General features: G+C 68.7%; 216 protein-coding genes, 3 rRNA genes and 1 pseudogene (2 of these 220 cut by a window edge). 105 read left to right on the top strand and 115 right to left on the bottom strand.

The features are described 5' to 3' along the window. A protein-coding gene (locus ACSHWB_RS25725; protein ID WP_439655836.1) for a GntR family transcriptional regulator crosses the window boundary here: on the bottom strand, positions 1–337 show its 5' portion. The gene continues 317 nt to the left of window position 1, outside the view; only the first 337 of its 654 coding nucleotides appear in the window; the start codon lies at positions 335–337; its stop codon lies off the left edge, out of view. Positions 338–440: 103 nt separating this feature from the next. Here ACSHWB_RS25725 and ACSHWB_RS25720 point away from each other — a divergent pair, with 103 nt between their 5' ends. The 10 genes from ACSHWB_RS25720 (at position 441) to ACSHWB_RS25675 (ending at position 10314) form a co-directional block, all read left to right on the top strand. Continuing rightward, entirely contained in the window at positions 441–1394 is a 954-nt protein-coding gene (locus tag ACSHWB_RS25720; RefSeq protein ID WP_439655835.1) for an asparaginase, read from the top strand. 64 nt (positions 1395–1458) lie between these two features. After that, positions 1459–1749: a hypothetical protein gene (locus tag ACSHWB_RS25715; protein ID WP_439655834.1), complete on the top strand. Its 291-nt coding sequence runs from the start codon at positions 1459–1461 to the stop codon at positions 1747–1749. Between the two features lie 125 nt (positions 1750–1874). After that, positions 1875–2297, top strand: coding sequence for a peptide-methionine (R)-S-oxide reductase MsrB (msrB, locus tag ACSHWB_RS25710; RefSeq protein WP_093605244.1), 423 nt, complete (start codon positions 1875–1877; stop codon positions 2295–2297). 248 nt (positions 2298–2545) lie between these two features. Next, positions 2546–3454, top strand: a complete 909-nt coding sequence (locus ACSHWB_RS25705) for a TIGR04222 domain-containing membrane protein (protein WP_439655833.1) — start codon at positions 2546–2548, stop codon at positions 3452–3454. A gap of 89 nt (positions 3455–3543) precedes the next feature. Next, on the top strand, positions 3544–4332 hold the full coding sequence (locus tag ACSHWB_RS25700) for a TIGR04222 domain-containing membrane protein (RefSeq protein WP_439655832.1): 789 nt from the start codon (positions 3544–3546) through the stop codon (positions 4330–4332). Positions 4333–4342: 10 nt separating this feature from the next. Next, on the top strand, positions 4343–5086 hold the full coding sequence (locus ACSHWB_RS25695) for a TIGR04222 domain-containing membrane protein (RefSeq protein WP_439655831.1): 744 nt from the start codon (positions 4343–4345) through the stop codon (positions 5084–5086). Continuing rightward, the gene (locus ACSHWB_RS25690) at positions 5086–5868 is read left to right on the top strand and encodes a TIGR04222 domain-containing membrane protein (protein WP_439655830.1); all 783 of its coding nucleotides are present in this window, start codon (positions 5086–5088) and stop codon (positions 5866–5868) included. Before ACSHWB_RS25695 ends, ACSHWB_RS25690 begins: the two co-directional genes overlap by 1 nt. Then, on the top strand, positions 5868–6686 hold the full coding sequence (locus ACSHWB_RS25685; RefSeq protein WP_439655829.1) for a DUF692 domain-containing protein: 819 nt from the start codon (positions 5868–5870) through the stop codon (positions 6684–6686). The genes ACSHWB_RS25690 and ACSHWB_RS25685 overlap by 1 nt, the downstream gene beginning before the upstream one ends. Further along, entirely contained in the window at positions 6679–7050 is a 372-nt protein-coding gene (locus tag ACSHWB_RS25680) for a hypothetical protein (RefSeq protein WP_439655828.1), read from the top strand. The genes ACSHWB_RS25685 and ACSHWB_RS25680 overlap by 8 nt, the downstream gene beginning before the upstream one ends. Positions 7051–7224: 174 nt before the next feature. Next, positions 7225–10314, top strand: coding sequence for a S8 family peptidase (locus ACSHWB_RS25675; RefSeq protein WP_439655827.1), 3090 nt, complete (start codon positions 7225–7227; stop codon positions 10312–10314). Here the strand turns inward: ACSHWB_RS25675 and hemQ are convergent. From hemQ to hemE, 3 genes are read right to left on the bottom strand one after another with little or no spacing between them, the layout of a single operon-like run. After that, positions 10301–10993, bottom strand: a complete 693-nt coding sequence (gene hemQ / locus ACSHWB_RS25670; protein ID WP_439655826.1) for a hydrogen peroxide-dependent heme synthase — start codon at positions 10991–10993, stop codon at positions 10301–10303. The genes ACSHWB_RS25675 and hemQ overlap by 14 nt on opposite strands. Before the next feature lie 23 nt (positions 10994–11016). Next, positions 11017–12441, bottom strand: coding sequence for a protoporphyrinogen oxidase (hemG, locus tag ACSHWB_RS25665; RefSeq protein ID WP_439655825.1), 1425 nt, complete (start codon positions 12439–12441; stop codon positions 11017–11019). Continuing rightward, positions 12441–13475 (bottom strand): uroporphyrinogen decarboxylase, encoded by a 1035-nt coding sequence (hemE, locus tag ACSHWB_RS25660; RefSeq protein WP_439655824.1) that lies wholly within the window; start codon positions 13473–13475, stop codon positions 12441–12443. Before hemE ends, hemG begins: the two co-directional genes overlap by 1 nt. 72 nt (positions 13476–13547) lie before the next feature. Between hemE and ACSHWB_RS25655 the strand changes: the two genes are divergently transcribed. After that, the gene (locus ACSHWB_RS25655) at positions 13548–14096 is read left to right on the top strand and encodes a DUF3000 domain-containing protein (protein ID WP_229905701.1); all 549 of its coding nucleotides are present in this window, start codon (positions 13548–13550) and stop codon (positions 14094–14096) included. On the opposite strand, the gene ACSHWB_RS25650 is transcribed toward ACSHWB_RS25655, so the two are convergent. After that, positions 14093–15238, bottom strand: coding sequence for a dipeptidase (locus tag ACSHWB_RS25650; protein ID WP_439655823.1), 1146 nt, complete (start codon positions 15236–15238; stop codon positions 14093–14095). The two genes, ACSHWB_RS25655 and ACSHWB_RS25650, sit on opposite strands and share 4 nt — an antisense overlap. A gap of 255 nt (positions 15239–15493) precedes the next feature. On the opposite strand from ACSHWB_RS25650, the gene ACSHWB_RS25645 reads away from it, so the two are divergent. Both ACSHWB_RS25645 and ACSHWB_RS25640 read left to right on the top strand, forming a co-directional pair. Beyond that, positions 15494–16210 carry a response regulator gene (locus ACSHWB_RS25645; RefSeq protein WP_015099292.1) on the top strand — a complete coding sequence of 239 codons (717 nt, stop codon included), beginning with the start codon at positions 15494–15496 and terminating at the stop codon, positions 16208–16210. A 70-nt stretch (positions 16211–16280) separates the two neighbouring features. Further along, positions 16281–17552, top strand: a complete 1272-nt coding sequence (locus ACSHWB_RS25640; RefSeq protein WP_439655822.1) for an HRDC domain-containing protein — start codon at positions 16281–16283, stop codon at positions 17550–17552. A 15-nt stretch (positions 17553–17567) separates the two neighbouring features. Here ACSHWB_RS25640 and ACSHWB_RS25635 read toward each other — a convergent pair whose 3' ends face one another. Together ACSHWB_RS25635 and ACSHWB_RS25630 are read right to left on the bottom strand one after the other, a co-directional pair. Further along, positions 17568–17729, bottom strand: coding sequence for a hypothetical protein (locus ACSHWB_RS25635; protein ID WP_439655821.1), 162 nt, complete (start codon positions 17727–17729; stop codon positions 17568–17570). Then, positions 17722–18369, bottom strand: a complete 648-nt coding sequence (locus ACSHWB_RS25630; protein WP_439655820.1) for an O-methyltransferase — start codon at positions 18367–18369, stop codon at positions 17722–17724. The genes ACSHWB_RS25635 and ACSHWB_RS25630 overlap by 8 nt, the downstream gene beginning before the upstream one ends. A gap of 71 nt (positions 18370–18440) precedes the next feature. Here ACSHWB_RS25630 and ACSHWB_RS25625 point away from each other — a divergent pair, with 71 nt between their 5' ends. Further along, entirely contained in the window at positions 18441–19037 is a 597-nt protein-coding gene (locus tag ACSHWB_RS25625) for a TetR/AcrR family transcriptional regulator (RefSeq protein ID WP_439655819.1), read from the top strand. Positions 19038–19129: 92 nt separating this feature from the next. After that, positions 19130–19636 (top strand): GNAT family N-acetyltransferase, encoded by a 507-nt coding sequence (locus ACSHWB_RS25620; RefSeq protein ID WP_439655818.1) that lies wholly within the window; start codon positions 19130–19132, stop codon positions 19634–19636. Between the two features lie 81 nt (positions 19637–19717). On the opposite strand, the gene ACSHWB_RS25615 is transcribed toward ACSHWB_RS25620, so the two are convergent. Beyond that, positions 19718–20206: an HIT family protein gene (locus ACSHWB_RS25615; RefSeq protein ID WP_439655817.1), complete on the bottom strand. Its 489-nt coding sequence runs from the start codon at positions 20204–20206 to the stop codon at positions 19718–19720. Positions 20207–20313: 107 nt separating this feature from the next. On the opposite strand from ACSHWB_RS25615, the gene ACSHWB_RS25610 reads away from it, so the two are divergent. Continuing rightward, positions 20314–23493 (top strand): S8 family peptidase, encoded by a 3180-nt coding sequence (locus tag ACSHWB_RS25610; protein WP_439655816.1) that lies wholly within the window; start codon positions 20314–20316, stop codon positions 23491–23493. A 42-nt stretch (positions 23494–23535) separates the two neighbouring features. On the opposite strand, the gene ACSHWB_RS25605 is transcribed toward ACSHWB_RS25610, so the two are convergent. The 3 genes from ACSHWB_RS25605 to ACSHWB_RS25595 all read right to left on the bottom strand — a co-directional run bounded on the left by ACSHWB_RS25605 (position 23536) and on the right by ACSHWB_RS25595 (position 25616). Next, entirely contained in the window at positions 23536–24279 is a 744-nt protein-coding gene (locus ACSHWB_RS25605) for a hypothetical protein (protein WP_439655815.1), read from the bottom strand. Beyond that, positions 24276–24782 carry an RNA polymerase sigma factor gene (locus tag ACSHWB_RS25600; RefSeq protein WP_439655814.1) on the bottom strand — a complete coding sequence of 169 codons (507 nt, stop codon included), beginning with the start codon at positions 24780–24782 and terminating at the stop codon, positions 24276–24278. Before ACSHWB_RS25600 ends, ACSHWB_RS25605 begins: the two co-directional genes overlap by 4 nt. A gap of 171 nt (positions 24783–24953) precedes the next feature. Next, positions 24954–25616, bottom strand: a complete 663-nt coding sequence (locus ACSHWB_RS25595; protein ID WP_439655813.1) for a MerR family transcriptional regulator — start codon at positions 25614–25616, stop codon at positions 24954–24956. Between the two features lie 60 nt (positions 25617–25676). Between ACSHWB_RS25595 and ACSHWB_RS25590 the strand changes: the two genes are divergently transcribed. Genes ACSHWB_RS25590 through ACSHWB_RS25575 form a run of 4 tightly spaced genes read left to right on the top strand, consistent with a single transcriptional unit; the run spans position 25677 to position 30427 of the window. Then, positions 25677–26570, top strand: coding sequence for a hypothetical protein (locus tag ACSHWB_RS25590; RefSeq protein ID WP_439655812.1), 894 nt, complete (start codon positions 25677–25679; stop codon positions 26568–26570). Beyond that, a complete protein-coding gene (locus ACSHWB_RS25585; protein WP_439655811.1) occupies positions 26567–27016 on the top strand; it encodes an ABA4-like family protein in 450 nt (149 codons plus the stop codon). The genes ACSHWB_RS25590 and ACSHWB_RS25585 overlap by 4 nt, the downstream gene beginning before the upstream one ends. A gap of 34 nt (positions 27017–27050) precedes the next feature. Then, entirely contained in the window at positions 27051–28322 is a 1272-nt protein-coding gene (locus ACSHWB_RS25580) for a thiolase family protein (protein WP_439655810.1), read from the top strand. Next, positions 28319–30427 (top strand): 3-hydroxyacyl-CoA dehydrogenase NAD-binding domain-containing protein, encoded by a 2109-nt coding sequence (locus ACSHWB_RS25575; RefSeq protein ID WP_439655809.1) that lies wholly within the window; start codon positions 28319–28321, stop codon positions 30425–30427. The genes ACSHWB_RS25580 and ACSHWB_RS25575 overlap by 4 nt, the downstream gene beginning before the upstream one ends. A gap of 43 nt (positions 30428–30470) precedes the next feature. Here ACSHWB_RS25575 and ACSHWB_RS25570 read toward each other — a convergent pair whose 3' ends face one another. Further along, entirely contained in the window at positions 30471–30788 is a 318-nt protein-coding gene (locus ACSHWB_RS25570; protein WP_439655808.1) for a hypothetical protein, read from the bottom strand. A 59-nt stretch (positions 30789–30847) separates the two neighbouring features. On the opposite strand from ACSHWB_RS25570, the gene ACSHWB_RS25565 reads away from it, so the two are divergent. Continuing rightward, positions 30848–31420: an HAD domain-containing protein gene (locus ACSHWB_RS25565; protein WP_439655807.1), complete on the top strand. Its 573-nt coding sequence runs from the start codon at positions 30848–30850 to the stop codon at positions 31418–31420. On the opposite strand, the gene ACSHWB_RS25560 is transcribed toward ACSHWB_RS25565, so the two are convergent. Beyond that, on the bottom strand, positions 31371–31778 hold the full coding sequence (locus ACSHWB_RS25560; protein ID WP_439655806.1) for a type II toxin-antitoxin system VapC family toxin: 408 nt from the start codon (positions 31776–31778) through the stop codon (positions 31371–31373). The two genes, ACSHWB_RS25565 and ACSHWB_RS25560, sit on opposite strands and share 50 nt — an antisense overlap. After that, positions 31766–32053, bottom strand: coding sequence for a type II toxin-antitoxin system Phd/YefM family antitoxin (locus tag ACSHWB_RS25555; protein ID WP_439655805.1), 288 nt, complete (start codon positions 32051–32053; stop codon positions 31766–31768). Before ACSHWB_RS25555 ends, ACSHWB_RS25560 begins: the two co-directional genes overlap by 13 nt. A 72-nt stretch (positions 32054–32125) precedes the next feature. On the opposite strand from ACSHWB_RS25555, the gene ACSHWB_RS25550 reads away from it, so the two are divergent. Beyond that, a complete protein-coding gene (locus tag ACSHWB_RS25550) occupies positions 32126–32884 on the top strand; it encodes a DUF72 domain-containing protein (RefSeq protein ID WP_439655804.1) in 759 nt (252 codons plus the stop codon). Here ACSHWB_RS25550 and ACSHWB_RS25545 read toward each other — a convergent pair. Beyond that, positions 32805–34038 (bottom strand): annotated as a pseudogene (locus ACSHWB_RS25545) (FAD-dependent monooxygenase). The gene ACSHWB_RS25550 and the pseudogene ACSHWB_RS25545 sit on opposite strands and share 80 nt — an antisense overlap. Positions 34039–34094: 56 nt before the next feature. After that, on the bottom strand, positions 34095–34655 hold the full coding sequence (locus tag ACSHWB_RS25540; protein WP_439655803.1) for a helix-turn-helix transcriptional regulator: 561 nt from the start codon (positions 34653–34655) through the stop codon (positions 34095–34097). 88 nt (positions 34656–34743) lie between these two features. Between ACSHWB_RS25540 and ACSHWB_RS25535 the strand changes: the two genes are divergently transcribed. Further along, entirely contained in the window at positions 34744–36444 is a 1701-nt protein-coding gene (locus ACSHWB_RS25535; protein WP_439655802.1) for a glycoside hydrolase family 5 protein, read from the top strand. On the opposite strand, the gene ACSHWB_RS25530 is transcribed toward ACSHWB_RS25535, so the two are convergent. After that, a complete protein-coding gene (locus ACSHWB_RS25530; protein WP_439655801.1) occupies positions 36399–37133 on the bottom strand; it encodes an arylamine N-acetyltransferase family protein in 735 nt (244 codons plus the stop codon). The two genes, ACSHWB_RS25535 and ACSHWB_RS25530, sit on opposite strands and share 46 nt — an antisense overlap. Before the next feature lie 17 nt (positions 37134–37150). Between ACSHWB_RS25530 and ACSHWB_RS25525 the strand changes: the two genes are divergently transcribed. From ACSHWB_RS25525 to ACSHWB_RS25485, 9 genes are all read left to right on the top strand, one after another. Then, positions 37151–37960 (top strand): DUF72 domain-containing protein, encoded by an 810-nt coding sequence (locus ACSHWB_RS25525; protein WP_439655800.1) that lies wholly within the window; start codon positions 37151–37153, stop codon positions 37958–37960. Between the two features lie 39 nt (positions 37961–37999). Next, on the top strand, positions 38000–38356 hold the full coding sequence (locus ACSHWB_RS25520; RefSeq protein WP_439655799.1) for a peptidase inhibitor family I36 protein: 357 nt from the start codon (positions 38000–38002) through the stop codon (positions 38354–38356). 155 nt (positions 38357–38511) lie between these two features. Then, positions 38512–40899, top strand: coding sequence for an AAA family ATPase (locus tag ACSHWB_RS25515; RefSeq protein WP_439655798.1), 2388 nt, complete (start codon positions 38512–38514; stop codon positions 40897–40899). Beyond that, positions 40896–41282: a hypothetical protein gene (locus ACSHWB_RS25510; RefSeq protein WP_439655797.1), complete on the top strand. Its 387-nt coding sequence runs from the start codon at positions 40896–40898 to the stop codon at positions 41280–41282. The genes ACSHWB_RS25515 and ACSHWB_RS25510 overlap by 4 nt, the downstream gene beginning before the upstream one ends. A gap of 8 nt (positions 41283–41290) precedes the next feature. Then, positions 41291–42127 (top strand): metallophosphoesterase family protein, encoded by an 837-nt coding sequence (locus ACSHWB_RS25505; RefSeq protein WP_439655796.1) that lies wholly within the window; start codon positions 41291–41293, stop codon positions 42125–42127. Further along, on the top strand, positions 42124–44754 hold the full coding sequence (locus tag ACSHWB_RS25500; protein WP_439655795.1) for an AAA family ATPase: 2631 nt from the start codon (positions 42124–42126) through the stop codon (positions 44752–44754). The genes ACSHWB_RS25505 and ACSHWB_RS25500 overlap by 4 nt, the downstream gene beginning before the upstream one ends. Positions 44755–45171: 417 nt before the next feature. Next, positions 45172–45804 (top strand): hypothetical protein, encoded by a 633-nt coding sequence (locus ACSHWB_RS25495; RefSeq protein ID WP_439655794.1) that lies wholly within the window; start codon positions 45172–45174, stop codon positions 45802–45804. A gap of 193 nt (positions 45805–45997) precedes the next feature. Further along, a complete protein-coding gene (locus ACSHWB_RS25490) occupies positions 45998–46897 on the top strand; it encodes a helix-turn-helix domain-containing protein (RefSeq protein ID WP_439655793.1) in 900 nt (299 codons plus the stop codon). A 182-nt stretch (positions 46898–47079) separates the two neighbouring features. Further along, entirely contained in the window at positions 47080–47994 is a 915-nt protein-coding gene (locus ACSHWB_RS25485) for a hypothetical protein (RefSeq protein WP_439655792.1), read from the top strand. Here the strand turns inward: ACSHWB_RS25485 and ACSHWB_RS25480 are convergent. Further along, a complete protein-coding gene (locus ACSHWB_RS25480; RefSeq protein ID WP_439655791.1) occupies positions 47967–48767 on the bottom strand; it encodes an NAD(P)H-binding protein in 801 nt (266 codons plus the stop codon). The genes ACSHWB_RS25485 and ACSHWB_RS25480 overlap by 28 nt on opposite strands. Positions 48768–48855: 88 nt before the next feature. Here ACSHWB_RS25480 and ACSHWB_RS25475 point away from each other — a divergent pair, with 88 nt between their 5' ends. Together ACSHWB_RS25475 and ACSHWB_RS25470 are read left to right on the top strand one after the other, a co-directional pair. Next, on the top strand, positions 48856–49215 hold the full coding sequence (locus tag ACSHWB_RS25475) for a nucleotide pyrophosphohydrolase (protein ID WP_439655790.1): 360 nt from the start codon (positions 48856–48858) through the stop codon (positions 49213–49215). Continuing rightward, a complete protein-coding gene (locus tag ACSHWB_RS25470; protein WP_439655789.1) occupies positions 49212–49802 on the top strand; it encodes a hypothetical protein in 591 nt (196 codons plus the stop codon). Before ACSHWB_RS25475 ends, ACSHWB_RS25470 begins: the two co-directional genes overlap by 4 nt. On the opposite strand, the gene ACSHWB_RS25465 is transcribed toward ACSHWB_RS25470, so the two are convergent. The 10 genes from ACSHWB_RS25465 to ACSHWB_RS25420 form a co-directional block, all read right to left on the bottom strand. After that, a complete protein-coding gene (locus ACSHWB_RS25465; protein ID WP_177230081.1) occupies positions 49799–49963 on the bottom strand; it encodes a hypothetical protein in 165 nt (54 codons plus the stop codon). The genes ACSHWB_RS25470 and ACSHWB_RS25465 overlap by 4 nt on opposite strands. A 164-nt stretch (positions 49964–50127) precedes the next feature. After that, a 5S ribosomal RNA gene (gene rrf / locus ACSHWB_RS25460) occupies positions 50128–50244 on the bottom strand. Positions 50245–50360: 116 nt separating this feature from the next. Then, positions 50361–53444: ribosomal RNA gene (locus ACSHWB_RS25455) — 23S ribosomal RNA — on the bottom strand. Positions 53445–53785: 341 nt separating this feature from the next. Further along, a 16S ribosomal RNA gene (locus tag ACSHWB_RS25450) occupies positions 53786–55302 on the bottom strand. The 16S, 23S and 5S rRNA genes sit together here, the layout of an rRNA operon. 391 nt (positions 55303–55693) lie before the next feature. Continuing rightward, positions 55694–56821, bottom strand: coding sequence for a sensor histidine kinase (locus ACSHWB_RS25445; RefSeq protein ID WP_439664484.1), 1128 nt, complete (start codon positions 56819–56821; stop codon positions 55694–55696). Positions 56822–56824: 3 nt separating this feature from the next. Next, the gene (locus ACSHWB_RS25440; RefSeq protein ID WP_439664483.1) at positions 56825–57508 is read right to left on the bottom strand and encodes a response regulator transcription factor; all 684 of its coding nucleotides are present in this window, start codon (positions 57506–57508) and stop codon (positions 56825–56827) included. A 46-nt stretch (positions 57509–57554) separates the two neighbouring features. Beyond that, the gene (locus ACSHWB_RS25435; RefSeq protein ID WP_439664482.1) at positions 57555–58196 is read right to left on the bottom strand and encodes an SPFH domain-containing protein; all 642 of its coding nucleotides are present in this window, start codon (positions 58194–58196) and stop codon (positions 57555–57557) included. A 229-nt stretch (positions 58197–58425) separates the two neighbouring features. Continuing rightward, positions 58426–60330, bottom strand: a complete 1905-nt coding sequence (gene dxs / locus ACSHWB_RS25430) for a 1-deoxy-D-xylulose-5-phosphate synthase (RefSeq protein ID WP_439664481.1) — start codon at positions 60328–60330, stop codon at positions 58426–58428. 62 nt (positions 60331–60392) lie between these two features. Next, entirely contained in the window at positions 60393–61598 is a 1206-nt protein-coding gene (locus ACSHWB_RS25425) for a class I SAM-dependent RNA methyltransferase (RefSeq protein WP_439664480.1), read from the bottom strand. Further along, complete coding sequence (locus tag ACSHWB_RS25420) at positions 61595–63580, bottom strand: APC family permease (protein ID WP_439664479.1); 1986 nt, start codon at positions 63578–63580, stop codon at positions 61595–61597. The genes ACSHWB_RS25425 and ACSHWB_RS25420 overlap by 4 nt, the downstream gene beginning before the upstream one ends. A 67-nt stretch (positions 63581–63647) precedes the next feature. Between ACSHWB_RS25420 and ACSHWB_RS25415 the strand changes: the two genes are divergently transcribed. Together ACSHWB_RS25415 and ACSHWB_RS25410 are read left to right on the top strand one after the other, a co-directional pair. Then, complete coding sequence (locus tag ACSHWB_RS25415; RefSeq protein WP_439664665.1) at positions 63648–64325, top strand: potassium channel family protein; 678 nt, start codon at positions 63648–63650, stop codon at positions 64323–64325. Next, on the top strand, positions 64325–64981 hold the full coding sequence (locus ACSHWB_RS25410; protein WP_439664478.1) for a potassium channel family protein: 657 nt from the start codon (positions 64325–64327) through the stop codon (positions 64979–64981). The genes ACSHWB_RS25415 and ACSHWB_RS25410 overlap by 1 nt, the downstream gene beginning before the upstream one ends. On the opposite strand, the gene ACSHWB_RS25405 is transcribed toward ACSHWB_RS25410, so the two are convergent. Beyond that, positions 64978–65472, bottom strand: coding sequence for an RICIN domain-containing protein (locus ACSHWB_RS25405; RefSeq protein WP_439664477.1), 495 nt, complete (start codon positions 65470–65472; stop codon positions 64978–64980). The genes ACSHWB_RS25410 and ACSHWB_RS25405 overlap by 4 nt on opposite strands. Before the next feature lie 80 nt (positions 65473–65552). Here ACSHWB_RS25405 and ACSHWB_RS25400 point away from each other — a divergent pair, with 80 nt between their 5' ends. Together ACSHWB_RS25400 and ACSHWB_RS25395 are read left to right on the top strand one after the other, a co-directional pair. Beyond that, positions 65553–68099 carry an AAA family ATPase gene (locus tag ACSHWB_RS25400; protein WP_439664476.1) on the top strand — a complete coding sequence of 849 codons (2547 nt, stop codon included), beginning with the start codon at positions 65553–65555 and terminating at the stop codon, positions 68097–68099. Between the two features lie 43 nt (positions 68100–68142). Further along, on the top strand, positions 68143–70689 hold the full coding sequence (locus tag ACSHWB_RS25395; RefSeq protein WP_439664475.1) for a LuxR C-terminal-related transcriptional regulator: 2547 nt from the start codon (positions 68143–68145) through the stop codon (positions 70687–70689). Positions 70690–71032: 343 nt separating this feature from the next. Here the strand turns inward: ACSHWB_RS25395 and ACSHWB_RS25390 are convergent, their stop codons facing one another. Both ACSHWB_RS25390 and ACSHWB_RS25385 read right to left on the bottom strand, forming a co-directional pair. Further along, the gene (locus ACSHWB_RS25390) at positions 71033–71791 is read right to left on the bottom strand and encodes a DUF3159 domain-containing protein (protein ID WP_439664474.1); all 759 of its coding nucleotides are present in this window, start codon (positions 71789–71791) and stop codon (positions 71033–71035) included. Further along, positions 71788–72153, bottom strand: coding sequence for an OB-fold nucleic acid binding domain-containing protein (locus ACSHWB_RS25385; protein ID WP_036013248.1), 366 nt, complete (start codon positions 72151–72153; stop codon positions 71788–71790). Before ACSHWB_RS25385 ends, ACSHWB_RS25390 begins: the two co-directional genes overlap by 4 nt. Before the next feature lie 84 nt (positions 72154–72237). Between ACSHWB_RS25385 and ACSHWB_RS25380 the strand changes: the two genes are divergently transcribed. After that, positions 72238–72894, top strand: coding sequence for an alpha/beta fold hydrolase (locus ACSHWB_RS25380; RefSeq protein ID WP_439664473.1), 657 nt, complete (start codon positions 72238–72240; stop codon positions 72892–72894). Here ACSHWB_RS25380 and ACSHWB_RS25375 read toward each other — a convergent pair. Together ACSHWB_RS25375 and dut are read right to left on the bottom strand one after the other, a co-directional pair. Next, entirely contained in the window at positions 72891–73511 is a 621-nt protein-coding gene (locus ACSHWB_RS25375; RefSeq protein WP_439664472.1) for a DUF3710 domain-containing protein, read from the bottom strand. The genes ACSHWB_RS25380 and ACSHWB_RS25375 overlap by 4 nt on opposite strands. 4 nt (positions 73512–73515) lie before the next feature. Beyond that, the gene (gene dut, locus ACSHWB_RS25370) at positions 73516–73989 is read right to left on the bottom strand and encodes a dUTP diphosphatase (RefSeq protein ID WP_439664471.1); all 474 of its coding nucleotides are present in this window, start codon (positions 73987–73989) and stop codon (positions 73516–73518) included. A 24-nt stretch (positions 73990–74013) separates the two neighbouring features. Between dut and ACSHWB_RS25365 the strand changes: the two genes are divergently transcribed. Continuing rightward, positions 74014–74475 (top strand): DUF3093 domain-containing protein, encoded by a 462-nt coding sequence (locus ACSHWB_RS25365; RefSeq protein ID WP_439664470.1) that lies wholly within the window; start codon positions 74014–74016, stop codon positions 74473–74475. A 61-nt stretch (positions 74476–74536) separates the two neighbouring features. Here the strand turns inward: ACSHWB_RS25365 and ACSHWB_RS25360 are convergent, their stop codons facing one another. Next, on the bottom strand, positions 74537–74836 hold the full coding sequence (locus tag ACSHWB_RS25360; protein ID WP_030474775.1) for a DUF4193 domain-containing protein: 300 nt from the start codon (positions 74834–74836) through the stop codon (positions 74537–74539). 422 nt (positions 74837–75258) lie between these two features. Here ACSHWB_RS25360 and cei point away from each other — a divergent pair, with 422 nt between their 5' ends. Continuing rightward, complete coding sequence (gene cei, locus ACSHWB_RS25355; protein WP_439664469.1) at positions 75259–75984, top strand: envelope integrity protein Cei; 726 nt, start codon at positions 75259–75261, stop codon at positions 75982–75984. Between the two features lie 31 nt (positions 75985–76015). Further along, entirely contained in the window at positions 76016–76546 is a 531-nt protein-coding gene (locus ACSHWB_RS25350) for a hypothetical protein (RefSeq protein ID WP_439664468.1), read from the top strand. Between the two features lie 85 nt (positions 76547–76631). Here ACSHWB_RS25350 and ACSHWB_RS25345 read toward each other — a convergent pair whose 3' ends face one another. Beyond that, positions 76632–77426 carry an inositol monophosphatase family protein gene (locus tag ACSHWB_RS25345; protein ID WP_439664467.1) on the bottom strand — a complete coding sequence of 265 codons (795 nt, stop codon included), beginning with the start codon at positions 77424–77426 and terminating at the stop codon, positions 76632–76634. A gap of 115 nt (positions 77427–77541) precedes the next feature. Between ACSHWB_RS25345 and ppgK the strand changes: the two genes are divergently transcribed. From ppgK to ACSHWB_RS25325, 4 genes are all read left to right on the top strand, one after another. Beyond that, positions 77542–78303 (top strand): polyphosphate--glucose phosphotransferase, encoded by a 762-nt coding sequence (gene ppgK, locus ACSHWB_RS25340; RefSeq protein ID WP_439664466.1) that lies wholly within the window; start codon positions 77542–77544, stop codon positions 78301–78303. Between the two features lie 218 nt (positions 78304–78521). Further along, positions 78522–79838, top strand: coding sequence for an RNA polymerase sigma factor (locus ACSHWB_RS25335; protein WP_439664465.1), 1317 nt, complete (start codon positions 78522–78524; stop codon positions 79836–79838). Positions 79839–80043: 205 nt separating this feature from the next. Continuing rightward, complete coding sequence (locus ACSHWB_RS25330) at positions 80044–80586, top strand: helix-turn-helix domain-containing protein (RefSeq protein WP_439664464.1); 543 nt, start codon at positions 80044–80046, stop codon at positions 80584–80586. Positions 80587–81003: 417 nt separating this feature from the next. Next, positions 81004–81183 (top strand): DUF7455 domain-containing protein, encoded by a 180-nt coding sequence (locus ACSHWB_RS25325; RefSeq protein ID WP_231642793.1) that lies wholly within the window; start codon positions 81004–81006, stop codon positions 81181–81183. A gap of 71 nt (positions 81184–81254) precedes the next feature. On the opposite strand, the gene ACSHWB_RS25320 is transcribed toward ACSHWB_RS25325, so the two are convergent. The 4 genes from ACSHWB_RS25320 to ACSHWB_RS25305 form a co-directional block, all read right to left on the bottom strand. Next, positions 81255–82409, bottom strand: a complete 1155-nt coding sequence (locus tag ACSHWB_RS25320) for an ROK family protein (RefSeq protein WP_439664463.1) — start codon at positions 82407–82409, stop codon at positions 81255–81257. A 4-nt stretch (positions 82410–82413) separates the two neighbouring features. Continuing rightward, positions 82414–83844: a sugar ABC transporter permease gene (locus ACSHWB_RS25315; protein ID WP_439664462.1), complete on the bottom strand. Its 1431-nt coding sequence runs from the start codon at positions 83842–83844 to the stop codon at positions 82414–82416. 20 nt (positions 83845–83864) lie between these two features. Continuing rightward, positions 83865–84638, bottom strand: coding sequence for an ATP-binding cassette domain-containing protein (locus tag ACSHWB_RS25310; protein ID WP_439664461.1), 774 nt, complete (start codon positions 84636–84638; stop codon positions 83865–83867). A gap of 76 nt (positions 84639–84714) precedes the next feature. Beyond that, positions 84715–85839: a sugar ABC transporter substrate-binding protein gene (locus ACSHWB_RS25305; protein WP_439664460.1), complete on the bottom strand. Its 1125-nt coding sequence runs from the start codon at positions 85837–85839 to the stop codon at positions 84715–84717. A 247-nt stretch (positions 85840–86086) separates the two neighbouring features. On the opposite strand from ACSHWB_RS25305, the gene ACSHWB_RS25300 reads away from it, so the two are divergent. Then, positions 86087–86875 (top strand): class I SAM-dependent methyltransferase, encoded by a 789-nt coding sequence (locus tag ACSHWB_RS25300; RefSeq protein ID WP_439664459.1) that lies wholly within the window; start codon positions 86087–86089, stop codon positions 86873–86875. 20 nt (positions 86876–86895) lie between these two features. Here the strand turns inward: ACSHWB_RS25300 and ACSHWB_RS25295 are convergent, their stop codons facing one another. Then, the gene (locus ACSHWB_RS25295; RefSeq protein WP_439664664.1) at positions 86896–88581 is read right to left on the bottom strand and encodes a DEAD/DEAH box helicase; all 1686 of its coding nucleotides are present in this window, start codon (positions 88579–88581) and stop codon (positions 86896–86898) included. A 155-nt stretch (positions 88582–88736) separates the two neighbouring features. Between ACSHWB_RS25295 and ACSHWB_RS25290 the strand changes: the two genes are divergently transcribed. After that, positions 88737–89825 carry a YihY/virulence factor BrkB family protein gene (locus ACSHWB_RS25290; protein WP_439664458.1) on the top strand — a complete coding sequence of 363 codons (1089 nt, stop codon included), beginning with the start codon at positions 88737–88739 and terminating at the stop codon, positions 89823–89825. Between the two features lie 75 nt (positions 89826–89900). Here the strand turns inward: ACSHWB_RS25290 and ACSHWB_RS25285 are convergent, their stop codons facing one another. Beyond that, a complete protein-coding gene (locus ACSHWB_RS25285) occupies positions 89901–90152 on the bottom strand; it encodes a DUF3039 domain-containing protein (RefSeq protein ID WP_090006425.1) in 252 nt (83 codons plus the stop codon). Positions 90153–90183: 31 nt separating this feature from the next. On the opposite strand from ACSHWB_RS25285, the gene ACSHWB_RS25280 reads away from it, so the two are divergent. Both ACSHWB_RS25280 and ACSHWB_RS25275 read left to right on the top strand, forming a co-directional pair. Beyond that, positions 90184–91074 carry a pseudouridine-5'-phosphate glycosidase gene (locus ACSHWB_RS25280; protein ID WP_439664457.1) on the top strand — a complete coding sequence of 297 codons (891 nt, stop codon included), beginning with the start codon at positions 90184–90186 and terminating at the stop codon, positions 91072–91074. Beyond that, positions 91071–91949: a carbohydrate kinase family protein gene (locus tag ACSHWB_RS25275; RefSeq protein WP_439664456.1), complete on the top strand. Its 879-nt coding sequence runs from the start codon at positions 91071–91073 to the stop codon at positions 91947–91949. The genes ACSHWB_RS25280 and ACSHWB_RS25275 overlap by 4 nt, the downstream gene beginning before the upstream one ends. A 203-nt stretch (positions 91950–92152) precedes the next feature. Here ACSHWB_RS25275 and ACSHWB_RS25270 read toward each other — a convergent pair whose 3' ends face one another. Further along, complete coding sequence (locus tag ACSHWB_RS25270; protein ID WP_439664455.1) at positions 92153–92467, bottom strand: DUF3099 domain-containing protein; 315 nt, start codon at positions 92465–92467, stop codon at positions 92153–92155. A 77-nt stretch (positions 92468–92544) separates the two neighbouring features. On the opposite strand from ACSHWB_RS25270, the gene ACSHWB_RS25265 reads away from it, so the two are divergent. From ACSHWB_RS25265 to ACSHWB_RS25240, 6 genes are all read left to right on the top strand, one after another. After that, positions 92545–94029, top strand: a complete 1485-nt coding sequence (locus tag ACSHWB_RS25265) for a PucR family transcriptional regulator (protein ID WP_439664454.1) — start codon at positions 92545–92547, stop codon at positions 94027–94029. A gap of 28 nt (positions 94030–94057) precedes the next feature. Further along, positions 94058–95512 (top strand): DUF7782 domain-containing protein, encoded by a 1455-nt coding sequence (locus tag ACSHWB_RS25260; RefSeq protein WP_439664453.1) that lies wholly within the window; start codon positions 94058–94060, stop codon positions 95510–95512. Further along, the gene (gene dtd / locus ACSHWB_RS25255) at positions 95509–95934 is read left to right on the top strand and encodes a D-aminoacyl-tRNA deacylase (protein ID WP_093599539.1); all 426 of its coding nucleotides are present in this window, start codon (positions 95509–95511) and stop codon (positions 95932–95934) included. The genes ACSHWB_RS25260 and dtd overlap by 4 nt, the downstream gene beginning before the upstream one ends. A gap of 250 nt (positions 95935–96184) precedes the next feature. Continuing rightward, a complete protein-coding gene (locus ACSHWB_RS25250; protein WP_439664452.1) occupies positions 96185–97174 on the top strand; it encodes a sigma-70 family RNA polymerase sigma factor in 990 nt (329 codons plus the stop codon). 261 nt (positions 97175–97435) lie between these two features. After that, complete coding sequence (locus ACSHWB_RS25245) at positions 97436–99100, top strand: fumarate hydratase (protein WP_439664451.1); 1665 nt, start codon at positions 97436–97438, stop codon at positions 99098–99100. Between the two features lie 75 nt (positions 99101–99175). Continuing rightward, positions 99176–99532 carry a glyoxalase gene (locus tag ACSHWB_RS25240; protein WP_439664450.1) on the top strand — a complete coding sequence of 119 codons (357 nt, stop codon included), beginning with the start codon at positions 99176–99178 and terminating at the stop codon, positions 99530–99532. Positions 99533–99734: 202 nt separating this feature from the next. Here the strand turns inward: ACSHWB_RS25240 and ACSHWB_RS25235 are convergent, their stop codons facing one another. The 9 genes from ACSHWB_RS25235 to ACSHWB_RS25195 all read right to left on the bottom strand — a co-directional run bounded on the left by ACSHWB_RS25235 (position 99735) and on the right by ACSHWB_RS25195 (position 107871). Continuing rightward, positions 99735–99887: a hypothetical protein gene (locus ACSHWB_RS25235; RefSeq protein ID WP_439664449.1), complete on the bottom strand. Its 153-nt coding sequence runs from the start codon at positions 99885–99887 to the stop codon at positions 99735–99737. A 345-nt stretch (positions 99888–100232) separates the two neighbouring features. Continuing rightward, positions 100233–100769, bottom strand: a complete 537-nt coding sequence (locus tag ACSHWB_RS25230; protein WP_439664448.1) for a hypothetical protein — start codon at positions 100767–100769, stop codon at positions 100233–100235. Between the two features lie 146 nt (positions 100770–100915). Next, on the bottom strand, positions 100916–101386 hold the full coding sequence (locus ACSHWB_RS25225) for a hypothetical protein (RefSeq protein ID WP_439664447.1): 471 nt from the start codon (positions 101384–101386) through the stop codon (positions 100916–100918). Positions 101387–101439: 53 nt separating this feature from the next. After that, positions 101440–102567 carry a hypothetical protein gene (locus tag ACSHWB_RS25220; protein WP_439664446.1) on the bottom strand — a complete coding sequence of 376 codons (1128 nt, stop codon included), beginning with the start codon at positions 102565–102567 and terminating at the stop codon, positions 101440–101442. Continuing rightward, positions 102564–103823, bottom strand: a complete 1260-nt coding sequence (locus ACSHWB_RS25215; protein WP_439664445.1) for a glucarate dehydratase family protein — start codon at positions 103821–103823, stop codon at positions 102564–102566. Before ACSHWB_RS25215 ends, ACSHWB_RS25220 begins: the two co-directional genes overlap by 4 nt. A gap of 13 nt (positions 103824–103836) precedes the next feature. Beyond that, the gene (locus tag ACSHWB_RS25210) at positions 103837–104739 is read right to left on the bottom strand and encodes a 5-dehydro-4-deoxyglucarate dehydratase (RefSeq protein WP_439664444.1); all 903 of its coding nucleotides are present in this window, start codon (positions 104737–104739) and stop codon (positions 103837–103839) included. 8 nt (positions 104740–104747) lie between these two features. Continuing rightward, on the bottom strand, positions 104748–105626 hold the full coding sequence (locus ACSHWB_RS25205; protein ID WP_439664443.1) for a carbohydrate ABC transporter permease: 879 nt from the start codon (positions 105624–105626) through the stop codon (positions 104748–104750). Then, on the bottom strand, positions 105623–106594 hold the full coding sequence (locus ACSHWB_RS25200) for a carbohydrate ABC transporter permease (RefSeq protein ID WP_439664442.1): 972 nt from the start codon (positions 106592–106594) through the stop codon (positions 105623–105625). Before ACSHWB_RS25200 ends, ACSHWB_RS25205 begins: the two co-directional genes overlap by 4 nt. Beyond that, entirely contained in the window at positions 106591–107871 is a 1281-nt protein-coding gene (locus ACSHWB_RS25195; protein ID WP_439664441.1) for an ABC transporter substrate-binding protein, read from the bottom strand. The genes ACSHWB_RS25200 and ACSHWB_RS25195 overlap by 4 nt, the downstream gene beginning before the upstream one ends. 165 nt (positions 107872–108036) lie before the next feature. Between ACSHWB_RS25195 and ACSHWB_RS25190 the strand changes: the two genes are divergently transcribed. The 5 genes from ACSHWB_RS25190 to ACSHWB_RS25170 all read left to right on the top strand — a co-directional run bounded on the left by ACSHWB_RS25190 (position 108037) and on the right by ACSHWB_RS25170 (position 112852). Continuing rightward, positions 108037–108825, top strand: a complete 789-nt coding sequence (locus ACSHWB_RS25190; protein ID WP_319978253.1) for an IclR family transcriptional regulator — start codon at positions 108037–108039, stop codon at positions 108823–108825. Positions 108826–108867: 42 nt separating this feature from the next. Continuing rightward, positions 108868–109695 carry an NAD-dependent epimerase/dehydratase family protein gene (locus ACSHWB_RS25185; RefSeq protein ID WP_439664440.1) on the top strand — a complete coding sequence of 276 codons (828 nt, stop codon included), beginning with the start codon at positions 108868–108870 and terminating at the stop codon, positions 109693–109695. After that, positions 109692–111197 (top strand): aldehyde dehydrogenase (NADP(+)), encoded by a 1506-nt coding sequence (locus ACSHWB_RS25180; RefSeq protein ID WP_439664439.1) that lies wholly within the window; start codon positions 109692–109694, stop codon positions 111195–111197. Before ACSHWB_RS25185 ends, ACSHWB_RS25180 begins: the two co-directional genes overlap by 4 nt. 12 nt (positions 111198–111209) lie before the next feature. After that, entirely contained in the window at positions 111210–111848 is a 639-nt protein-coding gene (locus ACSHWB_RS25175) for a class I SAM-dependent methyltransferase (protein WP_439664438.1), read from the top strand. Positions 111849–112021: 173 nt separating this feature from the next. Beyond that, a complete protein-coding gene (locus ACSHWB_RS25170) occupies positions 112022–112852 on the top strand; it encodes a radical SAM protein (RefSeq protein WP_439664437.1) in 831 nt (276 codons plus the stop codon). 12 nt (positions 112853–112864) lie between these two features. On the opposite strand, the gene cpt is transcribed toward ACSHWB_RS25170, so the two are convergent. Beyond that, a complete protein-coding gene (gene cpt, locus ACSHWB_RS25165; protein WP_439664436.1) occupies positions 112865–113410 on the bottom strand; it encodes a chloramphenicol phosphotransferase CPT in 546 nt (181 codons plus the stop codon). Between the two features lie 227 nt (positions 113411–113637). Continuing rightward, a complete protein-coding gene (locus tag ACSHWB_RS25160; protein ID WP_439664435.1) occupies positions 113638–114957 on the bottom strand; it encodes a flavin-containing monooxygenase in 1320 nt (439 codons plus the stop codon). Between the two features lie 97 nt (positions 114958–115054). Between ACSHWB_RS25160 and ACSHWB_RS25155 the strand changes: the two genes are divergently transcribed. The 5 genes from ACSHWB_RS25155 to ACSHWB_RS25135 all read left to right on the top strand — a co-directional run bounded on the left by ACSHWB_RS25155 (position 115055) and on the right by ACSHWB_RS25135 (position 119270). Beyond that, the gene (locus ACSHWB_RS25155) at positions 115055–116011 is read left to right on the top strand and encodes an ATP-binding cassette domain-containing protein (protein ID WP_439664434.1); all 957 of its coding nucleotides are present in this window, start codon (positions 115055–115057) and stop codon (positions 116009–116011) included. Continuing rightward, on the top strand, positions 116008–116808 hold the full coding sequence (locus tag ACSHWB_RS25150) for an ABC transporter permease (protein ID WP_439664433.1): 801 nt from the start codon (positions 116008–116010) through the stop codon (positions 116806–116808). Before ACSHWB_RS25155 ends, ACSHWB_RS25150 begins: the two co-directional genes overlap by 4 nt. Before the next feature lie 58 nt (positions 116809–116866). Then, the gene (locus ACSHWB_RS25145) at positions 116867–118045 is read left to right on the top strand and encodes an RtcB family protein (RefSeq protein WP_439664432.1); all 1179 of its coding nucleotides are present in this window, start codon (positions 116867–116869) and stop codon (positions 118043–118045) included. A gap of 72 nt (positions 118046–118117) precedes the next feature. After that, a complete protein-coding gene (locus tag ACSHWB_RS25140) occupies positions 118118–118702 on the top strand; it encodes a hypothetical protein (protein WP_439664431.1) in 585 nt (194 codons plus the stop codon). Beyond that, complete coding sequence (locus ACSHWB_RS25135; protein ID WP_439664430.1) at positions 118695–119270, top strand: hypothetical protein; 576 nt, start codon at positions 118695–118697, stop codon at positions 119268–119270. The genes ACSHWB_RS25140 and ACSHWB_RS25135 overlap by 8 nt, the downstream gene beginning before the upstream one ends. A 66-nt stretch (positions 119271–119336) precedes the next feature. Here the strand turns inward: ACSHWB_RS25135 and ACSHWB_RS25130 are convergent, their stop codons facing one another. The 6 genes from ACSHWB_RS25130 to ACSHWB_RS25105 all read right to left on the bottom strand — a co-directional run bounded on the left by ACSHWB_RS25130 (position 119337) and on the right by ACSHWB_RS25105 (position 129071). After that, a complete protein-coding gene (locus ACSHWB_RS25130; RefSeq protein WP_093599595.1) occupies positions 119337–119678 on the bottom strand; it encodes a hypothetical protein in 342 nt (113 codons plus the stop codon). Between the two features lie 153 nt (positions 119679–119831). Next, positions 119832–123395, bottom strand: a complete 3564-nt coding sequence (locus ACSHWB_RS25125; protein WP_439664429.1) for a hypothetical protein — start codon at positions 123393–123395, stop codon at positions 119832–119834. Between the two features lie 51 nt (positions 123396–123446). After that, positions 123447–124214, bottom strand: a complete 768-nt coding sequence (locus ACSHWB_RS25120) for a GntR family transcriptional regulator (protein WP_439664428.1) — start codon at positions 124212–124214, stop codon at positions 123447–123449. Between the two features lie 31 nt (positions 124215–124245). Continuing rightward, the gene (locus tag ACSHWB_RS25115) at positions 124246–125079 is read right to left on the bottom strand and encodes a glutamate ABC transporter substrate-binding protein (protein WP_439664427.1); all 834 of its coding nucleotides are present in this window, start codon (positions 125077–125079) and stop codon (positions 124246–124248) included. Between the two features lie 174 nt (positions 125080–125253). Then, positions 125254–127881 (bottom strand): bifunctional acetate--CoA ligase family protein/GNAT family N-acetyltransferase, encoded by a 2628-nt coding sequence (locus ACSHWB_RS25110; protein ID WP_439664426.1) that lies wholly within the window; start codon positions 127879–127881, stop codon positions 125254–125256. 17 nt (positions 127882–127898) lie between these two features. Then, on the bottom strand, positions 127899–129071 hold the full coding sequence (locus ACSHWB_RS25105; protein ID WP_439664425.1) for an acetoin utilization protein AcuC: 1173 nt from the start codon (positions 129069–129071) through the stop codon (positions 127899–127901). A 61-nt stretch (positions 129072–129132) separates the two neighbouring features. Here ACSHWB_RS25105 and ACSHWB_RS25100 point away from each other — a divergent pair, with 61 nt between their 5' ends. Next, positions 129133–129735, top strand: a complete 603-nt coding sequence (locus ACSHWB_RS25100; RefSeq protein ID WP_439664424.1) for a hypothetical protein — start codon at positions 129133–129135, stop codon at positions 129733–129735. Positions 129736–129765: 30 nt separating this feature from the next. Here ACSHWB_RS25100 and ACSHWB_RS25095 read toward each other — a convergent pair whose 3' ends face one another. Beyond that, the gene (locus ACSHWB_RS25095) at positions 129766–130617 is read right to left on the bottom strand and encodes a sulfurtransferase (RefSeq protein ID WP_439664423.1); all 852 of its coding nucleotides are present in this window, start codon (positions 130615–130617) and stop codon (positions 129766–129768) included. A gap of 78 nt (positions 130618–130695) precedes the next feature. On the opposite strand from ACSHWB_RS25095, the gene ACSHWB_RS25090 reads away from it, so the two are divergent. The 4 genes from ACSHWB_RS25090 to ACSHWB_RS25075 are packed head-to-tail and all read left to right on the top strand — an operon-like array spanning position 130696 to position 135569. After that, positions 130696–131388 carry a metal-dependent transcriptional regulator gene (locus ACSHWB_RS25090; RefSeq protein WP_439664422.1) on the top strand — a complete coding sequence of 231 codons (693 nt, stop codon included), beginning with the start codon at positions 130696–130698 and terminating at the stop codon, positions 131386–131388. Continuing rightward, positions 131385–132560 (top strand): galactokinase, encoded by a 1176-nt coding sequence (galK, locus tag ACSHWB_RS25085; RefSeq protein ID WP_439664421.1) that lies wholly within the window; start codon positions 131385–131387, stop codon positions 132558–132560. Before ACSHWB_RS25090 ends, galK begins: the two co-directional genes overlap by 4 nt. Before the next feature lie 36 nt (positions 132561–132596). Further along, positions 132597–133559, top strand: coding sequence for a UDP-glucose 4-epimerase GalE (galE, locus tag ACSHWB_RS25080; protein WP_439664420.1), 963 nt, complete (start codon positions 132597–132599; stop codon positions 133557–133559). A 6-nt stretch (positions 133560–133565) separates the two neighbouring features. Then, a complete protein-coding gene (locus ACSHWB_RS25075) occupies positions 133566–135569 on the top strand; it encodes a prolyl oligopeptidase family serine peptidase (RefSeq protein ID WP_439664419.1) in 2004 nt (667 codons plus the stop codon). Here the strand turns inward: ACSHWB_RS25075 and ACSHWB_RS25070 are convergent. Together ACSHWB_RS25070 and ACSHWB_RS25065 are read right to left on the bottom strand one after the other, a co-directional pair. After that, positions 135539–136579 carry a DUF4192 domain-containing protein gene (locus ACSHWB_RS25070; RefSeq protein WP_439664418.1) on the bottom strand — a complete coding sequence of 347 codons (1041 nt, stop codon included), beginning with the start codon at positions 136577–136579 and terminating at the stop codon, positions 135539–135541. The genes ACSHWB_RS25075 and ACSHWB_RS25070 overlap by 31 nt on opposite strands. Before the next feature lie 173 nt (positions 136580–136752). Then, positions 136753–138552 (bottom strand): Xaa-Pro dipeptidyl-peptidase, encoded by a 1800-nt coding sequence (locus tag ACSHWB_RS25065; protein WP_439664417.1) that lies wholly within the window; start codon positions 138550–138552, stop codon positions 136753–136755. 108 nt (positions 138553–138660) lie between these two features. On the opposite strand from ACSHWB_RS25065, the gene add reads away from it, so the two are divergent. Continuing rightward, the gene (gene add / locus ACSHWB_RS25060) at positions 138661–139662 is read left to right on the top strand and encodes an adenosine deaminase (protein WP_439664416.1); all 1002 of its coding nucleotides are present in this window, start codon (positions 138661–138663) and stop codon (positions 139660–139662) included. Between the two features lie 14 nt (positions 139663–139676). Beyond that, positions 139677–139973, top strand: a complete 297-nt coding sequence (cutA, locus tag ACSHWB_RS25055) for a divalent-cation tolerance protein CutA (protein ID WP_439664415.1) — start codon at positions 139677–139679, stop codon at positions 139971–139973. On the opposite strand, the gene ACSHWB_RS25050 is transcribed toward cutA, so the two are convergent. After that, positions 139956–141980 carry a UvrD-helicase domain-containing protein gene (locus ACSHWB_RS25050; protein WP_439664414.1) on the bottom strand — a complete coding sequence of 675 codons (2025 nt, stop codon included), beginning with the start codon at positions 141978–141980 and terminating at the stop codon, positions 139956–139958. The genes cutA and ACSHWB_RS25050 overlap by 18 nt on opposite strands. A 391-nt stretch (positions 141981–142371) precedes the next feature. On the opposite strand from ACSHWB_RS25050, the gene ACSHWB_RS25045 reads away from it, so the two are divergent. Genes ACSHWB_RS25045 through lspA form a run of 3 tightly spaced genes read left to right on the top strand, consistent with a single transcriptional unit; the run spans position 142372 to position 144677 of the window. Next, positions 142372–143670, top strand: a complete 1299-nt coding sequence (locus tag ACSHWB_RS25045) for a 6-phospho-beta-glucosidase (protein ID WP_439664413.1) — start codon at positions 142372–142374, stop codon at positions 143668–143670. Between the two features lie 4 nt (positions 143671–143674). Next, positions 143675–144142: a YybH family protein gene (locus tag ACSHWB_RS25040; protein ID WP_439664412.1), complete on the top strand. Its 468-nt coding sequence runs from the start codon at positions 143675–143677 to the stop codon at positions 144140–144142. A 49-nt stretch (positions 144143–144191) separates the two neighbouring features. Then, the gene (lspA, locus tag ACSHWB_RS25035) at positions 144192–144677 is read left to right on the top strand and encodes a signal peptidase II (RefSeq protein ID WP_439664411.1); all 486 of its coding nucleotides are present in this window, start codon (positions 144192–144194) and stop codon (positions 144675–144677) included. On the opposite strand, the gene ACSHWB_RS25030 is transcribed toward lspA, so the two are convergent. Both ACSHWB_RS25030 and ACSHWB_RS25025 read right to left on the bottom strand, forming a co-directional pair. Beyond that, complete coding sequence (locus ACSHWB_RS25030; RefSeq protein WP_439664410.1) at positions 144649–145314, bottom strand: endonuclease V; 666 nt, start codon at positions 145312–145314, stop codon at positions 144649–144651. The genes lspA and ACSHWB_RS25030 overlap by 29 nt on opposite strands. Further along, positions 145292–146212, bottom strand: a complete 921-nt coding sequence (locus ACSHWB_RS25025; RefSeq protein ID WP_439664409.1) for a DUF3500 domain-containing protein — start codon at positions 146210–146212, stop codon at positions 145292–145294. The genes ACSHWB_RS25030 and ACSHWB_RS25025 overlap by 23 nt, the downstream gene beginning before the upstream one ends. A gap of 169 nt (positions 146213–146381) precedes the next feature. On the opposite strand from ACSHWB_RS25025, the gene ACSHWB_RS25020 reads away from it, so the two are divergent. Further along, positions 146382–146729: an ArsR/SmtB family transcription factor gene (locus ACSHWB_RS25020; protein ID WP_439664408.1), complete on the top strand. Its 348-nt coding sequence runs from the start codon at positions 146382–146384 to the stop codon at positions 146727–146729. Beyond that, the gene (locus tag ACSHWB_RS25015; protein ID WP_439664407.1) at positions 146722–147258 is read left to right on the top strand and encodes an SRPBCC domain-containing protein; all 537 of its coding nucleotides are present in this window, start codon (positions 146722–146724) and stop codon (positions 147256–147258) included. Before ACSHWB_RS25020 ends, ACSHWB_RS25015 begins: the two co-directional genes overlap by 8 nt. Before the next feature lie 104 nt (positions 147259–147362). Here ACSHWB_RS25015 and ACSHWB_RS25010 read toward each other — a convergent pair whose 3' ends face one another. The 4 genes from ACSHWB_RS25010 to ACSHWB_RS24995 form a co-directional block, all read right to left on the bottom strand. Then, positions 147363–148304: an MBL fold metallo-hydrolase gene (locus ACSHWB_RS25010; protein ID WP_439664406.1), complete on the bottom strand. Its 942-nt coding sequence runs from the start codon at positions 148302–148304 to the stop codon at positions 147363–147365. 39 nt (positions 148305–148343) lie between these two features. Further along, positions 148344–148772: a CBS domain-containing protein gene (locus ACSHWB_RS25005; RefSeq protein WP_439664405.1), complete on the bottom strand. Its 429-nt coding sequence runs from the start codon at positions 148770–148772 to the stop codon at positions 148344–148346. 139 nt (positions 148773–148911) lie between these two features. Then, the gene (locus tag ACSHWB_RS25000) at positions 148912–149073 is read right to left on the bottom strand and encodes a hypothetical protein (protein WP_439664404.1); all 162 of its coding nucleotides are present in this window, start codon (positions 149071–149073) and stop codon (positions 148912–148914) included. A 195-nt stretch (positions 149074–149268) separates the two neighbouring features. Then, the gene (locus ACSHWB_RS24995) at positions 149269–150468 is read right to left on the bottom strand and encodes a DUF6923 family protein (protein ID WP_439664403.1); all 1200 of its coding nucleotides are present in this window, start codon (positions 150466–150468) and stop codon (positions 149269–149271) included. 87 nt (positions 150469–150555) lie between these two features. Here ACSHWB_RS24995 and ACSHWB_RS24990 point away from each other — a divergent pair, with 87 nt between their 5' ends. Further along, a complete protein-coding gene (locus ACSHWB_RS24990; RefSeq protein WP_439664402.1) occupies positions 150556–151314 on the top strand; it encodes a hypothetical protein in 759 nt (252 codons plus the stop codon). Here ACSHWB_RS24990 and ACSHWB_RS24985 read toward each other — a convergent pair. The 3 genes from ACSHWB_RS24985 to ACSHWB_RS24975 form a co-directional block, all read right to left on the bottom strand. Continuing rightward, positions 151311–151967, bottom strand: coding sequence for an EcsC family protein (locus ACSHWB_RS24985; RefSeq protein ID WP_439664401.1), 657 nt, complete (start codon positions 151965–151967; stop codon positions 151311–151313). The two genes, ACSHWB_RS24990 and ACSHWB_RS24985, sit on opposite strands and share 4 nt — an antisense overlap. Positions 151968–151977: 10 nt before the next feature. Next, the gene (locus ACSHWB_RS24980) at positions 151978–154491 is read right to left on the bottom strand and encodes a PEP/pyruvate-binding domain-containing protein (protein ID WP_439664400.1); all 2514 of its coding nucleotides are present in this window, start codon (positions 154489–154491) and stop codon (positions 151978–151980) included. Between the two features lie 88 nt (positions 154492–154579). Beyond that, positions 154580–155476: an ADP-ribosylglycohydrolase family protein gene (locus ACSHWB_RS24975; protein WP_439664399.1), complete on the bottom strand. Its 897-nt coding sequence runs from the start codon at positions 155474–155476 to the stop codon at positions 154580–154582. A gap of 37 nt (positions 155477–155513) precedes the next feature. Here ACSHWB_RS24975 and ACSHWB_RS24970 point away from each other — a divergent pair, with 37 nt between their 5' ends. Beyond that, positions 155514–156314, top strand: coding sequence for a LysR family transcriptional regulator (locus ACSHWB_RS24970; RefSeq protein ID WP_439664398.1), 801 nt, complete (start codon positions 155514–155516; stop codon positions 156312–156314). Here the strand turns inward: ACSHWB_RS24970 and ACSHWB_RS24965 are convergent. Further along, positions 156289–156840 carry a hypothetical protein gene (locus ACSHWB_RS24965; RefSeq protein WP_439664397.1) on the bottom strand — a complete coding sequence of 184 codons (552 nt, stop codon included), beginning with the start codon at positions 156838–156840 and terminating at the stop codon, positions 156289–156291. The two genes, ACSHWB_RS24970 and ACSHWB_RS24965, sit on opposite strands and share 26 nt — an antisense overlap. A 98-nt stretch (positions 156841–156938) precedes the next feature. Between ACSHWB_RS24965 and ACSHWB_RS24960 the strand changes: the two genes are divergently transcribed. Both ACSHWB_RS24960 and ACSHWB_RS24955 read left to right on the top strand, forming a co-directional pair. Further along, positions 156939–157460, top strand: a complete 522-nt coding sequence (locus ACSHWB_RS24960; RefSeq protein ID WP_439664396.1) for an HNH endonuclease — start codon at positions 156939–156941, stop codon at positions 157458–157460. Positions 157461–157588: 128 nt separating this feature from the next. After that, on the top strand, positions 157589–157801 hold the full coding sequence (locus ACSHWB_RS24955; protein ID WP_439664395.1) for a hypothetical protein: 213 nt from the start codon (positions 157589–157591) through the stop codon (positions 157799–157801). A 216-nt stretch (positions 157802–158017) separates the two neighbouring features. Here the strand turns inward: ACSHWB_RS24955 and ACSHWB_RS24950 are convergent, their stop codons facing one another. From ACSHWB_RS24950 to ACSHWB_RS24940, 3 genes are all read right to left on the bottom strand, one after another. Continuing rightward, complete coding sequence (locus ACSHWB_RS24950) at positions 158018–160843, bottom strand: vitamin B12-dependent ribonucleotide reductase (RefSeq protein WP_439664394.1); 2826 nt, start codon at positions 160841–160843, stop codon at positions 158018–158020. Between the two features lie 65 nt (positions 160844–160908). After that, a complete protein-coding gene (gene nrdR / locus ACSHWB_RS24945) occupies positions 160909–161379 on the bottom strand; it encodes a transcriptional regulator NrdR (protein WP_030474703.1) in 471 nt (156 codons plus the stop codon). Positions 161380–161640: 261 nt separating this feature from the next. Then, a complete protein-coding gene (locus tag ACSHWB_RS24940; protein WP_439664393.1) occupies positions 161641–161925 on the bottom strand; it encodes a hypothetical protein in 285 nt (94 codons plus the stop codon). Positions 161926–162147: 222 nt separating this feature from the next. On the opposite strand from ACSHWB_RS24940, the gene lexA reads away from it, so the two are divergent. After that, positions 162148–162825: a transcriptional repressor LexA gene (lexA, locus tag ACSHWB_RS24935; RefSeq protein WP_439664663.1), complete on the top strand. Its 678-nt coding sequence runs from the start codon at positions 162148–162150 to the stop codon at positions 162823–162825. On the opposite strand, the gene ACSHWB_RS24930 is transcribed toward lexA, so the two are convergent. Then, entirely contained in the window at positions 162809–163549 is a 741-nt protein-coding gene (locus tag ACSHWB_RS24930) for a helix-turn-helix domain-containing protein (RefSeq protein WP_439664392.1), read from the bottom strand. The two genes, lexA and ACSHWB_RS24930, sit on opposite strands and share 17 nt — an antisense overlap. A 109-nt stretch (positions 163550–163658) precedes the next feature. Between ACSHWB_RS24930 and ACSHWB_RS24925 the strand changes: the two genes are divergently transcribed. Further along, a complete protein-coding gene (locus ACSHWB_RS24925; protein ID WP_439664391.1) occupies positions 163659–164777 on the top strand; it encodes a cytochrome P450 in 1119 nt (372 codons plus the stop codon). Between the two features lie 11 nt (positions 164778–164788). On the opposite strand, the gene ACSHWB_RS24920 is transcribed toward ACSHWB_RS24925, so the two are convergent. The 3 genes from ACSHWB_RS24920 to ACSHWB_RS24910 are packed head-to-tail and all read right to left on the bottom strand — an operon-like array spanning position 164789 to position 167722. Beyond that, on the bottom strand, positions 164789–165697 hold the full coding sequence (locus ACSHWB_RS24920) for a hypothetical protein (RefSeq protein WP_439664390.1): 909 nt from the start codon (positions 165695–165697) through the stop codon (positions 164789–164791). Positions 165698–165735: 38 nt separating this feature from the next. Further along, complete coding sequence (hflX, locus tag ACSHWB_RS24915) at positions 165736–167196, bottom strand: GTPase HflX (RefSeq protein WP_439664389.1); 1461 nt, start codon at positions 167194–167196, stop codon at positions 165736–165738. A 25-nt stretch (positions 167197–167221) separates the two neighbouring features. Continuing rightward, positions 167222–167722, bottom strand: coding sequence for an ArsR/SmtB family transcription factor (locus ACSHWB_RS24910; RefSeq protein ID WP_439664388.1), 501 nt, complete (start codon positions 167720–167722; stop codon positions 167222–167224). A gap of 54 nt (positions 167723–167776) precedes the next feature. Between ACSHWB_RS24910 and ACSHWB_RS24905 the strand changes: the two genes are divergently transcribed. Next, positions 167777–169018: an MFS transporter gene (locus ACSHWB_RS24905; RefSeq protein WP_439664387.1), complete on the top strand. Its 1242-nt coding sequence runs from the start codon at positions 167777–167779 to the stop codon at positions 169016–169018. Then, the gene (locus ACSHWB_RS24900; protein WP_439664386.1) at positions 169011–169892 is read left to right on the top strand and encodes an SMP-30/gluconolactonase/LRE family protein; all 882 of its coding nucleotides are present in this window, start codon (positions 169011–169013) and stop codon (positions 169890–169892) included. Before ACSHWB_RS24905 ends, ACSHWB_RS24900 begins: the two co-directional genes overlap by 8 nt. 11 nt (positions 169893–169903) lie before the next feature. On the opposite strand, the gene dapF is transcribed toward ACSHWB_RS24900, so the two are convergent. Genes dapF through ACSHWB_RS24885 form a run of 3 tightly spaced genes read right to left on the bottom strand, consistent with a single transcriptional unit; the run spans position 169904 to position 172307 of the window. Further along, positions 169904–170710 carry a diaminopimelate epimerase gene (gene dapF, locus ACSHWB_RS24895; RefSeq protein WP_439664385.1) on the bottom strand — a complete coding sequence of 269 codons (807 nt, stop codon included), beginning with the start codon at positions 170708–170710 and terminating at the stop codon, positions 169904–169906. After that, a complete protein-coding gene (gene miaA, locus ACSHWB_RS24890) occupies positions 170698–171603 on the bottom strand; it encodes a tRNA (adenosine(37)-N6)-dimethylallyltransferase MiaA (protein WP_439664662.1) in 906 nt (301 codons plus the stop codon). Before miaA ends, dapF begins: the two co-directional genes overlap by 13 nt. Before the next feature lie 11 nt (positions 171604–171614). Further along, on the bottom strand, positions 171615–172307 hold the full coding sequence (locus ACSHWB_RS24885) for a hypothetical protein (protein WP_439664384.1): 693 nt from the start codon (positions 172305–172307) through the stop codon (positions 171615–171617). 170 nt (positions 172308–172477) lie between these two features. On the opposite strand from ACSHWB_RS24885, the gene ACSHWB_RS24880 reads away from it, so the two are divergent. Further along, entirely contained in the window at positions 172478–173827 is a 1350-nt protein-coding gene (locus ACSHWB_RS24880) for a DUF349 domain-containing protein (RefSeq protein WP_439664383.1), read from the top strand. A gap of 54 nt (positions 173828–173881) precedes the next feature. Here ACSHWB_RS24880 and ACSHWB_RS24875 read toward each other — a convergent pair whose 3' ends face one another. The 3 genes from ACSHWB_RS24875 to miaB are packed head-to-tail and all read right to left on the bottom strand — an operon-like array spanning position 173882 to position 176727. After that, on the bottom strand, positions 173882–174736 hold the full coding sequence (locus tag ACSHWB_RS24875; protein ID WP_439664382.1) for an RICIN domain-containing protein: 855 nt from the start codon (positions 174734–174736) through the stop codon (positions 173882–173884). A gap of 45 nt (positions 174737–174781) precedes the next feature. After that, positions 174782–175231 carry an Rv2732c family membrane protein gene (locus ACSHWB_RS24870; protein WP_439664381.1) on the bottom strand — a complete coding sequence of 150 codons (450 nt, stop codon included), beginning with the start codon at positions 175229–175231 and terminating at the stop codon, positions 174782–174784. 14 nt (positions 175232–175245) lie between these two features. Beyond that, positions 175246–176727, bottom strand: coding sequence for a tRNA (N6-isopentenyl adenosine(37)-C2)-methylthiotransferase MiaB (gene miaB / locus ACSHWB_RS24865; RefSeq protein WP_439664380.1), 1482 nt, complete (start codon positions 176725–176727; stop codon positions 175246–175248). Positions 176728–176858: 131 nt separating this feature from the next. On the opposite strand from miaB, the gene ACSHWB_RS24860 reads away from it, so the two are divergent. Further along, positions 176859–177773, top strand: coding sequence for a TAXI family TRAP transporter solute-binding subunit (locus tag ACSHWB_RS24860; protein ID WP_439664379.1), 915 nt, complete (start codon positions 176859–176861; stop codon positions 177771–177773). On the opposite strand, the gene ACSHWB_RS24855 is transcribed toward ACSHWB_RS24860, so the two are convergent. Both ACSHWB_RS24855 and ACSHWB_RS24850 read right to left on the bottom strand, forming a co-directional pair. Further along, complete coding sequence (locus ACSHWB_RS24855) at positions 177770–179155, bottom strand: sensor histidine kinase (protein ID WP_439664378.1); 1386 nt, start codon at positions 179153–179155, stop codon at positions 177770–177772. The two genes, ACSHWB_RS24860 and ACSHWB_RS24855, sit on opposite strands and share 4 nt — an antisense overlap. A gap of 54 nt (positions 179156–179209) precedes the next feature. After that, positions 179210–179884 (bottom strand): response regulator transcription factor, encoded by a 675-nt coding sequence (locus ACSHWB_RS24850; RefSeq protein WP_266042156.1) that lies wholly within the window; start codon positions 179882–179884, stop codon positions 179210–179212. Between the two features lie 159 nt (positions 179885–180043). On the opposite strand from ACSHWB_RS24850, the gene ACSHWB_RS24845 reads away from it, so the two are divergent. The 4 genes from ACSHWB_RS24845 (at position 180044) to ACSHWB_RS24830 (ending at position 183305) form a co-directional block, all read left to right on the top strand. Further along, positions 180044–180772, top strand: a complete 729-nt coding sequence (locus ACSHWB_RS24845) for an amino acid ABC transporter ATP-binding protein (RefSeq protein WP_177320629.1) — start codon at positions 180044–180046, stop codon at positions 180770–180772. Between the two features lie 40 nt (positions 180773–180812). Next, entirely contained in the window at positions 180813–181706 is an 894-nt protein-coding gene (locus ACSHWB_RS24840; protein ID WP_439664377.1) for a glutamate ABC transporter substrate-binding protein, read from the top strand. Between the two features lie 79 nt (positions 181707–181785). Further along, positions 181786–182433, top strand: a complete 648-nt coding sequence (locus ACSHWB_RS24835; RefSeq protein ID WP_439664376.1) for an amino acid ABC transporter permease — start codon at positions 181786–181788, stop codon at positions 182431–182433. Then, positions 182430–183305 (top strand): amino acid ABC transporter permease, encoded by an 876-nt coding sequence (locus ACSHWB_RS24830; protein ID WP_439664375.1) that lies wholly within the window; start codon positions 182430–182432, stop codon positions 183303–183305. The genes ACSHWB_RS24835 and ACSHWB_RS24830 overlap by 4 nt, the downstream gene beginning before the upstream one ends. A gap of 51 nt (positions 183306–183356) precedes the next feature. Here the strand turns inward: ACSHWB_RS24830 and ACSHWB_RS24825 are convergent, their stop codons facing one another. Genes ACSHWB_RS24825 through ACSHWB_RS24815 form a run of 3 tightly spaced genes read right to left on the bottom strand, consistent with a single transcriptional unit; the run spans position 183357 to position 184467 of the window. Beyond that, positions 183357–183821, bottom strand: coding sequence for a hypothetical protein (locus ACSHWB_RS24825; RefSeq protein WP_439664374.1), 465 nt, complete (start codon positions 183819–183821; stop codon positions 183357–183359). Then, on the bottom strand, positions 183806–184171 hold the full coding sequence (locus tag ACSHWB_RS24820) for a hypothetical protein (RefSeq protein WP_093599744.1): 366 nt from the start codon (positions 184169–184171) through the stop codon (positions 183806–183808). Before ACSHWB_RS24820 ends, ACSHWB_RS24825 begins: the two co-directional genes overlap by 16 nt. Before the next feature lie 20 nt (positions 184172–184191). Next, positions 184192–184467 carry a hypothetical protein gene (locus tag ACSHWB_RS24815; protein WP_439664373.1) on the bottom strand — a complete coding sequence of 92 codons (276 nt, stop codon included), beginning with the start codon at positions 184465–184467 and terminating at the stop codon, positions 184192–184194. 124 nt (positions 184468–184591) lie between these two features. On the opposite strand from ACSHWB_RS24815, the gene ACSHWB_RS24810 reads away from it, so the two are divergent. Then, positions 184592–185248 (top strand): response regulator, encoded by a 657-nt coding sequence (locus ACSHWB_RS24810; RefSeq protein WP_439664372.1) that lies wholly within the window; start codon positions 184592–184594, stop codon positions 185246–185248. Here the strand turns inward: ACSHWB_RS24810 and ACSHWB_RS24805 are convergent. The 4 genes from ACSHWB_RS24805 to ACSHWB_RS24790 all read right to left on the bottom strand — a co-directional run bounded on the left by ACSHWB_RS24805 (position 185235) and on the right by ACSHWB_RS24790 (position 188998). Further along, complete coding sequence (locus ACSHWB_RS24805) at positions 185235–185984, bottom strand: succinate dehydrogenase/fumarate reductase iron-sulfur subunit (protein ID WP_439664371.1); 750 nt, start codon at positions 185982–185984, stop codon at positions 185235–185237. The genes ACSHWB_RS24810 and ACSHWB_RS24805 overlap by 14 nt on opposite strands. Beyond that, positions 185981–187849: a fumarate reductase/succinate dehydrogenase flavoprotein subunit gene (locus ACSHWB_RS24800; protein ID WP_439664370.1), complete on the bottom strand. Its 1869-nt coding sequence runs from the start codon at positions 187847–187849 to the stop codon at positions 185981–185983. Before ACSHWB_RS24800 ends, ACSHWB_RS24805 begins: the two co-directional genes overlap by 4 nt. A 9-nt stretch (positions 187850–187858) precedes the next feature. Next, a complete protein-coding gene (locus tag ACSHWB_RS24795) occupies positions 187859–188623 on the bottom strand; it encodes a hypothetical protein (protein WP_439664369.1) in 765 nt (254 codons plus the stop codon). 84 nt (positions 188624–188707) lie between these two features. Further along, positions 188708–188998, bottom strand: coding sequence for a hypothetical protein (locus tag ACSHWB_RS24790; protein WP_093599759.1), 291 nt, complete (start codon positions 188996–188998; stop codon positions 188708–188710). 227 nt (positions 188999–189225) lie between these two features. Here ACSHWB_RS24790 and edd point away from each other — a divergent pair, with 227 nt between their 5' ends. The 4 genes from edd to ACSHWB_RS24770 all read left to right on the top strand — a co-directional run bounded on the left by edd (position 189226) and on the right by ACSHWB_RS24770 (position 195615). After that, positions 189226–191082: a phosphogluconate dehydratase gene (gene edd, locus ACSHWB_RS24785; RefSeq protein ID WP_439664368.1), complete on the top strand. Its 1857-nt coding sequence runs from the start codon at positions 189226–189228 to the stop codon at positions 191080–191082. Positions 191083–191574: 492 nt separating this feature from the next. Next, entirely contained in the window at positions 191575–192198 is a 624-nt protein-coding gene (gene eda, locus ACSHWB_RS24780) for a bifunctional 4-hydroxy-2-oxoglutarate aldolase/2-dehydro-3-deoxy-phosphogluconate aldolase (RefSeq protein ID WP_439664661.1), read from the top strand. A 214-nt stretch (positions 192199–192412) separates the two neighbouring features. Next, entirely contained in the window at positions 192413–194380 is a 1968-nt protein-coding gene (locus ACSHWB_RS24775) for a PEP/pyruvate-binding domain-containing protein (protein ID WP_439664367.1), read from the top strand. Beyond that, positions 194380–195615 carry an MFS transporter gene (locus ACSHWB_RS24770; RefSeq protein WP_439664366.1) on the top strand — a complete coding sequence of 412 codons (1236 nt, stop codon included), beginning with the start codon at positions 194380–194382 and terminating at the stop codon, positions 195613–195615. The genes ACSHWB_RS24775 and ACSHWB_RS24770 overlap by 1 nt, the downstream gene beginning before the upstream one ends. On the opposite strand, the gene ACSHWB_RS24765 is transcribed toward ACSHWB_RS24770, so the two are convergent. The 3 genes from ACSHWB_RS24765 to ACSHWB_RS24755 all read right to left on the bottom strand — a co-directional run bounded on the left by ACSHWB_RS24765 (position 195575) and on the right by ACSHWB_RS24755 (position 199353). Further along, positions 195575–198115: a BREX system ATP-binding domain-containing protein gene (locus ACSHWB_RS24765; RefSeq protein WP_439664365.1), complete on the bottom strand. Its 2541-nt coding sequence runs from the start codon at positions 198113–198115 to the stop codon at positions 195575–195577. The genes ACSHWB_RS24770 and ACSHWB_RS24765 overlap by 41 nt on opposite strands. 234 nt (positions 198116–198349) lie before the next feature. After that, entirely contained in the window at positions 198350–198727 is a 378-nt protein-coding gene (locus ACSHWB_RS24760; protein ID WP_439664364.1) for a zf-HC2 domain-containing protein, read from the bottom strand. A gap of 98 nt (positions 198728–198825) precedes the next feature. Beyond that, complete coding sequence (locus ACSHWB_RS24755) at positions 198826–199353, bottom strand: sigma-70 family RNA polymerase sigma factor (RefSeq protein WP_319984297.1); 528 nt, start codon at positions 199351–199353, stop codon at positions 198826–198828. A gap of 260 nt (positions 199354–199613) precedes the next feature. Here ACSHWB_RS24755 and ACSHWB_RS24750 point away from each other — a divergent pair, with 260 nt between their 5' ends. Beyond that, positions 199614–200843, top strand: coding sequence for a DUF4142 domain-containing protein (locus tag ACSHWB_RS24750; protein ID WP_439664363.1), 1230 nt, complete (start codon positions 199614–199616; stop codon positions 200841–200843). A 279-nt stretch (positions 200844–201122) separates the two neighbouring features. Here ACSHWB_RS24750 and ACSHWB_RS24745 read toward each other — a convergent pair whose 3' ends face one another. Genes ACSHWB_RS24745 through ACSHWB_RS24735 form a run of 3 tightly spaced genes read right to left on the bottom strand, consistent with a single transcriptional unit; the run spans position 201123 to position 203820 of the window. Next, positions 201123–202256: an AAA family ATPase gene (locus ACSHWB_RS24745; protein WP_439664362.1), complete on the bottom strand. Its 1134-nt coding sequence runs from the start codon at positions 202254–202256 to the stop codon at positions 201123–201125. Further along, complete coding sequence (locus ACSHWB_RS24740; RefSeq protein ID WP_439664361.1) at positions 202249–203016, bottom strand: RNA ligase family protein; 768 nt, start codon at positions 203014–203016, stop codon at positions 202249–202251. The genes ACSHWB_RS24745 and ACSHWB_RS24740 overlap by 8 nt, the downstream gene beginning before the upstream one ends. A 42-nt stretch (positions 203017–203058) precedes the next feature. After that, a complete protein-coding gene (locus ACSHWB_RS24735) occupies positions 203059–203820 on the bottom strand; it encodes a hypothetical protein (protein WP_439664360.1) in 762 nt (253 codons plus the stop codon). Positions 203821–203966: 146 nt separating this feature from the next. Here ACSHWB_RS24735 and ACSHWB_RS24730 point away from each other — a divergent pair, with 146 nt between their 5' ends. Next, complete coding sequence (locus ACSHWB_RS24730) at positions 203967–204767, top strand: trypsin-like serine peptidase (protein ID WP_439664359.1); 801 nt, start codon at positions 203967–203969, stop codon at positions 204765–204767. Positions 204768–204821: 54 nt separating this feature from the next. Here the strand turns inward: ACSHWB_RS24730 and ACSHWB_RS24725 are convergent, their stop codons facing one another. The 7 genes from ACSHWB_RS24725 to ACSHWB_RS24695 form a co-directional block, all read right to left on the bottom strand. After that, positions 204822–205622, bottom strand: coding sequence for an alpha/beta fold hydrolase (locus ACSHWB_RS24725; RefSeq protein WP_439664358.1), 801 nt, complete (start codon positions 205620–205622; stop codon positions 204822–204824). Between the two features lie 121 nt (positions 205623–205743). Then, entirely contained in the window at positions 205744–206196 is a 453-nt protein-coding gene (locus tag ACSHWB_RS24720) for a MarR family winged helix-turn-helix transcriptional regulator (RefSeq protein WP_439664357.1), read from the bottom strand. Between the two features lie 87 nt (positions 206197–206283). Then, positions 206284–206793 carry a regulatory protein RecX gene (locus tag ACSHWB_RS24715; protein WP_439664356.1) on the bottom strand — a complete coding sequence of 170 codons (510 nt, stop codon included), beginning with the start codon at positions 206791–206793 and terminating at the stop codon, positions 206284–206286. 11 nt (positions 206794–206804) lie between these two features. Beyond that, the gene (gene recA, locus ACSHWB_RS24710) at positions 206805–207851 is read right to left on the bottom strand and encodes a recombinase RecA (RefSeq protein WP_090073224.1); all 1047 of its coding nucleotides are present in this window, start codon (positions 207849–207851) and stop codon (positions 206805–206807) included. Positions 207852–207998: 147 nt separating this feature from the next. Continuing rightward, positions 207999–208193 (bottom strand): DUF3046 domain-containing protein, encoded by a 195-nt coding sequence (locus ACSHWB_RS24705; RefSeq protein WP_439664355.1) that lies wholly within the window; start codon positions 208191–208193, stop codon positions 207999–208001. Positions 208194–208202: 9 nt separating this feature from the next. After that, a complete protein-coding gene (locus tag ACSHWB_RS24700; RefSeq protein WP_439664354.1) occupies positions 208203–209465 on the bottom strand; it encodes an MFS transporter in 1263 nt (420 codons plus the stop codon). A 53-nt stretch (positions 209466–209518) separates the two neighbouring features. Then, positions 209519–211381: an Hsp70 family protein gene (locus ACSHWB_RS24695; RefSeq protein WP_439664353.1), complete on the bottom strand. Its 1863-nt coding sequence runs from the start codon at positions 211379–211381 to the stop codon at positions 209519–209521. Positions 211382–211491: 110 nt separating this feature from the next. Here ACSHWB_RS24695 and ACSHWB_RS24690 point away from each other — a divergent pair, with 110 nt between their 5' ends. After that, entirely contained in the window at positions 211492–216033 is a 4542-nt protein-coding gene (locus tag ACSHWB_RS24690; RefSeq protein WP_439664352.1) for an ATP-dependent helicase, read from the top strand. 16 nt (positions 216034–216049) lie between these two features. Here ACSHWB_RS24690 and ACSHWB_RS24685 read toward each other — a convergent pair whose 3' ends face one another. The 4 genes from ACSHWB_RS24685 to ACSHWB_RS24670 form a co-directional block, all read right to left on the bottom strand. After that, the gene (locus ACSHWB_RS24685) at positions 216050–217036 is read right to left on the bottom strand and encodes a 1-aminocyclopropane-1-carboxylate deaminase (protein WP_439664351.1); all 987 of its coding nucleotides are present in this window, start codon (positions 217034–217036) and stop codon (positions 216050–216052) included. Continuing rightward, positions 217033–217662, bottom strand: a complete 630-nt coding sequence (locus tag ACSHWB_RS24680) for a GntR family transcriptional regulator (RefSeq protein WP_439664350.1) — start codon at positions 217660–217662, stop codon at positions 217033–217035. Before ACSHWB_RS24680 ends, ACSHWB_RS24685 begins: the two co-directional genes overlap by 4 nt. A gap of 102 nt (positions 217663–217764) precedes the next feature. Then, positions 217765–218328: a GNAT family N-acetyltransferase gene (locus ACSHWB_RS24675; RefSeq protein WP_439664349.1), complete on the bottom strand. Its 564-nt coding sequence runs from the start codon at positions 218326–218328 to the stop codon at positions 217765–217767. Then, positions 218325–218813 carry a YbaK/EbsC family protein gene (locus ACSHWB_RS24670; RefSeq protein WP_439664348.1) on the bottom strand — a complete coding sequence of 163 codons (489 nt, stop codon included), beginning with the start codon at positions 218811–218813 and terminating at the stop codon, positions 218325–218327. Before ACSHWB_RS24670 ends, ACSHWB_RS24675 begins: the two co-directional genes overlap by 4 nt. Before the next feature lie 204 nt (positions 218814–219017). Between ACSHWB_RS24670 and ACSHWB_RS24665 the strand changes: the two genes are divergently transcribed. Both ACSHWB_RS24665 and ACSHWB_RS24660 read left to right on the top strand, forming a co-directional pair. Next, entirely contained in the window at positions 219018–219437 is a 420-nt protein-coding gene (locus tag ACSHWB_RS24665) for an SAV_6107 family HEPN domain-containing protein (protein WP_439664347.1), read from the top strand. Continuing rightward, positions 219434–220180, top strand: coding sequence for a maleylpyruvate isomerase N-terminal domain-containing protein (locus tag ACSHWB_RS24660; protein ID WP_439664346.1), 747 nt, complete (start codon positions 219434–219436; stop codon positions 220178–220180). The genes ACSHWB_RS24665 and ACSHWB_RS24660 overlap by 4 nt, the downstream gene beginning before the upstream one ends. Here the strand turns inward: ACSHWB_RS24660 and ACSHWB_RS24655 are convergent. Continuing rightward, entirely contained in the window at positions 220157–221725 is a 1569-nt protein-coding gene (locus ACSHWB_RS24655) for an alkaline phosphatase D family protein (RefSeq protein ID WP_439664345.1), read from the bottom strand. The genes ACSHWB_RS24660 and ACSHWB_RS24655 overlap by 24 nt on opposite strands. Before the next feature lie 24 nt (positions 221726–221749). Between ACSHWB_RS24655 and ACSHWB_RS24650 the strand changes: the two genes are divergently transcribed. Then, on the top strand, positions 221750–222244 hold the full coding sequence (locus ACSHWB_RS24650) for a VOC family protein (RefSeq protein WP_439664344.1): 495 nt from the start codon (positions 221750–221752) through the stop codon (positions 222242–222244). 174 nt (positions 222245–222418) lie between these two features. Here the strand turns inward: ACSHWB_RS24650 and ACSHWB_RS24645 are convergent, their stop codons facing one another. Next, the gene (locus ACSHWB_RS24645) at positions 222419–224071 is read right to left on the bottom strand and encodes a DUF885 domain-containing protein (RefSeq protein WP_439664343.1); all 1653 of its coding nucleotides are present in this window, start codon (positions 224069–224071) and stop codon (positions 222419–222421) included. A gap of 107 nt (positions 224072–224178) precedes the next feature. On the opposite strand from ACSHWB_RS24645, the gene ACSHWB_RS24640 reads away from it, so the two are divergent. Continuing rightward, complete coding sequence (locus tag ACSHWB_RS24640) at positions 224179–224832, top strand: DUF3153 domain-containing protein (protein WP_439664342.1); 654 nt, start codon at positions 224179–224181, stop codon at positions 224830–224832. On the opposite strand, the gene metF is transcribed toward ACSHWB_RS24640, so the two are convergent. Continuing rightward, on the bottom strand, positions 224829–225710 hold the full coding sequence (metF, locus tag ACSHWB_RS24635; RefSeq protein ID WP_439664341.1) for a methylenetetrahydrofolate reductase [NAD(P)H]: 882 nt from the start codon (positions 225708–225710) through the stop codon (positions 224829–224831). The genes ACSHWB_RS24640 and metF overlap by 4 nt on opposite strands. Positions 225711–225813: 103 nt before the next feature. Here metF and ACSHWB_RS24630 point away from each other — a divergent pair, with 103 nt between their 5' ends. After that, positions 225814–226605: the 5' portion of a polyprenyl synthetase family protein gene (locus ACSHWB_RS24630; RefSeq protein WP_439664340.1), read on the top strand. The gene runs 276 nt beyond the window's last position; the window shows 792 of its 1068 coding nt (coding positions 1–792); it begins with the start codon at positions 225814–225816; its stop codon lies off the right edge, out of view.

Raw genomic sequence — 226605 nt, 5'->3', positions numbered from 1 at the left:
TCTGCAGCCGCACGAGGTCGACGTCGGTCCGCCGCGAGGCGGCCAGTTCCGCCGCCGCGCACTCCAGCGCGGTGCGCAGCTCGAACAGCGCCTTGACGTCATCGGGGCTGGCATCGGGCACGAACGCGCCGCGGTGCGGCACCAGCGTCAGCAGCCCCTCGGAGGCCAGGTGCCGGATCGCCTCGCGCAACGGCCCGCGGCTGATGCCGAGCTGCTGCGCCACCTCGACCTCGTTGACCCGTGAGCCCGGGGCGATCTCCCCTGTCAGCACCTGCTCTCGCAGCACGTCCACGGCCTGCCCTGCCAGGCTGAGGTGCAAGGGGGTCGGGGGTGTCACCTTCGTCTCCTGATCTGGACGGCACCGGCCGTCCTCCCGCTAAACTAGCGAACATGTCAACTGTCGACAGTTGGCAGTTTCACTCACAGGCTGGAGGGGCGACATGGGACACGAAGTGGTGGCAGAGGTCTGGCGGGGCGACTTCCTGGAGTCGGTCCACCACGGCACCGTCGTGGCCACCGATCCGTCCGGCACGCCCGTCCTCTCGATCGGCCGGCCAGGCGACGTCGCGTTCCCGCGCTCGTCCAACAAGCCGCTCCAGGCCCTCGCGATGCTGCGCAGCGGCCTCGACCTCGACGGCGCGTTGCTCGCACTGGCCTGCGCGTCCCACTCCGGCGAGGACTTCCACGTCACCGGCGCCCTGCAGATCCTGGCCTCGGCCGGTCTGACCGAGGACGCCCTGCAGTGCACCCCCGACCTGCCCCTCGGCGAGCAGGCCCGCGCCCAGCACCTCGCGCAGGGCCTGGCCGCGGCGCCGAAGTACATGAACTGCTCCGGCAAGCACGCCGCCATGCTCGCCACCTGCGTCGCCAACGGCTGGTCGACGGCCGACTACCTGGACCCGGCGCACCCGTTGCAGGTCGCGACGCGCGAGACCATCGAGGACGTGGCCGGCGAGCCCGTCGCCCAGGTCGGCGTGGACGGCTGCGGCGCCCCGATCTTCGCCATCAGCCTCACCGGCCTCGCCCGCGCGTTCGGCCGGCTCGCTGCCGCCGCCCCCGGCACCCTCGAACACCGCGTCGCCACCGCCATGAACACCTACCCGCAGTGGGTCGGCGGCACCGGCCGTGACGTCACCGCGCTGATGGACGCCCTGCCCGGCGTCATCGCGAAGGACGGAGCCGAGGGCGTCTACGCGGTCGGCCTGCCCACCGGCGAGGGCGTGGCGCTGAAGATCGCGGACGGCTCGTCGCGCGCCCGCGCGGTCGTCATCATCGCGGTGCTCAAACGCCTCGGCGTGGACGTGAGCAGGCTCGAGGACCTCGCCACGGTGCCGGTCCTCGGACACGGCCGCGCGGTCGGCGCGGTCAGGCCGTCACTCGCGCTGGCGAGCTGACGCCCCGCGACCCGTGAACGGTCACCAGGACCGAATCCCGCACTCCAGCCACTAAGCTGGCGTTATGGGCGATTCGAAGGAAGACAACGAGAAGTTCCAGGAGGAACTGATCGGACTCGACCCACACGACCCCGAGACGAAGGCGTTCGCCGACCATCTCGACAAGATGCAGCGGCAGCGCCCCGGCTACACCGTCGAGGGCTACCTGGAGGGCGTGCAGGACTTCGCCGACTCGGCGAACCGCACCACGGGGCACCAGCGGCTCGTCGCCGTCCTCGTGGTGGGGCTCATCCTGCTGGGCGTCCTCCTCACGATCTGGTTCGCGCTCGGCGACATCCTCGCCATCATCTTCTGAGCCGACCCCGCCGGCCCGAACTCTGCTGGCCACAAACGAGAACGAGTCCTTAACGGGGGCTTACGGCGCCGCGGCCCACACCCCCGCCGGGAAGCCCTGAGGGCGTGGCGGAGTTATAAAGAGACATGGAACCTGTTGTCGGCGCCACCCCCAAAGTCGTGCGTTCCGAAGAGGAATGGCGCGCCCAGCTCAACCCCGCCGAGTTCGCGGTGCTGCGCCAGGCCGGCACCGAGCGTCCCTGGACCGGCGAGTACACCGAGACCAAGACAGAGGGCCTCTACGAGTGCCGTGCCTGCGGGGCCGAACTCTTCCGCAGCGACACCAAGTTCGACTCGCACTGCGGCTGGCCGTCGTTCTTCTCGCCGCTGGCCGGTGACTCGGTCATCCTGCGGGAGGACCGCGCGCTCGGCATGAAGCGCGTGGAGGTGCTCTGCGCCACGTGCCACAGCCACCTCGGGCATGTTTTCGAGGGTGAGGGGTATCCCACCCCCACGGACCAGCGCTACTGCATCAACTCCGTCTCCTTGAAACTCGTTCCGTCCGAATAGGAGACTGAGCCGAGTCCGGTCACCAAGGAACCGGACAGACCTGGGAGGCACCATGATCTTCCGCATCGTCCTGCGCGGCACCGACGGCGAAGGCTCCGGCGGAGTCGATGGCGGTTCGTCCAGCTAGCCGCCACAACCACCAAGAACCGGCAACCCTAAGGCTTCGTCAACAAGCCTTGTGAGGCTGTGGCGCGGACCACACCATTGACCCACCGAAGCACTTTCGGGGCAGTCAGGGGGTGGGTCGCATGCCAAGGCCTTGGGGATTGTCCGGACCGGAGTTCCTTCAGCTGTACTGGATCGGGCTGGCACTGGCCGTGCTGGTCGCGATCGTGGTCCGGGTACGCGTGCGGGCGGGTCACAGCACCCAGCCCGTGCGCTCCCTGGACATGGACGAGCTCGCCTATCTCGCGGGCGGTCCGAGGCGCGTGGTCGAGACGTCCATCGCGCGTCTGCTCACCGCGGGTGAGCTCAGGACTTCACGGCGTGGCACCGTTCAGGTCACGTCCACCACGCGTTCGCTCAACGCGGTGGACCGCGCCGTCGTCACCGACAGCCAGCGCTACACCAACCGCACGGTCAACCTCATGATCCCCGCCGTCTCCAAGGACGGCGTGGTCACGGCCATCGGGCAGCGCCTCGAGGACATGGGTCTCGTGGTCAACCCGGCCGCCGCGAAAAGCGCGCTGCGCAAGGGATCCATCGCGTTGTGGGTACTGCTCGCGATCGGGGTCGCGCGGTGGGTGAACGGTCTCGCGCTCGGCGCGGCCGTCGGCTGGCTCACGCTGCAGCTCGTCGTCACCGGCCTGCTGATCCTGCTGCTCACGCGGCGCGGCAAGCACGTCCGCACCGGCAAGGGCAACCGGGTCCTCGCCGAGGCCCGCACCACGAGCAGCTCGAACATCAGGGCGCAGGGAAGCCTCGAGGACATCATGTACGCGGGCGCGGCCGGCGCGGTCCTCTTCGGCGGCCTGGTCGTCTACCCGGATCTCGCGGTGCGCACCTCACTGCTCGCGTCCTCCGGTTCCGGCAGCTACACCGGCAGTGGCTACAGCTCGTGTTCGACCAGTTCTTCTTCGTGTTCAAGCGGAAGCAGCAGCTGCGGCGGTGGAGGCGGGGGCGGCGGCTGCGGTGGTGGCTGCGGGGGCGGCAGCTGATCGTTCGTTCGGTCCTATTCAGGTAACAACAGGAACCCAGGGGTAGATCTCACGTCGAAGATGCACCGACACCAGTGAGGGGAGTGCTGATGTCCCAGTCTTCGGCCTCGCGGACCACGTGGTCCGCGGAGGAGATCGGGTTCCTGGCAGGGGGACCGGGCAGGGCGGCGGAGGCCGTTCTCGCCCGGCTGCTGGACGGCGGTCTCGTGCGCGTCTCCCGCGAGGGACTCGTGACCGCCGTCCACCAGAACGGTTACGGCGCCAGGAGCGCACTGGAGGCGTACGTCCTCGCCGGACTGCAGGGCACCGCCCGTCCGATCAACCAGGTCGTGCAGGTCGCGATGGCGAGCCACGAGATGGGCGCGCTGCACGAGAGCCTCGTCGCCCGCGGGATGGTGCACCGCCAGTTCGGCAGGCCGCGCGGCGGCAAGATCGCGTTGCGGATCGTGCTGTTCATGCTGGCGTTCGTCTCGGTGTTCGTCGCCTTCGCGATCGACACGAGGCTGTTCGTGCTGACGGCGTTGCTGGTGTTCCTCGCGATCCTGCTGCGCAACCCGGGCAGGCTCACGAGGAACGGCAAGACCGTGTGGATGTACGCGCTGAGGAACCCGCGCAGCAGTGCGGACTCGGTGGCGTTGTTCGGTCTGCGCAGGGGAAAGCAGCGCTCGACGTCGTCCACTTCGTACATCCCGGCGAGCAGTTGCAGCTCCTACGACTGGGACCACCACAGTTGCGGCGGCACGTCGACTTGTTCGAGCAACAGTTCCAGCAGCTGCAGCAGTTCTAGTAGTTGTTCGAGCAGTAGCAGTAGTTGCAGCAGCAGTTCGAGCTGCAGCAGCAGCAGCAGTAGCAGTAGCTGCAGCAGTTCCAGCAGTTGAGGGGGAGACCATGACGACAGCGGCGAAGGGGACGTGGCTGTCCGCGGAGGAGGCCGGCTTCCTGACGGCCGGTCCCGGGCGGGCCGCGGAGACGGTGCTGGCCCGGCTGATCGACCAGGGCCTGCTGCGGGTGTCCCGCGACGGACAGGTCTCCGCGGTGCACCAGGACGGCCAGGGCGCCACCACGTCGGTCGAGGCGCGGATGCTGAGCTTCGCACGGACCTCCATCCAGTTCGACGCGCTCGTCCTGGCGACCAGGAACTGCACGGAGGTCGCTCAGCTGTACCGGCAGCTGCTCAGCCGGGGGCTCATGCGGGTGCCTCGGCGCAGCCACGGCAGCTGGTGGTTCTCCCTCGTGGTCGCGGGTGTGGCGGTGGTGCTCGGGTTCTTCTCGCCCGTGTTCCTCATCGCCGCCGTGATCGCACTGGGTTTCTTCGGCTGGCAGTACGGCAACGGCCCGATCACCAAGGCGGGCAGGGAAGCCCTGGGCCAGGTGAAGGCGAGCGACCGGGTGCACGTGGTGGCGCTGTACGGCTTCGACGGCAAGGTCCGCGGGAAGGACGTCGGTGAGCTGTTCGACTTCCCGCGCCGGGTGGTGAGGACGGTCCCGCGCAAGCCCGCCAGGGCGAGGCGTGGGTCCATCTGGAACGGTGGCGGCGGCGGTTCGTGGTCGAGCTGCGGCAGTTCCGGTTGTGGTTCGGGTTCCAGCTGCGGCGGTGGCAGCAGCTGCGGTGGTGGCGGAGGAGGCGACTGATGGAGACACCGACGACAGCGCGCGCGACGCGGATTCCCCCGGAGGAGATCGGCTATCTGGTCGCGGGACCGGGCCGGGCCGCGGAGACCGCACTGGCCAGGCTGCTCGACGCCGACCTCGTGCGGGTGTCTCGCGACGGGCTCGTGTCCGCCGTGCACCAGGCCGATCTGGGTGCCTCGACCGCGGTCGAGACGTTCATCCTCGTCAACCTGCGCAGGCTGGCCCGGTTCGACGCGGTCGTGCGCAACGCCGCGAAGAGCGCGGAGATGCGGTCGCTGCACCAGCAGCTGCGGGCGCGCAGGCTGACCCGCGACCCCCGCCCCCGGCTCGGCGCGTGGTGGGTGTTCCTCGCGATCGGCGTCGTGCTGGGTCTGGCGGCCCTGTTCGAGCCGTGGACGCTCGTGGGCGCGGTGGGGTTCCTGGGCTTCGCTTACTGGACATACGGCGCGAAACCGCTCACCAGAGCAGGCAGGGCGGCGTTGAAGGGCACGACCGCGAGCGACCGGGTTCTCACCGTGGCGCTGGAGGGTTTCCGCGGCAGGATCGGCAACCAGGCCGTCGGCGACCTCTTCGGGTTGCCGCAGAGCGTGGTCAAGATGCTGCCGCGCAAGAGGAAGAGGAAGGCCGGTCGGCGCGGCAGCGGTTCGGCCTCCGGCGCGGCGGGCTGCGGCAGCGGGTGTGGCAGCAGCAGTTGTGGTAGCAGTGGCAGCAGTTGTTCGTCGGGCAGCAGCAGTTGCGGTGGCGGCAGCAGCTGTGGCGGTGGCGGCGGAGGAGGCGGCTGATGGCGGGCATCAAGGACCTGGGTGTCGGCATCGGCTGGCGTTCGGAGATCGACCTGACGGTGGAACGGCTGCCCGGCGTGGACTTCGTCGAGGTCGTCGCCGAGAACCTCCACATCGGACACCTGCCGGAGTCGGTGACGCTGCTGCTGGAACGCGGCGTCCCGGTGCTCCCCCACGCCGTGTCGCTGTCGCTGGGCAGCGCCGATCCGGTCGACCTTCACCGGGTCGAGCACCTGGGCGCCGTGGCCGAGGCGGTCGGCGCGCCGATGGTCAGCGACCACGTGTGCTTCGTGCGCGCGGGCGGCCTCGACTCCGGCCACCTGATGCCGGTGCCCCGCACCAAGGACGCGCTCGACGTGCTCGTCGCGAACGTCAAGCTCGCCCAGGCGAACCTGCCCGTGCCGCTCGCGCTGGAGAACGTCGCCGCGCTGCTGGAGTGGCCGGACGGCGAGCTGTCCGAGGGCCAGTTCCTCGCCGAGCTCGTGGAGCGCACGGACTGCTGGCTGCTCGTCGACGTCGCGAACCTCTACGCGAACGCCCGCAACATCGGCACGGACCCGGAGCGGTTCCTGGACGAGATCCCGCTGGAACGCCTGGCCTACGTGCACGTGGCCGGCGGCGAACAGCACGGCGACATCTACCACGACACGCACGCCCACGCGGTTCTGCCGGAAGTCCTGGAAGTGCTGGACGAACTGTGCTCGCGCGTCGCCCCGCCGGGTGTTCTGCTGGAACGCGACGACAACTATCCGTCCGACACCGAAATCGCGAGCGAACTGGCCGCGATCCGTGCCGTCGTGGACAAACATCGTGGCTGAAATCGTGAATGAGAACGACCTTTCGACCGCACGCGAAAGGCTTGCCACCCAGCAGGCCGAGCTGCTAAACGCATTGCTCGCGAACGGGCCCGCACCGGCGGGATTCGACGAACAACGCCTGGTCGTCGAACGGCGCGCGTTGTTGTCGAAACGGCGCGGCATCGTGCGAATGCTGGGCCCCGCGGTCGCCGACGAGCTCGGTGACCGGTTCCGGCCGCTCTTCGACGCCTACGCCGTCGAACACCCACGTCGTGCGGGCTCTCGCGCGCGCGAGGATGCCGTGGCATTCGCGGAATGGTGCCGTGCTTCCGGAGAACTGTCAGCAGAACGCAAGACTCGCTGGAAGTTCTGGCGGTCGAACTGACGGGCGAACGGATCAGGGGCCAGAATCCCCCGTTCGGCCCTGTGTTACCGCGTTGTTATATCGATACGTTCGACGGGTCGGGGGACCTTTTCGCATTGCCTTCGCTTTGCCGCGAAAGGCCTTCCGGCCTGCGCGGACCACAGCGCGCAGAATTCGAACCACGAGGGGATTCGAATGCGCGGAAAATCCAAAGTGCTGGGCGCCGTCACGGCGCTCGCCCTGACCGTGGCACCGGCCGCCACAGCCGCGGCCGCTCCGCCAGCGGGCACCGCCCCGCAGAAGACCGCCGACGAGGTCACCCTCGTCACTGGCGACAAGGTCCTGCTGGGCCACGACGAGCAAGTCGTCGCGATCCAGCCCGGTGAGGGCCGCGAGAAGATGGACTTCAAGACCGCCCGCACCTCGGACGGTCACCTGATGGTCGTGCCGAAGGACGCGTTCGAGCCCCTGGCGGCGGGCCGGCTCGACACCCGTCTCTTCGACGTCACCACGTTGCTGGAGTTCGGTTACCGCGACCGCATGCCGCTGATAGTGGACGGCCGGGCGAGACTCGGTGCCAGGTCCTCGAACGACTGGACGGCGCTCAAGTCCGCGGCGCGGGGCGAGAAGGTCTGGCTCGACGGCATCCGCAAGCCGAGCCTCGACCGCAGCGTCGCCCAGATCGGTGCGCCGGCCGCCCACCAGAAGGGCATCACCGGCAAGGGCGTCAAGGTCGCGATCGTCGACACCGGTGTCGACGAGAAGCACCCCGACCTCGCCGGCCAGCAGATCGCGGAGAAGAACTTCACGACCGACCCCGACAACACCGACAAGGTCGGCCACGGCACGCACGTCGGGTCGACGGTCGCGAGCCACGACGCGAAGTACGGCGGTGTCGCACCGGGCGCGCAGCTGATCGACGCGAAGGTGTGCGTCGAGTTCGGCTGCCAGGAGTCCTGGATCCTCGACGGCATGCGCTGGGCGGCGGAGCAGGGCGCCCAGGTCGTCAACATGAGCCTCGGCGGTGGCGACACCCCCGAGATCGACCCGCTGGAGCAGGCCGTCAACGACCTGACGGCGCAGTACGGCACGTTGTTCGTCATCGCGGCGGGCAACTCGGGTTCGCCGGGTTCGGTGAGCTCGCCCAGCACGGCGGAGGCCGCGCTGTCGGTCGGCGCCGTCGACCGCGACGACAAGCTCGCCCCGTTCTCCAGCAAAGGCCCTCGCGCTGGGGACAGCGGGCTCAAGCCGGAGGTGACCGCGCCAGGCGTCGGCATCGTCGCCGCCAAGGCCGGCGGCACCGACCACTTCGCGGCCAGCGGCACGTCGATGGCGACGCCGCACGTCGCCGGCGCCGCGGCACTGCTGCGCCAGCAACACCCGGAGTGGACGCCCGCGCAGCTCAAGTCGGTCCTCGCGACCACGGCCAAGCCTGCCGAGGGCGTCAGCGCGTTCGACCAGGGCGCCGGGCGCATCGACGTGGCCACGGCGATCGGCCAGGTGCTGACCGCCGACGTCGTGGCCGTCAACCTCGGCCTGCACGAGTGGCCGCACGGCGACGACAAGCCGGTGACCAAGCCGATCACCTACTCGAACCCGACGGACGCGGCGATCACGCTCGACCTCGCGCTGAAGGGGAACGCCCCGGCGGGCATGTTCACGCTCGGCGCCTCGAAGGTGACCGTGCCGGCCAAGGGCACCGCGTCGGTCACCGTCACCGGCGACTCCCGCGCGGGCACGCAGGACGGCGCGTACGCGGGCGAGGTCGTCGCGACATCCGGCACGCACACCGTCCGCACGCTCGTCGGCATCGACCGCGAGGTGGAGAGCTACACCCTCACGATCGACATGATCGGCCGTGACGGCGCGGAGGCGGGGGACTCGTTCACGTTCCTCGTGGGCCTGGACAACAACACGTTCAAGCCGCTCGGGGGTGTGGGCGACGTGAAAGTCCGCCTGCCCAAGGGCACGTACTTCCTCGACACGACGTTGTACAGCGGCGAGCGGGACACCGACCTGCTCTACCAGCCCACGGTGAAGCTGACCGGCGACCTGACGATCAAGCAGGACGCCCGCACGGCCCAGCCGATCTCGGTGAAGGCACCGGAGGAGACGGGTGACTTCACGGTGGGCGTGATCTCGTTCCGCCGCTCGGTGAACGGCCTGCCCCGCCTGCAGGGCACGATGGCCATGTTCGGCGGCTTCGAGGGCGTCGGGCTCGCTCAGGCCGGCGGTCCGCTGCCGGCGGCGGACCTGTCGTCGATCGCGGGGCTGCAGGCCAACACCACGGCCGACCCGCACACGTTCTACCGGCTCGCCTACCCGGTGGCCGGCAGCCTTCCGGTGGGCCTGAACAAGGCACCGGCCAAGAAGGACCTGGCCGAGGTCCAGTCCACGATCGGCACCCTGAAGCCGGACAGCCTGGCGTCCAAGGGCGAGTTGCCGTTGTCCCCGCAGGGTTTGAGCGGCGGTACCGCGCTCTACCCGGTGGCGGTGGGCGCGAAGTCGACCGAGTACGTGTCGACCGAGAACGTGCGCTGGCAGTCCGCGATCATGATCCGGCACGCCAACGGCGCGCAGGAACAGGTCACCTCCGCGTTCCGCACCTACCAGGCCGGCAGGTCCTACCAGGAACGCGAAGTACGGCCGGTGTTCTCACCGGGTCTGCCCGAGGCGTCGTTCGGGTGGGTCGAGCGGTCCGGCAAGACGTTCTACGTCAGCGCCCCGCTGACGAGCGACGCCAACCACGGCGACGGTTACTCCACTGTGGACTCGGCCAGGACCGCCCTGTACCGCAACGGTGTGCTGCTCGGCGAGGCCACCACGCTCGGTGCCGCGTTCCCGGACGTGCCGCTGCCGCAGGGCGACTTCCGCGCCGAGATGAGCCTCGACCGGAGCACGCAGTTCGAGTACAGCACCAAGGTGTCCGCGGCGTGGACCTTCAAGTCCACGGGCACCGAGGGCAAGGTCGAGACGCCGCCGCTGTCGGTGGTGCGCTTCGAACCGAAGCTCGACGACAACGGCGCGGTGCGCGCGGGAACGTTGCAGCGCATCGGGTTGCTCACGCAGACCCAGGGTGACGTGGGCAAGGTGCGCATCACCGGGGTCGAGTACTCGCACGACGACGGCCAGTCGTGGCGGCGTGCGGGCGTGGTCGGCAGCAGCGCGTTGATCTACCACCCGACGAACGCGCAGTGGACTTCCTTGAAGGCCACTGCGACGGACGCCAAGGGTGGAACCGTTGAGCTGACTGTTATCCGGGCTTACAAGGTCACGGCAGGTTAAGCACGAGTTCGGACGCCGGGACGCGGGTGCCCGTGTAGAAGGGGATTTCCTCTCGCACGTGCAGCCGCGCCTCGGTGCCGCGCAGGTGCCGCATGAGGTCGACGATGCGGTGCAGTTCGTCGGCCTCGAACGCGAGCATCCACTCGTAGTCGCCGAGGGCGAACGACGCGACGGTGTTCGCGCGCACGTCCGGGTAGTCGCGGGCTTCCTTGCCGTGGTCCGCCAGCATCTTGCGGCGGTCGCCCTCGTCCAGCAGGTACCACTCGTAGGACCGCACGAACGGGTAGACGCAGACGTACTTGCGCGCCTCCTCACCCGCGAGGAACGCGGGGATGTGGCTGCGGTTGAACTCCGCCGGGCGGTGCAGGGCGACCTGCGACCAGACCGGCGTGGAGACCTTGCCGAGCGGGGTGCGGCGGAAGCCGGTGTAGGCGGCCTGCACCTGCTCGATCTCCTCGGCGTGCCACCAGATCATGAAGTCCGCGTCGGCGCGCAGACCCGCCACGTCGTAGACGCCGCGGACGACGACACCCTTGCCCTCCAACGCGTCCAGGTAGTTCTGGGTCTCGCTGGCAGCAGCCGAACGGTCGTCCGGAAGCTTGCCGGGTTCGACCCGGAACACAGACCACATCGTGTAGCGGATGGTGTCGTTGAGCTCGTTGTAGTTCAGGCGCGCCATAGGTCCATCTTGGCACGGGCCCCTCAACGACGAACGCGGCCCAGCAGGTGTGCTGCGACACGGGCGGCGGCCGCGTCGGCGGTCGCGATGCAGGCGGGAACGCCCACGCCGTGCAGGGTGGCGCCGGCGACGGAGAGGCCCGGCACCTCGGCGATGCCGCGTTCGATGGTGTCCACCAGGTCGACGTGGCCGACGCCGTACTGCGGCAGCCCGCCGCCCCAGCGCTGCACCACGTAGTCGATCGGCGCGGTGTTGATCCCGGTCAGTTCGCGCAGGTCGTTGCGCACGGCCTTGACCAGGTCGGCGTCGCTGCGCTGCAGGAGCGCCGTCTCGCCGTGCCGCCCGACCGAGCCGCGCAGGATGACCGGTTCGCCGTAGTGAGCCCACTTGCGGCTGGAGAACGTGAACGCCTTGGCGGTGAACGGGGTGATGCGATCGGAGTACCGCTCCCCCTCCGCGATGAGGATGCCGGAACGGTCCGGCAGCTCGGTGCCCGGCGGTAGCGCCAGCGCGACGACGGCCATCGAGGCGACCTCGACCTTGCCGTACGCGGCGGACACCTGCGGGGCGATCTCGTGCAGCAGCTTGCGCGCGGACGGCGCTGGAACCGCGAGCACGACACCGTCGCACTCCAGGTACTCCGGGGTCGCGGCCGAGCCGATCTCCAGGCGCCAGCCGGCACCGAGCCACGACAGCACGCGGACCGGCAGACCCAGCCGGACCTCGGGCCTCGCGACCTCGGCGAGCCTGTCGACGAGCGACGACACACCGTTGTTCAGCGACGCGAACACCGGCGGTCGTGCGGAACGGGCCTGCGGCGGGGCGGGCATCATCATCGCGGCGGCCGCGAGCAGCGAGCCGACGCCCTTGTCCAGCAGCGTCGCGATCTGCGGCATCGTGGCGCGCAGGCCCAGCTCGTCCGCGCGGCCCGCGTAGACGCCGCCCAGCAACGGGCTGACGAGGCGGTCCGCGACCTCGGGGCCGAACCGCTCCTTCATCAGGAGGCCGACGGCGACGTCACCCTTGAGCTCGATCGGCGGCAGCGTCGGTTCCATCTCGACGCGCAGCGCGCCCTCGGACGACAACATGTGCCGCACGGTCTCGACGCTCGCCGGGACGCCCATGAACGTGTGCGCCGGCAGCTGGTGCGTGCGCCCGGCCGCGTGCACGCTCGCCTTCGCGGCCGTCGGGTGCACGACGTGGTCGGCGAGCCCGACCTCGTTGATCAGCTCCTGCGCCTCCGGCTTGCGGTGCAGGAACGCCTCCGCGCCCACGTCGAACCGCACGCCGGCGAGCTCGGTGGTGCGCAGCTTGCCGCCGAGCCGGTCGGACTGCTCGATCACGGTGATCCGCGCGTCCGGTCCGAGCAGCATCCGCAACCGGTGTGCGGCGGCCAGACCGGAGATGCCTCCCCCGACGACGGCGACGTGCGGCGCTCTGGCGTGCATTACAAGCTGTGGATCAGTTCGACGGTCCGGGTGATGATCTCCGGATCGGTGTCGGGCAGCACGCCGTGGCCGAGGTTGAAGATGTGGCCCGCGGCGGCCTTGCCCTCGGCGTGGATGCGGCGCACCTCGCGTTCGACGGCCTCGAAGCCCGCGAAGAACAGCGCCGGGTCGAGGTTGCCCTGCACCACCGGCTTCGGCAACTCGGGGTTCGCCTGCTGGAGCCGCGCCACGGCGACGTCCAGGGGAAGGCGCCAGTCGACGCCGACGACGTCCGCGCCGGCCTCGCGCATGGCGGGCAGCAGCTCACCGGTGCCGACGCCGAAGTGGATGCGCGGCACCGTCGTGATCGTCTCCAGGACGCGCTTCGAGTGCGGCAGAACGAACTCGCGGTAGTCGCGCTCGGACAGCGCGCCCGCCCACGAGTCGAACAGCTGGACCGCCTGCACGCCCGCGTCGACCTGCGCGTGCAGGAACGCCGTCGTGACGTCCGCGATCTTGGCGAGCAGCGCGTGCCACAGCTCGGGGTTGCCGTGCATGAGCGCCTTGGTGCGCTCGTGGTTCTTGCTGGGCCCGCCCTCGACCAGGTAGGAGGCCAGCGTGAACGGCGCGCCCGCGAACCCGATCAGGGCGACGTCCTGCGGGAGTTCCTTGAGCAGCAACCCGATCGCGTCCGCGACCGGCTGGACCTGCTCGGCGTGCAGCTCGGGGAGAGCCCGCACGTCCTCGAGCGTCCTGACCGGGTTCGCGACGACGGGGCCGGTGCCCGCGACGATGTCGAGGTCGACACCGGCGGCCTTGAGCGGCACCACGATGTCGGAGAAGAGGATCGCGCCGTCGACGCCGTGCCGCCGGACGGGCTGCATGGTGATCTCGCAGACCATCTCCGGGTCCATGCAGGCGTCGAGCATCGCGGTGCCCTGGCGGAGTGCCCGGTACTCGGGCAGCGACCGTCCCGCCTGCCTCATGAACCAGACAGGGGTGTGCGACGGGGTGCCGCCATGAGCGGCCACGAGGAGGGGTGCCGTGGAAGTCATATCTCTTTCATGGTCCCACGTCCCGGCGTGCCGCCGTCACTCGGCCGGATTGCGAGGCATACAGTCAGTTGTGTGACCGAGCCGGAAATCTTCCGCCGGGCGGTGGGGACGCTCAAGTCGGTTCGCCACAGGCCCGAGATCGAACTCACCGAAGTTCGCCCACCGCAGCGGCTCGCTCCGTGGGCGTACGCGCTGACGGCTGAGGTCACCGGCCCGTCGGACGAACTGTCGACCGGAAGGCTCGTGCTGCTGCACGATCCGGACGGCGACGAGGCGTGGGGCGGTGTCCTGCGCGTCGTGGCGTACGTGCGCGTCGAGCTCGACCACGAGCTGGCGTCGGATCCCCTGCTGCCCGAGGTCGGGTGGTCGTGGCTGACCGAGGCGCTGGAGCAGTCCGGGGCCGGGTTCACCGCTCTCGGCGGCACCGTGACGCAGACGTCGTCGGCCCGGTTCGGCGACATCGCCGGTCCCGCGCGCACCGATGATCTGGAGCTGCGCGCGTCGTGGACCGCGCTCGACGGGGAACTCGCCGAGCACGGCACCGCGTTCTACGAGCTGATGGCGACGGCCGTGGGGCTGCCGCCGGTCGGCGTCACCCTCTTCGGGCAGCGCCAGCCCTAGGCGTCCGCGTCCCGCAGGACTCGGAGGATGTTCCTGCCCGCGAGCTTGGCGCAGTCGTCCTCGGACCAGCCCTTGTCGAGCAGCGCGCCGAAGAGGTTCGGGTACGTCGAGACGTCCTCGAGCCCCTGCGGGAGCGCCTGCACACCGTCGTAGTCGCCGCCGACGCCGATGTGGTCGATGCCGACGACCTCGCGCGCGTGCTCGACGTGCGCGACGACGTCGTCGAGCGTGGCATCCGGCGCCGGGTGGTCGACGGTCCACTTCTCACCGAACGTCTTGCGCTCGTCCATGTCGGCGTGGTTCGCGCCGGCCGCCGTCATGGCGTCACGAAGGGCTGCGTCCCATTCAGCGAAACGGGGCGACACGAAGCTCGGCACGAATGTGATCATGGCCACACCGCCATTTGCCCGCAGCTTGCCCAGGACGTCGTCCGGAATGTTGCGCGGGTGGTCCGCAACCTGACGGCACGACGAATGGCTGAAGATCACGGGCTTGACGCTCGTCTCGAGCGCGGCGTGCATCGTGCTGGGCGCGACGTGGCTCAGGTCGACGAGCATGCCGATCCGGTTCATCTCGCGCACGACGTCGCGGCCGAACTCCGTCAGCCCGCCGTGTTCTGGCTGGTCAGTGGCGCTGTCGGCCCACGGGGTGTTGTCGTTGTGGGTCAGTGTCATGTAGCGGACGCCCAGGCGGCGCAGGGCGCGCAGGACACCGAGTGAAGAGTTGATGGAATGTCCGCCCTCGGCCCCGAGGAGAGAAGCGACACGCCCGGAGGCGAAAACTTTTTCAGCTTCGGCGGCGGTCGTCGCAATGCCGAGGCGGTCGGAGTACCGCTCCGCCAGCTCGTAGACCAGTTCGACCTGCTCCAGCACGGCGGTGACGGCTCCGTCGCCTGCCAGCCTGCCGGGAATCCAGACGGACCAGAACTGCATCCCCAAGCCGCCCTCGCGCATTTTCACGAGGTCCGTGTGCAGGCTGGGGTGACGTTCGGTGAGATCGATCTTCGCGGCGGTCGAGTAGACGTCCTCGCCCGTTCCGTCGCCGAACTCGCGCAGGGCCCACGGGAGGTCGTTGTGGCCGTCGACGAGGGGCTCACGCCGCAGCAGGGCCCGCGCTCGCTCGACACCAGAACTACTAGACACAACCAACTCCAAGATGTCGTTCTGAGAGGGGCTCGCGTTACACCCCCTATCTAGTTGTCATCCAATCGTGTGACACATGGGGCCATCTGTCACAACTCAATAGGGATAGATACCCGATTGATCGTCCCGTAGACCCGCATGGGCGGCTACGCTGCCCCAGACGACACCACTTTCGGTCGATCAGTGGCGCGGCTGATTGGACGAAAGTCTCCGGTGCCGGTCGGGGGGCACGACCGACTCCAGGGAGGTAGTGACGTGGCTGCCGTCGGCTTAGGTCAGGCCGTTCGTACCACGCCAGCCGGCTCGTTGCCGGCGAACATGGTCCCGCACCCGCGGGAAGAGCTTTTTTCAGTGCTGGTGGTCGACGACCACCCACTGCTGAGGGAGGCGATATCAGCTCGGCTCACCCAAATGGGAGCCGGGACAGTGCATGAGGCCGCATCGGTGGCAGAGGCTCGGGCGCGGGCACTTGCTACCGGTCCTTGCGACCTCGCGATCCTCGATCTGGGTCTGCCGGATGGCACCGGCATCGACCTGGTCACGGAACTCCGTGCCCAGGGCTGGCCCCGCATCGTGGTCCTCGCATCCTCCGACGACCCCTACGCGGTCAGGTCGGCCTTCCAGGCGGGCGCCCAGGCGTACCTCCTGAAGTCCGCCTCGCCGATGGTGGTCACCGACGGGGTGCGCAGGGTTCTCGATGGTGGCGTTTACGCAGATCCGAGCGTGGCACCAGTACTCGCAGCGGGTACTCGGGTGCCGGGCACGGACAACACGCCGCGGGAACTCTCCGCGCGTGAGGTCGAGGTGCTCCAGCTGGTCGCCGATGGCCAGAGCAACAAGGAGATCGGCGAGGCTCTGAGCCTGTCCGCGTTGACGGTGAAGTCTCACCTGTCGCGGATCGGCCGGAAGCTGGGCACAGGAGATCGCGCTCAGATGGTCGCGCTGGCAATGCGTGCCGGCGTGATCCGTTAGATACCGGTTTGAAGCACTGAACCGGCCGAGAACACCTGTGAGTGGTGCGATCGTCGTAGGGTCATCCGCTGTGGATGTACCCGCCGACGAGCCAACCGCACCAACCGGACCAGAACCGGTACCGCTGACGGAACCTGCTGATGGGGTCCCGCCCGTGGTCGCCGATCCAGCTGCGCTCCGGCGAGCCGCTGATGCGCTCGCCGGGGCGAAGGGCCCGGTCGCGGTGGACACCGAGCGAGCCTCGGGCTATCGCTACTCACAGCGTGCCTATCTGGTGCAACTGCGCCGGGAAGGCGCCGGCACATGGCTGGTCGACCCGATCGCCCTAGGCGGACGGCTAGACCCGCTGGTGCAGGCGTTGGATGGCACCGAGTGGGTGTTGCACGCGGCGTCTCAGGACCTGCCGTGCCTCGCTGAACTCGGGCTGCGTCCCGGCGTGCTGTTCGACACCGAGCTGGCGGGCAGGCTGGCTGGGTTCGAACGTGTCGCACTGGGCACGCTGGTGGAACGGCTACTCGGTTTTAGGCTCGAGAAGGGGCACGGCGCGGCCGACTGGTCGCGCCGGCCCCTTCCTGCCGACTGGCTGACGTATGCCGCTCTCGACGTGGAGCTGCTCGTGCAGCTGCGCGACGTTCTCGAAACCGAGCTGGAGCGCCAGGGCAAGCTCGCCTGGGCGCTCGAAGAGTTCGAGGCGGTGCGGACGGCGCCATTGCCGCGTCCCCGTACCGACCCCTGGCGGCGCACGTCGGGGATTCACCGCGTGCGCAACCAGAGGCAGCTGGCCCTGGTCCGTTCGCTGTGGGAAGCCCGGGACACCGTGGCCCGCGAACGCGACATCGCCCCAGGCCGAGTCCTCCCGGACTCCGCCCTGATGGAGGCCGCCGCCCGCAACCCCGCCAACGAGGCCGAGCTGCTCGCTCTGCCGGTCTTCCGCGGCCGCTCCCAGCGCCGCATGTCCGGCGTGTGGATGAACGCCGTGCGCAAGGCAGCAGCCTTGACGAAGGCCGAGCTCCCGGAGCCCGCAGGCCAGCACGACGGCCCGCCCCCGCCCAACCGCTGGGCGGACAAGGACCCGGACGCCGCGGCCCGCCTGGCAGCGACCAGGGCGGCACTGGCGACCATCGCGGAGGCCAACACCCTCCCGGTGGAGAACCTGCTGCTGCCCGACCTCGTGCGCCGCACCTGCTGGCAACCGCCGGCCGACCTCTCCCCCGAGTCCGTGGCCTCCGTGCTGCGTGACGGCGGAGCGAGGTCGTGGCAGGTCGACCTCACCCTGGAAGCCCTGACGAAGGCGCTGGCCGCAACAGCACCCGCGCCTGCCCCAGCACCTCCCGCTGACTGATATCCGATATATCAGCTAGGGCCACCCGTTCAGTCGTGCGTTGACGACGGCCTCGACGTCCTCGCGCCTGGTCATCCCCAGTGCGCCGCCGAGTGCCGTCGTCAACGTGTCGAACGGGCGCGCGATCAGCGCGGCGGCCGTCACCCGCCGTTGCGCTGCACCGAGCCGATCACGCACGACAGCTGATCTCCATGCCGTCTTCGACCGGAAACGCGACGCTGACGTACCCGTTGGCCGGATCACGCACATAGTCCAGATACCCGGCCATCGACTCCTGGTCGATGTCGTCGGCAACAACAAGCGCCCCAGGCGCGAGCCGGGACTCCAGGTCCCGCAACACCGGCAGGCAAAGCTCCTTCCACCCGTCGAGCAACACCAGCCCTATGGGCCCCTTGAGGTCCGCGAGCGTGCGACGCGCATCGCCCGGCAGGACCGTCGCGACACCCCCGAGCCCCGCCTCGTCGAGGTTCTTCCGCGCGGTGGCGACCTTCACCTCGGACATCTCGGTCCCGTACACGTGCCCCTTGCCGTTGTCGGCGACAGCCGCCGCCAGGTAAAGCGTCGAAATGCCGAACGAAGTCCCGAACTCGACCACGACATCCGGCCGGCTTGCCCGCACCAGCCCGTAAAGCAGATCTCCCCCGCGAGCAGAGATCGGCATGTAAACCCCGGCCAGCGCTTCAGCACGCTCCTGCGCCCCAGCCGACCGCAGATCCCCCCACTTCGCCGCATCGAAGTGGTCGTCGTCAGACGCGGCAGCCCCGAAGAGCCGATCAAGAACCGAACGAACCCGAGGCTCGTGCAACGTGATGGTCATGGCCGCCAGAGTAGACGCAACGTTGCGTCTAGACTAGCCCTGACTAAGGTACGGCTCCTGGGAGGTGGCCGATGGGCAACACCGCACACCGCGGAAACCGGCACGGACGCAGCGTCGAAGCGCGCCAGGCAGTCCTGGAGGCAGCCGACGACCTGCTGGCCGAACGCGGCTTCGCCGGCGTGACCATCGAGGGCATAGCCGCACGCGCGGGCGTGGCGAAACAGACGATCTACCGCTGGTGGCCGTCCAAGGTCGACGTCCTGCTGGAGGCCTTCACCGAGGACATGGCCGAACACCTCACCCCGGCGGACCACGGCGACCTGGGCGCCGACCTGCGCACCCACCTGGCAAACCTGGCCGAGTTCCTCACCGACTCAGACCCAGGCGCGGTGTTCCGGGCCCTGACCGGCCAGGCCCAGCACGACCCACAGCTGGCGACCAGACTCCGCGACGACCACCTGAGCCACCAACGCACCCGAGACCGCCTCCCCCTGCAGCGCGCCGTCGAACGCGGCGAACTCCCCGCCGACCTCGACGTCGACGAGGCCCTGGACCACCTGGTCGGCCCCGTCTACTACCGCGTCCTGGTCACCGGCTCCCCCGTGCCACGCACGTTCACCGACAACCTCGTAGCGGCCTTCCTGCACCGCCACCACCGCCCGAACTGATATATCGCCCACCCCACATCCGCCCGACCTGCTCCTTAGCAACCACTCTTTGGACTTCGTCCGCAAATGACTCATTGCAAAGGCAGCGCGCGATGATCAGCACCACCCGCCTCGACCTGCTCCCGCTGCTCCCCGAACACGCCGCCGAGATGGCCGCGGTGCTGTCCGACCCGGCCCTGCACACCTTCACCGGCGGCACCCCGCTCACCCCCGAGGCACTCCTCACCCGCTACCGGCGCCTGGCCGAAGGCTCCCCCGACCCGGCCGTGCGATGGCTGAACTGGGTGATCAGACTCCGCGACGACCACCGCCTGGCCGGCACCGTCCAGGCGACGATCACCCTCGCCGACCAGTCGGCCGAGATCGCATGGGTGGTCGGCACGCCGTGGCAGGGCCGCGGCATCGCCCGCGAGGCAGCCCAAGGCCTCGTCGCGTGGCTCGCCACCGAACCCGTCCGCACCGTGATCGCGCACATCCACCCCGACCACCACGCCTCCGCCGCCGTGGCCACGGCGGTCGGCCTCACCGCCACCGACGAGCTCCACGACGGCGAGGTCCGCTGGCTCCTCCACTTCCCCTCCGGGCATCCCTTGCAATGACTCGTTTGCGGACGAAGTCCAAAGAGTCATTGCTAAGCAGCAGTTCAGAACAGGCGCCGAACTGATATATCGGCCGATATATCAGTGGGCCATGCGCTCGCCGAGCCGCCGGGCGAGGTCGGCGACCTCGTCGTCGGGCAGGTCGAGATGCCCGCGAGAAGCCTCGAACAAGGCGATCTGCTGATCTTCGTAAGGCACTCCCGGCGGCAGCGGCGCGAGGTGCCAGTGGACGTGCCGGTTGGCCTGCTGGCTGCCGAGCGACAGGACGTAGAGCCGCTCGACGGGCAGCAGTTCGCTCAAGGCCACGCCCGCGCGGTGCACGACCCGTTGGATCGCCGCGTACTCGTCGGGCGTGAAGTCGGTGACGGCGTGCTCGCGGTGGTCGACCGGCGCCACGAGGAAGTGGCCGGCCACCGACGGGAACCTGCTCGCGAAGACGATCGCGACCTCATCGCGGTGGGCGACGTGGTGCGGGTAGTCCGGGTTGCCGACGAGGAGCTCGCAGACGAAGCAGGCCCGGCGGGCGAGCGCGAGGTAGTTGTCGGGGTCCCAGGGCACGCGGCTGGTCATGATCCAGCTGTACCCGACGACTGTTGACAGTTGCCGTTGCGAAATATCGGGGCGAGGTGACGGACATATGCCGCCGAGGAGTTGTCCGTCCCTAGGAGAGGCCTCCCTTGAAACCTCATCTCCCCCTCGCCGTGGCCGGCGTCGTGCTGGCCACGGCCCTGAGCGGCGCCACCCCCGCCGCCGCGACCACGGCCGACGTCACCGTGGGCACGAGCCGACCGTCCCAGCAGCAGTGGATCACCCTCATCACGGGTGACCAGGTGCTCACCGACGACAAGGGCAAGCCCCAGCAGTTCAAGGCAGCACCGGGCCGTGAACACATCATGGTCTCCACGAGAGAGGACGGCGCGCACCACTACGCCGTGCCCGCCGACGTGGAGCCGATGATCACCGAGGGCAGGCTCGACCGGCGCCTGTTCGACCTCGCACTCCTGAGCAGGCCCGAGTACACCAAGCGCAAGGGTCTCGGCCTGCTCGTGTCGGCGGGCTCGGGCCTGCAGAGCGCGCGTTCGTTCAGCCGCATCGGCGTGGACGCCGTCACGGTGACCGCCGAGACGGCGCCGGACGTGTGGAAGTCGCTGGCCGGCGCCCGTCAGGCGCAGAAGCCCACGATCTGGCTGGACGCGGTCCACAAGGCCGCGCTCGACCGCAGCACCGCCCAGATCGGCGCGCCGCAGGCGTGGCAGGCCGGGTTCGACGGCAAGGGCGTGAAGATCGCCGTGCTGGACACCGGCGTCGACAACACGCATCCGGACCTCGCCACGCAGGAGGTCGCGGAGAAGAACTTCACCGACTCCCCCGACAACCAGGACCGCGTCGGGCACGGCACGCACGTCGCGTCCATCGCGGCCGGCACCGGGGCCAAGTCGGGCGGGAAGTTCAAGGGAGTGGCGCCTGGCGCGCGCATCCTCGACGGCAAGGTGCTCGGCGACGACGGGTCCGGCTACGAGTCGGGGATCCTCGCGGGCATCGAGTGGGCGGTCGAGCAGCAGGCGGACGTCGTCAACATGAGCCTCGGCGGCACGGACGGCCCGTTGCTGGACCCGATGGAGATCCTGATCAACAGGCTCTCGCAGGAGACCGGCACGCTGTTCGTCATCGCTTCGGGCAACGCCGGACCGAACTCCGTCGGCTCCCCCGGCAGCGCGGACGCGGCGCTCACCGTCGGTGCCGTGGATCGCGACGACAAGCTCGCGAGCTTCTCGAGCACCGGTCCGCGCGAAGGTGACGGCGCGATCAAGCCGGACATCACCGCGCCCGGCGTCGACATCGGCGCCGCGGCGGCGGGCAGGCTCGGCGAGACCAGGCCCAGCCCGGCAGAGGGCTACATCGCGCTGAGCGGCACGTCGATGGCCACCCCGCACGTCACGGGCGCGGCGGCGATCCTGGCCCAGGTGCACCCCGACTGGCGCGACGACCAGATCAAGGCCGCGCTGATGGCGTCCGCGAAGCCCGGCGCGCACACCCCGTTCGAACAAGGCGCCGGCCGCGCGGACGTCGCCAAGGCGATCAAGCAGACCGTCTCGTCCGGTTCGGTCTCCTTCGGCACGGCGTTGTGGCCGCACCACGACGACGTCGCGATGACACGGAACGTCGTCTACAGCAACCAGGGCGACCAGCCGGTCACTCTCACGCTCAAAGTCGACACGACTGCGCCGCAAGGCTTCTTCACGCTGAAGGACGCCTCTCTCACCGTGCCCGCACACGGCACGGCCACCACCACTCTGACCGCGGACACGAAGATCGGCGGTGACGCGTCCGGCACGTTCAGCGCGTACATCAACGCGAGCGGCGGCGACCAGTCCGTGGTCACCCCTGCGGCCGTGACGCGTGAACCCGAGCGCTACTCCCTCACGATCAAGTCGATCGGCCGCGACGGCAAGCCCGCCACGAACTGGGGTGCGAGCCTGCAGGGCGTCTCCGGGGAGGCGCAGGGCGCGTTCGCCGGCCTCGGCACCGGTCTGGAGACCCTGCGCGTGGCCAAGGGCCGCTACCTGCTCAACGGCCACGAGTGGGTCAGCCCCGACCAGCCGAACCCGTACTACAACTGGTTCAACGGCACGAACATCGAGATCAGCGCCGACACCACGGTCACGCTCGACGCCCGCCAGGCCAAGCCCGTCGACATCGGGCTGCCGGGCAAGCCGAGCGAACGCCACTCGTACATCAGGGTCGGCCACAAGATGCCGTCGATGGAGTACGGCTTCGGTCTGCTGGGTGTGCCGCTCAGTGCCCTGAGCACCGCGCACGTCGGCCCAGATGGCAAGTCCGGCGAGATGAACGAGCTGATCATCGCCTCGTACACCGGTGCCGATCGCGAGGAGTTCCACGTCGTCGACCAGAACACGACGCTCACGAGGTTCTGGACGGGCTACCGCAAGCAGTTGAAGTCCAAGGACCTCGTGACCATCACGGCCTCCGCGGGCGCCACCGCCGCGGGACGCACCGGCTACGTGCACGCGCAGGCCGAGGTCGGCGACAGCCCGTTGTTCGGGGTCGCGTTCGGGTACGCGCTGCCGCACACGCGGAAGATCAACCTGCACTCCCCCAACAACACCTGGAGCCTGCGCTTCGAGCAGGACCACGGCGACACGACCGAGGCGTACTGGAACTCGGAGAACGAGCAGTTCAAGCCGGGCCGCACCTACAAGAAGACGTTCAACACCGGCGTCTTCGGCCCGCTGCTGACGAACGAGCGCCGCGTCGGCCTCTTCCGCGACGGGGACATCCTCTTCGGCAGCCTGCCGTTCTTCGCCGACGGGCAGGGCCGCTCCGGCGGTTCGGTCGTCGACTCGGGATCGACGGTGCTGAAGCTCGGCGGCAAGGTGGTCGACTCGACCGACCGGCCGCTGGACCTGGAGACGTTCTTCTCGATGCCGGAGGCTCCCGGCCGCTACGAGCTGACGACCACCGCGAACCGCTCGGGTGTCGCGGCGATCAGCACGTCGGTCACGACGACGTGGGGCTTCGACTCGGCCACGACGCCGAGCGTCACGCAGGTGCCGTTGTCGATGGTCAGGTTCACGCCGGAGCTCGGCCTCGACGGAACGCTGCCCGCGCACCGGTTCCAGCGCATCCCGCTGACCGTTCAGGGCAAGACGAGGTCGCTGACCGCGCAGGTGTCCTACGACAAGGGCGCGACCTGGCAGAAGACGCTGGTGTTCGGCGACTCGCTGTTCGTGGTCAACCCCGGCAAGGGCGGCAGCGTCTCGCTGCGGGCGACGGCCGTGGGCAAGGGCGGTGACTCGGTCACCCAGACCGTGATCAACGCCTACCTGACGAAGTAACCGCAGGACGGCGATGCGCCACCGAGGCGCATCGCCGTTCCTTCAGCGCTTCGGGAACGCCTCGTCGTAGACGGCGCGCAGCCCCGGCTCGTCGGGTCCGCTGTAGCCGCAGCCCATCACCTGCAGGTCGCTCGCCGCGACGAGGTACCGCCGCCCGACCTCGGGCTCGAACCCGGCGAGCACCGGCGCGCCGGTGGTGTTCCTGACCTCGACGAGGTCGGCCTCACCGAGCCAGGCGTGGTGCACCTGCAGCGTCACGACGTTGCCCTCGATCCGCAGGACGGTCGCCACGAACGCCATCTGCGCACGTTCCGCGAGCACGCCCGCCTCCGGCGCGCGGCACCGGACCTCCGGATCCACCACGGCCTCGGTGAGCACCGCGACCGTGGTCTTGCGGCCGGAGGACGAGGTGGTGGCCGGTGGCGGCACCTGCGACGTGCTGGTCCCGGACGGCGGCGCGACGCTGGTCGTCAGCCGTCCGCCGCTGGTGTCGGGCAGGCCCGAACCGTTCTCCAGACCGGGCTGGGTCGACGTCGGCAACGCGACCTGGGGCCTCGGCACCTGCTCGGACCCGCCGCTGGTCAGCACGAGCACCCCGGCGACCACCGCGATCACGGCCGCCGCCCCGACGAGCACCGGCAGCCGTCGCGAGGAGAACCTCGGCGCCACCGGACCGTCGAGCGCGGCCCCCGCCACGAGCCGCCGCGTCTCGTCCTCGGGCAACGGGCGCAGCGAGGCCGCCGGATCGGCGCGGCGCATCCGGTCGCGCAGGTCGTCGTCCGTCATGGCCGCTCTCCTTCCGCCTGCTCGTCCAGCAGGGACTTCAACTTCCGGCGTGCCCGGTGCAGGCGGATGCTGACCGCGTTGGCGCTCATCCCGACGACCTGGGCGATCTCGGCAGGACCGAGCTCCTCCCACGCCCAGAGCCGCATCAGCTCGGCGTCCACGACGGACAACCGGGCGAGCGCCCTGGCCAGCCCCGGATCGGGGTCGTCGCGCGCCGGCGCGTGCTCGGGAGGTCTGGCGAGCTGCCAGATCCGCACCAGCAACCGGTCCTGCCGGCGCCGCGTCCGTTCCGCGTTGGCGAGACAGTTGCGCGCCACGGCGTACGCCCACGCCAGCGGTTCGGCCGGCATCTCGTCGCGCCGCCGCCAGGCGACCAGCAGCGTCTCGGACAGCACGTCGTCCGCGGTCGCGGCATCGGTCCGCCGCGCCAGGTACCGGCGCAGCGGCTCGATCAGCTCCTGCGCGACGGCCTCGAAGCCCGTCTGGCGCGGTTCCACGTCCACCTGCTCCACCCCGGGACATGTCCGGCAGGACGCCCGCTCTTTCACCCGGTTCCGAGAACTTCCGCCGACTCCGCCACCCCTTTGCAACGAGTCTTTTGCGGACGAAGTCCAAAGAGTCATTGCTAAGCCGCAGGTCAGGGTAGACCCAGAACTGATATATCGGCCGATATATCAGTTCTTCGGCGCGGAAGCCTCCACGCCGACGGGCCTGTCACCGATCACGTCGCGCGAGACCTCGGCGTGCGCGAGCCGCCGCACCGCCTTCAGGACGGTGTCACCGATGAGGGTGCCGACGACCATCGCCTCGATGACGTCGTCGCGCGATCCCCGTCCCGCGATGTAGTCGACGTCTGCCTGCGCGATGATCTTCAGCCCCTGCAGGTAGGGGTCGAGCAGGTCGCGGAAGTGGTCGTGACCGACCGAGCGGGCCACGGTGAGCGCCGCGGCGAGCATGTGGGTCACGTTGGACTCGGTGACGTCGACGCAGTCGGTGTAGCCCTGTCGCGCGAAGAAGCCCTGGACGTCCTCGATCGCGAGCGGGTCGAGCTCCACCGCGCTCGGCTGGCTGATGGCCTCCTGGACGGCGCCGAGCTTGTTGTGCATCGACTCGTCGCGGGTGTCGATGGCGGCGAGGACCTCGCGCACCGACGCGATCGAGAGGCCGCCGACGTCCACGAGTGCACGGACGAGCCTGAGCCTGCGCAGGTGCTCGTCGTCGTAGTGGGCCTGGTTCGGGCTGGTCAGCACGCCGGCGGGCAGCAGTGCCTCGCGCAGGTAGTACTTGATCGTCGGCACCGGAACGCCGCTTCTCTTCGAAAGCTCGCCAACACGCATATGGATAGTGTAGCTTCCGGATAGTAGAGAGTGTCGCTATCCATTCAGGGGGTAAGAGAGATGCTTCGCACCTGGCACCGGCCGTTAGTCGTGTTCGGCGGGCTGATGGTGGTTCTGATCCCGATCGCGCTCGTCGGACTGCTCGTCGACGACCGGACGGTGGTCAACTCGCCGATCTGGCTCAAGCCGCTCAAGTTCGCCGTGTCGCTCGCGATCTACTCGCTGACGCTGGCGTGGCTGCTCACGTTCCTGAAGAGGTTCCAGCGCGTCGGATGGTGGGCGGGCACCGTGCTGGCGGTGGCCGGGGCACTGGAGATGGTCGTGATCGTCGGCCAGGTAATCCGCGGCAGGCGCAGTCACTTCAACTTCGAGACGCCGCTCGACACGGCGCTGTTCTCGATCATGGGCTCCACGATCGTCGTGCTGTGGGTGACGCACGCGATCGTCGCGATCCTGCTGTGGCGTACGAAGATCGAGAACGAGGCCCTGTCGTGGTCGATCCGCCTCGGGCTCGTGATCTCGTTCCTGGGCCTCGGTGTCGGCTTCCTGATGACGAGCCCGAAGCCCGGCCAGGCGCTCGACGGCGACACGCTCGGCTCGCACACGATCGGCGCGCCTGACGGCGGGTCGTACATGGCGATCACCGGCTGGAGCACAGAGCACGGCGACCTCCGGGTCGGGCACTTCGTGGGCATGCACGCGATTCAGGTGCTCCCCATCCTGATCGCACTGCTCGGCCGCCGCGCCAACGCGAGGCTGGCGTGGGTCCTCAGCGGTTCGTTCCTCGGGATCTTCCTGCTCGTGACCTGGCAGGCGCTGCGCGGCCAGTCCCTGGTCCAACCCGACAGCACGACCCTGCTCACGCTCGCGGGCATCGCCGTCGCGACCGCACTGGGCGCGGTGTGGGCCCGGCCGTCCAAGAAGGACAACAAGAAGGAGTACGCGCTCGCATGACCGCCATCCTGTTCGACCTGACGTTCCTGGTGGCCGCGCCGTTCTGGGCGCTCATGATCCTCGCGCCGAAGTGGTCGTGGACGAAGAGGATCGCCGAGTCCTACCTGATAGTGCTGCCACCGGCCTTGATCTACATCGTGTTGCTGGTCCCGGAGTTGTCCACGGTGCTGCCCCTGGTCACCCGGCCCGAGATCGGTCCACTGGCGGAGTACCTGGCCACGCCCGCCGGCACCGCGCTCGTGTGGGCGCACATGCTCGCCTGGGACCTGTTCGTCGGGCGCTGGATGTATCTCGAGGGGCGCCGGCTCGACGTCCACCCGCTGGTCATGGCACCCGTTCTGGTGATCACGATCCTGCTGGCCCCGGTCGGGTTGCCGCTGTTCCTGATCGTGCGCAAGGTGTGTGACACAACGAACAGGGGCACGGCAGTGGTTACTCACCAGTAACTAGGGTTAGAGTTGGCGTTACCGACCGGTAGGGATGTCGCGCAGCCCGCCGGTAGTGGACAGAGTTGTCACCACAAGTGGAGGAGACGCCGTGGCCGCACCAGCAGCGCCGGCACGCGTTCGGAACGTGGTCTTCGTCGACGGCGTCCGCACGCCGTTCGGCAAGGCCGGCCCCAAGGGGATTTTCGCCGAGACACGTGCAGACGACCTCATCGTGAAGGTCATCCGTGAGCTGCTGCGCAGGCACCCCGAGCTGCCGCCGGAGCGCGTCGACGAGGTCGCGATCGCGGCCACGACGCAGATCGGCGACCAGGGCCTGACGCTCGGCCGCACCGCCGCACTGCTCGCGGGCCTGCCCAAGTCGGTCCCCGGCTACTCGATCGACCGCATGTGCGCGGGCGCGATGACCGCCGTGACCACGGCCGCGAGCGGCATCGCGTTCGGCGCCTACGACGTCGCCATCGCGGGCGGTGTCGAGCACATGGGCCGGCACCCGATGGGCGAGGGCGTCGACCCGAACCCGCGCTTCCTGTCGGACCGGATCGTCGACACCAGCGCGCTCGTGATGGGCCAGACCGCGGAGAACCTGCACGACCGGTTCCCGCACATCACCAAGGACCGCACCGACGCGTACGCGGCCGCGTCCCAGGCCAAGTACGCCGACGCGATCAAGAACGGCAAGATCGGGCCGGAGCTCGTGCCCGTCGCGACCCGCTCGGCGGAGAACGGCTGGGGCCTCGCGACGGCCGACGAGCCGCCGCGTCCCGGCACCACGGTCGAGGACCTGGCGAAGCTCAAGACGCCGTTCCGCCCGCACGGCCGGATCACCGCGGGCAACGCGGCCGGTCTGAACGACGGCGCGACCGGCTGCATCCTCGCCGAGGAGGAGACCGCGCGCGAGCTCGGCCTGCCCGTCGGCATGCGGATGGTCGGCTACTCGTTCCTGGGTGTCGAGCCCGAGGTCATGGGCATCGGCCCGGTCCCCGCCACCGAGAAGGCACTCCAGCGCGCCGGTCTGTCCATTGAGGACATCGGCCTGTTCGAGGTCAACGAGGCGTTCGCCATCCAGGTGCTCGCGTTCCTCGACCACTTCGGCATCGCCGACGACGACCCCCGCGTGAACCAGTGGGGCGGCGCGATCGCGACCGGCCACCCGCTGGCGTCCAGCGGTGTGCGTCTGATGACGCAGCTGTCGCGTCAGTTCGCCGAGCGTCCGGACGTGCGCTACGGCCTCACCACCATGTGCATCGGCATCGGCATGGGCGGGACCGTCATCTGGGAGAACCCGAACTGGAGTGGCAAGTGACCATCACCGCTGAGGAAGCAAAGGCGATCTTCCCCGACGAGGTCGTCACCGTTGCCAAGACCCGGCTGATCTCGGTGCCGGGCCTGGACAAGCCGGTCGCGTTCATCACGATCGACAACGGCCTGGACCACACCCGCCCGTCGACGTTCGGCCCGCAGTCGCTCGTGTCGCTCGGCGCGGCGTTCGACGAGGCCTACGCGGCGAAGCCGGCCGCCATCGCGGTGACCGGCAAGCCGTTCATCTTCGCGGTGGGCGCCGACCTGACCGCGGTCGAGCAGGCCACGGACCGCTCGCAGGGCGTCACGATCGGCAAGCTCGGCCACGACGTCTTCAAGAAGTTCACCGACTCGGACGTCCCGACCTTCGCCTTCGTCAACGGCGCGGTCATGGGCGGCGGGCTCGAGCTCGCGCTGTCGTGCCACTACCGCACGCTGGCGTCGAACGCGGCCGCGATCGCGCTGCCCGAGGTGTTCCTGGGCCTGTTCCCTGGCTGGGGCGGCACGCAGCTGCTGCCGAACCTGATCGGCGCCAACGACGCCGTGACGGTGATCTTCGAGAACGCGTTGAACCAGAACAAGATGCTCAAGCCGAAGGACGCTCTCGCGCTGGGCATCGCGGACGTGCTGTTCGACTCCGCCGACTACCTGGAGCAGTCGCTGCTGTGGCTGTCCGGCGTCGTGCGCGGCGAGATCACGGTGCCGCGCAAGGAGATCGACCGCGGTGACGCGTGGGACGCCGCCGTCGCGCGGGCCAAGGCCATCGTGCACGGCAAGACCAAGGGCGCTGCGCCCGGCGCGTTGAAGGCGCTGGAGCTGCTGGAGCTGGCGCGCGAGAACGACCTGGACAAGGGCTACGCCGCCGAGACCGAGGGCCTCGCGGACCTCGTCATGAGCGACGAGCTGCGTGCGGGCCTGTACTCGTTCAACCTGGTGCAGAAGCGCGCGAAGCGTCCGGCCGGTGCTCCCGACAAGTCGTTGGCGCGCAAGGTCACCAAGGTCGGTGTCGTCGGCGCTGGCCTGATGGCCTCGCAGATGGCGCTGCTGTTCATCCGCCGCCTGCACGTGCCGGTCGTGCTGACCGACATCGACCAGGCGCGCGTGGACAAGGGCGTCGGCTACGTCCACAGCGAGATCGACAAGCTGGCGGGCAAGAAGCGGATCTCGCCGGACGAGGCGAACCGCCTGAAGGCCCTGGTCTCCGGCTCGCTCGACAAGTCCGCGTTCTCCGACGCCGACTTCGTGATCGAGGCCGTGTTCGAGGACCTCGCCGTGAAGCAGCAGGTGTTCGCCGAGGTCGAGGAGCACGTCTCCCCCGAGGCGATCCTGGCCACGAACACGTCGTCGCTGTCCATCACGGACATGGCGTCGAAACTCAAGCACCCCGAGCGGGTCGTGGGCTTCCACTTCTTCAACCCGGTCGCGGTCATGCCGCTGCTGGAGATCGTGCGCGCCGAGCAGACCGACGACGCCACGCTGGCGACCGCGTTCTCGATCGGCAAGCAGCTCAAGAAGTCCTCTGTGCTCGTGAAGGACGCGCCCGCGTTCGTCGTGAACCGCCTGCTGACCCGCTTCATGGGCGAGGTCATCAAGTCGGTCGACGAGGGCACGTCGTTCGAGGTCGCCGACAAGGCCACCGAGCCGCTGGGCCTGCCGATGTCGCCGATGATCCTGCTGCAGCTGGTCGGTTCCGCCGTCGCGCTGCACGTGTCGGAGACGATGCACGGCGCGTTCCCCGACCGCTTCTCGGTGTCGGAGAACATGAAGAAGTTCGTCGCCGCCGGCAAGGGCGCTGTCTGGCAGTGGGACGCGCAGGGCAAGCAGACCGTCGACCCCGAGGTCCAGGCCCTGTGGGAGTTCGGCTCCTCACCGCTGACCGGTGACGAGGTGAAGTCCCGCGCGCTGGAGGCGCTGGCCGAGGAGATCCGGATCATGCTCGACGAGGGCGTGGTCGCGGAGGCGCAGGACATCGACCTGTGCATGCTCCTGGGCGCCGGGTGGCCGTTCTGGCTGGGCGGCATCACGCCGTACCTGGACCGCACCGGCATCTCGGAGAAGGTGACGGGCAAGCGTTTCCTGGCACCGGGTGTGGCGTCCGTGCCTGCCTAGTGCTGGGCGTCGAAGCCCCGGCTCTCTCGACGGAGCCGGGGCTTCACTCCGTTTCGGGGAGGTACTGCTCCGCCGTGCCGTCCTTGCGGATGAAGTAGGCGTCGATCTTGGTAGCGCGCAGCGTCACCTCGGAACCCGCCACCAGGTCCCGGTAACGCAGCACGTCCGGCAGGCCGATGGCGACCACGTCGAACGGGTTCTTCTGGCGCAGCACCAACGACCTGCGCAACGCCTCGCTGAACGCCCAGCGGGGTGATCCGTCGGTCTCCGGGACCTCTACCAGCGCGCCTTCGAGCTGACGTTCCAGCGCGGCCCGCACGTGGTCCGCTGTGCCCCACGCCGCGATGTCCGTGACAGTCATGTGTCACGTATCGGGATAAATCGCGGGATCATTAGCCGTTTGGATGTTTCGATCAGGTCATGTTCTCGCGTCCTGCGATCCTGTTGGACGTCGACGGCCCGCTGAACCCGTTCATGGCGAAGCCGACTCGGCGCCCCGCCGGCTACACCACGCATCGAATCCGTCCGTACGGTTTTTTCCGCCCCCTGCGCGTGTGGCTCGACCCGTCGCACGGCCCGTGGCTGCTCTCGCTCGCCGCCGCGACCGGTGCGGACCTGGCGTGGGCGACGACGTGGGAGCGCGAGGCGAACGAGTTCATCGGACCGCGCATCGGACTGCCCGAGCTGGAGTGGATCGACTTCGGCGGCCGCGGCGCCGATCACGCCGACGGCCACCACGGCAAGGTCCCGGCGATCACCGAGTGGGCGGGGACGCGGCCGATCGCGTGGCTGGACGACGACTTCCAGCCACGTGACCAGGAGTGGGCGGCGAGCAGGCCGGGCACGCTGCTGGTGCCGGTCGACCCGCGCAAGGGGATCGGCGTGGATCACCTGGAACGGGTCCGGGCGTTCCTCACTGGTAGGACGCGATCTTCCACGCCGCTCACACCTGACGGATCGGCACGACCTCCACGAGACGGCCGACGTCCTTGAAGTCCTTGACGTTCATCGTGAGCACCGGCAGTCCCGCGACCGCCGCCGTGGCCGCGATCTGCAGGTCCATCCGGCGCGGCCGGGGTGAGCGGCCCGCCCTCCGCACCAGCGAGGCCATCTGCCCGTAGACCTTGGCCTCCTCGACGCCGAACGGCAGCACCTCGAACGTCTGCAGCGCCGCGTAGTACCGCTCCGTGCGCGCGAACCGCTCGACCGGGTCCTCGGTGTCGAGCCCGAACGCCAGCTCCGCGATCGTGACGGCGCTCAGGAACGGCTGGGCGCTCACGTACTCGCCCAGGTTCGCCCGCTCGAGCCTGATCAGCACACAGGTGTCGAGCAGACAGCTCAGCTCGGCCACGGGCCGTCCAGCGGGTCGTCGTCGCCGAACACCTCGTCGGCGGCACGGCGGTCGGCCTCCCAGCGGTCCGCGTCGACCGGCGGCAGGGTGCCGAAGAGCACCTGCACGTCCCCGAGCGGAGGCCTGGACACGCCTTCCTCCCGGTACGGCAGGAGCTGGGCGACGGGCTTGTTGTTGCGGGTGACGACGAAGCTCTCACCCGCCTCGACGCGCCGCATGATCTCCGCGTTGTCGTTGCGGAGCTCACGCTGGCCGATGGCTTTGAGCTGCTGCATGCCACCACCGTAGCTCAATCCTCAAGAAAGTGCTACAGAGTAGCTACAGCAGCTACGGGCTACCCGTGGGCTGTGATCAGGATCGGCACGTCCGGCTGGCGCTACCCCGAGTGGCGCGACGACTTCTACCGCGGCGTCCCCCAGCGGCTGTGGCTGAGCCACCTCGCCACCCGCATGGAGACGATAGAGATCAACAGCTCCTTCTACCGCCTCCAACCGGCGTCGAACTACCGCAAGTGGGTCGCCGAGACCCCGCCGGACTTCGCCTTCGCCGTCAAGGGCCCGAAGCTGATCACGCACGTCCAGCGCCTGCGTCACGCCGAGGACGCGCTCAAGACGTTCACCGAGTCGCTCGCGCTGGGCCCGAAACAGGGACCGGTCCTCTGGCAGTTGCCGCCGTCGCTGCGCTTCGATCGCGCGACGCTCCAGGACTTCCTCGCCGCACTCCCGCCGGGCCGCCACGCGCTCGAACCCCGTCACGAGTCGTTTCGCACGGACGCCTACTTCGACCTGCTCCACGCGCACAACGTCGCTCACGTCGTGTCGGACGCACCGACGTTCCCGTGCATCGAGGCCGTGACCGCCGACTTCGCCTACGTCCGCCTGCACGGCCATGACGAGCTGTACATCAGCTCCTACGACGACGATCAGCTCGACGAGTGGGCCGGGAAGATCCACGACTGGGATCGCGACACCTACGTCTACTTCGACAACACCATGCACGGCGCCGCTCCCCGCAACGCGCTGAGCCTCATGGCCCGGTCCACGTTCGCAACGCGGCGGGAAGCGTCTCCGGGTCGGCCACCCACGCGACGTGCCCGTCCGGCCTGATCAGCACGCCGCCGAGGTCGTCCAGCAGCACCGGCCGGCCGGGACGCAGCAACTCGGCGACGGTCGTGGACCTCCCGCCGACCTCCACCGAGAGGTTCGGCGCCAGCCGTCCGAGCAACGGGTGGTCGCCCGGTATACGAGGGTCATACCGGGTGTCCACGCCGGTGACGAGCTCGGCGAGGTGCTTGCCCGCCACCCCTCCCAGTTCCGTTAGAAGGTCTCGCACGGGCGACAGGTCCTCGCGACCGAGCAACGACTGCGCCCGTGCCGTCCGCACCACGCGCGCCCCGACTGGATGCCGTTCGTCGTGGTAGGTCTGCAGCAGGCCGTCAGGTGCCCGGCCCGAGACGGTCGCGGCCAGCTTCCAGCCGAGGTTCATCGCGTCGGCCAGCGCCACGTTCACGCCGACCGCACCCGCCGGCGGATGGACGTGCGCGGAGTCCCCGGCGAGGATCACCCTGCCGCGCACGTAGCTCTCCGCCTGCCGGGCGGCGTCGGAGAACCTGCTGAGCCACAACGGCCTCCCCAACAGCACCACCCGGCCCAGCCTCGCGTTCAGCAGCTCCTGGACGTAGCCGAGTTCGACCTGGCCGGACCTCGGTTCCGGCTCACCCAGCACGATCCGCACGTACCCCGGCCGAGGCAGCACGAACACCTCCCCCGTCGCGAGCGCGTCGAAGTCGGCTTCGACGTCCGCGATCAGCCCGTACGAGGTCGCGTCCACACCGGGAAAAGCGATCCCTGCACGCTTGCGCACCACACTGCGGCTGCCGTCGCATCCGACCAGATACGAGACACGCCAACGTTCATCGCCGACGCTGACGTCGACACCATCAGGATCCTGCGAGAAGTCCACGACCTCGCGCCCCCACTGAACGCGCACTCCGAGCTCGGCGAGCCACTCCTCCAGCAGCTCCTCGACGCGGTTCTGCGCGATGCCGAGCGCGTACGGGTGATCGGTGTCCATCACCGAGAAGTCGAGCCCCATGCCCGGCAGGAACATCCCGTACGGCACAACGGGTCCCTCGGCCAGGAACCGGTCAGCGAGCCCGCGCCGGTCGAGCAGCTCCAGACTGCGCCGACAACGTGAAGCCACGCGGATGCGGAAACCGCGAGGGCGCCGCGTCCACCACGGCCACCTCGACACCGGCCAGCGCGAGCTCGGCCGCCACCATCAGCCCTGCCGGACCCGCGCCGGCGACCAGAACCGTCATCGCTGCTCCTCAGGCCAGGCGAGCCGGCCGGACTCGACGTCATCGATGATCTCCTCGACCCACCCGAGCTCGGCCTCCGCCAGGCGGACCGCGTACTCGACCTCCACCACGAACAGCCGCGGCACCTGCTCCAGCGCGTCCCGGTGAGACCCGCGCATCTCCTCGAGCGACGCCCGCAACCGCTCTGCCCGCTCCCGCAACGCCTCCACTGCTCCAGAAGGCCCGAGAGCGCCGAGGTAGCTGACGGCGGAGAGGAACTTCGGGAACTCGGGCTGCGGTTCCCTCACCAGCCGGTCCACCCAGCGGGTGAACTCCTGCTGCCCCGCCGCGGTGAGTCCGTAGATCGTCCGCTCCGGCCGCGCGCCGACCTTCACGGTCTCGCGCGCCTCGATCCACCCATCACGCATGAGCGCGCGCACCACGTCGTAGAGCGAACCTGTCGTGACTTTGAAAGACCTGTCCATGCCGCGTTCGCGCAATGTCGCCGCCATCGCATGTGGGTGCAAAGGCGACTCCAGCAGCAATCCCAGCACCGCCATACCCAGCGGGTTCTTCATCACTCGGCTCCGATCGCTCGGATCCGAGCATTTGATGCAAGCCCCCGGTTGTCAACTAGCCTGTTCAGATATGAGAACGATTCGCGTCTTGGCTCCCCTGCTCCTGGCCGCGAGTCTCGTGGCCCCCGTGCAAGCGCACGGGGACGAGGCGGCCTGGACCGGCCCCCTCAGCACCCGAGGCCGGTGGATCGTCGACGCACACGGCGACCGCTTCAAGCTCAAGTCCGGGAACTGGCACGGTGCGAGCGGCACCTACACCGGTTCCGGCGACATCAACGACCCCGCCAACCACCACTCGGGCGAGAAGGCCGACCAGGTCCCGCTCGGGCTCGACCGCGCGACGATGGCCACGATCATCAGTGGTTTCAAGGAGATCGGCGTCAACAGCGTCCGGCTGCCGTTCTCCAACCAGATGATCAAGGACACCAACCCCGTCAACGGCCTGAAGGACGCGCAGCTCAACGGGAAGCGGCCGCTCGAGGTCTACGACGCGGTCGTGGCCGAGCTGACCCGCAACAACGTCGCGGTCATCCTCAACAACCACACCACGACGTCCCGCTGGTGCTGCGGCGTCGACGGCAACGAGCGGTGGAACACCAGTCAGAGCACCGACCAGTGGGTCAACGACTGGGCGTTCATGACCGACCGCTACAAGGCGAACAAGCGCGTCGTCGGCGCCGACCTCTACAACGAGGTGCGCCGCAACGTCTGGGACGACCCGAACTGGGGCTGGGGCAACGACCACGACTGGCACAAGGCCTCGCAGCAGGCCGCGGACCGCATCCAGCAGACCGCGCCCGACCTGCTCGTCATCGTCGAGGGCATCAACTGGACCGGTATCCCGGTCGACGGTTTCGCGCACGGCCGGCCGACGCTGGAGCCCGCCCGCTTCCTCAGCCACACGCTCGCCAACCCCGCCAAACTCGTCTACTCCGCCCACTTCTACGGCTACACGGGCCCGAACCACAGCGGCGCGACGGGAATCGGCGAGACGACCGACCCGCGCTACCAGGACCTCTCGCCGCAGGATCACATCAACGTCCTGCAGCGTCAGGCCTTCTTCATCACCGAGGCGCAGAAGCACTTCACCGCACCGCTGTGGATCAGCGAGTTCGGCGTCGGCGGCCGCGGCGAGAACAACCCCAGGGCGCGCGACTGGTTCGAGCGGTTCGTGGACCAGCTGATCGCGAACGACACCGACTTCGCCTACTGGCCGCTGGTCGGCTTCCACACCAACCGCGGCGGCAACGGATGGGCGTTGCTGCACTGGGACGCCGCCGGCAACCGCATGGGTGTCAACGACGGCGACGACTGGCGGGCGGGCGCGTGGAACCGGCTCGTCGGCGCGCCGAGCCGCACCGGGCAGATCCCGCAGGAGACGCGCTGGAACCAGCTGCTCAAGGAATCGTGCCCGCAGAACGAGAAGCTCGTCGGCATCAGCCACACGGGCAACCGCGGCCTGTGCGTCAGCGGTCCACAGTGGAGCAGCACGACCAGGGTCACCAACGAGCAGCACGTGACCAACGACTGGGCCTCGGGTTACACGAAGCTCCAGTGCCCCAACGGGAACGCGGCCGTCGGGTACGCGAACTTCACGCTGGTCTGCGCACCCGTCGTGCAGGGGACGCAGACGCGCGTGCTGTGGTTCGACCGCGGCGACAACCGTCCGGACCAGGGCGGTGACTGGGCCAACGGGAACTACAAGGGCCAGTGCGCGCAGGACGAGCACATCGCCGGTGTCGCCTACAACTGGCGCAGGACCCCGGACGCGCTGCTCTGCCGGAAGTGAAGTCCGAAGTGTTCTAGGAACGCGGCCGCGGGATCCTCGACGTCAGTCGAGGTCTTGCGGCCGTTCTCCGTCAGCACGATCTTCTGGTCCGTCACGGTGATCCGGCCGGTGGGCGTCGCGATGGTCGCCCGCGGCGCCACCCGGAAGCTCGACTCCGGCGCGGTCTGCTGCCACCAGCAGGCGGGCACGAACTCCTCCAGCGAGCGCGGTCGCCGTTCGACCCGGTAACGCGGCTCGCCTCCGTGCAGGACCTCCACGTCGTCGCCGTCGTCGACCAGCCGGAACACCCCCGCCGGGTCCTGCTGGTCCTCCCGCGAGTCCCACCGCAGCGGGTGCAGCGCGAACGCCCCGAAACCGACGTCGCAGAGCCACTCGTCGTCCACCAGCAACGTCAGGTGGTCGAACGGGTACCCGAGCCAGCCGTCCTGGTTGTACACCCGCGCGGACATCAGGTCGACCTGATGTCCCAAGTGCCGCAACAACTCCGCGAACAACCCGTTGAGCTCGTAGCAGAACCCGCCGCGCCGCTGCGCCACGATCTTGTCGTACAGCCACGGGATCTCCAGCACGATCCGGATGTCCATGTGGGTGTACAGGTTCTCGAACGGGACGCTCAGCAGGTGCCGTTCGTGCAGCTCTGCCAACGACGACGTGCGGGAGGCACCGATGCGCTGAAGGTATTCGTCCACCGTGTCACGATATCCGCATGGGCGAGGTCAGGATCGGCACTTCGGGGTGGGTCTACCCGCCCTGGCGCGGCGTGTTCTACCCCAAGGGCGTCACGCAGAAGCGCGAGCTGGCGTACCTGAGCGAACAGCTCGGTTCGGTCGAGATCAACGGCTCCTTCTACTCGCTGCAACGCCCGTCGAGCTACCGGAAGTGGGCCGCCGAAACGCCCGACGGCTTCGTGTTCTCCGTCAAGGGCAGCCGTTTCATCACCCACATGAAGCGCCTCAAGGACGGCAACGAGCTCCTCGCGAACTACCTCGCGTCAGGCGTGCTCGCCCTGGGGCCGAAGCTCGGGCCGATCCTCTGGCAGCTCCCGCCGACGCTCCAGTTCGACGCGGACCTGCTCACCGCCTTCTTCGAGGGTCTCCCCCGCACCACCACCGAGGCCGCCGAGGTCGCGAAACGGCACGACCACCGCGTGGACCCGGCGCACACCACCACAGACGCCGAACGGCCGATGCGCTACGCGCTCGAAGTGCGTCACGACAGCTACAACACACCGGAGTTCGTCGACCTGCTCGCACGCCACGACATCGCGCTGGTGGTCGCGGACGCCGCCGGCAAGTACCCGTTCATCGAAGAGGTGACGAGCGACTTCGTCTACGTCCGGCTGCACGGCCACGACGAGCTCTACGTCAGCGGCTACACCGACGAGGGACTCGACCTGTGGGCCGAGAAGGTCCGCGCCTGGCGGAAGCAGGGCGACGTGTTCGTCTACTTCGACAACGACGCGAAGGCCTACGCCCCGCGGGACGCACGCGCGCTCCAAGATCGTCTGGCCGATTGATCCGAACGGACGCACACTCGTCCGGACGGAGGTGCGCCCATGTCGACGAAGAGCATCATCGCCGCCCTGGTGATCACTGCGGGCGCGGTTGCCTCCAGTGGGATCGCTGTAGCGCAGAGTGACAAGACCTGCGACAAGGGCGAGTTCTGCGTGTGGTCGGGACCGGACTACACCGGGGCCGTCCAGCGCCTCGACGTGGAATCGGCGAACCCCGGCGAGTGCATCACGCTCACGCTGACCGGGAAGTCCTTCGCCAACCGCCTGAGCAGGGACGCGACCGTGTACCAGCGCGAGAACTGCTCGACGGAGGCCGAGTTCACCACCTATCCGAAGCACGGCACCTACGTGCCCGACGCCTACTTCGTGATCAGGGGCCTGCAGGTGTGGGGTCCTTAACGAGCCCGGGCTACTTTAGTCACCCTATGTAACTCCACTCGATCGTGTGAGTACTCATCAGTAGGTCCCCTTTCGTGCCTAAGTTGCCGCCCTATCGAGTGGTGGCAGCTGGAGGAAATGTGACCGTGGCGGGTGAAGCCGGGTTACTCGAACTGATGGCCGGGCGACTGGCCAAAGACGATCTCACCCCACGTGCGGCAGAACTGGTGCTGGCGGCGTGCCGGGGGGACGCGGCGCTGGAGCGCGCGCTCACCGGTGTGCCCGTTCAGGAGGAGGCGCGGCGGGAGCGGGCGGACGGCCCCGGCCAGGGAATCTTCCTGTCGGAGATCCGCGTGCGCGGCTTCCGCGGCATCGGCCCCCAGGCACGCCTGCCGCTGGCACCGGGACCAGGACTGACCGTCGTCACCGGACGCAACGGCTCTGGCAAGTCGAGCTTCGCCGAGGCCGCGGAACTGGCCATGACCGGCTACAACGCCCGCTGGACCCGAGCACGGCACGACGTGTGGCGGCAGGGCTGGCGCAACCTGCACCAGAGCGACACCGCCGTCGAGCTGGAGCTCGTCCAGGCCGCCCAGAAGACCACGACGGACAAGACGACGATCCGAAGACAGTGGGCGCCGGACGATGATCTGGCGCAGGGCGTGTGGACGCAGGACAACGAGCCGTTCGACCCCAGCAGGTGGCACGAGGCGCTGGAGACCTACCGGCCGTTCCTGCCCTACAGCGAGCTGGCGACCGTGCTCGACGCACAGCCGGAGGACCTCTACGAGGCGATGCACCGCCTCCTGGGCCTGGAAGCGATCACCGAGGCACAGCAGGCGCTCGCCGAGCACCGCAAACGCCTCGCCGAGATCGTCGCCCGCCCTCACGACCGGCGGGCACGGGTGCGGGCCGACCTGCTGGCGTCCCAGGACGAACGCGCCCGCCGTGCCGCCGAACTGCTCGGCAGCGACTCCCCCGACCTCGACGCGATCGCGGACCTCGCGCTCGGCGCGGACGTCGGCACCGGCACGAACCTGCTGCACCAGATCGTGGACGTGACGCTGCCGCCCGACGACGAGATCGACCGGGTCCGCGAGCTGCTCGACCAGGCGCTCGGCGCGGTCACCGTGGTGGCGACGGACAACGCGCAGGACTCGTTGCGGTGCAGTGAGATCCTGCGGCTCGCGATCCAGCTGCAGGAGTCGGCCAAGGACTCGCACCGCAACCAGACGTGCCCGGTGTGCGATCTCGGCCGGCTCGACGGGATGTGGCTGTACAAGGCGAAGGAACGCGCAGAGCACCTCGCCAAGGCCGCCGCCGAGCTGCACGAGGCAGCCGATCGCCTGGACATCGCCGTCGCGGCCACGCGGGCGTTGTGCCTGCCGGTGCCCGAGGTGCTCACGGAAGCGCAGGGCGTGCTCGACACGACGGTCGTGCTCCAGGCGTGGCACGCGTGGATGGACTGCGTCTCGATCGACGACCCTGTGCGGCTGCGCCAGGAGATATTCGACCGGTATGCAGACCTCATACAGGCTGTGGACCAGCTGAAGTCCGTGGCGCGCGAACAGATCGAACGGCGCGACCTGGTGTGGCGGCCGATGGCCATCGCGTTGTTCGAGTGGCACTCCCAGGCTCAGCAAGCGCTTGCGGACGCCGAGGTGCTCGCCGACGTGACGGAGGCGGAGAACTGGATCCGCAAGACGGCCGCCACGCTGCGCTCCGAGCGCATCGCGCCGTTCGCCAAGGAGTCGCAGCGGATCTGGGAGCGGTTGCGCCAGCAGAGCAACGTCGACCTGGGCGCGGTGCGGCTCGGCGGCACCCGCAACGTCGAGCTGGACGTGTCGGTCGACGGCGTCTCGAACTCGGCGCTCGCGGTGATGAGCCAGGGAGAGCTGCACTCGCTGGGGCTCTCGTTGTTCCTGCCGCGCGCGATGGTGGACGAGAGCCCGTTCCGGTTCGTGGTGATCGACGACCCGGTGCAGGCGATGGACCCGTCCAAGGTGGACGGACTCGCGCAGGTGCTCGCCGACGTCGGGCTGACCCGTCAGGTCGTGGTCTTCACCCACGACGAACGGCTGGTGGAGGCGTTGCGGCGGTTGCGGTTGAGCGCGACCGTGTGGGAGGTCTGCCGCGGTGAGGAGTCCGTCGTGCGGGTGCGGTTGGCCGACGACCCTGTCGGCCGCTGCCTGGGCGACGCCCGCGCGATGCGGGGTGACGAGGACCTGCCGGACGCGTTGCGCGCCGAACTGGTGGCGTCGTGCTGCCGGGCGGCGCTGGAAGCGGCGTCGCACGCCCGTTTCCGGCGCGAACGGCTCAGCCGCGGGATGCCGCACGCCGAGGTGGAACGCGTGCTCGAATGCGCCCTGACGACCAGGCAGAAGCTCGCGCTGGCCGTCCTCGACGACCTCACCGAGCCCCAGAAGCTGTTGCCGCACCTGGAAGACGTCGTCGGTTCGTGGGCGGTCGACCTGCTGATGGCGTGCCGTGTCGGTGGGGAGAGCGGAGACCTCGACGTGCTGATCCGCGACACCGAACTGCTCGCGGGGTGGTTGCAGCGATGAGCCTCCCCTCCGACGTCCAGGACCGGCTGACCTGCGTGGCGAACCTGCTGGCGCGTCCCGACCAGCTCGACGGCGTGCGGATCCGGTGCTGTGCTGAGCTGTTGCGCACGGCGGTCGAACGGTCGATGGCCCGAGCGTGCGGGGCCGAGAACACCGACCAGCCCGTGCACGCGTTGCTGATCAGCCTTCCGTCCCATGTGGACGCTGACGTGGCGCACGACACCTCCCAGCTGTGGCACGCGCTGAGCCGCGCGATCCGGCACCACGGCTACGAGCTGAACCCGACCGTCGCGGAGCTGAGCGGCTGGCACGCCGACACCGCGGCCGTCGCGGAGGCCCTGCGGCCGACCCTGACCCTGTCCGGCAACATCGACCTCACCTGAGGGCACTGGTGAAACTGCTGCTGTTCGCGGACCTGCACCTGGACACGCGCTTCCCGAGCGCGGGCCCGGAGCGGCGTCTGGCGTTGCGTGACACGCTGGGACGCATCGTCGACCTCGCCCAGGAATCCGGCGTCGACGCGATGCTCTGCGCCGGCGACCTGTACGAGCACGACCGCTGCTCCCCCTCGACCGCGGAGTTCCTGCGGTCGTCCTTCGACTGCCCGGTGCCGGTGTTCCTGGCCCCCGGCAACGACGACTGGTACGGGCCGCAGTCCGTCTACCGGCAGGTGGACTGGACGGCGAACGTGCACGTGTTCTCGTCGGAGTCGCTGACACCCGTGGAGCTCGCCGACGGCGTGACGCTGTGGGGCGCCGCGCACGTCGGACCCGGCCCCGCGCGGGACGTCCTGGACGGGTTCGCGGTGAACCGCGGTGGCGTGAACCTGGCCCTGTGCCACGGTTCCGCGCCCGGCGACGTCGCGATCACCGGCCTGGACCACGCGTTCCTCGGGCACGTGCACACACCGGAGCACGCCGCCGACTACACGTTCCCCGGCAACCCGGATCCGCTGACACCGGGCGAGACCGGTGAACGCGGGGCCGTTCTGTGCACGGTGAACGAGGACGGTTCGGTGACGCGCGAGGTGTTCGACGTGTCGGCGTCGCGTTCCCTCGGCTGGGTGGACTCCGAGAAGGCGTTCCCGTCGCTGGACTTCGACACCGTCGCGGCGGAACGGACCGTGCGCGGCCAGTTCGTGCGTGACGTGCTCGCGGATCCCGCCCTGGACATGACTCTGCGCGGCCGCGTGCTGTCGGCCGGCCTGCGGGCGTTGGAGGAACGATGAGGATCGAGTCGGTCACGGCGCACGCGTTCGGGCCGTTGCACGACCGCACGTTGCCGCTGGCACCCGGTCTGACCGTGGTGTCGGGCGTGAACGAGTCCGCGAAGTCGTCGTGGCACGCGGCCATCCGCGCGGCGTTGTGCGGTGCCCCGTCGACGCGGCACCGTCCGTGGGAGGGCGAGTCCTGGCGGGTGGCGGCGATGGTGTCGCTGGAGTCGGGTGAGGTCATCGCGGTGGACCGCGACCTGAACGACGACCCGGCGATGGACGGTTCGCGCTGGGTCGGCCTGGACCGCGCGTCGTTCGCCGCGACCGCGTGCGTGGACCAGGCGCAGCTGATGACCGTGCTGGACGCGGCGGACGGCCTGCAGAACCACCTGCGCCGTGCGGCGGCCACCGCGGGCACGGACGGCACGGTGGAGCAGGCGTTGCTGCGGCTGACCGCGCCCGTGGAGGCGTTGCGGGACGCGCGGAACCGCTTGCGGGAGGCCGAGACCGACCTGACCGTGGCCCGCCGCGAGCACACCCGTTACCTGGAACTGAGCGCGCAGGCCCGTTCGGCCGCCGCAGCACGTGCCCGCCTGGCCGTCCAGGAGCACACGGTGTCGCTCGACGCGATCTCCGCACGGGTGCAGCGGCTGAGCGAGTTGCAGGAGCGCTTCGGCGACTCGCCGCCGTCCGGGATCGCCGCGCAGGAGGAGCTGGCCCGCGTGGTCAACCGCGCACTGGCCGCGTGGCGTGCCGCGCCGACCCCGCGCGCCCTGACGGGTCCGTCCGCGGAGACGTTGCAGGCCGAACTCGAAGCCCTGCCCCAGTTCCCCGTCGGCGAGACCGCACTGGACGAGGAGCTACGTCTCGTCGCCTCGGCCTACGCGACCGCGTCCGCCGTCGCCGCCGCGCACGGCGAACGTCGCCCCATGCCACCGACAACGGCCGAACCGTCCGTGCTGCGCGGCATCGCCACGCGCCTGGACCCGGCCGCCGGTGGCCGGCTGACCACGGCGTCGATCGACGTGGACAACGCCCGCCAGCACCAGGACGAGGCCGCCGCCGTGGCGGCCCGCACCCAGGTCGAGGCGGACGTGGCGGCGGCGCGCGTGCAGGAGATCGCGATGCCGAACCCGTTCCTGCGCAACGCTTTGCTGGCACTGAGCTGCCTGACGTCGCTAGTGGGCCTGCTGCTCTTCCTCAGCGGCCAGCACATCGCCGCCATCGGAGTCGTCGTGGCCGCACTGGTGGCCGGCACCGGCGGCGCGCTGTCCCGCGGCAACGTCCCGCAACGCGAGGCCGCCGTCGCCTTCGCCGCCGAACGCGCCGACACCGCCGCCCAGGCACGAGGCGTGCTGTTCACCGCGGACCGCGCCCTCGCCGAGGCCGAGGGCCAGCGTGCGGTGGCCGCCGAAGCCGCCCGCCTCCACGACGAGGCTCTCGCGCAGTGCGCGTCCCTCGGCGTACCCGCGGACCGCGAAACGTTGTGGCGCCTGGCAAACCGCGCCGCCTGGGAAGCCGAGCACGCCGACCTGGTGTCCGAGGTGGCACGCACCGAGAAGGCGATCCGCGTGGAACTGGCCGCACGAGGCAAGATCGACGCCTCGATGTCCGTGCCGGACCTCCTCGTGGACTACGAGACCGACTGCAAGGTGCGCGCCCGCCAGGCGTCGATAGCGGCCCAGCGCCCCCTCCTGTCCCAGGCCTTGGCGGACCGCCTCATGGCAGAGGCCACCGTCGCCGAGGCGACCGCCGCCCACGACCAGGCACTCGGCCTGCTGCGCGAGGCCGTGACCGCGATCGGCCGCACCGGCGACCGCCCGGAGGACCTGCTGCGCGCGATCGCCGAATGGCAACGCGGCTGGGACAACCTCCTGCGCGAGGCAGAGGACGAGCGCAACGCGTGGGCGGAACTCCAGTCCCTGATCGCCGCAGGCACCCTCGACGACCTGGAAGCCACCCTCTCAGCAGCACAGACCCACCACGCCACGCTCCTGGAAACGGCCCAGCGCTACGCCGCCTGCGACCCGGTGGACCCCTCACTGGCCACCTCCGCGGACTCCCTGGCAGCCACCGTCACCGAGATGGCCAGAGCCCTCCCCAGCGTCCCGGACGCCGAGGAGGCCGTGCAGGCAGCCACCGCGATCCTGGCCGAGGTGACCGCCGAGGTGGAGGCCATCGACCTCGCCTCCCGCTACCTGACCGCGGCCCGCGAGAAGGTGCACAGCACCATCGCCCCTGCCCTCGAAAGCACCCTCCGCACCTGGCTGCCCTCGGTCACCGACGGCCGCTACGTGGACGCCGCAGTGGACCCGTCCACCCTGACCGTGCGCGTGTGCGCGGCCTCCGAGTCGTGGCACCAGGCCTCCCGCCTGTCCCTGGGCACCGCGGAGCAGGTCTACCTGCTGCTGCGCGTCGCCCTGGCCCAGCACCTGGCCACCGAACCCTGCCCGCTGCTGCTGGACGACGTGACCGTGCAGGCCGACGACGCCCGCACACGTGCCGTCCTGGACCTGCTGCTGCAGCTGTCCGCGGACCGGCAGATCGTGCTGTTCGCGCAGGACGCGGCGGTAGCCGAGTGGGCTCGGGAGCGGTTGGGTGAGCGGGACGTGCTGCACCAGCTCACGCCGGTGGCGGCCTGACCGGGAGACAGGCCGCCGGGTGCGGTGCCTCGGGCGATGTCGTCCGGGGCACCGCACTCACGTTTTTGCCGGCCTCGCGGACACGAGCACGAGGACGCGGTCGGCGACTTCCTCCGGGTCTTCGTGTTCCCACGCGCGGACGACGAGCCAGCCTGCCGACGTGAGCTGCGCGTCCGTGTCCCGGTCTCGAACGACACGTCAACGCGTCGGCGCCGGTCGGTGCCGGGCCGCAACGTCGACGAGGTAGCGCAGACACCGGCGGTGCGTCAGCTCCGTTGCGGTGCCGACGCGGCGAGTGCGGCGCATGACCCTCGACGTGGCCTCGGACGTGGAGGGCGGAGCTGGGCCTGCATCCACATAGCGGTACACGACCAGCAGTTTCCCGGAAATGTCAGACCCCGTCGCTACCGTCGTCCCATGACCAACGCCGCCTTCCGCAAGCACACCCCCACCGCCGACGAGCGGCTCGCCGACCTGGGGCTGCGCACCGCGATCCTGGACAGGGCGATCGCCGCCGGCATCGACGCGCGTGCCGCCTCGCCGCCGTTCGGGCCCACCAACGCCCCTGGTCTGCTCGACTGGATTCACCGGGTGGGCACGTTGCGGCAATTGCTGGCGGCGGAGGGGTGGCAGCGGCTCGACCACTGGAACGCCGGGCTGATCCGGCATCCTTCGCGGCCGGTGCTGCTGGGGACGTTGCAGGGCAATCGCGGTACCGGGTCGCCCGAGGCGCCGTTGCGCAGTGACTACGCGAAGGGGCCCGCTATTGCGGCGATGATGCGGGACAACGACCACGATCAGTTCGCGCTGTTCGAGAACATGCGCACCGAGGGGCTGAAGTTGTGGTTCCTGGTCACCTATCCGCTGCAGCTCGAGGATCGGCTCGTGGTGTTGCGCGAGGTGTCGCAGCCGGAGCCGACGCCGCAGAACCAGATCATCGAGCGGTGGGCGCATCGGATTCCGTTGCCGTCAATGGAGTTCCCCCAGCTCAAGGCGCCCAATGTGGACGGGCCGGAGGAGGTGGACTTCCCGATCGCGCTCCGCCGGTAGCGACCGCCGAACTCAGGGGCGCTGATCCTGCAGAGCCACGTCTGTCCTCCAGAGAAGTCCTCGCAGTCCGTTGCGACGACGAGTGAGCACCGCGGACGAGAAGCCATGTCCAGCAGCGGCAACGGGCTGATCCCGCCGGCGCACCAGGACCCGCCTGGCAACGCGCCGCGTCACCGGCGACAATGTCCGGATCATGCTCACGCCCTCGCGACTCACGCTCGCCCGCACCCGGCGCGGACTCACCGCCGCCGAGCTGGCGCGGAAGTCGGGCGTGCAGGCGCGGGCCATCGGCGAGTACGAACGCGGGCTGCGCAGGCCCAAGGACGCCACGGTCGAGTCGTTGGCGGGAGCGCTTGGTTTCCCTGCGGAGTTCTTGATGGCGCCGGAGCCGCCTCGGCCGCAGAACGCGCCGCAAGATGCGCAGGCGACGGCCGCCGCCCAGCTCGCGATCGAGTTCAACGGGTGGCTGGACCGGCTGTTCGTGCTGCCGCAGCCTGATCTGCCAGCGCCGCGCACGTCGCCGCAGGGCACGCGGGACGCGTGGCAGCTCGCCACCGGGCCGGCGCCGAACATGGTGCAGCTGCTCGAGTCCCATGGCGTGCGGGTGTTCTCGCTGCCGGTCGACTGCGCCGCGCAGGAGGCCTTTTCCTGCTGGCACAACGGAACGCCGTTCGTGTTCCTCGCGCCGGCTGCGACGCCGGAGCAGGCTCGGTTCGACGCTGCCGTGCAGCTCGCCGTGCTTCTGGGGCACGACGAACCGCACGAGTTCGCCGCCGAGTTCCTGATGCCCCAGCGGCAACTGCCCGGCACCGATCACCGGCACTGGCACGTGGGCAGGGAGCAATTCACCAAGTGGGCGAACGTACACAGCCTCGTGCAGGGCGGCATGACGCGCCGCGAGACCTCGAAGCTGCTCACCAAGGTGTTCAAGGTCCTCCGCGAGAACGGCACCACGCCGCTGCACGTGGCCAAAGAACTCAACCTGGGCCTCGAAGAACTGAACGGGCTGGTCTTCGGACTCGTGCTGACCGCGCTGCCGGGCGGCGGAGAGCCAGGGCCGCGAGGACGCGCGCGCCTCACCTTGGTCCACTGACCCGCGGCGATCGCCGGTCAATTCTCACTCACCGTTGGCTCACGATCCCGATCCGCGACGGATTCTGGTCACGGGCTGGAGTCACGGCTCGTCATGCTAGGCCAAACGAGCGATATGTGAAACGCATTGCCCGGCATGCCCGACACTGAGAGTGACGGGAAGCCGAGTCGTGAGGATGCCCCATGACGATGCAGCAACGCACAGAACCTTCGCCTGCCGCTGTTTTGATCGCCGTTGCCGTGCTCGCGCTGGTTCTGACCGTTGCTTTCGGCCCCCTGGGCTTCGTGATGGGCCTCGCGCTGTTCGGGTTGATGTTCATCGGCACCAAGAACAGGAACGCCGAGCAGATCGGGCCGGCGCGCACCCGGTCGCGCATCCGGCGCCTGTCGACGGCCGGGCGGGTCTCGATCGTCGGGGAGGCGCACCACCAGGACGCCATCGCCGAGGTGGCGAGACTCTCGGCGTCCGACACCGACGACTCGCCGATCCTCGCGACCGCGGTGCTGGTGCCGGAGTCCGCCAGCCGGCACGACCGCGCCGCGGTGCGGGTCGACCTGCTGCGCGGTGACGGCACCGCGGTCATCGCCGGCTATCTGCGCAGCGAACTGGCCGCCGAGTACCAGCCGCTTCTGATCGAGCTGGCGGAACGCGGCGAGGTCGGCTCGTGCCCGGCCCGCATCATCGGCAGCAGCCAGCACTACGTCGTGCACCTGCACCTTGGTTCGCCACGGCTGTTGCTGCTCGACCACGAGGCACTCGGCACCACGCTGACGATGCCCGCCGAACACCAGGTGACCGTCGTGAGCGAGAGAGCTCATCAGTACGTGCTGCACCGGGTGGTCAACGGCCGCACGCCGGTCCACGTCATCGCCGAACTCCGCGACTGTCGCATTGTCAAGGGGTCTCACACCGGTGAACACACGCTCGAGGTGCTCCTCGAAGGCGAGTGCATCGGCCAGCTCACGTATGCGATGGGTCTTCGCTACTGCGACATGGCGCAAGAGTGGCGCGCCCGCACCGGGCGCGCGCTCTGCGAAGCCGTCATCACCAACGAGGGCACGCGCGGTCTTCAGGCGAACTTGCTGCTGCCCAAGTAGTCGGCGAACGTCCGCGGCTCACGGCCGAGGACACGCTTCACTCCGTCGGACAGGTACGCCTCCTCACCCGTGCGGACGCGCACGAGCAGCATCGTGACGAGGTCCGCGATCTCGTCCGGGTAGCCGAGCCCGCGCAACGAGGCCGCGAACTCGTCCGGCTCCACGTCGCTGTAGAGCACGGGGTTTCCGGTCACCGCGACGATCCGCGCGAGCATCTCGGGGAACGACAACGCCTCCGGCCCGCTGAGGTCGTAGGTCTGCCCGTGGTGGCCTGGCTGGGTCAGCGCGGCGACCGCGACCTCGGCGATGTCGGCGACGTCGATGAACGGGTGGATGCCCTGGCCGGCGGGAACGGCGAGCTCACCGTGCTGAACAGGCGCCGCGAACAGGTCCTCGTCGAAGTTCTGCATGAACCAGGTGGGCCGCAGGATCGTCCACTCGGCACCCGAGTCCTTGACCGCGGCCTCGAACGGGTCGTCGTCGGGAGCACCGCGCATGGACAGCAGCACGAGCCGGGTGACGCCCGCCTTCACGGCGACACGCACGAAATCGGCCAGCAGCAAGGGGTTGTCCGGCGGCACGACGTAGACGGCCGTGGTGCCGGCGACGGCGGGCTCCCAGGTGTCCGAGTCGGACCAGTCGAAGGTCGTCGCCGCGGACCGCGACGCCGGACGGGCGGCGGGGCCGAGGATGCCAGTGACGCGGCGACCGGTCTTGCCGGTGGCGCCGAGGACGAGGATGGACGAGGTGTTGATCGCGCTTGATGTGGACATGACTAGAGCTAATCAACGTTGACGCGGACGATCCATGCCTGATCAGCCGCCGTCCTTGCTCGTTCGTCCACGTGGTAGTTACTGGGTCATGAGTCAGCGTGATCTCGTGGACCTGAGGGACGCCCTGCGCGCGTTCGCCGCTGCCCGCGACTGGGACAGCTACCACACGCCCAAGAACCTGGTGATGGCCTTGTCCGCGGAGGTCGGCGAGCTCACCGACCTCTTCCAGTGGCTGACGCCGGAAGAGGCGCAGGAGGCGATGAAAGACCCCGATCTCGCCTGGAACGTGCGTGACGAGCTCGCGGACGTGATGCACTACCTGACCAGGCTGGCGGACAAGCTCGGTGTCGACCTCGTCGAGGCCGCGTTCGCCAAGATCGAGCGCAACGAGCGGCGGTTCCCGACCGGGAGCCTGGTCCCCGTGCCTGTCGAGAAGGGCGAATTGTGAGTCTGCAGAACGTGCACGTCCTGCACGTGCACCAGAAGGTCACGTTCATGGTCAACCGGTACGAGGTGTTCGTCGACGACAACGGCGCACCGGGTCAGCTGGTCGGCTTCGCCGAGCAGAAGAGGCTCAAGATCAAGGAACGGGTCACGATCTACACCGACTCGTCGAAGAGCCGGGTGCTGTTCGAGTTCAACGCCCGCAAGGCGATCGACCTCGGCAGCGGCTACGACGTGACGGACGAGCAGGGCAGGTCGATCGGCTTGTTCCGCAAGGACTTCGCCAAGTCGCTGCTGAGGTCGACCTGGCACCTGGAGCAGCCGGGCTGGGGTGTGACGACCGGTGCCGAGCGCAACAAGTTCCTCGCGGGCTTTCGCCGGCTGTGGCAGTGGATCCCGTACCTCGGAGATGCGCCGTTCCCCATGCGGTATCACTTCGACTTCGTCACGGAGAACGGCGCTCCCGTGTTCAGCGTCGACAAGAAGACCTGGGTCCGCGACCACTACCTGGTCTCGATCCAGGATCCTGGCGTCGATCGCCGGCTGGTCATCGCCCAGGCCGTGGCTCTCGACGCGCTGCAGTCCCGCTAGAGGTACGTGAGCAGGAGGAGGATCAGGCACACCAGCAGCACGACGCCGAGCACTGCGGGCAGGACCGACTGCGATGACGGCGCGGGCTCGCGGGCGTGCCTGCCCCGCCTCCTGCGCGCTCGCCACCGCAAAGGTGCCTCCCCTGCCCACTGCTCGTTCATGACGATCACGGTAGGGAGGAACAACCCGGGCTTGACCTGCATCACCCGCTCGCCGGGGTCTCATCACCCGGTCAGCCGCTCAAAGAACACGGCACAACATGCACGACAACATGAAAAAGCCCTGCGGGGAGCGCTTGTGGCGCTCAACCCGCAGGGCAAATTATGTTCGGCGGCGACCTACTCTCCCACACCGTAACCAGTGCAGTACCATCGGCGCAGAAGGGCTTAACTACCGGGTTCGGAATGGGACCGGGTGTTTCCCCAACGCTATGACCACCGAAACACTATGGAGATATCAACCAGAAACCCCGAACCAGCAGACCATCATGGCCCTGCTGGGGGTTTCGATCGGTTCTGGTTGTTCTTCCAGAACCGCACAGTGGATGCGTAGCGTCTTTGTAACAAGTCCTCGGCCTATTAGTACCAGTCAGCTCCAACCGTTACCGGTCTTCCACCTCTGGCCTATCAACCCAGTGGTCTAGCTGGGGGCCTTAACTCACGAAGAGTGGGATACCTCATCTTGGAACGAGCTTCCCGCTTAGATGCCTTCAGCGGTTATCCCTTCCGAACGTAGCCAACCAGCAATGCTCTTGGCAGAACAACTGGCACACCAGCGGTCCGTCCGTCCCGGTCCTCTCGTACTAGGGACAGCCTTCCTCAAGTATCCTACGCGCGCGGCGGATAGGGACCGAACTGTCTCACGACGTTCTAAACCCAGCTCGCGTACCGCTTTAATGGGCGAACAGCCCAACCCTTGGGACCTACTCCAGCCCCAGGATGCGACGAGCCGACATCGAGGTGCCAAACCATCCCGTCGATATGGACTCTTGGGGAAGATCAGCCTGTTATCCCCGGGGTACCTTTTATCCGTTGAGCGACCACGCTTCCACAAGCCATGGCCGGATCACTAGTTCCGACTTTCGTCCCTGCTCGACCCGTCAGTCTCACAGTCAAGCTCCCTTGTGCACTTGCACTCAACACCTGATTGCCAACCAGGCTGAGGGAACCTTTGAGCGCCTCCGTTACTCTTTGGGAGGCAACCGCCCCAGTTAAACTACCCACCAGGCACTGTCCCTGATCCGGATCACGGACCGAGGTTAGACATCCAATACGACCAGAGTGGTATTTCAACGATGACTCCACAACCACTGGCGTGGCCGCTTCACAGTCTCCCACCTATCCTACACAAGCCGAATCGAACACCAATACCAAGCTATAGTAAAGGTCCCGGGGTCTTTCCGTCCTGCCGCGCGTAACGAGCATCTTTACTCGTAATGCAATTTCGCCGGGCCTGCGGTTGAGACAGTCGAGAAGTCGTTACGCCATTCGTGCAGGTCGGAACTTACCCGACAAGGAATTTCGCTACCTTAGGATGGTTATAGTTACCACCGCCGTTTACTGGCGCTTAAGTTCTCAGCTTCGCCCTTGCGGACTAACCGGTCCCCTTAACGTTCCAGCACCGGGCAGGCGTCAGTCCATATACATCGTCTTGCGACTTCGCATGGACCTGTGTTTTTAGTAAACAGTCGCTTCTCGCTGGTCTCTGCGGCCGTCTCGCCCTAGCCTGCAAGAGGCTTCAAGCGCTACGGCCCCCCTTCTCCCGAAGTTACGGGGGCATTTTGCCGAGTTCCTTAACCACAGTTCGCCCGATCGCCTTGGTATTCTCTACCTGACCACCTGTGTCGGTTTGGGGTACGGGCCGCGTGAAAGCTCGCTAGAGGCTTTTCTCGGCAGCATGGGATCACTCTACTTCGCCTCAATCGGCTACGCATCACGTCTCAGGATATGTGAGGCACGGATTTGCCTATGCCTCTCCCTACACGCTTGCACCAGTACTACCACTCACTGGCGGAGCTACCCTCCTGCGTCACCCCATCGCTTGACTACTACAAGTTCAGGTCCCGCGCTCCACATTCCGCTAACTCCCGAAGGAGTTTCGCAGGTGCTTTGGGCGGTTAGTATCACAAGGTTCATCATGGGCGCGTTCACACGGGTACGGGAATATCAACCCGTTGTCCATCGACTACGCCTGTCGGCCTCGCCTTAGGTCCCGACTTACCCTGGGCGGATTAGCCTGGCCCAGGAACCCTTGGTCATCCGGCGGACGAGTTTCTCACTCGTCTTTCGCTACTCATGCCTGCATTCTCACTCGCATAGCGTCCACGGCTGGATTACTCCGCCGCTTCAACCGCTACACGACGCTCCCCTACCCATCCCAGCACAAGGCTGAAATGACACAGCTTCGGTGGTGTGCTTAAGCCCCGCTACATTGTCGGCGCAGGACCACTTGACCAGTGAGCTATTACGCACTCTTTAAAGGGTGGCTGCTTCTAAGCCAACCTCCTGGCTGTCTGTGCGACCCCACATCCTTTCCCACTTAGCACACACTTAGGGACCTTAGCTGGCGTTCTGGGCTGTTTCCCTCTCGACTACGAAGCTTATCCCCCGCAGTCTCACTGCCGCGCTCTCACACCTCGGTATTCGGAGTTTGGTTGATTTCGGTAAGCTTGTGGGCCCCCTAGACCATCCAGTGCTCTACCCCCGAGGTGAAACACACGACGCTGCACCTAAATGCATTTCGGGGAGAACCAGCTATCACGGTGTTTGATTGGCCTTTCACCCCTAACCACAGCTCATCCCCCAGGTTTTCAACCCTGGTGGGTTCGGGCCTCCACGCGGTCTTACCCGCGCTTCACCCTGGCCATGGCTAGATCACACCGCTTCGGGTCTAGACCACGCGACTCAAGCGCCCTATTCAGACTCGCTTTCGCTACGGCTACCCCACACGGGTTAACCTCGCCACGTAGCACTAACTCGCAGGCTCATTCTTCAAAAGGCACGCCGTCACCCCTAAAGGCTCCGACGGATTGTAGGCACACGGTTTCAGGTACTATTTCACTCCCCTCCCGGGGTACTTTTCATCTTTCCCTCACGGTACTAGTCCGCTATCGGTCACCAGGGAGTATTTAGGCTTAGCGGGTGGTCCCGCCAGATTCACAGCGAATTTCACGAGTACGCTGCTACTTGGGAACACTCTAAACAGACGCTACGTTTTCGAGTACGGGAGTTTCACCCTCTACGCTCGTGCTTTCCAGACACGTTCCTCTAACGATGCGTTTTCTGACTGTTCGCTAGCTCGGCAGAACTAGCCAAGAGGTCCCACGACCCCGCGAATGCAACCCCTGCCGGGTATCACACAGACGCGGTTTAGCCTCTTCCGCTTTCGCTCGCCACTACTCACGGAATCACGGTTGTTTTCTCTTCCTGCGGGTACTGAGATGTTTCACTTCCCCGCGTTCCCTCCACATACCCTATGTGTTCAGGTATGGGTGAACCCACATGACTGGGTCCGGGTTTCCCCATTCGGAAATTCTAGGATCTCAGCTCGGTTGACAGCTCCCCTAGACTTTTCGCAGTCTCCTACGTCCTTCATCGGCTCCTGGTGCCAAGACATCCACCGTATGCCCTTACTAACTTGCTACAAAGATGCTCGCATCCACTGTGCAGTTCTCAAAGAACAATCAGATCCACTCGCGCTACTGCAGACGCCGGCCTGACCAGTGTCAGGTGGTTCATCCGCGGCAAGTGGCCGATCACTGAAAGACACAAAAGCGTGTTCCCTCAGGACCCAACAGCGTACCGATCTGTTCATCCAGCCCTCTCGACACCTTTCCACGCAGGCAAGCCTGCAGTACTCACTGTCGAAACAACCGAACGTCTAGCCAGCCAGCATCCACTAATGAGCCTCGCCCCGCTGAACGGGTGCGAGTTCTGACTACCGCTCGGAACGTTTGCCCAAGATCGGCAGTAGATGCTCCTTAGAAAGGAGGTGATCCAGCCGCACCTTCCGGTACGGCTACCTTGTTACGACTTCGTCCCAATCGCCAGTCCCACCTTCGACCGCTCTCCCCCTTGCGGGTTGAGCCACGGGCTTCGGGTGTTACCGACTTTCGTGACGTGACGGGCGGTGTGTACAAGGCCCGGGAACGTATTCACCGCAGCGTTGCTGATCTGCGATTACTAGCGACTCCGACTTCACGGGGTCGAGTTGCAGACCCCGATCCGAACTGAGACCGGCTTTATGGGATTCGCTCCACCTCACGGCTTAGCAGCCCTTTGTACCGGCCATTGTAGCATGTGTGAAGCCCTGGACATAAGGGGCATGATGACTTGACGTCATCCCCACCTTCCTCCGAGTTGACCCCGGCAGTCTCCCATGAGTCCCCACCATTACGTGCTGGCAACATGGAACGAGGGTTGCGCTCGTTGCGGGACTTAACCCAACATCTCACGACACGAGCTGACGACAGCCATGCACCACCTGTGAACCAGCCACAAGGGAGGCTCTATCTCTAGAGCTTTCTAGTCCATGTCAAGCCCAGGTAAGGTTCTTCGCGTTGCATCGAATTAATCCACATGCTCCGCCGCTTGTGCGGGCCCCCGTCAATTCCTTTGAGTTTTAGCCTTGCGGCCGTACTCCCCAGGCGGGGTGCTTAATGCGTTAGCTGCGGCACAGAGGGCGTGGAAGCCCCCCACACCTAGCACCCACCGTTTACGGCGTGGACTACCAGGGTATCTAATCCTGTTCGCTCCCCACGCTTTCGCTCCTCAGCGTCAGTGTCGGCCCAGAGACCCGCCTTCGCCACCGGTGTTCCTCCTGATATCTGCGCATTTCACCGCTACACCAGGAATTCCAGTCTCCCCTGCCGAACTCAAGTCTGCCCGTATCGACCGCAAGCTTGGAGTTAAGCCCCAAGTTTTCACGGCCGACGCGACAAACCGCCTACGAGCTCTTTACGCCCAATAATTCCGGACAACGCTCGCACCCTACGTATTACCGCGGCTGCTGGCACGTAGTTAGCCGGTGCTTCTTCTGCAGGTACCGTCACTTGCGCTTCGTCCCTGCTGAAAGAGGTTTACAACCCGAAGGCCGTCATCCCTCACGCGGCGTCGCTGCATCAGGCTTTCGCCCATTGTGCAATATTCCCCACTGCTGCCTCCCGTAGGAGTCTGGGCCGTGTCTCAGTCCCAGTGTGGCCGGTCACCCTCTCAGGCCGGCTACCCGTCGTCGCCTTGGTAGGCCATTACCCCACCAACAAGCTGATAGGCCGCGGGTCCATCCCATACCGCCGGAACTTTCCACACCAAACCATGCAGTTCGGTGTCGTATCCGGTATTAGACCTCGTTTCCAAGGCTTATCCCAGAGTACAGGGCAGGTTACCCACGTGTTACTCACCCGTTCGCCGCTCGTGTACCCCGAAGGGCCTTACCGCTCGACTTGCATGTGTTAAGCACGCCGCCAGCGTTCGTCCTGAGCCAGGATCAAACTCTCCAATAAGGATTGTGTTTGATCGCTCCAGACGGAATATGTCTGGCATCAATCTAGTCTTGCCTCAAAGGAACTACCTCGACGAGGAGGTAATTCATATATTACTGGCTGTGTTTCGGCACGCTGTTGAGTTCTCAAAGAACACGCGCTCACCGCAGCTACTCTCCGAAGAGATTCACTTCCGGGGCTGTGTCAGAAGTCTTTCGCCGCACTCCGTTCCGGCTGTGTTTCCCGGCCCGTTCCGTGCTGGCATGGAGAAATTTACACGGGCCCCCCACGAGATCCAAATCGGGGGTCCCTAACGGCGTAACCGCAGGTCAGAGACTACGCGCACGGCCCAAACCCGCCAAGATCGACGCGTAGTGTGACCGGGGCCACGCCGACAATCTTGTATCCAGCGTCAGTGAGGTGCGCTCGGCAGGTGCACGGAGACCGACAGACCGCCGGTCGGCACGGCCACTGCCTGCGCAAACCCGCCATGAGCGGCCACCGCGGCACGCACGATCGAGAGCCCCAGACCGGTGCCCGACTGGCTCGTCCGGTCCTTGCCCCCGCGGCGGAACGGTTCGAACAGCTCCTCGACGCGGTCCGGCGGGATGAGCTGACCGGACGACGACACCCGCAGCACCGACCACTGCGGCCCGGTCTCGACCACGGTCTCGATCCATCCGCCGACGTGGTTGTGCCGGACGGCGTTCTCCAGCAGGTTGCCGGCGATGCGCTCCAGCAGCGCGGGATCCCCGACCGCGAGCGCCGGCACGCACCGGAACACCGCGCGCAGGTTCCGTGCCTCGGCCTCGGCCCGTGCGGCCTTCCATGCGGACTCGACCACTGCGGACAGGTCGACCGGTTCACGGACAGCGAGCCCGATCCCGTCCGTGCGTGCAAGCAGCAGCAGTGCCGACACCAACTGCTCGGCACGCTCCCCCGCCGCACGCACGACACCGGCCATGCGACGCAGCTCTTCCACGTCGGCATCCGGGTCGGACAGGGTCACGTCCAGCTCAGTGCGCACCACCGAGAGAGGAGTGCGCAATTCGTGCGATGCGTTGGCCACGAACCGGCGCTGCGAGTCGAAGGCCGCTTCGAGCCGGTCGAGCATCGAGTCGAACGTGTCCGCGAGCTCGGCGACCTCGTCACGCGGACCTTCCAGCCGCAACCGCGACGAGAGAGACTCCGCCGACAACCGGCGAGCAGCGCCCGTCACGTCGTGCAGAGGCTTGAGCACACGGCCGGTGAACGTCCAAGTCAGCACAGCGGCGGCCACGACCATGCACGCGAACGCGATCAGCCCGGCGCGCAGCAGGTCCTGACGCGCGGTCGCGGTCAACGCGTCGGTCAGCACCTTCACGGTGACGTTGACGCCGTCGACCGTCACCTGGGTGTCGGAGGGGAACGAGGGCGACGAGTCGAAGACCCGCCCGACCAGCGTCCACCCGAGGAACAGCAGAACAGCGCTGACCACAGCGACGAGCGCGGTGGTCAGGAGCGTGATCCGAAGGCGAAGCCCTGGTCCGCGCCTTCGCATAGGTCAGTCCTCAGCAGATCCGTTCGAAGCACTCGGCACCCGGTAGCCGGAACCGACGACGGTGTCGATGATGCCCGGTTCCCCGAGCTTCTTGCGCAACGTCATCACAGTTACGCGCACGGTCGTGGTGAACGGGTCTGCGTTCTCGTCCCACACGCGCTCGAGCAGCTCCTCGCTGCTGACGACCGACCCCTTGGCCGCGAGCAGCACCTCGAGGACGCCGAACTCCTTGCGGGTCAGCTCGATCGGCTGCCCGCCGCGCGACACCGTGCGCCGCGCCGGGTCCAGCTCCACGTCCTGAGCGGCGAGCAACGGTGGCGTCGCGGGAGTCGCGCGCCGGGCCAACGCCCGTACGCGCGCGACCAGTTCGGGGAACGCGAACGGCTTCGCGAGGTAGTCGTCCGCACCCAGTGACAGCCCGGACACGCGGTCCTCGATGGACCCGCTCGCCGTCAGCATCATGACCCTGGTGAGCGCGCCGGAGCTGAGGATCTCCTTGCACAGTTCGTCACCGGACATCCCCGGCAGGTCGCGGTCGAGCACAACCACGTCGTACCGCGTGACGGTCGACTTCTCGTGCCCGCTCTCGCCGTCGTAGGCGACGTCCACGGCCATACCTTCGCGCCTCAGGCCGCGAGCGATCGCGTCGGCCAGAGGCGCCTCGTCCTCGACTACCAGAATCCGCACGCCTCAAAGGTGCCACATTCACCTGAGAGGGCGCTTAACGACACCTTCACCGCCTGCGTGCAGGCCTGTCGACGACGACCGTGGAGGCGGTCTGAAGTGCGCGGATCTCCAGCAACGCCGGGTGCTCCTCTGCCAGGCGAGCCGCGTTCAGCAACGACCGCAGCGCCGCCGTCTCGCCTCGCGCCCGCTCCAGGGCCGCACGCCCCTCGGCGGCCGCCACCAGTTCGACCAGCGCGGCCCGCCGCAGCTCACCGGGCATGACGACGTCACGCACGGCCACGTCCGACACCGAGATGCCGAGCTCCGCGGCGCGAGCGGCGACCGCCGCCAGCACCTCGGCCGCGATGACCTGGCGCTCAGGATCAACAGCAGAGTGCGCGCGCGTCACCACCGCACCGCGCAATGCGAGCTGCACGGCCGTGTAGAGCTCGTCCTCGGGAGACGCCGACTCCACGACGAACGCCGTTGGCGACGACACGGCCCAGCGCACCACAACGGTCACGCGCACCAGAACGCCGTCGGCGGTCGGCACGTCCTGAGCGGCCGGGCTCATCGTGCGCGGCCGGATGTCGACGTGGCGCAACACGGCACGCCAGGGCACCCGATGACGACCGGGACCGAGCTCACCGACGAGCACCCCGTGGTCGAACCGGACTGCCCGCTCCCACGGGTACAACGTCTTCTTCACAGCTTCCCCCACACGTCCAGGCAGACCACGACCCCGGCCGGCGGGGCGGGGAACGGGAGTCCACAAGGGACTCGCAAAGCTCCGTGCCCCCGTGTGCGACCGGGGTCGTGGTTTCAGGGATCGAACCTGATGCTTCTAAGGCACCCAACACCCGCCTCGATCGCGGGACCCTGACCAGGGAGACCTGCCGGGCCGCAAAAAAGCGGGCGTGAGGGGGAGGGTAGCCGACCTACTTCTCGACGTGCTCGTCAATTTCGACGGGCAGGCACTCCAGGCGAGCGGCCCACTCCGTCACGCGCCGCGCGACGTCCTGTGCGGTGATGCCCAGCAACGCCAGCACCTCGCCACGCTCACCGTGGTCGTGGAACTGTTGCGGCAGAGCGATGTCCCGCAACGGCACGTCGACGTCGGCATCGCGCAGCGCGGCGGCGAACGAGGAACCGAAGCCACCGTGGCGGCCACCGTCCTCGACCGTCACCACGAGCTTGTGCGACGCCGCCATCTCCACGAGGTCCACCGACATCGGGTAGATCCACCGCGGGTCGACGACCGTCACGCCGATGCCCTGGTCCTCCAGCCGTTGCGCGGCCTCGAGACCGAGCCCGCCCAACGCGCCGACCGTCACCAGCAGCACGTCGTTGCCCGAGCGCCGCAGCACGTCCACGGACCCGACGCGTTCCAGCGCGGGCAGGTCCGGGCCGACCGAGGCCTTCGGGTAGCGGATCACCGACGGCGCGTCCGAGATCTCGACGGCCTCGCGCAGCTCCTCGACCAGCGTGCCGGCGTCCCGCGGCGCCGCCACGTGCACACCGGGGATGACGCCGAGGATCGACATGTCCCACATGCCGTGGTGCGAAGCGCCGTCCGGGCCGGTCACGCCGGCGCGGTCGAGCACGACCGTGACGCCCTGCTTGTGCAGCGCGACGTCCATCAGCAGCTGGTCGAACGCCCGGTTCAGGAACGTCGCGTAGACGGCCACGATCGGGTGCAGACCACCGATGGCGAGGCCGGCGGCCGAGGTCAGCGCGTGCTGCTCGGCGATGCCGACGTCGAAGAAGCGCTCCGGGTACGCCTTGGCGAACGGGTCGAGACCGGTCGGCCCCTGCATCGCGGCGGTGATCGCCACGACGTCGGAGCGCTCGCGGCCGACCTGCACCAGCGCGTCGGAGAACACGTGCGTCCAGGTCCGGCTGGACGGCTTGACGTCCTCGCCGGTGATCGGGTCGATGACGCCGGTGGCGTGCATCTGGTCGGCCTCGTGGTTCTCGGCCGGCGCGAACCCCATGCCCTTGCGGGTGACCGCGTGCACGATCACCGGGCCGCCGAACGACTTCGCGCGCTGCAGTGCGGACTCCAGCGTCGCCATGTCGTGCCCGTCGACCGGGCCGATGTACTTCAGGCCGAGGTCCTCGAACATCGCCTGCGGGGCCAGGGCGTCCTTGATGCCGCGCTTGGCGGCGTGCAGCGCGGCGTAGAGGGGCTTGCCGAAGAACGGCGTCTGCTGCAGCGCGCTCTTGCCCTTCTCCAGCACGCGCTCGTAGCCGGGACGCAGCCGCAACGACGACAGGTGGTCGGCGAGACCACCGATCGTCGGCGAGTACGAGCGGCCGTTGTCGTTGACCACGATCACGACCGGACGCGTCTTGTCCGCCGCGATGTTGTTCAACGCCTCCCAGCACATACCGCCGGTCAGCGCGCCGTCACCGACAACGGCGACCACGTGACCGTGTGCGCCGTTGATCTGCTTCGCCTTGGCCAGACCGTCCGCGTAGGACAGCGCTGTCGAGGCGTGCGAGCTCTCCTGCACGTCGTGCTCGGACTCCGACCGCGACGGGTAGCCCGACATGCCGCCCTGCTTGCGCAGCCGGTCGAAGCCGTCACGGCGGCCCGTGACGATCTTGTGCACGTACGACTGGTGACCGGTGTCGAACACGATCGGGTCCTGCGGCGAGTCGAAGACCCGGTGCAGCGCCAGGGTCAGTTCGACGACACCCAGGTTCGGGCCCAGGTGCCCGCCCGTCTTGGACACCTTGTCGACCAGGAAACGCCGGATCTCCTCACACAGCTGCGACAGCTGCGCCTCGTCCATCCGTTTCAGATCAGCTGGTCCGTGCACGGACTCCAGCAGGGTCACCACGCCCACCTCACTCCTGAAGACTTCGGCTCAGTCTACGGAGACGCGTCTGAGACGCAGCCTCAGCTCGTCTCAGGTACGAGCAGCGCGATGCACTCCATGTGGTGGGTCATCGGGAACGCGTCGAACGCCCGCAGCTCCGCGAGCCGGTACCCCTGAACTGTGAATTCGGCCAGGTCGCGTGCCAGTGCGGCGGGGTCGCAGGCGACGTAGACGACCCGCTGCGGACGGCGTCGTGCGACTTCAGCCACAACGACCTTGCCCGCCCCCTTGCGAGGGGGGTCGAGCACCACGACGTGCGGGTCCTCGACGGGGAGCTTGCGCGTGACGGCGAGCTCCACCTTGTCCGCGACCCACTCCACCTGGGACATCCGCCGGAGGTTGCGCCTGCCGTCCTCCACGGCACCGGGGAAAGACTCCACGACCAGCACGGATCCGCTTTCGCCGACCTGCCGTCCGAGCACCGACGCGAAGAGGCCCGCACCGCCGTAGAGGTCCCACGCGCGCTGCCCGGGCTCGGCCGCGGCCCACTCCCCCACGACGGACGCGAACGTGTCCGCGGCGGCCGGGTGGACCTGCCAGAAACCATCGGCGGAAACTCGCCACTTTCGTTGGGCGGCGGTCTCGACGGCGGTACCCGTTCCGGCGCGTCGTGTGGTGTGTCGGCCTCGCACCTCACCCACATGACGGTTGCCGTCACCGTCCTGGACGATCGTGAGCTCCTGCGCCCGCCACTTTCGGTCGGTCACCGCCTCGACCATGCCCGGCCGGGAGATCACACAGTGGTCGACCGGGATCACATCGTGGGAACGCAGGCCGCGGAAACCCGGCCTGCCGTCGCGGCCGACGGCCATCCGGATCCGGGTCCGCCACTCCAGCGGCCCGCCCGGCAGCGCCTCCACGACCACGTCGCGTTCGATCTTGGCGAGCCTCGACAGCTGCTCGCGGACGACGTCGGCCTTCAGCGCCCGTTGCGCGTCCCACGAGACGTGCTGGAAGTCGCAGCCACCACACATCCCGGGGCCGCTGAACGGGCACGGCGCCTCGACGCGGTCCGGTGACGCCTGCAGGATCTCCACGGCGTCCGCACGGCAGAACGAGCCGCCGTTGTCCTCGTACACCGACACCACGACGCGTTCGCCGGGCAGCGCGTGCCGCACGAACAGAACGCGCCCCTCGTGCCGTGCGATGAAGTGCCCGCCGTGTGCGACGGGCCCTACCTCTACTTCGAACTTGCGTCCGGTCCAGTCTTCCTTGGTCGTGCTCATCGGTCGTCAAGTCCCCTTCGGACAGCGCCGGGCGCGATGACGTCCTTGTCCTTGACCTTCACCGAGGATTCGAGCTGCCACGGGACACTGGTCACCATCACTCCCGGCTGGAAAAGCAGCCTTCCCTTGAGCCGCAACGCGCTCTGGTTGTGCAGCAGCTGCTCCCACCAGTGGCCGACCACGTACTCCGGAATGAACACGGTAACAACGTCGCGCGGGTTGTCCGACTTGACTCGCTTGACGTAGTCGAGAACGGGCTTGGTGATCTCCCGGTAGGGGGACTCGATCACCTTCAGCGGGATCTTGAAGTTCTCCTTCTCCCACTCCGCGACGAGCTTGCGCGTGTCGCCGTCGTCGACGTTGACCGTGACGGCCTCCAGCACGTCCGGACGCACGGCCTTCGCGTAGGACAACGCGCGCAACGTCGGCATGTGCAGTTTGGACACGAGCACCATCGCGTGGTTGCGCGCGGGCATCGTGCGCACGCGCTCCTGCTTGCGCAGCTCCTCGGCGACGGTGTCGTAGTGCTTGCGGATCGCCGTCATCAACGCGTAGATGGCGGCCATCGCGGCGATGGCGATCCACGCGCCCTTGGTGAACTTGGTGATCAGCACGATGATCAGCACGGTCGCGGTCAGCGCGAGACCGAACGTGTTGATCGCCTGCGAGCGCCGCATCCTGGAACGCGCCTGGGCGTCGGTCTCGGTCTTGAGCAGCCGGTGCCAGTGCTTGATCATGCCGAGCTGGCTCAGCGTGAACGACACGAACACACCGACGATGTAGAGCTGGATCAGCCGGGTGACCTCGGCGTCGAACGCGATCACCAGCACGACCGCGAAGCCGGCCAGGAACAGGATGCCGTTGGAGAACGCCAGCCGGTCGCCGCGGGTGTGCAGCTGCCGCGGCAGGTAGCGGTCCTGGGCGAGGATCGAGCCGAGCACCGGGAACCCGTTGAACGCCGTGTTCGCGGCGAGCACCAGGATCAGCGCGGTGACGCCGGCGATGAAGTAGAAGCCGGGCGGGAAGTTGTCGAACACGGCGTGCGCGATCTGCGCGACCATCGTCTTCTGCTCGTAGCCCGCAGGGGCGTTGGTGATCTGTTGCAGCGGGAACTCGGCCATCCGCACGTCGGTGAGCTGGGCGAGGATGATCAGGCCCATCAGCATGACGACCGAGATGGTGCCCATCAGCAGCAGCGTCGTCGCGGCGTTGCGGGACTTGGGCTTGCGGAACGCGGGCACGCCGTTGCTGATCGCCTCGACGCCGGTGAGGGCGGCGCAGCCGGACGAGAACGCCCGCAGCACCAGGAACACGAACGCGAGGCCCATCAGGTGGTCCTGCTCGGCGTGGATCTCGAGGCCCGAGCTCTCCGCCCGCATGTCGTCGCCCAGCACGAAGCCGCGGAACAGGCCCCAGCCGATCAGGCCGAAGACACCGATCATGAACGCGTAGACCGGGACGGCGAACGCGCTGCCGGACTCGCGGATGCCGCGCAGGTTCACCGCCGTCAGCAGCACGATGGCCGTGACCGCGAACTCCGCCTTGTGGGTGGCGACGAACGGGATCGCCGAGCCGATGTTCGCCATCGCCGCCGAGATCGACACCGCGACCGTGAGGATGTAGTCGACGAGCAGTGCGCTCGCCACCGTGAGCCCGGCTCGGCGGCCGAGGTTGACCGTGGCGACCTCGTAGTCGCCGCCGCCGGACGGGTAGGCGTGGACGTTCTGCCGGTAGCTGGCCACCACGGTGAGCATCACCACGACGACCGCGACCCCGACCCACGGCGCCATCGTGTAGGCACTCAGGCCCGCCACCGACAGCATCAGGAAGATCTCTTCCGGCGCGTAGGCGACCGACGACATGGCGTCGGAGGCGAACACGGGCAAGGCGATGCGTTTGGGCAGGAGGGTGTGAGCGAGGCGATCACTGCGGAACGGCCGTCCTACCAGGAGGCGTTTGGCAGCGGTGGCGAGCTTGGACACCGGCAGAGCGTAAGGGGTCCGCTCACCGGGACGGGCTAATGCTCGGTAGGTTCTGCGCAGAGCTCGCCTGAGGAGGCATGTCGTGCACGTGGTGATCATGGGCTGTGGCCGGGTGGGGGCGTCCCTGGCCAGGGCTCTGGAGCGACTCGACCACCAGGTCGCCGTGATCGACAAGGATTCGCAGTCGTTCCGCAGGCTGGGCAGCGACTTCCACGGACAGCAGGTCATCGGCAACGGTTTCGACCGCAATGTCCTGATCGAGGCCGGGGTCGAGCGCGCGGGCGCGTTCGCGGCGGTCTCCAGCGGCGACAACTCGAACATCATCTCGGCGCGGGTCGCGCGTGAGACGTTCGGCGTCGAGCACGTCGTCGCGCGCATCTACGACCACAAGCGCGCCGCGGTGTACGAGCGCCTGGGCATCCCGACCGTGGCGACGGTGCCGTGGTCGACCGACCGGTTCCTGCGGATGCTGTTGCCCGAAGGTGCGGCGACGGCGTGGCGCGACCCGTCCGGGACCGTGGCGGTGCTGCCGATCGAGGTCGACGAGGCCTGGGTCGGGCGGCCGGTGCGCGAGCTCGAGGAAGCGATCGGCGCGCGCGTGGCGTTCGTGATGCGGTTCGGCACGGGCGTGCTGCCGGACGCGAAGACCGTCGTGCAGGCCGACGACACCATCTACGTGGCGGCGCTGTCCGGCACGATCACCGACGTCGCGGCGGCGGCGCTGCAGGCACCGGAGGAGAGCTGATGCGGGTCGCTATCGCCGGCGCGGGGGCCGTGGGGCGCTCCATCGCGCAGGAGCTCGTCTCGGACGGGCACCAGGTGATGCTGATCGAACGGGACCGGGCGCACTTCGACCCGAACTCCGTCGAGCAGGCCGAGTGGGTGCAGGCCGACGCCTGTGAGCTGTCCTCTTTGGAGGACGCGGGCATGCACCTGTGCGACGTGGTGATCGCCGCGACCGGTGACGACAAGGTCAACCTCGTGGTGTCGCTCCTGGCCAAGACGGAGTTCGCGGTCCGTCGCGTCATCGCGCGGGTGAACGACCCGACGAACGAATGGCTCTTCACCGAGTCGTGGGGTGTCGACGTGGCCGTGTCCACGCCACGGCTGTTGGCCGCCATGGTCGAGGAGTCCGTGACGATCGGTGACGTCGTACGGCTGATGACGTTGCGTCAGGGCCAGGCGAACCTCGTGGAGATCACGCTCGACGAGGCGACGCCGTTCGCGGGCCGTGCGGTCTCGGAGCTGACGCTGCCGCGCGACGCCGCCCTGGTGACGATCCTGCGGGGCGGGCGGGTCATCGTGCCGCAGCCGGACGACACGCTCGAGGGCGGCGATGAGCTGTTGTTCGTGACCACCGCCGCCGTCGAGCAGGACATCAAGACCGCTCTGGGCTACTAGGCCCACCAGTACTGGTGCCCGCCTCCGTGGCAGTCCCACAGCTGCACGGAGGCGCCGTTCCACCAGTTCGCGCCCGCGATCTCGACGCACCGGTTGCCGGACTGCCACGTCCGGATCCGCCCGACCTCCGCTGTCGTGGCGGCGGGGCGGTAGAACATCTGGAAGGCGTTGTTGCCCGGCTGGCAGTCGTACATCTGCAGGTGGGCGCCGTTGTCGAGATTGCCCCAGGCGGCGGTGAGGCATCTGCCGCCGTCGGCGTTGCGCAGTTTCAGCCCGTCCCAGTACCAGCGCTGGGTGAGGGCGTTCTGGCAGTCGACCATGATGACCCCGGCGCCGTTCTGGCCGGTCGAGGCGGTCATGCACCGGCCGTTGAACTTCGACTGGACGTAGATGGTGTTCTGCGCCTGCGCCGCGGAGGACGTGACCAGCACGCCGCCGACGACGAGGGTCAGTGCGGCCAGGATGGCGGCCTTGCGCTTGAGAATGTTCATGACAACCCGACGCCCTGCGCGCGACGGCTGATACACGGCTTGCCCGGTATCTGCGCAGCGGAAGCGGGCACTTACCAACTGTGAGCGATCAGCTGCCCCTGGTCGGGCGCGAGAGAGAGCTTCGGACCGCGTTGCGTGCGTTGGCCGTGGACGGCGCGGTGCTGCTGTCCGGCCCTCCGGGCGTGGGCAAGACACGCCTGGCCGCCGAGGCGCTCGCCGCTGTGCCCCACCCGGTGGTGCGTTGTTACGCCACGGTCGCCACGTCCCGGATTCCACTCGGCGCCATCGCGTCGCTCGTTCCCACCGATCTGCCCGCCTCGCAGGGTTCGATCCTGCCGTCGTCGTCTGTGCGCGCGGCCGCCGAGCACCTCTCTCGTGGCGGGCGCCGGGTGTTGTTGGTCGACGACGCTCATCTGCTCGATGACGCGTCGTTGTTGGTGTTGCAGCATCTTGTGCGCCACCGACTGACGCGGGTCATGTGCACCGCACGACCTGGTTGGGGCATGGAGGGCTTGACCGTCGTCGGGGTCGACGCGCTGGACCAGGAGCGCGCGAACCTGTTGCTGGCGACGGCTCTGGGCGGGCCCGCCGATGCCTCGACTAGGCACCTGGTGTGGGCGAACAGCCAGGGGAACCCGTTGTACCTCAAGGAACTCGTCGCTGCGGGCCGTCATGGTGGCGCGTTGACCGAGACCGAGGGCGGGTGGAGCTGGAGCGGGCCGCTGGAGCTGTCCGGGCGGCTGGCCGAGCTCGTGGACCTGACGCTGGGACGCCTCGCGGACCCGCAGCGGCGCGCGCTGGAGCTGCTCGCGTACGGCGAACCACTCGAACGCGAGCTGATGCCCGTTCCTCAGGACTTGGTGGACATGGGGTTCGTGCGCGTCGGTGACGACGGACGCGCGCGCGTCGCGCATCCCCTTTACAGCGCGCGCCTGCGGGCGACTTGCCCGACGTTGCGGGCACGAGCGCACCGCCGTGCGTTGGCCGATCGGCTTGAGGCAGAAGGTGCGGACAGGCCCGGCGACGCGGTGCGGGTCGCGACGTGGCGGCTCGACAGCGGGACGGTCGAGTCACCGGACGTGCTGGCGCGTGCGGCCGAACAGGCACTGTCCGCACAGGACTGGGAGCTCGCCGAACGGCTCTCGCGGGCCGCCGTGGCGCGTGGGGCGACATCGCGCGTGGGGCTCGTGCTGGGTCTTGTGCTGATGTACCAGCGTCAGTGCGCACAGGCGGAAGAAGTGCTCGCCGAGACCATGGCTGCCGGCGGCGACATGCTGACGGTGATCCAGGTCGGCTGTACGCGCGCGTTCAACCTGTTCTTCGGCCTCGGTGACGAAGAAGCCGCTGTGGCCGTGCTGGACCTCGTGACCGCACGGGAGTTGCCCGCCGAGTTGGAACACGCGGTGCTGTTCTTCGCGATGACGTTCGCGCTGGAGGCCGCGCCGCTGGGAATCGCACGGCTGGGTGGTGCGCTGCTGATCGCCGAGGGCGGCTGGGCGGCGACGGCGGGACGGCAGGTGCTGGCGTTCGCGGACCAGTTCGCTGGCCGCTACGCCGACGCCGTCGCGCGGATCTCGGCCAACCACGAGGCGGTGCTGGCGACGGCGGGCCGGTTCCCGTCGTTGATGAGCGCGGCGAACGGTGTGCGCAACGAGAGCATGCTGCGGTGCGGTGACCTGGTGGGGGCGGAGCGGCGGGGCGCGCAGGCGCTGGCCGAGGTGATCGAGGAGGACCGCTGGTCGGTCACGCAGGTGCCGCCGCGGGTGCTGCTGAGCCAGTGCGCCCGGTTGCGGGGCAAGGCCGCCGCGGCGGTGCGGATCACCGCGGAGGGCGTGCCGGACCCGGCCGCGCAGCCGATGATGTGGGACGTACTGCTGCTGGCCGAGTTCGCCGCCGGTGCGGCGTTGCAGGGGCAGTCCGATCGCGCTTTCCGGGCCTTGGTTCGCGCGGAAGCCGGGTTGCGGCCCGCGTGGCGTATCGCGGAGTTCGCTGTGGGGGCCGCACGGTCGTGGGTGCTCGCCGGCGCCGGACGCGTCACCGAGGCGATGCAGGCCGCCCTGGACAACGCTGCCAAGGCACGGGAGCACGGCGCGCACTCCGAGGAGATCGGATCGCTGCACGACGCCGCACGGTTCGGTGCGGACACATCGCCGCGTCTCCTGGAGTTGGCGAAGTCGCGCAAGGATCCGCTCACGACCGCGTACGCCTCGCACGCCCAAGCGCGCGCGTTGCGTGACCCGGCGGGGCTGGAGGAGGTAGCGGCGGCGTTCACGGCGTGCGGTGCCACGTTGTACGCGGCCGAGGCGCTCGCGGAGGCCAGCAGGCTGTCGCGGTTGCACGACCGGCCTCGTGACGCGGACCGGCTGGAGCGGCAGGCGTCGGCGCTCGCGGAGTCGTTCGACGGCGCGACCACGCCCGGTCTGGTGGTGACGAGCACGCTCGCCGCGTTGACGCCGCGTCAGCTGGAAATCGCGCGTCTGGCCGTGGCAGGGCTGACGAACGTGGAGATCGCCGAACGGCTGACGATCGCCAAACGCACCGTGGACAACCATCTGCACACGACCTACGCGGCGGTAGGCGTCACTGGACGGGGTGGCTTGCGCGCGCTGTTCGGCCAAGGGGCGTAAATCGAAGTGCGCGGTGAGCCGGAGCTTCGGCACACTGCGAGACGTGTGGCCGTTCGTGGGCAGGGTTCGGGAGCTCGAGGACGTGATGTCCGCGCTCACCGATGCCGACGAGAAGGGCGCCGCGCTCGTCGGCCCCGCGGGTGTGGGCAAGACCAGGCTCACGGACGAGGTCGTCGCACGGCTGGAGAGATCCGGTCTCGCCGTGCAGCGCTGTTACGCGACGGTGGCGACGTCCGCGATCCCGTTCGGTGCGATGGCCGCGATGCTGCCCGCCGACATGCGCACGGCGAATCCGCTCGGCCGCGCCGTGGAGCACATTCTGTCCGGACAGCAGCCGTTGGCGATCGTGGTGGACGACGCGCATCTGCTCGATGACGCCTCCATCGCGTTGCTGCATCACGTGATCCGGCACGGGCACGCACGCGTGTTGGTGACCTCGCGTCCTGGCGAACGCACCGAGTTGTGGCAGGAGGGCCTGCTGCGGCGTTATCCGGTCGGCGACCTGTCGCGGGCCGAGTCCGACCTGCTGCTCGAACGCGCGCTGGACGGTCCGGTCGACACGCGGTCGGCGGCCCTGCTGTGGTCGGCCAGCGCGGGAAACCCGTTGTACCTCAGGGAACTCGTCGTGTCGGGCTGCGCGGTGGGGGCGTTGCGCGCGGACGACGGAATCTGGGCGTGGCACGGCGAGATCGAGCTCGGCGGACGGCTCGGCGAGCTCGTGCAGTCCAACCTCGGCCGCCTCGAACCGACGCACCGGCACGCGCTGGAACTGCTCGCCTACTCCGAGCCGGTGGAACTGGACCTGCTCGCGTCACTCGTGCAGGAAGAAGTGCTGGACGACCTGGAGACGCGGGGACTGATCCGTGTCGTGCCATCGGGCCGTCGCATGGTCGTGCGACTAGGGCACCCGTTGTACGGCAGCCTGCTTCGCAAGACATGCCCGACGTTGCGCGCGCAGTCACACCAACGCGCGTTGGCCACCGCGCTGGAGGGCACAGGCGCACGTCGCCGTGAAGACCTCATGCGCATCGCCACGTGGCGCCTCGACAGCGGCTCGCCGATCTCGGTGGACCTGCTCACCGCCGCCGCCGAACAGGCGTGGGCCGCGCAGGACGTGACGCTCGCCGAACGCCTGTGCCGCGGCGCCGTGGAGGCCGGCGGGCTGAACCGGGTCGGGCACGTGTTCGGCCAGGTCCTGATGCACGGCCGCGCGCCGGAACAGGCCGAGGCCACGCTCGCGGACGTGATGGCGGGCCCGCTGTCGGCGGAGGACCTGAGCAGGCTCGGCGCCACCCGGTCGATGAACCTGCACTTCGGCCTGGGCGACGCGGACGCCGCCACCGCGGTGCTCAACGCAGTCGACACGCCCGCTCTCCCCGCCGACCTGCGTGACTGGCTCCAGGTGGTCCGCGTCATCTCGGAGGCGCAACACGGTCACGTAGCAACGGTGCTCAAACGCACCTATCAGCCCGTGGCGCCCCATCTTTCCGTCCACTTGCGACGAACCAGAGCGTTGTGCCTCCTGCACGCGGGCCGCTATCGGGAGGTCGCACAGGAGATCACCGCCTACGAGGCGATGGAGGACCTGACCGAACCGGACGACGGCGCGTTGCGCATGCGTTGCTTCGCGCTGGCGTTCGCCGGCCATCTCGCCGAGGCGGAAGCCCTCGCGCTGACGATGTACAACCGGAGTTTCGACGAGTTGGCGTTCACCGGCGCGACCTCGCTCTACAGCGTGTTGTCGTTCTGCGCGCGCATGCGAGGCAACGGCACCCAGGCCCTGCGTCTGGCCCGCGAAGGCAGTCCCAGAACCCCTTCCCGCCCTTTGATCTTCGACGCCATCGCGCTGGCGAACCTGGCCGGCGCCGCGGCCCTCAACGGCGAGACCACCCTCGCCCAGGACGCCCTGGCCCGCGCCGACAAGGCCCGCCGCCCGGCCTGGCGCCTGGCGGGCACCACGGTCTCGGTGACCCGCTCCTGGGTGCTCGCCGGCACCGGTGACCTCCGTGCCGCGGCCGACGCCGCCATGGCCGCCGCCGACGAATGCGCCGAACTGGGCGTGCACGGCAGCGAGGCCATCGCCCTGCACGACGCGGCCCGCTTCGGCGTGGACACGTCCCAGCGCCTAGCGGCCCTCACGTCCACGATGGACGACCCGATGACGTCGGCCTACGCGGCACACGCGACCGCCCTCGCGCACGCCGCACCGGCCGCCCTGGAGGCCACGGCAACGGACTTCCAGCGCCTGGGCGCCACCCTCTACGCCGCCGAGGCCCTCGCCGCCGCCACCCGCCTGCACCGCACCCAGGGCAACGCCCGCGCCGCCTCCCAGGCCTCGGCCCGTCAGGCTCTCCTGATGCGCGACTTCGACGGTGCCCGCACCCCGGCCCTGTGCGCCGGCGGTCTCACCCACCTGACGCGGCGCCAGGCCGAGGTCGCCCGCCTCGCCACGTCCGGGCTCACCAACCAGCAGATCGCCGAGCGGCTCCACACGTCCAAGCGCACGGTCGACAACCACCTGCACGCGATCTACGGGGTGCTCGGGGTGACGGGTCGCGACGAGTTGCGAACCGTGCTCGGCCCGTCCTGACCTCGACCGATATCCCATATATCGGTTGTCGCACGCCGCCGCTCTTGCCTCTTCGCCATCCGGTACATCGCGTCCCGACCTGCCCGTACACCTTTGCAATGAGTCTTTTGACTTCGTCCGCAAACGTTTTTTGCATCCGGTGGACGGTGACGAGCGGACGGGCAACGGGCGACGAAGCGGTCGACACCTCGCCGATATCCGATATATCGCCTGCTGGACATCGGCGTACTGCCCGCTCGGCCCCGCACACCTCAGCCAGACGAAAACGACGCGGCCGGCGTCCCCCCGAAGGGAAGCGCCGGCCGCGTCGAAGCAGAGCGGGGTCGAACTCAGTAAAGCGGGATCAGTCCCTGGACCTGTCGCGGGACTCGGCGTCGACGACGCGCTTGAGCTCGTCCATGTCCGGGGTGAGCAGGTCGTCGGCGGTGCGTGCCAGCACGTCGTCCTCCTCGGCCGCCTTGGCCTTGGCCTCGGCTTCCTCCTCGGCCGCCTTGAGGCGCTTGTCCGCGCGGCGGACCGCCCAGACCGTGGCGAGGAGGGCGATGGCCATCAACGGGTAGCCCATGCCGAGGCGCGCGACCGCGAGCCAGCCGACCTGGTCCTCGTCGTAGAGCCAGCGCTGGACCACGAAGCGGGCGAAGAAGACGAGGGCCCACACGAAGGTCGCGATGTCGTAGTCGCGGACCGTGGCCTTGTCGGAGCGCCAGGAGCGGTCTCTGCCGTTGAGGACCGTCCAGATCACGCCGGCGAGCGGCCAGCGCACGATGATCGACAGCAGGAACGCGCCGCCGTACACGACGCTCTGCCAGATGCCGAAGAGGAAGAACCCCTTGGCCTCACCTGTCTTGTAGGCGATGAACGCCGCGATGCCCACGCCGAAGACGGCGGAGATCGCGGGCTGGACGGTGCCCTTGCGCACGGCCAGCATCACGCCGATGACGACGGACGCGGCGAGCGCGCTGATGATCGCGGCCATCAGGTTCTTGGTGGCGAAGTTGACGATCACGAAAACGACGACGGGCAGCGATGAGTAGAGCATTCCGCTCACGCCGCCCATCTGCTCGAGGAGAGTGGGCTGCTTTTCGGTCTCAGCTGAGGTCATGAAGCGTTCTGCAACTCGTAATAGGGGTTGTAGAGCACCTTGCGCCCGTCGCGCACGGCGATGCGGCCTCGGGCCTTGATCGTCCGACCAGGCTCGATTCCCGCGATGCGACGGCGGCCGAGCCAGACGAGGGTGACGCCCTCGGTACCGTCGTAGAGCTCGGCTTCCAGTGTGGCGGCCGCGTCCCTGGGACAGAGCTCCACGCTGCGGAGCCTGCCGAGGACGGTGACCTCCTCACCGGACTTGCAGTCGCAGGCCTTCACCGCGCCGACGGCCTCCGCTTTTCGCGACAGGTCGTCCGCGTCGAGCTCGGTGACGTCGCTGGTCAAGCGACGCACCAAGCGGCGCCAATAGCCGCTCATCCCCGACTCCTGCATTGCTCAGGTGGCCCCGTGGTGTGGACCGTCTGACAGTGAGGGTACGCACGGGCAACGACAATCTCGGGCGTGCCTGCCGAGACTGTGCTTCTCCTGCCCGGAACCGCCTCTGACGAGGTGTTCGTCCGTTCCGTGTTCACCGAGCCGTTGTCGCAGGTCGGTGCCGTTCTCACCGCACCACGTGTTCGCACACTGAGTGATCGGTTGACGGCCCTCGAAAATGCCCCGGCAGGCCACCCGATCGTGGTCGGTGGTGTCTCACTGGGCGCGCACGTCGCCGCGCGGTGGGCCGTGGCCAACCCGGACAGGTGCGCGGGCCTGGTCCTGGCGCTCCCGGCGTGGTCCGGTGCCCCGGACGGGGCTCCCGCGGCGCTCGCGGCCAGGGCGAGCGCGGAGATCGTCAGGACCCAGGGGCTCACGACGGCGCTCGCCGGCACGACCGGCTGGCTGCACGACGAGCTGAACCGGGCCTGGCGCGGTTACGGCGACGAACTCGTGCCGCATCTGGAAGAAGCCGCGGAGTCGCTCGCGCCGACGCTCGACGAGCTGAAGTCGCTGAACGTGCCTACGGGGATCGTCGGGTGCACCGATGACCCGGTGCACCCGATCGCAGTCGCGCGGGCATGGACGGAAGCCATCCCACGCGCCGTGCTCGTCACGACGACGCTGGACGCCTACCCGCACGCGCTGGGGCGTGCGGTGCAGGCGTGGCAGCGGGCTCGTTAGCCCTCTTGCTGCTGCTGGATGTGCCGGGCGATCGCCTCGGGCAGCTCGACCGGCAGCGGGGTGCGGGGCGGCATCGGCTGCTCGCCGCGCACGACCACGGTGCCGCGCAGCATCTGCCGCAGCGCCGAGGAGTTCTGCTCGAAGTGCTCCTCGGGACCCGCCGCGACACCGCGCAGCATCCAGCGAGGGCCGTCGACGCCGACGAAGAGGATCTGCACGCCCTGGTTGCGCGCGGTGATCTCCTCGCCCCACTCGCCGTTCTCGCGGTTGATGCGGGCGCCGTCCTCCTTGAGGCCGTCGATCAGCTCGGCGCCGACCTCCCGCCAGAGGCCGCCCGACTTCGGCGCGGCGAACGCGCTGACCGTCAGCTGGCCGACGGACGTGAGGACGTGCACGGCGCGCACAGAGCCGTTCTGCTGGTCCATCTCGACCTGCAGCTGGGCCTCGTCGGGCATCGGCAGCTGCACCGAGCCCAGGTCGAGCCGCTCGACGTCGTCATGGGGCGCGACCGTCGAGTCCCACGGGCCTTCGACGTCGTCGAAGACCTCGTCGTGCTCCGGACCGGTCTCGACCGCCCCCGAGGAGTGACGACCGCGCTTGCGGCGCCTTCCGAACATGCCCCTACCCCTCCGCCTTCATCCGGGCGAGCACCACGTGCCCGCCGGTCGAGCCATAGCCTCCCGCACCGCGTTCCGTCTCCGGCAACTCGGTGACCTCGCGGAACACCGCGTGCTCGACGCGTTGCACGACGAGCTGGGCGATCCGGTCGCCGCGCGACAGCACGATCTGCTCACGAAGATCATGGTTCACGAGGCAAACGCGGATCTCACCGCGGTAGCCGGAGTCGATCGTGCCCGGCGTGTTCACGACGCTCAGCCCGACCCTCGCGGCCAGCCCCGAGCGCGGGTGCACGAACCCGGCGAACCCGTCGGGCAGCGCGATGGCGACACCGGTGCCGACGACCGCGCGCTCTCCTGGTGGAATGACCACGTCCGACGTGGTGACCAGATCAGCGCCCGCGTCGCCATGACGGGCGTAGGCGGGCACGGGAACCCCCGGATCGAGCCGGGTCAGCAACACCTCGACGCTGGGCACGGCGGCCGAGATTACCCTGACGACGTGAGTGAGACTGCCGTGACCGCCACTACGACCTTCCGCGAGCGCCTGTACGTGACGTGGTGGATCTGGCCGCTGCCGCTGCTCGCGGCCGCGTTGCTGGCCGCCGAGGTGCACATGGGCTTCCCCGGCGTCCGTTCCTGGCTGCCGTACGTGATCCTGCTGCCGCTGACGATCGTGCTGATCGTGCGGATGGGGTCCACGAAGGTGGAGGTCGCCGACGGCGAGCTGCGCGCGGGTGACGCGCACATCCCGCTGGAGCTGCTCGGCGAGGTGGAGATCATCGCCGCCGAGGACCGCCGCCGGACCATGGGCCGCGAGCTCGACCCCGCCGCGTTCGTCGTGCACCGCGGGTGGGTCAAGCCGCTCGTGCGGGTGCGCGTGAACGACCCGGACGACCCGACTCCCTACTGGGTGATCAGCACGCGGCGCCCGGACGAGCTCGCCGCCGCGATCAAGTCCTGAAGAACACAACTGGGCGCCACCCGAGAGGGTGAGCGCCCAGTTTTTCTTCGGCGGACTGAACTCAGGCGCAGTCCCGGCAGATGTACGTGCCGCCGTTGTCCTCGGCGAGCCTGCTGCGGTGGTGCACCAGGAAGCACTTCGAGCACGTGAACTCGTCGGCCTGCTTGGGCAGGACCTTGAACGTGAGCTCCTCGCCGGACAGGTCGGCGCCCGGAAGCTCGAAGTTCTCCGCGCTCGCGTCCTCGTCGACGTCGACGACGCCGGACTGCGTCTCGTTCCGCCGGGCTTTCAACTCCTCGAGGGAGTCCTCAGCGAGTTCGTCCGCCTCGCTGCGACGCGGCGCGTCGTAGTCGGTCGCCATCTTCTTCACCCCTGCGGTCTACGGAGACTGTTCGTGTCGCTGGTTAACGCTCCAGCGACCTCTTTTGTGCCCCACGTCAAGGTGACGTAGGTCTCGCACACCCGGCGGGCAAGCCAACCCCCTTGACGTGACCGTCGGCTTGATCGAAATGTGTGCGGAGCGCGCAGAGGGTAGCTCATTGCCGGAGTGCCTCGACATCGGGTTACCCCTTACCGACCGGACGGGTGACACAACCTTTCTACGCTGGACCGATACCCTGTGCGGGAGCACACGCGCTCCGGCGTGCAACCTGGCGCCGGGCCGGTACCGTCCTGACTGTGAGCAAGCAGGCCGGTGCGGTGGGTCACGCACGTCGAGGCGCGCAGCAGTCGGGCAGGGCCTAGGCTGGTCGCAGGGGACGGATCACGGGGAGGACTTCGAACGTGGGATCCGCATCGGGAAGCTTGACGCCTTACAAGAGGCGTCGGCCCGTGCCCGCGCTCGTCCTGTTCGCGGTGCTGTTGGTCAGTTCCGTGTTCGTGTGGGTGAAGGTGCTCGGCAACGCGAGTGACGTGGACGCGGCCATCAAGTGCAACGCGCCCGGCAACGTCGTGGCGACGTCCGCGACAGCGGCAGCGGACCCGGCCGCCGGGCAGGAGCAGACGGCACCGCCGCCCGCGCTCGGCACGGTCCTGGAGCACGACGCGCTCGACCGCACGAACCCGGCGCCGGTCGGCGACGTGAACTTCAAGGTCGTCAACGCCTCGACGCAGCGCAACCACGCGAAGGCCGTCGCGACGATGTTCACCGAGCTGGGCCTGAAGCAGGCGGCCGAGCCGGGCAACGACCTGATCTACCCGGCGGGCGACATGAACTGCCGCGGCCAGATCCGCTTCGGCGCGCCCGGCGCGTCGGCGGCGAGGACGTTGTCGCTGCTGGAGCCGTGCCTGGAGCTCGTGCGCGACGACCGCCAGGACGCCACCGTCGACATCTCGATCGGCAAGAAGTTCGACGAGGTCAAGCCGAACAGCAACGCCCGCAAGGTGCTCGACCAGCTCAAGGAGTGGGCGGAGCAGCAGCCGGAGCAGCAGGGCGGCCAGGTCGCCGCGGCCGCACCGCCGACGCTCAACGCCGACAACCTGGCCGGCGCACGCGACGTGAGCTGCTGACTTCCCTCCGGGCACGCGCTACCTTGCGCGCATGGGGGTTGATCTTCTTCCGGACGAGCACGTCCTGTGGCAGGGCAGACCGGCGAGTCGCTCTGTGTTCCTGCGCGTCGATCCGCACTGGATGCGGTTCAGCCTGAAGTTCGATGCCGTGATGTTCGTCCTGGTGGTGGCTGTCGGCGCGCTGCTGAGCTGGTGGTCGGGCCCGCTGGACCCCGGGATTCTCAAGGTCCTCGCGGCCGTGGTGATCGCGCCCGAGATCGTCCGGTTCGTCGAGCCGTTCGCCTGGCGCCGCTTCACGCTGCACCGCACGACCTACTACGTCACCGACCAACGGGTCGTGTCCGTGCCGGGCCGGCGAGCGCGGTCGACGCGCCTGAACGAGATCGAGCACCTGACGTTCGCCGAGGAGCCCGACGGCTCCGGCCACGTCCGGCTCGACGGGCGGTACATGCCGGACGGTTTCGGCAACAGCGCGGTGGCCGAGCTGATCCACGTCCCCGACGTCCGCGAGGTCGTCACCCTGCTCTCCAGGCTCAGCGGCAAGCCCGCGAACGAGCGCTGAAACGGCCCGCTTGTGCAAAAGACGTTTGCGGACGTCCGCAAACGTCTTTTGCACAACCAATATATTGGCGCGCTGAACTGCGGTTTCAGACCTTGCCGTAGCCGGACTCGACGAGCGCGCCGTACAGCGCGTCGGCGATGCCGGGGGTGGCGGCGAACGTCGCGTCCTCCCCCAGTTCGGGCGACGAGCCCGGCAGCCGCACGACCGCACCGGCCTCCGCGGCGATCAGCCCGCCGGCCGCCCAGTCCCACCGGCCGAGGGCGTGCTCGGTGTAGGCGTCGAGCCGTCCGGCGGCCACCGAGCAGAGGTCCAGCGACGCCGCACCGGCCCGGCGCAGGTCGCGCACACGGGTCGACATCCGTGCCCAGGCGTCGGCCTGTCGCTGACGCCGCTCCGGCCGGTACGCGAACCCGTACCCGAGCAGCGACAGGGACAGGTCCGTCGTCGCGGACACCCGCAGCGGCTCACCGTCCAAGTAGGAGCCGTAGCCGCGTGCGGCGGTCCACACGCGACCTGTCGCCGGCTCCACCACGGCGCCCGCGACGGACTCGCCGTCGAGCTGCGCTGCGATCGACACCGAGTACCAGGGGATTCCGTAGAGGTAGTTGACGGTGCCGTCGATGGGGTCGACGACCCACGTCAGGCCCTCGACGACGGTTCCGCCCTCCTCCTCACCGAGCACCGGTTCGCCGGGGCGCAACTCGGACAGACGCGTCCGGACGAGTTGTTCTGAGGCACGGTCCGCGGCCGTCACCACGTCCGTGGAGGTGCTCTTGGTGTCGAACGAGATCACGGCGGAAGCACGCATGCGCTGAACAAGAGCGCCCGCTTCCCGTCCGATGGCCGTCGCGATGTCGACGAGTGGCCGGGGATCGAACACGACCGGTTCCCTCCTGCGTCACTAGCACGGGACTATCGGACAACGTCAGGCTAATGTCTGCGCACCACAGGTACTGAATCGAAACCAGCAGGATCGAGTAGGAAGGACCACGGGGATGGGCATCACCCGCGGGTTCGGTGTGGACATCGGCGGCTCCGGCGTCAAGGGCGGCCTGGTCGACCTCGAAGCAGGAGCACTGGACGGCGAACGCATGCGGATCCCCACGCCTCAGCCTTCGACACCGGAGGCGGTGGCGGAGGTCGTCGCGGAGATCGTCGAGAAGTTCCAGTGGGACGGCCCGGTCGGCGTCACGCTGCCGTGCGTGGTCAAGCACGGTGTCGCTCTCAGCGCCGCGAACGTGGACAAGGGCTGGATCAACTGCGACGCCCAGAAGCTCTTCGCCGAGCGCCTCAAGCGCAAGCCGGAGGACATCGTCGTGATGAACGACGCGGACGCGGCCGGCATCGCGGAGATGTCGTTCGGCGCGGGCGTGGGCAGGAACGGCACCGTGGTGCTGCTGACGTTCGGCACGGGTATCGGCAGCGCGGTGTTCCTGGACGGCAAGCTCGTCCCGAACACCGAGTTCGGTCACCTCCAGGTCGACGGGCACGACGCGGAGACGCGGGCGGCCGCCTCCGTGAAGGAGGAGAAGGACCTGTCCTGGGAGGAGTGGACGCCCAGGGTGTCGCGGTACGTCAACGTGCTCGAGGACCTCATCTGGCCCGACCTCGTGATCGCCGGTGGGGGCGTGAGCAAGAAGGCGCACAAGTGGTTGCCGCTGCTCGAGGTCCGCACCGAGGTGGTCGCCGCAGCGCTGAAGAACGACGCGGGCATCGTCGGCGCCGCGTGGGCCGCCGCGCACGGCGTCAGGCCCTAGTGAGCGTTCGACACCGAAACGTGTCCGACTCGATCTAGCTGCGGGAACGCAGGTGAGAGCGCCTCGAAGCACCTCGGGGCGCAACACCGCGTCACCGACGTCGTTACAATGGAACGCACACCCGCCAAGCAAGATCGGCGGGGAGATCCCCTGAACTCTGGCGACCGAGGTTTCGCGCCCTCTGGTTTGCCTTGAACGACCGTCGCGAAAGGGCGTACGTGGCAGCCGCAGAAACCGCAACCCGACGCTCCAGCTCCGCCGCGAGCGCCGCCAAGACGACCAAGGCGACCGCGGCCGGCGAGGCCGAGGAGAAGCCGAAGCGCAAGACGACCGCTGCGGCAGCGAAGAAGCCCGCAGCCGCCGCCAAGGCGCCGCGCAAGACGGCCGGCAAGGCCGATCCTGCCGCGAAGGGCACCGCCAAGAGCGGCGACGAGCCCGAGGACATGGAAGGCGCTCCCGGCGCCGAGGACCTGGTCGAGGACGTCGAGATCGTCGACGAGCCCGTCGTGGACGAGCCGGAGGAGGCGGAGGACCCCGAGAACAAGGGTGACTTCGTCTGGGACGAGGAGGAGTCCGAGGCCCTGCGCCAGGCGCGCAAGGACGCGGAGCTCACCGCCTCGGCCGACTCGGTCCGCGCCTACCTCAAGCAGATCGGCAAGGTCGCCCTCCTCAACGCCGAGGAGGAGGTCGAGCTCGCCAAGCGCATCGAGGCGGGTCTCTACGCCGCCGAGCGCGTGCGCCGTTCCGAGGAGGAGGCGGAGAAGCTCACCCCGCAGCTCCGTCGTGACCTGCGCTGGATCGTCCGTGACGGCGAGCGCGCCAAGAACCACCTGCTCGAGGCGAACCTCCGTCTCGTCGTGTCGCTGGCCAAGCGCTACACCGGCCGTGGCATGGCGTTCCTGGACCTGATCCAGGAGGGCAACCTGGGTCTGATCCGCGCCGTCGAGAAGTTCGACTACACCAAGGGCTACAAGTTCTCCACGTACGCCACCTGGTGGATCCGGCAGGCGATCACCCGCGCGATGGCCGACCAGGCCCGCACCATCCGCATCCCGGTGCACATGGTCGAGGTCATCAACAAGCTCGGTCGCATCCAGCGCGAACTGCTCCAGGACCTGGGCCGCGAGCCCACCCCGGAGGAGCTCGCCAAGGAAATGGACATCACGCCCGAGAAGGTGCTGGAGATCCAGCAGTACGCGCGTGAGCCCATCTCGCTGGACCAGACGATCGGTGACGAGGGCGACAGCCAGCTCGGCGACTTCATCGAGGACTCCGAGGCCGTCGTCGCTGTCGACGCCGTCTCGTTCACGCTGCTGCAGGACCAGCTGCAGTCCGTTCTCGCGACGCTGTCCGAGCGCGAGGCGGGCGTCGTCCGGCTGCGCTTCGGCCTCACCGACGGCCAGCCGCGCACGCTGGACGAGATCGGCCAGGTCTACGGCGTCACGCGTGAGCGCATCCGCCAGATCGAGTCCAAGACGATGTCGAAGCTGCGTCACCCGTCGCGTTCGCAGGTCCTGCGCGACTACCTCGACTAGGTCTTACCCAGTCATACGCACACAGCCCCGCACCGGTTCGGTGCGGGGCTGCTGTGTTTTCTGAGCAGGGCGAGATCGAACGCACGCGAAAGATGAGTACCCCTGTACTCATGTGCCGCCCATGCGTCCGCGACAGCATCAGTGTGGAGCTGTGCCGGAGGGGTGCACAGGGGCAGTTCCGGACATCGGAACAAGGGGGCACGACATGGGCAGGTCGGTACTCGAAGGGGCTTTCTCACTGCTGGACAGGCTGATGGACGAGGGCGAGCTGGGGCTCACCCAGCTCGCCGACCGCTGCGAGATGCCGAAGACGACGGTGCACCGCCTCCTGGAACAGATGGAGGACCTCGGCGCCGTGGAGAACGTGCGCGGCCGCTACCGCGTCGGCGCGCAGATGTTCCGGTACGGGCAGGCCTGGGAACCTGCTCCCGGAATCCTGCGGGTGGCGCGGCAGCCGCTGCGGGCGCTGTCCGCGACGATCAGGACGTCGACGATCCTCGCGGTGCCGCGGCGCGACCGGGTGCTGGTCGCGGCGGCGAGCATCGTGCGGGCGGAGGACGTGGCCCGGTTGCGGCCGGGGGCCACGGTGCCGACGGGCATGGAGTTCGTCAGCGCACCGGTGCGCACACCGTCCAGCAGCGTCATCGGCACGGTCTCCGCGGTGCTCGACAGCGGGCGCAGCGCCACGGCCCTCAGCGAGGCCGTGAGGCATGCCGCACGGGCGATCAGCGCGGCCCTCGCGAGCTGATCGAGCGGGACCGGGCAAGCGTCCGGCCGGGATTTTGATCACGGTTCCGCGTCCGAATCGTGGGACGTTCGTGACCTGTTCGCGGAGGGCGGACAAGGGCAAGCGATATCACACTCCCGGCCGCACGCAACCGACCGGATGGCCTGAACGTGCTGCTCCACCAGCGGGTTTTCGATCGCTCAGCGTGCGTGTCAAGACGGTGAACCGGTGGCGAACGCAGGTGTAATCCTGCTGCAGGCGGGTAAATCGCATAGTGACGCGAGTCGCCACGCACACGGGAACACTGACTATCGCCAAAACGTCTGTCAGAGTGGAGCCAGCGAGCACCGCGCACCTGCCAGGGGCGCTGTGGTCGCAGCTTGGTAAGAGGGCACCGGAACACCTCAGTTCCGTTGCCGGGACGGAGGGAGATTCATCATGACTGCAGCACTCACCCGCCCCGAGTTGACCGCTGCCGACCGCTGCGACCGCTGCGGGGCTGCTGCCCAGGTTCGCGCTTTGCTCCCGTCCGGGGGCGAGCTGCTGTTCTGCGGGCACCACGCCCGGGCGCACAGTGAGAAGTTGCGCGAACTCGCTGCTGAGATTCAGCAGGGCTGACTTCCACCCCACCTAGCCGCTCGGGGCGGAGATCCTCCAGGGATCTCCGCCCCCTTCGCTTTCCAGACGTTCTAGATGGCGTCGAGGACCGGCTCGAAGGCCAGTTCGGCCGCGCCGATGAGCTTCGCGTCCCGCCCCAGTGGCGACGTCACGACCTGGGTCCCGCCTACCGCGCGGGAGACCATGCTGCGCCGCTGCACCGCCGAGCTCACCGACTCGACGACGGACGCCGGCAGCGCGGTGTAGAGGTCGCCGAGCACGACCATCTCCGGGCCGAGGACGTTGACGATGTTCGCGAGCCCCAGTGCGAGCCAGTCGGCGAACTCGTCGAGCACCGACGGGTCGTCGAGCGCCCGCAGCGCCGCGACCACGGCACCGCGCGGGGCGTCGTCGGGAAGGCCCAGCGCCCGGCACAGCGCCGGTTCGCCGACCTCGGTCTCCCAGCAGCCGTCGCAGCCGCAGTAGCACCGCAGGCCGCGCGGGTTGACCACCATGTGCCCGAGCTCGCCGACGTAGCCGGCGGAGCCGCGCAACGGTTGCCCCGAAAGGATCACTCCCCCGCCGACGCCGACGTCCGCGGAGATGTAGACCATGTCCGAGGACTCGCGGGCCGCACCGCGCACGTGCTCCGCGAGCGCCCCCAGTTCCGCGTCGTTGCCGACCTGGACCGGCAGCTTCAGCACCGCCTCCAGGCGTTTGCCGAGCGCGACACCGGTCCAGTGCAGGTTGGGCGCCTCGTGGACGTGCCCGTCGGCGCGTCGCACGACGCCGGGCACCGAGACCCCCACCCCGACGGCGGTGGCGTCGAGGTCGTCGGCCATGAGGCGCGCCGACTCGACGATGTGCGTGATGACCTCCCCCGGATCACGCGTCCGGTGCAGGTTCCAGCTGTCCCGCCCGAGGATCTCCCCGCCGAGGCCGACGAACCCCATCGCCACGTGCTCCACGCGCACGTCGATCGCGATGACGACGGCGGCGCTGGGCTGGGGCAGCACGAGAAGCGACGGACGGCCCGCTCCGCTGCGCAGAGCGGGCACGCGTTCGGCGACGACACCGGCTTCGGCGAGGCCGTCCACCAGGGCCTTGATCGTGCTGCGGTTGAGACCGAGCTCGACCGCGAGCGACGCCCTGGTGGACGGTCCGTCGATGTGCAGGCGGCGCAGCAGCGCCGTCCTGTTGTGCCTGCGGATCTCGTCGGGACGGGTGCCGGACGTGGGTCCAGTCACCGCGTCATCGAGCCGCGGTGGCCGCCCGGCGGCGGGACAACGCGTCGACGCTCGCGGCGAGCAGCAGGACGAGTCCGGTCACGATGAACACCACGGCGGCGGGCTGCCGGAGCAGGCCCATGCCGTTCTGGATGATCGCGAGCACCGCGCCACCGATCACCGCGTCGCGCAGCCGGCCCTTGCCGCCGAACAGCGACGTACCACCGATGACGGCCGCACCGACCGACAGCAGCAGCGTGTTGCCGGCGCCGGCGTTCGGGTCGACCGAGCCGACCTTCGACGAGTACACGATCGCGCCGATCGCGGCCGCCGCGGAGGCGATCACGAACACGCTCATCCGGATGCGCTCGACGTTGATACCGGCGCGGCGCGCGGCTTCCTTGTTGCCACCGACGGCGTAGATGTGGCGGCCGTAGCTGGTGCGGTCGAGCACGAACGTGCCGACCACGAGCAGCACGAGCACCACGGGCACCACGTACGGAACGCCCTCGATGATGACGAGGGTGCTCGGCGCCCGGTTCTGCGAGAGCGCGTAGGTGATCAGCGCCGCGAGCAGTGCGAGAGCACCGATCTTGGCCAGCACCAGCGACGTGGGCTGGGCCACGAGTCCCTTGCGCAGCCGGGAGAAGTGCCGCATCAGCACGATCGCCGCGTAGCCGCCGACGGCGACCACGAACAACACCCACGAGCCCACGACGTTCAGGTTGCCGTTGGCGACGTTGAAGATCGTGTCGTCACGCAGGCCGAGCGTGCCGCCCTGGCCGATGAGCTGCAGCACGACGCCGCCCCAGACGAGGAACAGCGCCAGGGTCACGACGAACGACGGGATGCCGACCTTCGCGACCAGGAAGCCGGTGACGCAGCCGATGGCCGCGCCGACGCAGATCGCGAGCAGCATCTCGACCCAGGGGTTGGCGGGAACGCCGACCGCGGCGATGATCAGCGCGATGGCCGAGAGCGCCGCACCCGCCCAGATCTTCATCAGCGCGGCGAGCACGATCGCGAGCACGAGCAGCCCGCAGAACACGTAGAACACCGTGTCGCCCATGCCGCCGAGCAGGTTGCCGTTGTGGATCAGGTGCAGCGCCATCACCGACGCCGTAACACCGGACGCGGTACCGGCCGCCAGGTCGATCTCACCGAGCAGCAGCACGAACACCAGGCCCATCGCGATGATGGTGATGCTGGCGCCCTGCTGGAGCAGGTTGGCGAGGTTGCCGAGGGTGAAGAACGTGTCGGACAGCGAGCTGAACACGATGAGCAGCACGACGAGCCCGAGCAGCGCGGGGAGCGAGCCGAGCTCGCCCCCGCGGACCCTGGACCAGTAGTCGCGGATCGCCTCGCCCGTGGACTGGGACGTCGTGTCGATGCCGAAGTCGGAGATGGCGCCCGTTGCCGCGGTGTCCTGCGAGGGCGTCTCGGTGGTGTCGGTCATGCTGGCCTCTTCGGAACTCATCAGATCGTCGCCGCCTCGGGGCGGGCGATACCCAGGTCACCGGAACGCCCGGCGGTGATCAGCTCGACCACCTGGCCGTGCGTGACGTCCTTGGACGACACAACGGCGGCCATGCGTCCGAGGTAGAGGCACGCGATCTTGTCGGCGACCTCGAAAACGTCGTTCATGTTGTGGCTGATCAGGACGACGCCCAGGCCCTGTTCCGCGAGCCGGCGGACCAGGTCGAGCACCTGCCGCGTCTGCGCGACGCCGAGTGCGGCGGTGGGCTCGTCGAGCAGCACCACCTTGCTGTTCCACAGCACGGCCTTGGCGATCGCGACGGTCTGGCGCTGACCACCGGACAGCGAGGCGACCTGAGTGCGCACCGACTTGACCGTGCGCACGGACAGCGACGCCAGCGTCTTGCGTGCCGCCTGCTCCATGTCGGTCTCGTCGAGCAGACCGTTCTTGGTGCGCTCACGGCCGAGGAACATGTTCTGGACGATGTCGAGGTTGTCGGCCAGAGCGAGGTCCTGGTAGACGACCTCGATCCCGAGCTCGGCGGCCTCGCGCGGGCCCTTGATGTGGACCGGCTGGCCCTCGAACAGGACCTCACCCGAGTCGGTCGGGTGGATGCCCGCGATGCACTTGACCAGCGTCGACTTGCCCGCGCCGTTGTCTCCGACGAGGGCGGTGACCTCGCCGGGGTGGACGTCGAGGTCGATGTCGTGCAGGACGTGCACGGGACCGAAGCTCTTGTTGATGCCGCGCAGCTCGAGAATCGGCTCGCTCACTGGGTTTCCTCCGTGGTTACACGTGGCGAGAGGCGGGGTGCGATGAACACGCACCCCGCCTTCGTCACGAGCGGTGTTACTTGATGCCGAGCTCGGTGCAGGCAGCCTGGGTGGCGGCCACGCAGACCTCGGAGGCCTTGACGAAGCCGGCGTCCACGACGACCTTGACCTTGTCGCGGGTGATCAGCTGCGAGGTGAGCAGAACGGACTTCACGTCGCGGTTGGCCTTGGAGTCCTTGGTGACACCCGAGGCCAGCTTGTCGGCACCCGCCGTGTCGCCCTTGGCCAGCAGGCCGGCGAGCTTGGCGGCGGCCTCAGCCTCTTCCTTGATCGGCTTGAAGACCGTCATGTACTGGTCCTTGAGCAGAACGGCCTGCAGGCCGTCCGGGGTCGCGTCCTGACCCGTGACCGGCACCTTGCCGTTGAGGCCGACCTTCTTGAGGACCGTGATCACAGCGCCGGCGAGGCCGTCGTTCGCGGCGACGACGCCGTCCACCTTGCCGCCGTTGCTGGTCAGGATCTGCTCGAAGACCTGGCCACCCTTCTGGTTGTCCCAGTTGTCGATCGGCTGGGACTGGACGAGCTTGAGCTTGCCCGAGTCGTAGAGCGGCTTGAGGATCTTCTTCTGGCCGTCCGCGAAGAGGGTCGCGTTGTTGTCCGTCGGCGAGCCCTCGATCTCGATGACGTTGGCGCCCTGCGGCGCGTCCTTCATCGCGTCGGCCAGGCCCTGGCCCTGCAGTTCGCCGACCTTCACGTTGTCGAACGACACGTAGTAGGACGAGGTGCCACCGGTGTTCAGGCGGTCATAGTCGATGACCTGGATGCCCTGGGCCTGTGCCTTCTTGGCGACAGAGGCGCCGACCTCGGCGTTGGGCGTCGCGATGATCAGGACCTTGACGCCGGCGTTGATCATGCCGTCGGCCAGGGTGCTGAACTTCTGGACGTCGCCCTGGGCGTTCTGAATGTCGGGGACCAGGCCCTCGGCCTTCAGCGCGGCCTCGAGGAGGGGCTTGTCGAAGCCCTCCCAGCGCGCGGAGCTGGCGGTCTCAGGAAGGATCACGCCGACCTTCGCGCCATCGCCGCTGCCAGCGTTCGGGGTCGAGCTTCCTCCGGTGCCGGAGGACGTGTTGGCGCCGCACGCCGAAACCGCCAGGGCGAGGCCCGCGGTAACAGCGATGGAAGCGAGAGTCTTGCTGCGCATCCGCCATCCCTTTCACTGCGCTGTGTCACAGAGAATGTTGTGGCGCACAACGTATGCCGGACATATGCGTGACCGGAACCACACTGGATCGATTAAGTCGCAACGATGCGGTAACCCTGACGAAATCTGACTACCGAGAGTCGCGAGAGCGTTACCACCGCGCTACTGATTCCAGCGGCGCCATATGGGATGTCAGCCCACGGCGGACACTCGCCTGTCACCTCCCAGTCACCCCTAGGTTGGATGGATGGCCTTCGACAAGGAAGCCGCCGAAAGGCTGGCGCGCTCGTTCGGTTCCGAGGCGGTCCGCTACGACCGCACCCGTCCGCGTTATCCGGAGGAGCTGATCGGGAAGCTCGTCGCCGCCAGCCCCGGCCAGAGGGTCGTCGACGTCGGCTGCGGAACGGGCGTCCTGTCGCGGCAGCTGATCGACGCCGGCTGCGAGGTGCTCGGGGTCGAGCACGACGAGCGGATGGCCGAGTTCGCCCGCGGCACCGGGGTCGGTGTGGAGGTGTCGAAGTTCGAGGACTGGGACCCGGCGGGACGGGAGTTCGACGCCGTCGTCGCCGGGCAGTCGTGGCACTGGGTCGACGCCGAGACCGGTCCGGCGCAGGTCGCGCGCGTGTTGCGGCCGGGCGGGGTGTTCGTGGCGCTATGGCACGTGTTCGGGACGCCGGAGCCGATCGCCGACGCCTTCGTCGCGGCCTACGAGAAGGTGGCGCCGCAGCTGCCGTACCGCGTCGGCCACTCCTACGACGAGGCGTTCCAGTCCTACCAGCAGGGCTGCGTGCGCACGGCCGACGCGTTCGCCGCCACTGGAGCGTTCACGGACAGCCACCAGTGGTCGGTGAACTGGGAGCAGACCTTCACGACGGCCGAGTACCTCGACCTCATGCTCACCATGAGCCCGATGGCCCTGCTCAGCACCGAGCAGGCCACCGAGCTCCTGTCCGGGGTCGGCGCTGCGATCGACGCGCTCGGCGGCACGTTCAGCACGCGCTACAGCACGCTGGCCGTCGCCGTCACCCGCAACTAATATATCGGATATCAGCCCTGCTACCAGGAGCGCAGGGTCGAGATCCGCTCTTCGAGCTGCTCGATGGTGGCCATCGCGGTCGGTGGCCCACCGCAGTACTCGCGCAGCTGGTTGTGGATCTTGCCGTGCGGCTTCTTCGTGCGATGGTGGTGCATTGCGACGAGGGTGTTGAGCTCCTTGCGCAGTGACGCGAGGCGTTCCTGCACACCGGCGGGCCTCGCCTCGCGCACCGCGACCTCGGGCTTGGGGCGTTTAGCGGCGATCGCCATCTGCTCCTCCTGCCGCTGCATCAGCAGGGTGCGCACCTGGTCGGGCTCCAGCAGTCCCGGCAGGCCGAGGTACTCCTGCTCCTCAGCGGAACCCGCGATGGTCGGGGCGCCGAACGACGAGCCGTCGAAGATGACCTGGTCGAGCTCGGCGGTGGTGCCCAGGGCCGTGAAGGCGCGTTCGTCCTCACCGGGTTCGTCCTTGACCGCGTTGGCCGCGGCCATCAGCTCGTCGTCCCAGCCGTCCTTCTCGCGGTGCGGCTTGCCCAGGACGTGGTCACGCTCGGCCTCCAGCTCGGACGCGAGCTGCAGCAGCACCGGCACCGACGGCAGGAACACCGAGGCGGTCTCGCCGGGCTTGCGGTTGCGCACGAAACGGCCGATGGCCTGCGCGAAGAACAGCGGGGTCGACGACGACGTCGCGTACACGCCAACGGCGAGCCGCGGCACGTCGACGCCTTCGGACACCATGCGGACGGCGATCATCCAGCGTTCGTTCGTGGCGGCGAACTCGGCGATCTTGCCGGACGCCTTCGGGTCGTCCGAGAGGACGAGCGTCGGGATGTGGCCCGTGACGCGCTCGAGCACCTGCGCGTAGGCCTTCGCGACGGTCTGGTCGGTGGCGATCACCAGGCCGCCCGCGTCGGGCAGGCCGTTCTCGCGCTTCTGCGTGAGTCTTTGGTCTGCGGCACGCAGGACGGACGCCACCCAGTCGCCGGCCGGGTCCAGGGCCGTGCGCCACGCCCGCGCGGTCTGTTCCTGCGTCAGCGGCTCGCCCAGGCGGGCGGTGAACTCCTCACCGGCGCTGGTCCGCCAGGACGCCTCGCCCGAGTACGCGAGGAACAGCACGGGCCGCACCACGCCGTCGCGCAGCGCGTCGGAGTAGCCGTAGGTGTGATCGGCCTTGGACGTCTTGAAGCCGCCGTTGCTCTCCTCGTACTGCACGAACGGGATCGGCGAGTCGTCGGAGCGGAACGGCGTGCCGGTGAGGCAGAGGCGGCGGACGGCGGGCGTGAACGCCTCGCGGATCGCGTCACCCCACGACTTCGCGTCACCGCCGTGGTGCACCTCGTCGAGCAGCACCAGCGTCTTGCGGTTCTCCGTGCGCACCCGGTGCAACGTCGGATGAGCGGCCACCTGCGCGTACGTCACGGCCACACCGTGGTAGTCGCGGGAGGTCATCGCGTTGGTGTTGCGGAAGTTCGAGTCGATGTGGATGCCCTGCTCGGCGGCGGCCTTCGCCCACTGGTGCTTGAGGTGCTCCGTGGGCGTGACGATCGTGATGGTCTCGATCGTCCGGTCGGCCAGCAGTTCCGCGGCCACCCGCAGCCCGAACGTCGTCTTGCCCGCTCCCGGCGTCGCGACGGCGAGGAAGTCCTTGGGCTTGACGGCGAGGTACTTGGTCAGCGCGCGCCGCTGCCATGCCCGCAGCGGTCGCATTGCTGCTGTCGCTGTCACAGACGTGTTTCTCCTCATTTATGCAGGTCAAACATGGCAGCGCCCTCAGGCGGACGATGGCCGAGGGCACCGCGACTCTACCTGTTCCGGGCGTCGATGCCGCGAAACGTGGCGGTATGCACCATGCTTGTCACGCGATGGGTTCGCCTTCCGACAACGACGCACGCAGGTCCGGCCGCAAGGGGCCGCTGCGTCTACTCGCGCGCACGCTGTCGAAGGCGTGGCAAGGGAACATCTTCTCAGAAGCCGCCGAGGCCGCGTTCTGGCAGACGCTGTCGTTCCCTCCGCTGCTGCTCGGCGTGCTGGGCTCGATGGGCTGGATCGGCACCTGGTTCGGTCCCGAGATCGTCCAGTCCGTCCAGGAGAAGATCATCGGGTTCACCCGGACGATCTTCAGCGCGGACGTCGTCAACGGCGTGATCCAGCCGACGGTGGTGGAGATCCTCTCGACCGGCAAGGGCGAGATCGTCTCCATCGGCTTCCTGATCTCGTTGTGGGCGGGATCGTCGGCCATGTCGTCGTTCGTGGACGCGATCACGGTGGCGCACGGGCAGTACGGCGTGCGCAACGAGCTGTGGCAGCGCATCTTCGCCCTGCTGCTCTACATGGTCTCGCTGGTGGCGCTGGTGATCGGCCTGCCGGTGCTGGCGCTCGGCCCGGACGTCCTGCCGCAGTTCTTCCCGACGTCCTGGCAGCCCTACATCACCACGTGGGTCGGCCGGTTCTACTACCCCGGCGTCGCGCTGCTGCTGGTGCTCTCGCTGTCGCTGCTCTACAAGGTCGCGCTGCCGCGGCGGCTGCCGTACCACCGCGTGCTGCCCGGCGCGATCCTGGCGATGGCGGTGTTCATCCTGTCGTCCATCGGCCTGCGCCTGTACATCCAGTGGATCACCACCACCGGCTACACCTACGGCGCGCTGGCGACACCGATCGCGTTCCTGCTGTTCGTGTTCTTCATCGGCCTGGCGATCACCATCGGCGCGTACTTCAACAGCGCCATCCAGGACATGTGGCCCGCCCGCATGACCCGCCGCCAGCGCCGCCGCTGGCGCAGGCTGGAGATGGAGCGCGCGGCGTCCCGCATCCGCGAGGAGAACGCGCAGCCCGTCCCGGAGGCGGACAACTCCGTCTACACGGCGCCGTCCCCCGCGGACACGCAGCTGACGACGCCGCTCAAGATCCAGGAGCAGCGCTCGCACTCCGAGGAGGAGAAGCAGCGCGGCTAGGCGTCACGAGAACAGCAGCGCCCGCTACCTCGGGGTGTCCGAGGCACCGGGCGCGTGGTCGGTCTGGGGGCAGGCTCAGTCGCCGTCGCCGCCGGGAGGCAGGTTCTCGTAGATCTTCTTGCAGTCCGGACACACGGGCGAACCGGGCTTCGGCGACCGCGTGACCGGGAAGACCTCGCCGCACAGCGCTACCACGTGCGTGCCCATCACGGCGCTTTCGGCGATCTTCGCCTTGCGCACGTAGTGGAACATCTTCGGGGTGTCGTCCGAAGACTGGTCGGTCTCATCCGGCCGTACGTCGACCTCAGGAAGAGTCTGGGTGCTCACGCGCCCAGGGTACCTGGGATGATGTCCCCTCGTGACCACGCTGCACATCGCTGATGAAGTTGCCTCCGCGCTGGCCGGGAACCGGCCTGTCGTCGCTCTTGAGAGCACCATCCTGTCCCACGGCCTGCCCGCGCCGCGCAATCTGGCGGTCGCCGCACGCCTGGAGAAGGTCGTGCGGGAGGCCGGTGCCGTGCCCGCCACGATCGCCGTGCTCGACGGTGTGCCGCGCATCGGCCTGTCGGCCGCCGAGCTCGACCGCGTCTGCAACGCGGGCGACCTGGTGAAGCTCTCGCTGCGCGACCTCGGCCCCGCCTACGCCCTGGGCCGCAGCGGCGCGACGACCGTGGCCTCCACCGCCGCCCTCGCCCACCAGGCGGGCATCCGCGTCTTCGGCACCGGTGGCCTCGGCGGCGTGCACCGCGGCGCGCGGGAGACGTGGGACGTGTCCGCCGACCTCGACGTGCTGGCGACCACGCCGGTGCTGACCGTCTGCTCGGGCGTGAAGTCGATCCTGGACATGGGCGCGACCCTGGAGGTGCTGGAGACCCGTTCGGTGCCGGTCGTCGGCTACCGGACGTCCCGCTTCCCCGCCTTCTACCGCCGCGAGTCCGAGTTCGACGTGCCGTGGCGCGTCGAGACGGCCGCCGAGGCCGCCGCCGTGTTCGCGGCCGGTGGTCGCGGCATGCTGCTGGTGAACCCGATCCCCGCCGCGTTCGAGATGGACGCCGAGCTGCACGACCGCCTGCTGGCCGAGGGCCTTCAGAAGCTGGTCGACCAGGACGTGCGCGGCAAGGACGTCACCCCCGTCCTGCTGGACCACTTCCACACCGCGAGCAAGGGCGTCAGCCTCGACGCCAACGAGGAACTGGTCGTCAGCAACGTCTCCGTCGCCGCGGCCGTGGCCGTGGAGCTGTCCCAGTGAGGCCGGTCGTGGTCGTGGGCGACGCGGGCCTGGACGTGGTGGCACGCCACTCCGGCCCCATCGCCCACGGCGGCGACGTCCGCGCCAAGGTCACCATCGAGCCGGGCGGCGCCGGTGCCAACACCGCGGTGTGGCTGGCCGCGTGCGGCGCCTCGCCGGTCCTGGTGGCCCGCGTGGGCGCCGACTCGGCCGGCCGCCAGGTGCACGCCGAGCTCACCACCGCGGGCGTCCAGTGCGCCTTCGCGGTGGACCCCGAACTCGCGACCTGCTGCGTCGTCGTGCTGGTCGACGAGGACGGCCAGCGCTCGATGCTGCCCGACCGCGGCGCGAACGCCCGCTTCTCCCCCGCCGACCTGGCCCCGGGCTTGCTCACCGAGGCTCACGGCCACCTGCACCTGTCCGGCTACGTGCTGCTCGACGCCACCTCACGCCCTGCGGGGCTGGCGGTGCTCGAAGCGGCCCGAGCCGCGGGCTGGACGACGTCCGTGGACCCCCAGGCGGCCGTCCTGATCCACTCGGCCGAGGCTTTTCTGGAGGACGTGCGCGGGGTCGACTTCCTGCTTCCCAACGCGGACGAGCTCCTCGCGCTCACCGGGTCCTCTGAGCCGGCCGCGGCGAAGGCCCTGCTGTCCCACGTCGGTGCTGTTGTGGTGACCTCGGGCCCTGACGGTGCGACGTGGGTCGACGCCGACGAGCTTGTCTCAGTCCCCGCTGAAGCCACTGAGTGTGTCGACTCGACCGGCGCCGGCGACGCCTTCGACGCCGGGTTCCTCGCGGCCTGGCTGTCCGGCGCGTCCAAGCACGACGCCCTGCTCGGCGGGGTCCGGGCCGGCTCTCGCGCGGTCAGCGTCGTAGGCGCCCAGCCGCCCCGCTAGCCCCTCGGCCGACCGATATATCAGCTCCCGCGCTGATATATCGGTGCTGCCTTAACCGGCCTGCCACCCTGCCCGCGTGCCCTGCTCGGCATGCCGTCCACGCCTAGCCGGATGCAAAAGACGTTTGCGGACGAAGTCAAAAGACTCATTGCAAAGGCACGGGCGGCGTTGACCGGCGGTGTGATTCGAGCGGGTTCGGCGACTCAGCCGTCGATGACGGTGGTGCTCTTGGTGGCGATGGCGCGGCGCTCGACCTCGTAGCGGCTGGCCTTCTCGGTCTTGCGCGGCGGCCTGTCGTTCGCGATCAGCACAGCCATCCACGGCAGCGGCACGGACAGCACGATGAAGAACAGGGCGAGCCACCAGGTGTGCGCGAACAGGGCCGCGAGGATGAGGCACGGGAAGCGCAGACTCATCATGATCGCGTACTTCTTGCGCCGGGCGGCGTGCTGTTCCTCGTAGGACGGGGCCGCCTCGGTGATCAACACCGGGGTGTCGTTCCGGTCGGGACTGCTCACGACACCACCTCCACGTGTCTCATGCTCCCACGTCCGAGTGACCGCCGGGACACCCGGTCGGCGGTTAACATCCGCGGGTGGTCGCCCTTGATCGCCTCGTGGACGTGCTCGGCAGCCTGGGCACGCACCTGGCCTGCGCACCGAGGGGCCGCGACGCCGAGCTCCGCGGCGTCGCCCTGCACGATCCGGCCGAGAACACGCCGGCTACCGCAGGTGACGTCCTGCTCGGGCTGGGCACGCCGTCGGTCGCCGCGGCTGTGCGCCTGGTGGCTTCCACGGTCGCTTCCGCGGTAGTCCTGCACGGCAAGCCGCCGCTCGACGAGCGGGTGGTCGCCGCGGCCAAGAAGTCGGGTGCGGCCGTGTTGCTCGTGGACCCGTCGGTGCCGTGGAGTCAGCTCGCGAACGTCACGCAGACGCTGGTCAACGGCGGTACGCGGACCGGGGACCTGTTCGGGCTGGCCGACGTGATCGCGGGCGTGGTCGGCGGGCCCGTGACGATCGAGGACCAGCAGTCCCGCGTGCTCGCCTACTCCTACCGGCAGGAGGACGTCGACCCCGTCCGGGTGCAGACCATCCTCGGGCGGCGGGTGCCGGAGGAGGCGCGGCGGGCGTTGGACGAGTTCGGCGTGTTCACGCACCTCGCGTCGTCGGACGAGCCGATCTTCGTGCCCAAGCTGACCCCGCAGCTGGGCAACCGGCTCGTCGCCGCGGTGCGGGCGGGTCGTGAGCTGCTCGGGTCCGTCTGGGTCGAGGTGACGGGGCCTGTCGACGCGGCTCGGAGTGCCGCATTGGTCGATGGCGCGCGCACGGCGGCGTTGCACCTGTTGCGGTCGCGGGCGTCCACCGACCTCGAACGGCAGGCCGAGGCCGATCTGGTGATCAGGCTGCTCGACCAGCCGGAGTCCGCCGACGTCGTCCGCCTCGGGCTGCCGTCGGCCGATCTGCGGGTGATCGCGGTGCAGGCGCACGCGGGCGAAGGGGAGCACGGCGCTGCGGTGCTCGCCTTCCAGCGGGCCACGGCCGGGTTCGGCTGGTCGCGGCCTGGGCGCAGCGCGCTGTTCGGCAACGTCCTCTACACGATCATCCCCGCCGCCGACGACGCCGTCGGGTGGGTGCGCTCGCTGGTCCGGGAGCTGCCGGCGGAGGCGACGGTGCTGGCCGGCATCGGAGGTCCGGCCGAGGCGACGCAGCTGCCCACGTCACGGCAGGAGGCGGATGAATGCCTCGTGCTCTCCACCGGTACACCGGTCGTATACGACGACGCGTGGGCCCAGGTGTTGCTGCATCGGCTCGCCGCCGTCGCCGAGGCCGGGCGGCTCCCGACCCGTGGGCCGATATCCAATATATTGCGGTACGACGCCGAGTACGGGACGCAGTACGCGACGACGTTGAGGGCATGGCTCGCGGCCCAGGGTGACGTGCGGGCGGCGGCGAAGGCGCTCAACGTGCACCCGAACACGCTGCGGTACCGCATGCAGAAGATGTCCGAGGTGACGCCGCTCCCCCTCGACGACCCCGATCAACGGCTCGCGATGGCGATCGCCCTCCAGATCACGCGATGAAACACCGGGCGTGAAAACATCTCCACCCGTGCACCCCGATCTTTCTGTAGACCTGTGCGCCCGTTTGCGCGGGGCGTTCGAGACCGCCGGCTACACCGCGGACGGCGTCGTCGAGGCGCTCGGCCCCCAGGCCCACTCCGCGCTCGGCCGAGGTGAGCCCGAACCCGCCCGCCGCGCGAGCAGGGACGCCGGGACGCTCGGCACGCTCATCCGCCTGTTCCTGCTGGGAGACCAGGAGCCGGAACAGGACGTCCGCAAGGCGCTCAGCGGAGTCGACATCGACGACGCCGTGAAGAACGAGATCCTCACCAAGGAGCTCACGGCCGGGCTGGACGTGCGGCCGTACGAGGACAACTGGTGGGTGATCGCCGACCTCGACTCCGACCTGCGCGGCAGTGCCGTCCCCGAGGACCACGTGCTCGGCGTCGGCCACGCGTCCATCAGCCTCGCCCGCGCCACCAAGCGCACGCCTGTCCGCACGCTGCTCGACCTCGGCACCGGCTGTGGCGTCCAGGCCCTGCACGCCAGCACGCACGCCGAGCGCATCACCGCGACCGACCTGTCCGAGCGCGCGCTGAGGCTCGCGCAGGGCACGTTCCGCATGAACGGCCTCGACGTGGAGACGTTGCAGGGCGAGTGGTTCGGCCCGGTCCGCAACCGGCGGTTCGACCAGGTCGTCTGCAACCCGCCGTTCGTCGTCGGGCCGCCGCGCGTGGACTTCGTGTACCGCGACTCCGGCCTCGGCGGCGACGACGCGTCGGCGCTGGTCGTCCGGCAGCTGCCCGCGTTCCTCAACGAGGGCGGCGTCGGCCAGCTGCTCGCGTCGTGGGTGCACCGCAAGGGCGAGGACTGGGAGGAGCGCGTCTCCGGCTGGCTGCCGCGCGGTGGCATCGACGCGTGGTTCGTGCAGCGCGACATCGCCGAGCCCGCCCTCTACGTCGGCACGTGGCTCAAGGACGCAGGCGTCGACCCGCGCAGCCCCGAGGGCCGGCAGAAGGCCGCGGCGTGGCTGGACTGGTTCGAGCAGAACGACGTCCAGGGCGTCGGCTTCGGCTACGTGACGCTGCGGCGCACCGACGAGATGCACTCCCAGGTCATCTGCGAAGACCTGCGCCACGCCTACGACGACCCGCTGGGCCCGGAGGCCGCGCGCTGGCTCGACAACGTCGCGTGGCTGCGCGCAAACCCCGATCTGCTGGGCCAGCGGTTCCGGGTCGCCGACACCGTGCTCCTCGAGGAGGTGTCCGAGCCTGGCGACGAGGGCTGGCGCAAGGTCGTCGCGCGCCTGCACCGCACCGACGGGCCCGGCTGGCAGCACGAAGTCGACGAGGCGACCGCCAAGCTCGTCGCCGGTTGTAACGGCTCGCTTCCGCTGGAGGACCTGCTCGCACTGCTCGAGTTCGCTTACGGAGAAATCGATGCAGAAGCGGCCTTGCCGATCGTTCGTGATCTCATCCGGCACGGAATGTTGATTCCCGCGTGAAAGCAGTTGTGGCGCGCGTCACAGAAGCGAGTGTCGAAGTCGAAGGGGCGATCGTCGGCGCGATCGACGAGCCCGGATTGCTGGTGCTGCTCGGCGTCCATCACGACGACACGGCCGAGCACGCTCGCAAAATGGCGCAGAAGCTGCACGGGCTGCGGATCCTCGACGACGAGCAGTCGTGCGAGTCGACCGGTGCTCCGCTGCTGGTCGTCAGCCAGTTCACCCTTTACGGGGACACGCGCAAGGGCCGCCGTCCGTCCTGGACGGCGGCCGCCCGGCCCGAGCACGCGGAACCGTTGGTGAACGCCGTCGTGCAGGAACTACGCCAAAAGGGCGCGCGCGTCGAAACGGGACGATTCAGAGCCGAGATGAAGGTACGGAGCGTGAACGACGGTCCGTTCACGGTGATCGTCGAGCTCTGACTAAACGGTTCTCAGGCAATCCTCAGATTAGTCGCGCAACCGCTGTGACTGCGGTGACGTCTTCAGGTCATGGAAGTCGGGAACGAATTCGGAATCGTCTTCGTTACCCAGGTATCAGCCAGCTAGCGATGGGATCCCGAGCGGGCCCGCCGCAACCGGCAACCAGGGCGCAGCGCCGCGCCGCCTTGACCGCCACGCGCGACTGTCCTGACCGACAGCAGCGTTGCCCGCACCAGGGGGAGGGAGATCCATGACCGTCACGAGGATCTCCGACCGTGAAGTCGGAGAGAACACGCCCGCCGTCGTCGAGCACGAACTCGACGCGCAAGGACCAGCAGCCGACCTCGTTCGAGTCTACCTGAACGGAATCGGCAAGACCGCGCTCCTCACCGCTGAGGAGGAGGTGGAGCTCGCGAAGCGCATCGAGGCAGGTGTGTTCGCGCAGCACGTCCTCGAGACGGCCAAGCGCCTCACCCCCACCCGCCGCGAGGAGATGGGAGCGCTCGTCCGCGACGGCCGCCGCGCCAAGGACCACCTGCTCAAGGCCAACCTGCGCCTCGTCGTGTCGCTGGCCAAGCGCTACACGGGCCGTGGCATGCCGCTGCTGGACCTGATCCAGGAAGGCAACCTGGGCCTCATCCGCGCCGTCGAGAAGTTCGACTACACCAAGGGCTTCAAGTTCTCGACGTACGCGACGTGGTGGATCCGCCAGGCCATCACGCGTGGCATGGCCGACCAGGGCCGCACCATCCGCCTCCCCGTCCACCTCGTCGAGCAGGTGAACAAGCTCGCGCGGATCAAGCGCGACCTGCACCAGACGCTCGGCCGCGAGGCGACGACCGAGGAGCTCGCGAAGGAAGCCGGCCTCAACGTCGACAAGGTCGCCGACCTGCTCGACCACGCGCGTGACCCGGTATCGCTCGACATGCCGGTCGGCACGGAGGAGGACGCTCCCCTCGGTGACTTCATCGAGGACTCGGACGCGACCGACGCCGAGAGCGCCGTCATCTCCGGACTGCTGCAGGACGACCTCCGCCGCGTTCTCGCGACGCTGGAGCCGCGCGAGCAGGCCGTGATCCGGCTGCGCTACGGCCTCGAGGACGGCCAGCCGCGCACGCTCGACCAGATCGGCAAGCGGTTCGGCCTGTCGCGCGAGCGGGTGCGCCAGATCGAGCGTGAGGTCATGTCGAAGCTCCGTCAGGGCGAGCGCGCCGCGAAGCTGCGGGCCTACGCCTCGTAACCGGGGAGTCGTCACGGTCGGGTCTCACCCGACCGGCAGTATTGACTTGTGACTCAACTCACGGCACGGTCGGGCGTTACCAGAGCCACGCGACGCCCGTCGAAAGCCGGGTTAGCACGCGAAGGAAGGTCGGGGCGGCCGGGGGCCGCCCCGGCCTTCCGCACGTTGGGGGTCCGTAGCGAAGAACACGGTGGACGGGGACGGGAAGGCCCCCGTCAGGGCGGTACGGTTTTCTGATCCGAACTGCACACCGTTGGAGTTGTGTACCCCGTGCCCACCACATTCGAGTACACCGACGTCCTCCCGCTCGCGAAGGACACCGAGACCGAGTACCGCCTCGTCACCTCCGACGGGGTCAAGCTCATCGAGGCCGGTGACCGCAAGTTCCTGGAGATCGCTCCCGAGACGCTCACGCTGCTCGCGAAGGAGGCGATCCGGGACATCCAGCACCTGCTGCGCCCGTCGCACCTCGCCCAGCTGCGCAAGATCATCGACGACCCCGAGGCGTCCGGCAACGACCGCTTCGTCGCCATGGACCTGCTGCGCAACGCCGCCATCTCGTCCGGTGGTGTGCTGCCGATGTGCCAGGACACCGGCACGGCGATCATCATGGGCAAGCGCTCGGAGACGGTCCTGACCGGCGGTGACGACGAGCAGGCGCTGGCCCGCGGCGTCTTCGAGGCCTATCAGGAGCTCAACCTGCGCTACTCGCAGATGGCTCCCGTGACGTTCTGGGACGAGAAGAACACCGGGACGAACCTGCCGGCGCAGATCGAGGTGTTCCACAAGCCCGGCCAGGAGCCCGTGTACGAGTTCCTGTTCATGGCCAAGGGCGGCGGCAGCGCGAACAAGACGTTCCTCTACCAGGAGACGAAGGCGGTGCTGAACCCGAAGCGCCTCGCGTCGTTCCTGGACGAGAAGCTGCGTTCGCTCGGCACCGCGGCGTGCCCGCCGTACCACCTGGCGGTCGTCGTCGGCGGTCTGTCCGCCGAGCAGAACCTCAAGGTCGCGAAGCTCGCCTCCGCCCGCTACCTCGACAACCTCCCGTCGGAGGGCTCGGCGCTGGGCCACGCGTTCCGCGACACGGACCTCGAACAGCAGGTCCTGGAGCTCACGCGCAACTTCGGCATCGGCGCGCAGTTCGGCGGCAAGTACTTCTGCCACGACGTGCGCGTCATTCGTCTCCCCCGGCACGGCGCGTCCCTGCCGGTCGGCATCGCGGTGTCGTGCTCGGCGGACCGCCAGGCCAAGGCCCGCATCACGGCCGAGGGCGTGTTCCTGGAGCAGATGGAGCGCGACCCGGCGCAGTTCCTGCCCGAGATCGAGGGCGAGGACCTGTCCAGCGAGGTCGTCACCATCGACCTCACCCGCCCCATGTCGGAGATCCGCGACATCCTCACCAAGCTCCCGGTGAAGACCCGCGTCTCGCTGACCGGCCCGCTGGTCGTGGCCCGCGACATCGCGCACGCCAAGATCAAGGAACGCCTCGACGCCGGCGAGGAGATGCCGCAGTACCTCAAGGACCACCCGGTCTACTACGCCGGCCCGGCCAAGACGCCCGAGGGTTACGCCTCCGGTTCGTTCGGCCCGACCACCGCGGGCCGGATGGACTCCTACGTCGAGCAGTTCCAGGCGGCGGGCGGCTCCCTGGTGATGCTCGCCAAGGGCAACCGCTCCAAGCAGGTCACCGACGCGTGTTCGTCGCACGGCGGCTTCTACCTGGGCTCGATCGGTGGCCCGGCGGCGCGGCTGGCGCAGGACTGCATCCGCAAGGTCGAGGTGCTCGAGTACCCCGAACTGGGCATGGAGGCGGTCTGGAAGATCGAGGTCGAGGACTTCCCTGCCTTCGTGGTGGTCGACGACAAGGGCAACGACTTCTTCGCGGAGACGTCCGCACCGACCCTGCAGATCAGCTTCCGCCGCTAGACCTCGCGGTTCGCTCACGAGACCCCCGATCAAACAGTACGCTCGTACTGTTTTCCTTGATCGGGGGTTTTCGCTGTGATCCACCACGTGCAGGTCGCCTGCCCCGCAGGTTCTGAAGATGCCCAGCGCGCCTTCTACACGGGTGTCCTGGGCTGGACCGAACTGCCGAAGCCACCATTGCTCGCTGCCCGAGGCGGGTGCTGGTTCGAGGTGCCCGGCGGCGGTGAGGTGCACGTGGGCGTCGAGGACGACTTCCGCCCGGCCCGAAAGGCGCACCCGGCGTTCGTGGGCGACGTGACGCGGCTGGCCGAGGCGGTGGCAGCGGCCAGCCACCCCGTTGTCTGGGCGGACCCGGCGGAGATCCCGGGCAGGCTCCGCTTCCACACGTTCGACGGCGTGGGCAACCGCATCGAGTTCCTCGCCGACGCCTGAACTGATATATCGGCTGCCCCGACACCCCCTCCACCACCCTTTGCAACGAGTCTTTTGCGGACGAAGTCCAAAGAGTCATTGCTAAGCGGCTGGTCAGCGAGGTGCGCGAAGATCGACTGGTGCGTGAACGGTCAGTGCGCCAGCAGCCATTCGAAGGCAGCCGGGATCTGGTTGAAGACTGATATATGGCCGTCGTCCGGGGTCAGGCGGAGTTCGGCACCGGGATCCGAGAGGCGAGCCAGTGGCTGTGCGCGGGTGGGACGATGCCGTCGCGTTCGCCGTGCAGCAGCAGGGTGAGCCTGCGCGGGGCCGACGACCTTGCCGAACCACGGTCGGGCAGCAGGGCGGCGCACATGAGGGCGTGTGGTGCGCCGTCCTTGTCAACTACAGGCCGAGTGCCCGACGACGATGAACTCCGGGATGCCTAGCTCGTCGGCGATATGCGATATATCGGCGGCCGTGGAGGCCACCGTGCGGTCCCGGAACGGCGGTGGAGCCGCCGCAGCCGGGTCTGTCGCAGGACACCCACCGCAGGCCGTCCCTGAAACAGCGGTTCGGAAGGAAGACCGAGGTTGAGCGTGCCGTGGTGCCAGAACACCGACACGCCCGCACCCACGTCTATACGCGCACTACGCGATCGCCCTGGGGGAGATCGGCGGACCGCAGCACGAAGGGCTGGAAGTCCACGTCAGCGCCCCGCTCAGCCGGTTTCCTCGCGGGACTCGAGGACCAGGCGGCGATCGCCCAGCGGCGCGGCCAGGCGGACGGTCAGCGGCACCTGGCGGACCTCCTGCGTGCACACGGTGCCGGGAGGCTGCTTGGTGATCGTGACCAGCGTGATCTGGACGACGTCGGCGGACTGGCCGGTGATCTCGACACGGGCCTCCTTGCAGCCGCCGCCGACCCCGAAGACCTCGACGTCGCGGCCGTCGCCGAAGACGTAGGCCTCGTCGCGGTAGATGTCTGACAACGATGTCGTGTCGACCTTCTCCTTCGCCACGGGCGTGACGTTGGGCGGGACGACGGGCTTCTCCTCCGAGATCGAGACCGGAGGCTGGGCAGGGGCCGTGGGGTTCCCGCTGGACGAGCCCGTGCCGGGGGTGCCGCTCGAACCGGGCGCGGTCGTGCCCGTGGGCGCGCCGCCCGACGAGTTGGAGCCGGGAGCGCCCGACTGCGTGCCGGACGAGCAGCCGGCGAGCACGACGGCGAGAGCAACGGCAGCGACGGCGTTTCTCATGCGCACCATCCTCGCAAACCGGGACAAGAGGTCCCTGTTAAATGTCCTGCGAAATGTCCGGTCAAATGTTCCAGGACAGGACAGGAAATAGGGGAGATGCCCGGCCGGCGGGGCAGTTGCCGACCGGGCACCGTGGGGAGGAAGACCTACTTCTGTTCCTGCCGCGACGTCAGCACGACGGTGCGCTCGCCCAAGGGCTCGGTCACCTGCACGGTCAGCGGGGGGAAGCGGATGTCCATAGTGCACATCTGCTTGGTCAGCGGCAGCGTCTCGAGCAGTTCGATCCTCACCGTGGAAGCGTTCTGCTCCAGCACGGACGCGCTCGCCTTGCCGCATCCGCCTTCCTGGGCCACGACCCCGACGGTCTTCCCGTCGCCCTGCGTCCACACGGTGCGCGGATGATCCGGCGCCAGACCGTTGGCGTCGAGCTTCGTCACGGGTTTGCCGCCCGGCGGCATTTCACCGGGTGCGATGTTCGGTGGCACCTCGGAGGACGAGGTGGCGGTCGGCAGAGTCGGACCGCCACCTGCCCCGGTGCCCGCGTTCTGCGCACTGCCACAGGCCGAGATGACCAGCAGCAGGACGCCAGTGCCAACTACGGTTCCTATGTGCCTCATGGTCAAAGGACGGAACGGCAGTCACAACGGGTTGCAGCAACTTCTCTTCACAGTTAGCGGCTGACGGCTGTTACAGCCTCTCGCAAAGCTTCCAGCCGTGCCGCGGACGCGAGACCCCCGTGGTAGAGGTGGAACTCCTCCACACCGGCGTCCAGGTACGCGAGCCACTCCTTGGACAACGCCGCACCGTCGGCCGGCTTCGGCGGCAACCCCAGCACGTATGCGGCGATCCGCGTGTCCGGAGCAGCAGCGCGAAGAGCCTCGATGCCGGGCACGGCGACGTCGGGGCCGGGCCAGCACATCGTCGTCAGCACGTCGACGTCGGCGCCGACTCCCCCGGCCACGGTCGCGAACGGTCCAGTGCCCCAGGGATCCGCCGTCACGTGCATGCCGACCCGGATGGAAGGCGCGGCCGCACGGATCTCCGAAACCAGCTTCTGCCGCAACGACCGCACCACGCCGGTGCGCACGGCCTGAACGTCCTCCGCGAGCGCGCCCAGCGCTTCCTCGACACTGGACGCGCCGCGATCGACCCCGGCCCGGACCGCTTCACGCAGGGCATCCGGGTCGGCGTACAGGGCGGTGCAGGCAGAGCAGAAGCACAGCGACAACAGCTTCTGCTGCACCGCGTCCCAGTCCGTGCCGTCGGTCTTCTCGTGGTGCCCGCCGTGGAAGAACCCCAGCGGCCCGCAGGCCTCCAGGATGATCCCGTCCGGCGCGCCGAGCTCCAGCACCTCGGACACCAGCACCGACGTGTACTCGACGACGTCGGGCTGCGCGGTGCACAAAGCGTACGGGTAGCGGTCCCCGAACGCGTTCACCACGGTCACGTCCGGGTGCAGGTCACCGAGGCGCGAGTTGTGCGTCAGCACGGTCCACGCGTACACCGGCAGTCCGGCGGCACGGACCAGGGCCGCCGCGGCACCGAACGAGTCCGAACCGTCCACCCAGGACGGTTCGGCGGGCACCAACCGGCCGTAGTTCGACGAACGCACCGGCAGGTAGAACGCCGCGTGCCGCGCGTCGACCAGCCGATGCGACGGGTGCAACGGCGTCGCGGCCCGAACCGTGTGGTACGACGCGGCCACGGCGATCGCGTCGACTCCGAGTTCCTGATACCGCGCAACGGCTTCAGGATCTCCGATCAGGTCCCACGGGTAGGCGTGGACAACCGACTTCACCACCGGGGACGCTTCCTCTCGTAGCTCGGGTCGAACTTCTGCATGTAGCCCGTGTCGTCACGAGCCGTGATGCCGCACCGGACGTAGTTCTCGGCCATCCGTGCCAGCGCGTCCCGATCCAGCGAAACACCCAGGCCAGGGGTGACAGGCACCGGAACCGCACCATCCACAAAGGACAGCACGCCGGGCTCCACGACCTCGTCGGCGGCGTTCCACGGGTAGTGCGTGTCGCACGCGTAGTTCAGGTTCGGCGTCGCGGCGGCCAGGTGCGTCATCGCGGCCAGCGAGATGCCGAGGTGCGAGTTCGAGTGCATCGACAGGCCGATGCCGAACGTCTGGCAGATCATCCCCAGCTGACGCGACCGCTGCAGGCCACCCCAGTAGTGGTGGTCGGAGAGGAGCACCTGCACGGCGTCCTGCTCCACCGACGGCCGCAGGTGCTCGAAAGCGACCACGCACATGTTGGTGGCCAACGGCATCGGCGCCTTCGCGGCCACCTCCGCCATCCCGGAGATCTCCGGCGTCGGGTCCTCCAGGTACTCCAGCACGCCGTCGAGCTCCTCGGCGACCTTCAGCGACGTCGCCGTCGACCAGGCCGCGTTCGGGTCCAGCCGCAACGGGTGATCGGGGAACGCCTCGCGCAGCGCCCTGATCGCCTCGATCTCCTGCTCCGGCGGGAAGACACCACCCTTGAGCTTGATCGACCCGAACCCGTACTGCGAGATCATCTTGCGTGCCTGGGCCACGATGCCGGCGGGGTCGATCGCCTCGCCCCACTCGTCGGGCTCGGCACCGGGGTGCCCGTCCCACTTGTAGAACAGGTAGGCCGAGTACGGGACGGCGGAACGGACCGCGCCGCCCAGCAGGTCGTGCACGGGACGGCCGAGCGCGCGGCCCTGGATGTCCAGGCACGCCACCTCGAACGGCGAGTACACGCGGTCGACGGTGCTCTCCGCCGTGATCTTGCCGGTCAGGCCGTGCTTGTCCTGGCCCGCCGCGCCACCGAGCGCGGCGGAGACCCGCGCGTGCATCTCGTTCAACGCGAACACGTCGAGACCGATCAGGGAGTCCACAACGGACCTCGAGCGATCCAGGTGCCCGAGGTCGCCGTAGGTCTCCCCCAGCCCAGAAATGCCCTCGTCGGTGTGCACCTCGACGATCGTGCGCAGCGCCCACGGCTCGTGCACGCCGGCCGAGTTGAGCAGCGGCGGGTCCCGGAACGCGATCGGTGTCAGGACAATCTCGGTGATCTTCATTCCGAACGCCCTCTCAGCTCAGCAGTGCCTTGCCCGCGGCGATGATCTTGTCGAGCGCGGCCAGGTGCTCGTCGGCCGGGTCGACCAGCGGCGGACGCACACCACCGACTTCGAGACCGTTCGCGCGCACGGCGGCCTTCACCAGGGCGACCGCGTAGCCGGGGACCTTGTCCCGCAGCTCGACGAGGGGCTTGTAGAACTCGAAGAGGAACCGGTTCACGAGCTCGGTGTCGCCCGCTTGTACAGCGTTGTAAAAACCGATCGAGATCTCCGGCGCGAAGCAGAACACCGCCGACGAGTACAACTCGACGCCGATGGCCCGGTACGCGAGCTGGGTCATCTCCGCGGTGGGCAGGCCGTTGAAGAACTGGAACGGCTTGTCAACGTTGGCACGGACCGACAGCACGATGCGCTGCATCTGGTCGAGGTCTCCGAGGCCGTCCTTGAAGCCCACGACGTTCGGGATCCGCGCGACCTCGACGGCGGTCTCCGGCGTGAACCGCGCATTGTTGCGCTGGTACACGATGATCGGCAGTTCGGTGGCACCGGCGACCTCGGCCACGTACCGCACGAGCCCGGCGGCCGGGTTGGTCACGAGGTACGGCGGCAGCAGCAGGATGCCCTGTGCCCCGGCGCGTTCGGCGGCCTGCACGAACTGCTTGGTCTGCGCGACCGACCCGCCCGCTCCGGCGAACACCGGCACCTTGCCCGCGGTCGCCTCGACCGCGACCGCCACCGCGCGCTCGAACTCGCCCAGCTCCAACGCGTGGAACTCGCCGGTGCCGCACGCGGCGAACACCGCGCCCGGCCCGGCGGAGACACCGTGCTTGACGTGCTCGGCGAGCACGTCGTACGCGATGTTCCCCTCGCTGTCGAACGGGGTCACCGGAAAGAACAGCACACCATCGAGTTGCATAACCAGACTCATCCCTTGATCGCTCCGGTGGTGATCCCACGCAGGAAGGACTTCTGCAGCGACAGGTACACGATCAGACTCGGTACCAGCGCCAGCAACGCACCGGCCAGCACGATGCCCGTTCCGACCATGTCGTCGGAACGGAGCGCGAGAAGTGCGACCGTGAGCGTGTAATCGGAGGGGTCAGCGGCGACGATCAGGGGGAGCAGGTACTGCTCCCAAATCATGTTGAAGCCGAACACGGCGATGACGCCGAGCGCGGGCTTGCACAGCGGGAGAATGATCTGCGCGAAGAGACGCAGCTCTCCTGCACCGTCCACTTTGGCCGCTTCCTCCAGTTCATTGGGGATCTCCTTCATGAACTCCGTCATGACGAAGATGGAGAAACCCCAAGCCCCCAACGGGAGGATGACGCCGAGCAGGGTGCCCTTGAGACTCACGTGCACCAGCGGTAGGTCTCCGATCACCAGCGAAAGCGGGATCGCGATGACCTCCTCCGGCAACATCATCGTGGCGAGAATGACCAACAGTGCGATGGCCTGACCGCGGAACTTCTTGCGCGCCAACGCGTATGCGGCGAAAACGCTCACCGACAGCTGCAACAGCAGCGCACCACCGGCGATGATCAGCGAGTTCATCAGGTAGTGCCAGATCTTGTTCTCCGCCGCGACCTGGAAGTTGATCAGCGACGGGTTGTCCGGGATCACCGACAGCTTGGTCGGGTCGGGGTTGTGGTCGAACGCGCCGGAGAAGATGACCAGCAGCGGTCCGCAGAAAAGGATTACAGCGAGGGCGCTGAAAAGGAACCGGATGCCCTTGCTGACCCACGCGTCCGGGCGGGCGGACCAGCCGATGGCACTGTCGAAGCGACTTGAGTTGACGCTCATCGCGCCTCCTTCCACCGGCGGTACCACTGCACGCTGACCGTCAAAACCAAGGTAACCAGGAACAACAGCACGGAGCCAGCGGATGCGAGTCCGGCTTCGGACTGTTCGAACGCCGTGGTGTAGACGCGGGTCATCCAGACGTCGGTCGACCCCGCTGGGCCACCGCCGGTGAGCACGTACACCTCGGTGAAGACGCGCAGGCCGCGGATCGCCGCCAGCGTCAGGAGGATCGTGATGACCGGCCGCAACGCGGGGAGCGTGACGTTCCAGATCCGCTGCGGCGTCGTGGCACCGTCGATCGCGGCGGCCTCGTACTGCTGGCGGTCGATGCCCGCGAGCCCGGCGAGGATCAGCACCATGTCGTACGGCGCGTGCTTCCAGATGCCGACGAACATGACCGACACCAGTGAGGTGTCGGTGCTGTGGATGTACTCCCAGGGCCCGAGGCCGACCCACGAGATGAGCTCGTTGAGGAAGCCTTCGGGGGCCGGGTAGAAGAAGAGCCGCCAGATCTCGCCGATGACCGCGGTGGCCGCCACGACGGGCAGGAACACCGCGGACCGCACGAACCACAGCGACTTGGTGTGGCCTTCCAGCAGCAACGCGAGGAAGAAGCCGATCACCATCGCACCGACCGTCTGACCGCCGGCCAGCACGAGGGTGTGCCAGCTGGCGGTCAGGAACTTCTCGTCGGACAGGATCGCCGAGTAGTTCTGGAACCCGACGAAGATGTCGCCGAGGAACGGCCGGACCTCGAACAGCGAGAGCCGGATGCCCTCCGCCATCGGGATGAACTTGAAGACCAGGAAGATCAGCGCGGCGGGAAGCAGGAAGAGCCACGGGACGAAGGTGGCTCCCGTGAGGCGACGCCGGCGGCGTCGCCTCACGGGGTGGGTTTCGACGGCACCGCCGCCACTAGCCGTCGAGCCCACGTCTCGGGTGTCGCCGAGTGACTGGACAGCGGTCACTTCGACGCCTTCTGGTTGTCGAGCTCCTTCTTGAGCGCGTCCGCGAGAGACTTCAGCTCGGCCGAGGAGTCGGCGGGGCACTTGGCGAAGATCGAGTTCAGGGTCTCCGAGGTCTTCTGCCGGAACGGCGCGAAGTTCGGGACGCTCGGGAACGGCCTGGCCTCACTGGAGTACACGCCCGCCACGGTCGCCCAGCGCGGGTCCTTGTAGGTCGCGTTGACGTCGACGGTCTTGTTGACGGGAAGGCGCACGACCGGCTGCGGATCGCCCTTCATGCCTGCCTGCTGCGCCTCGGGCGTGATCAGGTACTCGGCGAGCTTCTTCTGGTCGGCGGTCTTCGCGGAGCCGGCCATCTGGTAGATGTTCTCGCCCTCACCGAGCACCGTGGCGCCGGCCGGTCCCTTCGGGGACGCGATGACCTCGTACTTGTCCTTGCCGACCGACTTGTCGAAGCGGCCGATCATGTACGGGCCGGTGAGGTAGATGCCGCTCTTGCCCGACTCGAACAGCGGGTGCGCGTCGTTCGTGCCCAGCGTCAGCGAGCCGGGCTGCATGACCTTGTCCTCACAGAACAGCTTGCGCAGCCGCTCGACCGCCCTGGTGGACTCCGGCGAGTCGATGCCGACGCGGAACTTGCCGTCGCCCTCGTCCTCGAGGATGTCGCCGCCGCCCTGCCAGATGTAGCTGGACGCCCACCACGCGAGGTAGCCGCGGTCGGTCGTCCCTGGGACGAGCATGCCGTAGGTGTCGTTCTGGCCGTTGCCGTCGGGGTCGTTGCGGGTGAAGGCCTTCGCGAGGTCGTCGAGCTCCTCCCACGTGGTGGGGATCGGCTTGCCGAGCTTCTCGCGCCAGTCCTTGCGGATCAGCGTGACCATCGCCTGGGTGGAGTAGGGGATGGCGTAGTACTTGCCGTCCGCGCCCTTCCCGTTGTTCCACGCGCGGTCGACGATGTCGCCGGCTCCCGCGAGGTCGTCCTTGCCGACCTCGGTCGTCCAGCCCTGCTTGACGAAGTTGCCGAGCGAGCCGGTGTCGGTGATGACGACGTCGGGGAGGTCCTTCGACGCGGCGCGCTGCTGCACCTGCTTGTCGAAGTCGTTGAAGATCGGCTTGTAGTCGACCTGCACACCGGTCTTCTCGGTGAACGACTTGAAGATCTTCTCGTAGACCTTCGCGGTTGCCTCGGTAGAGCGGGTCCACACCTCCAGAGGCTTGTTCGGGTCCTTGGACGACGCCGCCGTCGTGCCACCGCTGCCGCACCCTGCGAGCAACGCTGCCACACCGAGTGTGGCAATTGTCGTGGCTGTTCTACGGCGCATCGTCGGAGCCCTTCGTGTTCAGATATATGAACGTGGGTCGTACTTGTGAACCTGGGTCAGGACTGTAAGAATCAGCACAGCAACGTGTCAAGGGAAAGTTTCTTCCCTGTTTCGAGGAGGCTTCAGGTGGCGTCGCCGATCGGCAAGGGCACAGCTCGTCCCGGTGCGGTGAAGTCCGCCGACCGCACGGTGGAGTTGCTTGAGGTGTTGTCCGCGTCTGACCGCAGGCTCACGCTCACGGAGCTGCACCGCGAGCTCAGCTATCCCAAGTCCAGCCTCTACATGCTGTTGCAGACGCTGGTGGCGCGCGGCTGGGTGGAGGTCGACGCGGACCGCGGCACCTACGGCATCGGCGTGCGCGCACTGCTCGTCGGTACGTCCTATTTGGACCACGACCCCGTTGTGCGCGCGGCGATCCGGGTGATGGAGCAGGTCCGCCAGGACATCAACGAGACCGTCCACCTTGCCCGTTTGGACGGTGCGGACGTCGTCTACCTGGCGAGCCGCGAGTCCGAGCACCACCTGCGGGTCGTCTCACGCGTCGGCCGCCGGCTGCCCGCGCACTCGACGTCGCTGGGCAAGGCCGTGCTCTCGACGCGGACGCCGGAGGAGGTCGACCTGATCCTCCCGGCCGAGCTGGCCCCGCTGACGCCGAACACGGTGATCGATCGGGCGGCGCTGCACGAGCAGCTCGCCGGGTTCCGCAACGTCGGCTACGCGCACGAACGCGAGGAGAACACCCCGGGGCTGGGCTGCTTCGCGGTGGCGTTGCCCTACCGAAATCCCGTTCTGGACGCTATGAGTTGCTCGGTCCCCCTGGGCAGACTGGACCCCGAGCACGAGCGGCAGGTCATCTCCGCTCTGCTCGACGCCGCCCGGCAGATCACCGAGCTCCTCCGCCAGTTCGGTCGCTGAAGCTTTGCCGACACACCTGAACAAGACGGAGGGGTCCAACCCGTGACCGCACGCATCCTGATCACCGGCGCCGGCGGCGGGGTGGGCACGCTCATGCGTACCCGCCTCGCGGCGGAGGGCCGTGTCCTGCGGCTGCTGGACATCGCGGAGCTACCCGCGGCCGCCGACGGCGAGAACGTAGAGCTCGTCGAGGCGTCGGTGACCGACATGGCCGCGATGGAGGCGGCGTTGAAGGACGTCGACGCGGTGATCCACCTCGGTGGCCACAGCCTCGAGGAGTCGTGGGACAAGATCCTGCGCGTCAACATCGACGGCACGCACACGCTGCTCGAAGCCGCGCGCCGGCAGGGCGTTCGCCGGGTGATCCTGGCCAGCTCGAACCACGCGGTCGGGTACCTCGAGCGCGCCGACGGCGAGGCGGGCGACTACGCGTTCCCGCGCCCGGACACCTACTACGGCGTGTCCAAGGTGGCGCTGGAGGCGTTGGGGTCGCTGTACTCCGACCGCTACGGCATGGACGTGATCGCGATCCGCATCGGCTCGTGCTTCGAGACGCCGCGCGACGTGCGGATGCTGTCGACGTGGATGTCACCGGACGACGGCGCCCGCCTGTTCGAGGCGGCTCTGTCCTTCCCCTCCCCCGGTTTCCGGATCGTGTGGGGCGTCTCGAACAACAAGCGCGGCTGGTTCTCGCTCGACGAGGCCCGCGCGATCGGCTACGAGCCGCAGGACGACTCCGAGGAGTACGCGGCCGCGGTGCTGGAGCAGCACGGCGGTGAGCTCGACCCCTCGTCGCCCGCGGCGAAGTACGTGGGCGGGGCCTGGTGCGGTCCCGATTTCGACACGGCAGTCAAGGAGGCAGGGCGTTGAGCCACGTCGTTCAGGGATACAACCCGCGCACCGGTGAGCCGTACGGCGAACCGGTGACGAAGACCCCCGACAGCGAGGTGGACCACATCGCCTCCGCCGCCGCTGTCGCGTTCTCGGCGTGGTCGGTCGTTCCGGCGGCAGACCGCGCCGTCGTGCTGGAGAAGGTCGCGGACGCGCTGGACGCCGAGTCCGCGTTGCTCGTGGAGACGGCGGACGGCGAGACGGCACTGGGCGTGCCGCGGCTGACGACCGAGCTCAAGCGCACGACGAACCAGCTGCGGCTGTTCGGCGAGGTGCTGCGCGAGGGCAGCTACGTCGAGGCCACTTTGGACACGGCGAACCCGGACATCATCCCGCCGCGGCCGGTGCTGCGGCGCGTTCTCCGTCCTTTGGGGACGGTCGCGGTGTTCTCCGCCTCGAACTTCCCGTTCGCGTTCTCGGTGGCCGGTGGTGACACCGCTTCCGCGCTGGCGTCCGGTTGTTCCGTTGTGGTGAAGGCACATTCGGCGCACCCGTCGACGTCGCGCGAGACCGCGCGGGTCGTCGTGGACGCTCTTCGCGAGGCCGGTGCGCCCGAGGGCGTGTTCGGCATCGTGTACGGCACCGAGTCCGGCGTCGCGCTGGTGAAGCACCCGGTGGTGCGCGCGGTCGGTTTCACCGGGTCGACCGGTGGCGGGCGGGCGTTGTTCGACCTGGCGCAGGGCCGGCCGGACCCGATCCCGTTCTACGGTGAGCTGGGCAGCGTGAACCCCACGGTGATCCTGCCGGGCGCGGCCGGGCGTGAGGACATCGCCGCCGGGTTCGCCGCGTCGCTCACGATGGGTGTCGGCCAGTTCTGCACGAACCCCGGCCTGGTCTTCACGCCGGAGTCGCTCGTGCCCGCGCTGGGCGAGGCCGTCGCGGCGACGTCCGGTGGCGCGATGCTCAACGAGCGGATGTGCGACTCCTACACGGCTTCGACGGACGCGCTGGCGGCGTCGGACCTGGTGACCGTCGTGTCCACGGGCACGCGCCCGGACGAGGCGTGGGCCGTGGCCCCGCGCCTGTTCAGCGTGCCGGTGTCGGTGTTCGAGGAGAACCTCGAGAAGCTGACCGAGGAGCACTTCGGCCCCGCCGCACTGGCCGTGACGTACTCGGATCCCGCCGAGCTGCACTCGGTGCTGGCGAAGCTGCCGGGCACGCTGACCGGCACGGTGCACGCGGAGACGTCGGACCACGCGGAGGCCGGTCAGATCGCCGAGGTCTTGCGGCACGTCGCCGGGCGCGTCATCTTCAACGCATGGCCGACCGGTGTCGCGGTGGCGTGGGGGCAGCACCACGGTGGCCCGTGGCCGTCGACGACGAACCCGCTGCACACCTCGGTGGGCGCCACGTCGATCCGCCGCTGGATCGCTCCCGTGACGTACCAGTCGTGGCCGGACGCGTTGCTGCCGGCGGAGCTGCAGGACGCGAACCCGCTGGGCATTCCGCGCCGGATCGACGGTGTGCTCGGCGTGCACTGACAGGTTTTTCGGATGAGCGGGGCCGCTGACTTCACGTCGGCGGCCCCGTTCTCGTTGGGAGGACGTGGGATGGTCGGTCGTCGTGCCTACAACTTCATGTACCGGACCTGGGCGCCGTGGGAAGGCGGGCCCCGTGCCGAACTGGTGGACCTCGTGACGTCGGGACGGATCGCGCCGGGTCGCGCGATCGACCTCGGCTGCGGCAGCGGGGCGAACTCGATCTTCCTGGCGGAGCACGGCTTCGACGTGACGGGCGTGGACTTCTCCCCCGTCGGTCTGGAGAAGGCCCGGCGCGCGACACCGCCGTCGTTGTCGGTCGAGTGGCTGCAGGGAGATCTGACGGCCACCTCGATCCCCGGTGTCACCGGCACGTTCGACCTGCTCGTCGACTACGGCGTGCTGGACGACCTGGGCGGGCCGGGCCAGGAGGCGATGGCGGCGACCGTGCTGCGGCTGTCGCACCCCGGTTCGGTGTTCCTGATGTGGTGCTTCTACGACGAGATCCCGTGGTGGAAGCGTCGTGGCGCCCGCTTCCCCGGTCTCGCCGTGGGCGACGAGCAGCGGCTGTTCGGGGAGTCGTTCGCCATCGAGCGGCTGCCGGAGCCCGCTGCCGGGAGCGGTTTCGCGTGCTTCCTGATGAGACGCTCCTAGCCGGAGATTGATTAGTCGGTTAATACCAATACGGCGAGGCGCACGCCGTATTCGTGTCGGTGACATGTCACCAGCCCAACAGCAGACCGATGTTTAAATGAATTCGACAGCTCCTTTAGCGGCTCGCCGGTGCAAGATTGGTTATCGCACGGCTACGTCCAGGGGAGTGGGACATGACCGACCTGCGTTTCGCATGGCTGGAGATCACCGGCAAATGTCAGCTGAGCTGCACGCACTGCTACGCGGAGTCCGGACCGCGCGGCGACGAGGGCGTGCTCACCGCTCAAGATTGGTTCCGGGCCATAGACGACATCGTCTCAATTGGCGCGCGTTCCGTTCAGTTCATCGGCGGCGAACCGACATTGCACCCCGATTTACCGGACTTCGTCGACCGCGCATTGAACGGCGGGCTCGAGGTCGAGGTGTTCAGCAATCTCGTGCACATCGGCCCGCGCCTGTGGGAGACCTTCTCCCGTCCGGGCGTGCGCCTGGCGACGAGCTACTACTCCGACACGGCGTCCCAGCACGAGGCGGTCACCCGCCGGCCCGGCAGCCACGCCCGCACCCGCGCGAACATCGCCGAGGCCCTGAGCCGCGACATCCCGCTGCGCGCCGGCGTCATCGACATCAGCGCCTCGGACCACATCGGCCGTCAGCGCACCCGCGCCGCCCAAGCCGACCTCTCGTCGCTGGGTGTCCCCCACGTCGGCGTCGACCGACTACGCCGCATCGGCCGCGGCGCAAACGCTTCACTTGTTCCTGACCAGCCCGGCTTCGACCAACTCTGCGGCCGCTGCGGCCACGGCGCCGTCGCCATCTCGCCGTCCGGTGACGTCTGGCCGTGCGTGTTCGCCCGCAGAATCAAGCTGGGCAATATATTGGATACGGATCTGGCGACGATCCTGTCGACCACCAGTTTCACCGCGCCGGTCACCGCGGGCCCGTCATGCTGGCCTCAGGGCGGCGGTTCTTGCGCCCCGAACGACGACCCACCCCGCGCCTAGACGACTCGGTGGCTAGGCGCTCCCGACCAGCGCGGCGATCACCCTGGCGCACTCGACCGCCTCGGCCTTCGCGGTGTCGACCTCGACGTCGTAGGTCATCCCGCGATGTACGAGCTCGGCCTGCGCCTCGGCCATCCCGGCAACCCGGTCACCACGAGCAAGCTCCCGCCCGGCGGCGACGGCGGCGTCACACCGCACCCCGACCCACACCACGTCCAGCCCGTCCAGCGCCTTCTCCCACCGCCGCCGTGACTCGGCACCACCGAGGAACACGTCGTCCACGATCACCCGCGCCCCGGCGCGCACCATCGCGGCGACGCCTCCCATCCACGCGTCCTCCAGCACCCGGAACTCGGCCCCGACGCTGACCTCACCGTCGCCCGCGAACCCGATCCCCTCCGACCCGAGCCGCAACCGCGCCGGCATCACGTCGATCAGCGTGTCGACCCCGATCGCCAGCCACGCCTCCGGCAACACCGCCTGCAGGCACCGCGCGATCCCGGACTTGCCGGAGCTGGACCCACCGTTGAGAACGATCACCTGAACACTCGACGACACGCCCCGACCGTACCCAGCCCGCCCCATGCCCACGCCTCACCTCGCACCCGCCACACCCTTAGCAATGGGTCTTTTGACGACGTCGCCAAAAGACCCATTGCTAAGGCCCAGCTCAGCGCCCTCCGCCAGCTGATATATCGCCGACTCGCCCACGCCGGATGCAAAAAACGTTTGCGGACGAAGTCAAAAGACTCATTGCAAAGGTCAACAGCGCGGGGCGGAGGAAGTCAGCGGCGAGCGGCCCCGGCCCGTCGCTCCTCCTGCAACTCCCGCTGATACCCGAGGAAGTCGACCTCCAGCGTGTGCCGCTTCGACTTCACGTACCGCCGGCGCAGCCTCTCCCGGTACGAGGTGATCTCGGCCTTCATCTCCGGCACCGAAGGCAGCACCCCACGCCCGGAGATCAGGTCGGCGATCCACTCGGCCTGCGCCTCGGCCAGCGGCATGATCGCCCCCAACGGCTGGATCAACCCGAGGAAGTACAGCCCGGGATGAGCCGGATCCACGACCCGCCGATACAGCGACATCTCGTTGTCGGCGGACGACACCGCGGGGAACTCGGCACCCGACAGGAACGGGAACTCCACCTTGTAACCAGTGCAGTAGACGATCACGTCGACGTCCTCGCGCGACCCGTCCGCGAACACGACCCCGGACCCGTCCAGCCGCTCCAGGTTCGGCTTCACCGTGATGTCGCCGTGCCCGAGCCGCGTCAGCAGGTCATCGGACACCGTCGGATGCGCGGCCAGGATGGCGTGCGACGGCTCAGGCAGGCCGTAGTCGGAGAGCTTGCCGCGAGACAACCGCAGCATCGCCCGCAAGGACAGCGCCTGCAGCCAAGCAGGCGCGAACCGGGCCAGCGGCGAGGTCGTCAGATGATCGGTCGGCATGCCGAAGAGGTACTTGGGCATGATGTGCGCACCGCGGCGCATCGCGAGAAACGTCCGCGCGGACACACGGGACGACTCGACCGCGATGTCGCAGGCGGAATTGCCGATGCCGAGAACCAGCACCTTCTTGTCCGCGAATCGTTCGGGTGTCTTGTAGAAGTGAGCGTGCATCTGTTCGCCGTCGAACGAGCCCGGAAACGCGGGTTCGGGCATGCGCGGCGACCAGTGATGACCGTTCGCGACGATTACTGAACGATAGACACCCGAAATCTCGTCGCCCGTATCGCGATCGCGCGTCGTGACGGAATAGCCACCCGGCGCGACGGAAACGGCGGTGACCTCGGTCCGGAACCGGATGCGGTCGCGGAACCCGTGGTGCTTCACGAAGTCGTCGAAGTACTCGGCGATCTGGAAGTGCGACGGATACGCGGGCAGGCGCGCGGGCATCGGGAAGGACTTGAACTCCATCATCTGCCGCGAGGTGTTGATGTGGAGGGACCGATAGGCCGAGGACATGCCGTTGTCGTTGAGGTAGCGCCAGTTGCCGCCGATCTCCGACCCGGTCTCGAAGCAGTCGAACTCGATGCCGCGGGCGCCGAGCACCTGACATGCGGCGATGCCGGACGACCCGGCCCCGATGACGCACACGCGTTCCATAGGACTGAAGTATTTTCACGTTCAGACCGGCTGTCAATCACCCGGGCACGGCGGTAAATCGGACGAAATTGTCAGACCGGACCGCCATGATGCGCGCATGACAGACGCGATCGTGGCCGAAGGCCTGGTCAAACGCTACGGGTCGGTCGTCGCGCTCAACGGCCTCGACCTGCGAGTTCCCGAAGGCACCATCATGGGTCTGCTCGGCCCCAACGGCGCCGGCAAGACAACTGCGGTGCGGGTGTTCACCACACTGCTCGAGGCCGACGAGGGGTCGGCGAGCGTCGCCGGGCTCGACGTCCGCGCGCAGGCGGGCGAACTCCGCACGAAGATCGGTCTCTCCGGCCAGTACGCGGCCGTGGACGACAACCTCACCGGGTTCGAGAACCTCGACATGGTCGGCCGCCTCTATCACCTCGGCCGCAAGAGGAGCCGGGAGCGGGCCCGCGAACTGCTCGCCAGGTTCGACCTGGAGGACGCCGCCGACCGCCCGGTGAAGGGCTACTCCGGCGGCATGCGGCGCAGGCTCGACCTCGCGGGCGCGCTCGTCGCGAAGCCGGTGGTGCTGTTCCTCGACGAACCGACGACGGGTCTCGACCCGCGCTCTCGTCTGGGCATGTGGGAGGTGATCGAGGAACTGGTCAAGGGCGGCACGACCCTCCTGCTCACCACCCAGTACCTCGAGGAAGCCGACCGGCTCGCCGACCAGATCGCCGTGATCGACCACGGCCAGGTGATCGCCGAGGGCACCGCCGACCAGCTCAAGGACCAGGTGGGCGGCGAACGACTCGAACTGTCCGTCGCCACGTCCGCCGAGCTCGACACGGCCGAGACGACGCTGGCCGGCCTCGCCGTCGGCAAGATCGAGGCCGACCACCGCCAGCACCACCTCACCGTGCCGGTCGCGGGCGGGTCCTCGGTGCTGATGGAGGCGATCCGGATCCTGGACGCCGAGTCGGTGAAGGTGCTCGACATCGGGCTGCGCAGGCCGACGCTCGACGACGTGTTCCTCGCGCTGACCGGCCACCACGCCGCTGGGGAGGAAGAGAGGTGAAGCTGTTGCAAGCGCTCGCGGACGGCGCGGTCGTCGCCAAGCGCAACCTGATCAAGATCAAACGCGTACCGGACCTGCTGGTCTTCTCCACAATCACGCCGATCATGTTCGTGCTGCTGTTCGCCTACGTGTTCGGCGGCTCGATCGAGATCCCCGGCATGGACTACCGCGAGTTCCTGATGGCGGGCATCTTCGCGCAGACGGTGCTGTTCGGCGCCACCATCACCGGCAGCGGTCTCGCCGAGGACATGACCAAGGGCATCATCGACAGGTTCCGCTCGCTGCCGATGGCGCGCTCGGCCGTGCTGATCGGCCGCACCACGTCCGACCTGGTCAACAACGCGCTGGTCGTCGTCATCATGATGATCACCGGACTGATCGTCGGCTGGCGCATCCACTCGTCGCCGCTGGAAGCCCTCGCCGCGGTCGGGATCCTGCTGCTCTTCGCCTACGCGTTCTCGTGGGCGATGGCGTGGATCGGGCTGCTGGTGCGCAGTCCCGAGGTGTTCAACAACGCCAGCTTCATCTTCATCTTCCCGATCACCTACATCGCGAACACGTTCGTACAGGCGGAGAACCTGCCCGCGGGCCTACGGCACATCGCCGAGTGGAACCCGGTCTCCGCCGTCACGCTGGCCGCCCGTGAACTGTTCGGCAACACATCTCCTCTGCAACCGGCACCGGACGTGTGGCCGTTGCAGCACCCGGTGCTCGCGTCGCTCGGCTGGGTGGTGATCTTCCTGCTGATCTTCGTTCCGCTGGCCAACCACCAGTACAAGCGCGCGGTGGCCCGCTGAGTCCGTCGGCGCGGAAACTCCTTTGTGGACCAGCAAAACGCCGCCTAACCTCGTGGCCATGGCAGCAACCGTGGTCCGCGGCCAGAACGTGGACATCCGAATGTGGACTCGACCGGACGAGGTCGAGGAGTTCGCCATGCGGCAGCTGCAGAACATCTCCTCGCTGCCGTGGGCGTTCAAGCACATCGCCGTCATGCCGGACGTGCACTACGGCAAGGGCGCCACGGTGGGTTCGGTGATCGCGTTGCGCGACGCCGTCTCCCCCGCGGCCGTCGGCGTGGACATCGGCTGCGGCATGACCGCCGTGCGCACCTCGCTCACGGCCAGCGACCTGCCGGAGACGTTGCGTGGCCTGCGTTCCCGCATGGAGGCAGTGGTCCCCGTCGGTTTCGGTCAGCACAAGGCGACCGCGTTCACCGAGAGGGACGCGTCCGACTGGGGCACCTTCTGGAAGAAGTTCGACGACCTGACGCCCGTCGTGAAGGCGCGCGCCGACAAGGCGCTGCACCAGATGGGGACGCTCGGGGGCGGCAACCACTTCCTGGAGATCTGTCTGGACGGCGACCAGCGGGTGTGGGTCATGCTGCACTCCGGGTCGCGTGGCATCGGCAACGAGCTGGCGCAGCACCACATCGCGGTGGCGCGCACGCTCGCGCACAACGCCGAACTGCCGGACCCGGACCTCGCCGTGTTCCTCTCGGGCACGCCCGAGATGGCGGCGTACCGGCACGACCTGTACTGGGCGCAGGACTACGCGCGACGCAACCGCGCCGTCATGCTGCGCCTGGTCTGCGACGTGCTGCGCACCGAGTTCCCGCAGATCGCCTTCGAGGAGCCGATCTCGGCGCACCACAACTACGTCTCCGAGGAGAACCACTTCGGCGAGGACGTCCTGGTGACGCGCAAGGGTGCGATCCGCGCCGGACGTGGTGAGCTGGGCATCATCCCCGGCTCCATGGGCACCGGTTCGTACATCGTGCGCGGGCTCGGGAACCCGGACTCGTTCGAGTCGGCGTCGCACGGCGCCGGCCGCAGGATGTCGCGCAACAAGGCCCGCAAGACGTTCACGACGCAGGATCTCGCCGCCCAGACAAGTGGTGTCGAGTGCCGCAAGGACTCCGGCGTCGTGGACGAGATTCCGGGCGCGTACAAGGACATCGACACCGTGATGGCGAACCAGTCCGACCTGGTCGAGGTGGTCGCCAAGCTCAAGCAGGTGGTTTGTATCAAGGGTTGATGTTTCCCTTGTGGGTGAACGGGAAGCCTCGAGGACAGCAGAGTCTTTCTTGCCTGTCTTGGAGGTTTTTCCATGTCAACGGGCGCCATCATCGGCCTGGTGGTCGCGGTTCTAGTGGTGCTGGCGGTCCTCGCGTTCGTGCTGAGGCCCGCTATGCAGCGCAAGAAGCTGCGCGACCGCTTCGGCCCTGAATACGACCGCGCGGTCACGGACAGCGACAGCAGAACGGCCGCGGAGAAAGAGCTCGCCGAGCGGGAACACCGCCACAGCGAGTTCGACCTGAAGCCGCTTTCCCAGACGGCGCAGGAGAGTTATCGCCGGCACTGGGCGAACGTGCAGGCGAAGTTCGTCGACTCGCCGGAGAGCGCGATCGCCGATGCCGACCGGCTCGTGACGGACCTGATGGCCGAGCGCGGTTACCCCACCGAGGGGTACGAGGCTCAGCTGAGCGTTCTGTCCGTCGAGCACGCACGGACGCTGGAGCACTACCGCAAGGCTCACGACATCTCGGAGCGCCAGGAGATCGGTGAAGCGAGCACCGAGGACCTGCGCACCGCGATGGTGCACTACCGCGAACTGTTCACCGATCTGCTCGAACACGCCGGCGCACCGAGCAAGACCAAGGAAGCCGTGCGGAAGGAGAAGACTGATGTCTGAGGCACCGACCCACTCCGCCGGGGTTCCCACTCCCGCCCGGCCGCTACAGACCGAGCGCACCCCGCAGACCGACCGCACACCGCAGCAGCCGCAGCGCCCCGACGCGCAACGAACTGACGCGCAGCGGACCGAGACGCAGCAGACTGAGGCTCAGCGCACCGATGCTCAGCGCATCGAGGCCCAGCGGAACGAGGCAGTGCGGGCCGAGCGCCAGCGCAACGAACCGCAGCGCAACGAACACGAGCGCGGCGAACACGAACGCAATGAGCACGAGCGCAGCGAGCAGCACCGCGCCGAGCAGCCCACCGGCTCGCAGCGCACCGACCAGAAGCTGTCCAGCAAGCTCGAGGACGAGTGGCAGGCGGTGCAGTACGAGTTCGTCGACGACCCCAAGTCGGCCGTCCGCAAGGCAGACGACCTCGTGACGCGCGCACTCGAGGAACTCACCACCCGGCACCGCTCCCTCACCAAGCAGCTCGAGGAAAACGGTGATCCACAGACCGAGGACCTGCGACTGGCTCTCCACCGCTATCGGGAACTCTTCAAGTCGCTGGTCGCTGTCAAATAAGTGCCAAAGAGCCCCGGCGCCGTGGCCGTAACAGGTTGCGGCGCCGGCAGGCATGTCCGGACCAGGTCAGCTGGGCAGCTCGCGGATCTCCATCTCGAGGACGTCGATCTCGTCGCTGATCGCCTCGTCCAGCATGTCGTCCAGCAGCTTGCGGCACTCCGCCGATCCGCAACGCGGTAGTCCGGCACCGAACCGCGGCACCTGCTCCCACCACACCGCGGGGTTGTTCCAGAACGACCCGGAACCCTGGTCGACGCCTTCGAGGCAACGCAGCCTCTGGTCACTCGCCGGAAGGGCTCGCACGAACTCGATGAACAACGCGAGCGCATCGGGATTGCTCACCGGGACCGCGCCGTAGCCGCGCAGACAATCCTCGAGTTCTGCGAGGAACTCCGCCTTGAAGGACACGGCACACCCCCGCTCCTCCGCACCGTTGCGGAACCACTGAAGTTCGTGACAACAACAGTACCTCCGCGACTTGAGCGGGAAACGAGTGCGAACGGGCGGTATCTTCCTGAGCCCGCACGGGCTCCGGTGACCCGCAGTCACTTCATCTGCTGGTCATGTGCCTTCGTGCGACACGTAGCGGGAGACGAGGAAACCGTTGTCCAGCTTGACGATCTGGCCCACGACCAGCTTGTCCGCCGGGTCGGCGCCGGACGTGCCGCTGCTGCCGGTCTGGTCGAACGTCAGCCTCCCGGACGCGCCGGGGAAGTCACGCAAAGTGCGCAGCTTGTCGTAGAGCATTTCTCGTGACGCACCAACAGAGGTCTGGCGCGCGACGACGCTGACGGCGTCATAGGCGAGCAGGACGTGTCCGTTGGGGCCCGAAAGGAATGCCCGGCGAGCGTGCTTCTTCTGGGCGGCCTCGTAGGTCGTGAAGAACTGTTGCGTCGGCTGGGGAATCGGTTCACTGCCCGGTGTCCACGCGAACGTCGTGAAGTAGAGTCGGCCGCCGGCGAATCGTTTGATGTCTTCCAGATCCGTGAAGTTCGTCGTCTCGAGCTGCGTCAGGTCGTCACCGCCGAACACCACCGGGTCGGTGCAGTTGCTGTGGCTGAGCTCGGTCAGCAGCCCGCCGACCTCCGCGGTGCGGCCCGTGTAGAGGATGAGCGGGTTCGGTGACTTCCGGCAGATGTCCGTCACCACCTGACCCAGCTGTGTGGTGACCGCGTTGGCCGTCTCGTCGTAGTCGTGGCGTTCGGGCTTGAGCACGTCCTCGAACTCGTCTGCGAGATCCGAGCTGTACTCATCTCCCGGGCTGCGCACGAGGTGCAGCGGGCGGCCGCGCAACGCCTCGGTGCGCTCGATGATGCGCGCGGCGACCTGGGCCTGGCGGTCGTTGGCCGGGGCGACGCGGAAGAAGTACGGCTTCTGGCTGAAGTTCGTCGACGACAGCGACGAGCCGACCATCGGGATCCCCGTCGGCCGTTCCTTGGACGGGCCCAGCACGGCGAGCGCGGACTGCGTCGTCTCGCGGCTCTGCCCGAGACCGGTCACGGCGATCACCGAGGGGTTGCGGTCGGCGTACTCGCGGATCTGCCGCGCGACGAACTCCGCGTGCGCCGACTCGCCGCCGAAGTTCGCGAGAACCAGGCGCACCAACGGGTTGCGGCCGAGTCCGTCGAGCTGGTTCCAGTCGCGCTGGGCGAGGTAGGCGCCGCGCAGCTCGTTCACGCCGGCGGACAAGTCCCGCTTCACGCGTTCGCTGGAGCTGAGCATCGTGGCGACGACGATCGTGACGACGCTGCGGTCCTTCACCTTGGTGGCGCGGTCGTTCTCCTCCGCGATGAGCTTCGCGAGCTCTTCGACCTCGGCGTCGTCGTTGTTCTGCGTGGCCGGGTCACCGTAGGCGAACCTGCCCGCTTTCTCGCTCAGGCCAATGCACTGCACGCCATCCATTTTGGACAGACGCGGGCTCTTGCCGGTGAGGTCCGCGACGAGCTCGGCGGGTTCGAGAACGCCGTAGCGCACACAGCCGATGCTGCTCTGGACGTAGAAAGCCGCGCCGTACAAGACGAGCAGCATCGCGATGAGGTAGACGGCCACGCGGCGCACCGAGTTGCGGCCGGGCCAGCGGCGCGGATACGGGAACCCTCCGACCGTGGACGGGCGCGGCAACGACGCCGGCGGCGACGCGGGCGTGTTGTGCTCGAGCGCGCGTTTCGTTGTGCGGTAGGCGCTCAGGTGCTCCTCGGCGCCGTGGAGTTCTTGGTGTGCGCGCAGCACCCGGTCGTACATCTCGACGGTGGGGCGGTCCGTCCGGCTGCGGGAACGCAGTTCCCAGGTCGCGATGACCGCGTCCTCCAGCAGTCCCGTCTCCGGGCGCACCACGCTGTCGTAGCGGCGGTGCAGGTTGCGCGTGGTGCCGGTTCTCAGGCGCTCCCACCAGGTTCGCGACTCCTCGACGTGCTCCGGTTCGCCTTCACCGGGCGGCATCGGGGCCTCGGCGATGGCGGCGAGCTCGGCGATCCAGCGGTCGCTGCGTTCGTCGACGTGCGGGCGCAGGCGATGCGCGACGAGATGGACTTGGCCGAGCGCGAGTGCGTGGTACAGCGCGTCTTCGCGTTGCCCGAGGCTGTCGTAGCGGTCCTTCAGCAGCCGGTGGACGTTCGCGTGCGAGAAGGACTGCTCCGCCGGGACCTCGCGCAGTCTGCGTGCGAGGAGGTCGCGCAACAACGGGTGCAGCACGAAGTTGTCGCCGTCCTGGCTCACGAAGCTGAGCTGTGCCAGCAGGGCGCGCATGTTCTCGGCCGACCACGTCGGCGGCAGCAGCGCGCGGATCACGTGCCGGTCGAGCACGCGCGGGGCGGCGAGACGGGCGAAGATCTCGCGCGCCGCCTCGCGTTCGGGCATCTCCTCGGTGCCGGGGATCCGTTGGAAGAAACGGAGAAGCAGGTAGTCGCCGACGGTGGCGTCCTGGAACGTCGTGGTCTCGTCGACCGGCAGCCGTTCGTCGAACACCGAGCGCACCGACGGCAGCACCTGGTCTCGCGCGAAAACGAACTGCACGAGCTGGATGGCGAGCCGCACGGCGAGCGGGTGGCCGTGCGTGACCTCCTGCAGCTCCTCCACGAGCGCCTCGGACTCGACCGTGCTGTTGCGGGTGCGGTTCCACTCGGCGAGGAACTGCCGCGTCTGCGCCAGTGTGAAGGGTTCCAGGCGCACGGGCTTGAAGACCGCGGAGCCGGACAGCGCGGGCGCCGACTGCTTCGTGGCGATCACTAGCAGCGGCACGTGCGGTTCTTTGACGCGCCGCTCAGCCAACAGGCTGAGGAAGTCCGTCGCCCGCGCGGCGGGGCGGGGCCGTTTCGGGGGCAGGTAGGAGTCGATGCCGTCGAGCAGGTCGGCGCCGTCGAGCAACAGGAGGCTGTTCATCCTGCGGTAGCGGCGGAACCGGTAGGCGGCCGTGATGTCGGCGAGGAAGGCGGCGACGAGCAGGCGGTCGATCTCCAGCGTGTCGCCGGTGCGGTACAGGCCCCATGTGTGCACGAGTGCGGCGTCGAACTTCGAGCGCTGGCCGGATTTCAGTTCCTGGCCGACGTAGTTCTCGAACCAGCGCAACGCACTCGCGACCCGCGGCCCGCCGAGCAGCCAGCGCAACGGCCGTGGCGCGACCACAGCGAGCCCGATCAGCCACAGCAGCAACGGCCGCAGCACCTTGCCGAGCCCCTGGGCGGGCGGCAGCATCTCGACGACCTCGGCGGCGTCGGCCACCGCGACGAGCCGGGTCATCTGCTTGGCGGCGAGCTCGCGAGCACGGTGGTGCGGGTCGTCGGAGTGCCCCGCGAACACCTCCGGGTGCAGCGCCAGCCGGGCGAGGTCGTAGCGCGGTAACCGCATGCGGCCGAACTCGGTGTGCCGGTAGGAGCGCAGCTGTTCGGCGGCGACGTCGAGGATGTCCTTGCAGGAACGGGATCCGGCCTTGTCGAGGTCGACCTTGGCCGTCGGGGCGTCACGGTAGCGCCGGCGGACGTGGTCGAGCAGCGACGTCTTGCCACTGCCGCCGGGACCGAACGCGACGATCACCGGCAGGGGGTGTTTCGCGCGGCGTTCCACGAGGGACTCCACCAACGCGGTGATGTCGTCCCTGCCGACGAGCCCGATCTCCGGTTCCAGCGCCATGATCCTCAGACGCCCGGGAGACCGCTCCTGTTCCGTTCCGAATGAATCGGCCTAGCGGTCGGCGTGCAGCCTGGCCACGAAGCTGAATCGGTCGCCCCGGTACAGCGAGCGCGCACGTTCGATCGGGTGGCCGTCGACGTCGTAGGAGACGCGATGCAGCAACAGCATCGGCAGCGCCGGGTTCGTCCCGATCAACAGCGCCTCACGGGGCGTGGCGAGCACCGTCTCGACGCGTTCCTCGGCCTCGGCGAAACGCACGCCGAGCCGTTCGGTGAGGCACGCGTAGAGCGACCCTGCGGGGTCGAGCTTCTCCAGCAGGGCCGGGAAGCGGCGCAGGCTCAGGTAGGTCGACTCGAGGCCGATGCGTTCGTCGTCGGCGAGCAGGACGCGTTCGAGGTGGACGATCGGGTCGCCCGGCTCGATCATCAGGTCACGGGCCAGGCCGTCGTCGGCGCCGAGCTCCTCGACCGTGATGACCGTGCGGTTCGGCTCGACCCCCTGGCGGCGCATGCCCTCGGTGTAGCTGACCAGCGACAACGGCTGGACGAGCTTCGGCGGTGCGACGAACGTGCCGCTGCCCTGGCGGCGGATGAGCTTGCCTTCGAGCACGAGTTCGCTGACGGCCTGACGGAGCGTGACGCGCGAGACGGAGAACCGTTCGGCGAGCTCGCGTTCGGACGGCAGGACGGTGCCTTCACCGAGGTTCTCGACGAGGTCGAAGAGCTCGGCCTTGACCGCGTAGTAGCGCGGGACACGGCCGTGTTCGGGTATGCCCGCGCGAACGGGTCGATCAGCGCGGTGCGGCGGGACGCGGTTCACGTGGCGTGAGCCTACGTGACGCCCTGTGTGATCAGGGGGCCAGCTTCGGCGGGTCAGGAATCTTGTAGCCGGAAGATCCGATGTTGACCTCGAGCGACTTGCGCCAGGCACCCGTGTCGATCATCTTCTGCATCGCTGCCTGGACCTTCGACTTGCTGGCGGGGTCGTCGCGGTGCAGGCCGACGCCGTACTCCTCCTTGCTGAACGGGTCGCCGACGACCCGCAGGAGCTCCGGGTTCTGGGCGGCGTAGCCCGCGAGCAGCACGTCGTCTGTGGTGACGGCGTCGACGTTCTCCGCGAGCAGCGCCGTGACGCAGTCGCTGAACTTCGCGTACTCGACCATCTTCACGTCCTTCGCGAACTGGTCGCGGACGTACTCGGCCGAGGTGGAGCCGGCGGTGGAGCACAGGCGGAGGCTGGCGTTGAGCGACTTCGGGCCCTCGATGCGGTTCTCGTTCATGCGCACCAACAGGTCCTGGCCTGCGACGAAGTACGGGCCGACGAAGTCCACGATCTGCTTGCGCTTGTCCGTGATCGAGTAGGTGGAGACGACCATGTCGGCCTCACCGCTGGTCAGGAGCGTCTCGCGGTTGCCCGGCTGCGCTTCCTTCCAGGTGATGTTCTGCTCTTTGACGCCCAATTCGTTCGCGATGTACTTCGCGACGTCGACGTCGAACCCGCGGTAGCTGCCGTCGAGCCTGCGCACCGACAGTCCCGGCTGGTCGTACGACACGGCGATGATCATGCGGTCGTTCGAGCTGACCTTGCCGGCCATGCCGGACCCGCCACCGCCCGCGCACGAGGCGAGCAGGAGCACGGCCGCGCATGTCGTCCCCACCAGGCGGAGAAGTGCTCTCGGCGTCATTCGTCCCTCTTACAACGGTTATCCACTACAGCGATATTCCACGGGCATGCGCCTGCGCACCTGGGTTCGGCACTGCCTGGCGATGCCGGAAACCTAAGCGGCGGAACGACGCATGTCCATACCTGGACGCGAATGGAAACAACGGAATCGTTGCGGTAACAGGTCGGTGGAGAGTCACCGCAGACGGCGTGGACCTGCATCGTGCAGGGACGGAGGTGGGCCGATGACGATGCGGGCACTGCTCACGAAAGCCCCTGCGGCAGAAGCAAGAACGGGTTCGAGCTTCAACGAACGCACCTCCGGAAGGTCCTCGGCCAGTGCCGCCAAACGGAGTACCAGATCCTGAAGTGCTTTCAGGTCCGCGGGTTCGTCGCCGCGGTAACCGGTGAGCAGAGGCGCTGCTTTCGGTGCCGCAACGAGTTCCGCCGCGTCGGTGTCGGTGAGAGGTACTGCCCGGTAGGCACGGTCGCCGAGGAGGTCGCTGACCAGACCCGACAGTCCGAACCAGACCAGCGTGCCGAAGCTCGGGTCGTCCTGCAGGCCCAGGACGCAGCTGACTCCCTTGGGCGCCATGCGTTGCACGTACACGCCCGGTTTGCCGGAGAGTTCGGCGAGGTCCTGGTAGGCCCCCGTGACCGATTCGGCGTGGGCGATGTCGAGCCGGACGCCGACGAGGTCCGTGCGGTGGCGCAGGCGTTCGCTGGTGGCCTTCATCGCGACCGGGTAGCCGAGCTCGTCCGCCGCCCGCACGGCCTCCTCTGCGCTGTGGGCGATGAGGAACGGGACGACGTCGATCCCGTAGCACGCCAGCAGTTCGACGGCCTTGTGGTCGTCGAGGAGGAGCTCGGCCTGCGGGCTGTCCACAATGGAACGCGCTCGTTCCGCGTCGATGCCCTCCGGACGGACGAAGGTGCCCTGGGGCGCAGCACGCCAGCGGGCGTAACGGACGGCGCGGGCCAGGGAGAGCACGGCGCGTTCGGGACTGGCGTAGCTGGGGATCGAGCCTTTCCCCGGCATCCTCAGCTCGTCGGGAATGCCCTCGACCGCGAGGAACGTGGAGACGATCGGTTTCGTGCGGTGCGCGGATTCTTTGATCGCGCGCGCATATGCGGCGCCGGGGACCGCGATCGGCGGCACGAACACGACGACGAGCGCATCGGTGTCGGCGCGGTCCAAGGCCTCGCGGACGGCCTTCGCGAACTCGTCCGGCGTGGCCTGGGCGCCGACGTCGACGGGATCGCCCGCGAGGTCGAGGTCCTGGGCGAGCAGCGTGTCTGCGGCGAGCAGGCCGATCGCGGTGGAGTTGCCGACGACGGCGACGCGCTTGCCCTTGGGCAGCGGCTGGTGGGCGAGCAGGAGGGCGGTGTCGAAGAGCTGGGCCAGCGAGTCGACCCTGATCACGCCGGCCTGCTCGAACAGGGCCTGGACGCTCGCCTCGTCGACCTTAGCGGCCGTGGCGGCGAGACCGGGGACGACGGCGTGGCGGCCGGACTTCACCGCGACGATGGGCTTGGTGCGGCCAAGGCGGCGGGCGAGCCTCGCGAACTTGCGCGGGTTGCCGAACGACTCCAGGTAGAGCAGGACGACGTCGGTGGACGGGTCGGTCTCCCAGTACTGCAGCATGTCGTTGCCGGAGACGTCGGCGCGGTTGCCCGCCGAGACGAACGTGGACAGGCCGAGGCCCCAGCCCGCGGCGTTGGCGAGGATGGCCGTGCCGAGGGCGCCGGACTGGCAGAAGAAGCCCGCGCGGCCCCGTGCCGGCAGCTTGGGGGCAAGGCTCGCGTTGAGACGGACTTTGGGGTCGAGGTTGAGCACGCCCAGCGCGTTGGGACCGACGACGCGCATGCCGTGCGCTCTCGCCTCCGCCGCGAGCCTGCGTTCGGCCGACAGCCCGTCCGGTCCCGTCTCGCCGTAGCCCGAACTGACGACAACGAGCGCCTTCACGCCCTTGGCGAGGCATCCGTCCATGACCTCGTCGACGCTGGCCGCGGGGACTGCGACCACGGCGAGGTCGACGTCGTCGGGGATGTCGAGCACGGTCGGATAGGCCCGCACGCCCCGCACGGCGCGATGCTCGGCGTTGACGGGGTAGACGGGCCCGTTGAAGTCGGCCTCGAGGAGGTTCTTGAGGACCGCGTGCCCGATCTTGGTGGGGTCGGTGGACGCGCCGATGACCGCGACGCTGCGGGGATGGAGCAGGTTGTGCACGCTGCGGGCCTCGGCGGCCTGTTCGCGGGCCCTGGCGACGGCGACGGACTCGTCGGTCGGGTCGATCGCGAACTCCAGGTGCAGCACGCCCTCCTCGAACGCCCTGCTGACCTGGTAGCCGGCGTCGCGGAACACCCGCACCATCTGCCCGTTCTCGGCGAGCACCTCGGCCTCGAACCGCGTCAGCCCGACCTCCCTGCCCGCGGCGGCGAGGTGTTCGAGCAGGATGCTGCCCAGCCCGCGCCCCTGGTGCCCGTCCTCGACGACGAACGCCACCTCGGCGCTCTCCCCCAGGTGGTTCTCGCCGGGGAGGCGGTCGAACCGGCCCACGGCGACGATGTCGTCGCCGAGTTGCGCGATGAGCGCCACGCGGTCGTGGTGGTCGACCGTGCTGAACCGCTCGAGGTCGCGCTGCGGAATCCGCGGGTAGGGCCCGAAGTAGCGGAAGTACCGCGTCCGCTCGGACAGCCGGCCGTGGAACTCGCGCAGCTCGTCGGCGTCGTCCGGCGTGATCGGCCGCAGGTGGACGGTGCCGCCGTCGCTCAGGACGACGTCCGCCTCCCAGTGCCGCGGGAAGTCGAACGGATCTCTCACACTGTCCGGCACCGGTGTCAGTCCCTGGGGTCGTCGGGATCAAGTCCGTGCAAGGGGAATACCGCGCGCCGCGTGTCGCGAATCGCCTTGTCCACAGGTTCCTGCGCGTCCCCGCCCCACGGCTGGTGCCCAGGGTCGCACCCATCGGTCATGGACGCAGGCAAAGGCCACTCAGGCGCGATCCGTGTCGCATAGGACACCCAGTCCGCCGGCAACGGCCGGTTCGGGTCGACGTCGCGGTCCAGCACCGTGGCCAGCAGGTGCGTCCACGACCGCGGCACCACCCTGAGCAGCTCGTACCCGCCCCCGCCCAGCGCGAGCCACTTGTACCCGTGCTCGTTCACCAGGTCCCGGAACGCCTGATAGATCGCCCGATGCCCGTCCACGCTCAACGACAGGTCCGCGAGCGGATCCTCCTTGTGCGTGTCGACACCGCACTGCGTCACGAGCACCTGCGGCCGGAACGCCCGCAACAACGCCGGCACCGTCGCATGGAACGCCCGCATCCACCCACCGTCCCGCGTCCCCGCGGGCAACGGCACGTTGACCGCGCTCCCCTCGGCCCCGGCGCCACCGGTCTCACCGGCCCACCCGGTGCCGGGCCACAGGCTCATCGGATGCTGGTGCAACGAGATCGTCAGCACCCGCGGGTCGTCCCAGAACGCCGTCTGCACCCCGTCCCCGTGGTGCACGTCGACATCGACGTAGGCAATGCGCTCCACCCCGCTGCGCAACAACCACTCGATGGCCACCGCGCAGTCGTTGTAGACGCAGAACCCGGCCGCACTGTCCGGCATCGCATGATGCAACCCACCGGCGATGTTGACCGCCCGGTCCGCCTCCCCCGACGCAATGGCCCGAGCCGCCGCCAACGACCCGCCGACCACCAGCGCCGAAGCCTCGTGCATCCGCTCGAACACGGGGTTGTCCGGTGTCCCGAGCCCGTGCCCGACGTCCCACCCGGCCGTGGGCGCCGCCTGCACGGCGCTCAGGTACCCGGGCTTGTGCACGAGTTCGATCTCCTCGTCACTGGCCGGCCCGGGCACCAGCAACTCGACGCCCTCCAGCACCCCGAGCGCCGTCGCGAGCCGCACGGTGAGGTCGAGCCGGACCGGATTGAGCGGATGGTCGCCACCGAGGTCATACCCGAGGAAGGACCTGTCCCAGACAACCGCGGCTGGCTTACCCATGCCCAGCAACTTACAGTCGCGAGCCCGGAACCGATCTCACCGAACAGGGGTCAGAGGCGACATGCACCTGCGACCAGCGGCCATCCTCCTCGCATTGGGCCTGACCCTCGCCGCCGTCTCGGGCTGCGCAGAGCAGGTCAAGGGCTCGGCCCGCGCCGACGCCAACGCGGCCCAGGAGCCCGCGGACCCCACCACGACCACGCGGAAGCCTCCCGCCAGCACCGCGACCTCGAAGCCGGCCGACCCCACCGCCCAGAAGCAGGGCGACGTGAAGATCACCACCAAGAAGAAGGCCGCCGGCCTCGAGACCTGCGGTGTCCTCAAGACGGCGGACATCGAGGCGGCCACCGGCGGCAAGTCCTCGGCGGACGGCGGCTGCATCCACACGACCACCGGCCCGTCGACCGTCATCACCCAGATGGTCACCGTCCCGGACGTGGTGGAACAGGAAGGCGAGAAGAAGCAGATCGAGATCGGCGGCAACACCGCGTGGCAGGTCAGCGCCTCCAAGGAGGACTGCCAGGTCACCGTCATGCTGACCGACGACCCGTCCGCCATCACCACGGCCTTCTCGGTGAACGTCCTCGCGATCGAGGAGATGGACACCTGCGGCACGGCCCTGAAACTCGCCACCGAGGGCTTCAACCGCATCCCCAACGCCTGACGCGACCGCCGCCCTGCCAGGCGGGCCCCGTCAGGCTCCGGTAGCGACCTCCCGGTCCAACGCACACCAGTTGGACCACGACCCGGCGTACAACGCCGCCGGCTTCTCGGCCGACGTGATCCCCGCGACCTCCAGCGCGAGCACCACGGACGAGGCGGTCACGCCCGACCCGCAGTACGCACCGACAGCCACACCACCCGTCACCCCGAGCCCGGCGAACCGCGCGGCCAGCTCCTCAGGCCCGAGCCACCGCCCGTCCGCGCCGACGTGCCCGGTGGTCGGCGCGTTGAGCGCACCCGGAACGTGCCCGGCCTTGGGATCCACGGGCTCGGTCTCCCCGCGGTACCGCGGAGCCGCCCGCGCGTCGAGCAGCACGCCCTCTTGAGCGAGCGCCGCCGCCTCGTCCGCGTCCAGCACGGGCATCTGCCCAGGCCGCACCACCACGTCACCGGCGGCATCACCGGTCAGGGCGGCCGGCACGTCGGCGGTCACCGGCAACCCGGCGGCCTCCCACGCGGCGAACCCGCCGTCCAGCACCGCGACCTCACCGAACCCGGCCCACCGCAGCAGCCACCACACCCGCGCGGCGACCGACCCGTCCCCTGCGTCGTACGCCACAACCCGAGCGCCCTCGCGCACGCCCGCGCCACGCAGCACCTCCTGCAAACGCTCCGGATCCGGCAGCGGATGGCGGCCCCCGATCCCGGGCGGAGCGGACAGCTCCGTGTCCAGATCCAAGTACACCGCGCCGGGCACGTGGCTGACCTCGTAGTCTTGGCGTCCGGGTGGTCCGCCGAGACGCCACCGGACGTCCAGCACGACGGTGGTCGAACGCGCACCGAGCGCGTCGGCGAGGGCCTCAGGAGTGATCAAGGGATGCACGGCTCACATCCTGCACCCGCGCGGACACCTGTGTCCCCCGGCACGACTACCATCGACACCATACGAAGGGGAGCGGGTGTGAACGACCTCATCGACACCACGGAGATGTATCTCCGCACGATCTACGAGCTCGAAGAAGAGGGCGTGGTGCCACTGCGGGCCCGCATCGCCGAGCGCCTTGGCCAAAGTGGACCGACGGTGAGCCAGACCGTCGGCCGCATGGAACGCGACGGCCTGGTGGTCGTGGCGGAGGACCGCCACCTCGAGCTCACCGAGCAGGGCCGCAACCTCGCGATCGCCGTCATGCGCAAGCACCGGCTCGCCGAGCGCCTCCTCGTGGACATCATCGGGCTGGAGTGGGAGCACGTGCACAGCGAGGCATGCCGCTGGGAGCACGTGATGAGCGAGGCTGTCGAGCGCAAGCTCATCAAGCTGCTCGGCAACCCCACCACCTCGCCCTACGGCAACCCGATCCCCGGCCTCGACAAGCTGGGCGACGGCGAGCCCGCCCCGCCCGCCGAGGCGGACCTGGTGCGCGTGGACGAGGTGGCCCGCCGCGGCGGCGGTCGCGTCGAGGTGCGCCGCATCGCCGAACACGTCCAGCTCGACCCTGACCTCATGGCCGACCTCAAGGCCGCCGGCGTGGTTCCGGGCGGCACAGTGGAGGTCGAGGCGCTCAGCAACGCCAAGGTCATCCAGGTGCGCGGCAACGGCACCACGGCCGAACTCGACCCCGCGGTCGCCCACGCCGTCATGGTGCTCGCCCGGTGACCCAGGCGACAACACCGGCAGCGAAGGCGGCAGAGGCGTTCCAGCGTCTGCACGGACGCGCTCCAGATGGGGTCTGGTCCGCTCCCGGCCGTGTCAACCTCATCGGCGAGCACACCGACTACAACGACGGCTTTGTGCTGCCGTTCGCGTTGCCCCACCGCATCGCGGTCGCGGCCTCGCCCCGCACCGACGGCGTGATGAACGTCAGCACGACGGGCGACGACGGCGGGGTGCAGGAAGCGGACCCGGTCGTGGTCGCCGACCTAGTCCCCGGCACCGTCAAGGGGTGGGCCGCGTACCCCAGTGGCGTCGCCTGGGCCCTGCGCGAGCAGGGGATCGCCGTCACCGGCGGGGCGGACCTCGTCATCGCGGGCGACGTGCCCGCGGGGGCCGGTCTCTCCTCCTCGCACGCTTTGGAGTGCGCTGTCGCGCTCGCACTGCTCGGCCTCGCCGGCGTCGACGCGGACCGGCCGGACATCGCGCGCTGGGTGCAGAGCTCCGAGAACGACTTCGTGGGCGCGCCGACCGGCATCCTGGACCAGACGGCATCGCTGTGCTGCATCGAAGCGCACGCCCTGTTTTACGACGTGCGTTCCGGCAAGCCTGAGCAGGTCGCGTTCGACGCGGCTGCCAGCGGGCTCGAGGTCCTCGTCATCGACACCCGCGCCAGCCATGCCCTCGTCGACGGCGGCTACGGCGCCCGGCGGGCGGGCTGTGAGCGAGCCGCCAGCCTCCTCGGCGTTCCCGCGCTGCGCGACGTCGACATCGCCGAGCTCGACCAGACGCTCGTCCGGCTGCCCGAAGAGCTGCGTCCGCTGGTGCGGCACGTCGTGACCGAGAACGACAGGGTCCTGCGCACCGTCGAGCTGCTCCGCACGGGCAGGCTCGCCGACGTCGGTCCCCTCCTCTCGGGCTCCCACGCGAGCCTCCGGGACGACTACCGGGTCTCGTGCCTCGAGCTCGACGTCGCCGTCGACTCCGCGATGGCGGCCGGTGCCCTGGGCGCCCGGATGGTCGGTGGCGGTTTCGGTGGCTCGGCCATCGCCCTCGTGCCCGTCGAACGGCACGACGAGGTCGAACGGTCCGTGCTGGCCGGCTTCGCCTCGCGTTCGCTCACGCGGCCGAGGCTCTTCACGGCGGTTCCGTCCGCGGGCGCGGGCAGGGACCGGTAGCAAAGAACGATCTCGACCAGGAATGCGAGGACTGTGGTGAAGCTGCTCGTCACGGGCGGGGCCGGATACGTCGGCAGCGTGTGCGCCGCCAGGCTGCTCGAAGCCGGACACGAGGTGGTCGTCCTCGACGACCTCTCGACCGGACACGAGGACGCCGTCCCCGCAGGAGCGCGCTTCATCCGGGGCGACATCGCCGAAGTGATCGGCGATGTCCTCGCGGAAGGGTTCGACGGTGTTCTGCACTTCGCGGCGAAGTCCCTCGTTGGCGAATCCATGCAGGACCCAGGCAAGTATTGGACGGGCAACGTCCTTACCGCGATTCGTCTCCTCGACGCGATGAAGGATCACGGCACGCCGAAGCTCGTCTTCTCCTCGACTGCCGCGACGTACGGCGAGCCGCGGGAGGTGCCGATCCCCGAGACGGCCCCCACCGCGCCGACCAACACCTACGGTGCAACCAAGCTGGCCATCGACCACGCGATCACGTCGTACGCCGCCGCGCACGGCCTCGCGGCGACGAGCCTTCGGTACTTCAACGTCGCCGGCGCCTACGGCAGCTTCGGTGAGCGGCACGCGACCGAGACCCACCTCATCCCGCTGGTGCTGCAGGTCGCGCTCGGGCAGCGCGAGCACATCTCGATCTACGGCGAGGACTGGCCCACCGAGGACGGCACCTGCGTCCGCGACTACATCCACGTCGCGGACCTCGCGGACGCCCACCTCCTCGCGCTCGACCACGCCACCACCGGCGAGCACCGGATCTACAACCTGGGCAACGGCACCGGCTTCTCGGTCAAGCAGGTCATCGACACCTGCCGCGAGGTCACCGGCCACGCGATCCCCGCCGTCGTCGCCCCGCGGCGCGCCGGCGACCCGGCCGTCCTGGTCGCCTCCGCCGAGCGGGCCCGCACCGACCTCGGCTGGAAGCCCGAGCGCGCCGACATCACCGGCATCGTCCGCGACGCGTGGGAATTCACCCGCGCCCGGCACGGAGCCTGAGCCGGGATGACCGACTTCGCCTCCTTCGAGAGCTACAACGCCACCGCGCGGCTCGCGTCGCTCGCGCTGTCCCCGGACGGCACCCGGCTCGTCACCGTCGTGTCCACGCTCGCGCCGGACGGCAAGACGTGGCAGGGCGCTCTCTGGGAGGTCGACCCCACCGGGGAACGGGAGGCCGTCCGGCTCACCCGTTCCGCCAAGGGCGACTCCTCCCCCGTGTTCGCGCCGGACGGCTCGCTGCTCTTCCTCTCCGCCCGCCCCGACCCGCTCGCGAAGCCGGGCGAGGCCAAGGAGAAGAAGGCGCTGTGGCGGCTTCCGGTCCGCGGTGAGGCCGCCGAGGTGCTGCGGCCGGGCAGCGGGGTCGGTCAGCTGCGGGCCGCCGGTGAGACGGTGCTGTTCACGTCGTCGGCGTACCGCTTCACGGAGTTCGGCGACGAGGACAACGCCAAGCGCAAGGCCCGCGAGGACGCCGGCGTGACAGCGATCCTGCACGAGTCGTACCCGATCAGGTACTGGGACGCGGACCTCGGCCCGGCCTACCCGAGGCTGTTCGCGGCTCCTCTCGCGGACGTCACCGCCGAGACGGTCGCCACCCTGAGCGAAGACTCCGAGAGCAGGCTCAGCGACGAGGACGTCGCTCTCAGCCCTGACGGGAAGCAGGCCGTCTACGGCCACTCCGTCGACGTCAGCGCCGCCTACGGCCGCCGGATCGAACTCCGCGTCGTCGCCACGAGCGGCGGCGCGTCGCGGGTGATCGCCTCCGAGGAGGGTTTCTCCTTCCACGGCGCCACGTTCACTCCCGACTCCTCCGCGGTGATCGCGATCCGGTTCCGCGAGTCCACTACGGACTCCCCGTATCGGCGCGAACTGGTGCGCATCGCACTGGCAGACGGCTCGATCACGCCACTGGCGCCCGGCTTCCAGGAGGAACCGGACCACCCGGTGGTGAGCCCGGACGGATCCGCGGTGTTCTTCACCGCGAGCCACCTCGGCCACCAGCCGCTGTGGCGGCTCGACGTCGCGACCGGCGAGATCACGAAGCTGACGGTCTCCGGTTACTACAGCGATCTGGTCGTGAGCCCGGACAGCAAGACTCTGTACGCGCTGCGCAACTCGGTCGACCACCCGCCTCAGCCAGTGCGGTTCGCCGCCACCGGGGCCGACCAGGACCCGGAACGGCTGCGCGCACCCGGCGCCATCCCGTCGGTGCCCGGCACCCTCACCGAGATCTCCACGGTCGTCGCCGACGGCAGGACCGTCCGCTCCTGGCTGGTGCTGCCGGAAGGCGCCTCCGCCGACTCCCCCGTGCCGCTGGTCCTGTGGGTCCACGGTGGCCCGGTCATGAGCTGGAACGGCTGGACGTGGCGCTGGAACCCGTGGCTGATGGCGGCTCGTGGCTACGCCGTCCTGCTGCCCGACCCCGCCCTGTCGACCGGGTACGGGCCGGACTTCATCAAGGCCGGCTGGGGCCGCTGGGGTGCCGAGCCCTACACCGACCTCATGGCCATCACGGACGTCGCGGTCGAGCGGGCCGACATCGACGCCTCCCGGACCGCCGCGATGGGCGGGTCGTTCGGTGGCTACATGGCCAACTGGATCGCCACCCAGACCGACCGGTTCCGCGCGATCGTCACCCACGCCTCGTTGTGGCACCTCGACGCCTTCTCCGGCGGCACCGACAGCTCCTACTTCTGGATGCGGGAGATGGGCGACCCCCTCACCCAGCCGGAGCGGATCCTGGCCAACTCCCCGCACCTGCGGGTGGCCGACATCAAGACCCCGATGCTCGTCATCCACGGGGACAAGGACTACCGGGTTCCCATCGGTGAAGGGCATCGCCTGTACTTCGACCTCGTCCGCCACGGGGTCAACGCGAAATACCTTTACTACCCAACTGAAAACCACTGGATCCTCACCCCCGGGAACTCTCGGGTCTGGTACGAGACGGTGTGGGCGTTCCTGGCCGAGCACGTCCTGGATCAGGACTGGGAGCGGCCCGAACTGCTCTGAGCGCGAGCGAGCAGCTCACGGGCGCTGTCCATGTACTTGGCGGACAGCGCCCGCATCTCCGACGGCGGGACCGCGGCGCTGACGGCGCTGCGGATGAGCTTGCTCAGCATGTGGCCGGGACAGGCTTCCTCGGCGGCGTCGAGCGCGATGGACGCGATCCCTCCATCGCCACGCTGGTAGGCGTAGAACGCGAGCAGGCACGCCGGCTCCGCTCGTTCCGGTGCGGGACAGGTCCTGGTGAGCTCCAGCCACAGGCGTTCGGCCAGCCTGGACCTGGGCTGTGCCGCGAACCCCATGCTCGCGTCGCGCACCTCGGGCACTGCCAGCGCCCTCGCCAGGGCGACGATCTCCTTGTCCGGCAACGATCCCTTGCGGTGCTCCACGGCATCGATCGCCTCGCTCACCCGCCGCAGTTCAGTGCCTGGGTCGGGATCGGCTGTCGTCGTCATGAGCTCGTCGAGCAAGGTGGACCTGCGTTCGAGCGCCTCGGGCGGGTCCAGTGCGGCGATCGCGGCCAGGGCGGCGCGCGACTCGAACGTCACGTTGCCCTCGTGGGCCGATGCGGCGGCGACCGCGGACAGCCGGGGATCCGGCAACGTCCCGTGGCAGTCGATGTCGAGATAGCAGAGCCACCGCGCGTCCTTCTGGCACGACGGCAGCCACACAGCCTCGACGACCTCGATGCCCACGCCGCCCAGCTCGTGTTCGAGCGCGGTGACCAGTGGCTCGTGCGGCAGTTCCTCAGGCATGTGCTCCGACGGCGGGCACACGACCACCAGGACCACTTCGGACGCCTCTTGTTCCTGCAACGGCCCTTGCAGCTGCGCCGCGAGGAAGCCTCTGTGTCGTGGGCGCGGAAGGTCGACGCGCATGGTCATGCTGACCAGATGGTCCTTCAGCACCAGCACGACCAGCGAGTCGGCCGGGTGGAACCCCATCAGGTGCGGGATGGCGGCGAACAGATCGCCGGCTTCGCGGACTCGGATCGGCTTCGAGAGGGTTGAGGGCATGGGCCCACTGTGGAGGGTGGGCCGGGTGGCGAGCCGGGTCGGCCGCGGGGATGTGGACAACTCAGCGGTTGTGGACAGGTTGAGATCTTGGGGTGCTTTGCGGCGGGGTTTTGTCGGGGGCGGGTGCTAGGTTGCCGCGCTTCGGCCCCGAGAGACCGAAGCGCGGCGACACGTCAGAACGTCTGGAACACGGAGCGCCATCCGCCGACGACCGGCAGTTCCACCGACGTCCGGGTGAGGTCCAGTGACAGACCGGCACCCGGCTGCGGGCGCAGGGTGTAGTCGTAGTCGCTGGAGATCACGACGAACTCGAGCCGGTGACCGGCCTGCAGGACGTAGTCGTCCGGCACGATCGGCACCTCGACGTCGTAGAACTTGCCGGGCTTGATCGGCGACGTCTTGTCCGGCCGATCCCGGTTCTGCGGGTCGGTCGAGCCACGCGTGATCACGTGCGACCTGCCGTCCGGGGCGCGGTCGACGAGCAGCGCCGTCACGTTGGCCGCGGGCCGGTCGAACGCGACCCGCAGGTTCGCCGTCGACTTGCCGGACAACCGCACCGGCTTCTTCGCCGGCTCCGAGGTGTAGGAGAGGCGGTTCGGCGAGGTCGCCAGGTCGATCAGCGACTCAGCGGTCTTCGTCGCGTCGTCGGTCAGCTTCTCGACGCCACGGCCGGGAAGGATCCCCAGCCCGCCCTTGGTGGATCCACCCGCGGACAGCCGCAGCTTCACGTCGGACGTGCCGGGAGCCGGCCAGTCCTTCTCGTCGGCCCACGTCTTGTCCTCGCGCTGGATCGTCGCCTTCGGCTCCTTGTCGATGCCGTTGCGGTGACCCCAGAGGTACTGGGTGAACCAGCGGTTGAGCGTGCGCCGCCACTCGGCCGAACGCAGTGTGTCGGGGTCGGTGTGACCGGACTGGTGCAGCCAGATCTTGTGCGGCGCACCGACCTTCTTCAACGCCGAGTACCACTGCTCGACGTGCGTCATCTTGACGTTCCAGTCGTTGAGCCCGTGCACCGCCAGCACGGCCGCACGGACCTTGCGCACGTCGTTCAGGTAGTTCCTGTCGTCCCAGAACCGGCTGTAGTCACCGGTGATGCGGTCCTGGTCCTTCGCGATCTCGGCGATGATCGGCTTGCAGATCTCCCGGTCCGCGCGCGTGTAGACGTACTCGGCGAGCACGTCGGCGTCCTCGCCCTGGAACGTGCCGGGCGCGACGACGGCGCCGTCCGCGCGGTAGTAGTCGTACCAGCTGGAGATCGCGGCGATGGGCACGATGGCTTCGAGGCCGCGGACGCCGGTGGAGGCGACGGCGTTGGGCAGCGTTCCGTTGTAGGAGACGCCCATCATTCCGGTCTTGCCGGTCGACCACGTCGCCTTGATGGCTTCGCCCGTGGCGGTGCGTGCGGTCGCACGGCCGTTGAGCCAGTCGACGACGACACGCGCGCCGATCGTCTCGTTGACGTCGCCCGTCGTCGGGCAGCCCGTCGACTTGCCGGTGCCGAGCGATTCGGCGTAGACGACGGCGTAACCGCGCGCGATGAAGTAGGCCTCGTAACGACCCGAGGTGATCGGGTTCGGGCCGAGGGCGGCGGTGATGCGTTCGTCGGAGGAGGACTTCAGCAAACGGCCGTTGCGCTTGTCGGGCACGTCCAGCTCGACGTCGACGTTGTGGTTGGCGACGTCGTTACCGCCCGAGAAGTACGGGCTGACCATGTAGACGACGGGGACTTTGAGACCGCGTTCGGTGGCGCGTGGCCGGACGACCTCGGTGTAGACCTCGTCGTCCTTGCCGTCGCGGTCGCTGTCGACCGGTGCCCGGACCCAGAGGCTCTCCTTCACCACGTCCTTCGGATCGAAGACGGGTTGCGCCTCGCCGTCCTGGAACACCGGCCCCTCGGCAGCTTGGGCGGTCGTGGGCAGGAATGGCAGAACCAGCACCGCTGTCAGCAGTGCAACTCTTCGTGCGCCCCTCACGAGGCACCCCCAATGCGGAAGCCAGAGACAGGGATTCGCCCTGCACCCTCTCCTTTGACTGCAAGACATGTCACCCGTCGAACGGCCCTTGACCTGAGAGCATGGACCGTGCACATTTCCGACTTCGTCCACGCGCTGCCGAAGGCCGAGCTGCACGTCCACCTCGTGGGCGCGGCCTCCGTCGACACCGTCCTCGCGCTCGCCCGCAACCACCCGGGCGGGCGAGTGCCGGCCGACGAGGCCGCGTTGCGGAAGTTCTACGAGTTCAGGGACTTCCGGCATTTCATCAACGTGTACGGGATTGTCAACGACCTCGTCACCACCGGCGAGGACATCCGCACACTCGTCGTCGGATACGCACGTGACGCCGCACAAACCAATATCCGATATGCAGAGCTGACGATCAGCGCGACCAGCCACCTGCGGGCGGGCATCGCACCCGACGAACTCGTCGAAGCGTTGAAGGCGGGCCGCGACGAGGCGCTCGCCGTGCACGGTGTCGCGCTGCAGTGGATCTACGACGTTCCCGGGATCTGGGACGGCGACTGGGGCATGACAAGCGCGCGATTCGCGGCCGAGCACCGGCCGGAGGGGTTGATCGGGTTCGGGCTGGGCGGGTTCGAGTCGGACTCGCCCAGAGCGAACTTCCGCGAGGCGTTCGCGATGGCGCGCGATACCGGGCTGCACATGGTGCCGCACGCAGGAGAGACGACGCCGCCCAGCGAGATTTGGGCCGCGCTGCGCGATCTGCGTGCCGAACGCATCGGGCACGGCGTCAGTGCGGTGCAGGATCCCGAGTTGGTGCGGCATCTGGCCGATGAGGGCGTCGTAGTAGAGGTGTGCCCGACGTCGAACATGCGCACGGGTGCGGTGGCGTCGCTGGACGAGCACCCGTTGCCGCGGCTCGTGGAGGCCGGGGTGCCGGTGACGATCAGCACCGACGACCCCGGCATGTTCCACACCGATCTCGACCGCGAGTACCTGTTGTGCCACGAGCGGTTCGGGTTCGGCCGCGATGAGCTCGCCGGCCTCGCACGTGCCGCGGTGCGGGCGTCGTACGCGCCTGCCGAGTTGCAGGACCAGTTGCTGAAGGAGATCGACGCGCTGTGAGTGGTGCGAGCGTTGTGACCACGACCGTTGACTCCGCCGAGGCGGCGGAGTCGCTGGCGAAGGGCATTGTCGAGGCACGGCTTGGCGCGTGCGTGCAGATCGTCCCTGTCCGCAGTGTCTATCGGTGGGACGGCGAGGTCCGCGTCGACGCGGAATGGCAGTGCGTCGTGAAGACGTCCGCCATTCGCGCCGACGACCTCGTTGCGCACATCAAGGCGCATCACACCTATGACGTGCCAGAGGTCATCGTCACCCCCGTGGTCGGGGGCAACGACGACTACTTGGCGTGGGTCTCAGAGGAGACCTCTTAGGTGACGTGGCAGCGGTTCGGTGTGCAGGACGCCGAGCCGCTGCGTCGCCCTCGTCAGCGCCACGTACAGCTCGCTGGGCGACATGCGGTGCGGTTCGACGACGAGGACGACGTCGAACTCCAGCCCTTTCGACGCACGCGGCGGCATCCAGCCTTCGCCGATGACGGCGATCGTGCGTCCGTTGTGCGCAGCGGTGTGCCCGTCGAGTTCGTCGCGCACCGCCGCCGATATATCAGTGACACGGCGAGCCCACGGGCGTACACCGGCCGTGCGCACCGATACCGGCGCCGACGCGTCGGGATCGACGAGCTTCAGGACCGGGGTGGCGACGGCCATGATCTCGCCGGGCGTGCGGTAGTTGACCTCCAGCCGGCGATAAGTGAACCGGTCGAACACCGATCCCCAGCTCCGGACGCCACCCGCCGCCTGGCGCTGGGCCAGGTCGCCGACGACGGTCATGGACCTGTTGGGGCATCGGCGCAGCAGGACGCGCCAGTCCATCGCGGACAATTCCTGCGCTTCGTCCACGACGACGTGGCCGTAGGTCCACGTGCGGTCCTCGGCGGCTCGTTCGGCGAGGGTCCGCTGGTCGCGGACCTCGTGCCGGGCGGCCAGCACTTCGGCGTTGACGAAGTCCGTGACGATGTACTCGTCGGAGTCGGCCCGCCTGTCGATCGACAGGACGTCCATGACGCCGCGCGCGTAGTCGAGCTGTTGCTCCTCTTCTCGCTTCGCCGCGCGCTCCGCGGTGCCGTCGGAGCCGAGCAGTTCGGCGAGCTCGTCGAGCAACGGCACGTCGGACACCGTCCACGCCTCGGCGTCGGGCCGGTACAACTCCGGTGCGCCGATCCGGAAACAGCGGCCTTCGTACAGGTCGGCGAGCAACTGTTCCGGTGTGAGCAGCGGCCACAGTCTGTCGACGGCGTCGCGCAACACCGAGCTGTTGCGGAGCTCGTGGCGTACGTCCTCCTCGATCTCCGGCCAGTCGACACCGATCAGCCGCAACGCCGGCGCGACGAGCTCCTCGGCGAGCGCGAGGAAGAAGTACTTGCGAGCGGCGTTGTGCGGGAGCCCGTAGTAGCGCGTCTTCTCCCGCGCGACGGCGGCGATGTGCGCGTCGAGCGGGACGACGACGTCCTCCAGTTCGACCTCGATGGGCTCGTCAGGAAGTTCCTGCCGGTCGGCGACGGCGACGGCCAGAAGGTCCAGAACTGATATATCGCCTTTCAGTCGTTGCAACGACGGGGTGTCCTCGATGTCGGTCACGACGCCGGGGTACAGCTCACCGGGCGTCGCGAACACGACGTCGGTCTCCCCCAGTGACGGCAGGACGTCGCCGACGTAGCGGAGGAAACCGGTGTTCGGGCCGACGATCAGCACTCCGTGGCGCGACAGGCGTTCACGCCGCGTGTACAGCAGGTATGCCACGCGGTGCAGTGCCACCGCGGTCTTTCCGGTGCCCGGGCCTCCCTCGATCACCAGCACCCCGGCTCCCGAGTAGCGGATGATCTCGTCCTGTTCGGCCTGGATGGTCGAGACGATGTCGCGCATCGTCGCGGTCCGCGGCGCGTTGAGGGCGTCGAGCAGTGCGGTCGTGTCGGTCAGCAGTTCGTCGTCGTGGAAGTCGCACAGCTCTCGGTCACGAACGCGGAAGTGCCGCCGCAGTACGACGCCTTCCGGGTTCGCTGCGGTCGCCGTGTAGAACGGCCTGGCAGCCGGTGCGCGCCAGTCCAGCAGCAGCGGTTCGAAGTCCTCGTCGAACAGCCCGACGCGTCCGATGTAGGCGCAGTCGCCCTTCTCCGAGTCGATGCGGCCGAAGCACAGTCCTTCCTCGGCCGCGCGGTACTTGCCTACTTCCCTGGTCAGCAACTCGACGAAGGCCTCGCGGTCCAGTCGCTGGGTAACGGTGTCCCGCAGCGCGGCCGCGAGGTCGGCGGCCGCTTTGTTCCGTTCTTTGTCGAGCTTTTCATACAGAGAGGTGATCCGTGCCTGTTCGCTCGCCAACACCTTGCCCCCTGTGATACAATCATTCTGTCTTCCCGGAAAATTGATTCCGAAAAAGCAAAGTCATTCTTTTTATCACACTTCAGTCGCGCGCGGAACCCGTCAGGAGATCCCGCGATGAAGATGATCCGTCTGTCGCCGCCGGCAAGATGAAAGCCTGCTGAGCTGGCCCGACGCGACCCTTGGTGTCACCTGGACAGGGTCAGGGGCATGACGAGTGGCTGCGGAATCCCAAGCCACCTCATTCACAGGCCGATCTGCGCGGACTGGCAGCGAAATCCTCTGCCGACCTGCCGTGCGACCTCCGGCGATTCGTCGTTCGCCGCACTGGAAAATGTAGGATTCAGCGAAGCGGCTCGCGTGCGGGAGAGGCTCGAATGGACGTGGTCAAGGCATGAAGCTGGTCATCCTGGGCGGGGGCGGCTTCCGAGTGCCGCTCGTCTACCGCGCGCTGCTCGCCGATCGCTCGCCCGGCCGCGTGACCGAGGTGGTGCTGTACGACCTCGACGCTTCCCGGCTCGCCGCGATCGGTGGCGTCCTCGCCGAACTCGCGACTGATATGTCGGACGCGCCGACGGTGTCGGCGTCGACCGATCTCGACGAGGCGCTGCGCGGGGCGGACTTCGTGTTCTCCGCGATCCGCGTCGGCGGGCTCAACGGGCGCGCGGCCGACGAGAGCGTCGCGGCGGGCTGCGGTGTGCTCGGACAGGAGACAGTCGGCGCCGGCGGCGTTGCATACGGGCTGCGTACCGTGCCCGTCGCGCTCGACATCGCACGCCGTATATCAGTGCTCGCGCCAGACGCGTGGGTCATCAACTTCACGAATCCCGCCGGCATGGTCACCGAGGCCATGTCGGCACATCTCGGCAATCGCGTCATCGGCATATGCGACTCCCCCGTCGGGCTCGGCAAGCGTGTCGCGCGGGCGGTCGGCGCCGATCTCGAAGACGCGTGGCTCGACTACGCCGGCCTCAACCACCTCGGGTGGCTGCGGGGTGTCCACGTGCGTGGGCGGGATGTGCTGCCGGACCTGCTCGCCGACACCGGGCGGCTCGAGTCGTTCGAGGAGGGCAAGCTCTTCGGCGCGGAGTGGCTGCGGACGTTGGGTGCGATCCCGAACGAGTACCTGCACTACTACTACTTCACGCGTGAGGCGGTGGAGGCCGGCGCGTCACGCGGGGCGTTCCTGCTGGAGCAGCAGAAGCAGTTCTACGCGGCGCCCTCCTGGGAAAGCTGGGAGCGGACCCGTCTCGAACGTGAACAGACCTACATGGCCGAGACCCGCGATGACGAACGCGACAGCGACGACCTCGACGGCGGCGGTTACGAACGCGTCGCCCTTGATCTGATGCACGCCATCGCGTCTGACAAACGGGCCACCTTGATCCTCAACGTGCCGAACAGGACGACGTTGTCGTGTCTAGACGCGGACGCCATCGTCGAGGTGCCGAGCGTTGTCGACGCGAACGGCGCGCGGCCCATCTCCGTCAGTCAGGTGCCCGACGAGGGCGTCGGACTCGTCACGGCGCTCAAAGCAGTCGAACGGGCCACCATCAAGGCGGCTATCAGCGGCGAGCGCGCACACGCGGTGAAGGCGTTGGCGCTGCATCCGCTCGTCGACTCCGTGAACGTCGCCCGCAAGATCGTTGATGCTCATCCGCTCCTGTCCGGAGTCTTCCGCGCTACCTTCTGAGGTCGTGGACACCGACCTGTTGCGGCAGCTCAACGACGACGTCTGGCACCCGTTCCGGCTGGCCTACGCACGGCTGGACGCGCCGGCGTTCCTGGAGCTGTACGCCCCGGAGCTGATCCGCGCGGGCGGTCCGGCGAAGCAGGTGTTCGGGTTCACCGAGTACGCGGACCAGACGGAGAAGTGGTTCGCCGAGCTCGCGGACCGCGGCAGTTCGGTGAGCATCTCGTTCCGGTTCGTCGAGCGGATCGTGACGAACGACGTGGCGAGCGAGCGCGGCATCTTCCAGCTCGTGTCGACGCGCGCTGACGGCGATGGGCGCACGTTCTACGGCCGCTTCCACACCTATTCGCGGCGCACGGACGGACGGTGGCGCATCTGCGTCGACTACGACACGGACGAGCGGCCGGCGACTCTGGAGCAGGAGTTTCTCGCCGCTATCGACGTTGACGACGTCGACGCGTTCAAGGAGTGACCAGGGTCTGATGCCGAGTGGTGGTGTTCTTAACTACGCTCGACCGCAAATGGACACCACCACCTCTCGCCGCGTGCCCCTCGTCATGGGCATCGCCGTGCTCGTGCTGCTGCTGGACCAGGCCACGAAGTTCTGGGCCGAGAGCGCGCTGACCGGCCGCGCGCCCATTCCCGTACTCGGAGAGTTCCTGCAGCTCAGGCTCCTCTACAACCCCGGTGCCGCGTTCTCGATCGGCGCGGGGTCGACGTGGATCTTCACCATCGTCGCGGCCGTGGCCGTCGTGCTGCTCGCGCGGTACGGCATGCAGCCGCAGACGAGGCTGCGGGCGGCCGCGCTCGCGCTGATGCTGGGTGGGGCGACGACGCACCTGCTCGACCGGCTGTTCCGGCCGCCTGGCTTCGCGCGCGGACACGTCGTCGACTTCCTCGACTACAACGGCTGGTTCGTCGGCAACGTCGCGGACATCGCCCTGGTCTGCGGCGCGATCCTGCTCGTGCTGCTGAGCTTCACCCCGACGAAGCAACCTGCCGCGTGAGCGTGTCGGCGCGGCGGGTCGTCTCGGGCAGCCGGTAACGCGGAGCCAGTCGCAGCACCTCGGCGCACGCGCGGTCCAGGTCGATCTTGTGGCCAACCGACACGAAGACGGGCTTCACGCCGTCCTGCGTGCGCAACGCCCGGCCGACGACCTCGTCGCCGTCGTCACCGTCCATGACGAGGTCGCTCATCGACCCGCGGGCGTGGCCGGGCTGCTCGAACCTGCCCATCGGGTTCTTCGCGACGCCGATGCTCGGGATACCCGTGTGCACGCCGAGATGGCATGCCAGGCCGAACCGCCGGGGGTGGGCGAGACCCTGACCGTCCGCGACCAACAGGTCGGGTGCGACGGTCACCTGATCGAGAGCGCGCAGCAGAACCGGCATCTCGCGGAACGCGAAGAGTCCGGCGATATATGGGAAGTCCGTCGTGTCCTCGACGACGACCTCGTCGAGGACGACCAGCGTCTTTGCATCGAACACCACGCAGACGCCCACAACTGAGTCGTTGCTACGGTAGCCGACGTCCAGGCCTGCGACGGTGTCTATGCGCAGGTCAGGCGCGCTGGTGGTGATCACCTGGGTGCGCAGGCGTTCTTGCATCGCTACGGCGTCGTCAACCGTTCTGGGCCACTCCACGGGCGACAGTGTGCCGTGACGCGTCGTAGTGGGCGACGAGCAGGTCGTCGCCGAAGTCACCTGAATGGCGACGCCAGACGGTGTGGACGTGGTTGGCCTCGTTGGCCGTGTTGTCGTACTCGATGAGCAGTTCCGGGGCCTGGACGCGGTAGTAGTGGCCCTCGCCTCGGCGCAGCGAGCCCTCCCACGAGAAGTGCAGGCGTTCGGGGTCGATCTGGGCGAACTCCTCGTCGGCCAGTTCGTACACGAGCCGGTCACAGTAGAGGCGGACGATGTCGACGAGCAGTTCCGCGGCGGGCTTGCCGAGCTGGGCCAGGGTCACGCCGACCGACTCGGCTGGGCTGATCCGTGGCGCGTTTCCGGTGCGGATGTCGTGCGGGGCGGTGTCCGCGACCACGGCCAGGCGCCGGGCGGTCGGGCCCATGCGGTCGAGGAGTTCGCGGGCCAGTTCCTCTTCGAGTCGCAGAGGCTGGCCCACGACTCGGCCTCGGTAGGTGACGCGGGCCGGGTTCGCGCCGAGGAAGAACGGGGTCGCGGAGATGCGGCCGTTGGCCACGACGACGTTCACCGACAGGTGGTGTCCTTCGATGCGCCAGCCCCACGGGTCGTCGCCGGGCGTGCCGAAGAGCACCGTCCAGAAGTCGCCGTTGTGACGGTCGCGGTGCCCGCCTTCACGGTGGTCGAGCACGTCTTCCAACGCCATGACCGCTGCGGCCTGTGCGTAGGCGTGTGGGCTGAGCACGGTCGCGAGCATGCCGTGCACCGCCTTGCGCTGGTCTCGTCGGAGCTCACCGAGCGCGAGTCCAGGGCGTGTACCGGGTGTATACGCCCAGCGGTGCCTCAGGTCGTCGTCCGTGACCGCGCGGATCGCGTGTTCGCGCTGGTCAGCGGCGAGCAAACTAATATATTGGCGCGTGGCGTCGGCGACGTCGTGCAGCATCGTTCGAACCTATAGGCCGTGAGGTTGCCCAGCAGCGGACGTTCAGGTCGTCCTTCGCCGCGGCCGGCTCGGCGTCACTGTTTCGATGCTCGACAGGAATCCTCATAGGTGTTAAAAACCTTACGTAATGAAGTTGCCACATGATGATGACGCAGTCTGGCGCGCCCTCGCGAATCCCCTGAGGCGCGCGATCCTCGACGTCCTGCGCACCGGGCCGCGCACCACCGGCGAGCTGGTCGAGGCGCTGGAGACCAGCCGGCACGTCGTCATGCAGCACCTCGGTGTGCTCCGCGAGGCCGACCTGGTGCTCGTGGAGCCGCAGGGCCGGAAACGGGTCAACCACCTGAATCCCGTGCCCATCCAGCAGATTCACCAGCGGTGGGTCACGCACTACGAGCAGAACTGGGCAGCGGCGCTGGTCGGCTTGAAGCTCACGGTCGAGAGCGCCGAACAGGAGGCTGAGGACGTTGGCTGAACCCGGCACCGAACTGTTGCACAGCATCGTGATCGCCGCGCCCATCGAGAAGGTGTGGGCGGAGATCACCAGACTCGACGGCAAGCAGCGCGCCATGATGGACGCGGTTCTCGACTCCGCGCTCGAACCCGGCGCGCCGCTGTACTACCGGTCGACCGACGGCAAACGGGTCTTCGTCGTCGGCCGTGTCGTCGAGGTCGACCCGCCGCGACTGCTCTCCCACACGCAACGGCTCACCATGCGCGACGACCCGTGGACCGTTGTCTCGTGGGAGCTCGAAGAGGTCGACGGCGGCACGCGCGTCACGCTGCGCAACTCCGGTTGGCCCGAGGGCGTCAAGCGGCTCGACAAGGTCGACGCCACCTGGAAGGGCATCCTCGCCGCGCTCAAGCAGGTCGTGGAGTCCGGCGATGTCGGCACCGGCCTGAAGCTCCAGTACGCGATGATGCGCGCCTTCATGTGGGCGATGCCGTCGGGCACCAAGACCGAGAACGTCCCCGAACCGCCCGGCATCGACCGGGCTGTCTGAAACGTGAAACCTGGTTTAGCAATGACTCTTTTGACGACGAAGTCCAAAGAGTCATTGCTAAGCAGCAGGTCAGTGGCGGTGCCGGAAGCGATATATTGGTTGGACTAGGCGTGGCAGGCGATGGGGCCGCCGTGGAGTTGCGTCATGTCCGTCCAGACGCGGAGGAGCTCGAGGCGTTCCGAGAGGGGCTTGCCGTCCAGTTCGTGGTAGGCGCGGTGGAGGTTGCCGACCAGGCGTTCGGACTCCTGCCACGACGAGAAGCGCGACTCCCCCGCCTCGCGGACGGTCTCCATCGGGGTCTTGCCGGCGGCGTGGCCGGACGACGCGAGCTCCGAGAGGTAGGTCGCGTAGGCGACCAGGTCGTCCAGCACGCGGTTGATCTCGGGGCCTCGCAGTAGCGGACCGTGACCAGGCACGACCACCTCGGCGTCGAACGCGCGCAGGAACTCCAGGGCCGACAGGTAGCCGTGGATGCTGCCCTCGGCGAGGAACGGCTGGCCGCCCGCGAAGACCAGGTCGCCGGTGAACAGGACGCGTTCGGCCGGCAGCCACACGACGGTGTCGCCGCGGGTGTGCGCCGGGCCGGGGTGGTGCAGTTCGACCACGCGCGTGCCCAGGTGCAGCGTCAGGGACGTGGTGTAGGTGAGCGACGGCGGGCGGACCTCGATGTGGCCGTAGTCCGGGCCGGTCAGGACCTGCGCGGCGAGCAGGCCGGCGGCGAGCACCTCTTCGCGGCACGCCTCGTGGCCAACGATCACGGTCGACGGCGGTACGAGCCAGTTGCCGAAGGTGTGGTCGCCGTGGTGGTGGGTGTTGATGACGTAACTGGGGTCCGCGGCGGACACCGACGCCACCGAGGCGAGCAACGCGCGGTTGCGGGCCTCGGTGGACGTGGTGTCCACGAGCAGCAGCGTGTCGTCGGAGCCGACGACGACACCGGTGTTGTTGATCATCCAGGACCCGTCGGGCTGGATGTAGGTGTGGACCCCTGGTGCGACCTCCACCAGGTCTGGGGCGAGTTCGGGCTGGCCAGGAGAGGGTTTCACCCGATCCAGCGTAGTGAGAGCGCCCCGGTCCGGTGCGGGTCAGCCCTGGGCGATGTAGGCCTGCAGCTGGTCGTGCGACTGCTCCAGCTGTCCGATCCGGCTCTTCACCACGTCGCCGATGCTGACGATCCCGACCAGTTGCCCGTCGGACAGCACGGGCACGTGGCGGAAGCGCCGTTCGGTCATCACGACTGTGAGGCTGTCCACCGTGTCCGACGGCGAACAGGTGAAGACGTCGGCGGTCATGATCGCCGACACGGGAGAAGACAGCAGCTCAACGCCTGTTTCGTGCAGCCGGCGCACCACGTCTCGCTCCGACACGATCCCCGCCACGCCCGCAGGGCCGACGACGACGATCGCGCCGATGTTGTGCTCGGCGAGCGCTCTGAGCAGTTCGGACACCGGGACGTCCGGGTCGATTGTCGCGACGGCCGAGCCCTTGGTCCGCAAAATGTCAGCGATCCTCATCTGGCGCCTCCGATCCTGTCGGTCCGGTAGCAACTCAGGCTAGATCGGATTCGGACAGAACGGGAGATCAAGCCCACGAAGGGAGCAGGGGACGCGCTCGTGCGCGTCCCCTGCGATGTCGCGCCCGGTTCGGCGTCGGCTACGCGGTTCCTCCGCGGCGACGGGTCGCGAACTGGCGCGGCTGGACCATCGGCGCGCGCTGCAGCGGCGGCTGGAAGTGCGTGTTCTGGTCCTGCTTGCCCCGCTTCTGCGCACGTCGCGCAGCGCGGTTGCCCGGCTCGGGCTGGGTGGTGTCAGGCATGCGAAAGCCTCCTCGCGGAGAGGGCGTGCAAAAGGCACGGCGGAAGTCGGCCGTGAGAGATGGACCCGCGCGTGGGTCACCGGAGAAGTGCGCGACGACGAGGTCGCGAGGGCAGCGTCAAGAGCGCCGCGGAGCTTCATCAGATGAAGAACATGTCCGCAACGCTAGCGACGCCGCCGTCTCACGCCAACCGAATTAACCGCGGGCCCGCGTGGCGGCCGCACCGGCGCCGAGCATCACGAGGATGACGGTGACCATCGCCCACTTGCGGGACTTGGTCATCGGCGTGGTCTCGGGATCGAGCGGCAGGTCCTTGCGGGGCTCGGGTCGCTGGCGCGCGACACGCACCGGAACCGGTTGCGGTGGAACGGGAGGCAGCGCGGTCGCGGTGACCGGAGGCGGTGCCACGACCGGCGCGGGCACCGGGGCGGGAGCAGGCGCCGGGACCGGGGCGGGTGGCGCGGGAGGAGGCGGGGGCGGCGGCACCTCGGGGCGGGGCGCGGGAGGTTCGACGCGCGGCGGCATCGGGTTCGGCAGGCAGCCCGCCGCGTCGATCATGCCCATCTGCGGGCCGTTCGAGAGCTCCGCCGCCGTGGTGCCCGTGATGCGGTAGAAGCGGCTACGGCCCTTGTGGCCGTTGTTGATCGCGTAGACGGTGCCGGCCGAGTCGATCAGCACGGCGCCATAGGTGGACTTGCCGGGCAGTTCGGCGATCTCCCTCCTGCTCACCACCCGCCCGGACACCGGGTCGAACGACACGACCTCGCCCGGTCCCCAGCCCGCCGCCGACACCCCGGTCAGCTTCCCGCTCACCGGGTCCGCGGTGAAGTCGTCGAGCGTGAGAGCAGGCCAGTCGAGCACGACGGTCCGCACGATCTTGAGGTACGACGGGCTGTCCGGGTCGATGTCGATGGCGTGCAGCCTGGCGTTGTCGCGCACGTAGAACGTGGTGCCGACGACCGCGCCCGCCGACACGTCGTCGGTGCGGAACCAGTGCGCGTCAACGGGTCCGAGGTCGTTGACCACGCCCTTGGTGTCGATCAGCACGACGTGTGAGGGGTTCTTCCACCAGTGATGGCCTCTGGAAGTGAGACCAACCAAACGGCCCAGCGCCGGCGAGTACCCCAGTGCATTCACCGCGTAGTCCAGGCGGGCTACTTCCGTCACCCCACCGGATGACACGTCCACTTTCGTGAACGACGAAAAGTCTCCACGATGGGATGAACGTACTTGATAAGCGTCACAGTTCGGCGGCGCAGCCTGGGCAACGGCGCTGGTGAACGGAGTGGAAAGCACCAATAGGGACGAGACCGCGCCCAGCGCGAACGAATCCCGCCGCCACCGGGTTGGAGTAGCCCAATACGACAACCGGGTATTTCTGCTGTTGCCGTGCATTCCCACCTGACCATTACTCGTTAACCAGACCGTGCTGTACCGGTCACAGTAGACCGTGGTCTAATCCCACACCAGAAAGGAGCCGAATTGAGCATTTACCTCACCGGCACGCTCTGGGTTCTCGGTGCTGCCGCCATCTCCGCCGTTCTCGTCGTCATCACCCGCCGGTTCGGCTCGGAGGAAGTGGGCGAGAAGAACCTCGGCGCGGGCGGATCGGTGTTCAGCATCGTCGCCGGCCTGCACGCGGTGCTCGCCGCGTTCATCCTGATCTCGCTGTTCGACTCGGCCAACGGCGCCGAGGAACAGGTGCAGAAGGAGGCCAACGCGCTGGTCGCCGTCAACTGGTCGTCGGACTCGCTGCCGGAACCCGCGAAGTCCAAGGTCGACGAGCTGATCCGCGACTACGTGTCGACCGTCGTCGTCGACGAGTGGCCCCGCATGCGCGAGGGCGAGGAGATCGGCAACCAGGGCTGGACCACGTTGAACCAGCTCAGGGACACGATCTCGACGGCAGCGCCGGACGGCGGCTGGCAGGAGGACCGCAAGGCCGAGGCAGCGAACCAGCTGTGGGAGGTCTACCAGGCCAGGCAGGAAAGGCTCGACGCCGCGGACAACGGGGTCAACCCGGTCGTGTGGCTCGCGCTGCTGATCGGCACCGGCCTCTCGCTGCTGTTCCCGTACCTGTTCCGCGGGCCGACCCTGACCTCACAGCTGCTCATCACCATCACGCTGAGCTCGACGCTGGTCCTGCTGCTGTTCGCGATCTACCAGTTGCAGAACCCGTTCAGCGGCGGCGTGCTCATCCCACCGGACGCGTTCAGCTCCGCACTGGACCGGCTGAGCTAGCGCGAATCGGTCATTCCGTCCGCTTCCTCGATCTCCACGGACAGCACCTCGCCGTCGATGACCTTCGGCAATACGTCCGTGTGGCTGAAGTAGCGATTTGCGAATGCGCCGACCGCTCTGGTAGAAGCGGCGTCGACTCCACCACCGATGACGCCGCCCAGCAGCGGAACGCCCTTCGCGGCGACGGTACCGAGTTTCTTCGTACCGTATTTTGTAATAAGCGCCGACGCGGCCTTCTTGGTGAACTGCTTGATGCCGACTTTCTTGAACAGTTCGGTTCCGGCATTGCCGAGAAGGCACAGCAGGATGGCCATCTGCACCTCGTCGCTGTCCACGTCGTGGCCGCGCAACGACGCGATGGACGCGATGAGGTGCGTCTGGATGACGTACGTGGCCGCGATGTTGGACGGCAGCGAGACCGGCAGCGTGATCAGGCCGCCGAGGTTCGTGACGAAGCCCTGCGCGCCCGCCAGCGCGACGTGCGTGCGGACGAGGTGCTTGATCGCGTCGGCCTCGTCGCCCTTCTTGACCAGGGCGTCGGACGCGGACTCGCGGGCGCTCTTGAACGGGCCGAAGCCGTCGACGCCTGCGCGCAGGAGGTAATCGGCGATGCCTTGCTGGACCTTGTTCAGCTCACCCTTGGACTCAGCCACAATCCCGACATTACGCGTTCAACTGCTCCGGTGAGATGTCAACGGTCTCTACCAGCACAACCGCGCCGGTGCCGCCGTCCACGGTGATCCGCTCGCCGGTCTTGATCCGCGTCACGGCCTCGCGCACGCCCACGACCGCCGGAATGCCGTACTCGCGCGCCACGACCGCGCCGTGCGAGTTCGCGCCGCCCATCTCCATCACGAGGCCACCCGCGGTCAGGAACAGCGGCGTCCAGCCGGGATCCGTCGACGGCGCCACGAGGATCTCGCCCGGTTCGAGGTGCGCGCCGATCGGGTCCATGACGACGCGCGCGATACCGGTGATCGTGCCCGCCGACGCCGGTGTGCCGACCAGATCGCCCTCCACCGGGGCGCCGTGGCGCACGGCTTCCGGTTCTGTGCCGTCCGACAGCAGCACGCGCGGGATGTGCCTGCGCCGCATCTCGCGGGTGTAGATCTCGCGGCGCTCGGCCACTAGTGGACGCAGATCTCCGTGCGGGGAACGCATTTCCTCGAAGTCCAGGAAGAACACGTCGTCCAGGACGTCCAGCCGATCGGCCGCGACGAGTTCGGCGCCGATGGCGGCCACGCGCTTCCGCAGCACGCCGAACAACGTGATGATCAGGTACTTCGGGTACTCCCGCAGACCGGCGAGCAACCTGGTGCGGCGCAACGCGAAGCGCACGAACCAGCCGCGTCCCCACGCACGCCGGGCGAGCGTGTCGATCATCGCCTCGGCCTCGGCGGCGCCGCGGGCGAAGACCGCGTCCGGGTGGGCCTGGTCGCCTTCCAGGCGCAGGAAGTTCTTGACGACGCCGACGACGTGCGCCGGGTCGTCGGACCACCTCGGCAGGCCGAGGTCGATCTCGGCGACGGCGCGGTGGCCCCACCGGGCGAGGAAGCGGCCGAGTGCCGCGGGGTGTTCGCCGTTCTGGAACTGCCGCAGCGCAACGGGATCGTGGCGGATCTCCTGCGCGAGGTCCCACATCGCCATGTCCATCTCGGTGGTGATGTTGTTCGGCAGGCCGCGCAGAACGGTCTGCAACTCCCCCGGCCGGGTCCTCACGATCTTGCCGACCAGGCCGAGCATCGCGAACCCGATCAGCGCGGTGGGCGCGAGCCGGGGCAGCACTGGCACGACGCACTGCTGCAACGCCTGCTCGACGGGGAGCGCTGCGGACTTCTCCAGGATCTCGCGCTCCAGCAGCAACGCGTTGCGCACGGCCTTCTCGGGGTTCACCAGCGCCTTCATCGCCGTCACCGGCACGTGGAAGCGACGGGCGAGCCGCAGGACGCGCTTCACCGCGGGCGTCGGCGAGGAGTCCCTGATCGCGAACCTCGGGTCGTCGAACAGGCTGCGCAGCACTTCGGAGGAGCGCGCCTCCATCACGCCGAGCAGGCGCGTGATGAACTCGCGGCCGACCCTGCTCCGCAACACCTTGGTGACGTCGAAGAAGATGCGATCGCCGGTCTCCACATAGGACTGACTTTGCGGGTCGCCGATCACGATCTCCAAGGCGGACTTGGCGATCTCCCGGAACGCGGCGCGCCCCATCGGCGTGATCGGGCGTTCGAGGCCTTGCGCGAGGCTGAAGCAGAAGTAGACGTGGGCGTTGCCGTCAGGGTTGTCCGGCAACGGGAACAGCGTCGTGATCGGGCGCGCCTGGGTGAGGTGCAGCTCGCCGTCGTCGTCGATCGCCCACTCGGTGTCCTGCGGCGAACCGTAGTGCCGCTGCACCTTGCGGCCGAGGACGGCCAGCGCGTGGATCTGCCCGTCGGTCAGGCACTGCTCGCCGCTCTCGCCGACCTCGACGTGCTCGGTGCCGCCGCCGGGCAACGAGCGGATGACGAACCTCTTGTCCCCCAGCCGCTTCTCGACGATCTCGCCGTCGTCGACGACGAAGTGGTCGGGGTTGACCGCGCCGGACACCACGGCCTCACCGAGACCGGGGCTCGCGTCGATGACGATCTGGTCGCGCGTGCCGGTGACCGGGTTCGCCGTGAACATCACGCCGGAGACCGTGGACTGCACCATCCGTTGCACGACAACGGCCAGATAGGTCGTGGTGTGGTCGATGCCGTTCGTCTCGCGATAGCTGACCGCGCGGTCCGTCCACAGCGAGGCCCAGCACCGGCGCACCGCGTCGACCACCGCGTCCTCGCCGACGACGTTGAGGAACGTGTCCTGCTGGCCCGCGAAGCTCGCGAACGGCAGGTCCTCGGCCGTCGCGCTGGAACGCACCGCTACTGGGACGCCGTCGCCGAACTGGCGGTACTCGGCGACGATCGCGTCCCGGATCTCTTGCGGCACAGCGGTTTCCAGCAACGTCCTGCGGGCGTTGTCCGGAGTGGTGGTCGCCAGCTCGCCGGCCTGCGCGACGGCGCGGTACGCGTCCGTGGTGACGCAGAAGCCCTGCGGCACCGGCAGGCCGGCCCTGGTGAGCTCGCCGAGGTTCGCGGCCTTGCCTCCGACGACGGCGAGCATCGTGCCGTCGATGGCATTGAAGCCGATCGTGAGCGCCATGGCCACTCCTCCAGGTTCCGCCTGAGGAGGAGGTTACGAGCGTTCGGCCAAAAACTCAACACGTGATGAATAAATCACCCCGCAGAGGTCACAACTCCTGTTCAGAGCGGCTCACCCAGTCCGGGAGCGGCTCGCGCTCCCGGACCCACTCCTGCGGCGGGCCCGTCACGATGCCTCCGACGATCGCGGCCGTGGTGTCGATGTCGCCGCCCGCCCTCACGCACGCCGTGACGGCGGCGCGGTAGTCGTCGAGGTGGTGGGCCGCGACCCAGAGCGTGAACGGCACCGTGTCCTGCGCCGTCACACGCGAGCCGTTGCCGAGGACGTACGCGGCCTCCTCGGCGTCGCCGATCTTGCGTGCCTTCTCGATCCCCTTGCGCACGAACGAGTCTTCGAGGTGGTCGAGCACCGTCCCGAGCAGATCACGTGGTGGCGCGCCCGTCAGCCGTGCCCTGGCGGCGACGGCTGCGGCGTGGGCCACCGCGAGACCGCCCATGACGCCCTCCGGATGCTGATGCGTCACCTCGCTCGCCCGGATCGCTTGTGTCGTAACGGCTTGCGGATCGTCGGCGAAGTAGGCGCCCAGCGGTGCGATCCGCATCGCCGCTCCGTTGCCGCACGAGCCCTGCCCGTCGAACGCGCTGGAGGCCGCCTCCTTCCACGGCGTGCCCTGGCGAATCTTGCGCAGGATGGTGAAGGCTCCCGCGCCATAGCCGCGATAGGGCTCGCAGCGATCGGCGAACGTCGCCGCGAGGCGGGTTTGATCGACTTCGCCGTGGTCACGAAGGTCGGCGACCAGGTTGCAGGCCATCTCGGTGTCGTCGGTCCACTCCCACGGACCCCGCGGCGGCTTGCCGGCCACGAGGTCGGGCAACGAGCGGCCGACCATGAAGAACTGAGCGCCCAGGGCGTCGCCGACGGAGAGTCCGTCGAGCGAGGCGTATGCGAGGTCCAGGCGCGCACGAGTGTGCAGAACTATGCGCATCACCTGCGATTTTATCGGTTTGCCCTACGCTGGGCACATGGATTTGGACCTGCGGAAGCTGCGGTATTTCGTGGCGGTCGCGGAGCGTCTGAACTTCGGCCGCGCCGCCGAGGACCTGCACATCGCGCAGCCCGTGCTGTCGCGGCAGATCCGCGCGCTGGAGACCGAGCTGAAGGTGCGGCTGTTCGACCGTTCCTCGAAGGGCACCGTGCTGACGCCGGCCGGGGAGCAGCTGCTGGCCGACGCACGGCCGTTGCTCGCGCAAGCCTCGGCACTGCTGCGGCGCGTGGGTGTGGCGGACGTGTTCACGGTCGGGTTCATGCCAGGCCTGATCATCACGCCCGCGGTGCGGCTGCTGGCGTCACGCCATCCCGGGCTGCGGGTCGACGTCGTGCGCACGACGTGGGAGGACCAGGTCGAGGTGATCCACGACGGCCGCGTCGACGCCGGCTACGTGCGGCTGCCCGTGCCGATGGACGGGATCCGCTGCGTGCCTCTGTTCACCGAGCCGCGAGTCGCCGTGGTTCCGGCGACGCATCGGCTGGCGGGCAAGGAAAGCGTGCTGGAGGCGGACCTGGCCGGCGAGCGGCGCGTGCAGCACACCGACACGCCGGGGATCCGGTCCGTCGAGGAGAAGCTGGAGCACGTCGCGATGCACGGCGGGGTGGCGATCCTGCCGTTGTCGACGGCGGTGTTCTACTCGCGCGAGGACCTGGTGCACGTGCCGATCGAGGACATCGAACCGAACGAGGTCGCGCTGGCGTGGGCCGCGCACCGGCAGACGCCGCTCATCGCCGAGTTCGCGGAGATCGTCATCGGGACAACCCAGCAGGCGTGAAGACGAAGCTGTCGCGGAAGCCGCCGTCGCCGCGCCGCGTCGCCATCAGCCGCATCTCGGGCATGAAGTGGAAGAACACCAGCGACCCCGACCGGTCCGGGTAGCCGAGCGTCTTCGAGTACTTGGGGTTCGTGCCGCCCAGCCACAACGGCGGCTCGCCGTACTCGGCGATCACGTCGTCGAGCAGGCAGTCGCGTTCGCCCAGCACTCCGGGGATCCGGCTGTCTGCGTCGAGCGAGAGCCAGCCCTGCCGGTGCGCGAGATCCGCGTACACCGACGCCATGACGTCCTCGCTGCGGTGCCCTAGCGCCTCGTGCACGGCGCCGCTGACCATCGCCGCGTTCGCCGCACCCCGCTTGACCAACGCCTCGAGTTCGGTCTGCCACCGGTCCGTGCGGTCGTCGGCGAACGCCAGCGCGTCGAGCAGCGTGAGGATCACCGCCTCACCGCCGTACATGCCGGGACGCCGGACAGCGGCGTTGAGCTGACCGAGCAGGTAGCGCCGTAAGTCGTCGAACGAAGGCATCTCTCCCCCTTAATGCGAGATGTTCTATCAGTTGCGGGTAGGCGAAACGGAATCGCCTTCATGACCGACAGGAGAGGCAACAACTGGGGAAGGACCACATGAGCATCAGCAACCAGCAGATCGTCGCGTACTGGGTCGAGCACGAGGTCGACCTCGTCGTCGACTGGGGCACCGCACACGAAAGATGCTGGCGCTGTGGTTACAGGTCCTCACTGGAGCAACACCTCGTCGTGCCTGCGTCGATGGGTGGCGTTCGCACCACGGACAACCTCGTGCTGTTGTGCGGGCGGTGCGTCGGTGAGTCGCCGAGCCACCAGGACCCGCGGTACCTGTGGCGGTGGCTGCGCGCGACCGCCGTGTCGTCCTACGACACGTACTGGACGTTGCGCGGGTGGGAGGAGTTCGAGGTCATCTTCGGCCGCAAGCCGCTCGAGTGCTTCAAGGAGGCGGCGGTCAACCACCGGTCGCTGACGGCCGAGTGCCGGGCGTTGGCGGCGTCCGAGTTCTCGAAGACCGTCGTGCGCTACGGCGAGGGCCGGCTCAACCCGTCGACGATCGCGTGCGTGATCGCGGAGATCGAGAAGAAGCTGGCGATCCGTCACGGCATCACGCTGCCGTGACGGACCGCCACCTTGGTTACAAGGTCTAACTTCACGCCTCTGCACAGACGCAAGGGGCAGTAGTTCGCTACTTCTTACTCGATTTGGGCGTCTGTGCAAGCGCGCTGGCTGCTGAAGCCTTCTCAGACTTGGTCGATCCCGGGTTGGCCAGAACCTTGGCTGCCTTCGAAGCGGCGGCCGGGCTCGTCTGCCCCGTGCTCTTCGGTGCCTGTGCGAGAGCGCTGGCTGCCGCGGACTTCTCTGCCGAAGTCGACTTGGGGTTCGACAGAACCTTGCTCGCGCTCGACGCGGCCTTTGCACCGGTCTGCCTGCTGTTTCTTGCGGTCATGACGTGCTCCTGATCACTCGATTGGCATGAGCGTCAGGAACGTGATGTCATGCGATTGATGCACCGCGTTGGACAACACACGTCCTGACGCCCACGAACACCCGGCCCTGCAAGGCCGGGTGTTCGTCGTTCCGGCGGTGTCTGACCACCGGTACGTACAGGTGGGGCCCCGAACGCACGAAGCGTCGAGGCCCCAAGCCACTGTTCAGTTAGAACCCAGCGACAGCGGTCAGCTGCAGCCGGACGTGCTGCCGCAGCCCTCGCACAGGTAGCAGGACCCGGCCGGACGCATCTTCGTGCCACAGGTCATGCACAGCGGCGCGTCAGCGGCCTTGCCCAGGTGCAGCTCCAGCAGCTCCGTGGAGCTGCCGACCTGCCGAGGCGTCTCGACGGTGGCCTCGACCTGCTTCGGGGCGGACTCCACCGACCCGCGCAGGCCTTCGATGTCCACGTCGGACGGCGCGGGCGCGCCGTACTCGCCCGCGACCTGCGCCGAACGCTCGTCGGCGGTGAAGATGCCGAGCTGCGCGCGCTTGTCGTAGGGCAGGTAGTCCAGCGCCAGGCGGCGGAACAGGTAGTCCAGCACCGACGTCGCGATGCGCACGTCCGGGTCGTCGGTCATGCCCGCCGGCTCGAAGCGCAGGTTCTGGAACTTCGAGACGTAGAACTCGAGCGGGATGCCGTACTGCAGGCCCACCGAGATGGACATCGAGAACGCGTCCATCACGCCGGACAACGTCGAGCCCTGCTTGCCGAGCTTGACGAACACCTCGCCGAGACCGTTGTCCGGGTAGGAGCCGGCGGTCAGGTAGCCCTCGGCGCCGCCGACCGTGAACGACACGGTCTGCGACGGGCGCTTCTTCGGCAGGCGCTTGCGGACCGGGCGGTACTCGACGACCGTCTCGGTCTTGGCCTCGGCGCCCTTGTTCGCGCCCTTGCCCGCGGACAGCGGCTGGCCGACCTTGCAGTTGTCGCGGTAGATCGCGAGCGCCTTCAGGCCGAGCTTCCAGCCCTGGTAGTAGATCTCCTCGACGTCCTCGACGGTGGCCGCCTCCGGCATGTTGACCGTCTTGGAGATCGCGCCGGACAGGAACGGCTGCGTGGCCGCCATCATCCGCACGTGGCCCATGGGCGCGATCGAACGCTCGCCCATCGCGCAGTCGAAGACCTCGTAGTGCTCGCGGCGCAGGCCCGGCGCGTCGACGACGTGGCCGTGCTCGCCGATGAACTCGACGATCGCCTCGATCTGCTCGTCCTGGTAGCCCAGCGACTTCAGCGCGCGCGGCACCGTCTGGTTGACGATCTGCATCGAGCCGCCGCCGACGAGCTTCTTGAACTTGACCAGGGCCAGGTCCGGCTCGATACCGGTGGTGTCGCAGTCCATCATCAGGCCGATGGTGCCGGTCGGGGCCAGCACGGACGCCTGGGCGTTGCGCCAGCCGTTCTTCGCGCCGATCTCCAGCGACTGCTGCCACGCCTCGGTCGCGACCTTGTGCGTCGCGGCGTCGTTGCCGCCGTAGGTGCGGATCAGGTCGTTGGCGGCGGCGTGCTTGCGCATGACGCGCTGGTGCGCCGTGGCGTTGCGCTTGTAGCCGTCGTACGCGCCGACCATGCCCGCGAGCTCGGCGGAACGGCGGTACGAGACACCCGTCATCAGCGAGGTGATGGTCGCGGCGAGCGCGCGGCCGCCCTCGGAGTCGTACGCGTGGCCGGTCGCCATGAGCAGTGCGCCGAGGTTCGCGTAGCCGATGCCGAGCTGGCGGAACTTGCGGGTGGTGTCCGCGATCGGCTCGGTCGGGAAGTCCGCGAAGCAGATCGAGATGTCCATCGCGGTGATGATCAGCTCGACGGCCTTGGCGAACGTGACGGCGTCGAAGCGGCCGTCGTCACCGAGGAACTTCATGAGGTTCAGCGACGCGAGGTTGCAGCTCGAGTTGTCGAGGTGCATGTACTCGGAGCACGGGTTGGACGCGGTGATGCGGCCCGACTCGGGGCAGGTGTGCCAGTCGTTGATCGTGTCGTCGTACTGGATGCCGGGGTCGGCACAGGCCCACGCGGCCTCCGCGAGCTTGCGGAACAGCGACTTCGCGTCGACGCGCTCGATGACCTCGCCGGTCTGGCGGGCACGCAGGCCGAAGTCGTTGCTGCCCTCGTAGGCGTGCATGAACTCGTCCGAGACGCGGATCGAGTTGTTCGCGTTCTGGTACTGCACCGACACGATGTCCGCGCCGCCGAGGTCCATGTCGAACCCGGCGTCGCGCAGCGCGCGGATCTTGTTCTCTTCCTTCGCCTTGGTCTCGATGAACTCCACGACGTCCGGGTGGTCGACGTCGAGGACGACCATCTTGGCCGCGCGGCGGGTGGCGCCACCGGACTTGATGGTGCCCGCGGACGCGTCGGCGCCGCGCATGAACGACACCGGGCCCGACGCGGTGCCGCCGGAGGACAGCAGCTCCTTCGACGAACGGATGCGCGAGAGGTTCAGGCCGGCACCGGAGCCGCCCTTGAAGATCAGGCCCTCCTCGCGGTACCAGTTGAGGATCGACTCCATCGTGTCGTCGACCGCGAGGATGAAGCACGCGCTGACCTGCTGCGGCGAGCTCGTGCCGACGTTGAACCACACCGGCGAGTTGAAGCTGAACACCTGGTGCAGAAGCATGTAGGTGAGCTCGTGCTCGAAGATCTCGGCGTCCTGCTCGCCCACGAAGTAGCCGTGGTCCTTGCCGGCGCCGACGTAGGTCTTCACCACGCGGTCGATCAGCTGGCGCAGCGACTGCTCGCGCACCTCGCTGCCGACGGCGCCGCGGAAGTACTTGCTGGTGACGATGTTCGTGGCGTTCACCGACCACGACTCGGGGAACTCGACACCGCGCTGCTCGAAGTTCACCGAGCCGTCGCGCCAGTTCGTCATGACGACGTCGCGGCGCTCCCACGTGACCTCGTCATAGGGGTGGCGGCCTTCGGTGGTGTAGACGCGCTGGATCTTCAGCGCGGCAGGCTTGGCAGCCGCCCGTGCGGCTGTCTTCTTGGCTGAGCCGCCGACGGTCTCGGTCACGGTGGATCTCCCTCGTGCTGGTGCTTTAGAAAGATGATGGTGTCGCGCGCTTTAGTGCACGCGGATCACTGCTCGGCCGGTGAGTCCTCGGCGCGGGCAGTGCGAAGATCAAGGATTTCCTTCTCGAAGTCCTCTACGGACGAGAAGGACCGATACACGCTCGCGAAGCGCAGATAAGCGACCTCGTCGAGCTCACGCAGGGGGCCGAGAATGGCGAGCCCCACCTCGTGACTGGCGATTTCCGCACATCCGGTCGACCGGATCGACTCTTCCACTCGCTGGGCGAGCTGCTGGAACGCGTCCTCGTCGACCGGGCGGCCCTGGCACGCCCTGCGCACACCGACGACCACCTTGTCGCGGCTGAAGGGCTCCGTCACGCCGGAGCGCTTGACCACGGCGAGAACCGCTTCTTCGACCGTGGTGAACCTGCGGCTGCAGCTGTTGCAGGAGCGGCGGCGACGGATCACCTGTCCCTCGTCGACCTCACGGGAGTCGACCACCCGCGAGTCCGAATGACGGCAGAACGGACACCGCACGCCAACTCACCCCTTCCCCAGCGCAGCACTCACCGCAGCAATCGCACTGGTCGGGTTACCCACAACCTGTGGACTACTTACGATGATGTAACCACTAGATGTAGGGGTAGAACCTAGATCGCGACGGACGGCAACGCAACTCGACACACCACTCGAACGGGGGAACGTTGCGCCGAACAGCGGCGATTACCGAAAAAAGCCCGCCGGTGACGGAGCGTTCACGTCACGGCGGGCGTCGAAACACAAGATGTGGGGGCAGGACTACGGGGTGACCCCAGCCTGCTGTAGGTAGAGCACTCCGAGCGCGACGACCGTCAGTGCGCTCAGCACACCGACAGCGATGAGTTCGAACAACGACTCGCGCTTCGGCCGGACGTCACATGAGCTCGACTCGCGCCACGAGGGCACCGCGACCGGGCGCGGCTTGGTCGCGGGCCTGCGCGGCATGACGCGGGGACCCGAACGGAGTGGACGTCCCGCTGCTACGTCCGCGTCTTCGACCACGCGCAACCGCTTCTCGACGAGCACCGCCATCACGACCTCCATCGCAGGTCAACCACCATGATCGAACAGGGGTTCGATCGAACGTCCGTGCGAATTTCTACCAGACCGGCTCTCCGAACGCCACAACACGCACCCAAATACCTCGAACAGGTGTTTGATCTGCGCAGCAAACACGACTACCGTCGACCACGAAGATCGACGGAGGCCGGATTCCCATTCGAACTGGGGGCGGCGAGGAGGACAGCGACCGTGGCAGGCAAGACGATCGACCCGGATCCCGCTCTTGTGGAGACACAGGTGAACGAGATCGCGGGAAACGCCGGCCTGACTCTGCGTCAGCGCAAGGTGCTCGACGTGATCCGCGATTGGGTCGACCGTTTCGGCTACCCGCCGAGCGTGCGCGAGATCGGTGAGGCCGTGGGTCTCACGTCGACCTCGTCGGTCGCGTACCAGTTGCGTGCGCTGGAGCGTAAGGGCTTCCTGCGCCGCGACCCGAACCGCCCGCGTGCGGTCGGGATGCTGCCCAACGAGATCGACGCCGGTCTCGACCCGATGTCCAAGCCGACGCCCGCCTACGTGCCGATGCTCGGCCGGATCGCGGCCGGTGGCCCGATCCTGGCCGAGGAGTCGATCGAGGACGTGTTCCCGCTGCCGCGCGAGATCGTCGGCGAGGGCGAGCTGTTCCTGCTGCGCGTCGTCGGTGACTCGATGATCGACGCCGCGATCACCGACGGCGACTGGGTCGTGATCCGCAAGCAGCCCACCGCGGACCAGGGCGAGATCGTCGCCGCCATGATCGACGGCGAGGCGACCGTGAAGACGTTCAAGCGCAGGGACGGTCACGTGTGGCTGATGCCGCACAACCCGGCCTACCAGCCGATCAACGGCGACGAGGCCACCATCCTCGGCAAGGTCGTGACGGTGCTCAGGCGCCTTCCGTAGCTTCTCCGCGGGCCCGCTTCTTCTTCTCGAAGAAGTCGAGCCACTTGTCCCTGGTGGCCTCCATGTCCACCACGACGAACGCGAAGAACTGGCCCATGTCCTTGAGGCGGGCTCCCACTGGGGTGCCGAGACCGAAGATCTCGGCACCGTCCAGTCCTGTCTGCGCCCAGACCGAGTTGCGGTGGGCGCTCGACAGCCATGCCCGGTACCAGAGGTCGTCGCCCAGGAAGTAGCGCACGCGCTTGCCGTCGCGCTCGCTGTGCAGCAGGTCGATCTCCTGCAGGTAGCTCGTCGACCGCGAGACGGTTCCCGGGCTGACCGACAGCCGCAGCACGAGCTCCGTCGCGGACAGGCTGCCCTTGTCGGTCATGAAGATCTCCGCGAGGATCCGCGCCGCCGTGCGCGTGAGCCCGGTCTGCCGGAAGACCGCGACGAGCCTCAGGTGGAACTCCTGCACCTGCGCCGGACTCCGGTCGAACGAGTACGCCTCCTCGTCGACGTCGAGGTCGTCGACGGCAGGCATCCGGCGCATTGCCCGCTCGCTCGCCGCCCGGTGCGCGGCGCCCGGCCGGTAGTTGTTGTGGCCGCCGTTGCGGACCACCTCGCGCTGGATCGTCGAGGCCGGCCTTTGCAACCGCCTCCCGATTTCCGAGTAGCCCAGGCCGTCCCAGAGGAACTGGGCGATGAGCTGCCGTTCTTCTTCGTCTAGCCGCTTACCAGGCACAACATCATGGTGCCTTGCGCTTCAGGCCATTGCAATGAGTCTTTTGACTTCGTCCGCAAACGTTTTTAGCTTGCAGGGAGGGGAAAGAACTCGTTGCAAGGGGGAGGCAATGCCACTGAGTCCGATGACGTTCCCGGACGGGCACGTCGGCTGGCGGGCGCACGACCACGCGACCGTGCGCGCGGTGCTCGCGGACGGCCGGTTCAGCATCCGGCCGGATCTGATGCACAACCCGTTCGGGCCGGGCAGCCCCGGGGACGCGCCGCCGTCGCCGCCCGGTGCGTTCACCGATCACGACCCGCCGGACCACACGCGGTATCGGAGCAGGCTGACCGGTCAGTTCACGGTGCGGCGGATGCGGCTGCTCGCCGAGCGGCTGGAGGTGATCACGGCCGAGCACCTGGACGAGCTGGCCGCGCAGGGGTCGCCGGCTGACCTGGTCGAGCACTTCGCGGTGCCGGTGCCGGGTCTGATGATCTGCGAGCTGCTCGGGGTGCCGTACGAGCGGCGGACGGAGTTCCAGCAGGACGCGATGCTGCTGACCGGGGCCAGCGGTGCCGAGGCCGACGAGGCCGCGGCGATGTTCGAGGCGTTCGGGAGGCTGCAGCGGTTCATGCTGGAGATGGTCGCGGCGAAGCGGGCCGAGCCCACCGACGACGTGCTGAGCGACCTCGTCAACTCGGAGCAGGGCGACTCACCGCTCACCGACGACGAGATGGCCGCGATGGGCATGGCGTTGCTCGGGGGCGGGCTCGACACGACCACGAACATGTTGTCGCTGGGCTCGTTGGAGCTGCTGCGCGAGCCTGCTCGGGTGGAGGCGATGCTCGCGGATCCTGGGGCGGCCGTGGAGGAGCTGCTGCGATATATCAGTTTGACGCCCGCTACGGCGCGTACCGCGCTGGAGGACGCCGAGATCGACGGCGTCGTCGTGCGCGCGGGTGACACGGTGTTCGTCGAGCTGGGGTCGGCGAACCGCGATCCGGCTCGTTACACCGATCCGGACGTCCTCGACCTGGCTCGGGGAACGGCGGGGCATCTCGCGTTCGGGCACGGCATCCACCAGTGCATCGGGCAGCACCTCGCGCGGATCGAGTTGAAGATCGCGTTCCCCGCGCTCTTCACCCGGTTCCCCAGGCTGCGGCTCGCTGTCGCCGAGGACGAGTTGCCGCGCCGGGCGAGTCTGGTGATCGGCGGTCTGGAGCGGATGCCCGTCGTCTGGGACTGATGTACTGGATATCAGGCCCGGCGGCGGAAGCGCAGGCCGATGACCAGGGCGGCGACGAGCACGATGCCGCCCAGGGTCAGCGCCAGCGGCCAGTTCTGCCAGGAGGTCGACGACGGCGGGGCGGCCTCGGACTGCTCGGCGGCCGGCGGCGGTGTCGTGGTCGTCGGCGGCGGTGGCTGGGCCAGGGCCGCGGCGCCCGGTACCGCGCGGATCGGGGTGCCGGTGCCCTCGGAGGCGGAGAGCAGGGTGCCGTCCGGGTCGAAGGCGATGGCCTCGCCCTGGGGTTCGTTCGGGAGCGGGACGCGGACCGGGTCGCCGGAGAGAGCCTTGACGATGTCGCCGTCCGGGACCGGGTACAGGTAGGCGTCGGTGTAGGTGCGCAGGGCGATGACGGAGCCGTCGGCCATTGAGGCGGCTCCTGTCACCAGGCGTGAGTCGAGAGTGCCTTCGAGCGGGCCGCCCGGGGTGTCCGTCGTCGCCAGCGACACACGGGTGACCTGCTCCAACGGCACCGATATATCAGTTCGGAGCGGGGCCGTCGGGCGATACACCAGTGCGGAACCGAGGGGTTCCTTGGTGATGATGTACGGCGTGCCGGACTTGTCGATGAGCAGCGCCTCGGCGTCGTGCTTGCCGTCCGGGTACGTGACGCGGAACCGCTCCACGGCGCCCGAAGGCGAGACCTTGTGCAAGGCGACCGTGGAGCGGGACTTGTTGTTGTCGCCGGTGTCGGACGCCCAGAGGGTGCCGTCCGGCGTCATCGCCAGGTCCTCGACGTCGAACGGGTCGACGGCCGCGGTGATCGTGCGTTTCACGACGCAGTCGCGGCCCATGACCTGGATGCGCAGCGTGCCGTTGTCGCTGTCGCTGACGGCGAAGAACTGCTTGCCGTCGGACGTGAGCCCGGAAAGCTCCTGCATGGCTACCGGGCACACGTCCACCGGTGGAGGCGGGAGGATCAAGCAGGCGTTCCGTTCGTCGCGAACTCCTCGAGCACGCCGGCGAGGTCCGGGCGAACACGGGCGCTGAGCAGCGTGCCCGACTCCGTGTGCTTCTCGGACAGGATCTCGCCGTCGCGGTGCACACGGGCGACGACCTCGCCGCGTGCGTACGGCACAAGAGCCTCGACCACGACCTCGGGACGTGGCATCAGCTCGGCGATGCGGACCTTCAGCTCCTCGATGCCGAGGCCCGAGTGCGCCGACACGAACGACGCGTCCGGGAACAGGTGCCGCAGCCGGGCCATGCCCAGGTCGCCCACCGCGTCGATCTTGTTCACGACGAGCAGCTCGCGCGGCATCGGCGTGTCGGTCTTGTCGTTGATCTCGGCGAGGACCTCGCGCACGGCCTTGACCTGCTTCTCCGGCATGCCGTCGGAGCCGTCGACCACGTGCACGAGCAGGTCGGACTGGCCGACCTCCTCCAGCGTCGAGCGGAACGCCTCGACGAGCTGGTGCGGCAGGTGCCGGACGAAGCCGACCGTGTCCGTCAGCGTGTACGGCAGGCCTTCCGGCGTCAGCGCGCGGCGCGTCGTCGGGTCGAGGGTGGCGAACAGTGCGTCCTCCACCAGGACACCCGCGCCCGTCAGCGCGTTGAGCAGCGACGACTTGCCCGCGTTCGTGTAACCCGCGATCGCGATGCTAGGGATCTCGTTCGCCGTGCGGCGGCCCCGCTTGGTCTCGCGGACGACGCCGATCGCGGCGATCTCGCGGCGCAGCTTCGAGATGCGCGCGCGGATCCGGCGGCGGTCGGTCTCGATCTTGGTCTCACCGGGACCACGCAGACCCACACCACCGTTGCCACCACCGGCACGACCACCGGCCTGCCGCGACAACGACTCACCCCAGCCGCGCAGGCGCGGCATCAGGTACTGCAGCTGGGCCAGCTCGACCTGGGCCTTGCCCTCCTTGGACTGCGCGTGCTGCGCGAAGATGTCCAGGATGAGCGCGGTGCGGTCGACGACCTTGACCTTGAGCTTCTCCTCCAGCTGACGCAGCTGGCCCGGCGAGAGCTCGCCGTCGCAGATCACCGTGTCCGCGCCGGTCGACTGCACGACGTCGCGCAGCTCGGAGACCTTGCCGGAGCCGATGTACGTCGCCGCGTCGGGCTTGTCCCGCCGCTGCACGAGGCCTTCGAGCACCTCGGAACCCGCGGTCTCGGCGAGGCGGGCGAGCTCGGCCATCGAGGCGTCCGAGTCCGCGGCCGTGCCCTCGGTCCACACCCCGACGAGCACGACCCGCTCCAGGCGGAGCTGCCGGTACTCGACCTCGGTGATGTCCTCGAGCTCGGTGGACAGGCCCGCGACGCGGCGCAGTGCTGCGCGCTCGACGCGTTCGTAGTCACCGGTCGAGAAGTCGTCCTCTTCCCACGTCGAGTCGAACTCGGGGTCGAACTCTGCGCTCTGGATGTTTTCCGTCATTTGCCCTTCATCGTCCCACGGACAGTTAGTCCCCCGGATACACCGCGAGGTAGATCGCCACACGGGGAACATCCGGGTTGACCGGTTGCGCGGCCAGCTCATCCATCAACGACGCGAGCCGCTGCTTTAGTTCCTCGGGGTCGACGGTGACGACCAGACGGCTCTGATCCACGTCACGGAGCCCGATGTCGGCGACCTCGCCGAGGAAAGCGTGCAGCATCGCCTCTCCTATCGCGACCGCATTTTCCCTGTTGTCGAGCTGCCAGGACAGCCCTGTAGACCGATAGGGGATCTCTTTCGCGCCCCGGTTGCCCGCGCGCGGCGGCAGCGCCTCGAGGAAGCCCGCGGCCACGAGCTTGCGCACGTGGTGCAGCGTCGTGGCCGGGTCCTTGCCGAGCCGCTGCGCCAGCTCCTTGTTGGTGAGCGGGCGGTTGAACGTCAGGCGGATCATCCGCAGCCGCAGGTCGGAGCTCAGCGCCGAGGCTTCCTCGCTCGTCGCGGGACGTCGCTTCCGGGAGAGTGACACGCGCTCATCCTAAGTGATTGACAGTTTCCAATCACTCAGCGCAGACTTCCCGGCATGGCGCTTTGGGGGCACCCCGACTTCCGCAGGCTCTGGATGGGCGACACCATCAGCCAGTTCGGCGCGAGCGTGGGCATGACGGTCATCCCGCTGCTCGCGGCCGGTGTGCTGAACGCGACACCGTTCGAGATGGGCCTGCTCGCCGCGGCGAGCACGATGGCGTTCCTGGTGATCGGCCTGCCCGCGGGCGTGTGGGTCGACCGGACGCGCCGCAAACCGCTGATGATCGCGATGGACGTCGTCCGCGCCGCGCTGATGCTGAGCGTGCCGCTCGCCTGGTGGCTGGGACTGCTCGGCCTGACGCAGCTGATCGTGGTGAGCCTCGCGGTGGGCGTCTGCACGGTGTTCTTCGACGTCGCCTACCAGTCGTACCTGCCGTCGCTGGTCGGGCGCGGCCAGCTCGTCGAGGGCAACTCGAAACTGCAGGCCAGCCTGTCGGTCGCGGAGGTCTCCGGACCCGCGATCGGTGGCTACGCGGCCCAGTTCCTCGGCGCGGCGAACAGCGTCCTCGCGACCGGGCTGGGGTACCTGAGCTCGGCGTTCTTCCTGGTCAGGATCAAAACGGTGGAGCCGGCGGCGGAACGCCACCCCGACCCGCACCTGCGCCGCGAGATCATGGAGGGGCTGCGGTTCGTCTTCAGCAACGTCACCCTGCGCATGATCGTGGCCTGCACCGGCACGTCGAACTTCTTCCACGGCATCCAGAACGCCGTGATGATCCTGTTCCTGCTGCAGACCGTGCGCCTGGACGAGGGAACGGCGGGCCTGGTGCTCAGCGCGGGCGGGGTGGGCGGCGTGCTGGGCGCGGCGTTCGCGTACCGGATCGGCCTGCTCGTGGGGCAGGCCAGGATGATCTGGCTCATCCCGGTCCTGACCTGGCCGTTCACTCTGGCGCTGCCGTTCATCTCCGACGGCTGGGGCCTGGTGCTGCCGATGGTGGGCCTCGCGGTGAGCGTGTTCGGGATCGTCGTCTACAACGTCGGTCAGGTGAGCTACCGGCAGTCGATCTGCCCCGACCACCTGCTGGGCCGGATGAACGCCTCGATCCGCTGGGTGGTCTGGGGCGCCACGCCGATCGGGGCGCTGCTGGGCGGCGTGCTCGGTTCGTGGATCGGGATCGTGCCGACGCTGTGGGTCTCGCTCGTCGGCTCGGTGGGCGGGATGGCGTGGCTGCTGCTGTCGCCGCTGCGGACTATGCGGGACCTGCCGGTCACGTCTAGCGTCGAGGCCCATGGCTGATACCTCGGTGCTGCGGGACGGTCTCCACTTCGGCGAGGGGCCGCGACGCGGTCCCGACGGACGCCTCTACTACTCCGACTTCTACGCGGGCGAAGTGCACGCCCTCGACCTCACGACCGGCGACGACGAGGTCGTCGTCGCCTTCGACGGACAACCCTCCGGCCTCGGCTGGCTGCCCGACGGACACCTGCTCGTCGTCTCGATGCTCGACCGCACCGTGCGCCGGCTGGAGGGGCAGGACCTCGTCCTGCACGCTGATATATCGGATGTCGCGACCTTCCACGCCAACGACATGCTCGTCGACTCCGAGGGCCGCGCGTACGTCGGCAACTTCGGCTTCGACCTGCACGGCCTGATCGACGACGTCGGCATCGCGCGACTGCTCGAACCCGACTTCGAGCCGCAGGGCGCCGCCCTCGCGCTCGTGCAGCCCGACGGGTCCGTCAGCGTCGTCGCCGAGGACCTCAAGTTCCCGAACGGCATGGCGCTGCTGCCCGACCCGACCGGCGAGTCCGAGAGCGGCAACATATTGGTCATCGCCGAGACCGTTGCGTTCCAGCTCAGTTCGTTTTCGGTCGACCGCAACGGATCGTTGCAAAACCGCAGGGTGTGGGCCGATGTGAAGGAGTTCGGGATCGCGCCGGACGGCATCGCAGGGGACGGTGACGGCGTGTGGGTGGCTGCCGCGTTGCAGCCCGCGGTGTTCCGGGTGACCGAGGGCGGCAAGATCACCAACAAGGTGGAGACGACGCAGACGTGCTTCGCCGTCGCGGTCGTCGACGACAAGCTCGTGTGCCTGACCGCGCCCGACTCGAACCCGAGCGTCGTCAAGCCCGACCGGCTCGGGAAGATCGAGATCTACGAACTGAACTGATATATCGGATATCAGACGAGCGCGTCCCACCAGGACTTGTCGAGCTCGCCGCGGGCGACGAGCACGGCAGGTCCGGTGAGCGTCGACGTCGTCGGCTCGATGGTCACGGTGACCTGGCCGCCGAGGACGTCGACGGTCGCCGAGCCGGTCGTGCGGCCCTGTCCCGCGAGCCAGGAGGCGACGGACGCGACGGTGCCGGTGCCGCACGAGCGGGTCTCGCCGACGCCGCGCTCGTAGACGCGCATGCGCAGTGCGTCCTCGCCGATCACGTTGATGAACTCGACGTTGACGCCGTGCGGGAACATCACCGGGTCGAAGCCGGGCGGAACGGTGAGGTCGAGGCTCTCGACCGGGACGTCGGTGACGCACGCGAGGTGCGGGTTGCCGACGTCGACCGCGAAGCCGCCGATGCCGGAGCCGCCGATCGCGGCGATGGACGTGCCGGTGACCCGTGCGGGGCCCATGTCGTTCGTGACGGAGCCGTCCGGGTGCGTGGTGACCATGCGGTCGCCGGCGCGCGTGGCGACGACGAACGAGCCCTGCGGCTGGTGGCCCGCGTCGACCAGGTAGCGGGCGAAGACGCGCAGGCCGTTGCCGCACATCTCGGCGATGGAGCCGTCGGCGTTGCGGTAGTCCATGAACCACTTGGGCCCGGACTCCCCGACCGTGCGCACGACGCGCAGCACGCCGTCCGCGCCCAGGCCTCGCTGCCGGTCGCACAGCGCCTGCACGCGCGCCACCGTCAGGTCCAACGCGTCATCGAGGTCGGGCAGGACGACGAAGTCGTTCTCCGTGCCGTGCCCCTTCACGAACTCCACGGGACAAGGTTACCGGCGGCCTCCAAGAGATCAGGCCGAGCACCGTCGAGCCAGGTGATGCGCTGGTCACGCCGGAACCACGACCGCTGCCGCCGCACGAACCGGCGGGTGGCGCGCTTGGTCTCCTCGGCGGCGAAGTCGATCGTGCAGGCTCCGTCCATTGCGGACAGCACCTGCTGGTAGCCCAGGGCGCGCGACGCCGTCTTGCCGTCGCGCAGGCCGAGCCGGACCAGGGCGCGCACCTCGTTCTCCAGCCCTGCGGCGAACATCAGGTCCACCCGCAGGTCGACCCTGGAGTCCAGTTCGGACACCTCGCGGTCGACGCCGATCTGGACGGTGCCGTACCGCGCGGGGCCGGGCTTGGGGAGGTTCGCCGAGAACGGCTGGCCCGTCAGCTCGATGACCTCCAGGGCGCGCACGATGCGGCGGCCGTTGGACGGCAGGATCGCGATCGCGGCGGCCGGGTCGAGCTCCTGCAGCCGCCGGTGCAACGCCTCCGGGCCCGCGGAGGCCAGCTCCGCCTCGAACCGCAGACGCACGGTGTCGTCGGTGCCGGGGAACTTCAGGTCGTCCAGCACGGCCTGTACGTAGAGCCCCGAACCACCGACGAGGATCGGCGGGCGTCCGGCGGCGAGCAGGTCCTCGATGACGGCCCTCGTCTCGCGCTGGTAGGCGGCCACCGACGCGGTCTCGGTGACGGACAGGACGTCGAACAGGTGGTGCGGCACGCCGCGGCGCTCGTCCAGCGGCATCTTCGCCGTGCCGATGTCCATGCCGCGGTAGAGCTGCATGGCGTCGGCGTTGACGACCTCTCCCCCGAACCGTTCCGCGAGCGCGACGGCCAGGTCGGACTTGCCGGTCGCGGTCGGTCCGACAACGGCGATAGGCGTTATTGGGGGGGTGATCACGGGCGCTCCCAGACTGCGACGTGGTAGCCCACGCCGAACGGTGCGAAGAACTCGGCGTCCGAGCAGCGCCACGGTCCGGGCACGCCGGCGAGGACCTGCCACGCCGCACGGCCCTGCGCTCCCAGCTCACGGGCGAGTTCGAGGTCGAGGCCGAGCAGGCCGTCCACGTCGGCGGTGGACAGCAGAGTGTGGACCAAAGAATCAAAAGGTCCCGAACGCTCGTCGTCCGACCCCGGCGAACGCGGGCCGTGCCGGGTCGAGCCGTCACCCAGGACCAGGAGGCCGACATCGGCGGAACCCGACGCCGCCGCGAGTTGTTGTCCAAACGAGACACAGTCGGAAGCGGGCAGGTCAGGCGGCACGAGTTCGATGCGTGACACCTCGACCGCACAGCGTTCGCGCAGCCACGCGGTGATGAGCACGGGCAACGGAATCCGTGCGTCCGGAGGCAGGTCACCGCCGAGTGACACGGGCAGATCGACCCCATAACCGAGAAAAGTTCCCGACAACGGCGGCACGTACGTCGACGGCCCGCTGTCGTCCACGGCGACCACGACCCACGGACCGGGCAGTTTTCCTGCTGCGGCAAGGGTTGCGGCCCTCACGGGCTCGGTTTCTGCGGCGGCTCCCACGACCAGTTCCGGGACCAGAAGAGGCGGGTGGGGCACCACCGCGGCACGGGTGATCACGACGAACGAGGCTACCTATCGTGGACTCCCAGTACCGAGTCGAGCTCTGACCTGTTTGAATGCGCGCGGGGAACTGGGGACGGGAGACCCTCCAGCGCCCGTATTGCATCGGCCCCGCCAACGGCGGGGCGCCCGTGGCAGGCACGGGCGTCAGATGGGAGGAACCGGCGATGTCGGAGCAGGACAGCACACCGCAGACCGTGGCGGAGACCGCCCCAGTCGAGGGTGCAGCCGAGGGTGTGGTCGAGGAAACGCCGAAGGAGACCGCGGCGCAGGCGACGCCTCCGGCCGTCCCCGTGGCGTCGGACCACCCTGACCGCTGGGGGCGCGTGGACGCCGACGGCACCGTGTACGTGAAGACCGACGACGGCGAACGTGCTGTCGGGTCGTGGCAGGCCGGCGAGCCGGTCGAGGGTCTCGCGCACTTCGCGCGGCGCTTCGACGACCTGCGCACCGAGGTCGAGCTGCTCGTGTCGCGGCTCAAGTCCGGCGCCGGCGACCCCAAGCACGCCCTGACCAGCGCGAAGCACGTCAAGGAGCAGCTCGCCGAGGCCGCCGTCGTCGGTGACCTCAAGGCGCTGGCCGCCCGCGTCGAGCACGTGCTGGTGCAGGCCGAGGCCGGCATGGAGAAGGCGAAGGAGGCCAAGGAGGCCGCCCGAGCCCAGTCCGTGGCGCGCAAGCAGGCGCTGGTCGACGAGGCCGAGTCGATCGCCAACGAGTCGACGCAGTGGAAGGTCGCGGGCGACCGGCTGCGGCAGATCCTCGACGAGTGGAAGACCATCCGCGGCGTCGACCGCAAGACCGACGAGCAGCTGTGGCGCCGGTTCTCGAAGGCCCGCGACGCGTTCAACCGCCGTCGTGGCTCGCACTTCGCGGACCTCGACCGCCAGCGCTCGGTGGCGAAGACCTCCAAGCAGCAGCTGGTCGAGGAGGCAGAGAAGCTCGTCGACTCCGACGACTGGGGCACCACGGCCGGTCGCTACAAGGAGCTGATGGTCGAGTGGAAGGCCGCCGGGCGTGCGCCCAAGGAGGCCGACGACGCGCTGTGGCAGCGGTTCCGCGCCGCGCAGGACGCGTTCTTCCAGAAGCGCTCCGAGGCCTTCAGCGAGCGGGACGCCGAGTTCACGGCCAACGCGAAGCTGAAGGAGGAGCTGCTCGCCGAGGCCGAGGGCATCGACCCGTCCGGTGACCTGGAGGCGGCGCGCAACGCCCTCTACAAGATCCAGGAGCGCTGGGACGCGATCGGCAAGGTGCCGCGCGAGCGTATCCGCGAGCTCGAGGGCAAGCTCCGCACCATCGAGGAGCGGGTCCGCGGCGCGGTCGACGCCCAGTGGCGCCGGTCCGACCCCGAGGCCGAGGCCCGCGTGGCCCAGTTCCGCGAGCGCGTGGAGCAGTTCGAGGCGCAGGCCGCGAAGGCCCGTGCCGCGGGCGACAAGCGCCGCACCGAGCAGGCCGAGGCTCAGGCAGCCCAGTGGCGCGAGTGGCTCGCCGCCGCTGAGCAGGCCCTGGCGACGCGCTAGAGGTTCTGACGTCTGAGGGCCCCTCTCCCGGCGGAGAGGGGCCCTCAGACGTTTTCAGCGGGCTATGCGCCACTTCTGGTCGTCGCTGCCGCTGCACAGCGACACGATCAACCAGGTGCCGTTCTCGTAGGTGCCGCCGTTCGCCGTCCCGAGGCAACGGCCGGACGCCACGTGCGCGAGCTGCGTGGTGTTGAGCGTCTGCCACAGCTGGGCGTTGTTGCTCCACGAGCACGCGTTCGCCTTGATGTGCTCGCCGAAGTTCTCCTGGTCCACCGGCTCCATGCAGAGGTTCCCGCGCTGGTTGCGGATGCGGAACACGGCCGGGTTCGAGTCCGAGAACTCGCGCGCCCAGAACGGCTGGAAACTGGTGCTGTCGTTCGCCGGATGCCGTTCCCACATCACGACGTCGTTCCAGCTGTTCTGGTAGAAGTCGGCCGCGCGCTGGTCGTTGCCGGCGGGCACCAGGTAGCCGGGCCCGTCGGTGGCGGGCTTCGCCGGTCCGGTGGGCTGCGGCAGCGGCGGCGCCACGGTCGGCTGGGCCGTCGGCTGCTGCTGCCGCTGCACGGGTTGCCCGGGGCCACCGGTCGGCAGGGTCCCCGTCCCCACCACCACCGGCGCGACAGGTGCGGACGACGCGGCGGGCACCGTCGTGGAGACCGAACTCGGGGACGTGGCAACCGAAGTGGTCGCCGTGGCGGCCTGCTGCTCGCCGTCCTTCTTCAGGTACACGGCGACGACCACCGCGACCGCGAGGGCCACCACCACCCCGATCACGATGGCGACACGAACCAGACGTGGCGGCTTCTGCTGCGGATCGGCGACGTACAGGTGGTTCACCGTGTGCGCCTGCACGACCTTGCCACTGATGTCGCCCGTGGTGTTCGTGTTGCCGTCCACCGCATCCGTCACGCCCAGCGAATCGAGGGTGCGCCGGAATTCATTACAGCCGCGGCATCACAGCTGCGGCGGGCGCGAGGCCGCGATCTTCACCCACTTCACCAGCAGGACGATCACCGCGATCACGGCGATGATCAACCCGGCGCCGGGGCCGGGGCCGATCGTCTTGTTGCTCGTCGTGGTCTGCTGCGTCCAGATCGACAGCACGCCGATGATCGAGCCCGCGAACAGCCCCAGCGAGCACACCCAGGTGAGGCCCCAGCGCCGCACCGCGAGCGTGACGCCGGAACCGATCACCCCGATCCCGAGTGCGAGGTAGGAGAACAGCTTCGGGAGGAACAGCGACGACTCGCCCAGCACGACCTGCAGGCCGGTGAACTCGCCGATCCACGGCAGGATCAGCGACACCAGGATCGCGAGCACCGCGATCGAGATGGTCAGCGCGCCCGTACCGGGATCGATGCGCTTGGCCGCCTGGTGCTCGACGTCGTCGATTTCCTTGCGCAAGAAGTCCTCTTCACTCACTGGGCCGCGCATCCCGACACGACGGGCAGCGGCTCGGGCGCCCCGAACGACGGCAGACCCAGGCCGATGCCCGCGGTCTTGGGCTTGATGCCGGCCTCGGAACGGTCACCGGCCTTGGTGCGGCGCCACGTCAGCGGTTCGCCGTCCGCGACGAGGTAGTGCGGGGCCGCGTACGTCACGACGGTCTCCACGACGTCACCGGGACGCGGAACCGTCGCACCCGGCGTGAAGTGCACCAGGCGTCCGTCACGTGCACGCCCGCTCATGCGGTGCGTCTCCGCGTCGCGCTTGCCCTCACCGGTGGCGACGAGCACCTCGACCGTGCGGCCGACCTGCTCGATGTTCAACGAGTGCGTCATCTCGTTCTGCAGCGCCACGAGCCGGTCGAAGCGCTCCTGCACGACGGCCTTGGGCAACTGGTCCGGCAGGTCTGCCGCCGGGGTTCCCGGGCGCTTCGAGTACTGGAACGTGAACGCCGACGAGAAACGGGCCTGGCGCACCACGTCGAGCGTGCCCTGGAAGTCCTCCTCGGTCTCACCGGGGAAGCCGACGATGATGTCCGTGGTGATCGCGGCGTCCGGCATGGCGGCACGGACCTTCTCGATGATCCCCAGGTACTTCTCCGTGCGGTACGAGCGGCGCATCGCCTTGAGCAGGCGGTCCGAACCGGACTGCAGCGGCATGTGCAGGCTGTGGCACACGTTCGGCGTCTCGGCCATGGCGGCGATGACGTCGTCGGTGAAGTCCTTGGGGTGCGGCGAGGTGAAGCGCACGCGCTCCAGCCCGTCGATCTCACCGCAGGCACGCAGCAACTTGCCGAACGCGAGCCGGTCGCCGAACTCGACGCCGTAGGAGTTGACGTTCTGCCCCAGCAGCGTCACCTCCAGCACACCCTCGTCCACGAGCGTCTGCACCTCGGCCAGCACGTCACCGGGACGGCGGTCCTTCTCCTTGCCGCGCAACGACGGCACGATGCAGAACGTGCAGGTGTTGTTGCAGCCCACCGAGATCGACACCCAGCCCGAGTAGGCGGAGTCGCGCGCGGCCGGCAGCGACGACGGGAACGTCTCCAGCGAGTCGAGGATCTCGACCTGCGCCTCGGCGTTGTGGCGGGCGCGTTCGAGCAGCACCGGCAGCGAGCCGATGTTGTGCGTGCCGAACACGACGTCCACCCACGGGGCGCGCCGGACGATCTCGCTGCGGTCCTTCTGCGCGAGGCAGCCACCGACCGCGATCTGCATGTTCGGGTTCGCCGTCTTCTGCGGGGCGAGGTGGCCGAGCGTGCCGTACAGCTTGTTGTCGGCGTTCTCGCGGACCGCGCAGGTGTTGAAGACGACGACGTCGGCCTGCTCGGACTCGGTGGCCCGCGCATAGCCCGCGTCCTCCAGCAGACCGGCGAGCCGCTCGGAGTCGTGCACGTTCATCTGACAACCGAACGTGCGTATCTGGAAGGTCTTCGGATCCTGCACGGTGCTCACGACCAACACGATAACCCCTGGTCAGTGGCCCGACTTTCGCGGACCGCACGAAGCCGCGCCCATCCACGCGTTGACCAGGCAGGACCTTCGTCGGGTGCAACCGCCCGCCACCCCCGTGGCACGATGCGCTGGTGCTGGGACGAGTACACGCCGCCTTGAGCCTGCTGACCGCCGCGACGGTCCTGACGGGCTGTAGCAGCACGGTGTCGGACATCAAGATAACGATGGCGACGGGCAGCGAGTCCGGCGTCTACTACTCGCTCGGCAACGGCCTGGCGGACATCTGGAGCAGCCGGCTGGGCATCGTGCGGCCCCAGGTCGTGCGCACGGACGGGTCCAGGGACAACGTCCGGCGGCTCGTCAGCGACCAGGCCCAGGTCGGCTTCTCGCAGGCGGACGCGCTCGAGGGCGTCGAGGGTTCCTCCGGGTTGCGCGCCCTGGCCCGCATGCACGACGACTACCTGCAGGTCATCGTCCGCACCGACCTGCCGGTGACGAAGCTGCGCGAACTGTCGGGGATGCGCGTGTCGATCGGCGCGACCGGATCGGGCGTCGAGATCATCGCGAGCCGGCTGCTGAAGTCGGAGAACGTCGCGCCCCAGACGGTGAACCTGGGCCTCGAGGACTCGGCCCAGGCGATGCAGCAGGGCAGGCTCGACGCGTTCTTCTGGTCGGGCGGACTGCCGACGAGCAAGATCAGCGAGCTCACCAAGGGCCTCGGCGTGCGGATGCTCGACCTGAAGGACGAGCTGCCGAAGTTCCGCCAGCAGTACCCGGTGTACGGGTCGGCGACGCTGCCCGCCTCCATCTACAACCTGAAGTCCGGCCCGGTCATCACGCTCGTCGTGCGCAACTTCCTGCTCGTGCGCGAACAGATGCCCGACGACGTGGCCGAGGCGCTCGTGCGGCAGCTGTTCGAAGGGCAGCCCGACCTCGTGAGGGCCCACTCGGCGGCGCGCACGATAGAACAGCGGTCGGCGATCGAGACATCGCCGGTGCCGTTGCACAACGGCGCCATGCGCTACTACCGCGAGGCGAAGGTCTAGACGGCCGGGAGGGTGACCACGACCTTCAGGCCACCGTCCTGCGGCGACTCCAGCGACACGGTGCCGTCGACGCGTTCGACCAGCAGCCGCACGATCGAGAGCCCCAGCCCGGAGCCCGGCACGTTCTGGTGGGCGGGGCTGCGCCAGAACCGGTCGGTGGCCCGTTCCAGCTCGTCGGGCTGAAGGCCGGGCCCGTGGTCGGCGACGGAGAGCTTGACGACGCCGTCGGACTTGCGGGCGTCGACGACGATCAGCGTGCCCTCCGCGGTGAACTTCAGGGCGTTGTCGAGCAGCGCGTCCAGGATCGTCTCGACCCCGCGCGGCGGCACGAGGGCCATGCCGACCCGTTCGCCGTCGAGCACGAGGTGGACCTCCTTCGCCGCCGCGGCGGCCGACCACGCGGAGAGCCGCGCCGACACCGACTTGTCCACGTCGACCGGCACCGGGTCCACGGAACTGGACTCGGCGCGCGCCATGGAGAGCAGCTCGTCGAGGATGCGGTTGAGCCGGTCGGTCTCGCTCAGCGCCTCGACCTGGTGCACCTCCGCCTCGTCGTCGACGTGTCCCTCCAGGTTGGACAAACGAAGTTTCAGCGCGGTCAACGGGTTGCGAAGTTGATGTGACGCGTCCGCCACGAAGGCCCGTTGCGCGGCAAGCACATCGCTCACGTTCGCGGCCATCTGGTCGAACGACCGCGAGAGGTGCCGCAGCTCCGGCGGCCCGGACTCCGCTCCCACGGGCGGCACCGGACGTCCGGACACGACGGCGGCGAGGAGCTTCCCTGTCGCCTCGTCCAGGGCCTGCACCGGCCGCAACGTCCAGCGCACCACCGGCAGCGCCAGCAGCACCGCGAGCGCCAGCACCAGCAGGCTTCCCGCGAGCAGCAGGGCCCACCAGCCGAGCACCTCGAAGCGGGTCTTGACGGTCGGCGAGAACGTGATCACCGCGCCCCGCACCTCGCCGTCGACCAGCACCGGTTCGGCCAGCACGACCTTCGCGTCGCTCCACGGCGCGAACAGCTCCGGCGCGACCGGCAGGCGCCCTGCCAGCGCTTTGCTGATCAGGTCCTGCACCGCGGGGTCACCGAGCGCGAGGTCGTTGCGCGAGGCCACCAGCGGCACGGTCGGCGCGTCGCGGGCCACCACGGCCACGCCGATGTCGTACAGCTCGTCGTAGCGCTCCAGCTCCGGCCGCAGCAGGTGCGGGCTGTCGTCGATCAACGGCCGCTGCGCCAGCGACGCGAACCGGCTGGTGTCGGTGAGCCGGTCGAGGAACATCTCCTGCTGCTCGGCGGCCGCCACGTTGCGGCCCAGCGGCACCCCCAGACCCACCAGGACCAGCACGATCAGGGCGAGCACCACGCCCAGCAGTCGGGACCTCACAGGCCGTCACCCCACCCGATCGCGACACGCCGACGAAAGATCACCCAATCGAGATCACACCTGCCCCAGCCGGTATCCGACGCCGCGCACGGTCTCCAGCAACGACGGCCGTCCGAGCTTCGTCCTCAGCGTGGCGACGTGCACGTCGAGCGTCCGGTTCGCGCCGGACCACGTGCGGCCCCACACCTCGGCGAGGATCCTCTCGCGCGTGCACACCGCGCCACCCGCGGCCATCACCAGCGCGAGCACCTGGAACTCCTTGCGCGACAGGGCGACCGACTCCCCCGCGACCGTGACCTCGTGGCGCCCCAGGTCGACCCGCACGTCGCCGGTCTCGAACACCTCCGTGGACACCGCGCCCACACCGACGGGGTCGGCACCGCGGCGACGGCGCACGGCGTGCACCCGCGCGACGAGTTCCCCCACGTCGTAAGGCTTCACGAGGTAGTCGTCGGCCCCGGCGTGCAGGCCGAGGATCCGGTCGTCGATCTCCCCTCTCGCGGACACCACGATGATCGCGACGTCCGACGCGGCCCTGATGGCGCGGCACAGCGTCACACCGTCCATGTCGGGCAGGCCGAGGTCGAGCAGCACCACGTCGACGCCGGCGAGGCGGTCGAGCGTGCCGCGGCCCGTGGCCTGCCGGTCCACGTGGAAACCCCGTCTGGTCAGGGCTGGGACCAAGGCCTCTGCGACCCTGTCGTCGTCCTCGACGAGCAGCACGCGCACTTTCGCTACCTCCCGGGCAACCGATGTCTGCCTGTGACAGAGTTGAGACCCTAAGTCTTGCTCAATGTCCTGGACTGGTGTGGTGGCGGACACCTAGGTTTCCGCCAACGCCGACGACCCCCAATGGAGGACTGGATGACTGCCGCCTCTGCACCGCCGATGATTCGTGTGGCGGGTGTGGACAAGTTCTTCGGCCCGTTGCACGTGCTCAAGAACGTGCAACTGGAAGTGCCGAAGGGGCAGGTCGTGGTCGTGCTGGGGCCGTCGGGTTCCGGCAAGTCGACCCTGTGCCGGACCATCAACCGCCTCGAGCCGATCGACTCCGGCGTCATCGAGGTCGACGGGCAGCCACTTCCCGCCGAAGGAAAAGAACTGGCTCGCCTGCGCGCCGATGTCGGCATGGTGTTCCAATCTTTTAACCTTTTCGCACACAAGACCATCGTCGAGAACGTGATGCTCGCACCGGTGAAGGTCCGCAAGACCCCGGCCGCCGACGCGCGCAAGACCGCGATGGAACTGCTCGAGCGGGTCGGGATCGCCAACCAGGCGGACAAGTTCCCCGCCCAGCTCTCAGGTGGACAGCAGCAGCGTGCGGCGATCGCCCGCGCGCTCGCCATGAAGCCCAAGGTGATGCTGTTCGACGAGCCCACGTCCGCGCTCGACCCGGAGATGGTCCAGGAGGTTCTGGACGTCATGACGGGCCTGGCCAAGGACGGGATGACGATGCTGGTCGTCACGCACGAGATGGGCTTCGCCCGCAAGGCCGCGGACCGGGTGATCTTCATGTCCGACGGCGAGGTCGTCGAGGATTCCACCCCGGAAGCGTTCTTCTCGGCGCCGAAGTCCAACCGCGCGAAGGACTTCCTTGGCAAGATCCTGACTCACTAGTAGTCAGCCCACGTTTCGAACGAATGGCAGGAGAAGGACGATGAGGGTTCGCACCCTTGCGGCGGTGCTGCTGACGGGCGCACTGGCCCTGACCGCGTGTGGCAAGGAGGGCAGCCCGACCGACCAGCCGGCGCCCGCCGGCCTCTTCGAGGTCGCCAAGGACGTCAAGGTCGACGGCTCGCCCACGTTCGAGAAGATCAAGGCGCGCGGCGAGCTCATCGTCGGCGTCAAGGAGGACCAGCCGGGTCTGGGCTACAAGGACCCGACGACGAACAAGTACAGCGGCTTCGACATCGACATCGCGCGCCTGATCGCCGCGAAGCTGGGCTTCGACCCCGAGACGAAGATCCAGTTCAAGACGATCCAGTCCGCGGCCCGCGAGCAGGCGCTGATCAACGGTGACGTCGACTACTACGTCGGCACCTACACGATCAACGCCGGCCGCAAGGAGAAGGTCTCGTTCGCCGGACCGTACTTCGTCGCCGGTCAGGACCTCCTGATCAAGGCCGACAACACGTCGATCACCGGCAAGGACACCCTCAAGGGCAAGAAGGTGTGCTCGGTGACCGGCTCCACGCCGGCCAAGCGCATCAAGGACGAGAAGCTGACCGAGGAAGGCAACGTCCTCGAGTTCCAGGGCTACTCGCAGTGCGTCACCAAGCTCCTCAACGGTGAGGTCGACGCGGTCACCACGGACGACGCGATCCTCAAGGGCTACGCCGCCGCCGAGGAGGGCAAGCTGAAGGTCGTCGGCAAGACGTTCTCCAGCGAGCCTTACGGCATCGGCCTGCCGAAGGACGACAAGGCCCTGCGCGACAAGGTGAACGACGTCCTGCAGGCCTCGCTGGACGACGGCTCGTGGCAGAAGATCTACGACGGCACGCTGGGCAAGTCCGGCTCGTCCGCCGAGAAGCCGAAGATCGACAGGTACTGACGGTTCCTCACGTGGCCGGTGGATCCCGCGTGGGTCCGCCGGCCGTTCCTTTGAAGGCGGACGGACGGCAAGGAAACCGATGAGCGTCCTCACCAACAACCTAGATCTGTTCCTGCGCGCTTTTGGCCAGACGCTCCAGCTCTTCGCGGTCTCCGCGGTGCTGTCGCTGGTGCTGGGCACGCTCCTCGCGGCACTGAGGGTCAGCCCGGTGCCGGTGTTCCGCGGCGTCGGCACGACGTACGTGACGGTCGTGCGCAACACGCCGCTGACGCTGGTCTTCGTGTTCTTCGTGTTCGCGTACCCGCTGCTGGACATCCTGAAGATCGAGCCGTACACCGCCGCGGTGGTGTCGCTGTCGCTCTACACGGCGGCTTTCGTCTGCGAGGTCGTGCGTTCGGGCATCAACACGGTGCCGGTCGGGCAGGCCGAGGCCTCCCGCGCGCTCGGTCTCACGTTCACGCAGATGCTCGGCAACGTGGTGCTGCCGCAGGCGTTGCGCTCGGTCGTGCCGCCGATGACGAGCACGATGATCGCACTGCTGAAGAACACGACGGTCGCGTCCGGCTTCGCCGTCGTGCAGGCGGGCAACATCCGCGAGCAGCTGGCGGATCAGGGTGACAACGTCCTCATCGGACTCCTGTGGGTCGCACTCGGGTTCGTCATCCTGGTGATGCCCCTGACGTACGTCCAGCAGGTCTTCGAGAAGCGGTGGAGCGTGGCCCGATGAGCATGGTGCTGTTCGACGTCCCGGGTCCGAAGGCCCGCGTCCGTCACAAGATCATGGCCGTCGTCGGCATCGCGGCGGTGGCAGCGGCGCTGGTGTACGTGGTGATGCGGTTCATCGTCACCGACCAGTTCACCGCCCGCAGGCTCGACTGGATCAACTACAAGCAGATCCAGCTCTCGCTCGTCGAGGCGATCGGCAACACGCTGTCCGCGTTCGCCGTCGGCGCGGTGCTGGCACTCGTGTTCGGCGCGATCTTCGCGGCGGCGCGGCTGTCCGACCACGGCTGGGTGCGCGCACCCGCGGCGGTGATCGTCGAGGTCTTCCGCGCGATCCCGCTCGTGATCATGATGTTCTTCTTCTACTACGGCCTTCCCGTGGCCGGGGTGAAGCTGAGCGCCTTCACGGCCGTCGTGATCAGCCTGATGCTCTACAACGGCTCGGTGCTCGCGGAGATCTTCCGCGCGGGCATCAACTCGCTGCCGAAGGGCCAGAGCGAGGCCGCGTACGCACTGGGCATGCGCAAGACGCAGGTGATGACGTTCGTGCTGCTGCCGCAGGCGTTGCGGGCGATGCTGCCGACCATCATCAGCCAGCTCGTCGTGCTGTTGAAGGACACCGCGCTCGGCTTCCTCATCACGTTCGAGGAGCTGCTGCGGTGGGGTACGCGCATCGGTGGTGACGCGGTCAACTTCGGCCGTCCGATGATCCCGGTGATGATCGTGGTCGCCCTGGTCTACATCGGACTGTGCCTGTTGCTGACGTGGCTCGCCACGTACCTGGAGAAGCGCAACCGCCGCAACAAGAAGGTCATCAAGACCGACAACCCCGACGTGGAGAAGCCCGTCCTGATGGACGCCTCCGCCGCGGGCTGACGGTGCTCTGGAACAAAACGGGGCGTGTCCACATCGGACACGCCCCGTTCGTCATTTCCAGAGCACGGACTCGCAGTTGTTCGTCACGTAGTCCGCGGCCAGCGAACCGTCGCCCTGCCGGGCCTTCGCGGCGGTCTCCCGGGCGTAGCGCTGCCCGTCGGGGTCCTCGGGTGAGAACTTCGGCAGCACCTCGTCCATCACCTTCAGCGCCTTGCTCGCCGCCGCCTGGTCGCCACGCTGGCGCGCGTCCTGCCAGCCGAGGTACCAGGCGCAGGAGTTGGTGATCTCCAGGACGATCCGCTCGCTGCCGGCCGGCGCCTTGTCCGGGCCTGGTCCCGACTTCTCCGCGAGCACGCCGAGATCCGGGTTCCGGCCGTCCGGCCAGGTGAACCTCGCGGAGCCGTCCCGCATGTCCTGCGTGTACCGCTGTTGATCGACGAGCCGGGGTTGTGCCGGGGGTGCCGCGCAGCCGGCCAGCAGGGCGAGCGCGAGCAGTCCGGTCAGTTTCCGCTCCACCACAGCGTTCCTCCGACGGTGCCCGAGGTGTAGGGGCTGTTCGAGGCGAGGCAGAACTTGGTGCCCGCCTTGAAGTTCGTGCCGACGTGCTTGCGGGTCTCCTCCATCCGCACGAACGCGCCGCGGGTGTTGCGGTCGCCGCACTTGTACCAGGCGAGCTGCATGACACCGCCCAGCGCGACCTGGGCGTCGATGTTCGATCCCGCGACAGTGATCGTGCGGGCGGTGGTGAACCAGGTGATCTGGTTCTCCTTGAACGGCACCGTGATCGTCGTCGACGCCGCCTGGGCCGGCGTCGCCGACAGCATCGCGAAGCCCACGGCGAGCAGACCGGCGAGAGCGCGTTTCATCGAGAGTCCCCTTCGGAAGGTCAGACGTTCCAGTCGACGACACCGCACCAGTCCTGCCGGGCCTCCCCGACGACGCCGAGGCAGAACGTGGTGCCCGCGCGGAAGTTCGTGCCGAGCAGCCGGCGCGACCGGTCCCCCGCCGGGAACAGCACGGGGCTGCCCGCGATCCGGTGGTCGCCGTCGCGGTACCACCGGATCTCCAGGTCGACGGGGCTGGCCGTGACCCGGAGGTAGACGTCGGAACCGTCGACGGTGATCGTGCGGACGGCGAGCAGGTCGGCCGATGCGGTGCGCATGGCGCGGAACGTATCGACGTCAGCGGAACCGGGTCGTCTCACGAAGAGTGGATCTCCCGTCAACTTTCGCGGTACGCTCCTGGTGGGGGATCTACCGCGGTGACGTCACAAGAATGAGGGCATTGTGACGCGCGTACTCGTAGTCGACGACCAGCCGTTGTTCCGCGCGGGTCTGGTTGCCTTGCTGAACGCTTCACCCGATCTGACCGTCGTCGGCGAGGCCGGGGACGGCGACACCGCCTGTGCTTTGGCGCAGTCGTCGCGGCCGGACGTGATCCTGCTGGACATCCGCCTGCCCGGCCTCGCCGCGCTCACCCGCGTCGCGACGTCCGCGCGGGTGCTGGTGCTGACCACCTTCGACCTGGACGAGTACGTCCACGAGGCGTTGCGGCTGGGCGCGGCCGGGTTCGTGCTGAAGGAGTCCGAACCCGCGCGCCTGATCGCCGCCATCACCGCGGTCGCCTCGGGTGAGATGCAGTTCAGCCCCACCGTGATGCGCCGGCTCGTGGCGGCCTATCTGAGGGGCGACACGGCCGTCTCCCCGTGGGGTTCGGTCGGGCTGGACGAGCTCACGGACCGCGAACGCGAGGTGCTCCGGCTCGTCGGCACCGGCCTGACGAACACGGCGATCGCGACCAGGCTGACGGTCACGGAGGGCACGGTGAAGACGCACCTCAACCGCGTGATGACGAAGCTGCGGCTGACCAGCCGGGCTCAGGCCGTGGTGATGGCCTACGAGTCCGGGCTGGTCATCCCGCAGATCGTCGCTAAGACCGCTTGAACAGCTTGTTGCCGAGCCAGACGACCGGGTCGTACTTGCGGTCGGCGACGCGCTCCTTCATGGGGATGAGCGCGTTGTCGGTGATGTGGATGTGCTCGGGGCACACCTCGGTGCAGCATTTGGTGATGTTGCACAGGCCGAGCCCGTGGTCGTCCTGCGCCTGGTCGACGCGGTCCGCGGTGTCGAGCGGGTGCATCTCCAGCTCGGCGACCCGCATGAGGAACCGGGGCCCCGAGAACGCCTCCTTGTTCTCCTCGTGGTCACGCACCACGTGGCAGGTGTTCTGGCACAGGAAGCACTCGATGCACTTGCGGAACTCCTGCGAGCGCTCGACGTCGACCTGCTGCATCCGGTACTCGCCCGGCGCCAGGTCCTTCGGCGGCGCGAACGACGGGACCTCGCGCGCCTTGGCGTAGTTGAAGGACACGTCGGTCACGAGGTCGCGGATGATCGGGAACGTCCGCATCGGCGTGACCGTGATCGTCTCCGACTCCTGGAAGATCGACATCCGGGTCATGCACAGCAGTCGCGGGCGTCCGTTGATCTCCGCGGAGCACGAGCCGCACTTGCCGGCCTTGCAGTTCCACCGCACCGCGAGGTCCGGGGCCTGCGTGGCCTGCAGCCGGTGGATGATGTCGAGGACGACCTCACCCTCGTTGACCTCGACGGTGAAGTCCTCCAGCGAGCCGCCGGAGTCGTCACCGCGCCACACCCGGAACTTCCCCTGGTAGCTCATGACAACTCCTCGGCGGTGAGGTACTTCTCCAGCTCGCTGCGGTCGAACAGGTCAAGCAGGTCGTTGCGGATCGGGATCTGCGGTTTCTCCGTCACCTCGGCGTGGTCACCGGATGCCGTGCACACCAGCAGCTTCCGCCGCCACTCGGCGTCCATCACGGGATGGTCGTCGCGGGTGTGGCCACCGCGGGACTCGGTGCGCAGCAGCGCCGCCTTCGCCACGCACTCCGACACCAGCAGCATGTTGCGCAGGTCGAGTGCGAGGTGCCAGCCGGGGTTGAACTGCTGGTGGCCCTCGACGGTCAGCGACTGCGCGCGTTCCTTGAGCTTCTCCAGCCGTTGCAACGCTTCTTCCATCTCGCCGGCCTTGCGGATGATGCCGACGAGGTCGTTCATCGACTGCTGCAGCTCCATGTGCAGCGTGTACGGGTTCTCGCCGCCTTCCTGCTGGAAGGGCTTGAGCGCCGTGGCCCGTGCCTCGGTGACGATGTCCTCGGCCACCACAGGGCGTTCGGCCATGGCCCGCACGTACTCCGCGGCTCCAGCGCCGGCCCGCCGTCCGAAGACGAGCAGGTCCGACAACGAGTTGCCGCCCAGCCGGTTCGAGCCGTGCATGCCGCCGGAGACCTCACCGGCCGCGTAGAGCCCTGGCACCGAAGAGGATCCGGTGTCCGGGTCGACCTCGACACCGCCCATCACGTAGTGACAGGTCGGGCCTACCTCCATCGGCTGCGCGGTGATGTCCACATCGGCCAGTTCCTTGAACTGGTGGTGCATGGACGGCAGCCGGCGGCGGATCTCCTCGGCGGGCAGCCGCGTCGACACGTCGAGGAAGACGCCGCCGTGCGGTGACCCGCGCCCCGCCTTGACCTCGGAGTTGATCGCGCGGGCGACCTCGTCGCGCGGCAGCAGCTCCGGTGGGCGCCGGTTGTTCGCCTGATCGGCGTACCAGCGGTCGGCTTCCGCCTCGTTGTCGGCGTACTTGTCCTTGAACACCTCGGGGATGTAGTCGAACATGAAGCGCTTGCCGTCGGAGTTGCGCAGCACGCCACCGTCACCGCGGACGGACTCGGTGACGAGGATGCCCTTGACGGACGGCGGCCAGACCATCCCGGTGGGGTGGAACTGGATGAACTCCATGTTGATCAGCGAGGCACCCGCGCGCATCGCGAGCGCGTGGCCGTCGCCGGTGTACTCCCAGGAGTTCGAGGTGACCTTGAACGACTTGCCGATGCCGCCGGTCGCGAGGATCACCGCCGGTGCCTCGAAGAGCACGAACCGGCCGGACTCGCGCCAGTAGCCGAACGCGCCGGCGATCCGGTCCCCGTCCTTGACGAGGTCGGTGACGGTGAACTCCTGGAACACCCGCAGGCGGGCGTCGTAGTCGCCGAACTCCTTGAAGTCCTCCTGCTGCAACGACACGATCTTCTGCTGCAACGTGCGGATCAGCTCGAGCCCGGTGCGGTCGCCGACGTGCGCGAGACGCGGGTACTCGTGGCCGCCGAAGTTGCGTTGCGAGATCCGGCCGTCCTTGGTGCGGTCGAACAGCGCGCCGTAGGTCTCCAGCTCCCAGACCCGTTGCGGCGCCTCCTGTGCGTGCAGCTCGGCCATGCGCCAGTTGTTCAGGAACTTGCCGCCGCGCATGGTGTCGCGGAAGTGGACCTGCCAGTTGTCGCTCTCGTTCGCGTTGCCCATGGCGGCGGCGATGCCGCCCTCGGCCATGACGGTGTGTGCCTTGCCGAACAACGACTTGCAGAGAACGGCGGTGCGCAGGCCGTGCTCACGGGCCTCGATCGCGGCACGCAGACCGGCACCACCAGCGCCGATCACGAGAACGTCGAACGAATGCCTTTCCAGCTCGGGCAAAACCACTCCTCAGTTGATGAAGCGGAGGTCGGAGATCGTTTCCGAGGCGACCAGCGCGACGTACAGGTCCGTCAGGCAGACGAAGATCAGCGAGGCCCACGCGAGCTGCATGTGCCGGTTGTTGAGCTTCGAGATCTGCGTCCACATCCAGTACCGGACCGGGTGCTTGGAGAAGTGCTTGAGCCGCCCGCCCGCGATGTGGCGGCACGAGTGGCACGACAGCGTGTAGGCGCCCAGCAGGCCGACGTTGACCAGCAGGATCAGGTTGCCCAGACCGACGCCGGTGCTGAACGCGGAGACCGCGTCGTAGATGTTGACCAGCAACAGGAGTGAGGCCGCGTAGAAGAAGTAGCGGTGCAGGTTCTGCGCGATGAGCGGGAACCTGGTCTCGCCGGTGTACTTGCTGTGCGGCTCGGCCACGGCGCACGCGGGCGGGGACGCCCAGGCCGCGCGGTAGTAGGCCTTGCGGTAGTAGTAACAGGTGATCCGGAATCCCAGCAGGAACGGGATGATCAGCAGCGGCGGCGTCAGGAAGCCGGGCAGTGCCGGAAACCACTGGCCGAAGTGCGAGGCCGCCGGGACGCACTCCTCGGTGAGGCACGGCGAGTACATCGGTGTGAGGTAGTGGTACTGGTCGACCCAGTAGTAGTCCCCCTGGAACGTGCGGAACGCCGCGTAGATCGAGATGAGCAGCAGGCCGACGAATGTCGTCAGCGGCGGCAACCACCATCGGTCCGTGCGCAGAGTCCTGGCGGCGATCTCTGCCCTCGCCATCAGTCACCTTTCTGGGGGTCCACGTCGTTGTGGAAGAACGCATACGGCCCCCGCGTCAGGCGGGGGCCGTGTGATCAGCTCGGCTCAGGTCCGGTTGCGGTAGCCACCGAGTCCTTCGTCGTCTGCGTCCTTCCAGAGCGACTCGTCGTAGGGCGTGTCGGGCACGACCACGACCTCGCGTTCCACTTGAGGCGCTTCCCGCTGCCTCGGGGTGCTCAGGTCGACGAGTTCGGTGGCGTCGATGTCCATGCGTTCCACGTCGTTGGCCAGGCGTTGCACCGCTGCCACGTCGCCATACCTGGCGCGCAGGTTGCTGACGGCATGCCGCATCTGGCCGATGACCCGGCGCAGCTCGACGATCTCCGTGGAGTTCATGGGACACCTCCGTTCCAAGGTCGTGCCCCGCACTCTGCCCAATCTCAAGCCATGTGACAAGCACCACACGCCAAGATTCAAAACTGGTCGCCTCCCATCTACTGAATCGTTTTTGTGTCTGCGACCAGCCATGACTTACTGTGTGTGGCGTCACGCCCGTCTGTGGGACGCCACCGTTGTCGTCTCGTAAGGGCCCCACCACGGCCCGTGATGACCCGGAGACCCCCATGACCGAACTGCATCCTGTTCTGACAGAGGTGACACGCCGGATCGCCGCCCGAAGCGCCGATTCGCGTCGCGTGTACCTCGAACGCGTGGCCGCCGCCGCGCAGGACGGAACGTCCCGGTCCGGCTTCGCGTGCAGCAACCTGGCGCACGGCTTCGCCGGAATCACCGGCGGCGACAAGGCGGCGCTGCGCGCGCTGCGCAAGTCCAACGTCGCGATCGTGTCGTCCTACAACGACATGCTGTCGGCCCACCAGCCGTTCCAGGAGTACCCGGCCTGGATCAAGGACGCCGTCCGGGCCGTCGGCGGTGTGTCCCAGTTCGCGGGCGGCGTGCCCGCGATGTGCGACGGCATCACCCAGGGCCGCGAAGGCATGGAGCTGTCGCTGTTCAGCCGCGACGTCATCGCCATGTCGACCGGCGTGGCCCTGTCGCACGAGATGTTCGACGCCGCGGTCCTGCTCGGCGTCTGCGACAAGATCGTGCCTGGTCTGCTGATCGGCGCGCTGTCGTTCGGCCACCTGCCGTCGATCCTGGTGCCCGCGGGCCCGATGTCGTCCGGCCTGTCGAACAAGGAGAAGGCCCGCGTCCGGCAGCTCTACGCGGAGGGCAAGGCGTCCCGCGAGGACCTGCTGGAGGCCGAGGCCGCCTCGTACCACTCCCCCGGCACCTGCACGTTCTACGGCACCGCGAACTCGAACCAGATGGTCGTCGAGGTCATGGGCCTGCACCTGCCGGGCGCCTCGTTCGTCCCGCCGGGGACCTCCCTGCGCCGCGCCCTGACCGAGCACGCCGGCCGCCGCGCCGTCGAGATGGCCAAGGGTGAGGGCTACACCCCGATCGCGCACGTCGTCGACGAGAAGGCCGTGGTCAACGGCGTCGTGGCCCTGCTGGCGACTGGCGGTTCGACGAACCACACGATGCACCTGGTCGCCATCGCCGCCGCCGCAGGCATCGAGCTGAGCTGGGACGACCTCAACGACCTGTCGGCGGTCGTGCCGCTGATCGCGCGGGTCTACCCGAACGGCGGCGCCGACATCAACCACTTCCAGGCGGCCGGCGGCGTCCAGTTCGTCGTCGGGACACTGCTGGACTCCGGCCTGCTGCACGAGGACGTGAACACCGTCGCGGGCCACGGCCTCAACCGCTACCGCCAGGAGCCGATGCTGGCCGACGGCGAGCTGATCTGGGTCGACGGCCCCGGCCGCTCCCTGGACCTCGAGGTCCTGCGCCCGGCCACCGACCCGTTCGCCTCGGACGGCGGCCTGCGCATGCTCTCCGGCAACCTGGGCCGCGCGGTCATCAAGGTCTCGGCCGTCGCGTCGGAGAACCACGTCGTCGAGGCCCCGGCCCGCGTCTTCACCACGCAGGAGGCCTTCCAGGAGGCGTTCAAGGCGGGCGAGCTCGACCGCGACGTCGTCGTGGTGGTCCGCCAGCAGGGCCCCCAGGCCAACGGCATGCCCGAACTGCACAAGCTGACGCCACCCCTCGGCGTGCTGATGGACCGCGGCCACAAGGTCGCCCTGGTGACCGACGGCCGCATGTCCGGCGCCTCGGGCAAGATCCCCGCCGCCATTCAGCTGACCCCGGAGGCCGCGGTCGGCGGCCCGCTCGGCCGGGTCCGCGACGGCGACGTCGTCCGGCTCGACGCCACTGCCGGGACTATCGAGGTCCAGGTGCCCGCGGAGGAGCTGGCGACGCGCCCGCTGGTGGACTTTCCGCCGACGAGCCGCGAGTGGATGGGCACTGGCCGCGAGCTGTTCGCCGCCCTGCGCCGCAGCGTCGGACCGGCCGACCGCGGTGCCACGGTGTTCGGCCCGATCACGGCCGACCACTTCGCCCCCGTCACCCACCACTAGCCCGTTGCCCGCGCACCACCAATATATTGGTTCCAGCACCACTGCTGACCTGCCCCTTAGCAATGACTCTTTGGACTTCGTCCGCAAAGGACCCATTGCAAAGGGGCGGTCCAGCACGACCGGCACGCTCGGTCGGCACGCCCGCACGACCAGCCCAACCCAGCCCGGCCTCGCCCGCACGATCCGTCACACCCGCCCGCCGACCTCACCGCCCAGTCCGCCCCGCACCCGTCCCACCGCCTGCCAGGAAGCCTTTGCAATGGGTCTTTTGACTTCGTCCGCAAACGTTTTTTGCATCCGGGAGAGGGCCGCAGGCACGAAGAGCGGGCAGGCTCAGCGGCAGCCGGCACGAGGCGACGAGACGGGCCGGCCTGCGATATATCGGTTTTCGATCTTGAGTTCCGGCCCGAGATCCGGCCAGAACTCGACCCAGAAACACAGCCCCAAGATCCGGCAAGGAGAGCAGCAGTGACCAACGGTGACAATCTTCGGGTGACCACCGGCGCGGACCTCCTCGGCCTGTCGCCCGTCATCCCCGTCGTCGTGGTCGACGACGCCGACCACGCGGTGCCGCTCGCCCAGGCACTGCTGCGCGGTGGCGTTCGCGTCATCGAGCTCACGCTGCGCACCCCCGCCGCGCTCGCCGCGATCGAGAACGTCGCGCGCGAGGTGCCGGAGATCGTGATCGGCGCGGGCACCGTCACGGCCCCGGAGCACGCGGAGCAGGCGGCGAAGGCCGGGGCGGCGTTCCTCGTCACCCCCGGCACCACCGACCGGGTGCTCGACGCCGCCGACGCGACCGGGCTGCCGTACCTGCCGGGCGCGGCGACGGTCTCCGAGGTGCTGCGGCTGGCCGAGCGCGGGCTGACTGCGCTGAAGTTCTTCCCCGCCGAGGCCGCGGGCGGGGTCGACTACCTGAAGTCGATCGGCGGCCCGGTCCCGCACGTGCGGTTCTGCCCGACCGGCGGCATCACGCCGCAGAGCGCGCCGAGCTACCTCGCGCTGCCGAACGTCGGCTGCGTCGGCGGCTCGTGGCTCGCCCCGAAGGACGCCCTCGTCAACGGCGACTGGGACCGCATCGAGACCCTCGCCAGGGAGTCCGTCCAGCTCGGGTAACCCAGATCACGGACCGGAAGTTCGGCTCACACCACGAGACCGGCGTCCCACCACGTTGGATTCTTCACCCAACGGGAGGTGACGCCGGTCTCCACTTGACGGGGGCTTGAGAAAAGTGAACCCGAACGGCCGCCAGTTGAGATTTTCACCGGAATAACGCCTGACTCCGGACTGTCACACTTGCTCGTTGCAATGGCGCACGAGAGGAGCGAATGTGGCTGTCCAGGAAGCCGACGTGGCGGGGTTGGTCGGGGAACAGCTGACTATGTCGGCATTCAACCAGCTGTCCGGCAGTCTGGGTGGTTATTCATTCGTCAAGGTCGTGGTCGACCGGCACAACGGGACGATCCACTTCCTCAACAACGCACGTCACGAGTTCCACGCGCTCTACATCGGCACCGAGATCCTGGGCATCGCCGAAAGCGAGATGCGAGCGCGGATCGACGAGTTCAACCACAGCTTCTACCACGCCTCTGACCGGCGGTTCTTCCTCGGCATCCTGTCGCTGCACCAGCGCGAGGACAGGCAGATGTTCTCGCTGGAGACGGTCGAGGTCGACACGATGTCGGCGGACATGATCGAGTTCTTCCACGCCGCGGTGCGCGAGAACGTCGATGCTGCGGTGCCGTTGTTCTTCAAGCCGGCCAACCACCTCCAGGAACAGGAGGTGGCCGGGCTTCCCGTGGAAAGACTGCCGCGGATCCTGGCGCACGAATTGTTCTCCACCGCCGAGTTCGTCGCGTTGAACCCCGGCGTCGCCAAGGGCCGGTTGCGCGCATTCCGCAGCGAGCAGGAGTACCGGGAGAACACGCTCGAGTGGTTCGACATCGTGGTGATGCACCGCGTTCCCGACGACATTCCGCGGCTCGCCGGCATCATCAACGCCAGCCACACCACTCCCCTGTCGCACACGAACGTTCTCGCGACCGGCTGGTCGATCCCGAACGCCATCCAGATCGGCGCGTTCGACCTGATCGACCGGGAGGACCTGGACGGCCAGTGGGTCGAGTACGAGGTGTCGCCGCGCAGTGCCGAGGTCGGGCTGCGGCTGATCGACGAGCCGCAGGACACCGGCGAGCGGCCCGCCTGGTACGCCCAGCGCGTCACGCTGGACGAGCCCGAGCACACGTACAACCCGATCCTCGACCTCGGCAAGATCCGCTACAACGACAGCCACCGCTACGGCACCAAGGCCGCGAACCTCGGCGAGCTGCACCACGTGCTCACCACCGAGTCGCCGCGCCGTCTGCTCGGGTTCTTCTCGGTGCCGCGGCCGCCGCGCGACAACCTGATGCCCTACCTGGCGAAGCTCCTCGGCCGCGCAGCAGACGACGACCTGCTCGCCGCCGCCCAGCAGCTGCTCGCGGAACGGGTGCGGGTGCCGCGCGGCATCGCCGTGCCGTTTTCGATGCACCAGGGGTTCCTGGAGTCGTCGCCGAAGATCCAGCAGGCCATCGGCAAGCTGAAGATGGCGCTGGAGCTCAACGCCCGCGAGGTCGAGCCGTTGTGCGTCGAGCTGCAGCAACTGATCCGCAAGACGCGCGTGCCGGACTACCTGCTGTCCGAACTGGACACCGCGCTGGTCGAGAACCTCGCGGGCGTGCGGACTTTCGTCGTGCGCAGCTCGTCGAACGCCGAGGACCTCGCGGGCTTCTCCGCCGCGGGCATCTACGAGTCGTACAACCACGTCACCAGCGCCGAGAAGATCGTGGAGTCGGTCAAGGAGGTGTGGGCGTCGCTCGTGTCCGCGCGGAGCGTCAGGCTGAGGCAGCAGGCGGGCATCTCGCTGGACGACTGCTTCATGGGCGTGGTGATCCAGGAGCAGGTCAGGGCCGACTTCGGCGGGGTCATGGTCACCACGAACCCCATGAACCGCAACGACTTCCGCAACGTCTACGTCAACGTCTCGCCGAACGTCACCGACGTCGTCGAGGGCTCGAAGCAACCGATGCAGTACCTCTACTCCACTGTGGAGGGTGGCGGCCGCACGGTCTCGCTCGGTGACGCGAAGGAGGACCTGGGCCTCAAGGCGCACGCGCAGCTGCAGCGGCTCGCGATCGTCGGCAGGTTGCTGCAGGCGCACTTCTCGCCGGACTACACGTTCGACTCGCCGGTCGACATCGAGTGGCTCGCCACCGACGACGTCCTCTACGTCCTGCAGCTGCGGCCGTACTCGATCTGATGCTGGGACTTCGCGTACCGGCGACTCCGGATGTGGCGCGTGCCGTCCGCCTGACGTACGGCTTCCAGTTCTTCTTCGGGCTGCTGCTGTGGATCCCGATCTTCTACGAGTACCAGAAGCAGCTCGGGCTGAGCGACGCCGAGATCTTCGGCATCCAGTCGATCTACTACATCGCGTTCTGCCTCATGGAGATCCCGACCGGCATGGTCGCGGACCGCTTCGACTACCGCACGTCGCTGTGGCTCGGCGCGAGCGTGCTGGTCGTCGCGAACCTGGTGCCCGTGCTCGCGGGGAACTACACCGGGTTCCTGGTGCACTTCCTGCTGATCGCGCTGGCCAGGTCGCTGATCTCGGGCGCCCAGAGCGCGTACCTGTACGAGTACCTCCACGCGCACGACGCCGGGCACCTCTACCTCAAGGTCGAGGGAGTCGGGCGGTCGTACAGCCTGGTCGGCAAGATCGTGTACTGGCCGGTGATCGGCCTGCTGATGCAGTGGAACATGTCCTCGCCCTACTGGCTCACCGCGGTCAACGCCGCGATCGCGGTGGTCCTCGCCCTGAAGCTGCCGCCGATTCCGGGCTGGAAACGACCGGAGGGCAAGACGTCGAAGCTGCTCGCGGGCGTCGGCGGGGCGTTCCAAGCGCTCAGGGGGTCCCGCTGGCTGCTCCTCCTGATGATCCAGGGCATCGCGATGTTCACGCTGGTGCGGATCCTGCAGGTGAACCTGTTCCAGCCGGTGCTCGAGTCGAAGGACGTCCCGGTCGCCTGGTACGGCTCGGTGCTCGCCGCGATGACGATCTTCGAGGCGATCGCGGCCGCGCGCCCGCACCGGCTGTCGCGCAGGATCGGACCGGCCAGGTCGGTGTTCCTGCTGACCGTCGTGATGGCGCTGGCGATCGGGTTCGTCGTGCCGTCCGGCGGGGTCGTCACGATCGTGCTGCTGTGCCTGTTCTCCGTGACGGCGGGCATGAGCTTCCCCATCCAGAAGAAGCTGCTCAACGACGCGATCCCGGATTCCCGTTACCGTGCAACGCTTCTGTCGATGGAGTCCATCATGGACCGTGCCGTGTGCGCGGTCGTGGCGATCGCGCTCGGCGCCTACCTCACGGGTGGGCGGCTCGACGAGTTCCTGGTGCTGTCGTCCGTCGTCACCGTGATCGTGATGGCGTTGCTGGCGGGCCTGCTGATCGCCGTCAGGACCACAAGGCGGCGACGAGCTCAGCTCGTCCCGTGATGCCGAGCTTGCGGTAGGCGCTCGACAGGTGCAGTTCCACCGTGCGCCGGGTGAGGTGCAGGGCTTCGGCGATCTGCCGGTTCGTCAGACCCTGCGCCGCCATCCGCGCGACCCGGTTCTCCTGCTTGGTGAGGCCCTGCACCTGGTCGTCCTCATCGCGGACCTCGTCGCCCGCGAGCTTGGCCAGCGGGTGCGCGCTGAGGTGACGCGCCAGCTCGAACGACTGCCGCAGGTGTGTCGCGGCCGCTTCGGCGCGGCCCTTGCGGCGCAGGTGGTGGCCGAGCCAGTACAACGACTGGGCGTGCAGCAGCCGGTGCGGTGACGAGGCGAGCAGCTGCTCGGCCTCGGTGAGGACGTCGATGTCGTCGGTGCTGATGCCGACGCTCATCAACGCCGTCCCGATCACCCTCCTGGAACCCCACCGCTTCGCCAGGTCGAGCTCCTCGTGCGCGAGCCGGGCGGCGTCGTCGCGGTTGCCCAGCGCCAGGTACGCGCGCACGGCGTGGTGCCGCCACGCCATCAGGGCGGGGTTGGGCATCTCGCGCGCGGCGAGTCGCCTGCCCGCCTCCAGCAGGTCCTCCAGCCCGCCCTCCGCGTGACACGACGCGAGCTTGAGCCGGCCGCGGGCGTAGACGATGTTGATGTGCTGCAACAGGTTGCCGTCTTCGGCGACCAGCGGGGCTGCCTCGTCGAACTGCCCCATCTCGATGCAGACCTCGGCCAGCTTCGCGGTCGCGAGCACGACCGCCGGGCAGTCCATGTTGCCGGTCGAGACCGGTGGCGTCAGGAACGTGTACGCGCGGGCCAGGTCACCGCTGTTGTGGAAGGCGGAGGCGCGGGCGATCATGCTGAGCATCCCGCGGCGCAGGTGCGGGTCGTGGGAGACCGGCGCGGTGCTGTGCGAGAGCCAGAACTTGTTGATGTGCTCGGGGTTGTCGCCGAGCACGGGCACCAGGAACGTGAAGATGTAGGACGCGCCGAAGACGTCGATCCACTCGCCTTCGAGGGCTTCGAGCGAGTACTCGACGGCCTCGGTGTACGAGTCGCCGCTGCGAGCGTTGCCGACGGCGAGCAGCGCGGACCGGGCGCGTTTGAGGTTCGGGTCATGCGGGACGTCCCCGACAAGGTCCTCGAAGTACTTGCCGGCACAGTTGGCCATGCGCGCGTCGCGGTTGGCCGCCAGGAGATAGGTGGTGCACACGAGGTTCCAGACCTTGTCGCGGTCCTCCGGCAGCAGCCGCGCGACGACCATGATCGCGAGGGAGACGGCGAAGTGCGCGTCCGAACCCGTGCACATGCGTTGGATCAACGCCTGCGCGACGTTCGCGGCGAGGTTCGGGTCCTCGCACTGCATGATCGCGTCACGCACCCGGTCACGGCCCAGTGCGTTGTCCTGCAGGTGTTCCGTGTGGCCGAGCTCGACCTCGATCGCAAGACGGTCCTCTTCGGACAGGTGTTCCTCGAGTGCCCGTTCCAGGTGCTCAACGCCGCCGACCTCGCGCAGAAGGTCGACGGACCACGGTAAGCGGACGGATCGGGCCTTCAGCACGTGCTCGGCGACGCGCTCGTCCGGGGCGTCCGACTCGAACAGCAGCCAGGCGGCGCGGGAGTGGGCGGCGGAGCGGACCGCGATCGGCATGTCGGCGAGGATGCTGTTGCGCACGAACGGATAGCGGAACGTCAGCGGGTCGGTGTCGGCGAGCACGCCGAGCCGGACGAGCATGTCGACTGCGGGCAACGCGTCGAATCCGGTGAGCGCGGACAGCAGTTCGAGACCCGCGTCGCCGTCCAGCACGGCCGCGGACCTGGCGACCTCGGCGGCACCGGTGTACTCGCGCAGCCGCATGCCGATCATCTCGCCGACGGCGGCCGACCCCTCTCCTTCCTCGCGCAGCAGGGCTTGGAGCAGGTAGGGGTTACCGCCGGTGAGCTCGTGGCAGCGCTTCGCGTCACGTCCGGGAACGGCGTCGGTGAGGCGTTCGATGGCGACGACGTCGAGTCCGCCGAGGTCGATGCGGTGCGGATGGGCGCCGGCGATCTCGGGGAGCGTGACCTCGTCCGTGGCGAGGTAGCCCTGGGACGCGCCGAGCGCGATGACGACCTGCATGTCCTGCAGCCGCGGGCGCAAGTAAGCGAGCGCGCGCTTGGAGAAGGTGTCGGCGACGTGCACGTCGTCGATGACCATCAGGATCGGCGCCTTGCGTGCGGAGTTCGCGGCGCGCGCGTACAGCTCTTCCAGGTCGTGCTCGTTCGCGAGACACGGTGCGAGCTGGCGCACCACCGCGCCGGGGAGGTGGCTCTCCAGCCGGGCGCTCTTGGCCAGCCGGACGGTGAAGCCGCGTTCGCGGGCCTCGGCGGCGAGCGCGTCGAGCACTGCCGTCTTGCCGATGCCGAACCCGCCGGTGACGACGACGCACGAGCCAGTTCCTTGGACCGCGTCGTCGAGCAAACGTCCGAGAGTCGCGAGTTCCGCGTCCCGGCCGAGAAGTGGCGATGTCACCTCTGTCTACCCCTGCCTTCGGTACCGAGAGGACCGCAGGTCGAAGTTTTCGGTGTTCCTTCGGTGCCGACCGTAGAGACCTGCGCTTCGTCGTCGGGCAAACTTACCCACAGGTAACGGTCAACGGAACCGTGAGCCGTTTGCAGTTGTGAGTGGGAGCGAGCGATGATCTTGGCCAGGCTGATGCGCGGATGGTTCCGCCTCGCCTGCCTGCTCGTGCGTGCCCAGCAGGACTCACATGCGCTCGAACAGCGCGAACCGCTCGTCGTGAGCGGGCGCGGCACGCGTGAGGGTGCCGAGGTCGACGGGGTTGCTGCCCTGCGAGGACCACGACTCCACGACCGAGAGCACCGCGGCGATGGCCACCACGACGCCCGCCGCCACCAGCAGGATGCTGCGCGTCATGGAGCACGGCTGCCGCGGACCGGGCGGGTTCTCCCGCAGCACCGGCCGCAACGTCGGCGTGAACATGCCGAAGTCGGCGGAGTCCCGCTGGCAGTCTTCACACCCGGCTAGGTGCCGGGAGAACGTCACGTGCTGTGCCGGGTCGAGCACACCCAGTACATACGCCGCCACGTCACCGCACGGTCCCTCCGGGCTCTCCCGGCTCATGACCGTGCGGTCCTCGTCGTTCTGACTGTCGTTCTGACTCTGATCTTGGTCTGGTCCTGCTCCCGCGTGCTCGTGATGTGGTTGACGGGTCACCATCACTAGCTCCTGTCCTGCAGCGCCCGGCGGATCGTGTGCATCGCCTTGTACAGCCGGGACTTGACGGTTCCTTCCGGGACTCCGAGAACGATCGCGGCCTCCTTCACCGTCCGGCCCATGACATACGTTTCGTAGATTGCTGAACGGTGTTCATCACTCAATTGGCGTACTACGTCGGTAATAACCATCACCGAAAGTGTCTGTTCCGTGTCGTCCGGAGATTCGGCGATGTCCGGGCGCAACAATTCGACTTCCTGCGGACGCGCCTGACGGCTGCGCCATCCGTCGATCACAATGCGACGAGCCACAGTACAAAGCCAACCGCGCAACATCCCCGGTTCCCGAACGAGATGCGCGGAGTTCTGCCAAGCCCTGATCAACGTCTCCTGAACAACGTCTTCCGTCCACTGGCGGTCGTAGTTGGTCAGACACAGGACCTGCGAGAACAGCATCCGCTGGAACTGCCCGTAGAGCAGCGTGAGCAATTCTTCGTCCTGATGGGCTTGTGCGACCTTGCCCTGATCAACCATGAAGCTGACGACCTCCCCAGATATCGGCGACGGGTTCGCTTCGGGCGGCAGTCCCAGCGACTCGGTGGCCGAGCACGGAATCTTCCAGATACTACATCGCGAACGCGAAATCTTCTCGGGTACGTAAATTCAGTCCAAATGGTTCGCAGGTTGTTGTGTGATGCACATCACATGAGCGTCTTCGCACGCGCCGTGAACCCTGACCTCACCTGCGCGTATCACCTTCGAAGGCAGCTCGATCGCGGGAGGGAACGAGCACTATGCGTCACCGATTGGGCACGCTGGGGCAGCAGGCAACGCTGTTCACCATCCTGTCTGTCGCATTTCTGGGAGCTTTCATCGGAGCCGTCCCAGCAAATGCGCAATCGACAGAAGTACAGCCGTCGGACCGTTCATTCATGGTATCTCTGCGTCAAGCAAACTCGTGGTTGGTACCGGTGAGCAAAGAAGCGCCGACGCGCTCGACGAACGCGGGCATAAGCAACGCAGGGCGAGACATCTTCGAAGCGCATTCACGACTCGACGTCGATCTTCTGAAATCAGCGGAGGAACTCGGCGTGGTCCTGCCGAACGACGTCAGCAGTGAACACCAGTCACTCATCGACGAGATGGCAGGACGCACCGGTGACAACCACGACCGCGCTTACGCGACGATCGTCCGGCAGACCCAGGGCGGCCTTTTGGTAATGGCCGTCCAAACGCGGGCGGCAACGCAGAACACCACAATTCGCACGCTCGCTCACCAGACCGTGCAGATGCTGATTCGTACAATGACGGTCCTGGAGAACACCGGGCGAGTGGACCCGTCCGCACTCGAATTGGTGACGGCCAAGGCACAGGTGAACGCGGTCCGCGTGATAGGACAGAACGTCGAACCGTCGGACCGGGAATTGCTCGTGCTGCTCACCCAGCATTCGCTTTGGCAGAAACCGGCCAGCCGTGAGAGCTCCGACCGGGCACGTGACGTGAAGGTCCGCAAGGTCGCGGGCCAGCTCGCCGCCGAGCACACGCAGCTGACCCAGGCGGTCACGGAGGCCGCCCGCCAGATCGGCGTGGACCTCCCCGTCGAACCGACGACAGAACAGAAGTCGTGGGCGAACGCCATCTCGGCCAGCTCGGGTGAAGAGCTCGACCGCATGTACGCGAACCTGTCCCGCGCCGCCGACGGCACGCTCATCACCCAGGTGGCCCGTGCCCGCGCGACGACCAGGAACGTCCCCGCGCGCATCGCGGCGCAGACCGCGCTGACCCTCCTGCTCAAGCACATGCTCCTGCTGGAGGGCACCGGCCTGGTGAAGGCGAACTCACTGCTGATGACCGACATCCCGGCCATCGCGCAGCCGAAGCCCAACAGCAGCCCGCCACCCCAGCCCGACGACTCGTCCACGAGCGTCGGCTTCCTCACCGGCATCGCCGTCCTGGTCGTGGCCGGCGCGGGCACGCTCTGGCTCGTCCGGGCGGTGGGCCACCACGGCGAACACCGTCGCTGACCGCCAGCCCACCGATATATCGGCTGAGCCCTCGCCATCCGATATATCAGCGCCCGACGGGCCCTCCGCCAGCCCCGCCAGGCGCCTGCTCACCCCCTTAGCAATGACTCGTTTGACGACGAAGTCCAACGAGTCATTGCTAAGGCCCAGCTCAGCGCGACACCGGGTTGACATAACCAAGGTGAACGCGCGAGCGAGCCGAGCACCGCCGGACCCGGCCGAACCGATATATGGATCTTGGAGAGCCGCGCAGAGGTGCCGCCGAGGCCGGAGCGGACCTTACGTATGTGCCGAGGTCTGGGCTGTGTCCACCCACTCAACGGTGTGCGCCTCGGTCAGGTCGACCGCCTCCCACTTGCCGGCCAGCCGGTCGATCACGGCGGCCGGCACCGGTTCCGGACGAGCCCGGTTGCGCGCGTGGATCACGTCCTTCGGCGCTTCGAGCCCAACCAGCGTGATGCGGGCGTGGTAGTCCGCGGCGAGTCCGATGCAGCGCTCGCGCAGCTGCTGCGAGATGTTGGTCGCGTTCCACACGAACCGCTCCCCCGCCCGCAACAGCACCCGCGCCTCCTCGAACGCGGCGGCAGCCACCGCGCGCTGGTCGCCGTCGGGCGCGATGCCGAGCCGGGACCGCACCGAGTCGAGGCTCACCACGCGCCAGCCCGGCCGGTGCCGAGCGATCCAGTGGTCCTTGCCCACACCCGGCAGGCCGGACAGCACGGTCACCTCGACGCGCGTGTCGTCGTAGGCGGCGTAGTCCGGGTCGCGGCCGGGCGTGCGGAAGTACTGGAACCGGGCGTGGTCGGACGGGAAGGCGCGCGGCCGGTCCAGGCAGTCGCGTTCGCGGCAGTACTCCTCGAACAGCGCGATGTTCTCCATCACCGAGTCCGCGTCGCCGCAGATCCGGCCGAGGATGTCGGCGCGGGCGAGGGTCGCCAGGTCGTCGTTGCGCGCGAGCAGGCTCACCCGGAACGCGATGCGGTCGAGGTCGGGACGTTCCAGCGCCCAGAACGGCACCTGGTGGTGCCGCACCAGCGCGGCGACGTGCTCGCGCCAGGCGATCGGGCGTCCCATCTCCCACAGCAGCTTGCGCGCCAGGAGGTCTCCGGCGCGCGAGTGTCCGTGTGCGGTGACGCGGCCGTCGGCGATCTGCGTGCGGAACGGCTTCGCGGAGTCATGCAGGAGCACGGTCGCGAACAGCCGCACGCGATCCGCGAGAGGACGCGCGCGCCATTCGGGCAGTGACACCAGGGCCTCGCAGGCCATCCGGGTGTGCGTGGCGACGTCACCCTCGGCGTGGTGCACCGGGTCCTGCGGTACGCCTTCCATCGCGCGCACCCACGGGAACGCCGCGCGGACGGCGTCCCAGTCGAGGGTCCACTGCGGACCGGCGGGGCAGAGTCGTTCAAACACGGGCCACCACCCGGTTCGGCAGGATCGGGCGGTCCTGCCAGTGGCTGCCCGAGTCCAGCACGGCGGTGACGAACGTCGGCCGCACCCACTTGTAGCGCCCGACCGTGCGCCCGTCCTCCTCCACCTTGACGTAGAGGCCTTCCATGTCGTCGTCCGAATCCGTCTCCGCGACCACGACGTCCGGGTCCTGCCCCGCCGCGCGGGCCGCCTCGACCAGCGCGGCACGCCACGCGGCGGTGCGGCAGGTCGACGGGCCGATCAACGCGGTCAGGTCCTTCAGGCGGCGCAACGGTCCCTCGTGCAGCACCGGCACGGACACCACCGGCGTGCCCGCGAGCACCCGGCGGCGTTCCGGCGTGGACAGGAACTCGCCGGTCGTGCGGTCGAGCAGGTCGAACTCGCAGAAGTGGTGCGGCAGCGCGTCGTAGAACACGGTGTGCTTGGCGTACAGCCATTCCCCGTAGAGCACGAACCGCGTGCCGAGCCTCTCCCACAGCACGCCCTGGTGCGTCGCGGCCCAGGCCTTCAACGGCGCGAACTGCCGTTCCCGCGGCCCGCCCGCCAGGAAATGGCCGCGTGACTGGAGTTTCAGCACCCCGGCGGAGTCGAAGCTGATGCCCGCGTTGGCACCGTCGAGCTTCTCCTCCACGACGAGGTGCCGCCCCGCGATCGCGCGGAACGGCACCTGGTCGAGGTCCTCGTCGCCCGGTTGCAGGCGCGAGCCCTCCAGGTGGGGCGTTCGCGGGTACTTGCGCAACATGCCCCGATTTGTAACCTGTCCGTGCGCCCGCGAGCGAACGGTTTACGCCTGGCCGACGAACGCCGCCTTCTCGGAGTTGAAGGTCGGCTCGAACACGAGCTGCATCTCACCGGGCGACGCGCCGACCGCGTACGCGACGTGGAAGGTGTAGGCCTTGCCCGGCAGCACGGTCGCCGAGTCGAACGTGCTGTCGCAGCCGCCGCTCGTGTCGAACACCATGTCGGCCTTCTGCCCGTTGAACTGCGCGTCGGTGCCGACCGACATGAGTGCGGTCTCGAACGTGGCGGTCGTGCCGTTGGTGATGGTGATCTCGAACCTCACCGCGCGGGCGATGTTCGCCGGCGCCGCGTACTGGCCGGGTGTGCACGCGACCGGAGCGGCGACGTCGACCGACAGGCCGTTCGGCCACGTGTACTGCTTGCCCCAGGTGTTGTTCTCGGCGAGTGCGTCCTGTCGCGCGGTCTCGCCGGGAGCGTTGGTCTGGCCCTGCCCGACGTCGCCGAGGATCTTGTCGAGCTCCTTGACCGCCGCCTGCTGCGCCACGACGGTCAGCACGATCGCCAGGACACAAAGGACGACACCGACCGCCGCGAGCACCTTGCGGGTGCCGAACAACGCGATGACACCGAGCACGATCCCGACGAACGCGGCGATCGCCGTGAGGTTGTTGAGGAAGATGACCCACGAGCCGACCACACCGACGATCCCGAGGATCACCGCCGTCCAGGCGAGCGCACCGAACCTCGCCTGCTTGGGCGGCGCGACCTGAGGCTGGGCGTACACGGGCGGCGTGGGATAGGTCATCACGGCTCCTGGCGGTTGCGATGTGTGACCACCACGTCGATTGGTCCGCTATACCCGTTAGCCCCACCCGGCAGCGTCACTCGATCGAGTTAACGAGCGGCCAGTCAGCCGACTCCCGAAGGTAGCGAATCGACTACGATCCGTACATGGCACGACGATTCACCGCACTCCTGCTGACCGTGATCGCCGTACTCGGCGTGACCACGACACCCGCGCAGGCCGCCGTCGACCTCGCCGGCACGGTGAAACTCAGCAACTGCTCCGGCTCACTCGTCCGCCTGCCCGGCTCGGCCCCCGCGGACAAGGCCCTCGTGCTCACCAACGGGCACTGCGTCGAGCTCATGAAGACGGGTCAGGCGTACGTCGACCGGCCGGCGGACCGCACCTTCAAGCTGCTCAACAGATCCGGCGCCGAGATCGCGACGCTGCAGAGCACCAGGCTCGTCTACGCGACGATGACCGGCACCGACGCCGCGCTCTACCGGCTCGACAAGACGTACCAGCAGATCCAGCAGAAGCACGGCGTCCAGGCTCTCGAACTGTCGGCCTCGCGCCCCGTCGCCCAGTCCGAGATCCGGATCGCCTCCGGCTACTGGACGAAGATCTACTCGTGCCGGCTCGACGGTTTCGTCCACCAGGTCAAGGAGTCGAGCTGGACCTGGCGCGACTCGCTGCGCTACACGCCGGCGTGCGACACCATCGGCGGCACGTCGGGCTCGCCGATCATCGACAACGCGAGCGGCAAGGTCGTCGGCGTCAACAACACCGGCAACGAGAGCGGCGGCCGCTGCACGATGAACAACCCGTGCGAGATCGACGCCGACGGCAAGATCACCGTCCGCAGGGGCACCAACTACGGCCAGCAGACCTACGGCCTCGTCGCCTGCTTCGGCCCCGGCACCGAGCTGAACCTGTCGCTTCCCGGCTGCCAGGTCGCGAAGCCCTGAACGCGAGGAAGCCGGGACGCCCCTGCCCGCGTCCCGGCTTCCTCGTCTTTCCCCCTACCTGGCGGCGCGCACGATCAGGTCGGCCACGGTGTCCGGCTGCGACACCGCCACCGAGTGCGAGGCGCCACGGACCTCGACGACCGCACGGGCGTGGGCGCGCTCGGCCATCCACTTCTGCGCGGCGATCGGGATGTTCTTGTCCTTGCCCGCCACCACGAAGTACGACGGGATGGTGTGCCACGCGGGGTCGCCGGCCTTCTCGGTCAGCGCGGTGTCGTTGATCGGCCGCTGCGTCGCCGCCGCCAGCGTCGCGTCCTTGCGGGACACGTCGGCCGCGAACTGCTGCCAGTACTTGTCCTGCTGGATCGTCAGGTCCTTGCTGCCGTCACCGATGTCGATCGCCGACAGGGTGTCGCCCAGGGTGCTGCCGGGGAACTTGTTCGACAGTTCGAGGGCGCTCTCGCCCTTCTCCGGTGCGAACGCCGCGACGTAGACGAGCGACTTCACGTTCGGGTTGCCGAGCGCGGCCTGCGACTGGACCATGCCGCCGTAGGAGTGTCCGGCGAGGACGATCGGTCCCTCGATGGAGGCGAGCACCTTGCGCAGGTAGTTCACGTCACCGGTGACCGACCTGAGCGGGTTCGCCACCGCCACGACCGGGAAACCCTTGCGCTGCAGGCGCTCCACGACCCCGTTCCAGCTGGAGGCGTCAGCGAACGCACCGTGCACCAGCACCACGGTCGGCTTCTTGGTGCCCTGCTTCTCGGCATCCTCCGCCGCACCGGCACCGGACGGAACGACGGCGGCCAGCGCCAGCAGCGTCCCCAGAACCGCGAACACCTTGCGAACTCGCATTGGTCTCTCACTCTCTCGTCGGGCACCGTGGCGGTGGTGCATCGCGCTCGATTAGGTCGTGCACGATGTAAGTTACCCGACGAGATACCTCGTGCGCGATGTGTTTCAGCTCACCGGCGAACTAGCGCTCGGCGCCGTGCTTGACCCGGTTCAGCGCCTTGCGGAGAACGGCGATCTCCTCGAGCGTCATGCCGAGGGCCTTGCCGAGCTGGTTGAACATCTCGGCGCCGATCCACCGCAGGTCACGGCCCTTGTCCGTGAGCTGGACGAGCACCGAGCGCTCGTCGTCGGGATGCGTGACGCGCACCAGCAGGCCGCTCTTCTCCAGCCGCTTGATCAACGGCGAGAGCGTGCTGTACTCCAGGTCGAGCTCCCGGACGAGCTCCCGGATCGGCCTCGAGTCCCGCTCCCACAGCAGCAGCATCACCAGGAACTGCGGGTAGGTAATGCCCGCCTTGTCGAGGATCGGGCGGTAGAAGCCGGTGACCGCCCGCGACGTCGTGTAGAGGTCGAAGCAGAGCAGGTCGGAGACCGTGGGGGTCACGGCGGACGGCGCGTCGGGAGTAGTGCTCACGCTTTTCAGGCTACTCGGAGCCAACCACCACAGAGGCGTGATCGGTTACGGCACTCCGATGAGCACGCGAACAGGGCCGGCCCTGGCCTAAGACCAGGGCTCGTCCAGTGCCGAGGCCTCTGCCCCCGCGTCGCGCAGCTCGTCGCGCACCACGCGATAGGCGAGGCCCTCCGCATAACCCTTGCGCGCCAACGCACCCACGAGACGGCGGATCTTCGTCGTCTCGTCCACGCCGGACAGGGTGCGCAGACGTTTGCGGACGAGCTCGCGGGCGCGTTCTTCCTCCGCCTCGCTGTCGACCACGGCGACGGCCTCGGCCACCACCTCGTCCGCCACGCCCTTGCGGCGCAGCTCCATGGCCAGGGCGCGGCGGCCCAGGCCGTTGTACGTGTGACGGGAACGCACCCACATCTCGGCGAACTGCGCGTCGTCGATCAGGCCGGCGCGGTCGAACTTGCCGAGGACGATCTCGGCGACACCGGGACTGATCTCCTTGCGCAGCAGGGCGTCGTACAGCTCCTGCCGGGAGCGGGCCCGAGCGGTGAGCAGCGCGTAGCAGATGTCCCGCGCCTTGCGCTGCTCCTCAGCCTCGTCCAACCCTCACGACCTCAGAACTCGACCGGCGCGACGGGAACGGTCTCGTCGGCGTCAAGGGTGGCGCCGATGCCGAGCTTGTCCTTGATGCGCTTCTCGACCTCGTTGGCGATGTCCGGGTTGTCCAGCAGGAACTTGCGGGCGTTCTCCTTGCCCTGGCCCAACTGGTCGCCCTCGTAGGTGTACCAGGCACCGGACTTGCGCAGGATGCCCTGGTCGACACCCATGTCGATGAGCGAGCCCTCGCGGCTGATGCCCTTGCCGTAGAGGATGTCGAACTCGGCCTGCTTGAACGGCGGCGCGACCTTGTTCTTCACGACCTTGACCCTGGTGCGGTTGCCGACGGGCTCGCCGCCGTCCTTCAGGGTCTCGATGCGGCGCACGTCCAGACGCACGGAGGCGTAGAACTTCAGCGCCTTACCACCGGTCGTGGTCTCCGGGGAGCCGAACATCACGCCGATCTTCTCGCGCAGCTGGTTGATGAAGATCGCGGTCGTGTTGGAGTTGCTGAGCGCACCCGTGATCTTGCGCAGCGCCTGGCTCATCAGGCGGGCCTGCAGACCGACGTGGTTGTCGCCCATCTCGCCCTCGATCTCGGCGCGCGGCACGAGGGCGGCGACCGAGTCGATGACCAGGATGTCGAGCGCGCCGGAGCGGACCAGCATGTCCGCGATCTCGAGCGCCTGCTCACCGGTGTCGGGCTGCGACACCAGCAGCGCGTCGGTGTCGACGCCCAGCTTCTTCGCGTACTCGGGGTCGAGGGCGTGCTCCGCGTCGATGAACGCCGCGATGCCGCCGGCCTTCTGCGCGTTCGCCACGGCGTGCAGCGCGACCGTCGTCTTACCCGACGACTCCGGACCGTAGATCTCGACGACCCGGCCACGCGGCAGGCCACCGATGCCGAGCGCCACGTCCAGGGCGATCGCGCCGGTCGGGATCACGGCGATCGGGGCGCGGCCCTCTTCGCCGAGGCGCATCACGGAGCCCTTGCCGAACTGCTTGTCGATCTGCGCCAGGGCCAGCTCGAGCGCCTTGTCCCGGTCGGGTGCTGCGGGTGCCATCTTGGGTCCACCTTTTGTCGTCTGCCGTTGCTTCGTCATGTTGGACCTGACGCTACTGGCGGGGTCTGACAATTCTGCGAAGCCGGGGGTCGGGGCCACTGTAGCCGAACACGTGTTCGAGCACACGCGACACTCCCGGCTCCCCGCTCAGCGGCGATTCTCCGGAACGTCGAACGCCTCGCACACCGCGATCCAGATCTCCTTGGGCCCCATCCCGGCCTCCAGCGCCTCGTCCGCGGTACGGCCCCCGAGCGACGACAGGACGTGGTCACGGGCGATCATCTCGGCCCTGACCTGGCCGAACTCCCCCGCCATGAGTTTGCGGAACATGGTGATGCGCACCGGGAGACCCTAACGAACGGGCCTGCGCAGCGATGCGAAGAGGCACACGACCAGCAACGGCAGCGCGGTGAACCCGACGATCAGCCCGAGCGCCGCGTACGACCAGGCCGTCACGACGATCCCGGCCACCGCTCCCCCGATGGCGCCGCCGGCGTTCATCACCAGATCGGACAGCCCCTGCGCGGCGGGCCGGTCCTCGACCCGCACGGACTCCGTCAGCAACGCCGACCCCGCCACGAGTCCCGCCGACCAGCCGAACCCGAGCAGCGCCAGTCCCACGGCGAGCTGCGGGGCGTCGTGCGAGGGCGCCATGCCCGCGACCGCGGACGCCGCCACCACCAGCGAGGCGCCGATCGCGAGCACCGGCACGCGGCCCAGCCGGTCGGCCATCCACCCGAACAACGGGCTCGCGGCGTACATCGCGGCGACGTGCAGGCTGATCACGACGCCGACCACGCGCAACGACGACCCGGCGTGGTTCATGTGCACCGGCGTCATCGACATCAGCCCAACCATCGCCGTGTGGCACAACATCACACCAACGAGTGCAAGCCGGGCCATCGGCCCGAGCGTCGCCCAGACCTTCAGGCCACGGGGACTCTCGCCACTGGCCCCGCCGGCGCAGCAGTCCGGAGATTCAACCGGCCGGGTGCTCTTCACGACGACCAGCGGGTCCGGCCGCAGCCCGAACTGGATCACCAGCACCGCCGCGCCGAGCACGACGGCCGCCAGCAGGAACGGTCCCACCCCCGCCGGCAGTCCGAGGGACGCGGCCGCCCGCCCGGCGGGATCGGCGAGGTTCGGTCCGATGATCGCGCCGATCATGGCCGCCCACACCACGCGGGAGAGCTCACGCGCGCGGCGTTGCGGATGGGCCAGGTCCGTTGCGGCATAACGGGCCGCGTAGTTCGCGCTGGACGCCCCGCCGAACAGCAGCAGGCCCACCAGCAGCACCTGCCACAGCCCGAGCCCCACGGCGACGGCGGCGATCAACGCGCCGAGCCCGCCCATGCCGTAACCGAGGACGAGCGCGGGACGGCGCCCGCTGCGTTGTGCGAGCCGGGCTCCCGGCAGGGCGAGCAACGCGGCACCGGCGACGGCCGCGGTCTGCGCGAGCCCGCCGACGGCCTCGGACCCGGACAGCGTCGCGGCGATCAGCGTGCTGAACGCGAGGCCGATCGTCACGGCCGCCGACCCGAGGATCTGGGTGCCGGTCAGCACGCGGACGACCTTGCGCTGCACGCGTTCGACCTGCGGCGCGACGGTCACCATGATCACGATCGTGGCACGGCGCCGCCTCGTGCCGACAGGTCCATCAGGGGCGGTTACTCGCCCGGCTGCACGGACTTTTCGAAGAAATCGGCCATTTCGTCGGCCTTGAGCTCGTCCGCGTTCTCCTCGGCGGTCTTGGTGAGGATGCCGAACATGGGACGGCCCTTGGCGGTGAACACCAGCACGCCGGTGCCGCTCGACGTGGCCGCGCGGTAGTCGCCCTCCAGGCCGTTGCCGGTCCAGTCTGCCTCGACGCGGTCGGTCTGGAACGACTTCGAGATGGCGGCGGCGTTGTTCTCCGCGCCCGTGACGCTGTCGGTGAGGATGTACTGCACCGCGTAGCCGTCGCGGATCGTGCAGCTCACGACCGTGCCCTTGATCTCCTCCATGCCGGTGATCTGCGCGGAGTCGGCCTTCTCGCAGCCGCCGCCGTCCGGCACGGTGCCCGCGAGCTGGCGCAGGCACTTCGTGAAGCCCTGGCCGTCCTGCGCGGTGTCGTCCTTGCAGTCGTCCGCGCTGGGCAGGCTCGGGCCGGAGAACGCGAAGACCGCGCCGATGATGCCCGCCACCACGAGGACCGCCGCTCCGGCGCCGATGAGGACCTTCTTGTTGTCCTTCTTCTTCGGCGCCTGCTGCGGGAAGTTCGCCGGGTAGCTGCCGCTGACGTTCGGGTTCACCGGGTAGGTGCCGCTCGCCGAGTACGCGCCGCTCGGGTAGGACCCGCTGGGATACGAACCGCTGGGGTACGAACCACTCGGGTAGGAGCCGCTGACCACCGGGTTCGGGCCGCTGACGTTGGGGTTCACCGGGTGCGGACCGCTGACGGCGGGGCTGACCGGTGCGGTCACGACCGTGGGCGGCTCGACGTACTTGGGCTTGTCGTCCTCGGGCTTGAGCGTGATCGCCGCCCGGTCCACGACCTGCGCGCCGGTGGCGACGATCGTCTCCGGGTGGTCGGGGTTGGTCGGGACGATGCCGACCTTCTCCGCGATGATCTGCGCGACCAGCGGCATCCGGCATGACCCGCCGACGAGGTAGACGTGCTCGGGCGTGACCCCGGCCCGGTGCACGGTGGAGATGAGCAGCTCGGTGGTGCGGATCAGGCTCGACCGGACCAGCGCCTCCAGCTCGGCGCGGGTGATGACGACCTTCTCGAACGGCTCCGGCATCAGCACCTCGACCTGAGGCAGCTCGGAGAGGTCCTCCTTCGCGAGGCGCAGCTCCTCGCGAAGGCCGAGGCGGGCGCGGTGGTCGTCCACCGTGACCGGGCGCATCAGCCGCTGCCAGCCGGCCGGGTCCTTGTGCGAGACCGTGCGGCCGATGTGCTCCAGCAGCGCCTGGTCGACGTCGAGACCGCCGACGTCGCTGAGGCTGCCGTCGGCGAGGATGCGGTGCTGGGCGTCGAGCACGGAGACGTCGAACGTGTCGGCGCCGAAGTCGTAGACCGCGAGCGGGCGGCCACCGCTGAGCGAGGCGACCGCGGTGGCCTCGGGGACCGCCACGAGCTCGCCGGTCATGCCCGCGAGCCTGGCGGAGGACAGCAGCTTGTTGCGCCTGCTCGGGCCCCACTCCGCCGGGTGCGTCAGGCGGATCTCGTCGAGGTGCTCGCCCTTCAGCAGCGCCGTGACGGCCTCCAGCACGCGGGCGTAGATGGCCGCGAGCGCGTCGTTGACCGGCAGGTTCTGCTCGCCGAGCTTGAGCGTCGCCTTGTCGATGTGGCGCTTGGGGTTCGGCTCGTAGCGCGACGGGTCCTGCCGCGAACGCCGCTCCGCCTCTCTGCCGACGCGCAGGGAGCCGTCCTCGTCGAGGTAGACGGACGAGGGCATCGTGGGCCCACCGTCCACATCCACCACTCCGTGGTCGGACAGCACCGCAACCGTGTTGGCGGTGCCCAGGTCGACGGACAGGACGCGCACCGTGCTCCCCTCGCAGGACGTACTGCGGTGATCGTGCCACAGCGGGCTTCGGCGGGTGCTCGGACCTGCGCAATCAGAAATTGTCGGACCCCGGCGTCATGATGGTCGCCATGGACGTGATGGAGGCATTCTCACCGGCGACCAGGCAGTGGTTCGCCGGGGCCTTCGCCGCGCCCACCCAGGCGCAGACGGGTGCGTGGGCGGCCGCGGCGGCGGGCGAGCACGCGCTGGTCATCGCCCCGACGGGCTCGGGCAAGACGCTGGCCGCGTTCCTGTGGGCGCTGGACCGGCTGGCCTCTTCCCCACCCGCCGCGGAGCCGAGACGGCGCTGCCGGGTGCTGTACGTGTCGCCGCTGAAAGCGCTGGCGGTGGACGTCGAACGAAACCTGCGCGCGCCTCTGGCGGGGATCCGGCAGGCCGCCCACCGGCTGAACCTGACCGAACCGTCGATCACCGTGGGCATGAGGACGGGCGACACCTCGCCGGAGGAACGGCGGGCGTTCGGCCGCACTCCCCCCGACGTGCTGGTGACGACGCCGGAGTCGTTGTTCCTGCTGCTCACGTCGTCGGCGCGCGAGTCGTTGCGCGGCGTGGAGACGGTGATCATCGACGAGGTGCACGCGGTGGCGGGCACCAAACGCGGCGGGCACCTGGCGTTGTCGCTGGAACGGCTCGACGCGCTGCTCGACAGGCCGGCGCAGCGCATTGGGCTCTCGGCGACGGTGCGGCCGGTCGAGGAGATCAGCACGTTCCTGGCGGGCGGGCGGCCGGTGTCGGTGGTGCAGCCGAAGACGCCCAAGGTCATCGAGGTCGAGGTCGAGGTGCCGGTCGAGGACATGACGGTGCTCGGCCAGCCGACGGGTGAGGTGTCGGGGTCGGCCGCCGGAGCCGAGCAACGCACCTCCATCTGGCCGTCGGTCGAGGCGCGGGTGCTGGAGCTCGTGCGGGAGCACCGGTCGACGATCGTCTTCGCGAACTCGAGGCGGCTCGCGGAACGGCTCACGGCGCGGCTGAACGAGCTCGCCGAGGAGGCGGTGGAGCTGGAGTCCTTCCCCGCCGAGGCCATCGGCCAGTCGGGGATGACAGTGCAGAAGAGCGCGTCCGTCGCCCGCGCGCACCACGGCTCGATGTCGCGCGAGCAGCGCACGGCCGTGGAAGAAGACCTGAAGTCGGGCCGGTTGCCGTGCGTCGTCGCGACGTCGTCGCTGGAGCTCGGCATCGACATGGGCGCGGTCGACCTGGTGGTGCAGGTGGAGGCGCCGCCGTCGGTCGCCTCGGGCCTGCAACGCGTCGGTCGCGCCGGGCACCAGGTGGGTGCGGTGTCGCGCGGCGTGATGTTCCCGAAGTTCCGCGGCGACCTGGTGTCGTGCGCGGTGGTGGCGGAACGGATGCGGGACGGCGCGATCGAGGCCGTGCGGTTCCCGCGCAACCCGCTCGACGTGCTGGCACAGCACATCGTCGCGATGGTGGCGATGGAGACGTGGGCGGTCGAGGACCTGACGGCGCTGGTGCGGCGGGCGGCGCCGTTCGCGGGGCTGCCGGACTCGGCGCTCAACGCCGTGCTCGACATGCTGTCGGGCCGGTACCCGTCCGAGGAGTTCGGCGAGCTGCGGCCCCGGATCACCTGGGACAGGGTGAACTCCGAGCTGCGCGGCCGGCCCGGTTCGCAACGGCTGGCGGTCACGTCCGGTGGCACGATCCCCGACCGGGGGATGTACACCGTCATGACCCCGGCCTCGGAGAACGGTCCCGGCTCGCGCGTCGGCGAGCTCGACGAGGAGATGGTCTACGAGTCGCGGGTCGGCGACACGTTCCTGCTGGGCACGTCGTCGTGGCGGGTCGAGGACATCACGCACGACCGGGTGATCGTGGTGCCCGCGCCGGGTCAGCCCGCGCGGATGCCGTTCTGGAAGGGCGACGCCCCCGGCCGTCCGCTGGAACTCGGCCGTGCGATGGGCAAGTTCCTGCGCGAGGTGTCCACGATGGAGGACTCGGCGGCGCGCGAACGGGCCACGTCCGCCGGGCTGGACGCGTGGGCGACGGACAACCTGCTGGCGTACCTGGGCGAGCAGCGGGAGGCCACCCGGCACGTCCCGAACGACAGGATCGTCCTGGTGGAACGGTTCCGCGACGAGCTGGGCGACTGGCGGCTCGTCGTGCACTCGCCGTTCGGCGCCCAGGTCAACGCACCGTGGGCGCTCGCGATCGCGGCGCGCCTGCGGGAGAAGCGCGGGGTCGAGGTGCAGGCCGCGCACTCCGACGACGGCATCGTGCTGCGGCTGCCCGACGCCCTGGACTACGAGGGCGTGGAGGTGACGGCGGGCGCGGAGGACGTGCTGCTCGATCCTGAGGAGGTCGAGCAGATCGTGGTCGCGGAGGTGGGCGGCTCGGCGTTGTTCGCGGCCCGGTTCCGCGAGTGCGCAGCCCGCTCGCTGCTGCTTCCCCGCCGTGATCCACGCCGGCGCACCCCGTTGTGGCAGCAGCGGCAGCGGTCGGCGCAGCTGCTGTCGGTCGCGTCGAAGTACGAGAGCTTCCCGGTGGTCCTGGAGGCGATGCGCGAGTGCCTGCAGGACGTCTACGACGTGCCGGGGCTGCGGGAGCTGATGTCGGACGTCCGCGCGCGCAAGGTGCGCGTGGTCGAGGTCGAGACGCCGTCGCCGTCGCCGTTCGCCCGCAGCCTGCTCTTCGGGTACGTGGGCATGTTCCTCTACGAGATGGACGCGCCGCTGGCGGAACGGCGGGCGGCTGCTCTGTCGCTCGACTCGACGCTGCTGGCGGAGCTGCTCGGGTCGGAGGCGATCCGCGAGCTGCTCGACCCGGAGATCGTGGCCGAGGTCGAACGCAGCCTGCAGCGCCTGTCCGAGGATCGCCGCCCGCGGCACGTGGAGGACACCGCGGACCTGTTGCGGTTCCTGGGAGATCTCTCCGACGCGGAGGCGCTCGAACGCGGCGTGCCCCGTGAGTGGCTCGACCAGCTGGTGGCCGAGCGCCGGGTGATCCGCGTGCGGATCGCCGGCGAGGAACGCAGCATCTCGATCGAGGACGCGGGCAAGGTCCGGGACGCGCTCGGGGTGGCTCTTCCGGTCGGCGTGCCGGAGGCGTTCACCGAACCGGTGGCGGATCCGCTGGGCGACCTGCTGAGCCGCTATGCCCGCACGCACGGGCCGTTCCCCGCCTCCGAACCCGCTGCGCGCTTCGGTCTGGGCGTGGCCGTGGTCACGGGTGTGCTGGAGCGGATGGCGGCAACGGGCCGGTTGGTGCGCGGGGAGCTTCGTCCCGGCGGCACGCACACCGAGTACTGCGACGCGGACGTGCTGCGCCGCCTGCGCCGGGCCTCGCTGGCGCGGCTGCGGTCCGAGGTGGAGCCGGTCGAACCCGCCGCGCTCGGCCGGTTCCTGCCGCAGTGGCACGGCCTGGGCCGCCGGTTGCGTGCGGCGCCGACGGTCGACGACGTGTTCTCGGTGGTGGAACAGCTCGCGGGCGCGCCACTTCCCGCGAGTGCCCTGGAATCACTGCTGTTCCCGTCCCGGCTGCCCGGCTACTACCCGGCGCTGCTGGACGAGCTGACGGCGTCCGGCGAGGTGACGTGGACGGGATGCGGTGCGCTGGCCGGTGGCGACGGCTGGATCGCGCTCGCCCCCGCCGACGTGGCCGATCTGCTGCTGCCCGACCTGGTGCCGGAGTCCATTCCGGAGTCGCCGCTGCACACGGCGGTGCTGGAGGCGTTGTCCGGCGGGGCGTTGTTCTTCCGCCAGGTGGTAGACCGGGCCTCGCTAACGGTGACGTGCACGGACGCCGAGGTCGTCGGCACGCTGTGGGACCTGGTGTGGGCGGGGCTGATCACCAACGACACGCTGGCGCCGTTGCGCGCGCTCGTGTCCGGTGGCGGTGCGGCGCACAAACCCCGCCGCAGCACCCCTCGGGGTCGTTATGCCCGCTTGCGTTCCCGTCCGGACATGCCTTCGCGCACGGGTCCGCCGACCGCCGCCGGTCGCTGGTCCCTCGCGGTGGCACCGGCGCAGGACCCGACCCGGAGGGCGCACGCGCGTGCCGAGGCTTTCCTGGAACGCCACGGCGTGCTGACCAGGGGCGCGTTGGACACCGAGCGCGTGACGGGTGGGTTCAGTGGCGTCTACAAGGTGTTGCGGGCCATGGAGGAGTCGGGCCAGGTCATCCGCGGGTACGTCGTCGAGGGGCTGGGCGCCGCCCAGTTCGCGGCACGCGGCGCGGTGGATCGCCTGCGAGCCCTGTCCCGTCCTCCTGGTCAGCCCTCCCAGGCCGACCAGGCCGCGGTGGTGCTCGCCGCGGCCGACCCCGCCCAGCCCTACGGAGCCGCTCTGGCGTGGCCGGATCCGGTGGGCGAGGGCAAGCACAGGCCGGCCCGCAAAGCAGGTGCGCTGGCGGTGCTGGTAGACGGCACCCCGGCGCTCTACGTGGAGAGAGGAGGTAAGTCGCTGCTGTCGTTCACCGACGACGATCCGACCCTGCGCACCGCCGCGAACGCCCTGAGCCGGGCTGTCCGCGACGGCTGGCTGGGCCAGCTGGCGGTCCAGCGAGCCGATGGCGAGGTCGCGCTCACCTCGCACCTGGCGACGGTCCTGCAGGAGGCCGGTTTCCGCGCCACACCGAAGGGTCTGCGCCTGCGCGCGTGACCTGCGGCTGCCGTTGCTAGGCGGGAAAGAGCGAGCTGTAGGCGTTCAGCGCCGGCTGCCCGCCGAGGTGGGCGTAGAGGACGGTCGAGTCGCGGCCGATCTCGCCCGAGGACACGAGGTGGATGAGCCCTGCCAGGGACTTCCCCTCGTAGACCGGGTCGGTGATCATCGCCTCCAGGCTCGCGCCGAGGCGCATGGCGTCCAGTGTGGACTCGTCGGCGACGCCGTAGGTGCCTGCGTGGAAGCGGTCGTCGAGGAGGATGTCCTCTTCGGACACCGTGACCTCGCGGAGCTTGGCGGTGTTGTGCGCGATGCGGGTGATCTGGTCGAGGGTCTCGGCGGGTTTGGCGGACGCGTCGATTCCGAGCACGCGGCGGCCGGTGTCGTTGGCGAAACCGGCGACCATGCCCGCCTGGGTGCTGCCGGTGACCGAGCAGACGATGATCGTGTCGAAGAAGACGCCGAGCTGGGCTTCCTGCTGGCGGACCTCGTCGGCCCAGTTCGCGAAGCCCATGCCGCCCAGCGGGTGGTCGGAGGCGCCGGCGGGGATCGGGTAGGGCTTGCCGCCGTTCGCGCGGACCTCCTCGATCGCCTGTTCCCAGGCGGGTTTGACGCCGATGCCGAACTCGGCGTTCACCAGCCGGACGTCGGCTCCCATCATGCGGCTGAGCAGGATGTTGCCGACGCGGTCGCTGCCGACATCGGTCCAGTCGACCCAGCTCTCCTGCACCAGCACGGCTTTCAGGCCTGCTCTGGCCGCGGCGGCCGCGACCTGGCGGGTGTGGTTGGACTGGATGCCGCCGATCGACACGAGGGTGTCGCAGCCGGTGGCCAGCGCGTCGGCGACGAGGTACTCGAGCTTGCGGGTCTTGTTGCCGCCGTAGGCGAGGCCGGAGTTGCAGTCCTCGCGCTTCGCCCAGACCGCGGCGCCTCCGAGGTGCGCGGTGAGGCGGTCGAGGCGGTGGACGGGAGAGGGACCGAAGAGAAGCGGGAATCTGTTCACAGTTCCTCCTTCAACGTGCTCCAGTTCTGGTCGACCAGGGTCGTGGCCAGCAGGTCGTCGCGCTGCTCGCACGCGTCGATGATCTGCTGGTGCTGCGTCACGGAATGCCGCGCGTTCGGCGAGGAGAACCGGCTGTGCTCGAGCCGGCGCACCAGCGGTGTGAAGCGGTCGATGGTCGCGGTGACCGCGAAGTTGTCGCAGCAGCGGACGGCCACGGCGTGGAACTCGTCGTCGGCGGCCAGCGCGGCGACGGCGTCGTTGGCGTCGAGGGCCTTCTTGAACGCCTTGTTCGCGATGCGCATCGCGGCGATGTCCTCGGCCGTCATCTTCGGCACCGCCAGGCCGATGGCGAGGGAGTGCATCGACTGCACGACGACGAGCGCGTCGCGCACGGGCTCCGCTTCCAGTGCGGTGACACGGGTGTACGCGTGCGGCTTGGTCTCGACCAGGCCCTCGTCGGTCAGCGTGGCGAGCGCCTCGCGCACCGGGGTGCGGGACAGGCCGAGCCGTTCCGCCAGCTCGACGTCCTTGATGGGCGTGCCCGGCTCCAGGTCGCCGCGCACGATCGCCGACCTGATCTCGGCCGCCGCCCGCTCCTTCAGTGACCCATATCCAATATATTGCATATTGGTGAGGGTAGGGCGCGGGCCGGGCGATCGCAACAAGAAGCCCCGAGCCGCAGGGCGACTCGGGGCTCAGGTGGTTCTGGTCAGCCCAGTCCCCACAGATTAGGTGACAGGCAGCTTGCGACCCAGGACCGCGAACGGGCGCGGGTCGCCGGTGAACTGGTAGTGCCGCAACACGTCCTCGAAACCGACGCGGCGGTAGAGCTTCCACGCCTTGCTCGGTCCCTCCGGTGTGGACAGCAGCACGCAGGAGGACGACACGCCTTCCAGCAGGCGGCGCAGCAGGTCCTCACCGAGGCCGCGGCCCTGGGCGCGCGGCAGCACGTGCAGTTCGGTCAGCTCGAAGTAGTCGGTGAGCCAGCCCTCGACGACGGCGGGCGACGAGACCTGCATCAGTCCGCGCCGCACCTGTTCGTGCCACCACTGGCCGGACGCGCCGCGGTAGCCGTAGCCGATGCCGACGAGCTCGTCCTGCTCCCCCAGCGCGACGACGCAGCGCCAGTCCTCGCGCATCATGTGCGCGAGCCACATCGGGGCGCGCTGCTCGACGGTGGCGGGCGGGTAGTTCATGGCCGTCACGTACAGCGCGAGCGCTTCGCCCAGCCGCACGTTCAGCTCCGAGGCGCTGATCTCGACGATGCGCTCCAGGCGCGGCGCGGCCGTCATGCCGACACCACCGCGACACGACCGCCCGTCAGTGCCACCAGGTCTGCGAAGGTCGTGGGGTAGACGGCGTGCGGATGACCCGCGGCCGCCCAGATCTCCGCGTAGCCGGACAGCGCCCGGTCCACCACGGTCTCGATCGGCGCCGGGTGCCCGACCGGTGAGACACCGCCGATCACCTGGCCCGTGTGCACGCGGACGAACTCCGGGTCGGCACGCTTGACCGCGTCCGCGCCCACCAGTTCGGCCACCATCGACGTGTCCGCGCGGTGCGCGCCGGAGGTCAGCACCAGCAGCGGGGACGCCTCGCCGTCGCGCACCGCGGCGAACAGCAGGCTGTTCGCGATCGCGCCGACCTGCACACCCACCGCTTCCGCCGCGGCCGCCGCTGTCCGCACGGCGTCCGGCAGGACGACGATGCGTTCGGCGGTGGCGGGTGGCAGAGCTTCCGCGACCTTGCGGATTCCGGGGTGTTCGAGCGCACTCACCGCTCCATAAGACCATGACTCGCGCTTACGCGGTGGGGCGGGTTGAGGAATCCATCGGCTGGGAGCTACGCTGGTGGGGACTCGAACATGTGTTCGAGTCGCACTATGCCTCGGAGGTGGGGTGGGGGAAGCACCCCACCTCCGAGAGCCGCCGGCTTCCCCTCGGCGGTGGACGTCGTTCACCGACGCCCCGAGGAGGCCGAGATGACAGCTGAGATTTCGAATCCGGCAGCCTTCCCCGTCCCGTTGCCACCCGCGTCCGCGCTGGTCCTGCTGCGGCAGGCCCGTGACTCGCTCGCCGAGTCGGAGCGCACGCCCGAACCCCCTGAGCGGTTCGCGACCGCTTACCTCGCCGCGTTGCGCGCCGCCGCCGCGGTGCTCGCCTTACGTGGACGGCCCCACCGAGGGCGATCGAGACCGACCAGCGCGTGGGTGCTGCTCGCCGCGATGGCGCCGGAGATGAGTGAGTGGGCCGCTTTCTTCGCGTCGTGGTCGTCCACGCGGGCTGCCGTGCTCGCGGGGATCACAAGACATGTCAACGCGCGCACGGCCGACGACCTCGTGCGCCAGACCCATCTGTTCGTGACGCTGGTCGACGGCGTGATGAGTGAGGCGACTCGGTGAACTCGCTCGACATCTTGCGCCGTGAGGCGGATCTGCTCGCCATGTCCGCGATCGGCCAGCCGCCGCACAAGGGCGTGCCCGCCTGCCCCGGGCTGAACCTCGGGGAGACCGTGCGGCACGTCGGCGGCGGCTATCGCGGTGCGCTGGCGTGGATCCGGCTCGGCCGCGAGCCCGAGTCCGGGGAATGGCAGGACTACCCGGCGGCGGACGAGGACCCGCTCGACTTCATGCGATCGGGCGCGGAGGCCGTGATCGCGGAGCTCGAAGCCCACGAGGAGGACGAGCCGTGCGCGACGTGGTGGCCTGAACAGCAGAACTACGGGTTCTGGCGGCGACGGCTCGCGCACGAGACGACGGTGCACCGCATGGACGTGCAGGGCGCCGCGGGAATGGAGCCCGGGGCCGTTGACGACGAGGTCGCGGTCGACGGTGTCGACGAGGTGCTCACGTTGTGGCTGGGGCACAAGCTGGACGTGCTCGGGGTGCGGGGCTCGCGCGACAGCCTCGTCACCATCCAGGTCGAGGACCACCTGTGGCTCACGCGCTGCGGCCCGCACGGCGCGTCGGCGTGGCGCGTGGTCGACCCGGAGGACGTCCACGTCGCCGACGCACAGGTGTCGGCGAGCCCGATGACGATGTACCGCTGGCTGTGGGGACGGTTGCCCGACCGCATGGTCGAGGTCGTCGGCGACCACGACGCGATCGCGCAGCTGTGGGCGCTACTCCGACTCGCGACCAAGTAGCACGCTCGTGGTCTCCTCGCCCGCTGCCGAGATCAGCCGGTAGCGGGCGCGGCGGCCGTCGAAGTCCAGCAGTGCCACGGAGTTCCCGAAGTGCGGGCCGCTGGTCTTGCGCCAGTGCACCAGGTCCTCCGGCACACCCACCAGCGTCGCGAGCTTGCGGAACACCCACGAGGCCGGGCGGGACCACGACAGCCGGAACCCGGGCCGCAGGAACTTCGGCGCCTCGTTGTGGATCGGCGAGCACACGAGCTGCGCGACAACGGCCTTGGTGGGCCTGGGGAACTCGGCCTCGGCGACGTAGCTGTGGTGCACGTCGCCGGACAGCACGCACACCGTCGCGGCGCCGTTGTTCGCGGCCTTCTCGATCATGCGCGAGAGCCGGTCGAACGACTCGCGGAACGCCGGCCAGTGCTCCAGGTCGACCGCCTGCCTGATCCCCTCGGCTGCCTTGCCCTGCCAGCCCGGCTTGCGCGCACCGATCTCGTTGATGGACTGGATGTGGCTGAGCGCGTGCGGCATCAGCCACGGCAGCGACGAGCCGATCAGCAGGTGGTCGATGTCGGTGCCGTCGGTGTTCTGCTCGATCCACTCGAACTCGTCGTCGCTGACCATCTGCCGCTTGCCCTCGTCGAGGATGCGGCCGGAGCGCGTGTCGACCATGAGAAGGCGGGCACGACCGAACTCGCGGCGGAAGCTCCACCACGTCGACTTGCGGCCCTCCACCTCCTTGTCGGCCTCCTCGGCGAACTCCTCCAGCAACGGCAGCACGTCCGTGTCCTGGGCCTTCACCTTGGCGTACAAGGCGTTCTTGGCGAGCTCGGCAGGACTGAGGTTGCCGAGGTGCTGGTAGACCCAGTACGACGAGATGGCGCCGCGGATCCTGTCGCGCCACCACGGTTTGTCCGCCATCTCCTTGCGCCACACCGCGGACGTGTTCCAGTCATCGCGCACGTCGTGGTCGTCGAAGATCATCGCCGTGGGCACGACCGACAGCAGCCAGCGGATCTCCGGGTCGCCCCAGGTCTCGTGGTAGAGGCGGGCGTACTCACCGAAGTGGACGACCTCGCCGTCGGGTTCCTCCGTGCCGTCGCGGCGGGTGCGCAGCCACTCCTTGGTGGCCTCGGTGGGTTCGTCGGCGTAGACCTGGTCCCCCAGCAGGATCAGCGCCTGCGGCCAGCCCTCCTCCGGCAACTGCATGAGCCGCTGCGCGAACGCGTCGAGGGCGTCGGGGCCGACCGGCGAGTTCGGCGCGGCGCGGCACGAGCCGAAAGCGATCTGACGGACCTCACCGGTGCGGATGACCGGTTTCGGGAACTCGCTGCCGGGCTCCGGCCAGACCAGCTCGTCGTCGAGTCTCACGTCGTACTCGGTGCGGGAACCGAGGTTCTCCAGCCGGACGAGCGCGAAGTGCTGCCGTCCTGCCTGGAACGTGCGGGCGGTGTGCCCGAGGATCTTGACCTCGCACGAGGTGTCGGTCTCCACCCACACCGTCGCGGACGTTTCATCGACGTACCGCAGGAGCGGTCCGAGCACCAGCTTCGCCACGCGCGAGACAGTACCCTCGCACGGGTGGAAATCACGTTCGACGCCGCGGATCCCCCCGCGCTGGCCGCGTTCTGGTCCGAGTTCGCCGGTGACGAGATCGAGCTGACGTTCGTGTGGAGCGACGCCCCGAAGATCGAGAAGAACCGGGTGCACGTCGACCTGGCCTCGACTTCACCGGAGCACCAGGCGGACATCGTGGCGCGGGCGCTGAAGCTCGGCGCCGAGCTCGCCGACGTCGGCCAGGGCGACGTGCCGTGGGTGGTGCTGCGCGATCCGCAGGGCAACGAGTTCTGCGTCCTCGAACCCCGGCCCGAGTACCCCGGTGTGATCGCGGCCGTCGTCGTCGACTCGCGTGATCCGCTGGCGTCGGCCGAGGCGACCGGGCACCCGGTGGTGCGCAGCGGCGACGGCTTCGCCTCGGTCCGTCCCGAGCCGGGTCCGTGGCTCGAGTTCGTGCAGACCGACGACCCGGAGCCGATCACCAACCGCGTGCGCGTCCGGTGGGCCGATCCGGCGTGACGACCGCCGCCGACCCGCTCGGCAGCAACCCCACCAGCACCACCGATATCCGATATCCGATATATCAGCCTGCCGAAACAGGCCCTTATGCAAAAGACGTTTGCGGACGTCCGCAAACGTCTTTTGCATAAGGGTGGATCAGTGCTGGTCAGAGCGTTGCAACGAGGGGACGGCTCAGAGAGCGGCCAACCGTTCACGAAGCGTGTCGAGGCCCATCGCGCCCATCTCCAGGGCTTCCTTGTGGAAGAGCTTGAGGTCGAAGTCGGCGCCCTTGCGGGCCCGCGCGTCCTCGCGGGCGGCGAGCCACAGGCGCTCGCCGATCTTGTACGCCGGCGCCTGGCCAGCCCAGCCGAGGTAGCGATCGATCTCGTCGCGGATGTGCGCGGGCTCCGAGAGCGTCCTGGTCATCATGAACTCCAGGCCGAGCTCGGGGGTCCAGCGCTCGCCGGGGTGGAAGCCGGTGCCGGCGGGGATCTCCAGCTCCAGGTGCATGCCGATGTCGATGATGACACGGGCCGCGCGGAACAGGTGCGCGTCGAGCATGCCGAGCAGGTCGCCGTCGTCGTCGAGGTAGCCGAGCTCGCGCATGAGGCGTTCCGCGTAGAGCGCCCAGCCCTCGCCGTGGCCCGACACCCAGCACATCAGGCGCTGGAAGTCGTTCAGCGTCCCGGACTGGTACACCGCCGTCGCGCACTGGAGGTGATGGCCCGGCACGCCCTCGTGGTAGACCGTCGAGGTCTCGCGCCACGTCGGGAACACGGACTTGCCCTCGGCGATCGACCACCACATGCGGCCGGGACGGGAGAAGTCCGCGGTCGGCTGCGTGTAGTAGGCGCCGACGGCACCGCCGGGCGGGGCGATCTTGCACTCGAGGTTCATCAGCGCGTCGGGCAGGTCGAAGTGCACGTCGCGCAGGTCGAGCAGGGCCTTGTCGGACAGTTCCTGCATCCACGCCTGCAGGCCGGCCTGGCCGTGCACCTGGTAGCGCGGGTGTTCGTCGAGGAACGCCGCGGTCTCCGCGAGCGACGCGCCCGGCTTGAGCCGCGCGGCCACCTCCTTCATCTCGGCCTCGATGCCGAGGAACTCCTCCCAGCCCCACGCGTAGGCCTCGGCCAGGTCGAGCTTCGACCCGGTGAAGTAGCGCGAGCCGAGGCGGTAGCGCTCCTCGCCGACCGCGTCCTTGGTGGGCGCCTGCGGAGCCAGCGTCGTGCGCAGGAACGAGGCGAAGTCCGCGTACGCGGCGGCTGCGGCGGTGGCGCCGGCGTCGAGAGAGGAACGCACGGTGCCGTCCACGTCGGCGGAGGCGGCGAACGGGCCGAAGAAGGTCGTGGCGAACGTGTCGCACTGCTTGGCGACCTGGGTGACCTGACGGATCGCGGAGACGTGTCCGCGGGAGGCCGCGTGCGAGAGAGAGGCGCGCAGACCGTCGAGGGCGGCGGGCACGGCGGAGAGGCGGCGGCCGATCGTGGCCCACTGCTCCGGCGTGTCGGTCGGCATCTGGTCGAAGATGTCGCGCACGGACTGGATCGGGCTCGCGATGACGTTCAGCGAGGACTCGGTCTCACCGGCCTCGTACAGCTCGTGCTCGAGGCCCGTCCGTTCCAGGAAGACGGCGCGTGCCGCCTCCTCGGAGGCATCCGCGGGCTGGGCGGCGGTGATGGCGGCCAGGGCGCGGACGGCGAGTTCGTCGCGCGCCGCGTGCCCTTCCGGGGAGAGGTCCGTCAGCTGGTCGTCGGCTCCCGCGAAGCCGAGACTGGTGGCGGTGATCGGGTCGAGCGCCACGTAGTCGCTGACGAACTTGTTGCTGATGTCGTGCACGGATGCCATGCGCCGAGACGCTACCCAACGCCCCTTCGTGCGAAAAGGTAGTTAGTCAAGCTCACGACCATCGGAGGGGACCTGCGTCGTTTGGGCCGTGCTGGCAGGATGTCCGCGTGCGTCGTTCCCGGGCACTTCTGCTGCCGGTCTTCTTGCTGCTCACCCTGTTTTCGCTGAGTGGTTGCGTTCGTGTTTACGCCGCCATGGCCGTGTCCGACGACGACCGCATCTCCGGTGAGATCGTCGCGGCCACGCCTCCGACGCAGGACAACGATCCCGGCCCGCAACTCAAGGTGCCGCCGGAACTCGCGAGCCGTGTCACCACCAAGCCGTACCGGGTGGAGGCGTACGCGGGCACCCAGCTGTTCTTCAACGGTCTGTCGTTCGACGAGATGCGCTCGCTGTCGATGTCCACGAGCTCGTCGAACAGCCGCTACAGCCTCAACTTCCGCCGGTCGGGTGATCTTGTCACGCTCTCGGGGTCGGTCGACCTGACCCAGGTGCCCGTGGAACGCGCGGACATCCAGGTCAAGGTCAGCTTCCCCGGCAAGATCGTGAACACCAACGGCCGCGAGGAGGAGAACAACACCATCGCGTGGTCTCCGAAGCCCGGTCAGGCCTCCATGCTGCAGGCCACCGTGCAGTACGCGGGTGAGAACTCGACCTCGTTCTTCGGCTGGGCGTTGCTGGTCGCCGCGCTCACCGGTGGTGCCGCGCTGATCGTGGTCGTGCTCGCCCTCATCGCGCACAAGCGCAGCAGCGTCGTCTAGGCGCGGGTGACCAGACCCAGTCGCCCGAGGACTTCCTTCGTCGCCTTGGACCTGTTCATCGTGTAGAAGTGCAGCGCGGGCACGCCCTCGTCGAGCAGCCGCTGGCACATCTCGGTCGCGATGTCGATGCCGGTCGCCCGGAACCCCGCGACGTCGTCCGCGTACGGCTCCAGCCGGCGCGCCACGTCGAGCGGCAGGTCGGCACCGGACAGTTCCACGATCTTGGACAGGCCGCGCGGCGAGAGCATCGGCATGATCCCCGGCAGGATCGCGGCGGTGCAGCCCGCGTCCGCCACCCTGTCGCGCATCCGCAGGAACGGCTCCGGCGCGTGGAACAGCTGGGCCACCGCGTAGTCCGCGCCCGCGTTGAGCTTGCGCAGCAGGTACTTCAGGTCGATGTCGAGGTCGCCGGAGCGCGGGTGCCCGTACGGGAACGCCGCGACGCCCACGCAGAAGTCACCGAGCTCGCGGACCAGCCGCACCAGCTCGTCGGCGTAGCTCAGGCCTTCCGGGTGCGCGACCCACTCGCCCATCGGGTCACCGGGAGGGTCGCCGCGCAGCGCGAGGATGTTGCGCACGCCGATCGCCGCGTACCAGCCGATGACGTTGCGCAGCTCCGCCACCGAGTGCTCGACGGCGGTGAGGTGCGCGACGGGGAGCAGCGTCGTCTCCTGCGCGATGCGGCCGGTGGCGCGGATCGTGCGGTCCCGGCGCGACCCGCCGGCGCCGTAGGTGATCGACACGAACGCCGGGTCCAGGCCCTCCAGCTCGCGGACGGCCTTCCAGAGGATCTTCTCGTCCTCCGCGTCCCTGGGTGGCAGGAACTCCACCGAGAACTTGGGTGACTGCCCCTGCAGCCGCTCCACCACCGACGTCATGGACCCAACCCTAGTGGGTCTTCCGCTAGGTGAGACTCCAGCTCACCATGTGATACGCCGCCCCGGCATGCGGGTGGTCCCGGACACAGCGGACCATGGACGTGTGTCCCACCACCCCATCGACGCCGCCCTGCCCCAGCACGTCGAAGCAGCACTGACCACGTATCTGGCCTCGCGGCGCGCGTCCGGCGAGGCGATGGACCCGAGCTTCGCGAGCGCCGTCGACGCGCTCTCCGACTTCGTGCTGGGCGGGGGCAAGCGCATCCGCCCGACCTACGCGTGGTGGGGCTGGCGTGCCGCCGGTGGCGATCCCGACGGCGAGCTCGCGGACGAGGTGCTCACGGCGGTGAGCTCGCTGGAGCTGATCCAGGCGTGCGCGCTGATCCACGACGACCTGATGGACGCCTCGTCGGTGCGCAGGGGCAAGCCGACCGTGCACATCGCGTTCGGCGCGCGGCACCGCGAGCAGGGCTGGCTCGGGTCGCCGGAGCGGTTCGGCATGTCGGCGGCCGTGCTGATCGGCGACGTCGCGCTGGCGTGGGCGGACGACATGCTCTTCGCCGCGGGACTGCCCTCCGAGGTGCTGCGGCGGATGAGCGAGCCGTGGCGGGACATGCGCACCGAGATGCTCGCGGGCCAGTACCTCGACGTGCTGACGCAGGCGCGGGGCGACTCGTCCCCGGACGCCGCGCTGCGCATCGACCGGCTCAAGACCGCCGCCTACACCGTCGAACGGCCGCTGCACATGGGCGCGGCGATGGCGGGCGGCTCGCCGGAGCTGATCGACGGCCTGCGCGCGTTCGGTGCGGACATCGGCGTCGCGTTCCAGCTACGCGACGACCTGCTCGGCGTGTTCGGCGACCCCGAGGTCACCGGCAAGCCCGCCGGCGACGAC

The organism is Lentzea sp. HUAS TT2 (assembly GCF_051853195.1).
Taxonomy (GTDB): Bacteria; Actinomycetota; Actinomycetes; order Mycobacteriales; family Pseudonocardiaceae; genus Lentzea.
Note: the sequence above shows the minus strand (reverse complement) of the source record. Positions and strands in the feature narration are given on the sequence as shown.

Bases quoted from the DNA above. Each gene is read 5' to 3' on its own strand.
- ACSHWB_RS25720 (WP_439655835.1), top strand. From the start codon at position 441: ATGGGACACGAAGTGGTGGCAGAGGTCTGGCGGGGCGACTTCCTGGAG.
- ACSHWB_RS25715 (WP_439655834.1), top strand. From the start codon at position 1,459: ATGGGCGATTCGAAGGAAGACAACGAGAAGTTCCAGGAGGAACTGATC.
- msrB (WP_093605244.1), top strand. From the start codon at position 1,875: ATGGAACCTGTTGTCGGCGCCACCCCCAAAGTCGTGCGTTCCGAAGAG.
- ACSHWB_RS25705 (WP_439655833.1), top strand. From the start codon at position 2,546: ATGCCAAGGCCTTGGGGATTGTCCGGACCGGAGTTCCTTCAGCTGTAC.
- ACSHWB_RS25700 (WP_439655832.1), top strand. From the start codon at position 3,544: ATGTCCCAGTCTTCGGCCTCGCGGACCACGTGGTCCGCGGAGGAGATC.
- ACSHWB_RS25695 (WP_439655831.1), top strand. From the start codon at position 4,343: ATGACGACAGCGGCGAAGGGGACGTGGCTGTCCGCGGAGGAGGCCGGC.
- ACSHWB_RS25690 (WP_439655830.1), top strand. From the start codon at position 5,086: ATGGAGACACCGACGACAGCGCGCGCGACGCGGATTCCCCCGGAGGAG.
- ACSHWB_RS25685 (WP_439655829.1), top strand. From the start codon at position 5,868: ATGGCGGGCATCAAGGACCTGGGTGTCGGCATCGGCTGGCGTTCGGAG.
- ACSHWB_RS25675 (WP_439655827.1), top strand. From the start codon at position 7,225: ATGCGCGGAAAATCCAAAGTGCTGGGCGCCGTCACGGCGCTCGCCCTG.
- hemQ (WP_439655826.1), bottom strand. From the start codon at position 10,993: ATGGCGCGCCTGAACTACAACGAGCTCAACGACACCATCCGCTACACG.
- hemG (WP_439655825.1), bottom strand. From the start codon at position 12,441: ATGCACGCCAGAGCGCCGCACGTCGCCGTCGTCGGGGGAGGCATCTCC.
- hemE (WP_439655824.1), bottom strand. From the start codon at position 13,475: ATGACTTCCACGGCACCCCTCCTCGTGGCCGCTCATGGCGGCACCCCG.
- ACSHWB_RS25630 (WP_439655820.1), bottom strand. From the start codon at position 18,369: ATGACCATCACGTTGCACGAGCCTCGGGTTCGTTCGGTTCTTGATCGG.
- ACSHWB_RS25625 (WP_439655819.1), top strand. From the start codon at position 18,441: ATGGGCAACACCGCACACCGCGGAAACCGGCACGGACGCAGCGTCGAA.
- ACSHWB_RS25620 (WP_439655818.1), top strand. From the start codon at position 19,130: ATGATCAGCACCACCCGCCTCGACCTGCTCCCGCTGCTCCCCGAACAC.
- ACSHWB_RS25615 (WP_439655817.1), bottom strand. From the start codon at position 20,206: ATGACCAGCCGCGTGCCCTGGGACCCCGACAACTACCTCGCGCTCGCC.
- ACSHWB_RS25605 (WP_439655815.1), bottom strand. From the start codon at position 24,279: ATGACGGACGACGACCTGCGCGACCGGATGCGCCGCGCCGATCCGGCG.
- ACSHWB_RS25595 (WP_439655813.1), bottom strand. From the start codon at position 25,616: ATGCGTGTTGGCGAGCTTTCGAAGAGAAGCGGCGTTCCGGTGCCGACG.
- ACSHWB_RS25590 (WP_439655812.1), top strand. From the start codon at position 25,677: ATGCTTCGCACCTGGCACCGGCCGTTAGTCGTGTTCGGCGGGCTGATG.
- ACSHWB_RS25585 (WP_439655811.1), top strand. From the start codon at position 26,567: ATGACCGCCATCCTGTTCGACCTGACGTTCCTGGTGGCCGCGCCGTTC.
- ACSHWB_RS25580 (WP_439655810.1), top strand. From the start codon at position 27,051: ATGTCGCGCAGCCCGCCGGTAGTGGACAGAGTTGTCACCACAAGTGGA.
- ACSHWB_RS25570 (WP_439655808.1), bottom strand. From the start codon at position 30,788: ATGACTGTCACGGACATCGCGGCGTGGGGCACAGCGGACCACGTGCGG.
- ACSHWB_RS25565 (WP_439655807.1), top strand. From the start codon at position 30,848: ATGTTCTCGCGTCCTGCGATCCTGTTGGACGTCGACGGCCCGCTGAAC.
- ACSHWB_RS25555 (WP_439655805.1), bottom strand. From the start codon at position 32,053: ATGCAGCAGCTCAAAGCCATCGGCCAGCGTGAGCTCCGCAACGACAAC.
- ACSHWB_RS25540 (WP_439655803.1), bottom strand. From the start codon at position 34,655: ATGAAGAACCCGCTGGGTATGGCGGTGCTGGGATTGCTGCTGGAGTCG.
- ACSHWB_RS25525 (WP_439655800.1), top strand. From the start codon at position 37,151: ATGGGCGAGGTCAGGATCGGCACTTCGGGGTGGGTCTACCCGCCCTGG.
- ACSHWB_RS25520 (WP_439655799.1), top strand. From the start codon at position 38,000: ATGTCGACGAAGAGCATCATCGCCGCCCTGGTGATCACTGCGGGCGCG.
- ACSHWB_RS25515 (WP_439655798.1), top strand. From the start codon at position 38,512: ATGGCCGGGCGACTGGCCAAAGACGATCTCACCCCACGTGCGGCAGAA.
- ACSHWB_RS25510 (WP_439655797.1), top strand. From the start codon at position 40,896: ATGAGCCTCCCCTCCGACGTCCAGGACCGGCTGACCTGCGTGGCGAAC.
- ACSHWB_RS25500 (WP_439655795.1), top strand. From the start codon at position 42,124: ATGAGGATCGAGTCGGTCACGGCGCACGCGTTCGGGCCGTTGCACGAC.
- ACSHWB_RS25495 (WP_439655794.1), top strand. From the start codon at position 45,172: ATGACCAACGCCGCCTTCCGCAAGCACACCCCCACCGCCGACGAGCGG.
- ACSHWB_RS25490 (WP_439655793.1), top strand. From the start codon at position 45,998: ATGCTCACGCCCTCGCGACTCACGCTCGCCCGCACCCGGCGCGGACTC.
- ACSHWB_RS25485 (WP_439655792.1), top strand. From the start codon at position 47,080: ATGACGATGCAGCAACGCACAGAACCTTCGCCTGCCGCTGTTTTGATC.
- ACSHWB_RS25480 (WP_439655791.1), bottom strand. From the start codon at position 48,767: ATGTCCACATCAAGCGCGATCAACACCTCGTCCATCCTCGTCCTCGGC.
- ACSHWB_RS25475 (WP_439655790.1), top strand. From the start codon at position 48,856: ATGAGTCAGCGTGATCTCGTGGACCTGAGGGACGCCCTGCGCGCGTTC.
- ACSHWB_RS25465 (WP_177230081.1), bottom strand. From the start codon at position 49,963: ATGAACGAGCAGTGGGCAGGGGAGGCACCTTTGCGGTGGCGAGCGCGC.
- ACSHWB_RS25445 (WP_439664484.1), bottom strand. From the start codon at position 56,821: ATGCGAAGGCGCGGACCAGGGCTTCGCCTTCGGATCACGCTCCTGACC.
- ACSHWB_RS25425 (WP_439664480.1), bottom strand. From the start codon at position 61,598: ATGAGCACGACCAAGGAAGACTGGACCGGACGCAAGTTCGAAGTAGAG.
- ACSHWB_RS25410 (WP_439664478.1), top strand. From the start codon at position 64,325: ATGCGGGTCGCTATCGCCGGCGCGGGGGCCGTGGGGCGCTCCATCGCG.
- ACSHWB_RS25405 (WP_439664477.1), bottom strand. From the start codon at position 65,472: ATGAACATTCTCAAGCGCAAGGCCGCCATCCTGGCCGCACTGACCCTC.
- ACSHWB_RS25390 (WP_439664474.1), bottom strand. From the start codon at position 71,791: ATGACCTCAGCTGAGACCGAAAAGCAGCCCACTCTCCTCGAGCAGATG.
- ACSHWB_RS25385 (WP_036013248.1), bottom strand. From the start codon at position 72,153: ATGAGCGGCTATTGGCGCCGCTTGGTGCGTCGCTTGACCAGCGACGTC.
- ACSHWB_RS25375 (WP_439664472.1), bottom strand. From the start codon at position 73,511: ATGTTCGGAAGGCGCCGCAAGCGCGGTCGTCACTCCTCGGGGGCGGTC.
- ACSHWB_RS25360 (WP_030474775.1), bottom strand. From the start codon at position 74,836: ATGGCGACCGACTACGACGCGCCGCGTCGCAGCGAGGCGGACGAACTC.
- ACSHWB_RS25350 (WP_439664468.1), top strand. From the start codon at position 76,016: ATGGGGGTTGATCTTCTTCCGGACGAGCACGTCCTGTGGCAGGGCAGA.
- ppgK (WP_439664466.1), top strand. From the start codon at position 77,542: ATGGGCATCACCCGCGGGTTCGGTGTGGACATCGGCGGCTCCGGCGTC.
- ACSHWB_RS25330 (WP_439664464.1), top strand. From the start codon at position 80,044: ATGGGCAGGTCGGTACTCGAAGGGGCTTTCTCACTGCTGGACAGGCTG.
- ACSHWB_RS25325 (WP_231642793.1), top strand. From the start codon at position 81,004: ATGACTGCAGCACTCACCCGCCCCGAGTTGACCGCTGCCGACCGCTGC.
- ACSHWB_RS25315 (WP_439664462.1), bottom strand. From the start codon at position 83,844: ATGACCGACACCACCGAGACGCCCTCGCAGGACACCGCGGCAACGGGC.
- ACSHWB_RS25305 (WP_439664460.1), bottom strand. From the start codon at position 85,839: ATGCGCAGCAAGACTCTCGCTTCCATCGCTGTTACCGCGGGCCTCGCC.
- ACSHWB_RS25300 (WP_439664459.1), top strand. From the start codon at position 86,087: ATGGCCTTCGACAAGGAAGCCGCCGAAAGGCTGGCGCGCTCGTTCGGT.
- ACSHWB_RS25295 (WP_439664664.1), bottom strand. From the start codon at position 88,581: ATGCGACCGCTGCGGGCATGGCAGCGGCGCGCGCTGACCAAGTACCTC.
- ACSHWB_RS25290 (WP_439664458.1), top strand. From the start codon at position 88,737: ATGGGTTCGCCTTCCGACAACGACGCACGCAGGTCCGGCCGCAAGGGG.
- ACSHWB_RS25250 (WP_439664452.1), top strand. From the start codon at position 96,185: ATGACCGTCACGAGGATCTCCGACCGTGAAGTCGGAGAGAACACGCCC.
- ACSHWB_RS25235 (WP_439664449.1), bottom strand. From the start codon at position 99,887: ATGTGCGCCGCCCTGCTGCCCGACCGTGGTTCGGCAAGGTCGTCGGCC.
- ACSHWB_RS25230 (WP_439664448.1), bottom strand. From the start codon at position 100,769: ATGAGAAACGCCGTCGCTGCCGTTGCTCTCGCCGTCGTGCTCGCCGGC.
- ACSHWB_RS25225 (WP_439664447.1), bottom strand. From the start codon at position 101,386: ATGAGGCACATAGGAACCGTAGTTGGCACTGGCGTCCTGCTGCTGGTC.
- ACSHWB_RS25215 (WP_439664445.1), bottom strand. From the start codon at position 103,823: ATGAAGATCACCGAGATTGTCCTGACACCGATCGCGTTCCGGGACCCG.
- ACSHWB_RS25210 (WP_439664444.1), bottom strand. From the start codon at position 104,739: ATGCAACTCGATGGTGTGCTGTTCTTTCCGGTGACCCCGTTCGACAGC.
- ACSHWB_RS25205 (WP_439664443.1), bottom strand. From the start codon at position 105,626: ATGAGCGTCAACTCAAGTCGCTTCGACAGTGCCATCGGCTGGTCCGCC.
- ACSHWB_RS25175 (WP_439664438.1), top strand. From the start codon at position 111,210: ATGAGCGGGGCCGCTGACTTCACGTCGGCGGCCCCGTTCTCGTTGGGA.
- ACSHWB_RS25170 (WP_439664437.1), top strand. From the start codon at position 112,022: ATGACCGACCTGCGTTTCGCATGGCTGGAGATCACCGGCAAATGTCAG.
- ACSHWB_RS25160 (WP_439664435.1), bottom strand. From the start codon at position 114,957: ATGGAACGCGTGTGCGTCATCGGGGCCGGGTCGTCCGGCATCGCCGCA.
- ACSHWB_RS25155 (WP_439664434.1), top strand. From the start codon at position 115,055: ATGACAGACGCGATCGTGGCCGAAGGCCTGGTCAAACGCTACGGGTCG.
- ACSHWB_RS25145 (WP_439664432.1), top strand. From the start codon at position 116,867: ATGGCAGCAACCGTGGTCCGCGGCCAGAACGTGGACATCCGAATGTGG.
- ACSHWB_RS25140 (WP_439664431.1), top strand. From the start codon at position 118,118: ATGTCAACGGGCGCCATCATCGGCCTGGTGGTCGCGGTTCTAGTGGTG.
- ACSHWB_RS25135 (WP_439664430.1), top strand. From the start codon at position 118,695: ATGTCTGAGGCACCGACCCACTCCGCCGGGGTTCCCACTCCCGCCCGG.
- ACSHWB_RS25125 (WP_439664429.1), bottom strand. From the start codon at position 123,395: ATGGCGCTGGAACCGGAGATCGGGCTCGTCGGCAGGGACGACATCACC.
- ACSHWB_RS25115 (WP_439664427.1), bottom strand. From the start codon at position 125,079: ATGACGCCGAGAGCACTTCTCCGCCTGGTGGGGACGACATGCGCGGCC.
- ACSHWB_RS25105 (WP_439664425.1), bottom strand. From the start codon at position 129,071: ATGGGTAAGCCAGCCGCGGTTGTCTGGGACAGGTCCTTCCTCGGGTAT.
- ACSHWB_RS25100 (WP_439664424.1), top strand. From the start codon at position 129,133: ATGCACCTGCGACCAGCGGCCATCCTCCTCGCATTGGGCCTGACCCTC.
- ACSHWB_RS25075 (WP_439664419.1), top strand. From the start codon at position 133,566: ATGACCGACTTCGCCTCCTTCGAGAGCTACAACGCCACCGCGCGGCTC.
- ACSHWB_RS25070 (WP_439664418.1), bottom strand. From the start codon at position 136,579: ATGCCCTCAACCCTCTCGAAGCCGATCCGAGTCCGCGAAGCCGGCGAT.
- ACSHWB_RS25045 (WP_439664413.1), top strand. From the start codon at position 142,372: ATGAAGCTGGTCATCCTGGGCGGGGGCGGCTTCCGAGTGCCGCTCGTC.
- lspA (WP_439664411.1), top strand. From the start codon at position 144,192: ATGGACACCACCACCTCTCGCCGCGTGCCCCTCGTCATGGGCATCGCC.
- ACSHWB_RS25020 (WP_439664408.1), top strand. From the start codon at position 146,382: ATGAAGTTGCCACATGATGATGACGCAGTCTGGCGCGCCCTCGCGAAT.
- ACSHWB_RS25005 (WP_439664405.1), bottom strand. From the start codon at position 148,772: ATGAGGATCGCTGACATTTTGCGGACCAAGGGCTCGGCCGTCGCGACA.
- ACSHWB_RS25000 (WP_439664404.1), bottom strand. From the start codon at position 149,073: ATGCCTGACACCACCCAGCCCGAGCCGGGCAACCGCGCTGCGCGACGT.
- ACSHWB_RS24995 (WP_439664403.1), bottom strand. From the start codon at position 150,468: ATGCACGGCAACAGCAGAAATACCCGGTTGTCGTATTGGGCTACTCCA.
- ACSHWB_RS24980 (WP_439664400.1), bottom strand. From the start codon at position 154,491: ATGGCGCTCACGATCGGCTTCAATGCCATCGACGGCACGATGCTCGCC.
- ACSHWB_RS24975 (WP_439664399.1), bottom strand. From the start codon at position 155,476: ATGCGCATAGTTCTGCACACTCGTGCGCGCCTGGACCTCGCATACGCC.
- ACSHWB_RS24970 (WP_439664398.1), top strand. From the start codon at position 155,514: ATGGATTTGGACCTGCGGAAGCTGCGGTATTTCGTGGCGGTCGCGGAG.
- ACSHWB_RS24965 (WP_439664397.1), bottom strand. From the start codon at position 156,840: ATGCCTTCGTTCGACGACTTACGGCGCTACCTGCTCGGTCAGCTCAAC.
- ACSHWB_RS24960 (WP_439664396.1), top strand. From the start codon at position 156,939: ATGAGCATCAGCAACCAGCAGATCGTCGCGTACTGGGTCGAGCACGAG.
- ACSHWB_RS24940 (WP_439664393.1), bottom strand. From the start codon at position 161,925: ATGGAGGTCGTGATGGCGGTGCTCGTCGAGAAGCGGTTGCGCGTGGTC.
- ACSHWB_RS24925 (WP_439664391.1), top strand. From the start codon at position 163,659: ATGCCACTGAGTCCGATGACGTTCCCGGACGGGCACGTCGGCTGGCGG.
- ACSHWB_RS24920 (WP_439664390.1), bottom strand. From the start codon at position 165,697: ATGCAGGAGCTTTCCGGGCTCACGTCCGACGGCAAGCAGTTCTTCGCC.
- hflX (WP_439664389.1), bottom strand. From the start codon at position 167,196: ATGACGGAAAACATCCAGAGCGCAGAGTTCGACCCCGAGTTCGACTCG.
- ACSHWB_RS24905 (WP_439664387.1), top strand. From the start codon at position 167,777: ATGGCGCTTTGGGGGCACCCCGACTTCCGCAGGCTCTGGATGGGCGAC.
- ACSHWB_RS24900 (WP_439664386.1), top strand. From the start codon at position 169,011: ATGGCTGATACCTCGGTGCTGCGGGACGGTCTCCACTTCGGCGAGGGG.
- ACSHWB_RS24880 (WP_439664383.1), top strand. From the start codon at position 172,478: ATGTCGGAGCAGGACAGCACACCGCAGACCGTGGCGGAGACCGCCCCA.
- ACSHWB_RS24845 (WP_177320629.1), top strand. From the start codon at position 180,044: ATGATTCGTGTGGCGGGTGTGGACAAGTTCTTCGGCCCGTTGCACGTG.
- ACSHWB_RS24840 (WP_439664377.1), top strand. From the start codon at position 180,813: ATGAGGGTTCGCACCCTTGCGGCGGTGCTGCTGACGGGCGCACTGGCC.
- ACSHWB_RS24835 (WP_439664376.1), top strand. From the start codon at position 181,786: ATGAGCGTCCTCACCAACAACCTAGATCTGTTCCTGCGCGCTTTTGGC.
- ACSHWB_RS24830 (WP_439664375.1), top strand. From the start codon at position 182,430: ATGAGCATGGTGCTGTTCGACGTCCCGGGTCCGAAGGCCCGCGTCCGT.
- ACSHWB_RS24820 (WP_093599744.1), bottom strand. From the start codon at position 184,171: ATGAAACGCGCTCTCGCCGGTCTGCTCGCCGTGGGCTTCGCGATGCTG.
- ACSHWB_RS24815 (WP_439664373.1), bottom strand. From the start codon at position 184,467: ATGCGCACCGCATCGGCCGACCTGCTCGCCGTCCGCACGATCACCGTC.
- ACSHWB_RS24805 (WP_439664371.1), bottom strand. From the start codon at position 185,984: ATGAGCTACCAGGGGAAGTTCCGGGTGTGGCGCGGTGACGACTCCGGC.
- ACSHWB_RS24795 (WP_439664369.1), bottom strand. From the start codon at position 188,623: ATGGCGAGGGCAGAGATCGCCGCCAGGACTCTGCGCACGGACCGATGG.
- ACSHWB_RS24790 (WP_093599759.1), bottom strand. From the start codon at position 188,998: ATGAACTCCACGGAGATCGTCGAGCTGCGCCGGGTCATCGGCCAGATG.
- edd (WP_439664368.1), top strand. From the start codon at position 189,226: ATGACCGAACTGCATCCTGTTCTGACAGAGGTGACACGCCGGATCGCC.
- ACSHWB_RS24770 (WP_439664366.1), top strand. From the start codon at position 194,380: ATGCTGGGACTTCGCGTACCGGCGACTCCGGATGTGGCGCGTGCCGTC.
- ACSHWB_RS24760 (WP_439664364.1), bottom strand. From the start codon at position 198,727: ATGAGCCGGGAGAGCCCGGAGGGACCGTGCGGTGACGTGGCGGCGTAT.
- ACSHWB_RS24755 (WP_319984297.1), bottom strand. From the start codon at position 199,353: ATGGTTGATCAGGGCAAGGTCGCACAAGCCCATCAGGACGAAGAATTG.
- ACSHWB_RS24750 (WP_439664363.1), top strand. From the start codon at position 199,614: ATGCGTCACCGATTGGGCACGCTGGGGCAGCAGGCAACGCTGTTCACC.
- ACSHWB_RS24740 (WP_439664361.1), bottom strand. From the start codon at position 203,016: ATGTTGCGCAAGTACCCGCGAACGCCCCACCTGGAGGGCTCGCGCCTG.
- ACSHWB_RS24735 (WP_439664360.1), bottom strand. From the start codon at position 203,820: ATGACCTATCCCACGCCGCCCGTGTACGCCCAGCCTCAGGTCGCGCCG.
- ACSHWB_RS24730 (WP_439664359.1), top strand. From the start codon at position 203,967: ATGGCACGACGATTCACCGCACTCCTGCTGACCGTGATCGCCGTACTC.
- ACSHWB_RS24725 (WP_439664358.1), bottom strand. From the start codon at position 205,622: ATGCGAGTTCGCAAGGTGTTCGCGGTTCTGGGGACGCTGCTGGCGCTG.
- recA (WP_090073224.1), bottom strand. From the start codon at position 207,851: ATGGCACCCGCAGCACCCGACCGGGACAAGGCGCTCGAGCTGGCCCTG.
- ACSHWB_RS24700 (WP_439664354.1), bottom strand. From the start codon at position 209,465: ATGGTGACCGTCGCGCCGCAGGTCGAACGCGTGCAGCGCAAGGTCGTC.
- ACSHWB_RS24690 (WP_439664352.1), top strand. From the start codon at position 211,492: ATGGACGTGATGGAGGCATTCTCACCGGCGACCAGGCAGTGGTTCGCC.
- ACSHWB_RS24680 (WP_439664350.1), bottom strand. From the start codon at position 217,662: ATGCAATATATTGGATATGGGTCACTGAAGGAGCGGGCGGCGGCCGAG.
- ACSHWB_RS24675 (WP_439664349.1), bottom strand. From the start codon at position 218,328: ATGACGGCCGCGCCGCGCCTGGAGCGCATCGTCGAGATCAGCGCCTCG.
- ACSHWB_RS24665 (WP_439664347.1), top strand. From the start codon at position 219,018: ATGACAGCTGAGATTTCGAATCCGGCAGCCTTCCCCGTCCCGTTGCCA.
- ACSHWB_RS24645 (WP_439664343.1), bottom strand. From the start codon at position 224,071: ATGGCATCCGTGCACGACATCAGCAACAAGTTCGTCAGCGACTACGTG.
- metF (WP_439664341.1), bottom strand. From the start codon at position 225,710: ATGACGTCGGTGGTGGAGCGGCTGCAGGGGCAGTCACCCAAGTTCTCG.